The following is a 166,326-nucleotide window of genomic DNA, read 5'->3' on the forward strand; positions in this document are numbered from 1 at the left end:
GCCGGTGACGCGTCGTGAGGGTGCCACTCGGTGCCGTCAGGGCCGCGGCCCGCTCACACGCTGGGCAGCTTGGCGTCGATCGCGTCGACGATGGACACCGCTTGCTGGTCGACATCGAAGCTGCAGGCGAGCACGTCGACGACGACGTTGTTGGTCGCCCGCATTGCCCGCTGGCAGGACCAGCCGTCGGTGTCCTGCTGGGTGCGCGTCATCGACAGGGTGGAATCGGTGGCGGTAACCGCGCCGAAGTCCCACCGGGTTTCGGTGCCCGCACTGGTTCGGCTGGTGAACTGCCGCGCACCGCAGGCCTCCCAGGTGGGCTTCATCTGGTCGAAGAACGTGCTGACCTCGGATCGAGACGGGAATCCGACCACCGCCTCCACCACGAGATGCTCGGAGGCTTCGCTGTCTTCCTTGTCGTGCAACGCGCGGGCGCGCACCGTCGACCAGCCGCTGTCGTCGTAGACCGACTCCTGAATCGGTTGCCACGGCCCCAGACACGCGTGATCGGGGAAGCTGCGGCTGTCCGATGCCAGCTTGTTCAGCGTGGACTTCTGTTCGATGCCGTCGGCGTCCATGACCTTGTCGAGCTCGTCGCCGTCGAGCAGGGCACGGCCCAGGGCGGTCTCGGGGACCGCAACCGGTCCGTTGTGGTCGGCCGGTTCGGCCCGTCCGTCGACGACGGTCGAACACCCGGTCAGCGCGACCGCCAACAGCACGACAGCGGCTGCCACGTCGATCCGCACCATCTGGTTGACGCTACTCGGGGCAGCACCAACTCGCCGAGCAGACGTGAATGTGCCCTAAAAACAGTGTTTTAGGGCACATTCACGTCTGCTCGCGCAACCGGCGTCAGCCGATCGCGCGGCTCGAACCCTCCCAGAACTGGGCGCGCACCGCCTTCTTGTCCGGCTTGCCCAGCGCGGTCACCGGCAGCGAGTCCACCACGATCACCTGCTTGGGGGACTGCACCGAACCCTTGCGGTCCTTGACCGCGGACTGGATCTCGGCGGTCATCGCCGCGATCGCGTCGTCGTCGCGGGGGGCGTCGGAACGCAACACCACCACCGCGGTCACCGCCTCACCCCACTTCTCGTCGGGGGTGCCGATCACGCACACCTGCGCAACCGAAGAGTGCTCGGCCACAACGTCTTCCACCTCACGCGGGAACACGTTGAATCCGCCGGTGACGATCATGTCCTTGACCCGGTCGACGATGTAGTAGAACCCGTCCTCGTCCTCACGGGCCATGTCGCCGGTGTGCATCCAGCCGTCCTTGAACGTCTCCGCGGTGGCCTCCGGCAGATTCCAGTAGCCGCCGGACAGCAGCGGCCCGCCGACGCAGATCTCGCCGACCTCGCCCTGCGGCACCGGCCGGCCGTCCTCGCCCAGCAGCGCGACGCGGGCGAACAGCGTCGGACGCCCGCACGACGTCAGCCGCTTCTCGTCGTGATCGCCCTTGGCCAGATACGTGATCGCCATCGGCGCCTCGGACTGCCCGTAGCACTGGGCGAAGATCTGACCGAACCGCTCGATCGCCTCGGCCAGCCGCACCGGGTTGATCGCCGATGCGCCGTAGTAGACCGTCTCCAGCGACGACAGGTCGCGGGTCCGGGAATCCGGGTGGTCCATCAGCGCATACAGCATCGAGGGCACCAAGAAGGTTGCCGTAATACGCTTTTCCTCAATGGTTTTCAGCACCTCGGCCGGATCGAACTTGGGCAGCACGATCATCTGGCCGCCCTTGACCAGGGTGGGAGTGAAATACGCCGCGCCGGCGTGCGACAGCGGGGTGATCATCAGGAACCGCGGGCTCTCCGGCCATTCCCACTCGGCGAGCTGGATCGCGGTCATGGTGGAGATCGACTGCGCGGTGCCCATCACGCCCTTGGGCTTGCCGGTGGTGCCGCCGGTGTAGGTCAGGCCGACGATCTGATTCGGCGGCAGGTCGGCGGCGACCAACGGCTGCGGTGCGTACTTCGCGGCTTCGGCCGACAGGTCGACGGCCACGTCCTTCAGGGCGTCGGGTACTGGGCCGATGGTCAGGATCTGGGTGAGCGAGTCGACCTTTTCCAGCAGCCCCAGCGCCCGCTCGACGAACATCGGGTTCGGGTCGATGATCAGCGAGCTGATCCCGGCGTCGGAAAGCACGTAGGCGTGATCGTCGAGTGAGCCCAGCGGGTGCAGCGCGGTGCGCCGATAGCCGCGCAGCTGGCCGGCGCCGATGATCATCAGCACCTCGGGCCGGTTGAGGGACAGCAACCCGACCGCGACGCCGGTGCCGGCACCGACCGCCTCGAACGCCTGAATGTATTGGCTGATCCGGTCGGCCATCTCAGCACCGGTCAACGTGGTGTCACCGAGCACCAGGATCGGCTTGTTCTTGTGGCGCCGCAGCGCCCCCACCAGCAGATGGCCGTTATGTGTCGGGTTGCGCAACAGCTCGTCGGCAGAGGTCATACCCACCAGATTAGAACGTGTTCCAGTTTCGTCCTAGCCGGGGATCTTGGCCAGCATCCGGTCGGTGATCTCGTCGGCCTGACGGGCGGTCTGGCCGTCCTCGCCGCACAGGTCGACCTCCACCACGAAGTTGCCCTTGGCGGCCAGAACATGCTGGCAGGCGCGCTGGGTGGTGTCCTGGTTCTGCATGGACACGCTGGCGCGGGTGTCGGTGCTGGTCACCGGCCCAGGGGCGACGTGGCGTTGGCTGCCGTCGTCCTGGGCGATGGTGAACGGGGCGGTGCACTTCTTCCAGGTGTAGACCCCGTAGGAAATCATGTTCGTGGCCGCGTTGGCGTCCTTGAACGTGGACACCACCTGCGCGACGTCGTGCTTGCCGTCGCCCTTGAGCAGGGTGGCGTTCAGCTGGACGTAGTTGCTGTAGAGCCAGTCGTCGTTCGGCAGCGCCAGCGGTGTGCAGTCGCTGGGTTTGACCCGCGAGTCCCGCTCGGGTTCGACGGCGCTGCCGACCTCCTTCATGCTGGCTTCGCCGACGATCCCGGCGACCTCCGCGGCGGGCAGCAACTTGTCCTTCGGGCTCGACGGGTTGGGCGGCGCCGCGATGGTGGTGGGCAGCGCCCCGAGGTGATCGGCCGGCTGGGCGGTGCCGGCCACCACGCTGTGGCAGCCGGTCAGCGCGGCGCACAGCGCCAGGACTGAAAGCCGGTATCGCATTCCGCAGAGTGTAAGCGGCACCATGGACCCATGCCGCCGCCGCTCGCCGAGATCCTGGATCGTCTGCACGTGGTGGCGCTGCCGATGCGGGTGCGGTTTCGCGGCATCACCGTTCGGGAACTGGCGCTGATCGACGGGCCCGCCGGGTGGGGTGAATTCGGGGCGTTCACCGAATACGGCCCCGCCGAAGCCGCACACTGGCTGGCCTCGGCCGTCGCGGCGGCGTGGCAGCCCCCGCCGCCCACCCGCCGCGACAAGGTGGCCATCAACGCCACCGTGCCCGCGGTCACCGCCGCGCAGGTGCCCGAGGTGCTGGCCCGCTTCCCCGGCGCGCGCACCGCCAAGGTCAAGGTCGCCGAACCCGGGCAGACGCTGGCCGACGACGTCGCCCGCGTCGAAGCCGTCCGCGCCCTGGTCCCGACCGTCCGGGTCGACGCCAACGGCGGCTGGACCGTGGACGAAGCAGTGCAGGCCGCGCACGCCCTGACCGCCACCGGGCCGCTGGAGTACCTCGAGCAGCCCTGCGCGAGCGTCGCCGAACTCGCCGAGCTGCGCCGCCGCATCGAGGTGCCGGTCGCCGCCGACGAGAGCATCCGCAAGGCCGACGACCCGTTGGCCGTGGTCCGCGCGCAGGCCGCCGACATCGCGGTGCTCAAGGTGGCTCCGCTGGGCGGGATCGCGGCGGTGCTGGCGATCGCCGCGCAGATCGAGGTGCCGGTGGTGATCTCCAGCGCCCTGGACTCCGCGGTCGGCATCGCCGCCGGCCTGCACGCCGCCGCGGCGCTGCCGCGCCTGGACCACGCCTGCGGGCTGGGCACCGGTCGGTTGTTCGCCGAGGATGTGGCCGAGGTGGCACCCCCCGTCGACGGCTACCTGCCGGTCGCGCCGGTGACCCCGGACTCCGCCCGGCTGGCGGCGCTGGCCGCCGCCCCGCGACGCCGACAGTGGTGGATCGAGCGGATCCGCGACTGCCATCCGCATTTGGGGTAACCGACTACCCTAGGCCGCCCGCGGCCGTGGCCCGACGCTGAACTGCGTGACCGGAATGCGCGTCGGCATTATGGACCCGATCACCGCCGCCCGGCCGAGGGTCGACACCTTGACCCGAGCCAACTATCTGGGCGCGCTGGCCGGCCGCGTCGACTCGTTTTGGGTGCCCGATCATCTCAACGCGCTGTTCCCGCGGGCGTTGTGGCAGCCGCGCTACGTCGGCCTGGCCAAGTTCATTCCATCGGTGGACGCCTGCCTGGAGCCGTGGACGATGCTCGGGCACCTGGCGGCGCGAAACCGGATCGGGCGCATCCGGTTGGGCACCTCGGTGACCGACACCGGCCGGCGCAATCCGGCGGTCACCGCGCAGGCCGCCGCGACGCTGCATCTGCTCACGCGTGGCCGGGCGATCCTGGGTATCGGCACCGGCGAACGGGAAGGCAACGAGCCCTACGGCGTGGAATGGTCCAAACCGGTCGCCCGGTTCGAGGAAGCGATGGCGACGATCCGAGCCTTGTGGGATTCGAACGGGGAGCTGGTCAACCGGGACTCACCGTACTTCCCGCTGCGCAATGCGCCCTTTGACCTTCCGCCGTACCGCGGGACGTGGCCACAGATCTGGATCGCCGCGCACGGGCCGCGGATGCTGCGCACGGTGGGCCGCTACGCCGACGGGTTCTTCCCGGCCGCACCGCACCAACCACAGGAGTACGCGCGACGGCTGGAGGTCGTTCGCGCCGCAGCGTCGGACGCGGGACGGGACCCGATGTCGATCGTGCCGGCGATGTGGCTGGCGGTCGTGACCGGCAGGAGCTCAGCCCAGGTCGAGCAGGCCCTGGAGTCGGAAATGATCAACGCGTGGGCGCTCAACGCAACCGACGATTTTTTCGCCCAGCACGGCGCGCAGCACCCGCTGGGGGTCGGCTTCGCCGGCGGTCAGGACATCCTGCCCCACGCCTGGGACGAACAGGCCGCGCTGTCGCACCTCAAGGCGATCACCCCGCAGCTGCTGCGGGGCACGCTGCTGGCCGGCACGCCCGCAGAGATCATGGATCAGGTGGCGCAGTGGCGGGATTGCGGCGTTCGGTACGCGGTGCTGGCACACCTGAGTCCGATGCAACGCAGCCTGCGCAACGGCGTGGCCTCGATGGTGCCGTTCAACCAGATCGTGCGCGGACTCGCGAAGCTGTGACCCCGTAAACTTTCTCCGAGAGCTCGCCCGTGGGCGCAGGCAGAAGGAGTCGGATGCGGCGACTGTGGGTGACGACGGTCGCGGTCGCCGTGGTGCTGGCTGGTTGCGGTTCGCACGTCGACGGGAACCCGGTCGCCGGTTCGTCCACGTCGACCACCGCACCCTCACCCACCGTGCACCTGGTCGCGCCCGCCGGACTGCCGGGCCTGCTGCTCAGCGTCGACGACATCAAGGGTGTTCTGCCGGCGCCCACCATGGTCGTCAAGCACACCGCCACCCAGCCGGTGACGTTTCCGCAGATGAAGCACGAGCCGCCGCAGTGCGCCAGCGCGGTCTACGCCGGGCTGGCGCAGACCCTGGGCGGCAGCGGCTACCGGTCGTTCTTCGGGGTGGAGATGGGCGGCACCCCGACGATCCTGCCGACGGTCAACGAGACCGTGGTGGCCTTCGACACCGCCTCCGCCGCGGCCCGCTACGCCACCCGGGTGGCTCAGCAGTGGCGCGGCTGCAGCAACAAACAGCTCGTCGAAACCAACCCCGAGGGCCAGACCGTGACCTGGGACATCGGCGTCGTCGTCGACAAGGACGGTGTGACGGCCGTGCGGGCCAGTGTGGGGGCCGGCCCGGTGGTCTCCGCGCTGCGTCTGGTGGCGGCCAAAGCCAACGTCGTGGTGGATCTGGAGGTGGTCGGCGCGGGCCTGGGCGCGCAGCCGCGCACCATCATGGATCGCATCCTGGCCCGCATCCCCTCCTGAGCCGCCCGGCGCACCCGCGTACCGTCACCTGCGTGATCAACCTGGCTTACGACGACCGCGGGACCGGCGAGCCGGTCCTTTTCATCGCCGGCCGAGGCGGCGCCGGACGTACCTGGCACCTCTACCAGGTGCCGGCGTTCCTGACCGCCGGCTACCGCGCCATCACCTTCGACAACCGCGGGATCGGTGCCACCGAGAACGCCGAGGGCTTCACCGCCGAAACCATGGTGGCCGACACCGCGGCGCTGATCGAGTCGCTGGACGTCGGCCCGGTCCGGGTCGTCGGGGTGTCGATGGGGTCCTACATCGCCCAGGAACTGATGCTGGCCCGCCCCGAGCTGGTCAGCTCCGCGGTGCTGATGGCCACCCGGGCCCGGCACGACCGCACCCGCCTGTTCTTCCGTACCGCCGAAGTGGCGCTGATCGAGGCGGGCGTCACACTGCCGCCCGAGTTCGACGCGAAAATCCGTCTGCTGGAGAACTTTTCGCCCAAGACGTTGAACGACGACAACGCTGTGGCGCAGTGGATCGAGATGTTCACCATGTGGCCGGTCCCGATGACCCCGGGGCTGCGCTGTCAGCTCGACGCGGGGCCGGCCACCAACCGGCTGCCCGCCTACCGGGGTGTCCAGCAGCCGGCGCTGGTGATCGGCTTCGCCGACGACGTGGTGCTGCCCGCGTATCTGGCTCGCGAAGTCGCCGACGCCCTGCCCAACGGCCGCTACCTGGAGATCCCCGACACCGGCCACCTGGGCTTCATCGAGCGTCCGCAGGTGGTCAACGACGCCATGCTGGAGTTTTTCGCCGAGACCGGCGTGTGACACGCTGATAGCTGTGAACCCTTCGACGGCACAGGCGCGTGTCGTCGTCGACGAGTTGATTCGCGGCGGCGTGCGCGACGTGGTGCTGTGCCCGGGCTCGCGCAACGCGCCGCTGGCATTTGCCCTGCACGACGCCGACCGCGCCGGACGACTCCGGCTGCACGTCCGCATCGACGAGCGCACCGCCGGCTATCTGGCGATCGGGCTGGCCGCGGCCGCCGGGGCGCCGGTGTGCGTGGCGATGACGTCGGGCACCGCGGTGGCCAACCTGGGCCCGGCCGTGGTGGAGGCCAACTACGCGCGGGTGCCGCTGATAGTGCTGAGCGCCAACCGGCCCTACGAACTGCTCGGCACCGGCGCCAACCAGACCATGGAGCAGCTGGGCTACTTCGGCACCCAGGTCCGCGCCACCATCAGCCTGGGCCTGGCCGAGGACGCCCCCGAGCGCATGGACGCTCTCAACGCCACCTGGCGCTCGGCGACCTGCCGAGTGTTGGCCGCCGCCACCGGATCTCGCACCGCCAACGCCGGGCCGGTGCAGTTCGACATCCCGCTGCGCGAACCGCTGGTGCCCGATCCCGAAACCGCGGGCCACCTCCCGCCCGGCCGGCCCGACGGGCGGCCGTGGACCTACACCCCGCCGGTCACCTTCGATCAGCGGCTGGACATCGACCTGAGCCCCGACACCGTCGTCATCGCCGGGCACGGCGCCGGGCGCCACCCGAACCTGGCCGCGCTGCCGACCGTCGCCGAACCCACTGCGCCGCTGCCGGATAACCCCCTGCATCCGCTGGCGTTGCCGCTGCTGCACCCGCAGCAGGTGATCATGGCCGGCCGGCCCACTCTGCACCGCCCGGTGTCGGCGCTGCTGGCCGACCCGTCGGTGCCGGTGTATGCGCTGACCACCGGGCCGCGCTGGCCGGACGTGTCGGGCAACTCGCAGGCCACCGGCACCCGGGCGGTCACCACCGGGGCGCCCAACCCGGCCTGGCTGCACCGCTGCGCCGAGCTCAACCGGCACGCCCTGACCGCGGTGCGCGGCCAGCTGGCCGCGCATCCACTGACCACCGGGCTGCATGTGGCTGCCGCGGTCGCCGACGGGTTGCGGTCCGGTGATCAGCTGGTGCTGGGCGCCTCCAACCCGGTGCGCGACGCCGCGCTGGTCGGGCTTTGCGACGGGGAGCGTCGCCCAGACATCATTGTGCGATCCAACCGCGGGGTGGCCGGCATCGACGGCACGGTGTCCACCGCGATCGGTGCGGCGCTGGCGCATGAGGCCGCACACGGACCCGACGCGCGCACCATCGCGCTGATCGGGGACCTGACGTTCGTGCACGACAGCTCCGGGCTGCTGATCGGCCCCACCGAGCCGACGCCGCGGCAGCTGACCATCGTGGTGTCCAACGACAACGGCGGCGGCATCTTCGAGCTGCTCGAACAGGGCGACCCACGCTTCGGCGACGTGTCCTCGCGGATCTTCGGCACCCCGCACGACGTCGACGTCGGCGCACTGTGCCGCGCGTATCACGTCGAGTCACGCCAGATCGAGGCGGCCGAATTGGCTTCCGCGCTGGCCGAACCCGCCGCCGGGATGCGGGTGCTGGAGGTCAAGGCGGACCGTTCCTCGCTGCGGGCGCTGCACGCCGCGATAAAGGCCGCCCTGTGAGCTTCATCAGCCGGCTGAAGCTGTTGTGGCACCTGCTGATTCACGGTCGCAGCGATGCCGCCCCGGCCACCCCGCTGCGGCGGATGCTGCGCTGGACCCGGGTCGCCGTGCTGATCGCCACCACCCTGGCCACCCTGCAGTCGGCGCTGCTGGTCGCCGGGGCGTGGCGCAACGACTGGTCCATCGAACACAACATGGGGGTCGCCGAGGCCGAGGTGCTCTCCGCCGGCCCGCGGCGCTCCACCATCGAGTTCGTCACACCCGAACGCATCACCTACCGGCCCGAACTCGGGGTGCTTTACCCGTCCGAATTATCCACCGGCATGCGGATTTACGTCGAGTACGACAAAAGCGATCCCGACCTGGTGCGGGTCCAGCACCGGACCGCGGCGCTGGCCATCATCCCGGCCGGATCCATCACCGTGATGGCCTGGCTGATCGCGGCCGTCCTGCTGGTCGGGTTGGCGCTGGCGGAACGGATTACGGTGCGGCCTACCGACCCGCAATGACGTCGGGGTCGACGACGCTGTGCGTGTTCAGGTCGTAGACCGTTGGGGTGCCCGGGTTTTGCGGGTTGGCCTGCTTGAGCCGGTCCCGGTTCGCGGTGTTCATCGCCGCGGTGTCGACGATCGGCAGGCCGGCGGCGATGCGGGCGATCGCCAGCGGGGCCACCCCGTTGCGGGCGGCCATCGTCGCGAGGTCGGTCGTCGAGGGCCCGTCGCCGTGTGAATCCTGGTTGCGGTACAGCTCGTTGACGAAACCCTGATACGCCGCGGCGGGGGTGGCCGGGTCGGCCGCCGCCATCAGCGCCGTGCTCATCCGGGCGGAGGCGGTGTTGTTGTGCTTGTCGTCGAGGAACGTCAGCCACCGGTAGGTCACCGCCAACTGGCCGCCGGCCACCCGTTCCTGCAGCGTCTCGCCGGATGCGTCCTCGAACTGGGCGCAGTGCGGGCACTGCGGCTCGCAGAAGATCTCCCACTGTGTCGGGGCGTCGGGGGATCCGAGCAGCACGCCGAACCCGTCGTCGGTGATGGTGGTGCCGGGCGTCGTGGCATGCGCGACACCGCTCACCGGTACCGCCCAGCACAGCGCCAGCGTCGCGATGAGCACCAGGAACCGCATGGTTGTCCTTCCGATTACTGCCGAGCAGACGCAAATGTGCCCTGAAACACCCGTTTCGGGAACACTTTGTGTCTGCTCGCGCATTGGTCGCCTGCTCGTAACCCTATCGACAAGCGCCGCTGACAGCATGGTTGCTATGCGGGTGGCGATCGTTGCAGAGAGTTTCCTGCCCAACGTCAACGGTGTCTCCAACTCGGTGCTGCGGGTACTGGAGCACCTGCGCCATACCGGGCATGAAGCCCTGGTCATCGCGCCGGACACCCCGCCCGGGCAGCCCCCGGCCGACCGCATCCACGACGGTGTGCGGGTGCACCGCGCGCCGGCCCGAATCTTCCCGAAAGTCACGTCGCTGCCGTTGGGCGTGCCGCTGCCCCGGATGGTGCGGGTGCTGCGCGGCTTCCAACCCGACGTGGTGCACCTGGCCTCGCCGGCGCTGCTGGGCTACGGCGGGGTGCTGGCCGCCCGTCGCCTGCAGGTGCCGACCGTCGCGGTGTTCCAGACCGACATCGCCGGATTCGCATCCAGCTACGGCGTCGGCGGCCTGTCGCGGGCGGCGTGGGCGTGGACCCGCTCGCTGCACTCGCGCGCCGACCGCACCCTGGCGCCCTCCACGTCGGCGATGGACGCCCTGATCGAACAGGACATTCCGCGGGTGCACTACTGGCCGCGGGGGGTCGATGTCACCACGTTCGCCCCGTCGGCGCGCGACGAGGCGCTGCGGCGACGCTGGTCGCCGCAGCGCAAGCCGATCATCGGGTTCGTCGGGCGGCTGGCACCGGAGAAGCATGTCGAGCGGCTGTCCGTGCTGGCCCGCGATCCCGGTGTCCAGCTCGTCGTGGTCGGCGACGGCGTCTCTCGCGCCAAGCTCGAATCCGTCTTGCCGACAGCGGTTTTCACCGGCGCGCTCTACGGCGCCGAGCTGGCGTCGGCGTACGCCAGCATGGACGTCTTCGTGCATCCCGGCGAGCACGAAACGTTCTGCCAGACCGTGCAGGAAGCGCTGGCGTCGGGGCTGCCGGTGATCGCCCCCGACGCCGGCGGCCCGCGCGACCTGGTGGCCTCCTATCACACCGGGCTGCTGCTGGGGGTCGACGACTTCGAGGCACGGCTGCCCGAGGCCGTGGCGCATCTGCTGGAGAACCGGCCGCGGTATGCCCGCGCCGCGCGGCGCAGCGTGCTCGGACGCAGCTGGTCGGCGATCTGCGATCAACTGCTGGACCACTACGACGCGGTGCGGGGGACACGGTCGGCGGCGGCTGCCTGACCGGGTAGCGTCGCCGGGGTGAGCCGCGCCTCCCTGGACAAGAATCCCGACGAAGTCGCGTCGATGTTCGACGGTGTGGCGCGCCGCTACGACCTGACCAACACGGTGCTGTCGCTGGGCCAGGACCGGTACTGGCGGCGGGCGACCCGCGCGGCGCTGCGGATCGGCCCGGGGGACACCGTGCTGGATCTGGCCGCGGGCACCGCGGTGTCGACGGTGGAGCTGGCCCGCTCCGGGGCGCGCTGTGTGGCCGCGGACTTCTCGGTCGGGATGCTGGGCGCCGGCCGGGCGCGGCCGGTTCCCAAGGTCGCCGCCGACGCCACCGCGCTGCCGTTCGCCGACAGCGTGTTCGACGCGGTCACCATCAGCTTCGGGCTGCGCAACGTCGTCGACCACGAAGCGGGGCTGCGCGAGATGGCGCGGGTGACCCGTCCCGGCGGCCGGCTGGTGGTGTGCGAGTTCTCCACGCCGACCATCCCGGTATTCGCGACGGCCTACAAGGAGTATCTGATGCGGGCGCTGCCGCGGGTGGCCCGCGCGGTGTCCAGCAACCCGGACGCCTACGTGTATCTGGCGGAGTCGATTCGGGCCTGGCCGGATCAGGCCGCGCTGGCCCGCCAGATCGCCGGGAGCGGATGGTCGGCGGTGCGCTGGCGCAACCTCACCGGCGGCATCGTGGCGCTGCACGCCGCCTACAAGCCGGCCCGCTAAGCTTGCGCGAGCAGACGTGAATGTGCCCAAAACTAAGGGTTTTTGGGCACATTCACGTCTGCTCGCGCTATAAAGCAACCCCCCGCCGCCTGGCCCGGTAGGTGGTGCTCACGGCTCAGCCCGCCGGGTCGAAGCGGAAGACCGCGATACGGCCGGCGAGGGCCTCGACTTCGTCGGGGGTGCCGCGCTGCACCAGCCCGGCGCGTTTGAGGAACCCGGCGCCGATCGGCACCTGCACCGGAAACTCGCGCAGCACCGGACGCGCCTCTTCGGCGGACAACTCGACGATGCGCACCGGCCGCTTCGTGCGGCCGTGGCTCAGCGTGCCGGCCCCGGCGGCCCGCGCGTTGCGGGCCCAGTCGGCGTTGGGGAATCCCGCCACCGTGTAGAGCTGCCCGTCGAGGGTGAACGGGGTCATCGGCGTGCTGCGCGGCTGGCCGGACTTGCGGCCCGGCACCGTCAGGATCATCGGCGGTCCGGTCGGGATGCCCAGCTTCTGCATGGCGATCATCAGCTTGTTGGCCGGCTTCAGCCAGCGCGGCGGCCTTGGCGTGTTCATGTCAGCCGTTGTGCGCGCTGAGCAGCCAGCCGCCGACCGAGGTCCGCCCGTCGGGTTCGACGCGGACTTCGGCACCCATCAGCGCGGCCAGATCCGGGCCCGCGTTGGAGTACAGCCGGGCCGGCTTGATCTCGTCGACCACCCAGTACTTGGACACCTCCGCACGCAGCTCGTCGGCCGTCACCGCGTTCGGCGGACCGCTCGGGATCGCGGCCTTGTCGAAGACCAGCACGAAGTACGACGCGCCCGGGGCGGCGGCGCGCAGGATCGACTGCAGGTAGCCGTCGCGGGCCTCGACCGGGATCGAATGGAACAAAGTGCTGTCGACGATTGTCTGGAACCGGCCGTCGTAGCCGGTGAACGTGCTGATGTCGGCGACCTCGAAGGCGGCGTTGGTCAAGCCGCGCTCGGCGGCTTCCTGGCGGGCCAACCGGATGGCGGTCGGCGAAAGGTCCAGGCCCACCGTTCTGTGTCCGCGCTCGGCCAGATACAGCGAGATGGCGGCCTCGCCGCAGCCGACGTCGAGCACATCGCCGCGGAACTTGCCGGCCTCGATCAGCGCCGCCAGCTCGGGCTGCGGCTCGCCCAGGCTCCACGGCGGTTTGGTCCCCACACCCATCCGGTCGGACTCGCCCCGGTAGGCGGCATCGAATTCGAAATCCAGGTTCTCGGTCATTCCTCATGCATATCAGGACGCCTGATATATGTCAACGGTCCTGATACTGGGCCGGGCAGCCGCGAGGGTGCGCAGAATGCCAGGAACTGGCCGGTATAGCCGTACAACTACGCACGCTCGCGGAACGCTCAGCTGAACGGGGGGCGGCGATCCGCCAGCCGCGAGGCCCGACCACCGCCACGCCAGGCCCGCGCCACCAGATCGCTGTCCTCGTCGGTGACCAGATTGCCCATCACCCGCACCGCCACCCGCATCAGCGCGCTCGAGCGCATCGCCAACGGCCCGGTGGCCGGCAGGAACCGCGGGAAGGTCAGCAGCAGCGCCAGCCGGCGTGCCACCGAGAAGCCGCGGGCGTAATGCTGTTGCAGCACCGTCGGCCAGGCCCGGGACAGATCCGCGGTGCCCAGCATGTCCACCGCGAGGCGTCCGGTCTCCAGCCCGTAGTCGATGCCCTCCCCGTTGAGCGGGTTGACGCAGGCGGCGGCGTCGCCGATCAGCATCCAGTTGGGGCCGGCGACCCCCGACACCGCGCCGCCCATCGGCAGCAGTGCGCTCGACGGCGCCTGCGGTGCGCCGACAAACCCCCATTCGTCGCGGCGCAGATCGGTGTAGTGCGACATCAGCGGCCGCAGCGCCAGGTCGGCGGGCCTCTTGGTGGTCGCCAGCGCCCCCACGCCGATGTTCACCTGGCCGTTGCCCAGCGGGAAGATCCAGCCGTAGCCGGGCAGCACTTTGCCTTTGGAGCCGCCCGGTCCTCGCAGCTCCAGGTGCGAGGTCAGCCACGGCTCGTCGTGCCGCGGCGAGTCCAGGTAGCCGCGGGCGGCCACCCCGTACACCGTCTCCTGATGCCATCGCCGGCCCAACGCCCGGCCCAGTGGCGAACGGGCGCCGTCGGCGACGATCAGCGAGCGGCAGCTGACCTCCCCGCCGCCGGCCAACACCACCGTCGTCACCCGCCCCGACGAGTCACGCTGAGTGTCAACCGCTTTGAACCCCAGCAACATCCGGGCGCCGGACTCCTCGGCGGCCTTGCGGATCCGTTCGTCGAGTTCGGTGCGCGGCACCGCGCTGCCGGTGGACGGAAACGACGGGCCCGGCCAGTCCACCTGCACTTCGCTGCCGAAGCCGCTCATCTTCAGGCCGCGATGGGCGATATGGGAGTCCAGCCAGTCGCCGAGGCCCAGGAGTTTGAGCTCCGCGACGGCGCGGGGCGTCAGGCCGTCACCGCAGGCCTTGTCGCGGGGGAAGTCGGCCGCGTCGATCACCAGCACGTCGCGGCCCGCGCGGGCGGCCCAGGCGGCGGCCGCAGAACCTGCCGGTCCGGCGCCTACTACCACCACGTCGGCTTGCGCGTTCACGTCCACCAGTATGTTGGAGCCGTGAATACACCGGCGACTGTGGTGGCGGGCGTGGATTTCGGCGACCCCACATTCGCGGCCTCGGTCCGTGATGGTGTGGCGCGGATCGAGCAGCTGATGGACACCGAGTTGCGCGGCGGCGACGAGCTGATGACCGAGGCCGTCACGCACCTGTTCGTGGCCGGCGGCAAACGGTTCCGGCCGCTGTTCACGGTGCTATCCGCGCAGCTGGGGCCCGAGCCGGACTCCTGGCAGGTGACGGTCGCCGGCGCGGTCATCGAGCTGGTGCACCTGGCCACGCTGTATCACGACGACGTGATGGACGAGGCCCAGATGCGCCGCGGTGCGCCCAGCGCCAACGCCCGCTGGAGCAACAACGTCGCGATCCTGGCCGGGGATTACCTGTTCGCGACGGCGTCGCGCCTGGTGTCGCGGCTGGGGCCGCACGCGGTGCGGGTCATCGCCGAGACGTTCGCCCAGCTGGTGACCGGGCAGATGCGCGAGACCCGGGGCGCGGTTGAAGGATCCGACCCCATCCAGCACTACCTGAAAGTCGTTTACGAGAAGACGGCCTGCCTGATCGCCGCGTCGGGGCGGTTCGGGGCGACGTTCTCCGGGTCCGACGCCGATCAGATCGAGCGGCTGTCCCGGCTGGGCGGCATCGTCGGCACCGCATTCCAGATCTCCGACGACATCATCGACATCGACAGCGATCCCGACGAATCCGGCAAGCTGCCCGGCACCGACCTGCGCGAAGGGGTGCACACCCTGCCGGTGCTGTATGCGCTGCAGGAGACCGGGCCCGACGCCGACCGGCTGCGTGAGCTGCTGGCCGGGCCGGTCACCGACGACGTGGTGGCCGAGGAGCTGGCGCTGCTGCGCCGCTCGGCGGGGATGGCCAAGGCCAAGGAGACGGTGGCGACCTACGCCACCCGGGCGCGCGAGGAGCTGGCCGGGCTGCCGGACGGCCCCGGTCGGCGCGCATTGGCGACGCTGGTCGACTACACCATCAACCGCCACGGCTGATTCGGGTCGTGTCGGGGGGAACCCCTCGCGGCTGATGGGCGTTTAATCAGCAGTACCCAGTTCAGAGGAGGGGGCGCTGATGACCTGGCATCCGCATCACAACACGTTCAAGACATTCGCGCTGCTGGTCGGGATGTCGGCACTGATCGTGTTCGTCGGGTCGCTGTTCGGCCGGTCGGCGATGTGGCTGGCGGTGCTGTTCGCGGTCGGCATGAACGCCTACACCTACTTCAACAGCGACAAGCTGGCGCTGCGGGCCATGCACGCGCAGCCGGTCAGCGAGCTGCAGGCGCCGATGATGTACCGGATCGTGCGCGAGCTGGCCACCACCGCCCATCAGCCGATGCCACGGCTGTTCATCAGCGACACCAACGCACCCAACGCGTTCGCCACCGGCCGCAATCCGCGCAACGCCGCGGTGTGCTGCACCACCGGAATCCTGGACATCCTCGACGAGCGTGAGCTGCGCGCGGTGCTGGGCCACGAGCTGTCCCACGTCTACAACCGCGACATCCTCATCTCGTGTGTGGCCGGCGCGCTGGCGTCGGTGGTCACCGCGCTGGCCAACATGGCGATGTTCGCCGGGATGCTCGGCGGTGGAAACCGTGAGGGCGGCAACCCCTTTGCGATGCTGCTGGTCTCGTTGCTGGGCCCGATCGCGGCCACCGTCGTCAAGCTCGCGGTGTCGCGTTCGCGGGAGTACCAGGCCGACCAGTCCGGTGCCGAACTGACCGGCGACCCGCTGGCGCTGGCGTCGGCGCTGCGCAAGATCACCGCCGGCGTGCAGGCCGCACCGCTGCCGCCGGAACCGCAGCTGGCCAGCCAGTCGCATCTGATGATCGCCAACCCGTTCCGGGCCGGCGAGCGGATGGGGGCGCTGTTCTCCACCCACCCGCCGATCGCCGACCGGATTCGCCGACTCGAGGAGATGGCCCGGGGTTAACTCGGCTGCCACACGGGCCTCACCGGCACCAATTTCCAGCCGATGAGTGGTCGCGAAAAACGATAGCGCCGGCGATATCACTCGCCCCGCCGGCCGCGGGTCCTGGGGATGAGTGGCTTGTCGAATCGCTGACTACATGCGCTACTGGGCTCGCGATGAACCACTACACCTACCGGGCCGAATGGTTCCAGGAGCGCGACGAATACCTGGCCCGCTGCCTGGAATTGCCGACGATCACCTGTTCGGCACCCACGATGCTGGAGGCGATGGCCGCGGCAGAACGTGCGGTGGACAGCGAGATCGTCCAGCGCCAGGAGGCCGAACACGACCTGCCGCGTCCGATCACCGAGCAGTCCTTCAGCGGCACTTTCCTGGTCCGGACATCACCGACGCTGCATGCGCGGCTCGCTGTCGAGGCGGCCGATCAGCATGTGTCGATGAATCATTGGATCGCGATGAAGCTCGCGGATCGGCCGCCGACCAGCCTCTTCGACTGGTGATATCGCCGGCGCTATCGTTTTCCGCGACCACTCATCGGCTGGAAATTGGTACTGATGTTGCCAATGGGTCAGGAGAAGTCCGAAACCTGCTGCGGCGACACCTCATTCGGCACACCTAGAACCCGGTGCCGTGCACCTCGTGGCCGGGGGCCTCGGTCATCAGCCCGCGGTAAGCCTGTTCGACGTTGGCGCCATGGTTGACCACCGCGTCGACCTCGCGGGCGATCGGCATGTTCAGCCCGTATTTGTTGGCGAATTCCATCACCACGCTGGCGGCCTTGACACCCTCGGCGACCTGGTTCATCGACTCGATGATCTCGGTGATGGACTTGCCGGCGCCCAACTGTTCGCCGACGTGCCGATTGCGGCTGCGCTGGCTGGTGCAGGTGACGATCAGATCGCCCATGCCGGCCAGCCCGGAGAAGGTGTCGCGGTGCCCGCCGATCGCCTCGCCGAGCTTGGACATCTCGCGGACCGCCCGCGCCATCACCAGGGCGCGGGTGTTCTCGCCGATCCCCAGCGAGTAGCCCATCCCGACGGCGATCGCGTAGACGTTCTTCAGCGCGCCGGCCATCTCGACCCCCACCACGTCGTCGGTGGTGTACGTCCGAAACCGCTTGGTGCGGAACAACGCCGCCAGCGTGGCGGCCATGTGTGGGTCGGGCATCGCCAGCACCGCCGCGGCCGCGTAGCCCTCGCCGACTTCGCGGGCGATGTTGGGGCCGGCCAGGATGCCGGCCGGATGCCCGGGCAGCACCTCCTCGACGATCTGCGACATCCGCATGTTGGTGCCCTGCTCGAGCCCCTTGACCAGCGACACCACCGGCACCCACGCCCGCAACTCAGCGGCCAGCTGGGTCAGCACGCCGCGGAACCCGTGCGAGGGCACCCCCATCACGATGACGTCGGCGCAGCTGGCCGCCTCGGCGAAGTCGGTGGTGGCGCGCAGCGAATCGGACAGCACCGCGGTGTCGCCCAGGTAGCGGCTGTTGCGGTGGTTGTTGTTGATGTCGGCGGCGGTCTCCTCGGAGCGCACCCACTGCAGCGTCGGCCCGCGGCGCGCGCAGATCGACGCGACGGTGGTGCCCCAGGACCCGCCGCCGAGGACGACGACGTTCGGTTCGCGCTGTGTAGGTGCCATGGCGATCACCCTATGGCCGACGCCGCATATCGCACCGGCAGATCGTCAATTCAGGTGTCCAGCAACGCGCTATTGGCCCCCTCCATCGCCGCGAAGCGCACCGCGCCGTTGCGCAGGTCCGCCGCGTGTTCGCCGACCCGGGTCAGCATCGCCGCCGACGCCGTCACCCAGTGCGACGTCCGGTTGTTCAGCGCCGTCGCCGAGCGGCCGGCCCAGCCGGGCGCCGCCGCTGCGATCCGATTGTCGGCGGCCAGGTGCCGAACCGCCAGGTCCTCGCCGTGCCCGCTGACGCTGGCCGCCGCCGTCACCAGACCCTCCAGATCCACCCGCAACATGTCTGGTTCCTAGCACCGTCACCGAAGGCTGTCACTTCACCCGGGTGAAGTGACGATCACCCGGACAGCTGCCAGAATCCGCACATCAGCGGGCGGGGGTCGCCATGAGCGGGAACGCAATATCGGTCGCCGAGATCCAACGGTGGAGCGCCGACGCGGTGCGTGCAGTGTTCCTGGCGGCAAAAGACCGCGGACAGGCCGCCTTCGACGCCTCGGCCGGGCTGGGCGCACTGGACGTCTTCGACGACTGGGGTGGAGACACCGCGGTGGCCGCGCGAACCTCGATCGCGACCACCCGGGCGGATCTGGACGCCCACGGTGTGGAGGCGATGGCCGTCGCGCACGCCGCCAAAACCGCGGCCGACGGTATCGCCGCGGTTCAGGCCCGGCTGACGGCACTGATCGCCGAAGCCGAACAGCATGCGCTGCGGGTGAATCCGGTAACCAGCCGCGTCGAGTTCACCGACCGGGTCACCAACCCCGTCGACGCGCTGATCTACGAACTCGACCTGCAGGACAAGCTCGACGCCGTCGTCGCCGACGCCGACGCCCTCGACGACACCCTGGCCACCGCGATCGACATGGCCGACGGCGACGCGCCGATCCCGGCGGTCCTCGGCCCGCCCGGGCAGGCCGAGACCCGCCTGCAGAACCAGATCGACGCTTTCACAACTGTTTTCGGTCGACCACCGAGTTCGGCGGCGGACTGGGAGACCGCCGCCGAACTCGATCCACACAGCTACGACCCCAAGAACCGCGGGGTGGCCCCGACCGTCGTGGTGGGCCGCATCCGCCCGGTCCCCGGACAGGGCGTGGTCCGGGCGAACCTGTTCATCCCGTCGGCGAAGGTCAAAGATCCCGCGCCGCTGCACTTCCCACCGCTGGACGACAACGCCGGCGACAACCGCGGATTCAACCCCGCCGCGAGCCCGGAAAACAGCCGCGTCGGCATCGAAATCGACTACGAGAACGGGCTGGTGGTGGCACGCCAGAATCCGTCGGTCAACCTCAGCACCGGCAAAGCCCAGGCTGGCACGCCCACCGTCAGGGTCGCGCAACGCCGCGACGGCTCGGTCTACATCGGCTACCAAGCCGCCGACCCGTTCTCGCCGGGCGGTGAGGCGCTGGGGAAGGCGACCGTCTGTGTGCGCGGGGAGTTGGTCGTTCAGCCCGGTGGCGCAGGGGTCCGGATCGGTGGGACGGCGACGTCGTTCCCGGCGCTCGAGGTCTATCAGGATCGACCCGCCGGCCAGGGGGCACCGCTGTCGACAACCACGGTCGCACAGCGATGGCCGCCGTTTCGGGTGGACCAGTGGGGTCCGCTGTTGGGCCTCCCGCTGACGTTGCCGGTCGGGGACCCCAACCTGCTCGCGCACTTCAAGGGTCCCGCCGGGACGGTCCCGTTCTTCGCGCCGCCGACCACCGAGCTCGGGCCGCCGACGCGCCCGCCCTCGGTGGTGCTGGTGAACTAGCGCGGCGCGGCGGCTAGCCGGCCAGGCGCGCCCGATCGCCGGCGCGGCCGAACACCATCGCCTCTTCGAGGTTGTCGAAGCGGTAGTCGATGGCGTCGGCGAAGTAGTTCTGCCGCACATTCCACGGCCGTTTGGTACCGGATTTAGGCAGCGCATGCAGCGCGCGTTGCACATAACCGGCCTGGATGTCCCAGGCCGGTTTCTCCGGCATCAGCTCACCGCCCAGATGCGGGTAGGCGTGGGTGTAGCCACGGGATTTCATGTAGGCCAACAGTTTCGCGGTGGCCCGCGCGGTGATGTCGGCGCGCAGCGTCCAGGACGCGTTGGTGTAGCCCACACACCAGAACAGGTTCGGCACGTCTTCGAGCATGTGCGCCTTGTAGACGAACCGTTCCTGCGGCTTGATCTCGGTGCCGTCCAGGCTGATCCGCGCCCCGCCGAGTGCCTGCAGTTGCAGCCCGGTGGCGGTGACGATCACGTCGGCGTCCAGGTGCGCACCGGATTTCAACGCGATCCCGGTGGCGTCGATGTGGTCGATGTGGTCGGTCACCACCTCGGCGCGGCCGTCGCTGATCGCCTGATACAGGTCCCCGTCGGGGCTCAGGCACAGCCGCTGATCCCACGGGTTGTACGGCGGCTTGAAGTGGGTGCCCACCGCGTAGCCCGCCGGCAACCGGTTGATCGCCTGCCGGCGCAGCATCCACTTCATCAAGCCCGGGGCCTTGCGCGCCAGGAACCAGATCAGGCCCTCGAACAGCGCGTTGCGCATCCGGATCAGCGGGTGCGCCCACCGTCGCGGCAACACCGTGCCCAGCAGGTTGGCGAACGGGCTGAACTTCGACGCCGAAATCAGGTAGCTCGGGGTGCGCTGCAGCATGGTGACCTTGGCGGCCCGCTGCGTCAGCGACGGGATCAACGAGACCGCGGTCGCGCCGCTGCCGATGACCACCATCTTCTTGCCGGTGTAATCCAGGTCCTCGGGCCAGTGCTGCGGATGCACGACGGTGCCGCCGAAGGTCTCGATGCCGGGGAAATCCGGGGTGTAGCCCTCGTCGTAGTTGTAATAGCCGGACCCGAAGAACAGGAACCGGCCGCGGTAGCTGCTGGTGGACCCGGCCCCGTCGTCGACGCTGACCGTCCAGGTGTCGGTGGCCGAATCCCAGTTCGCGGCGCGCACGTAGCTGTTGAACCGGATGTTGGGCTCGATGCCGTACTTGCGCGCGGTCGCGGCCAGGTATTCGCGGATGTCGGGTCCGTCGGCCACCGCCTCGTTGCCGGTCCACGGCTCGAACGGGAAGCACAGGGTGAAGATGCTGGAGTCCGAACGGACCCCGGGGTAGCGGAACAGGTCCCAGGTGCCGCCGATGCGCTCACGGCGTTCCAGGATGACGTAGCTGGCGTCGGGGGTGGCCTGGGTGATGCGGTAGGCGGCACCGATACCCGAGATGCCCGCACCGATGATGACGACGTCGACGTCCGTGGTCCCGGTCATTAACGCAGCCTCGCTTCCCGGCGACTGTGGCGCCGCTCACTTCCCAGGGTAGGCACCGACGGCGGTGGGATCACAGCGGTTCGAGCAACACGTCCACATGCAGCGGCGCGCAGCGCTCGATCAGCCACATCTGGTCGGCGGGGCTGGCGAAGATCCGGGCGTGCGACGGGTCCTGGCTGAACGCATCGGCGCAGCGGTCGCCGAAGAACACGTAGGCCTTGCTGTCATTGCACATCCGCGACATCCACACCAGGCCGTCCAGCCCGATCCGGTGCGCGGCCTCGGCCCACCGCACGGTGCTCGGATAGCTGGAGGCGGGACTCGACGTCACCTCGTCGGCGGTGACCTTGAGGCGTCGTAATCCCAGGCCGTGCAGGACGGCGAGCCGCAGGTCGCGGGCCACGGCGAGCAGGACGAGTGCCTTGTCGGAGTACCTGTCGTAGGGCAGGACGCCGCCGTCGGCCGGGATGTTGTGCAGCAGCGTTTCGGCGACCGCCGCGTCTTCGGTGTCGGCCGCGTACAGGACCGGCACTGCAGGTTCGCCGAAGAAGCCGAAGCGGGTCGGCGCGCCGATCCCGGGGTTGAAGTCGGTCGGCGTGCGGGTCGCGGTGAAGACGCGGTACAGCAGATCGCCCGCGGGCAGGATGACGGTGGCCGGGTCGAACGGGGTCGGCGGCCCGGTCACCACGAGATGGCGAAGTCGTCCGCAGCCACCGCGGCGACGCGGTCCGGATCCTCGGCCAGGTGGTCCACCGGGCGGTCGCCGTCGAAGTACGTCGTCGGGCCGCATAGCCACTGCACCAGACCGGCCTCCGACCAGTCGTTGGCCTCGGCGATCTCGCGCAGCCGGGCGATGACGGGCAGCGGCTGCCCGTCGGGCCCGAACTGGAATCCGGGATAGGCCAGGTAGTTGCCGCGGCGCACCGCGACCAGCGCCTTGTTGCGGTGCGCGGTGGTGGCGTGGTTGCGCGGCGCGCTGGAGCGCGAGCCCATCCGTTTGCCGGCCTCGGTGCTGGTCAGCATCCCGAACTCGGCCTCGATGCGGGCGTACAGGTTGTGCTCGGCCTGCACCGCGCGGGTGACGGCGGGTTCGGTGTAGACCGCAACCGACGACAGCGCCGCGCCCACGGCTGCCGCGCTTTCCCGGACCCGTCGCGTGGCGACGGTCAGGTCTTCGAGGGTCGTCGTCATACCGGCCAGTCTACCTGCGATTCATGCGCCCGCGCCAGGTGCACGAACCGCACGTCAGCGGTAGTTGACGAACTGCAGCGCCACTTCCAGGTCGGCCTGCTTGAGCAGGGAGATGACGGCCTGCAGGTCATCGCGCTTTTTCGACGACACCCGGATCTCGTCGCCCTGGATCTGGGACTTGACCCCCTTGGGTCCCTCGTCGCGGATCAGCTTGGTGATCTTCTTGGCGTTCTCGCTGTCGATGCCCTGCTTGAGGGTGCCGCTGACCTTGTAGGTCTTGCCGGAGGCCTGCGGCTCGCCGGCGTCGAAGGCCTTCATGGAGATGTCGCGGCGGATCAGCTTCTCCTTGAACACGTCGATGGCGGCCTTGATCCGCTCCTCGGTCGAGCTGACCAGTTCGATGGTCTCCTCGCCCTTCCAGGCGATGGTGGTGTCGGTGCCGCGGAAGTCGAAGCGGGTGGCCAGCTCCTTGGCGGCCTGGTTCAGGGCGTTGTCCACCTCCTGGCGGTCGACCTTGCTCACGACGTCGAACGATGAATCGGCCATGGATCCGTCCCTTCTCGCTAATGCCGGTTTGTACCCGGGGTACATCTTCGTTGTAGTCTGCTAGGCGCGATACGGCAGGTTGCCCGAGCGGCCAATGGGAGCGGACTGTAAATCCGTCGGCGAAAGCCTACGCAGGTTCGAATCCTGCACCTGCCACCACGCTATGTCCCGAGACACCGTCGAACGGTGTCTCGGGACATTTTTTACCCGGGCGCCTCGACGTCTCCACTGAAATAGACGTCCAGATTGACCTATAGCCCCCAGAATCGGGGGTTCGCGAAATTAATCCGTCGATTTCAGTCAGCACCCCGAGTGTCGCTCCGATCGGCTTACACTCGCCCGAGACCGGCCGATAGGAGCGCCATGCCCGCAGCGGATCTCGTCATCACCGGAACGGTGCTCACGGTCAACGACGCGCAGCCCACCGCGGAGGCGCTCGCGGTCGCCGACGGGCGCATCGTCGCCGTCGGAGACCGTCGCGAGGTCGACTGGCTGGTCGGCCCCAACACCCAGCGCCTCGACCTCGGCGACGGCTGTGTGATGCCCGGATTGGTTGAGGCGCACGGACATCCGCTGATGGAAGCCGTGGTGCTCTCCGACCGGATGATCGACATCCGGCCGGTCACCGTCCGTGACGCCGACACCGTGGTGGACATGATCCGCCGCGAGGTCGTGCACCGCGGTGCCGAAGGCGCCTATGCGATCGGCTGGGATGCGTTGCTGCAGCCCGGCCTACCCGAGCCCACGTTGGTCTGGCTGGACGCCATAGCGCCGGCGACCCCGCTGGTGATCGTGCACAACTCCGGGCACAAGGCGTACTTCAACAGCGCCGCCGCCCGCCACGCCGGCCTGACCCGCGACACCCCGGACCCCAAAGGCGCCAAGTACGGCCGCGACGCCACCGGCGAACTGGACGGCACCGCCGAGGAGACCGGCGCGCTGATGCCGCTGCTCAGTGAGGCGATGCGGCCCGGCAACTATCCGGAGATGCTGCGCGCCGAATGCGCGCGGCTCAACCGCGCCGGGCTGACCACCTGCTCGGAGATGGCGTTCTCGCCGCAGTTCCGGCCGCTGGTGGCCCAGCTGCACGACGAGCTGACGGTGCGGCTGCGCACCTACGAGATCTCCAACCCGCAGCTGCACACCGACGCCGCCCCCGGCGACGGCGACGACCTGCTGCGCCAGGTCGGCATCAAGATCTGGGTGGACGGCTCGCCCTGGATCGGCAACATCGACCTGTCGTTTCCCTACCTGGACACCGACGCCACCCGCGCCATCGGGGTGATGCCCGGCTCCTGCGGCCACGCCAACTACACCGGCGAGCAGCTGGCCCAAATCGTTCAGGCGTACTTCCCGCTGGGCTGGCAGATGGCCTGCCATGTGCAGGGCGACAACGGCGTGGACACCATCCTCGACGTCTACGAGGACGTGCTGCGCCGCCACCCGCGACCCGATCACCGGCTGCGCCTGGAACACGTCGGCGCGATCCGGCCCGAGCAGCTGCGCCGCGCCGCCGCGCTGGGCGTCACCTGCAGCCTGTTCGTCGACCAAATCCATTACTGGGGAGACATTCTGGTCGACGGGCTGTTCGGCGAGCAGCGCGGCTCGCAGTGGATGCCCGCCGGGTCGGCGGTGGCCACCGGGATGCGGATCTCGCTGCACAACGACCCGCCGGTCACCCCCGAGGAGCCGCTTCGCAACATCAGCGTCGCCGCCACCCGCACGGCGCCCAGCGGCCGGGTGCTGGCCCCCCAGGAGCGGCTCACCGTCGAGCAGGCCATCCGGGCGCAGACCATCGACGCGGCCTGGCAGCTGTTCGCCGACGACGTGATCGGGTCGCTGGAGGTGGGCAAGTACGCCGACCTGGTGGTGCTGTCGGCCGACCCGCGCGCCGTGCGGCCCGAGGCGATCGCCGACCTCGACGTCCGCGCGACCTTCCTGGCCGGCCGCCAGGTCTACTGAGGGTTACAGCTCGCCGGTGAAGTCCGCGGTGATCCAGCGGTCCGGCCGGATGGTGTAGAGCACCTGGCCGTCGGCGTCCATCTGCGCCACGAACTGCCGCCCGCCCTCGTCGCCGAGGTAGCGGATCGCGATGTCTTCGCGGGCCTGCAGCGGCGGCGGCGACACGACGTCGACCACGCTGCCCTCCACGACGACGTACTGATACGGCGGTTCCTCGTGCTGCACCACCAGGGTTACCTTGCCGGCCTGCTCGATCAGCTTGGCCTTGCGGGTCCCGACGCCGGTGTTGACCCGGATGGCCCCGCCGGGTGTGTAGTCGTACCAGATCGGGACGCTGGCCGGCGGGCGGCCGTCCTCGGCGTCGACCGCGAGCACGGCGACGTGCTTGTCGGCGAGAAACTGCTGGCGTTCGGCTTCGGTGAAGGATTTCGGCATGGCGGCTGCAACAGCGACGTCCCCGGCGCTATTCCACCGGCATGATGGGCACATGGCGCAGCGGGATCGCGACGAGTCCGGCCGGCCGCGCAGCGCACGCCCCCGCGACGCGTTGGGCCGGCCGCTGCCGCGCGGCAGCGTCGGGGTGCCGCGCATCCCCGACGATCTGCGGCTGCCGCCGGCCGAGACGCTGGCCTACGCCCAGGACCTGCTGGACCGCGGGTTGGCGTTCAACGCCCACGAGGTGCTGGAGGCGGCCTGGAAGAACGGGCCGGTCGCCGAACGCGACCTGTGGCAGGGCCTGGCGCAGCTCGCCGTCGGCATCACCCACGTCCAGCGCGGCAACGTCAACGGCGCGATCGCCCTGCTGGGCAGCGCCTCGTCGCGGCTGGTGGCCGCGCCGGACGGTCACGGCGTCGACGTCGACGGCCTGGTGCGGTTCGCCGACGCCCTGCTGGCGGACCTGGCCGCGGGGGAGCAGATCCCGCCGGCGCGGCTGCGGCCCAGCCTCCTCGTTGACTCTGCACGCAGGGCGGAAAAGTCCGAGTAGCTTGCACCCTGGACGCAGCATCAATGCAAACTGGGGCATGCCCACCGTCGTCGCCTTCCACGCCCACCCCGACGACGAAGTGATCCTGACCGGCGGCACCCTGGCTCAAGCCGCGGCCGCCGGACACCGGGTGGTGGTGGTCACCGCGACCGACGGGGACATGGGCGACGGGACACTCAGCCACCGTCTCGACGAGTTGCGTTCCAGCACAGACACTCTCGGCGTGCATCGGGTGGAATGCCTGGGCTACGCGGACAGCGGGCACGGCCCCGACTTCTACCCGGACCCGCCGGGTCGGGTCCGGTTCGCGCGCGCCGATCGCGACGAGGCCGCCCAGAAACTGGCCGACATCCTGCGCGCCGAGAACGCCGATCTGCTGCTCAGCTACCAGGCCAACGGCGGCTACGGGCACCGCGATCACATCCAGGTGCATCACGTCGGCAAGCGGGCCGCCGAACTCGCGGCGACCCCGCGGGTGCTGGAGGCGACGATGCCGCGTGAATTGCTGTGCCGGGTGGCCGAGTTCGCCACCCGGCTGCGGCTGCCCGCACCGTATGACCTGGATGTCGCGCGCACCGCGTACGCGCCGCGGGCGACCATCACCCACCGCGTCAACGTCGCCGGATTCGCCCGGCAGAAGCGCGACGCGTTCGCCGCGCACCACTCGCAGATCGGCGACACCGGGGTGAAGGCACGCGCCTACCGGATGCTGCTGCGGCTGCCGCCCCAGCTGTTCGGGCTGTTGTTCCCATGGGAATGGTTCGTCGAGCCAGCGGCCGCGCCGGGCACCATGCACCGCGACATCTTCACCACAGCCTGATCTCCCCGGCGCCCAGGTCGACGGCGGCATCCACCACCGCCCGGTCGATCTGCCGCAACGCGTGCGAGGCGGCCAGCACCGCGCGGTCCTCGGTGCCGGTGTCGACGGTGTCCAGCAGGTCGGTGACCGGCCGCATGTCCAGCGCCTCGCGCTGATCCAGGATCGCCACCAACGCGTCGATGTTGCGCCGGTTCTGTTCGGCTGCCGCGGTGAACGCGTCGGACAGCTCCGACGACAGCGCCGGGGAGCTTTCACTGGAGCGGGCCAGGGTGCGCGCGTAGTGGTCGCAGGCCTTCAGCAGCCGCAACCCGCGCCGGATGCTGGTGCGCCCCGCCAGACCGGCGATCCCGACCGTCACCGGCTTCGCGGTCTCCCGGAACTGCTGCAGTTGGCGGTGCAATCCGCGGGCCTGCTCGGTGGCGCCGACCGCACCGGCGGCACCGACCAGCTGACCCACCGACTCCTCGACCACCGCCGACAGCGTCGTCAAGAACGCGTGCGCATCGCGGCGGATCGCGGTGCCGGTGCGCGCCGGCAGCACCAGCAGCGCGACGGTCACCCCGATCACCGACCCGATCGCGGTCTCCTCGATCCGCAACACCAGCAGGTCCACACTGAACTGGCCGATCAGCCCGTAGAGCAGCGCCAGCATGGTGGTGATCCAGAAGATCATCAGCCCGTAGGCCACCTTCATCACATAGAAGGCGCAGAACAGGCAGACGAAGATCGACACCAGCGACACCGCGGCGTCCCCGGACAGCGCGGTGGCGACCAGCACCCCGGCGGGCACGCCGAGCACCGTGCCGACCAGCCGCTGCCAACCCTTCGTCAGGGTTTCGCCGAACGAGGCGGTGCCGGCGAAGGTGACGAACGCGGCGATCACCGCCCAATACCAGCGGTCCGGGGACACCAGCTCGCCGACGACGATCGCCAGCGACCCGGCGATCGCGACCTGGATGGCCTGCCGGGTGGTCGGACGCAGCCCGGTGTCGGGCGCGGCCTCGGGTTCCGGTTCCGGGGTCGCGACGACGTCAAGCGGGCCGTCGGCGCCGCGCTCGGGCAACGCCCGGATCGCGCTCATCACCGCGGTGGTGTCGATGATCGCCATCGCCACCCTTCGCACCTCGACGCCGGTCCCGTCCACCAGCGCCTCGGCGGCCTTGCCGGCCCGCGCCAGCCCGCCGAATCCGGGGGCGCGCATCTCGGCGGCCAGCTCCCGCAACGCGGCGGCCAGCTGCCCGCGCACCGTCGCCGCAACGTCGGCGTCGGTCACCCGCTCGGCGGTGACCGCGACCCGTTCGATGGTCAGCTCGGCGTCGAACAGCCGCAACGCCAACTCGGCGCCGCTGACACCGGGCCACACGGTCGCCGGGTCGACGTTGTCCTCGAGCTGGCTTTGCACCATCAGCGCGGTCTCGTTGAGGCGGGCCACCCGGATCCGCAGCCGGCGTCGGCGTCGCTCATCAACCCGCTCGGAGCGCACCACATCGGCGGCGGTGTCGACCACGATCGCCATCCGGGCGCGCAGCGACCGCACGGTGCGGTGCAGCAGCCGGTCGGGCCGCTCGGGCAGCACATAGGTGGTCATCACGAAGCTGCACAGGGTGCCCACGGCGACCGCCATGATCAGCCACGGCAACTCGGCGACACCGGCGCGCAGGAACAGCGAGAAGAAGTAGGTCATCACCGCGACCATGCCCAATGACGTTCCGCGGGCACCGAATCGGCGGATGTAGACCGCGACGAACAGGATCAGCACGAACGCGACATCGGCGGCCACCCGGTGCGGGGCCAGCACGGTGGCGGTGGCGATGGAGGCCGCGGCGGGCAGCGGCAGCAGCGCCAAGGTGACCCGCTGCCGGCGCGGGTCGGGATCGTTGACACCGCGCGCCGACACCATCGCGACCACGGCGCCCAACAGCGCGACGGTCAACGGTTGCCCGGTCGCCTTCGTCAACACGCCGAGCACCAGCAGCGCCACCCCCAGCGCGAGCGTGGTGCGGCCGGCCAGTTGCAGGCGCAACAGCCCGGGATCCGAGCCCAGCGCCCAGGTGCGGGCCTGCTCCAGGCGGGTGGTCACCGGCCGAAATCCACGGGCGCTGGTTCGGGGTCCATCGCTCCTATCGTCCCCCCTTAGGGGGTGATGTCGCGAAATCGCCCCGAAAAACACTTGGGGCTGGCAGGACAGTGCCTGCCAGCCCACGTGTGCGTTGCTACGCGTGCCTAGACGGGGGTGACCCCGGTAGCCTGGGGGCCCTTGCTCCCCTGGCCGATCTCGAACTGGACCCGCTGGTTCTCCTCGAGCGAACGGTAACCGTTGCCCTGGATCTCGCTGTAGTGAACGAACACATCCTCAGCGCCGCCATCGGGAGCGATAAAGCCGAAGCCCTTTTCGCTGTTAAACCATTTCACAGTTCCCTGTGTCATACTTTCGACTTCTCTCATTCAGATTGGATGCAGAAAACACCCGGCCCGTAGCCTAGCACGGGCAAAAACAGCCGCCCGAATCCTGAGTATTTCCGGTTATTTTCGTGCGGAAAGCGACGACCTTCTTTTGCGCAGCAGGGTGTAGCGTCGAGGTGGACGTCTCTCGCCGTCGGTGAACTCCGGTGTGATGCCGAAATTAAGCCGCTGCAACCGGATTCGTTTGCGATCCCCACAGCCGTGTGCCGGGTCGACCCCGAGTGGAGGGACTCGCCATGGATCACCGAGATTGCCATCCCAGTCGCGTTGCGGCGGCCTCGGATTCGTCGACGACGGCACCATGAAATCGTTCACGCGCGGTCGGCGCCTGGCCAGCCCGGTGCGGCTTGCGCTGGCCGTGGAATTACGCAGCGACCTGGACGGCGCGTGGTGGCCGCACACCGCGTCGCTGGCTCGGGAGCTTCCCGAGCTGCTGGACGGCCTGGTCGGACGGTTGGGCGAGATCACCGGCATCAGCGTCAATTGGTCGTCGCTGGCGGGGGCGCCGAATTTCAATGCGCTGGAGCTCGCCAAGGAAACCGATCCTCGTCGCGCCCTGGGTGACCAGCGGATGATGACGATCAGCGGGGCCACGGCCTCGGCGACGTTGCTGGTCATCCCCTGTCGGACCTCGGTGGCGCTAGCGATCATGGTGCTGCGCCGCGCGGCGGACCTGCCCGTCTCGCCGGCAGAACGCGATACCGCGACTTTTCGCACCGCCGACCAGCTGGTCCGCGCCGCACGTGCAGAAAGTGTCCGGTGCGCTCTGCGGGACCGGGGCGCCGCGGATCCGCCTGTCGCCGATTGACGTGTCGCGGCTGGTCGATGCCGGTGTGCACTAGGGTTGCTGGGCGTGACGGCGCCCACCCGCTGGACCCTGGCTGATGGCCGCGAGCTGCTGTTCTTCGCGCTGCCCGGCCACACACCGGCGCCGGTGCCGGACCGCCGCCCGCTGCCGGTCCGCGACCCGTCCCCGTCGCAGCTGCGCTACGACCGGGCCACCGGGCAGTGGGTGATCATCGCCGCGCAACGCCAGGACCGCACCTACAAGCCGCCCCCCGAGGCGTGCCCGCTGTGCCCGGGACCCAGCGGGCTGAGCAGCGAGGTGCCCGCCGCCGACTACGACGTGGTGGTGTTCGAGAACCGGTTCCCCAGCCTGGCCGGTGTCGGAGCGGCCCCGGATCCGGCCGAGGGTGCCGCCCCTGGTTACGGCCGCTGCGAGGTGATCTGCTTTTCCGCCGACCACACCGGATCGTTCGCCGGGCTGCCCGCCGAGCACGCCCGGCTGGTGGTGCGGGCCTGGCGGCACCGCACCGCGGAATTGATGACGGTGCCCGGCATCGAGCAGGTGTTCTGCTTCGAGAACCGCGGCGAGGAGGTCGGGGTCACGCTCGGGCATCCGCACGGCCAGATCTATGGCTACCCGTACCTGACGCCGCGCACCGAAACCATGTTGGCGCGGGCCCGCGAGCATCGAAACCGGCACGGCGGCAACCTGTTCGTCGACCTGCTGGCCCGCGAGCAGGCCGACGGTGTGCGAATCGTGGCCCGCGACGAGCTGTTCACCGCGTTCGTGCCGTTCGCCGCCCGCTGGCCCGTCGAGGTGCACCTGTACCCGAACCGGTTGGTGCGCAACCTGTGTGAGCTCACCGACGCCGAACTCGTCGGCTTCACCGCGATGTATCAGGATCTGCTGGCCCGGTTCGACCGGCTCTATCCCACCCCGCTGCCCTACATGGCCGCACTGCACCAGTACACCGAGAAGCAGCCCGACGGCTACTTCCACGTCGAGTTCATGTCGATCCGGCGCGGTGCCGCCAAGCTGAAGTATCTGGCGGCCTCGGAGTCGGCGATGGACGCGTTCATCGCCGACGTCACCCCCGAAGACGTCGCGGCCCGGCTGCGGGCGCTGTGATCACCTACTCCGCGCCCGGCCGGGTCAACCTGATCGGCGAACACACCGACTACAACGCCGGTTTCGCGTTGCCGATCGCGATACCGCAGCGCACCACCGTCACCTTCATACCGGCCGGCGCCGACGCCATCACCGTCGACAGCGAGCACGCCGACACCGTGGTGCGCATCGGATTGGACACCGCTCCCGGCGAGATCACCGGCTGGGCCGCCTACCCGGCCGGGGTCATCTGGTCGCTGCGCCGCGCCGGCTATTCGATGCCGGGCGGCACGATGACGATCCGCAGCGACGTCCCGATCGGATCCGGGTTGTCGTCGTCGGCGGCACTGGAATGCGCGGTGCTCGGCGCCCTCACCGCCGCCACCGGCACCCGCATCGACCGCCTGGAGCAGGCCCGCCTCGCGCAGCGCGCCGAGAACGACTACGTCGGCGCCCCAACGGGTCTGCTCGACCAGCTGGCCTCCCTGTTCGGTGACCCTGCCCACGCGCTGCTGATCGACTTCCGCGACCTGGTCGTGCGGCCGGTGCCCTTCGAGCTCGACGGGGTGGCGCTGCTGCTGATCGACTCCCGGGCGCCGCATCAGCACGTCGGCGGCGAGTACGCGGCGCGACGCGCGTCCTGCGAGCGGGCCGCCGCTGACCTGGGGGTGTCTTCGCTGCGGGAGGCGGTGCGGCTCGACGGGATTGCCGACCCGGTCGATGCCCGCCGGGCCCGGCACGTGCTGACCGAAAACCAGCGGGTGCTGGATTTCGTTGCCGCGCTGGACCAATCGGATCTGGTGGCGGCGGGCCGGCTGATGACCGCGTCGCACGCGTCGATGCGCGATGATTTCGAGATCACCACCGCACACATCGACCTGATCGCCGACACCGCCGAGCGGGCCGGTGCGCTGGGTGCCCGGATGACCGGCGGCGGCTTCGGTGGCTGCGTCATCGCGCTGGTGCCCGATGGCCGGGCCGCCGCCGTTGGCGACGCGGTGCGCCAGGCGGTGGCCGACGCCGGACACCCGGCGCCGGAGATCACCCGCACCCACGCCGCGGCGGGCGCCCACCCGACCCGTTGACTGTGCGCGTAGGGCGCAGTCCACTCACACTTTTGCGCCGTACGCGCAGAGTCAACGTCGATTAGCCGATTAGATGAGTTCGTTTTTGGTCAGCCAGCGCATCACCGGCCAGCCGATGAACACCGGCAGCCAGCAGGTCAGCACCCGATACAGCAGCACCGCGGGCACCCCGACCGCCGCCGGCACCCCGAACGCGGCCAGACCACCGATCAGGGCGGCCTCCACCGCGCCGATACCGCCCGGGGTCGGGGCGGCCGAGGCCAGCGTGCCGCCGACCATCGTCACCACGGTCACGGTGACGAACGACGTGTTGCCGCCGACGGCTTCCACGCTGGCCCACAGCGTCAGCGCCGCGCCCAGCGTGGTCCCGACCGCGCCCAGCACGATCAGGCCCAGTCGCCGCGGTTCGCGGGATATTTCGATCAGGTCGGCGGAGACCTCTTTGAGCCGGGGCCGCACCGCCGTGGTCAACCAGCGGCGCAGATTCGGCACCAGCAGCACGGCGCCGATAATCCCCAGCGCCACACCGGCAATCAGATACAGCAGCGTCGGGCTGGGCACGAAATGCGACAGATCCGCCGAGGCGCCGGCCGCGGTGGTGAACACGATCAGCAGCGCGACGTGCACGATCACCTGCACCGTCTGCTGCAGCGCGACGGCGGCGGTGGCGCGCAGCGTCGAGAGCCCGTTCTTCTGCAGGAACCGGGTGGACAGCGCCAGCCCGCCGACCCCGGCCGGGGTGGTGGTCGCGGCAAACGTGTTGGCCACCTGCATGATCGACAGATTGCGCAGGCTCACCGTCCCGTTGGTGCAGGCCCACAGCGCGGCGGCCGCACCCAGGTAGGTCAGCGACGACACCGTCAGCCCGAGCAGCGCCCACCACCAGTTCGCGGTCCGCAGCTGGGAGGAGAACGTCGGCACCGCGCTGATGAACGGGTAGGCGACATAGACCAGCGCCACCAGCAGCACCAGCTGGATCAGCTGGCTGCGGCTGAACCGGGTGATGGTCGCGGTGCGGATCTGATCGGCCCCGGTCTGCTTCTTGACCTCCTCGCGGGCCGCGGCGATCACCGCCTTGTCGTCGCTCACCGATCCCCGGATACGGCCCGGCACCGCTGTTTTCGTCAGCCGCCGCGACCCGGCCAGCACGGTGTCGCGGCCGAACACCTCGATCGCCGCGGTCACCGCCGCCTCGGGCGAGTACAGCGCCGACGTCGTCACCAACAGCTGCGCGATGTCGGATTGCAGCTGCGCGTCGGTGGCGCCGTATTCGGCGTTGTCGAACCCGCCGAACAGCACCGCGTCGTTGTCGACGGTGATCTCGGTGCTGCACAGGTCGCCGTGCGAGATCCGCCGATCGTGCAGCCGGCGCAGCGACTCCCACACCTGGATGACCGGGGTGTCCTCGGTGCAACCGCAGATCGGCAGCCCGCGCGGCGGGGTGTGCGCATACAGCGTCCAGCCCCGCTCCAGGGCCGTCAACGCGATCGTCGAGGTGTTGGCCACCCCCACCTCGTCGATCGCGACGGTCATCAGCGCGCGATGCTGAACGGCCCGATACAGCGACGCGTGGATCGGGGAAGTCTCGGTGGTGCGCAGCCGCAGCTTGCGCCACACCTGCCGCAGCGCGCCGCCGCTGCGCTGGTTGGGGCCGTACAGCTCGATCACCGCCGGGGTTTCGGCGATCGCCGACAGCACCAGCGGGCCGCGGCCGGCCGGACGGATGACGGTCAGCCCGGCGACCGCGCAGCCGCTGCGCGACAGCGCCCGCACCGCGCTGTCCAGCGGCACCTCCAGGGCCGGGGTGCCGACCACCAGGATCACCAACGCGCCGACGAACCAGCCCACCGCCAGCCCCAGCAGCGAGCGGGCCGGCACGATGGCGCTGACCACCAGGTGGATCGGGACGAACGCCAGCAGCAGCGTCCACCACCAGCGCCGCCACCGCGACGGCAGCCACGGCCCGGACACGGTCAGCATGGCGGCCAGCATCGCGATCCAGCGCGGGTCGTCGAGGAACTGCGCCAGTGTGGTGGCCAGCCGTTCGGACAGGTCGAAATGCCAGCGGGGTGCGGCAATCCCCTTGCCGGTGATCGACAGCGGCAGCACCGCCAGCACCCCGGCCACCGCGTAGGCGCCCAGCAGGGTCCACTGCCGCCCGGCGATCAGTCCGATCAGGATCATGAACGGCAACGCCAGGATCGCGACGCCGTAGGCCAGGTACACCAGGTTGGACTGGGTGGGGGACAGCACCCCGACGATCCGCGAGATGGACCGCTCCAGGATCACCCATTCGTAGCGGGTGACCAGCGAGCTGGTGATCACCGCCGCCAGGAACAGCGCCGCCAGCGCCAGCCGCAGGATGTCGTTGGTACGGCGGGTCAGCGGTTGCAGCAGACTGCCGGTGACCCGGATGTCGCGCCCGTCAACTCGCATGGTGTCTCAACTTAACCGGACAGCTGCCCGAAGCGGGTCACAGCGGTCAGATCATGTCGTTCTGGGCCAGCCAGCGCATCACCGGCCACCCGGCGAACACCGGCAGCCAGCAGGTCAGCACCCGGTACAGCAGCACCGCGGGCACCCCCAGCGCCGCCGGCACCCCGAACGCGGCCAGACCACCGATCAGGGCGGCTTCCACCGCGCCGATACCGCCGGGGGTGGGTGCCGCCGAGGCCAGCGTCTCGAAGACCATGGTCACCATCGCGACGGTGACGAAGCTGATGCCACCGCCGAACGCCTGGATGCTCATCCACAGCGCCACCGCCGCGCCCAGCGTCGTCCCGGCGTCGCCGAGCACGATCAACACCAACCGTTTCGGTTGGCGGGCAACGTCGATCAGCGCGGTGGACAGCTCCTTGAGTTTGGGATGCACCGACATGGTCAGCCAGCGCCGCAGCCGGGGGACCAACAGCAGGGTGCCGAGGATTCCGAGCGCGGCACCGCCGGCCAGGTAGAGCACCTCGGCGTCCGGGACGATGTTGGCCAGCTGCGACGAGGTGCCCGCGGCGATGCTGAACCCGGTGAGCAGGCACAGGTGCACGATCACCTGCACCGTCTGCTGCAGCGCCACCGCCGCGGTGGCCCGCACCGCGCTCAGGCCGCTGCGCTGCAGGAACCGGGTGGACAGCGCCAGCCCGCCGATCCCGGCGGGTGTGCTGGTGGCGGCAAACGTATTGCCCACCTGCATGATCGACAGCCGCGTCCAGCTGACCACACCGTCGGCGCAGGCCCACAGCGCGGCCGCGGCACCGACATAGGTCAGCGCGGTCACCGCCAGCCCGGCCAGCGCCCACCACCAGTTCGCCCGGGTCAGGTCGACGAAGAACGTCGGCACCGCGCTGATGAACGGGTAGGCGACGTAGACCAGCGCCACCAGCAGCACCAGCTGGATGAGCTGGCTGCGGGAGAACCGGGTGATGGTGGCCGCCTGGATCTCGTCGGTTCCGGTTTGTTGCATGACCTCGCCGCGGACCCGGTTGATCAGTGTGGTGGCGTCGTCGACCGAGGCCCGGACCCGCGCCGGGACAGCGGCTTTGGTGAGCCGGCGCGACGCGTCGAGCACCGCGCCGCGGCCGAACACCTCGATGGCCGCGGCGACCGTGGACTCCGACTCGTAGAGCGCGGCGGTGGTCACCAGCAGCTGGGCGATGTCGGAGTCCAGCTGGGCGGCGGTGGCGCCGTATTCGGCGTTGTCGAAGCCGCCGAACAGCACGGCGTCCTCGCTGACCGTGATGTCGTCGGCCCGCAGGTCGCCGTGCGAGATCTGCTGCCGGTGCAGGGTGCGCAGGGATTCCCAGACCGCGGTGATCGGTGTGGTGTCGGCGCATTCGGCCAGCGGGACACCGCGCACCGGCCGCGAGGAGTACAGCGTCCAGCCCCGGTCCAGGGTGGCGGTCGCGACGGTGGTGGTGTTGGCCACCCCGATGTCGCCGACCGCGATCGACATCAGCGCGCGGTGTTCGATGACGCGGCGCATGGAGGCGTGCAGCGGCGGGGTTTCGGTAGGCCGCAGCCGGGCGGCGCGCCACAGCTGGCGCAGCACACCGCCGATGCGTTGGTGCGGCCCGTACAGCTCGAGCAGCACGGCGTGACCCGGATCGGTCGAGGTGGCCAGCAGGGACAGCCCGCGACGGCGCGACGGCCGCAGCACCGTCAGTTCGGAGACGACGTAGCCGCGCCGGCCCAGCGCGCGGACCGCGCCGTCCAGCGGAACTTCCAGCGCCGGGGTGCCGACGGCCAGGATCACCAGCGCCCCGACCAGCCAGCCCACCGCCAGGCCCAGCAGCGCGTGGTGCGGCACCAGGGTGTCGATCATCAGGTGGATCGGGATGTAGGCCAGCAGCAGCGCCCACCACGCGCGGCGCCAGCGGGTGGGCAACCACGGCCCGGCCACGGTGAGCACGGCGGCCATCATCGCGACCCAGCCCGGTTCGTGCAGGAAGCTCAGCAGGCCGGTGCCGGGCTGGTCGGACAGGTCGAAATCCCAGTGCGGCAGTTTGAAGGTGAGATCATCGAGCGACAACGGCACCGCGGCGAGCAGCCCGGCAGCCACCGACGCGGCCAGCAGTTTGGCCTGCCGGGCGATGACCAGGGCGATCAGGATCGCGAACGGCAGCGCCAGCATCACCAGCCCGTAGGCCAGGTGCACCACCTTGGACTGGGTGGGCGAGAGCGGGTCGAGGATCTGGGCGATCGACTTCTCCAGCGTCACCCATTCGTACCGGGTGATTTTCGTGCCGGCGGTGACGATCGCCAGGAACAGCAACGCGCCGGCCAGCCGCACCAAGTCGCTGGTCCGCCGGGTCAGGGGCTGCAGCAGGCTCCCGGTGAACTCGATGTCGCGTCCGTCTACCCGCACGGTGTCAGTAGCTAACCCCGGTCAGCTTCTCCGACTCCTCCCAGAGCCGAAGCCACAGCGTCATGTCTTTCGATAATCCGCTGGACGGACAGGGCTGCACGGGGCCGCGATTGCCCCCCATCCGGGTGGGCCCCCAATAGATCGCCGGGTCGGCGTCGGGCATGGTCCCGGCGAACAGCATGGATTCCGCGGCCCGCCGCGGCGACTGGCCGACCAGCGCCACGCCGTACTTGGCGACCAGGTCCAGCGGGGTGCCGGTGTTGGTGAACAGGTCGGTGGCCGACACCCCGGGGTGCACGGCGTAGGAGCGTTTGGTCTCGCCATTGGCGGTGAGCCGGCGTTGCAGCTCGCGGGCGAACATCAGGTTCGCCAGCTTCGACTGGGCGTAGGCCAGGATCCGGTTGTAGCGGCGGTGCTCATAGTTGAGGTCGTCGACCCGGAAGGTGGGGGTCTGCTTGTGCGCGATGGACGACAGGGTGACGACGCGGTCGCTGATCTTGTCCAGCAGCAGACCGGTCAGCGCGAAGTGGCCCAGGTGGTTGACGCCGAGCTGGGTCTCGAAGCCGTCCTTGGTCCGGCTGAACGGGACGTACATCAGGCCGGCGTTGTTGATCAGCACGTCGAATGCGGATTGCTGCGCGGCGAATTCACGGACCGACGCCAGATCGGCCAGATCCAGCGGGGCCACCGTGACGTCGCCGGTGATGGTGTCGGCGATCTGCTGGGCCTTGGCGGTGTTGCGGCACGCCATCACCACGGTCGCGCCTTTGTCGGCCAGTACCCGGGTGGCGACTTCGCCCAATCCGCCGTTGGCTCCGGTCACGACGAACGTGCGGCCGGTCTGGTCGGGGATCTCAGCTGTTTGCCAGGCCATGCCGGTCACACTATCTCCGCGGCCACCGCGCACCTGGAACTAGGGTTCGTAGTCTCATCCGTCTCATCCGTCCCGAGCGCCGGGGCATGTGTCGATCTGCCCGGGTCTGAGCGACAGTGCCGGCATCGGCCCAGGTGGGCGATCACCGCCCGACCGTCGCGTCGTCACCTGCGTCCCCGGCGTCCCACCCGGCCCATTCACCCCAGATTGTCGCTGGTGGGCGGGTGCCCGGCTATCAGCGACAACGGGGGTGGTGACGGCCGTTGTGGGCCCCCGCGGCCGCATCCGCCGCCAGCCCCGCTCGGAGCCGGGCACCGGGTTCTCGGCGACAATCCGTGACCTACGTGGCCACCGAGACGGGAGCGACGCACAGGACCATAGACCCGTCCGGTCACCTGGGGAAACACCGGGTTGTCGCGCGGAGGCGGGCAGATCGGCACATGCTTCCGCTGCCGCGACCACAGTGACGGGTGAGGCGACCCGGTCAGTCGTCGGTGGGATCGGCGGCCAGTTCCGCCTCGAGCACCTCGTCGACCAGCGGCACGTGGATGACCTCGCCGGCCACCGCCGGCGGCGCCCACCGCGCGGCGTCCAGGCCGTACTTCTCGGTGAGGAAACGCAGCCGGTACACCTGTTGGGCGCGGGTGAACGTCAGGTGCGCCAGGCGTGCGTTGAACCCGCCGTTGAGCACCGCGCCGACGATCGGGATGGCCTGGGCGACCTTGCTTCGCACCAGCATGAAGCCCAGCGTCGAAAACACCTTCTCGGCCACGTTGACCATCTGCCGCTGCTGCAGCTTGCGCCGGATCGCGGCGTGCGAGAGCTGAGTGGTCAACCGCGACAGCGACGCCAGCGCCGCCGCCTTCTCCCCGGCATTGCCGGCCACCGCGTAGGCGATCACCCCGGAGGCGAACACCTCTTCGTCGGGTTCGCGCACGTCGTAGCCGTAGTGGGCGGCCACCACCGCCACGATGCGGCCCATGCCCACCATCACCGTCGTCACGTCGGCGGCGATCGCCGACACCGCGACCAGCGCCGTGGTGCCGCCGGTGACCACCGCGGAGACCACGCCGCCGGTCACCGCCAGCGACGAGGCGGCGCCTTCGGCGGCGGCCAGCGCGATGTAGCGCTCCTTGCGCTGCGGCACCGACGCGTCGCACAACTGCAAGTCCAGCGCGCGCACGTCGTCGTAGGACTGCACCGTCACACCGGCCTCGGCGAACATCGCGAAGATCCCGTCCGGGGTGACCGAGCCCAGGCCGCGTTCCACCAGGACGCTTTGCAGTCCCTCCATCGTCTTGGTGATCGCGGCATCGACGGTGTCGATGGTGGCCTCGGCGCCGGGCACCCGCTGCGCGGCGGCCCGCGCCCGCTCCGTCGCGTCGCGGGCGCGTTGCCGGATCCCGCGGGTCCAGTCCTCGAAACGATGGGATTGGTGGTGTTGCTTGTCGGCCTCGGCTACCAGCGCGTCCCAGGCGTCGCGCTCATAGGCCGACATGTCCGCAGCGGTGGCCACCATTCCGAGCCTAATAGGCGGGGTGCTGACTGAAAACGCCCTCCCAGCGGCGCAACCCCCCGATTCTGCGGGCCGTGTGTCAGCTGGGAGGGCGTTTTCAGCAGCCACCGCGCCTACGACCCGGCGCCCCGCCCGAAATAGAGCTCCTGGGTGGCGACGCAGACCAGCTGACCGGCCCGGTTGTACATCGTCGAGGTCGCCAGGCCGCGACCGGCGACGCCGCTGGGCGAGAACTGGTCGGACAAAACCCAATCCGACAGATCGACCGGCCGCTGAAACCACAGCGCATGGTCGATCAGCGCGTTGAACGTGCTGGCCGGGGTCGCCCGGCGCATGCCGACCGCGGTCTCGACCATGGTGGTGCCGGACAGGTAGGTCAACAGCGCGCTGTGCAGCGCGGCGTCGGCCGGCACCGGCTCGGCGGGTTTCCACCACAACCGGATCCGCGGCGACGCCTCGGGAAGGTCCTGGGCCAGCCGCGGCGGCGGGTCAATGTAGCGCAGGTCGAACGGGTGCGGCTGCACCCAATACCCGCCGAGCTCGTCGGCGTAGGCCGCCAGCTGCTGCTGCGACGACGGCAGCGAGTCCGGGTCGGGCACCTGCGGCATCGGCTGCTGGTATTCGGGTGCCTCGACGGCGTTGGTGAACGAAGACAGCACCTCCAGCAGGATCTGGCCGTCCTGGCGGGCGGTGACCTGCCGCGTCGACAGGGTGCCGCCGTCGCGGGCCACCTCCACATGCAGGTCGACCGGTCGCCGGGCGTCCCCGGCCCGCAGGTAGTAGACGTGCACGCTGTGCGGGGTGCGGCCCGGTGCGGTGCGGCTGGCCGCCATCAGCGCCTGGCCCGCGATGTGCCCGCCGACGATGTGGTGATGCGGGTTGTCGAGCTGGGTGGCGACGAAGTGCTGCTCGTCTACCCGCTCGACGTCGAGAGTTTTGACGACGTCGGCCAGGGTCGGTTGGCGGAAGGACACCTGGTCATGATGCCGCAGCCGGCTCGGGCCGCGACCACGGTGGCGCCGGGCGATGGGTGCTCGGTAGCGTGGGGTGCAGTCGACAAAAGGATTCGGAGGCCATCAATGGACCGGGTGCTCGGTCTTTCGATGACATCAGAAGTTGTCCGGTGGGTACTGGTCGACGGGGCTACCGGTGCGGGCGCGACCCTCGATCGAGGCACGCTGGACATTCCCGACCTCGCGGCATTCGACGCCGAAGACCTGCTCACGACACTGCCGGATCGCGGCGATGATGTGGATGCCGTCGGCCTGAGCTGGTCCCCGGGTACCGAGACGGCGGCCACCAAGGTGTGCGCGGCGCTGGGCAGCGTCGCGCAGGGGACCGCGGTCACCGGCGTGCAGGCCAGCGAGGCGCTGGCCCGCGGTATCGCCCAGCTCGCCGGCTACGACTTCCTGGTGGTGTGCACCGTGGAACCCGACGAGACGATCGTCGCGACCGTCAACGGCCAACGCGTCGCCGCCCAGCGCGTCGACCGCACCGACGCGCCGCTGATCGAGCACGTCGTCGCGACCGTCGACGGGCTGCGGCCCAGCCCGGACGCGATCTTCGTGCTGGGCTCCGGGGACACCGAGACATTGGCGTCCGCGCTGCGGGAGGTGACGATGCAGCCGGTCCTCACCGCCGCCGAAGGCCAGCTGGCCCTGGCCCGCGGCGCGGCGCTGACGGCGGCGCTATCGCGCGCTGTCGCGGTGCCCGAGGTTCCGGTGGTGACCAGGTCGACGCCGCAGACGACGCGGACCAAGGCGGTGTCGGCGGTGCTGGCCGCCGCGGTGGTGGCGTTCGTGGTGTCGCTGTCGCTGGCCGTCGTACCGCACCGCAGCCCGCAGGCGCCCCCGCCGGTGCCGCACAGCATGGCGGCGGGTCCCGTCGCGCAACCCCTGCCCAAGGCGGCGCCGCCACCCGTCGCGCCCGCTCCCGCCCCACGTGCCCCGGGTGCCGCCCCGGCGGAGCTGCAGACCCTGTACGGGCCGCCGCCGGGCGCCGGACCCGAGCCGCGGCTGCGTGACCGCATCATCCAAAAGATCCCGCTGCTCAACCGATTCTGATGCGGTGACCCCGCCGTCCGCACCTGATATCGACCTGACCGACGGCGCCTACTACGCCGCCGGCCTGCGCGAGGCCTACCGGTGGATGCGGCTGAACCAGCCCGTGTTTCGGGACCGCAACGGGCTGGCCGCGGCCGCCAGCTATGCGGCAGTGATCGACGCCGAACGCCACCCGGAGCTGTTCTCCAACGCCGGCGGCATCCGGCCCGGGGTGCCGGCGCTGCCGCACATGATCGACATGGACGACCCGCAGCACCTGGTGCGCCGCAAACTGGTCAATGCCGGATTCACCCGCAAACACGTTCTGGAACAACGGGCTTCGATCGCGGCCCTGGTCGACGACCTGATCGACCGGGTCTGCGAGCGCGGGGAATGCGACATCGTCCGCGACCTGGCCGGGCCGCTGCCGATGGCCGTCATCGGAACCATGCTCGGCGTACCCGCCGAGCAGCACGCGCAGCTGCTGGCGTGGTCCGACGACCAGATGAACGCGTTGTCGTCGACCGCATCCGATCAGGCCGTGCAGGCGGCGGTGGCGGCCCGGGTGGCGTACACCGAGTTCACCCTGCAGGCCATCGCGGATCGTCGCGCCCGGGTCAGCGATGATCTGACCAGCGTGCTGGTGCACGCCGAGGTGGACGGCGCCCGGCTGACCGATGAGCAGATCGTGTCGGAGACTCTGTTGCTGCTGATCGGCGGGGACGAGACCACCCGGCATACCCTGTCCGGCGGTCTGGACGCGCTGCTGCGGAACCGTGCGCAGTGGGATCTGTTGCGGCAGCGGCCCGATCTGCTAGGGAGCGCGGTCGAGGAGATGCTGCGCTGGACGTCGCCGGTGAAGAACATGTGCCGCACCCTGACCGCCTCCACGTCGTTTTATGGAACCTCGTTGGCCGCCGGCGAGAAGATCATGCTGCTGTTCGAGTCGGCCAATTTCGACGAGACCGTGTTCGATCGCGCCGATGTGTTCGACATCCGGCGAAACCCGAATCACCACCTGGCGTTCGGGTTCGGCACCCACTTTTGTCTGGGCAACCAGCTGGCCCGGCTGGAATTGCAGATGATGACCGGGCGCATCGTGCAGCGGCTGCCCGATCTGCGGCTGGCTTCTGACGCGCCGCTGCCGCTGCGCCCGGCGAACTTCGTCAGCGGCCTGGAGTCGATGCCGGTGATCTTCACCCCGAGCGCCCCGGTGCGCTCCGGGCGCTGACCCCGCCCCATCCGTCACACCCGCCCCGAATCCCAGGCCGGACATGACACCGGAATTCGATATCGCCGGCGATATCACCGGCAGCAGACCGTAGGGTGTCAGCCACGGCGATCGGGAGGACATGTGACGCGCACCATCGAGGAACGCCTCGCGGCCCTGGAGCAGGTCGAGGCGATCAAAGCCCTCAAGCACCGCTACTTTCGGGCCTGCGACGCCAAGGATCCCGACACCCTGCGGTCCTGCTTCAGCGACGCCGCCGACATCTCCTACGGCCCGCTGGGTGACTTCAGGGACGCCGACCACCTGGCCGCGGTGTTTCGGCGCATCGCGCTGCACACCGTGGACGGTCGCCCGGTGATCCTGGACATGCACCACGGCATGCATCCCGACATCACGCTGACCGGTCCCGATCGTGCCGCCGGGCGCTGGACGCTGAAGTTTCGGCAGCTCAACCTGATTGAGCGCACCGAGCGGCTGCTCACCGGCGACTACGACGACGACTACGTCCTGCAGGACGGCGCCTGGAAGATGTCCCGCAGCCATTTCCGCCAGCTGTGGTCGATCACCCGCCCGCTGGACGGGGTGGTGGAACAGTGACCCGGGTCGCGTTGATCACCGGCGCCAGCCGCAGCGTCGGCAAGGGCATCGCGCTGGCGTTGGGCTCCGACGGCTGGACCGTCTATGTCACCGCGCGCCGGGAGGGGCCGCTGGATGCGACCGCCGCCGCGGTGACCGAGCGCGGCGGCACCGGGATCGCGGTGCGCTGCGATCACCGCGACGACGAGCAGATCGCCGCCCTGTTCGCCCGCATCGCCGACGAGCAAGGCCATCTGGATCTGCTGGTCAACAACGTCTGGGCGGCGCCCAAGGGTTTCGCCGGGTTCACCGAGAAGTTCTGGCAGCGCCCGCTTTCCGACTGGGATTCGCTGATCGGGGTGGGGTTGCGGGCCCACTATGTCGCGTCGGTGCACGCCACGCAGCTGATGGTGCCGTTAGGGTCGGGTCTGATCGTCAACATCTCGTCGTTCGGCACCCGCGGCCATCTGCACTCGGTGCTCTACGGCATGTCCAAGGCCGGCCTGGACAAGATGGCCGCCGACATGGCCGTCGAGCTCGCCGGCACCGGGGTCAGCGCGGTGTCGCTGTGGCCCGGGCTGGTGAAGAACGAGATGATGGTGGCCTCCGGGCTCACCGATTTTCAGGGGTTCTCGCTGGCCAACGCCGAGACACCGGAGTTCATCGGGCGGGTGATCGTCGCGCTGGCGGGCGATCCGGATCTCGGTGCGCGCAGCGGGCACACGCTGATCACCGCCGAAACCGCCCTGGATTACGGCGTCACCGATGTCGAAGGCAACCAACCCGACTCGCACCGGAAGCTGTTCGGTGGCGGCCCGCTGTACTGAGTGGCTGTAACGCCTGTCGCATCTGCACCAATTTCCAGGTCATATGTGGCGCTGGAATCCGATATCGGGGGTGATATCAGGGCCACGGCCATCGTGCGTCCGGCGAAGCGGTTACGCCGGTCAATCGGCGACCATCCGTGCCGCGGAACCCATTTCGCGTTGGCGGCGGATCTCGTAGCTGCCCGGCGCGATGCCCATGTAGCCGTGCTCGGGATGGCACAGATAGGCAACCGAACCGTCGGGCACGGTGAGGGCGGCAACCCGCATATCCCAGGCGGTCACGGGATCGCAGAAGACCGGTCCGTCGGCGGCGTAGATGGCGTGGGTGTTGCCGCCATTCTCGCCGCGCACCACCGGTGTCCCCGACACCGGCACCTCGGTCGTGGCAGTGCAGGCGGCGGGCAGCACCAACACATCGCCTTGGCGCTGCATGCCGGCGTGCACCGGGATATCGAACTCGGTGTCGTGGTCGGTGATCACCTCGACGCCGGTGAGCTGACTCAGATCACTGATCGTTGCCATGGTGGTGTTCCTTTCTTTGGGTGGGTCAGGTGGCCCGGGTCAGGGCGGCGTAGTTGGCTTCGGAAAGGTTGAACGTCCAGGCCGCGGCCGCCAGCGCGCTGCCGCAGTCCGCGGGCACACCCAGCCCATAGTGGTGGCGGGTGCCGTCGCGTTCACGGGTGGCGTTGGCGCATACCAGCACCCGGGTCGGCCGCCACTCCGTAGCGGGCAGCTCGTATAGGCGCAGCCACTGGCCGGGGTTGGCCGGATCGGGCGCCTGATCGAGCAGCGTCAGTTCGGCGGAGGACGCGAATCGATCCCAGCCCATCCGCTCGATCGCGCAGCGGCGCACCTCAGCGTTGTGCTCAGCCAGGATTCGTTGTGCACTCCAGCCGGTTTGGATCAGATCGCCGGGCACCGGCGTACCGTGCCAGAAGTGCATGGACCAGCCGTCGGCCCACCGAATCGCGGGACCGGAGGCGTTGTGCAGCCGGAAGCGACCATTGGATGATTCAACGTGAAAATCGACCGGCCGGTCGCACACCATGACGAAATCTCTGGTCGGCCACCACCAACGGGTCAGGTAGCTATCCTGCTGGGCGCGGCTGGCGTGCCGCAGCTGCTCACAGCAGGACAGCTCCTCGGCGAAAAATGCGGTCAGGGCTGCCCAGCCGTAAAGGCCGAACGTGAGGTCGCGGCTCCACTGCCACGGGAGCACGTCGTTGGCGGCCCGCTGCACCGCAACGTCGATCTCGATGTCGACCGCGGTACTGAGCCGCCAGTTGATATCCCGGCAGGCCTGTCGATAAGACTCCTGGTCGACGACACCCCGCAACGCCTCGGGGCTTGGGGTTCTCGGCAACTCCACCCACAACGGCCGACGCCGACTGGCGGCCGGCCGACCGCCGGGCGGAGTAGCGGCCAGGCCGTCGCGCACCGCCGCGCAGGCCGCGGTGCGCACCGCAGCGGCAAACCGGGCGTCGACACCTGACCCCATCACCGCGGTAACTGTGGCGGCGATGACGGTCGCGTCGGGTGGGCGGGTGCGACGACGCACCCGTCGCAGCGCGATCAGCGCAATGGGCGCGGCCTGCGCAGCAATGACCGGGGAGCCCACCCGGACTACCGCTGCGGGCCAGGGGCGATCGGCGGCGGCATAACGGTGACGCATCCCGGCTTCCCATGCCTGCCACTCGTTTTCGGTCAGCGGTGTGGTGCACCACGCGCGTGCTAGCCACTCCTGGACGTGGGATGTCACGCGGTCACGCTGCGCGGCGGTGAGTTCGGTTGGCTGATCCATCGTGTGCCTCTGTCTGTCAGGCGGCCCGGTTTGGGTGTGACGCTAAACCCGGGCACCGACAAGTCGCGTAACGGCCAGTGCCGCGCCCGCCGTGATATCGGATGCGCTATCAGAATCCGGCATCGTGTCTCGTTCCAGATTTGGTGCGAAAGTGCCGGATGTGACCAACTGAGCTGCCGCGGCGTGAGCGTGTGTAACCGCTGGTCAGCGCTACTTGTCGGTGCCTCTCTCTACAATCAGAGCAGCTTCATGAGACACCGTCGGCAAGCTCCGACTGGGCGGTGCGCCAACCCCACGCTCGTGGGTGGCTCGGATGACGAAGCGGCCGGCGCCAGCTCGGTGGCCGGCAAGAGCGCCTCCCAGGCTGCGGCAACTCCGGGAGGCCGAACCGAGGGAGGCCCATGAGCGACGTCACGAAACACCGCGCGGCCGACGCGAAGCGCCGCGAGAAAGATCGACAGGACGCCGAACATCGGCTACGCGCAAAGGTGTTCCCTGCCAACGCCCCTGAGGTCTAGTCCACAGATCTCCGCCCGGTCGCTTTACTCCCGCACGGCGTGTTCGGCAGGCGGCGTGGCTCATGACGTCACACCACCGGAAGGGCTGACATTTATGAACGTTACTTCTGCACAACGTGATCGAGCCTACGGCACCCTGCTGGCCACCGCCTCCGGCGATGCGCTGGGCTCCGAGTCGTCGCTGGACCAGATCGTCTCGCGCTGGCAGGGCTGGTCGCGCACCGCCAAAGATGTCGGGATGCAGACCCGGGCGGCGCTGCGGCGGCTGATTCCGGGAGCGTCGCGGTGAGCGCGGAGAAGGGCTGGATCGGGGAGCCGCAGGCCCCGAGGGGGGAGCGGCACCGTTCATATGCCGCGTATCGGTACGAACAGATCGCCGCGGCGGAGCGCGAGCGTATCCGGCTTGCGGAGTTGCCTGCCCTTGAAGAGTGCCGTCGGCGCTCCGCCGAGAAGGCTGCTCAAAGGCAGGAGGAGGACTCGTGACGCGCGCCTGGGGGCGTCGTGCGCTCGCCCGGGCTTTGATCGCCCCGACTTGTCACACCCCGTCGATACCCTCACCGCGACGTCACCAGATGCCGTCGCGAAGCGCCGAATCGGGAGGTAGCCATGCACACACCGGTCGTCCTGCTCGGTGACGACGACACCGCGGAGCACCGCGACGAGCTGAACGAAGTGGCCGCGCAGCAAGGGTGCGTCATCGCCGAGGTGTTCTCGTTCACCGCCGGCGCGGCGTCGGCAGCCGACGACCTCGGCGAGGTGGACGCGGTGGTGTCGGCGCTGGGCCGCGCCATCGTTGGCCGGATGGACATCTGGGTGCCCTTCCCGGGACCGGACTTCGGGCGCGAGCAGCATTGGCGGCGGCTGAGCCTGGTGCTGCAGCGGCACGGCCTGAACTTGCGGGTGTGCCGGGAGCTGGACCCGGTCCCGGTCGAGGGCGGATACAGCGACATCGACATCGCGCTGCGCCGCGAGGTGCAGGCCGTCGACGCCCTCGACAACGCTGCGCTGGCAGCAGTCGGCGCCCGAACACTGGGCCGTGAGATCGAACGCGCCCTGATCACCGCATCCGGGTCACCGCGGTCCACCAGGCGCACGACACCCGACGCCAGCACGACCGTCGGGGCGCCGATGCTGCCGGCGCCGACGGTGCCATGGCCGCAGCGCCAGCCGATGCTCAAGCGCTACGTGCGCTGGCTGGTGCACGGCTGCGGAGTCACCCAGGCGGCCACCGCGCGGGTGCTCAACTCGACCGGGCAGCGCACCCCGAACGGCCGGCACTGGCAACCGGGTACGGTGTCCAAGCTGCTCAACGGCAGCTACGACGACCCGGCGGTGCGCCGCTGACCCCGTGCTGGCCAGTAGCTCGACAACCTCAGGGCAGGCCGGCCCGATCGAACTCCTGTTGCAGCCGCGGGCGACGACGGTACCTCTCACGCAGGTCGGCGATGAGCTCATCGACCTCCGCTGCCTCGATGGAACCCGCAGCCAGCTTGCGCATCTTCTTCAGTCGCCGCGCGGCGCTGCGGTAGCCCCGTGCGTCCGCAGGGGCCAGCTCCCGTTCGACGAGGCGGGTGTAGACGGGCAGAACAGCGTGCGGGTCGAGCTTCTCGTAGGCTTTCGCGAGATCGCTCCAGGTGCGGTCGTCGTCGAGGCCGAGGCTGCCCGCCAGATGCCAGGCGAACGGAATGTCTTGCAGCGAGAGTTGCGCGAACAGCACCGCGTCGCGCGGGTGCGCGGCGAGACGCTCGAGCACCTCATCCTGATAGTCCGGCCACGCGGCCCGTGCGTCGCGGTACAGGTGGCCCGCGGTGGTCGACGACGGCCAGCGGCGGAAGATCCCGACGCGGGCAGCCAGTAGTTCGTCGGGCCGATGCTCGGCCAGCAGTTCACACCAGTAGTCGCTGGCCCGGCGGGCCTGGTGGCCGTCGTCGAAATCTGTGGCTTGCTTGGCCCAGTCGATGGCGGCATCGATCTCGCCGATTTCCCGGAGCGCTGCCGCAGTTTTGTGCAGCTGCCAGGCCACGCGTCGGTTCCGGGCGTGGGTGGCGATGATGGCGTCGACGTCCCGGTCGAATACGGCCAGGCGTTGGGCGTTCCAGTCGAGGGTGAACCACGCACCGGCATGTGGCGACGAGAACGGTTGGTCGTCGGGTGGCCGCGGACCCAGGGTAGCCGCGTGTTCGTCGAGCTTGCTGCGGTAGGAGGCCATGCCGCGGCTGCCCAGTGCGGGCGCATAGGCGACCGGGTCGATGGTGAAGTAGTCGCACTCGTTGTCGAACTGGAACTTCAGCATCCAGTCGACAAGCTTGGCGGCGGGCGGTCGTGCCTGGGCCGCCAGGACCGGGTGCAGCTCCAGCAGGTCGCGGCAGGCGTCGCCGATGATCCCGCTGGAGTCATCGGCTCGCATGATCACCTTCAGCGCTGAGGCGATCGCCCGTTGAGTTACCGCGAACACCTCGGCGGGCTCGTCGCTTTGCGCAGCCTGCTGCAGGAGTGCGACGGCCTCATGCATCCGGGCCCCGTGTGCGTTGGCGACGTTCCACCGCCAGACGTCGGCCCGGGTCCTGACGAGGGGCAGAACCGTGTCGGCGAGAGCAGTCACCGGGCCATCATGGTGACCGGCGGCCCCGGCCGCAAGCACCCGGAGCGGGCGGGGCCGGTCTCTCCGGCTGGCGCTCGAGTATCCGCAGCGGGACGCCCGTAGCCTGGACGGGTGAGCTCCCCACCGGCCGCGACCGTCACCCTCGACAGTGGCTTCGCCCGCGAATTCCCGGAGCTGGCGGTGCCGTGGCAGGCCGAGACACCACCCGAGCCGCGGCTGCTGGTGCTCAACGAGCCGCTGGCCGCCGAGCTGGGCCTGGACCCGGAGTGGCTGCGCAGCCCGCAGGGCATCGGCCTGCTGGTCGGCACGACGGTTCCCGATGGTGCCAGCCCGGTCGCGCAGGCCTACGCCGGGCACCAGTTCGGCAACTACGTTCCGGTGCTCGGTGATGGCCGCGCCCTGCTGCTCGGGGAACTCGGTACCCCACGCCGCGATCTGGCGTTGAAGGGCTCCGGACGCACCCCGTTCGCGCGTGGCGGCGACGGCCTGGCGGTCATCGGCCCGATGCTGCGCGAGTACCTGATCAGCGAGGCCATGCACGCGCTGGGTATCCCCACCACCCGATCGCTGGCCGTGGTGGCCACCGGGCGCGACGTGCGGCGCGACACGATGCTGCCCGGGGCGGTGCTGGCCCGGGTCGCCGCCAGTCACCTGCGGGTGGGCAGCTTCCAGCTCGCCGCCCAGCAGTCCCGCGGTGATCTGGGGTTGCTGCGTCGGCTGGCCGATCACGCGATCGCCCGGCATCACCCGCACGCCACCGACGCCGAAAACCGTTACCTGGCACTGTTTGAGGCGGTGGTCGACGCGCAGGCGTCGCTGCTGGCGCGCTGGATGCTGGCCGGGTTCGTGCACGGGGTGATGAACACCGACAACATGACGATCTCGGGGGAGACCATCGATTACGGGCCGTGTGCGTTCATGGAGGCCTACGACCCGGCGACGGTGTTCAGCTCGATCGACTACGCCGGGCGCTACGCCTACGGCAACCAGCCGCGGGTCGCGCAGTGGAACCTGGCCCGCTTCGCCGAGGCGCTGCTGCCGCTGTTCGCCGACGACGAGGAGCAGGCGGTGGCGCGGGCGATGCCGGTTCTGGAGGGATTCACGGCCCGCTACCAGGACTCCTGGTCGGCCGGGATGGCCACCAAGTTCGGGCTACCCGAGGGTGGCGAGGTCATCGATGACGGGTTGACCCTGCTGGCCGAGAACGCCGTCGACTACACGTCGTTCTTCCGGGCGCTGAGCGCGGCCGGCCGGGGTGATGTCGCCGGCGCGTTGGCGGACGGCGCCTTCGCCGACTGGCTGGCCCGCTGGCGCGGGATGGGCCCGGATGTCGACGCGATGGATCGGGTCAACCCGGTCTACATTCCGCGCAACCACCTGGTGGAGCAGGCATTGACGGCCGCGACGCAGGGTGACCTCGCGCCGACGCAGGCGCTGCTGGACGTTCTCGGGGAGCCGTACCGGGAGCGGCCCGGCCTGGAGTCCTACGCCGCGCCCGCACCGCCGGAATTCGGTGCGTACCGGACGTTTTGCGGGACGTGACTATTACGGTTCGACGGTGACCAGTGTCAGCTCCCACGACCGCAGCCACGGCCCGATCAGCTGCGCCACCGAATACTCGGTGGGTTCCCCGCATTTCGGCTCGGAATAGTCGCCGTTGGAGACCGCGATGTAGATCCCGACCGCGTCGACGGTGCCGTCCGGTCGCACCCGATAGACCGGGCCGCCGGAGTCCCCGCAGGTGCCGGACGCGGTGAACCGCACCTTGTTCGGCTCGCTGATCACCACCGGCCCGCACACCGGGGCGCCGCTGCGGATCCCGAAATGACACAGCACATCACCGATTTCGATGTCGTCAGCAACGCCGGTCACGGGGTGGCCGTCGACCTGGGAGGTCAGCGGGATCGTCCCCGCGTTGTCCAGGGTGATCAGGCCGATGTCGTAGTTGTTCCAATTGCTGCCGTCGTAGATGCTCTCGGTGAAGGTGCCGATGGTCGGGTAGGCGTCGAGGCCGCCGTGATGAATGGTCACCGTCCCGGGCCCGCCGGGCTTATTGCAGTGCCCGGCGGACAGCAGGGCGGGCTGGCCGTCCTTGGTGTGCACCAGAAAGCCTGCGGTGCAGCTGATGCTGCCCGACCCGTCGGCGTAGGTGACGTTGATGCCGATGCCGGGGCCGATCGCGGTGGCCGGCGGTAGGGGGATCGGCGGGCGCGCCGGGTGGGAGCGGATGGTCCACAAGGCGGTCGCCAAGACGGCGGTGACGACGAGCGCGATGCAAAGGCGACCCAGAGTCGTCAGCGAACGTCGCGGCGACGCGGCCATGGATGGACTGTAGCGCCCAGGCGTCAAGGACCCGTGTAGCAGGACGATTCCGATGACGACGTGCGGACGGTGCACTACACTGGCCAGAGCCCGTTGCGTTGAGCTTCGGGAAGTGAGCCCGGTAGCCGTCCGGACGGTCGGTGAGCCGGGCTTCGCGCTATGTGTGCTCAGATGGCTCGGACGCCCGTTACGACCGCCTGGACACTTTCGCGCCACCGGCCGCCCTTGGCCCAGCACCAGGCGATCGCGTCGGGAATCGCCAGGAGTATCTCGTGTTCGGCTCGGCGGTGCTCGTAGCGCAGGGCTTCGCGGCATCCGATTTCGCGGGTGAGTTCGATCAGATGCTGCCGGTCCCACCACAACAGCGAGTCGTCTTGCTCGAGGACGAGTAACTGGTGGCTGGCCGCCGCGGCGTCGGCGATGACGGCTCGAAGGTACGCGCGCCGCGCGTCGAGTTCGTGACGTCCGGATCGCCCGGCGTTGTACACGATGGCGGTTGCGCCAGTCGCAATGATGGAGTCGACGATCGCGCTGCGCCGTGCGTCGCTCTCCTTCTTCATATGTAGCCGCCGCTGTCCGGGCATGACGAGCGCTGCGCCGTGCGTCTGGCGGCGACGAGGTCGGTGGGTGCCACGACGGCGGCCACTAGCAGGTAGTCCCGCCGCTTGGACTCATCGACGAAGACGTGCCCCTCATGGGTGACCCGCGCACCGGGCATTCGGTTGCCCTGGTCGTCGGAGGACGCGCTGTGTTCCCTCGTAGGTCCAACCCCTCACCCTCGTTGAGCCTCCTTCCCAGGCCAGCGCGAGTCCGAACGCGCTGACCTGCAGGGAGGTATCTGGACCCTATCGACCGGCAATGACACCCACCGTTGCCGTCGCGAAGTTGGCAACCCGCGCCAACCTGTCCGCCCGCTCGGCTACCCTGCCGGCGTGGACGAAGGTCTCTACGAATCGCTGCTGACTGAACGGCTGCACGCCGCGCTGGGCCAGCACCCGGACCTGCATGCCGACACCGGATCTGTCGACGACGGAGAGCAGCCGCTGGCGCTGACCCGGCATCTGGCGCCGCTGATCGAACGCTCGCTGCGTACTGCGGGCAGCGCGCAGGACCGCGCCGAACTAGTGGCAAACATCCTGGCAGTGCTGCCCGGCGACGATGATCCATCCGAGGCCCTGCACCAGCGCGAACCGGGCCGCATCGATCGGCTGCAGTCGCTCACGAAGGCCAACACCCTGGGCCTCACAGCGCTGCCGCGCCCGGCCACCCCGCTCTCGGACGCCGCGCTGATGACCAACGCCGCCCACGAGCCGACACTGGCCGCCGAGCTGCGCGCCGAGCTGGCCAGCGCCGATCGGGTGGATCTGTTGTGTGCGTTCGTCAAATGGCATGGGCTGCGGCTGCTGGACGGTCCGCTGACCGCGTTGCGGGAACGCGGCGTGCCGGTGCGGGTGATCACCACGACGTATCTGGGCGCCACCGACGCTCGCGCCCTGGACGCGTTGGTCGACGAGTTCGGCGCCCAGGTGAAGGTGAACTACGAAACCGACCGCACCCGGCTGCACGCCAAGGCGTGGTTGCTGCGGCGCAACAGCGGGTTTCACACCGCCTATGTGGGGTCGAGCAACCTGTCGCATGCTGCGCTGGTTGACGGGCTGGAATGGAATGTGCGCCTGTCGGCGGTGTCCACCCCGCACCTGCTGGAGAAGTTTCGGGCCACGTTCGATTCCTACTGGGAGAACCGGGAATTCGAGGACTATCGCCCCGCCCAGGACGGGCCGCGGCTGCGGGAGGCGCTGGAGGTTGCCGGTGGGCGCCGCCAACGCAGCACCGCGATCACCCTGTCGGGGCTGGAGGTGCGACCCAAACCGTTTCAAGCCGAGATGCTCGAAGAGCTCGACGCCGAACGCAGCGTGCACGACCGGCACCGCAACCTGATCGTCGCGGCCACCGGCACGGGTAAGACCGTGGTCGCCGCGCTGGACTATCGGCGGCTGGTCCGCGAGATCCACGGCCGCGACCTGACGCTGCTGTTCGTGGCGCACCGCAAGGAGATCCTCGCTCAGGCCCAACGGATGTATCGGGAAGTGCTGACTGACGCGACCTTCGGGGAGCTGCTGGTGGGTGGGGAACAGCCGCAGCGCTGGCGGCACGTCTTCGCCAGCATCCAGTCCCTGTCGGCTGAGCGGCTGGCTCAGCTGGCGCCGGAGCACTTCGACGTGGTGGTGGTCGACGAGTTCCACCACGCGGAGGCGGCCTCCTACCGTCGTCTGCTGGCGCACGTGCAACCGGTTGAGCTGCTGGGCCTGACCGCCACCCCAGAGCGCGGCGACGGGGTCGACGTGCGGGAGTTCTTCGACGGCCGGGTGGCCAGCGAGCTGCGGCTGTGGGAGGCGCTGGAACAGAACTTGCTGTGCCCGTTTCACTACTTCGGCATTCACGACGGGGTCGACCTGGGGGAGCTGGGCTGGAAGCGCGGCGGCTATGACCTCGCCGAGTTGACCACGCTCTACACCGGCAACGACGCCCGCACCCGCATCGTGCTCAAGAACCTGCGCGACAAGGTCGCCGACGTCACCACCATGCGCGCCTTGGGGTTTTGCGTCAGCGTCGAGCACGCCCGCTACATGGCGGAGCGGTTTGTCGGTGCGGGGATTGCGGCGCGCGCGGTGTGGGCCGACACGTCACCGATCGAACGGCAGGCGGCGCTGCGGGATCTACGCAACCGGGAAATCAATGTGATTTTCACCGTCGACCTGTTCAACGAGGGCCTGGACATCCCCGAGGTCGACACCGTGCTGTTTTTGCGGCCCACCGAAAGCGCGACAGTGTTTCTGCAGCAGCTGGGCCGCGGGCTGCGATTGACCGCCGGCAAGACGGTGCTGACCGCGCTGGACTTCGTGGGGCATCAGCGCCGGGAGTTCCGGTTCGATCAGCGATTCCGGGCGCTGACCGGGTTGGGCCGCAAGCAGCTGACCCACCAGATCGAGCAGGGCTTCCCGTTCCTGCCGTCGGGCAGCCAGATCGTGCTGGACCGAGTGGCGCGAGATCTGGTGTTGGAGAACGTGCGCCAGCAGGTCGCCCCGCGCTGGGCGGCGCTGGTCTCCGAGGTTCGGGCCCATCCCGGTGACGACCTGGCCTCGTTTCTGGACGCGTCGGGTCGCGGGCTGGAGGATGTGCTGCGGTCTGGGCGGTCGTGGACGACGCTGTGCCGCGACGCCGGCAAGCTGGCCGGCGAGCCCGGACCGCGGGAGCGGGAGCTGATTAAGCGGGTGCGGGCGCTGGCACATGTGGACGACCGCCAGCGTCACGCTGGCTACCGTGCGCTGTTGCAGGGCTCTGGCAGCGTGGTGGAGGAGCGGCTGGCCGAGATGCTGTTCTACTCGCTGTTTCCCGATGGTGGGGGATTCGAGGACGCGGCGGCCGGGCTCGCTGTGTTGGCGGGCGAACCGGTGGCCGACGAGATGCGGCAGGTGATCGACCTCGCCTTCGACGCAGCGCACCACAGCACCAGCCCCCTGGGTGAGCTGATCCCCGACATGGCCGACGTGCCGCTGGCCGTGCACGCCCGCTACAGCCGCGAGGAAATCCTGGCCGGCCTCGGCGTCGCCGCGCGGCGCAAACCCAGCCACTTCCGGGAAGGCGTGCTGTGGTGCGAGGAAGCCAACGCCGACGCGTTCTTCATCACGCTGAAGAAGACCGAGACCGACTACTCACCGACGACGATGTACCGCGATTTCGCGCTGAGCCCCGAGCTGTTCCACTGGGAGTCGCAGTCGACCACCTCGGAGGCATCGAAGACCGGGCAGCGCTACATCCACCACCGGCAGCGCGGCTCACAGGTGCTGCTGTTCGTCCGGGAAGCGAAGGCCGACGGACTGGGTACATCGCCGTACGTGTTCCTTGGGCCGGCCGACTACGTGTCTCACGAAGGGGAACGGCCGATGGCCATTACCTGGCGGCTGCGTCGGCCGATGCCGACGGATGTGTATATGGGGGCGCGGGCGGCGGTGGCGTAGAGGACTGTTTGGTAGGCCGCTGGCTTGGACACGGTCGGCATGCATCCGGTGCCTCGGTAGACGTTCCGGATTGACCGGATGCCCGCCGTGCCATCTCAAGTGACTCAATCCGCCTTTGTCAGCGGGTGGGGTCTCGCCACTGCCCATATCCTCGAGCATGAACTGGCCTTATTATGGACCCAGTCGTCGTCTCCCCGATGCGGTGCAACCACGACCCGCCTACCCCTCATATCGGGACACTAATATAGAACGGTGGGTCAGATCGCGGGAGTTGAGTTATACGTTCCTTCAGAGATTTACGGTGGGGATGCCGCCGGCTTTGTCGAGTTCCTCGGCCTTGAGGGCAGCCGTCTTGCGGAGAATCGCTGGCTTGTCCGGCCTGCAAGTACCGGAACTCAGCTGCTAGCGGCAAGAATCCTCGCGGGCAAGAACGCAGGCCAAGTCTGTTTCGACATCCTCGATCACGTTTATGCGGAGACGCCGGCGCTCGACGAGCAAGGTCAGCAGCAATTGACGAAGACACGCGAAAGACTAGTCGAGCGGGCTGCATCCGGTTCTGGCGGCGACCTCGCTGCGCTCTTCCATCACATGCAGGTCGAGATCATCACCTCACCGCATGACGAGCTTTCCGAGGTTGTTGCGCAAGCGTACGAAGGGCTGGGGCGTATCAGGGTTGGTGATTCAGATGCCCCGGCGTTTCCTGGCCGCAGTGTCCACCTCATATCCGTTTCGACGACCGTAATTCGGGCTACGCGCCTACCCGCGATATTGTTCCGATGTGAACAAGACCCCGATTTGATAAGGCGATTGGTAAACGCAAGCGGCTCAGGCACCCCGCCTGACGAGGCCGTGTTCGCTTCAGCGACGAACGTCTTTGACGGCTTCGTAGGCGTCGCGCGTTACCTCGGTCCGATGCTGGGATGCTTGTCACCCCGTTTCTGGAGCTTTCATGGCCAGCGGTCGCTGTCCGTTGTCCTCTTCAACTTAGGAAGGGACCTCAACGGCCTCCGTGCCGACCCAATGGAACCCGTTCAATTACTTCCGATCTCGGGCCCCGGGCGATTGTCTCCAAAGCATCCACTTGTTCAGTCATCGTCGTACGACGTCGCGATCAATTGGTGGATTACGCGGCTCAACGCGATGTTCGCCTACCTGTGTGACATACGTAACTTCGCAGATTCCCGAGGTCGGTACAGCCCCCAGGAGCATATCCACTGGCTACTGACTTTCGATCAGCTGTTCACGATGATGACATCCTTGCAAGCCGAACCTCGGGACAACATGGCGCAACGGACAATGCTGATGAGTTTGCTTGATGTATTCGCGGACCGCCTAACAGGTTGGCAGCTCGAGCTTCTAGTAGATATCGAGCATGCGAAGAAAGTTGCCGATGACGTTCGCAACTCCATGCCTGAGTCGGTGGTCAGTGTGCTCATACCGATGGTTGACCGCGCTTTAACCGCGCTAGGTTGTGTCCGAGATGGCTTCTTTATCAGGCGTCAGACTGCTGACACCAATATTCATGTAATCACGTCTGATGGGACCCGGCACCTCATGTCTCCTGACGATGCTGCGGCGCGGTTGATCAAGATTCTTCGCAACGCCACCCACGGGTTTGGCGGCAGAGGGCGCACTTCCAGGGAACAGAAAGACCTCGATGCGGCCATCCTGCTTCATCATGACGGACATCTTCCCGGCGATCTCGTCTACCTGCCCTACCTGTATTTGCTTTCGGTCCTCTGCAATCCAGACCGGTTGCGGACAAAGATAGTAGCGAGTTGTAGGAGTAGTCGCTAGGCTATATGGTCACCGTCGCACCCAACCTCGCGCCTTCGCGCGACCAGTAGACTCGGGGTGACCTTGGGTAGGTGATCTTTCGTAAGCGCAGTCATCGTGGCTTGCGGTGTGAGTCCGGTTGTCAATGGCCAAGTTGAAGTCCCCGCTGGTGGCCAGGAAAAGTCCCCACTCCTTGCGGGCTAGTTCAGCGGTGACCTCCTTGTTTGTGGTGGGCGTGGCGCATGCGGTAGGACTGGCCGTCGGTGATGACCACGGTGGCGTGGTGCAGCAGGCGGTCGAGGATGCTGGCTGCGGTGGTGTGCTCGGGTAGGAAGCGGCCCCATTGCTCGAAAGGCCAGTGGGATGAACCGCCCCGGGTTTGATGCGCACCTTCTTTCGAGGGAAGGTTGTCCGCATCATGCCGAAGAAGTACGACGAGGAGTTCAAGGCCCGGGCGGTGCGGTTGGTCGCCGACCATGCCGAGGAGTACGACACCCGCACAGCCTGCATCACTGCGGTGGCCAAACGGTTGGGGGTGTCCTACGAAACGCTGCGCCGGTGGGTCAACCAGGCCGCAGTTGATACCGGGCAGCGTGACGGGGTACCCACCGACACCGCACGAGAGCTGCGCGAACTTAAACGCAAGAACCGCGAACTTGAGGAAACTATCGAGATCCTCAAAGCCGCAACAACTTTCTTCGCGCGGGAGAGCGACCCGCGACACCGTTGATCTGTGCGTTCATCGCCGAGCATCGCGCTCGGTTCGGGGTCGCTCCGATCTGCCGCGTGCTGACCGAGCACGGCTGTGCGATCGCCCCGAGAACGTTCTACGCCTGGCTTGCCCGACCTCCGTCGGCGCGGGCCTTGTGGGACACCGTCATCACCGAGGTGCTCGCTGGCTTCTACGAACCTGACGAGCGGGGCCGGCGTAAGCCGGAGTCGCTGTACGGGGCCACCAAGATGTGGGCTCACCTGCAACGTCAGGGCATCACCGTGGCCCGTTGCACCGTGGAGCGCCTCATGCGGGCCAACGGCTGGCGCGGGGTCACCCGCCGCAAGAAGATCCGCACCACGATCGCGGACCCGGCCGCGGCGCGGGCAGCCGATCTGGTCAAACGCCAGTTCCGGGTGCCCGCACCCAACGTGCTGCTGGTAGCGGACTTCACCTACGTCCGCCTGACCGGCGGCGCGTTTGTCTACACCGCGTTCGCTATCGACGCCTACGCCGGCCGGATCGTGGGCTGGACCTGCTCAGCCAGTAAGGAAGACCGCTTTGTACGCCAGGCAGTCCGCCAGGCTGCGCAACTTCGAATGAATGAAGGTAACCCATTGTTGGGCAACACTATTCACCACAGCGACGCGGGCTCCCAATACACCTCGGTGCGGTGCGGGGAAACGCTGGCCCTATCCGGGCTGGTGGCTTCGATCGGCACGGTCGGGGATGCCTTCGACAACGCCCTGGCCGAGACGACCATAGGGCTGTACAAGACCGAAGCCGTGCGGGCAGACTCACCGTTTCGACGTGGCCCACTGAACCGGCTGACCGACGTGGAACTCCTGACCGCCGACTGGGTGCACTGGTACAACACCGACCGGCTCATGCACCGCCTCGGCCGCATCCCGCCGGCCGAATTCGAGGCCATCTACTACGCTATGAACGCGGCCCACTCAGAGGCTGCACACCAGTAACCGGTGTGCATCAAACTCGGGGCGGTTCAGGAAGCCACGGCCAGAGAGCGACGTTCGTAGCCGGCGGCCACGAGCCGGAACAGCAGTTGGGTGCCGGTGTCATCGAGCGGGGCGAATCCGATCTCATCGAGGATGACGAGGTCCGCGCGTAGCAGGGTGTCGATGATCTTGCCGACGGTGTTGTCGGCCAGGCCGCGGTAGAGCGTGTCGATCAGGTCGGCGGCGGTGAAGTAGCGCACCTTGTGACCAGCGTCGATAGCAGCGTGACCTAGGGCGATCAGGACGTGGCTCTTCCCGGTGCCGGGCGGACCGATAATCGCCAGATTATGTTGGGCGCGAACCCATTCCAGGCTGGCAAGATAGTCGAGGGTGGCTTGTGGGATGGAGGAGGCGGCCACGTCGAAGCCGTCGAGGGTCTTGACGACCGGGAAGGCGGCGGCCTTGAGCCGGTTGGCGGTGTTGGAGGCATCGCGAGCGGCGATCTCGGCCTCGATGAGGGTGCGCAGCAGCTCCTTGGGGGTCCAGCGCTGTGTTTTGGCGGTCAGCAGGACGTCAGGGGCGTGGCGGCGTACGGTAGCCAGTTTCAGCCGCCGCAACCCCGCATCGAGATCAGCGGCCAACGGAGGAACATTCTTGGGGGCAACGGTTTTCGTTGCGGGGGTGCTCATGCCCCGCTCCCGTCGCGGCTGGCGGTGATCTTGTAGGCGTCCAGCGATCGGGTCGCCGAGACCGGCAGATCGAGCACGAGTGCGTCCCCGGCGGGGCGGGGTTGGGGGGTGCCGGTGCCCGCGGCCAGGATGGAGCGCACGTCGGCGGCCCTAAACCGTTTGAACGCCACCGCCCGGCGCAACGCCGCTACCAGCGCCTGCTCGCCGTGGGCGGCGCCTAGGTCCAGCAGGATGTCCAGCTCCGAGCCGAGCCGGGTGTTGCCGATCGCGGCAGCACCGACCAGAAATGCCTGCGCGTCCTCGCCGAGAGCGCAGAATTGTTTTTCTGCAGTGGTTTTCGGGCGTGGTCCGCGACTGGGAGCCGGACGTGGCCCGTCGTAGTGCTACCAGATCGACCACCTGATCGAAATTGCGGGCCCGCGGTACCCGCGCCGGCGGCTCTCCACCGCCCTCGGCCCGCTCAACCACACGCTTGACCGTCTTATGCGTCGTGCCGCACAACTCGGCGGCACCCCGATACGTTCCGACTTCCCGTTACGTCGAGACGATGTTCATTTTCTCCCTCGCAGACTTCAATGGAACTCCCTGGGCTGTGAAGTGACAGTTGGCGCTATCACCGTCACCGCCCAGGCCACGAGCTCCCCGGACCGACACGTACATGCAAAGGAGTGGGGACTTCTACCTGGCCATCAGCGGGGACCTACACCTGGCCACCAATGGGGACTTTTACATGGCCACGGACACCGGTCCGGGTAGCTGTAAGGAGGCCCGGTGGGAGACTGCCGGCTTGGCTTGGAAACGGATCAGGTCGAAGCTCAGCGTCGAAAGCCCGTGAAGGGGAAGCGACTGAGCGGTCCGTAGCATGACGCGAAGCTTGCGGTGTCCGTGAGAATTAGAGGTCCGTCCGGTTTGGGCGGGTGTAGGGAGTGCCGAGCCCCCGAAATCAGGACGGAGGCCATGGAAGGCGCTGAAGACCTGAAAGTGCTCTGAGCGGGTCCGTTCCCATCATGGAATCGTCGTCAACACCAATGAGGCCAACGTCGTCATCCTCAGCGATGCGCAATACCTGACTACGGACCCCCGGCCCGTTCAGGGCACCACGCCATTGCCGTGGAAGCGAGGTGCCTGTGACCGGTCGGCGGCGAAATAGGTTTGTGTGAGAAGGCTTTCATTAGGGGGTCAACGCCGTCGCTTCGGCAAGCGTATCGAACGGCGTGGGGTTAGCGGACCTGATAGCCTCCAGCATCGAACTGAAATCCTCGATCGCTTTCTTTACCCGCTCTTGGGCCTTGAGACCCCGGTCTGCAGCGGGCATAAGGTGGCCCGAGAACGCCAAAGCCAAGTCGACGACCGGTTGCCAGCCTTCGGTCGCCCGCGCGGGAGGTAAGTTTATCTTGAACTGCAGTGAATATCGGTCAGCGACAGCGACTCCCAGTATCGTCTCGATGCAGGAGCCAATCGCCGCGACAAACAGGTAGTTCGAACCACGCGCGCTGAGGAATGCGGCATGGCGCTTCTGAGCGTCCGTCCGGGATCCTTCCGAGATCGCCAGTATCTTCTGCTTTGCTTGCTCGACAGACTTAAGGAGACTGTATGTATACACGATGTGCCGTGCAGTGATGGTGTCGCGGAACACCCGCGAATAGACGGCATCGTTGTCCCAAATGCTCCGCGTCTCGTTATATGCAAGATTTGGCTCGCCGTGAAAGGCCGCAAGTGACTGCGCTACAGGTGAATCCGCAACCAACGTTTTTACGCGCTGAATCGCATCAGTTGTGCCGCCGCGCCGACCTCCTCGGTAGTCGGCGTCCGGAATCCCTTCGAACTCCTTTCGTAAGCGGTCCTGGATAGCATCCTTGCTGCGGAAGTCCGTTGCTTCAACTTTGTTCTGCGTGTTGTTGTACTTGACAATATCGCCAAGCACCGTCGCGTTAGTGCATCTGACGAAACGCGTCATGACCATCGCGCCTGTGGTTGAAGCGGCCTCGTTAGGATCAAGGCTACCGAGTGCACCGGTGGTCTGGCCCCCATTTACGATGCCCACGCCTTGGACCCGTAGGCTCCGCGTACCGCCAACGTTGTCTGTGAACTCATAGCTGTTAACGAGTACGGTGATGCCGTTGTTGAAGATTGCGAAGTTTCCGGGCTGGTTCTTGGCGGTCTGCTTGATGCCGAAGTTGATGTTGCCGCTCGATCGGACGACACCAAGATAGTCTCGAATGTTCGGCGACATGAGTTTTATCTTGTGCGCCGCCCAAAGTTCCCGCAAATCGGCTACGTTCACCGCAGTCGAGAAGGCGCTCCAGTCTTTCTCGACGATCTCGAAGCCGCCAGGTACCTCGAAAGTAAACTCGTCCGAGACGAGGATGGGAGCCTGCATCTGAGAGTACTCCACTTCAAGGCTCTCTCGACCGATCTCGACGGCAGACACGTCTACTTCGACTCCGGGAAAATCGCGCTTGATAATGCCATCCGCGGTTTTGACGGCCTGATTCAACTCATCTTCAACGTTCCTCGACTCCGAGCAGTTGTGGACATACCAAAGTTGAAGTTCCCGGATCTCCCCGTCGGCGAGTGCGTCGCGGACCTCCTCAGCTGCGCCGCGCAGTGTCTGCGGGAGCTTGTCGAGGTCGCCCGCGAGCAGCCAGCTGATGCCAATGTTCAGGTCGCTCGCCTTGTTGGCTGGGGCGTCACCCACGGTCTCCCTGGAGGACATGTACCCCTGGGCCAGGATAATCCGTTGTTTTTCTGCCACGACGGCGACGAGGTCGCACTTCTTATCGTTACTTCCGTCTGTGAGACTGTTCGATGCGAATGTGTCCACGTCATCGAATCCGAGTCTCAGCTGAGCAACAAAGAGCAGCAGGGCGTTGTTACCGTACGCAACTAAGTCATCACGACTCGCGAAAGCTGCGTATCCCGGCGCATCCATTGCGCTGGCATCTTGCTGTTCGGCCATACAGTCCTCCAGTCTTGGTAGCGTTGAATCTTACGGGGCCCGCCGTACGCCTTCTCGGACTTACAAGTAGCGGTTGCCCGTGCTGAATCGGGCTAGGTGTCCACTGTCTCCTGGGATGACGTGTCTCACGCGGGCGAGCGGCCGATGGCGATTACCTTCGGCCACCCACGGGACAGGGCGCCGCCCATCTAGCCCTAGACCTGGAGTGACCACTACGTTCGGCGAAATCGCGTTCGGTGTGCTGATCTCCCACGGTTACAGGTACTTCCATTCGAGTCGGGTTGGTTGCTCCGTCATGCCGGACCTTACGTTCAGCAATATCGCCAGCTGAACGTCCTTACGCCGCGAGGTCGGCACTCGACCAAAACCTCGTAGCCATCACGCATTACCACGACCATAGTCTTGCGGTTCGCCACGTCGCGGCGCAGGGCGCGAAGCAGATCGTTCTGCGTGCGGATCTGACGGTCGCCGACTGCCATGACCACATCGCCCCGTTGAAGGGGGCCTGCGGAATTGTCGCGTACAGCGGTAACCACTAGAGCGTAGCCGTCAGGCGTTCCGGAGACGGCGCGACGCGCGACGCTAACCCCTAAGGAGGCACGCTCGACAGCTCCATAGGCGATGAGCTCATGTACAACCTCGGCGACGGTCTCAGCGGGCACCGCAAATCCGATGTTGTCGGCTGCGTCGATTCCGGCCGTGTTGACCCCGATAACCTGGCCCTCGGCGTTCACTAGCGGACCGCCCGAGTTGCCGGGATTGATCGCGGCGTCCGTCTGAATCACATCAAAGATTGCCTGCTTGTCGCTGGTAGGCAAGCTCCGTTGAAGGCCGCTGACGATTCCCATACTGATGCTTTCCGGAAACTCCCCCAGTGGGCAGCCAAAGGCGAAACACAACTCCCCGAGCCGTGCCCCTCGGCCACGCGGTCGAAGAAGGACATCGACCGTACTCGTGGCGTGAATTTCGACATGCTATTAACTCCTGCCTGCATAGGCGTGGTGGGAAATCACGATGACTCGAAACCCGACTGGTCGAACCTCAAGGTCTGCGCATTCTCCGAGACCGTCCGAACCTTGCTCTCATCGAATCCCGCCGCATCGGTAGCCTCGATCTCGATCCGCACCGTGAGGTTGACGCCCTGTTCGCGCAGGTGGGTGAGCACCTCGTCGGCGATGTTCTTGAAGTCCAATGCGATCTTGTCGGCACTGAGGGTCTTGACACCGTAGAAACGTGTCGGGAACGCGATGTCAACCGGCGGTTTCGGAGGGTTGGGAGGTACCGGTGGTTGGGGTGGTTTGGGGCCCGGGGGCGGCTCCTCTTCGCGCTGTTTGGCGGCGACATCCGGACGCACCAGCAGCAGCGAATCCGTGGCAGGCGGCGCCGCGGTCTTGTCATCCGGCGTCCACAGGCCGATGTAGCGGCCGGCGGCCTCGTCGTAGCCGGTTGCCAACGCGAACGCATCGGTCTGCCAAATCATCGGTAGGTCGACGATGCCCTCATCGAGCACTCGCCGATCACGTAGCCGCGGCATGTACGGATACTGGCAATACAGTCCCCACAGCGCGCCGAGCGACACGTGGCCGACCTCCCAGATCTTGGGCACCTTGCTGATCGCCAACCGGATGGTGGTCGCCGCCTGCCGGGTCGAGAGGTCACCGTCACTGCCCAGCCGGCGGGATACTCGATCGGCTAGGGAATCGGATTGGCCCTCGACCTTGGTCTCCCGGATCACGAACGGGGCGCCGGGGTCTGGTTGGGAGGGAATCAGCGCCCAGGTGAAGGTCTGTAAGAGTCGGCCGGCGACGGTCTGATCGGCCTGTGCTTGCCGCTGGGTGGCCTGGTTCTTCTGGTTCTGGGTGAGATCCAGGTCAGCCTCGTTGGCCAGCACATGAGTCCAACCCAGATAGTCGCGGGTCGCGGTATCAAGCTCCTGCAACCGGGCCTCGTCCGCGGCCAGGTAAACGAGCATATTGCGGTTGGCGCGAGTGGCGGTGCCCCGGTGCTCGGTTGCTTTGTGAGCGAACTCCTTAGCCACTGTCTCGGCGCTGCGTTTGTGCGCAACTTTCGGGTGCAGGATCACCAACCGGGCCTCGTCGGTATCGGGGATGTCGGCGTTGCTCTCCGGGCAGATGTGCACCCCGGCGAAATCACCGCGACCGCGGGCCTGGTCTTGCAAGCGCCTCACGATCTCGGCCCAGACGTCCTCCTTGTGCAGTCGATCGGCCTGATCGCCTGCGGTGCGAGTGATATTGGCCTGCAAGTCGTACCAGTATTTGCCCGAGCCGGAATAAAAGTAGGTGGCCCGATCACCGAGCTGGGTCAGCGCGGCGTGGAAGTTCCCGGGAACGTCGCCAGGTACCGCGGTGCCCAGGAACACCCGTTGGGTCTCGAGGCCTTTGTGGGCTGAGCCGATGGTCGGGGCGGCACCGAAGAACACTGTGCGGGCCAGCCGCTTGGTTAGCGACCGTTGCCCGAATAACGGCTTCTGGGTGTCGATGCGCGCGGGTTCGGAGTTCGGGCCGTCGACGTCGGCGTCGATGATCGCCTTCCACGAATCCTGTAGATACTGAGTGAGCTCGGAATTCACATGAGATGTCGCCAACGGGATCGAGCCCGGCATGATCAGCGGGGAGGCATCCTCACCGGTCCACAGCGCGTGGATGACGGTGCTCATCAGTCGCAGCACACCGCGGGTGCGTTGGAATCGTTCCAGGGACGACCACTGTTCGTAGAGCCGGTCGAAGAGCTCGGGGTGAATCGGGTAGGTCCGCTTGATCCGGTCCTCATAGGCGGTGTCGCGGGACTCGCGGGGGAAGTCGTCGGTGTACTTGCGGTACATGTCGACATAGGCCCGCGCGGTGGCGCCGATCGAAGCCAACGCCGCCGCGTCGGGCTGTTTAAACAGGCGCTGTTTGACGATCTGGTAGGCCTCCGCTGATGACGCCGGGCGCCACTGGTCGGCAACTCTGCGGACCACGTTCTGTAGTCGTTTGAGTGCTTCCAAGCCATGCGCGCCGCCGACTTCCTCGGCGTTACCGGCGACGATTTTGTCCGGATCATCGCCGCTTTCTGACGCGGGGATCGAGATCACCAGCAGCACACCCGAGGTGCCCTTGGCCGCTTCGGTCAGCGCCTGGGCGAAGGTGAACTGGTCATCGAAGGTGCCGCCGGCTAGATCGTCACGCCCCACGAGCGACCGCGCGTAGGCGACCCACTCATCGATCAGAATGACGGCGGGGGAGTAGGCGGCCAGCAGCTCGTGCAGCGCCTCGCCGGGATGAGTGCGGTTGGCATCAGCGGTGACGACCAGCTCATAAGCCTGTCGTCCGCCGAGCTGCCAGGCCAGCTCACCCCACAGGGTGTTGACCTGGGTGCCGTCGTCCTTGACCGTCCCGGATGGGCTGACATGGTTGCCGACGATCGCGACCCGGTTCACACGGGCGTCGGTGTAGCCGTTGGCCGCCAATAGATCCTGGGTCTCCTGCGGGAAGTCTTTGACTGGCAGCCCTGCCGCGACATGCCACAGCGCGAGCATTGAGTGGGTCTTGCCGCCACCGAAGTTCGTCTGCAGGTTAACCACCGGCGCCGCATTGTCGTCCCCGGACAGCCGGCGCACCGCACGCCCGATCAGATCGACAAGGCCCTCGGTCAGGTACGTCCGCCGGAAGAACTCGACCGGATTGGCGTAGCCGGAGTCCTGTTCACCCCCGAATGCGACCTTGTACAGGTCCGCGGCGAACTCGGAGGCGGCGAAGTTTCCGGTCGCGACATCGTCGTGCGGGGGCAGCACCTCGCGCCACGGCTTGAGCCCGGCCGCCTCGGGATTATCGACCGCAGCCTTGAGGGTCTTCTTGTCGTCCTTATCGGCAGTGACGCGGCGCAGATTGAGTCGAATGCTGTGCACCTCATCGGCTTCAGCGGGTGCGTTGACGAGTTTGAGCAGGCGTTCGGCGGTATCGAGGGCACGGTAGGCGTCGTCGTCGCTGAACGACCCGTTGTGCGCCCAAGTGTTGCGCACCTCGCGCAGCTCGATCGCAAAGGATTCACCGGCCTTGCCCAGCGCCTGATCGAAGGGATACCAGCCCTTCTTGAAGCCGCCGGTAATGTTGCCTTCGGTCAGCATCCGTAGCTGGACCTGCGGGTCGCGCGGGTCATACGTCTTGTCGCCCGGCGCGCCGTTTTTCGCGTCTTTGGTTGCCACCAGCTTGGGCCAGGCCGCACCGACTGCTGGGTCGCCCTGTCCAATCACCAGCGAGATGAAGTCATCCAGCGGAGGAGCGATGATCTCGAACATCTTGTTGATGCGGTCTCTGTTGCTCAACGCCATGTCACTTCAACTCCCACTCGTCACTCAGCCGCTTCAGCAGCGATCTCTGTCGGGCCTTCAAAACCGCTGGCGTCCAGGAATCTTTCTTCAGGACTTGCAGGGTTAATGCGAAGGTCGCGATGCCACTGCTTCCGGAGAAGTATTGCTGCTTCTTCTTCTCGAAATCGAATCGTTGAGCGGAACTGTTCTTGCGCCTGTTGAGCAGGACCAGGTTGGCGAGGCGGTGGGTCCAGTAAGCGCGTTCGTCGTCGTCGAAGTCGACGAGCCACTGGCTGCCCTTGTTGGGCTGTTGGGGCAGCACATGTTCGACCGTGACGATGCTGTGTTCATAACTGACACCGGGTTGGTTGGCGAGTAGTTCGTCCAGGCGCAGCAACACGTAGGTTCGAGATGGCGGGACCAGGTAAAGCTCGCTTTTCAGTCGCTCGATGGTTTCGGCGCACTCTTGCTCGGTGAGGTCCAACGCCTCGGCATCGAGCCCTTTGCCGGCGTCGAGCTGTTTCAGCAGGCTGGCATATCGGGTTGCCCGCGGCGTGGTGTAAACCCTGCGCAGAAGCATGCTCGCTGCGAGGCGTTCCAGCTTGCCGAGGAACGCGTCGAGGAACTTGGGGTCGTCGGGGTGGTTCTTCAACGCCCACAGCGCCGGCGGCCGCCAGTCATTGTTGTCGATCCGCGCCAATCGCTTCAACCATGCATTGACGCGGTGCCAGCTTGCCCCTCCGGTGTAGTCGGCGTTCGTCAATCGCTCGTAGGCATCCGCGTAGGGGAGTAGAACGTCGTCGACAAATCTGGCTGCGTGTTTCGGCAGGTACTTGTTGAGTACTTGCTCGGGAAACTCGATGAGCAGTTCGCGCCGTGCTCGTTCCTTGGCGTAGATCATTCTCAAGTGAAGAAATAGGTCAGCGAACCCGTTGCGCCCCAGCTCCTCTTCGGCGTCCTCCCATTTCGTGGAGTACGTCTCGCGATCATCGTCGTGGATCTCGCCGATGGTCTTTGCCTTGAAGATATCGCTCGGCGACAGGTCCAAGCCGCGGGCGTTCATCACGCTGAATATTCGGTAGGCACTGGTTAAGTCTGGGGTGGAGACAACCACCAGAAATGTTCGGCTACCCACCAGCTCGGCGAGCTGCTCGATGCGTTTCGGCGGCCAGTCGGTCAGTTCTGTCCAGAGTGCCCGCGCGTTGTCGCGGATTCTGCGACGCGAGTCGACCGTGACGGCGTTGTCATCCAAAGATATTAGCTGCTCAGTCGCTCCGGGCTCTTGTACGTTGTCCCGGAAGAAATGCTCGTCCCTGGGCCGCAGTTTCAGGCGTGGTTTGGGCTTGGTTCCCTCAACAATCTTGCCCGGCTCCCGGATGAAGTCGCCGAGCTCCTTCCGCAGGTCGGCATTCGTGGTCACGTCACGCATCACCGCGAACAGGATGGTCAGTGTGGTTAGGCGTTGTTGGCCGTCGATGACTTCTGCACGTCGGCCGTTGTCACGAACCAAGACGAGTGAACCAAGGAAGTAGGGTTCATCGGCGTCGCGGTCGATCGCGCCGTCGAGATCATCTAGTAGTTGGAGTGCCTGGGCGGTTCCCCATGAATACGGACGTTGATAGTCGGGGATTACGAACTCGAAATCACTGGAGAATATTTTGGTAAGCGGGTACTCGCCGGCATCAAGCTTCTTCATCAAGCATCCTCCTCGTAGTCGAATGCGGACTGTGTACTGGCCGGCCGTTTCTCACTGCGCGCGACGTCCATGATTTCAGGCCAGCTGGTCACCAGTGTGTTGAAGCTCAGCGCGTCTTTCGTCCATCCGTTGCCCTCCGCGATGCGGAACAGTAGGTGCGCCAACTCCTTCACCCGATCGGCATCCACCGCGCCATCGCTACGACTCAGCGCAGCACCGAGGAAGTCCCCGGCTGGCGCGATTCCGTCGCGCTCGAGCACCTTGATGAGGTGGTGCAGCACTTCCCACCCGCTGATGTCGGGGTCGGCGACGACATCGTAGTCCCAACTCAAGTCGACTGGCTTGATCAGCTGCACCTTGCTGGCGCGGGACGTAAGAATGCCTTCCCGCTCCATCCCGGCGACGCTCGTGTTGCGTGCGCGGGCGAGGTTGTCGGCATCACCAAACTTGCCGGCGCCGTAACCATTCTGGCGATACCAGGCGATCGCGAAACGGGTGGCCGCGACGAAGTCGCCCTCCTGCTCATTGAGCACCTGGTCGAGAATCTCGTTGATCCGCGCCAGCGCAGAACGAACTGTCATCTTCGAGCCGTCGGGTTCCAGGACCGCTGAGTACCGGGAAAACACTGCCATGCCCGGTCCGATCGCGGCTTGCGGTAGGTCAACTGGCGCGATTGCCCCCTGCTGCAAGTCCTTGAGTGCATTGGGTAGTTCAGCTTTGAGGGCCTCCACGAACTCGCGGCGGTCGGTGCGTGACGCATCCTGCGAGCGGGGGCGGAGCGCCAGCACGATGGATGACGCCAGCGCGTTGGTGCCGACACTGATCATCCGGCCACCCCGTTCGCTGCGGACCGGCCATGTGGCAGTTACTGACCATCCGGAACGGATCATGCCTTCGAGTAGGGTTTCCCAGCCGGTTGACGCCTCGCCGGTGTCGGTGGTCTCGGACTGTTTGAAGGCGTAATAGACCGTGATTGGGTAGTCCGGCAACGCCACCTCGCGTGCCTGCCGGAACACCTCCCGGAAGCCATGTTCAAAAAATTGGTGTGCCCCGTCCTTGCCGCCGTGACGGTATGGATTGGCAACCAACTCTTCGGACTTCGGCACTAGCATCGTGCTCAGCAGATTCGAGTGGACTGACCGAAGTACGCGGCGCAGCCACACATAGAAGTAATCTGATAAATCCGAATAACCGACGTTGTCGTAGTACGGCGGGTCAGTCGAGAGCAAGTCGCCGCTGGTGGCGCGTTGTGTGGCGTCGGCCTGCTTGACATCGGATGGACCGACTGCGGGCAATCGATCAAGCGTCTTTGTAACCCAGCCGACGCTCCAGGTCAGTTCGCATGGCCCCTTGCACCACACATTGCCCTCGGCAAAATCCCAGACCATCGGTAGTGCTTGGCGGGAAAAAGTGTCCGTGACGCTCTCTTTGGAGGGTGCAGAATTCCACCGGCTCAGGCCTGAGTTTGTTGAAGTCAACCGGCTCACCGCAAACCCCAGGTACGTCGCAACCGCATCGGCATAAGCGGCGGCGCCATCACCGCCGGCTTCGAGGCGGTCGCCGTCGGGCATGCCGGCAGCGCGGGCATCGACGAGGATGCGGTCGCGGGCTTCGGTGACGAGGTCGCTGAAGGTGGTTAGCGCGGTGAGCTGCCGGGCGGTGAACAGGTCGGCGAATTGGGTCATGCCGAATGCAGGTGTCGAGAACCAGCGTGGGTTCGTTGCAATCTCTCCACTTGGCACGTCATCAGGTCGCGAAACGTCTGCGGCGGCTTCGTGTTCGGCGCTGGGTTCCAGGTAGATACGGGTGCGGTTGCCTTCGGCGACGGTAGCCATGAGCTGTGCGCCCAGTCGGCCAGCGCGGCCTTCGGCTCTGGTGTAGTTGAGGTCGACGACGGCTGCGCAGCCAATGCAGATTGCGCCTGTTCGGTTGACAGTGCCGTCTGCGTCCTTGGTGGGCGCATCTTTCGGGTCATGCCCGATAGCGAACTGAACTTTGCCGTCAACCACGGACGGAACGACGTAGGCCTCTTTGCCCTTCTTCTTGCCGAGCCACCAGGAGCGCACCAGCGGCATGGCGATGCCGCAGGCCGGGTTGGGGCAGGTGACGGTGCGCGCCCAGATCCAGGCGATGACGGTGGCTGTCGACCCGTCGGGCAGAGTGGCTTTGGGGTAGAGGTGTCCGATGCGTTTTTCGGCTTCGTCGCGCATCCACTGGCCGTAACGACGCACATCCTCGGCCAGTCCGGTGGCGCGCGGCCACGGGTGGTCAAGCTGATCGGCGGCGACATCAGGCGACACCGGCGCTCGGCCCGCGAATTTTGGTGGGATCTCGATCAGCGCCTTATTGATGAGCACCGCCACCGGGTTGAGATCCGAGGCATGGGCTTCCAGACCGAGGCGCTGGGCTTCCAGCGGGATGGTGCCACCGCCGGCAAAGGGGTCGAGGATCAGCGGCGGGTTGCCGCCGGTGGATTTGAGGATTTCCGCGTGTGCTTCTTCCAGCAATTCCTTGTTCTGGATGTTCTCCCAGACGACGAGGCGCTCAATGATGTTGTGCAGCCGTTCGCGCTCTTTGCGTTGCAGTTCCTCGGAGGGGAATTCCTCGGGGTGCGCAGAAGGGTCGTCGACCAATTGCGCGAACAGGACAGCTCGGGCGGCGGCGAGGGGACGGCGGGCCCACCACAGGTGCAGGGTTGAGGGGTGGCCGTGGCGGATCGACTTCTCCCGGGCCGATTCTCGGTTGATCGCTTCCAGCGGAAGTGCGACTTCGATCAATTTGCGCTTTTGAACCACGTTTACCCCTCTGCCCCGCTGGCGGGCATGATTGTGCGGCGGCGCACCGCCGTGTTGTCCCGACTGAATTTATCGGGAGCGCTGGATGGATCGGGCGACATCGCGGCGGTTCGTACCGATGGGCGTGCGAAGATCGGGCTGTGGTGGCGGTCGAAGATGCGTTTAGGCGAGCTCGCCAGCATTCCGTACAGCACATGGCCGCGTGTGAGAGAGCGCATCTGCGGTGGGGTGAAACGGCCGTCAGCGAGATCGTCATGTCCCGCGCCGCGGTAGCCGTGAATGTCGTGCCGTTCACTCCGCCAGCCGAGGCGATCAGCGGTGCCGACTGGGTCTGGTGGTGGGTCGACACTGGGTCGGCCTATGGAATGCTTGTGCAGGCGAAGCGCCTGACCGTGAACCAGGGTCGCTGGCAGTTCGACTTCGGGTATCGCAGCAGCGCGGGCAGTCAGCAGTCGACACTGAGGTCGACTGCGGCGAGTCTGAATCTGATACCGATGTATGCGCTGTACCTGGGGACAGGAAATTACCGGAAGTGGGAACCGTGCCCCGATGATCACCAAGGCCGGCGGTGCCCCTCCTGCGTGATGCGCTCGGTGTCCTTGATGCCGGCACTGTTGGCGGACCCGGCGATCATCACTGATTCTGCTACCACGTACGAACGTTCGGTCGCGCTCGAAGAATTGTGGGCGCCCAGTCCGAGCGGAGCAATGCTCATACCCGGGTTGCGTCGGCAGCTTGATCCGGAACTTGCCAACTTTCTCCTGGAGACGCAGTCCGGTACGCGCGCAGTAGCCAGGAAGGCTATCGACCGGGTGCTCAGGGTACGTGCGGGACAATTCGGTGCCGTTTTGGCTCCCGCGCCGAGCGTGATGCGCGATGGGAGCCAGGATGGGCTCGGTCCGGTATTCCGAAGCCTGCCTACCGACGCAGGCCATTGGGGCATGCCCTACTTCGAGCACGTGCTCGATCCTCTTCGGCGCGTCCCTCCCGGCTATGTGCTCGAAATCGAGTCCGGCGACTTTGACACCGACCAGTTGGCGTCGAACATGCCCGAGGATGTGGCGGGCATCGTCGTTGTGCGGCTGTCTCAAAACGGTTGAGCCCCCTTCGCCCACATCTTGTTCCAATCGCCCCGGATGCCGGTGGCGTCGAAGCCGCCGAGATCGGTGGTGGCGAACGGGTCATCGAGGTAGCGGACCTCGTCGTACTGGGCGCCGCGTGGGTCGACTTTGACCAAGGCCAGCCGGTAGCGGGGGACGGCGTTCTTGCCGGTCATCACTTCGTTGTGGGTGATGAAGAAGTCATCGGCGCCGGCCAGGCGGGCCTTGACCTCAATCCGGTAGGTGTCGCCGTCGGCGCCGGTGGACAATATGTCGAAGCCCTTGTTGGTGAATGCCTGCTCGACCGGCTTGCGTCCGAGTTCGCTTTCCCGGAGCAACACCAGGTCTACACCGCGGCGCTCGACCTCCTTGGTCTCCTTGGCGTGCATCGGCGCCGCCACCGGGAGTTCACCTTCGACCATGCTGACAGGAAGCACCAGCGCGGCGGTCAGGATCCGCGGCGGTTTGGTGGACATGAGGGCCTGCTGATCGAGCAGTTCGAGTCGTTTGCGCAGCCGCAGGTCGAGTTCGACAGCTTTGCGGTTAAGGCTTTCGGCGGACTCTTTCGGTTTTTCACCGGCGCGCTCCTTCTCCGACGCCACCGCGGCATCCAGCAGTAACCGGTCGCGTTCCCCTTGTAGGCGTTTGACCACGAGTGCGCGTGTCTTGGCGAGTTCGGCGGCGCGCCGAGGCTGGACTTCGGCGAGGTATTCGGGTAGCTGGGTGGTGATGATCCAGCTGGTGGCGCGGTCTTCGGCCTCGTCCAGCCAGGGCAGCTGGCGTGCTGCGGCGACGGCAGCGGTCTCGGGTGCGGCGACGCAATCCAAGTACGGTGCCGGCCCGGCGGGGGACACGGTGCCAAGGCTGTCGACGAATGCGTAGCCGAACCGCCGGGACACTGCCGCCCCGGTGGCGTCGCAGACTTCTTCCACGACACCCACTAGCAGCTGCGGTTCTTCCAACGTCGCGGACACCAGGACTGTCCCGCTGTTAAGCGCACCGCCGACGTGGCGGATCGCCTCGTCCATGACCGCGTCGTGCAGTGGATGCCCGGGAGCCAGCAGGTCGGCGCGGGCGAGTTCCTCGGAATGCACGTGTTCCAGATCGAAGGTCACCCGGTCGTATTTGGTGGCGATCGGCTGGTACTTGCTGGCCCGGATCTGTGCGGGGACATTGGCGATCTCGTAGCGGCCGCGTTCGCGCTTGGCGATGCGGCCACCGAGTCGGGCAAAGGCGGACTTGAAGGCGAGTTCGATGTAGTGCGGCTGCAGGCGGCGGGCGCGGGCTTCGTCCATGGCCGCCCGCAGCTTGGCGAGGTCAGCCTCGGCGAGGTGCTCGGAAGCCAGGGCGCGCTCGTCGAGCAGTTCTCTTAGCCCGTCGGAGACCTGGTGGTCGATTACTTCATGCATCTTGGCCCGCACGTCGGGCTGCTCGCCGTAGCGGATCGCTTTCATCAGCAACTCCCGTAGCGGAGTCCCGGCGAAAGCTTCGCCGAGGACGTCGAATACCTTGCCGCCGTAGGCTTTGCGTTGCTCTTCGATCTTGGTGAGCAGCCGGACGAACACGTCGCCTTCGCGGGTGTTGGAGGCCACGATGTTCCACAGCCGGCAGACCTCTTGTTGTCCGATGCGGTGGATGCGGCCGAACCGCTGCTCGATGCGGTTGGGGTTCCACGGCAGGTCGTAGTTCACCATCAGGTGCGCGGCCTGCAGGTTGAGGCCTTCGCCGGCGGCGTCGGTGGCCAGTAGGATCTGGCAGTCCCGGTTTTTGGTGAACTCCTCGGTGATCATTCGACGCTCCTTGCGGCGTACCCCGCCATGGATGGCCTGCACGGCGTTGGGCTTGCCCAACAGGGAGCGGATTTTGGCGCCCAGGTAATCGAGGGTGTCGCGGTGCTCGGTGAAGATGATCAGCTTGCGCGGCCAGCCGTCGGCCGTGGTCGTCAGCGCCTCGTCTTGCAGGATGGTGCTCAGCTCGGTCCATTTGCGATCGGTGCCCGAGTCACGGACCTGCTTGGCCACCGCGGTCAGGGCGGCCAGCTCCAGCAGTTCGGCGTTGAGTTCCTCGACGGTCTGGGAGGCGGTAGCGGCATCGAGCAGTTCTTCTTCAAGGTCTTCGATTTGCTCGGAGTTGTAGTCGTCGGCGTCGAGGCCGTCGACGTCGATGCTGGGTTCTTTGTCGGTGTAGGTGCCGTTGAGGATTTCTTGCTTCTTGCGTTCCAGGCGCTCGGTGCGGCGCACCAGGCTCTTGTAGATGGCTTCCGGGCTGGACGCCAGCCGGCGCTGCAGCACGGTCAACGCGAAGCCGACGGTGTTCTTACGTTTGCCGCCGACCCGGTCGGCGCGGTTCATGCCGTCGCGCACGTAGTCGGTGACCTGTTCGTAGAGCGCGTACTCCAGCGCGGTGAGTTCATAGGGCACGGTCTCGGCCCGGCGCTCGGGAAACAGCTTCTTGCCGTCGAAGGTGAGCAGGTCTTCTTTGACCATGCGGCGCATGATGCCGTCAGTGTTGGCGGTCTTGGTGTTCTTGCCTTCGAACCGGTCGCGGTCGAGCAGGGTTAGGAACAGCTGGAAGTCTTCTTCCTTGCCCGAGTGCGGGGTGGCGGTCATCAGCAGCAAATGCCGGGTGATGCGGCCGAGCAGCTCGCCGAGCTGGAAGCGTTTGGTCTTCTCGAGTTTGCCACCGAAGTAGTGCGCACCCATGCGGTGGGCCTCATCGACGATCACCAGGTCCCATTCCGTCTCGTTGAGCTGGGCTTGCAGCTCCTCGTTGCGGGACAGCTGATCCATTCGAGCGATCAGGAGGGGGTTGGTTTCGAACACGTTGAGGTTGACGTTGGCGTCGATGAGCTGGTTGGTCAGCAGGTCGAAACGCAGCCCGAACTTGAAGAACAGTTCGTCTTGCCACTGCTCCACCAGCCCGCCGGGGGCCACGATCAGGCATTGGCGGACGTCGTCGCGTAGCAGCAGTTCCTTGATGTAGAGCCCGGCCATGATGGTCTTGCCGGCACCCGGGTCGTCGGCGAGTAGGAAGCGCAGCGGCGTGCGCGGGAGCAGCTCGCCGTACACCGCGCGGATCTGATGCGGCAGCGGGCGCACATCGCTGGTGGCTACCGCGAGCATCGGGTCGAACAAGCCGGCCAGGGTGATTCGTTGGGCCTCGGCGACCAGCTTGAAGTCGGTGGCGTCGGCGTCGAACGGACGGCTGCCGCTCTGGGCGACGGTGAGTTTGTCCTGATCTTTGCGGAACACGACCTGCTGGCCGAGTGCGCCGTCGGTGGTCTTGTAGGTCAGCTCCAGGGCGTCGGTGCCGTGCCACTGGGCAAAGATCACCGTGATGACCTGCGCCGGGATCACACCGTCGACCCGCAGGCCCGGCTTGAGCTCCTCCAGCAGCACGTTTCCTCCGAAGTTGACAACGGTTGCACGGTAGCTGAGCGGTCCGACAACCCGCGGGCTAACCCGGGCATCGTCGGACGGCTCGGCTAATCTTCGCAGGAATCCACAGACCGGCGGGAGCCATGGGCAGCAACGAACAGCCGTCAAAATCGGCGATTGGTGACGAAGTTCGCGGCTGGGTCGAGACTGCCACGGAGGTGTTGGCGGCCCGCGAGGACATCACGACCGCCGCGGACCATCAGACCGTGGCGCTGCTGCACCGCATGGTTCAAGTTCGACGCGACGGTCGGGTGCTCTGGTATTTCCTGCCGCTGGGTGCCAACAACACCGAGCAGCTCCGGACCATCGCCGCCAAGGCATGCCTTCCGCCGGTGACGCCCGAAGTCCAGCGTGAACTCGACCGACTGACCACGGAGGCCGCGCAGGCTACTGAGCATCTCCGGGCGGTCACCGGGTTCGGCCGGTTGCTGCTGTTCGGCGGGACCCGGGACAAGGCGCGGCAAGCCGCGACATTCCTGGCCGATTACCGACGGTCATTCCTCGCCAGCGGGATGCGCGACGAAATCCAGCGAGCGGCGCCCCGCGACAACCAACGGCTGCGAATCCTGACGGCATCGGACGCCTTGGCCGACTGGGTGGGGCTTGGGCAAAAACTGCCCGACCAGGGTAAGACCGCCACCATCCATGCAGCGTCGTCGTTTGCCAGCCTGCCCAACGCAGCCGCCATCATCCGGAATGCGGCCACCGACGAGGCCAAGCTGCGCAAAGCCGCCGTCGACGCCGGCAACCACGTCCGGAACAAGGAAACCGATCGGATGCTGGCCGCCATGCCGGTCGAGCGTCTCCGCGAGGCCACCCGGGACCAAATCCGGGTCGGGCCACTCGCCGACAACGGCATCACCGACGTGCTCGCCGTCCTGACCAACGCGTACCTGCTCGACACCTTCGACGGGATCGGCGAAATGACCGCCAAGCGCATCCGCGGCGCGGCGCGAACCCTGCGGCAGAACACCTTCGATGAGATGCCCATGCGCATCGACATCAAGAACCGCACCCCCGAGCACACCGCATTCCTCCGCAGCCTGCGGGCCTGGGACACCGCACGCCGCATCTCGGCCTCACCCGCCGATATCGCTCTCGTCGAAGAGTTGGCTCCCATCGCCGCCGCCATCAACGCGACAGTCACCCACGCCATCGTCGTGTCGACGGCGGACTCGACTGCTGCGGAATTCCGCGAGGCCGTTCACGCGGTTGGACAATCGGCCTGGACCCTCTCGGACGCCCGTGCCTCCGCCCAGTTGTCCGATCCCTGGGACGACTTCCTGGCTCGCCCCGCCGACTACTTCGCGCTGCTCGCCGAACTGGGATTCATCACCGAAGACGACGAGAAAACCCATGGCGACCTGCCCACCGAGATCATCGAAGCGGTACGTGCGTTCGAGCTCAAAGGCGACTACCTGACAGCCTCGCTGCGCGGCTACCAGGGCTTCGCCGCCAGATTCGCGTTGGTGCAGCGCAAGGTCATAATCGGCGACGAGATGGGCCTCGGCAAGACGGTGGAAGCCCTCGCGGTCCTGACGCACCTGCGTGCCAAGGGGGTCCACAACTTCCTCGTCGTGTGCCCCGCAGCTGTGGTCACGAACTGGGTCCGTGAGGTGACCTCCAAGTCGAAGCTAGCGGCGCATCGCCTGCACGGCCCCGATCGGGGATGGGCAGCCAAGAACTGGGCCCGCAACGGCGGCGTCGCCGTCACAACGTTTGAAACCCTGTCGTGGCTGAAAGACGGCGTTGCCCTGCCGGAGCTCGGCTGCGTCGTCGTTGACGAAGCGCACTACATCAAGAACCCGGACGCCTTGAGATCCCGGCGGTCGACGGAGCTGATCGATACATGCGAGCGCGCCATTCTGCTGACCGGAACCCCGCTGGAGAACCGGCTCGATGAGTTCCGCAATCTGGTTGGATACCTCCGTTCGGATTTGGTGGTGGACGCAAATGAGTTCTCCCCAAAGAAATTCCGAAGACAAGTAGCGCCGGCGTACTTGCGCCGAAACCAGGAAGACGTCCTCACTGAGCTCCCCGAGCTCGTGGAAGTCGATGAGTGGGTCGAGATGTCGGGAGACGATCTCGCTGCCTACCGAGACGCTGTCCAGCAACGCAATTTCATGGCTATGCGGCAGGCGGGCATGAACCAAGGCCTCAAATCCGCCAAGATGCAGCGATTAATCGAGATCGTCAACGAAGCCGAGGCGAACGGACGACGCGTCGTCGTCTTTTCCTACTTCTTGGACGTCCTCAATCAGGTGGCACAGCATATGCCGGGCCGTGTCTTCGGGCCCCTCACCGGGAAGGTTGCGGCCAGCCAGCGCCAGGTCTTGATCGATAACTTCTCGGCGGCCAGGAAGGGCGCAGTTCTGGTTGCCCAAGTCCTCGCCGGTGGCGTCGGCTTGAACATCCAGGCTGCATCGGTTGTTGTGATCTGCGAACCGCAGCTGAAGCCCACCGCCGAATGGCAAGCCATCGCACGGGCACATCGGATGGGGCAGCTGGAATCCGTTCAGGTGCATCGACTTATTTCCGATGAAGGGGTTGACCAGCGACTCCGTGAAATGCTGGCGCACAAGAAAGAGGTTTTTGACGATTTCGCGCGTGAGAGCGAGACCGCGGACAGCGCCCCAGAAGCGTACGACGTGTCGGAAGCCCAACTGGCGCGGGAGATCATTGCCGCAGAGCGCGAACGGATCTTCGGGCAGAGCCCTCCTGCCGCGACCACGCCTCCGTTGCCGCTCCCGCCGCCGACGCAGCGTGCAAATCTGGCGCCCACGGCTCGACACGACACACCGCCAGTAACCCCACCGGAGTCCGCCGTGCGCGGTGCCTCACCCGCTCTTCCTGTCGCGACGGGTACCCCTGCCACACCGCCCGCCGTGGTGCCGGGAAGTACCAATGACAAGTATGCGAGCCGGCCGCGGCGGGTCACCGGTCTGAAGGGATCGAAGCTCACACAACCGGGAATCGCGGAGCTCACCTCCCCGGCGAAGCGCACTCAGTTGCAGCCGTATCCGGTCTTCACCGAGGTATTACCGCCGATCAGCCAGATCGAGCCCAATCAGATTGCCGGCATCGTGGCGCGAATCGTCTTGGCCGAAGGACCAATGACCGGTTGGCGCATTCATCAGGTCTACAAGAAATGTTCAACCGGCCACGAGTCGCATGACGTGTTTTCCCGCCTACTTAACAGTGCGATCTCTGCCGCCGAGAGGCGGAAGCTGATCGTGTCGGACAAGCCCTACAACCAAACAGGCAACAAGCCCAGGACGTTTCGCCTGCCGACTCAGCCCCGGGTCGTTGCGCGCGAACTCGGGCCCCGAAGCATCGACATCGTGCCGCCAGCGGAGCTAGCGGAGTATTGCAGCACGGTGTCTGCTGCTCGGCCGCTCGCTGATGGGGAACTGCTGCGACGAGTCGCCCAACTTCTCGGGCTCACGCGGTTGACGAACGGGGATCGCAACGCACTGCTGGCCGCCAAACGGCTGGGGGGTGAATCTACGGCGACTGGGCGTCGGGAGTCGGTGGCGGGCAGCGGTGGGTCTACATCGGACAAGTCGGCGGCAACGCGGCGGGCCGGTAAAGCGCGACGGTCCACCAGCACGCGTAAACCATCTGCGCCGAGGCCGCGTTCGCCGTTCTACGACGTTGATTTTGTCAAGGATGAGTGACTGAGCTCTGCAACTGCCAGCCGTAGTTAACGGAGACCAGATTGGTGCTCACCGCGTCATTCAGTGAGGACAACCGTCGGGTCGTGTGCGATGGCATGATGATGACGAGCAGGGCCATCGGAAGGGTCAGTGTTTGAGCGTTGCTGGAATATTCCTCGATGTTCTCGCGCGGCGCGGTCACTACGCCGGTTCTGGCCTCGGCCAAGCCCGAGAGCTCCTGCACAATCACGCCGTTGACAACGACAGACCGCCGTGCATGCCTGGCCAGCCGACAATCAGGATAACGCCGCACCGCGTACCAATCTGTCAGACGGCCCGGGCGCGGCTGACTCTCCTTGTCTGTCGGTGGGCCGAGTTAAAGTGCGGCCGCGGTGTTGATGCGTCGGAACTCGGGCAGCAAGGGCTGCACAGCGAGAGGAAGGGGTGAGGCCAGTGATCCAGGTGGCGGGATTTCGGTATGCGGTAGGTCCTCGGTCGGCGCGGGCCGCAAGATGGGTGGTGTTCATTACCGCTTTGAGCTATGTGGTTTACATTATCGCGGCAATTCTGGCGTGGTTGGGCACGTCGCATAACATTGCCGCCGCGGTGACTTACCTGTTCGGGATCTTCTACGCGCTGGCTGTGTTGGCGACGTTTTGTACCGGCGCCACGATCACAAGCGCCGACAAGCAACCGGTTGCGAAGTCGAAATACGTTCCCGAAGGTCGCCGGGTTCGGCAATGGTGGTCATCTTCAGAGGCGGCCGGATGGCTTCGGTTGAAACCGATTTGGCTCGCGGCCGTAATCTACGCCGGGCTGGGATGTCTTTCGCTGATCAAAGCCCATCTTGGTGACGTCGTCTACGGTCCAGGGACATGCCTGATGGCGGGGTTGATGTTCTGGCAGGTACGCAGCGGGCACCGGCTGGCGCGTGAGATGACGAAGACTTCGGCGTGGGGAGACGGCGAGCTGTACTGGATGTTTGACTGGGATCGATTCGACGTGTCCGACGAGGGCCGTTTCCGGGATAGGTTTCGCCATAAGCGGTGGAAGGTTCCCGGTAGCATCGCTCGCCCAGCCGAAGCTGATCGATACGCCCGGCTCGCTCGTAAGCAGCGGCTGCTGTACATGGTGGCAACGGCCGGCGCCACCCTGGCAGCGGTGGTCTTTGCCGAGCACACCCTGTCGGAATACCTCGCGAGGTTGGGTCATGACTTGGCCCACCTGTCGGATAAGCCTCAGTCTGAGTCGGGATTTTTCTATTTCTGCTCGCTGGCAGCTTCGATGGCGCTATTCGTACTTCCTGTGGGCCTCCAGTATCGTGTCGGCGAAATGGAGGATTTAACAAAGATTTACGAGGAACGGACGGCGCGTGTCCTCCGAGATTCTCGCCTACGTACTCTCGAAACTGAGTGAATGGTTGGGCGCCGTCCCGCGCTGCGCACGCCCGAGTCCATCGCCACCCGAGTCCACCACTGCGGGTGATTAATGTCCAGCGGGTCATGTTGCCGGGACTCTGCCCACCTCGGAATACCGGGCGCTTGGCCGCGGTAGAGTCGGCCGGCAGCGACGAGCACGCACTCGAACTGGTTGGGCCAGTCTATGATAGCGGTGACCTGTTCCAGCGCCCGAACAGATTCCCGGCCGCGTCGGGCACCTCGGCGTCGAGGGACTGATTTGTCTGGCGCACGTCGTCGCCCCACATGATCTCCAGGGGCGGCTTGAGCAGACCTGCGGCCCGCGCCAACCCGTGGGCAACTCGGGTTTGACCCAACTCGGGAGAGACTAGCGGTAGAAATGCCCGAAGCAGGAGGAGCGCAGGCGGCACCGAAGCCATGGGCAAGTGCGTACGAGACAAGGGCTTGGACCTCATCCGTGCATCGGACCGCAGCTCCGAGGTGCAGGCGGTCGAGACTGTAGCCACCGCAGCCTTGCACGACCAACTGCAGGAGGAAACCGATTAGCTGAGCGTCGTGCCGGTTGGCGGCCCGAAGATGTCGCCCTGCTGGCCACCGGGGGCCGCCATCCCGAGCAGGTGGCCCGCCAGGAGGGCGGCACCCGCGCCTACTGGGACAGCTTCTGGGACGCCGAGCAGGTCTTCTACGGGCACGTGCTGGGCTTCAAGGGTTTGGAGCGGCGCGCCGTGGTTCTCGTCGTCGACGCGAAGGGCCCCATCGAACGGGCCCGAGAACGCCTGTATGTCGGGCTATCTCGCGCCCGCGACCGGCTTGTCGTGTGCGGCGACCCGGATTTCATCGCCGGGGCCGGCGGACCCGATCTGGCACGACGGTTGGGCGTTACGGGCGGCGCGGGCGACGTCGATGTCGCACCCCGTCCCTAGCCTGACGACCACGCCCCCGGGCGTGGTTTGCCGATTGATGTATATATGTCATTGACAGGCATATATACTGTTTCAGGGGATATGGATATATTCTGCTGGGGGTGCCGTGACGAAACGGTTGATTGATCTCGACGACGAGCTACTCGAAACCGCGCGCCGCGAACTCGGGACGACCACCATCGCCGACACCGTGCGCACCGCCCTGCATGAAGCCGTCAGCCGCCGTGCTCGCAGTCGCCAGATCGAGTGGCTGGCCGCCGGTGGGCTGGCGTCGATGGCCGATCCCGCCCAGCGTGAGACGGTATGGCGATAGTCGGCCAGTATCTGATCGACACCAGCGCCGCGGCGCGGATGAATATCGCCGCTGTCGCAGGTCGGCTCACCGAGATCATCGACCTCGGCCTGGTCGCCACCACCGCCGTTCTCGACGCCGAAGCGCTCTACAGTGCCCGCAGCCCAAGCGAATACGAGCAGCTGTGGCGTGACCGCAAACTTGCCTATGAATATCTTCCGACCAACGATGACCACTGGGGCGCAGCCCTGAACGCCCAACGCCGTCTCGCGCAACGCGGTCAACATCGGTCTGTCGGCATCCCCGACCTGCTCACCGCCGCGCTCGCTGCGGAGCACCGCATCACCGTCATCCACTACGACAGCGACTTCGACATCGCCGCCACCGTCATCGAATTCCGTCATGAATGGGTTGCTCCCCGCGGCACCCTGTAGCGCCGCGATCGACCCGATGAGCCGCCGACGACCAGCCGCGGTTGCCGATGGCCGATCCCTCAATACGCCGACACCACATTCTCGGTCGCCCAACGCTTCTCCGCTTCCGACCCGCCCGGCGGCGGCACCAGTCCGTTGATCATCCACAATTCCTCGCTGGTTTCGTCGATATGGAATTCCCAGTGCAGGTCCGGATGCCGGTCCAGGTAGGGGGCGAGGATCGTGTGAATCCCCGCGGTGATCCGCCGGCGGATGTCCGCGTCGCCGGCCCGCCGGGCGATGTGCTCGATGACGATGCGCACCCCGGCCGGCGTCGGCTCCCCGCCGACGTAGAGGTCCTCGGGGGCGGTCTCACTGAAAACGACAACCACGTAGAAGCGCGGCAGCCCGACCCGCTCGTAGTAGTCGGTGATGCGGGATGCCAGCGCCTGCTTCTCCTCGACGCTGAAGATCCCGGGGGTGTGGTGAATCGTCCACAACGGCATAGCAAGTGCTCCTCAACTGATCGGGGGACGGGGGTCAGTGCGTCAGGCTGAAGGCCAGGTTTTCGACCGGGCCCGACAGCGCGGCCTTGACGCCGACGGAGACGTCGTCGGCCAACACCTCCACCGTCCCGGCTTCCAGGCCGTCGACGATGCGTGCGGCCACCTGGGCGGGCGTCACCTTGGGGCCGGCCATCCCGGCCACCATGTCGGTGTCGATGAATCCGGCGTGCACCCCGACGACCTGGGTGTGCTGGGCCGCCAGCTCGGTGCGCAGCGAGTTGGTCACCGACCAGGCGGCGGCCTTGGAGGCGCCGTAGGCCCCGGCCCCGGCCATCCACGACAGCACCGAGTGCATGTTGACCAGGGCCCCGCCACCGTTGGCCGCCAGAATCGGCGCGAACCCGCGGGCAACGCGCAGCGGCCCGAACACGTTGACGTCGAAGGTGTCGCTGATGTCGTCGAAGGAGCCGGTCAGCAGCGAATCCGGCAGCAGTACCCCGGCGTTGTTGAACACGATCTCGGCGTCGCCGGCCGCCTGGGCCAGCGCGGCGACCGACGCGGGGGAGCGCACCTCGAGTGCATGGGTCACCACCGACGGGCGCGCATCGGTGAACGCCGCGCGGGCGGTCGAGTACACCTTGGCCGCACCACGGGCCAGCACCTCGTCGACCAGCGCCGCGCCCAGCCCGCGCCGACCCCCGGTGATCACCACCACCTTGCCTGCCACTGCCACCATCTCGAAGCCCCTTCCATCTGAGTAACGATTTCGTTAGTGAGATGGAACCACGATTCTCTGAATAACGCAATCGTTAGTCACGTATGCTGGGTCACATGAAGTTCGAGCCCCGGCTGCGCGACCGCACACGGTGGTCCACCGGCGACGCCTGCTCGGTGGCCAAGCTGCTCGACGTGCTCAGCACCAAGACCGCGTTCCTGGTGGTGCGGGAATGCTTCTACGGCACAACCCGCTTCGAGGACTTCACCGCGCGCATCGGCGCATCGGCGCCGGCCATATCCCGGGCGCTCAAACAGCTGGAGGCCGCCGGAATCCTCACCCGCGTCCCCTATCGGGAGTCCGGCCAGCGGGCCCGCGACGAGTACCGGCTGACCGAGGCCGGCGAGGACCTGCTGCCGGTGTTCCTGTCGCTGCTGCAGTGGGGCGACAAGTACCTGCAGGACGGTGCGCCGCCGCTGAACTTCCTCGACACCAACACCCAGCGCCGGATCGGGGTGCGCGTCACCGACGACCTGGACGGCCCGGCGATCGACCCCGCTGACATCGAGATCCAGTGGAACGCGCCGCGCCGCGCACGCTGACCTGCCGGCATGTCAGTGCCCATCTCTACCCTGAGCGCCATGAGGCCCCTCGTCTGGTCCAGTCCGATCCGGCGCGCCACCGTTCTGGTCGCGGTCGTGGTCGTCCTCGCCTGCGCCGCCGGGTCCATCGGCTGGGCGTTGGCCATCACCGCCGTAGCGGGGCTGGGCTTTGCCGGCTATGCGCTGGCGCCGTGGATCGGCGAACGACGCGGCATCGCTGCACGGCGCCGAGACGCCGTCGGTGATCGCGCCGACCAACAGCACCGCTGGGCGCTGCGGGGCGACAGCAGAGGGATCTACGGCGCCGAGGGTGCCGCGGCGACGCGCCGCATCTCCCCGCAGCCGCGACTGGACGAGATCAACGGGGACGCAGGGGAACAGCCGCATGTGGCCGCAGTTGCCTATACCGCCGAAGGTCTGGACGCGCTGCTGGCCGAGCGCCCGCCATGCTGGCGCTACGCGGTGTTCGCGTCGGTGCTGGTGCAGCGGCGCGCACAGGTGCAGCCGCGGCTGCGCGATCAGCAGCTGGGCTACGCCCCGCCAAACGGCGTGCGCATGCACACCGGACCCGAGCTGGCGCGCTTCATGCTTGACGTTATGGAGCAGCTTTCCGTGCTTCTGGGCCAGCTGGAGGAGGTGATGCTCAGCCAGGGATTCCTGCGGGCCTTCGGCGACCTCGACGACGAGGACAGCGCTGACGCCGACGGCATCGTGCACGCGGCCAACCGGCTGATGGATCTGCACGAACGCCTCCTGCGTCTGGCCGAGCGGTCTCGCGGTGTCGTCGCGCCGGCGGAACATGCTGCCTTCCTTCGCGATTGCGGCCGCGCAATGGATGTTCCCTTGCAGGGCTACCGCAGGTTCACTGATGAGTTCGTCGAGCGCGTCGGCGAGTTCCCCGACGTGTTGCGCTATGCGCGCGGCCCCGTCGAGATGGCCCCCGTCGTGCTGGACATGGATGACACCGACGACGTTCTCCGCAAAGTCTTCGCAGGAATTGAAAAGCTCGTGCGCGGTGCTTAGTGACAACTGCGGATACCGCGCCATTGAATCATTGACCGCGTGCCATCGTAGCCAAGCTCATCACCCCCACAGCGAGCAGATCGGTGCAGCGACAATGCGTTCCGCGAGCGGATAGCGGCGGGGACCGGAGTGCAGCAGGGCATCGCCGATGAATCGGTTGCCGAGTTCATCGCGGAGCCAGCGCAGGTGCTTGGCATCGTCACTGCCCGGAGCGCCGCCGGACTTGACCTCGATCCCGAACACGGTTCCCTCGGCGTATTCAACGACGATATCGACCTCGTGGCGGCCCTGCTCCGTGCGCAGGTGGTACAGACTGGGTTCGGTCTGACCACGGCGGCGTCGGCACGCAGTTGCGCCATGACGAAGGTATCCAGCAGACGCCCCAGCAGGTCACCGTCGCGGCGGACGCCGGCGAGATCGAGACGAAGCTGGGCCACAACGATACCGGGGTCGATGATGTATCTCTTCGGGGTCCGGGCCAAGCGTTTGAGCCGGTTCGTCCACCACGCAGGCACCTCGTCGACCACCAGCAGATTGGTGAGCAGCCGGTCGTATGCCAGTGCGGTCTTGCGGTCCACGCCAGCGCTGTCGTAGAGGGTCTTAGCGGCGACGACGCCCGCGGTGTTCAGGCACAGGGTATGGAAGTAGCGACGCAGTCGCACCAGGTCGCGGGCATTGTCGATTGTCTCGGCATCCCGGGTGAGCAACTGGTCGATGTAAGCCCGAAGCCATTGGCGGCGAAGTCGATCCGACGATGCCAGCACGGCCTCGGGAAACCCGGACCGAAGGGCGCGGGCGATGTACTCGTTAAGCTTGGGCGGATCATTGGGTGTGGGCAATCCATCGACGCCGCGCGCTGCGAGCTGATCCAGCCGCGACCCCGTCGTGCTGTGGCCGCCGATCTCGCGCTCGGTCATCCCGTACATCTGCACCCGCAACGCGCGACCGGTCAACGGCCAGCCTGCACCCTCCAGATCAGAGCGCACCGATCCGGTGATCAAATAGCTGTCCGGCCCCGGACGCGAGTCAACGGCCCGCTTCACCGCGGCGAGGATCTCCGGCACAAGCTGCCACTCGTCCAGCAGTACTGGTCGCGCAACATCCAAGGCGCCGTCGGGATCGGCGCGAACCGCCGCAGCTTCTGCCTCGCGGTCAAGTCGAACGACGGTGCGAGCGTGCCGGGCCGCCGTTGTCGTCTTTCCACACGCCCGCGGTCCCACCACCAGAACAGCGGGAAAGCCCGCCAGCAGCTCGGTGATCAGCGGATCGACGAGTCTGGGCATATAGGGTGCGGCCACAACGGCGCGATACCGTTTTCCCGCAGTCTGTGATACCGATATTCCGCAGCGATCGGTCCCGTTTTCTCGCAGACGGTGCGATGGCCAGCGGCGCTGACGTGCGAGGCGGAACCTCGCTGTTGACGCTCAATGTCGGACCTCGGATCTACGCTTTCCAACTATGAACGACAAGCTGACGGCGGCCCGGGCCCGACTGGCCGCGCTGGACCGTGCCGTCGCCGCCGGGGAGGTCGGCCACGACTGGCGGCTGTGGGGCGGCGCCGGGTTGTGCGTCGTCACCGAGATGCCCGCATCCGAGTACGACGAATCGTTGAAATATGTTGTCACCCCGCACGCGGCAAGCCTGTCGTGGCTGGTGCGTGGCCTGTGGGCCGCGTGCCGACCGCTGTTCGATTCGATGACGAAGTTCGAGTTCTTCGGCCGGCTCGGCAACGCCGCTCACCGCTACCAGCAGCGCGCCGGCGACAGCGACAACGCACGCGATCTGCTGGGCGCGGTCGTCCACGAGGCCTACGAGATCCTCGGCGATATCGAGCACGGCCGCTTTCAGGCGCTGCCGGTCGCACCCGCCGGCGTCGTGCACGACGATCTGCTGCCCGACGCGCAGCACGACGACGCGCAGAGCATGGCCGAATTCGAGCAGTGGTTCACCGACCACGGCTCGGCCTGAACCCGCCGACGCATGCACAACCCCGACCGCCGGTGACTACCCGATACCGTCGCCGCGGAGCACACTGGCCGCCAACACAAAAAGGCGGACGACATGGGCAACCGGGCGAATTTCGTCGTGGTCGAATACGGCGACTGGAAACTGTATTACGCACACTGGGCGGGCTGCCGCATGCTCGACGCGCTGCTCGGCGGGCCGGAGTTGGCGCTGCGCTATGTGGATTCGCTGGAAGACTTGCCCAACATCGGCTGGTTGCCCTCAGCCTGGGCCGACGGCGGTGCGGTCATCGATCTGGACCAGCACCGGCTGCTGTTCTTCGGCGACGAGTTGATGGACACCATGCTCGAACGCCGCGCGATGCTGGCCGTGCTTCCGGACCTGTGGCCGGGATATGCGGTGGGCTGGGCCTATGACGGGCCTGCCGAGCTGGCCGGATATGTCGGTGCGCAATGGCGCGACGACGACTGGCCCAAATGCCCGGCCACCAAGCTGGCCGCCAACCGGACCGAGATGTGCCAGGTGGTGTCGGTCGTTGATGGCGACGGTCAGCTGCGGCTGTGGCCACTGCGCTGGACGGTCAGTCAGGCCTGGCACGGCCCGGCGCTGCTGGACAAACTCCCCGGCCGCGGGCAGACCCGGCTGACCCTGCAGACGCTGCCCGAAGGTGGTGTCCACGTCGATGTCGGCCGTCAGGCGGTGGCCGAGTGGCACTGTGTCGACAACATGGGCATCTGCCGCGAACTTCCCGAGCGGTGGCCCGGCTGGCAGACCGAGTCGTGGGGGGACCGCTTCGAGGAGCAGGCCAGCCGCTGCGGGCGGGCGCTGCGGCTTCCGGAGCTGGATCTGGCCGCCGGCGCCGACAGCGCCCGGGCGTGGATCCGCAAACGGGTGTATCAGAGCTGGGCCGACAGCCCGGCCGGTCACATCGCCAAACTCGCCGCCCTGCTGGACCCGTTGGCGCCCGGCCTGGTCGTCGACTCGACGGCGGCGGTCAACGGCGGGGCCCGGCCCACCGAGGCCGAGTGGCGCCGGTTCGTCGCGGCGTGCGACGCGTTGCGCAGCCGGCGGGCCGAGTCGGCGTGACTTGCGGAGGTCGCGTTGGCTGCGATCCCTGTCCAGGTCGTGGCGCATCGAACTCGACCTGCGGCCGTCCGGTCACTTCGCCTACGCCGTCGTCGGCGTCGACCCCGACGGCGCCCTGCGCGGTGCGGACCGCGAGCTCGACGAAAGCGACGTGATCGCTGAGGGCACAACGAGTGTCGACGGGTACGTGTCCGGGCCGGTCGGGCGAGCGGGATTCATCGTGGGCGCCATCCGCGCACATCTCGCCCGAACGGCGTGCACCCTGCACGTCGCGGATCCTTCATCCCTCATGGCGCTGCTCGGCGGCGACGTCCGGTGGTGCCCGGCGTGTGGGGCGAAGCTCACCGCCGACTAGCGGACAGCTCAGGCCGAGTCTTTGTCGCCCTGCGCGTCGATGACCGTTTGAATCAGCTTGACGATGCGCTGCTGGCCGGCGGCGGCCACGTCGAACTTGGCGCGCATCTCCTGGCGCATGTCGACCATGTCCTCCCGCAGCGCGTTGAAGCTGGCGGTGGTGGCGTTTCGGAAGTCGCGGACCTCGGCGCCGACCTCGCCGATGTCGCGATCCGCCCCGCCGGCGAGCACCCGAGCAGCAGTGGCGTCTTGCTCGGTGGCGCGCACGCGGCCGCGCAACTCGCGCACCTCGCCCTCCAGCTTGGTGATGCGTGCCTCGAGATCCTCCGGCGGCATGGTGGGCAGCCTACTCCGGTGCCGCGGTCGGCCAATTGCGTCGCGCGATTCCATTCCACAGCCTGCAACCAGCCGTCGGATCGGTCGCAGGTGACCGGCGACCCGCCCTTTTTGCGGTGAGGGCTGTGATCGCGCCCGGAGCGCAGCCCTGGGCGCAAAATCAGGGCCGCGGCGCGGCGCCGACCCGCCGGGGAGCCCCGATGACGTTGGTCCCTGTCGTCCACCGGTGAGCCCATGATGGGATTGCCCGGTGGCTGATGCGCCGGGGCCGCCCGGTTTCACCGGGGAGGCGGTCTATCCCGACACCGCCGGCTACGACCGGTTGCGCCGGGTGTTCAACGGCCTGATCGACAAACGGCCCGCCGTCCTGCTGTACTGCCGCAGCCGCGACGACGTCGTGGCCGCGGTGCGCTACGCCGTCGACTCGGGTCTGCCGATCGCGGTGCGCGGCGGCGGGCACGGGGTGGCCGGGCACGGCTGCACCGACGGCGGCGTCGTCATCGACGTGTCGCTGCTGCGGGCGGTACGGGTAGACGCCGAGAAGCGGATCGCCCACGTCGGGGCCGGCGCCACCTGGGGCGACGTCGACCGGGCCTGCACCCCGCACGGGTTGGCCTGCCCCGGCGGAACGATCTCGACGACCGGGGTCAGCGGGTTCACCCTCGGCGGCGGGATCGGCTGGCTCTCACGCGCCTACGGTCTGGCATGCGACAACCTGATCGGCGCCGACCTGGTGACCGCCGACGGGGAGGTGCTGTCGGTTCGGGAGATGCCGACCCCGGACGTGCTGTGGGGGCTGCGCGGGGGCGGCGGCAACTTCGGGGTGGTCACCGAACTCGTGCTGCGGTTACACGAGCAGCCCCGGGTCAACGGCGCCATCCGCAGCTACGACGCAGCCGACACCGACGCCGTGCTGCGACACTTCCGCACCCGAATGGACCAGGCGCCAGATCATCTCGCCGCCATCCTCGACTACTCCACCGACCTGGAGTCGGGCCGCCCGCAGGTCAACATCTCGGCCTGCTCCACCCGCACCGACGAGATCGGGGCCACCGACCTCGCGGCGTTGCTCGACGTCCCCGGCGTGCAACCGGTGGCCACCCAGCAGCGCAAAATGCTGTACGTGACCTGGCAGACGGTGCTCGACGACACCGCCCGGTTCGGCTGGTTCAACACCTGGACGTCGGTGTATCTGGAGGACCTCTCCGACGCGGCGATAACGGCCATCACCCAGCTCGGCGGGGACCGGCCCGCCCCACAAACCCGGCTGAACCTGATCCGGCTCGGCGGGGCCGCCGGCCGCGTCGCCCCCGACGCCACGGCCCTCAGCGCGCGCGGCTACCCGTACGTCATCCATCTGATGACGACCTGGACCGAGCCGGCCGACACCGAGCGCTGCCTGGCGTGGGCCGCGCACGCCCAGGACGTGCTGCGTCCGCTCGGAGCCGACGGGGCATATCTGAACTTCGTGGGTGAGCAAGAGCCGCAACGCATCCGGGCCAGCTTCGGGGAGGACAACTACCGGCGGCTGGCCGCGCTCAAGGCCCGCCTGGACCCGCACAACCGCTTCGCCCTCAACCACAACATCCCACCCGCGCCCTAGCCCCTCCTCCCCGCCGACAGCCGCAGCCCGATTTTGTGTCGGTGCCCGTTGAGAGAATTGGAGCAACAAGACGGGAGGGCCCGGGTGACTGAATCCGCGGTAGAGGGTTACGACATCATCGGCGACGTTCACGGCTGCGCCACCAAGCTGGAAGAGCTGCTGACCGGCATGGGCTACGCAACCGGCGGCGCCTCAGCGGAATACCGCCACCCGCGCCGGCAGGCCATCTTCGTCGGTGACCTCATCGACCGCGGAGACGAACAACTGCGGGTGCTGCAGGTGGTCAAGAACATGGTCGATGCCGGCAGCGCGCGCATCGTGATGGCAACCACGAATTCAACGCGCTGGCCTACCATGCCGAACACCCGCCCGGCAGTGGGAAATACCTGCGTGCCCACGACGACCCGGACAGCCCGTGGTCGGAGAAGAACACCCGCCAACACCAGGAATTTCTGGACCAGGTCACCGGCGCGGACCGCGACCGCTACCTGGGCTGGTTCGCGACCCTGCCGCTGTGGCTGGATCTCGGTGGGCTGGGGTGGTGCACGCCTGCTGGCACGACGGTTCGATGGCGGTGGTTCACCAGCGGTGCGGCTCCAATGCTCCGTTCACCGATCGAGACCACCTGGTGGCGGCCACCACCGAGGGTGATCCGCTCTACGGCGCCATCGAGACGCTGTTGAAAGGCCCGGAGATCAGTCTGGTCGAGCACGGTCAGCCGAAATACCAGGACAAGGACAACATCTCACGCGGCAGTGCGCGCATGCGGTGGTGGAACGGCGACGCCCGCACCCTGCGCGACATCGCCGAAATCAGCAGCACCTTCACAACGGCCACCGGTGATCCCTACCCGCAGCTGCCGGAGCTGGCGCTGCCGGACAGTGCCCGGGACCACGCCTACGCAGCGGAAGTGCCGGTGTTCTACGGCCACTACTGGCGGCACGGCTCACCCGTACACGGCCAAGACTGGTCGGAATACACCGCTTGCGTGGACTTCAGCGCCGTCAAGGGCGGGCCGTTGATGGCCTATCGCTGGTCGGGAGAAGACCGGATCCGGCCGGAAAAGTACTGGCGGTAGGGAGCCCCGGTCACACCCACGAAGGCACAAAACCGATGTCGATCCGGCTGGCCTGCTTATACCCGGACCATGTCGGAACTCCCGGCTGTCCTCGATAGATACCGCACGCCGCGGCCACGACTCGATCACGTTGCATTGGCCATTGGATCTCGGATGCGACATGCGCCAGCTGATCTCGTCGTTGTGGATCCTTCAAAACGCTGTCCAGAATCGACACCGCGGGTAGCGCGTTGCTCTTGTCGCCGTTACAGCGGCTGCATGCAAGGACCAGATTGGCCAGGCCGTTGATACCGACCAGCGACCAGGGCAGCACGTGATCCACCGCTGGGCTCGCCGAAAGGTGGGTGTGGCAATAGAAGCAATGTGGACCAAATGTGTCGGTGAACGCGTCGCGGACGGGACTGAGATCGATGCGTTTGCGCCCGAACAGATGACCGGCAACGTCGGGTGCCTTGTCGTTGAGGAACGCTTTGTTCATCCGCCGCACGTCCTCGATCCACATGATTTCCAGCGACGGCTTCAACAGTCCGGCCAGTCGTGCGAGCCCATTGGCCACACCGGGCTTGAGATCTATGGCGTAGCTGCGGACCCGCTTGGCTGACCTGCTCGGCTTCTGCAGGAAAGCATCGTCGTAGAGAAAAGCCTCGCCGCCAGTCGCATTGCCGATGCGCTGGAGGCGTCGAAGCGGCTCGCCGGCCAAGCAGACGCTGATGGAATCAATTGCCGCTTCATATGCCTCGGGTGCACGCATGATAGCGATGTCGACCGGCAGGCCACTATCGCCGACTCCGGATTGAATACGCAATTTCCTTGTGGCGTCTGGGATTGTCGCGTTCGTTGAACTGTGAATCTGAGACAAGACTTGTCCCTCGAATGGGCGTACCTGCGGCCAGTAAATCTCCAGCACTCGGTGGGATAAATCGGGAATCGGCACTGCCAATACATCGCTGGGCTGTTCGGGGACGTTCTCGATGCAATGGTCGATGAGCGCCATCAGGGTGGCAAGCTTGTAGGTCGCCGTGCGTAGCCCGGTCTCAAGGATTGCAACCACCCGCTGTCCTAGCAGCAGCGGATCGGGACCATCACCGTTGATGGCGCAGAATGCCGAGCCGGCGGGAGGAACGGGCACGAACGCATTATCCGCCGGTATCCGATGTGACGGTGACCTATTGGAGGATCGTAACCAGCCTGGCCAACACGTCATCCATGATTGCTTGCGGCACACTTTCGAGTTTGCGCCCCTTGCGGGCGCCCAGATCCAGGGTCCGCGGCTGGTCGCACCGCACCACACCGTGCGTGCGGGTTCCGGCGTCGGTCAGGGAGACCGCAAAGCCGGCAGCACGGGCGAAGTCGCCGCCGCGGGTGATCGGCAGTACCACCGGTGCCTTCGTCAAGCGGTTAAATTCCCCAGGTGAAACGATCAGTACCGGGCGTGTACCCCGCTGTTCGTGGCCGGCGGACGGGTCGAGTGATACCAGGTAGATGTCACCCCGGTCCATCACAGCAACTCGCGGCCAACCGGCGGTGTATCGAGCCATTCCCGGTCTTCGTCGGCGATCTGTGCTGAGGCGTCGCACTGCGCCAGGAGCTCGTCGAGGGTGTAGCGGGGGCGCAGCTGCGGTTCGATGACCAAACGGCCGTCCTCTAGAGTTAGATCAACTTTGGACCCCGCTTGCAGCTGCAATTCGTCCAGCAACGCGGGAGGCACGGCGAGCATGACGGAGCCGCCGACTCTGCGAAGACTGATTGAGTACACGCCCACCTCCCGGGAGTTATATTTGAGTATAATGTGCTCCATCGGGCCCCCGGGATGTCGATCACCTGACGCTAGCGGTGCGCTCACGAACCGTCACTTCACCGTCCATGCGGTTCGGCCCCCACTGAAAAGTCGCTCAGAGGCGGGCATTTCGTGTGGTGGTCCGCCGCTTCTCGGTTCGATCAGGTGCAAACCGCTACTCCACGAACACCACCATCGATGCGGTAAACCCATGCAGCGCATTGCGTCCCGCGATCGGCCCGATCTCGCCGCCGGCGAAGAAGCCGGCCAGCGGCAGATCGCCCAGCACGTCGGCGATCGTGGACGCGTCGTGATCGGCGCGCCCGAACATCCGCCGGCCCCGCCCGTTGCAGGTGAACAGCAACGCACCCACCGGGCTGCCCGGCAGCGTCGTGCGCTGCAGCGTCTGGTGCAGGTCGTGATCGGCGCTCACCGCGTCGCGAACCTGGAACTGCACGGTCGCCCCGACCTCCACCAGGTCGCCGATCTGGATCGCCCCGGTGGACGGGTCGGCGCCCAGCAACCCGCGGATCAAGAAGTCGCCCTGTCCCGGAGATGCCAAATGCTCGTCGCTGACGATCCCGATCTGCAGGCCGCGGCTGGCCAGCGCCTGCTCCTCGGGGGAGAGCCCGTCGACGATCTCGTTGAGCCGCTGCAACGGCGACTCACCCGCGAGCTCGGTGATGACCGCGCAGTCCGCGCCGGTGACGGTGTAGGGGTGACCGATCGGCCGGCAGCCCTGCGACACGATCGGGACGGTGTGCGCGCCGGGCAGCCGCACCCCGACCAGCCCGGTGGTGAGCACCCGGTCGTCGCGGAACAGCCGGGTTTCACCGCGTTCCCGCCCGCCGCTGACCACCCCGCCCACCACGGTGGTCCCGGGCCGGTCGGCGTTGAGGTGCTCGACGAGCACGTCGGCCGGGAAGGTGTAGGGGTCCGGCAGCAGCAGGTGCAGATCCGCTGTGGTCGGGTCGAACTCGTACCCGGCGATCAGGCCACCGGCTTCGGTGCCCAAGAAGTCCAGCGCGAACGTCTCGGCGGGCAGCCCGGAGGCCAGCCATACCGCCACTGCCGGCCCGTCCTCGATCTCGCGGCGCCCGGCGACGATGCCCTGGGCGATGCACCCGATCAGCGCCGGCGCCTCCACGATCTGCTGCACCGCCCGCAGGACCTCCGCGGCCTGATCGGAGTGGGCACGCGAGGCCAGCAACACCGCGAACGACGGCGACGCGCCGTCCAGCCCGTCACGGGCCTGTGTTGCGGCCGCCAGCGCGGCCTGCCGCGCGTCGGCCTCGGTGGACACCCCCGTTGCGATCCGCACAACCTCCATCATGCGCCCGGTTGCGGTCGGCTACGACCCGGCGCGCTCCAGCAGCTCGATGCGGGCGGTGCCGTGGCGGCAGCGGACCTCGGCCCACGGCCGGTCGGTGAGCTGTTCGCTGACCAGATCGGCGACCGTCGCCAGATGCTCGTAGTCCACCAGCTCACCGATGCCGAGGTCCTCGATCGCCGCCTCGATCCCGCAGCCCAGATACACGGTCCCGCTCGCTGATTCCGCATCCAGGTACGGCCCAGCGACGACGGTGGGTGGTGCGGCATCCCGTGGCGACCAGGTGACCCGGCAGGTGGCGTCGTGGAAACCCGGCATCCGCGCGACGGGGTCGATGTAGGGGTGCGTGTCATACATGCGCTGATTGTGCGCCGGGCCCCGACAACGGCCGCGTGAAGTGACACGGGCTACCGCCCGCTGCCACACTCGGCATCAAGAGGAGGCCGCCGTGCCCATTCGCCAGATGCCGTCCGCGCGGCGGATCGCGTCATCGATCGCGCTGACCGCCGCGGCCGGGTTCCTGCTGGGCGGCCTGGTGATGTCGGTCGCGTTTCTGGTGGCGAGCAGGGGAGACGCCGCGACGTCCACCGGCGACCGAATCCTGTTGGCCATCATGGGTTTGCTGTACTACGGCCCGATGCTGCTGCTGGCCACCTGGCCGGTGACGTTGCCCGTGATCGCGATCCTCGGATTCGCACTGGCGTTCGTCGCGCACGGGCCGCCGCGACCCACCCGGGTCGCACGGTCGGTGCTGATCGGCTACGCCGGGGTGCTGGCCCTGACCTGGCTGGTCCTGCTGCTCAGCTAGAACAGCGCCGGCATCCGCGCGTCGATCAGATGCGGCCCCGGCTCACCCAGTGCCGCACCGAACTGCTCAGCCAACTCCTCACACGTCGTCGCCACCGTGGCCGGCACCCCGAAGCCCTCGGCGATCTTCGCGAAATCCATGTTCGGTCTAGACAAGTCGAGGAGATCGTTGGCCTTGGGGCCGCCTGCGCCGGCACCCACCCGGGCCAGCTCCATCCGCAGGATCGAATAGGCACTGTTGTTGATCAGCACCACCGTCACATCCAGCTGCTCGCGCGCCATCGTCCACAGCGCCGAAATCGTGTACGCCGCACTGCCATCGGCCTGCAGCGCGATCACCGGACGCTCCGGCGCGGCGACCGCGGCGCCCACCGCCACCGGCAGACCCTGCCCGATCGCGCCGCCGGTCAAGGTGAGCACATCGTGGCGGGGCGAGCCGGCGGTGGCCATCGGCAACAGCAGCCCGGAGGTGTTGGATTCATCGGAGATGATCGCGTTCTCCGGCAGCAGCGCCCCGATCACCTGCACCCAGTTCTGCGCGGTCAGTGCCCCGGACGGCAACTCCGGGGTAGCGGCCACCGCCGGTCGCGGATCGACACCGGCCGCCACCTGCTCGGCCACCTGCTCCAGCGCGCCCACCACGTCGGTGTCCAGATCGGCCAGGGTGTGCACCACCGCACCCTCGGGCACCAGGTCGCTGGGCTTGTCGGGGTAGGCGAAGAACGACACCGGCGAGCGGGTGCCCGCCACGATCAGGTGCGTGATCCCGCCGAGTTGGGCCGCGGCCTGCTCGGCCAGATACCCCAGACGCTCGGCGGCCGGCACCCCGGCGCCGCGGGTCAACCGGGCCGGGAAGGTCTCGACCATCGCCTTGGCGCCGGTGGCCGCGGCGATCCGGTCGGCGGCCTGCAGCCCGCGCACCCCGGTGGCCGGGCCGCCGATCAGCAGCACCGTCGGCTCACCGGAGCGCAGCGCGTCGACGACCGCGCGCACCGCCGCGGGATCGGGAACCGCGGGCGGCACCGGGTCGACCGGCCCGGAAGGCTCGGCGCCCTCATCCCAGGAGATGTCGGCGGGCAGGATCAGGTTGGCGACCTGCGCCGGGCTGGCCATCGCGGCGGCCACCGCCTCGGCGGCGTCGCGCCCGACGTCGGCACCCGAGCCGGTGCGCCGCGTCCAGCCGTGCGTCCACTCACCCAGCGGTTCGATGTCGGACTCCAGCGGCGCGTCGTACTTCTTGTGGTAGGTGGCGTGATCGCCGATCACGTTGATCAGCGGCACATGTGCGCGCCGCGCGTTGTGCAGGTTGGCCAGCCCGTTGCCCATGCCGGGGCCCAGGTGCAGCAGGGTGACGGCGGGCTTCTCGGCGATGCGGGCATAGCCGTCGGCGGCGCCGGTGACCACGCCCTCGAACAGGCACAGCACCCCGCGCATCGCCGGCACCGTGTCCAGCGCGGCCACGAAGTGCATCTCCGAGGTGCCCGGGTTGCCGAAGCACACCGTCACCTCGGAGTCCACCAGGCTGGTGATCAGTGCCTGCGCACCGTTGGTCATGGGGTCACCTTTCGTCTCGTGGCGCCGAGTGCGCGGTTTGATCCGCAACACGCCGCATGTCGCGTATCAAACGGCACACTCGCCGGGCCTCAAAGCAGCACCCCCGGGTTGAGGATCCCGGCCGGGTCGAACGCCTCCTTGATGCGGCGCATCAACGCGACCTTCACCGGATCCTCCAGTTCCAGGAAGTGTTGCACCTTGGCGCGGCCCAGGCCGTGCTCCCCGGAGATCGCCCCGCCCAGCTCCATCGCGACGGCGAAGATGTCGTGCAGCAACCGGTGGCGCGCCTCGTCGTCGCCGCAGAACACGCCCAGGTGCACGTTGCCGTCCCCGGCGTGCCCGCAGCCCACCACCCCGGCTCCGGCCTGCCCGGCGAGTTCGCGGGACCGGGTGAGGAAGTCGGGCATCTGCGCGCGCGGCACCACCACGTCGATGACGTCGTTGGCGCCGGCCGCCTTGGCGGTCCAGAACGCATGCTCGCGGGCCTCGATCAGCGCATGCGCCGAATTGCCTTCCAGCACATACAAGTCCAGGGCACCCAGCGATTCGAGCAGCTCGCCGACCATGGCCACGTCGTCGTCGAGGCGGTCGTGGTCGCGGTTCTCCAACCCGATCACCAGATGCGCCTGGGCGGCGTCGCGGATGGTGTCGGGGATGCCCAGGCTCAGGTTCTGCGCGTAGGTGATCGCGGCCAGGGTGAGCTGGTCGATGTACTCCAGGATGTTGGGGTCGACCCCGCTGCGCACCACCGCGGGCACCGCGCGCATCACCGCGGGCAGGTCGGGGAACGGGGCCAGCAGGGTGGCCGCATGCGTGAGCCGCGGATACAACCGCACGGTGACCTCGGTGGCCAGCGCCAGGGTGCCCTCGGAGCCGATGATCAGCTGGGTCAGGTCGTAGCCGGTGGACAGCTTGGTCATCTTGCCGCCGGTGCGGATCAGCTCCCCGGTGGCCAGCGCGGCCTGCAGCCCGAGCACGTTGTGCCGGGTCACCCCGTACTTGACCGCCCGCATGCCGCCGGCGTTGGTGCCGACGTTGCCGCCGACGCTGGCCGAGAGCTCCCCGGGAAACACCGTGTACACCAGGCCGTGCGGGGCGGTGGCGACATCGAGGTCGGCCAGGGTGACCCCGGGCTGCACGACGGCGACCTGGTTGTCGGCGTCGATCTCCAGGATCGCGTTCATCGCCTCGAAGGAGACGAGCAGCCCGTCCGGGCAGGGTCGCGCCGCCCCGGACAGGCCGCTGCCCGAGCCGCGGGCGGTCACCGGAACCCCGGCCCGGGTCGCGGCGGCCAGCAGCGCGGCGACCTGCTCGGGGGTCTGCGGGCGGGCCACGTAGCGCGGGCCCACCGGGTCGCCGACCAGGGCTTCGTCGTGGTGATAGTCCGGCCCGATCCGTTCACCGGTCAGCAGCTGCGCATCGCCGACGATGTCGGCGAGCTCCCGCGCGATATCGGTCTGTGCCTGCATGTGCTCACCTCGCGTCTCGACCACTCCGCACGAAAGCATGCCAGGCCAGGGGGGCGACGGCGGCGAACGGCGCTGAATCCGGTCACGGCCCCGCATCGGACGCCTGTGAGTTAACTGTGATGCTCGATTAGGTGAACGGAAGGTGAACAACTATGGTCTAACATCAGAACAACGAAACCGTAGCCAACCGGGAGGTGCCCAAATGTCCAGTCTGCCGCCGATCTCTCTCGACAGTTGCGTGGACGCCACCGACCGCAGCGACGCCATCGACTTCATCAACCGGGTCAACCTGCTGTTCGACGCCTACGAGATCGACTCGATGGTCGGGGCGTTCCTGCCGGACGGCACCACCTTCCACAGCCAGGGTGTCACCCAGGGGCACGTTGAGCTGCGGCGATTCTTCCAGCAGGCGTCGCTGTACAGCGGCCCCGGGATCAGCCGGGTGGCCACCAACCCGATCGTCGACGCCGACGGTGACGGGCTGATCGTGCGCTACCACAACCTGATCGTTCGCTACTCCGACGCGCCCGTCTCCAACGCCGTCACCGGCCGCGAGCCCGGCGCCGAGGACATGCCCGGCATCTGGGTGTACTCCGCGATGACCGACCGGCTGCGCCGCACCGAGCGCGGCTGGCGGATCTTCGAGCGCTACATCGGGTCGACGACGATGAACGACCGGATGACCCCGGTCGCGGCGGGTCCCTGCTACGGCAACCCCTACCCGCGCCCGGCCGCCACCGTGCTGCCTCGGCAGTTGGTGTTCTAAGCCCGCCAAACCGCTCATTGATCGACGCCGCTGCTGACGCCCCGCAGCGGCGTCGAATTTTTGCTGCGTCAGGCCGGTTCCGGCGCGCTGATCGCGGGACTGGCTTCGCCCCGACCGATATGGTGTGATGTAGCCCACGACGCCACGTAGAATGTGACGTAGGTAACAGCGAAGGGGTGCCATGAGCCGGCCGGGTGAGGACACGGTGTTTCAGGTTCAGGCGGTGCGCGCAGTCCGCGGCACGCCGACGCGGTGGCTGCTGCTCACGTCGCTGTGGATGATCGCCGTGGTGGCGATCGTCGCGGTGGTGGCCGCGACCGCAATGGGTCAGCCGACCGCGGCCCTGGTCATCGGGCTGGTGTCGGGGGCGTTCTTCGCCGGCATGATGTGCTGAGCGCGGGGGATCGCCTCATGGCGCCAACTGGCGGCCGCTGAGCTGCGCCACCAGCTCCACCGCGTCGGGCTCGGCATCCAGCAGCGCCACCAGCGCGTCGCGTTCGTCGTCGGCCACCGGTTCGGTGCCACCGAAGCAGACGACGGTGTCGGCGACGGGTATCAGCCGCGCGCAGATCAGCTGCCCGGGCTGCAGCCCGCCGCCGATGACCACCTCGGGCACCTGGTGGCTGGTCCCGCTGCGCACGTCGCGCAGGGTGCTGCCCTGGCCGCGGTGCACCTGCTCGACCTCGAACACCGACCGCGTCGTCGTCGCCCATTGTTCGGCCAGCGCCCGCTCGTCCTCGGGCAGCAGCGATCCGCGCTGCGCCAGGAACTCCGCGAACGCGCCGCCCTCGAACAGCACCGCGTCGAGCACCAGCGGGTCGGCCAGCGCCTCGGCCAGCATGTCGGCGAGCGACTCGGCGTCCGGGCAGCGTTCGAGGCTGACCGCGTGCAGCAGCTCGTCCCAGCCGCCCTGCCCGGCATGCTGAATTGCCTTGGCGTACAACCACCGAGCCCGCGTCGCCAGCGGCAGCTCCTCGTTGCCGAGATGACATTTCTTGTACTTGCGTCCCGAGCCGCACCAACACGGTTCGTTGCGGCCCACATCGCTACGCGGGGTGATCCGGAACTGCTGCAGCAACTCGACCAGCGGGAACTCGTCATCGGCGCCGGCGCGGCGCAGCAGCGCCAACCCGTGTTCGGCGTCGCCGCGATCGGAGGCGAAGCGGGCCAGGTCGAATAATGGCAGCGGCCAGTCGGTGTCCATCGATTCGGCGGCCAGCAGTTCGCGTTCGGCGGCTGCGACGTCGCCGCCGCGCTCCAGCGCCACCGCGCGCAGCCAACGGCACGCCACCCGCGCCGAGCGCGGCACCCGTGACTCCAGCACCTCGGCGAACACCGCCAGCGTGGCCGCCCCGTCGCCGCCGGACCCGACGGTCTCGTCGACCAGCACCTCGGCCACCATCGGGTCGGCGAGCGCGGCCCCCAACTCGCCGATGACGTCGGGCAGCGTGTCGGTCACCGAATCCAGCGCGACCCGCTCGGTCGCGTCCGACGGAACCTCCTCGGTGGCCGCCTCCAGCATCAACCCCATCACCTCGTAGAGCTGGATCAGTGTGTGCACCGCGACCGCCTCGGCATCCTCGAGGCCGTGTCGCTGCGCCAGCCGCGCGCAGCCCTGGTCGAAATCCCAACGGTTGAAATCGAATCCGGATTCCGCCAGCCATGCGCCGCGGTGGGCCAGACCGCTGGCGTCGGCGATGTCGCTCAGCGGCGGCAGCGGCTCGGTGAACAACCCCTTATCCGCGCTGCACACCGTCCACACCGCCGCCTCGAAGAACTCCGGCTCGTCGGGTCCCAGCGCCTCGGCCAGCCGGGCACCGATGTCGGTGTCTTCGATCGGCTTTTCGACCTTTTCCAGGGAGAGTCCCTGCCCGGTCAGCCGCAACCCGATCAAATCGCCCTCGCCGGCGGGCAGACCGGCCAGGGTGCCGGGATCCAGCAGCAGCACCGTCTCGTCCAGCTCGATCGCGATGCCGCGTTCCTCCAGCAGCTCGTCGTCATAGTCGGCGACCGCCAGATAGATCGATGACCCGTCGGTCAGCCGCTCATAGGGTGCGTGCTCGCTCAGGGCGGCGATCGGGCTCAGGTCCGGGGTGACCAGCAGTGCATCCTGGGCTACTTCCACCGCGCCCAGCCGGTGGGTGAAGATGCGCCCGGCCAGCAGATGCGGCAGCCACGCGAATCGTTCGTCGACCAACTCGCCTACCGGACAAGTGAGTTCGAAGCGATCGGCGCGCAGCTCCAGGTCCGGCTCGGCCACCCCGGCGTCGCGGAGCGACTCGGCCAACTCGGGTTTTCCTAGCGGGCCGCGCTCGGTGAGAACGTCCTGCAGAATCCGCGCCGGATCGACTGTGTCCGCCATGACGATCAGCCTAGGGGGTGCGGTGCACCCGCCGGTTTAAGGAGCCGCAGTTGGGGTACATATGCGCCTATGACTACTGGGATTCGTGTCCTACGCGGACTGGCTGTGATCGGGATGTCGGTGGCGCTGGCGGTGACGGGTTGCTCGAAGGTGATCAACGAGGGCGGCGACACCAAGTGCAAGACCTACCTGTCCCAGGACGACAGCAAGCAGACCGACGTGGTCAAGAAAATGCTGAAGGACGAGGGCAAGAGCGAGCCCGCCGAGCTGGAGATCTCGGCTGCGCGCGCGGCCGCGACCACCTACTGCAAGACGCTGGGCAACGAGGACAGCAAGATCAAAGAAGCCCCGCACATCTAAATCAGCCGCGTAGCCGCACCAACCGGGTCGTCGAGCTCTCGTCGAGTTCCACCAGGTCCGAGTAGGACCGCAGAAAATCGCTGAACGACTTGTAGCCCAACGACTTTTCGCTGAACGAGGGATCCATCCGCTTCATCTGCGCCTTGACCGCCGAGTTGTGCAGCCAATCCACATCGTCCTTCTCCAGGCCGATCTGCAGCGCCCGGGTCAACAGCCGGGTCGCGGCGTCCTGCGGGTCTGGATCCGGCGGCTCCTCGGGCTCGGTCTTGGTGCGGGTGCGACGTTTGGGTTTGGATGTGTCGTCGTCGGACGACGCGGCTTCGACGGCCGGCACCCCCGGCAGTGCGTCGTAGCTGACGAAGTCGTCGCAGGCGGCCGCCAGTGCCCGGCTGGTCGAGCCGGCAACCCCGATCCCGACCACATAGCGGCCCAGCCGCTTGCACCGCTGCGCCAATGGGATGTAGTCCGAGTCGCCGGCCACGATCACCACATGGGTCAGATCCGGCAGCCGGAACATGTCCTCGACCGCGTCGACGGCCAGCCGGATGTCGGCGCCGTTCTTGCCGTAGGCCGCCGCCGGGAACAGCTGCACCAGATCCACCGCGCGACCCACCAACTGTGCGCGGTAGCCGGTGTTGACCTGCGCCGACCAGTCCGCGTAGGCGCGGGTCAGGACCAGGGTGCCGAATGACGACGCGAAGTCGATGATGGCCCCGACGTCGACGACGGCCCGTTCCAGCCGGTCGGTGTCCAGGCCCTTGGCCTTGTCGCGCTGAAAGGAGCTGCGCCCGTTCACCTGGTCATAGCGGGAGATGACGATGTTGTCGAAGTCGAGGTAGACCGCCACCCTGGTGTCGCCGGATTCCATGGACCCAGTGTGCGGCATGGCGGCGCCGGGCGGCTGATCAACCCGCCTTGTACCACTGCGGGATCAGCTCCGGATCCGGCAGCGGGTAGTGCCCGAAGAAGCCGCGTGGGTCCCCGCGCAGCACTTGCGCGTTCTCGATCTCGGCACGGTGCCGGATCGCGGCGAGACGAGCCGACTCCGCCGCGCGATGCTGGGCGTACCTGCGCATCAGCCGCTGGGTGGCCAGCACCAGCAGGGTGATCACGATGGCGGCCAGAATGAACCAGCGCAGCCACCACAGCAGCGCGATGATCAGCAGCAGACCGAATCCGGCCCCCGCGTTGTCGTTCGACTGCCTGCGCCCGCTCATGGTTGTCACGGTAGAGGCGGGGTCGGACATCTCTCGCCGAGTGGCCAGTTATGGTACGCAAACCACTCAAAAGCGTGCGACAACTGGCCACTCAGCTGCCCGGCGAGACCGTGGGCAGCCCGATCGCCTCCGCCGCTGATAGCAGCCGCCCGTCGTAGGCGACGAACGCCGTCAACCTGGCGCCGAACACCGCGTGGCCGGTAGCCACATGAATGGCGTCCAACGACCGTAACGTCGGATCAGCATATGCCGCGGCGGCGCCCCGAACCACCTCATCCACCTCGTACCGCGAGACCCGGGACACCATTGCCGGGACATCGGCCAGCAGCGACGGCTCCGCCCGCCGGATAGCGCGAGGCAGTTCAACCTCGATCAGCGTTGAGGACACCCATGGCGTTGGTACCTGAGTGGCAAGCCAATCGGCGAGCGCATCACTTTCCGGTTCACGCCGGATGAGCTTCACCAGAGCTGACGTGTCCAGATACAGCATCAGTATCGTTCGTCATCCCGCATTTCGCGCAGCAGTTCCCCGGCCTCGTGGTCGGTACGAATCGGACCCGATGGACGAGGCACCGGCCCGCTGACGGTCGCCGGATGAAGTCGCCCCGCCTTGATCATCTCGGCTAATGGGCTGTCCTGGGCAGGGACAAGGCGGGCGACCACCGTTCCCCGCTCGGTGATCTCGAGATGCTCGCCACGCTTGACGCGCGCGAGCACACCGGCGGTGTTCTGGTTCAGCTCGCGTACGGCCACTTCTGCCATGCTCATATGGTACTACGAATTTGTAGTACATGGCCGATCTCACGCCTCCCGCAGCCGCAACGCCAAGCCGGATGCCCGCACCACCCGACGCTCCAGCGCGGCACGGATCGCCTCCTCGGAACCGACCACGCGCACCTTGTGTTTGGCGCGGGTCACCGCGGTGTAGAACAGCTCGCGGGTCAGCAACCGCGATTCGACCGGCGGCATCAGCACGGTCACCACGTCGGCCTCGCTGCCCTGGCTCTTATGAATCGTCATCGCGTACATGCTGTCCACCTCGGAGAGCCGGCCGGTGGCGAAATCGACCGGGCCCGAAGGCGTCGCGATCACCGCCCGCAATCCCTCATTGCTGGACGTGACCACTCCGGTGTCGCCGTTGTGCACCCCCAGCCCGTAGTCGTTGGCGGTGACCAGCAGCGGCCGTCCGGCATACCAGTCCGCCCATACCGGATCGCCGGTGTGCTCCGATACCCAGCGCCGCACCTGACGGTTCCAGTGGTTCGCCCCGTGCGGGCCGTCGCGGTGTGCGCACAGCAACCGGTGCTCGTCGAGGTTGCGCAACGCCTCGGCGGCGTCGCCGAGCAGCGCGGCTTGGCGCACCCGCAAGGCGTGCGGCACCGCGATCTGTGCCAACCGGTCAGCCACGGCGGCCGGGCTGTCGACGTCGATCCACTCGCGGTGCTCGTCGCCGGAGCGCAGCAACTCGATCACTCTGCCGCCGTGGCCGGCGCGAATCGCCGCGGCCAGCTCGCCGATCGCCTTCTTGTAGCGGTGCGCGGTCGCCAGCGTCGCCACCCGGGTGCCCGGGCGCGCCGCCAACCCGTCCACCAGGTCGGCCAGCACCGCCCCGGCCTCTACCGACGCCAACTGGTCGGGATCACCCACGAGGATCAGTCGGGCGGTCGGCCGCACAGCCTCCAACAACCGGGCCATCAGCGTCAGCGACACCATCGAGGTCTCGTCGACCACAACCACGTCGTGTGGCAGCCGGTTGCCCCGATTGTGCTTGAACCGCGACGAATTCCCGGGCCGGAAGCCCAGCAGTGAGTGCAGGGTGCTGGCCCGCAGCCCGACCAGCCGGGCTTGATCCACCGCGTCGAGTCCGGCTACTTCGCCAGCGACTGCCTCGGTCAGTCGGGCCGCGGCTTTGCCGGTGGGTGCAGCCAGCGCGATCCGCAGCCTCGGCTGCCTGGCCGCCTCGGCCTGCTCGGCGAGCAGTGCCAGCAGCCGGGCCACCGTGGTGGTCTTGCCGGTGCCCGGTCCGCCGGTGAGCACTGTGACCGCCTGGGTCAGCGCGATCTCGGCGGCGGCGCGCTGTTCCTGATAGCCGGGCGGGAACAGCCGCTCCAACGCGGGCACCTCGGCCGGCCCGGCATGCGATGCGGACAGCGCCAGCAGGTCGGCGCAGACCTGTTCCTCTTCCCGCCAGTACCGGTCCAGATACAGCAGGCGGTCAGCGTAGAGCCGCAAAACCTCCTTGGCGACCAGCGAACTGGCCCGCACCGCGGCCAGCCACGCCGTCGGCTCCGGCCACGGCAGCTCCGGCAGCTCTGTGCCTGCGGCCACCGCGGCCAGCTCCACACAGACCGATCCGGAGCGCAACGCCCGCACTGCCAAAGCGGCCGCCAGCGCGACCGATTCGTCGGATTCGTCACCCAGCGCGCAGATCCGTTGGGCGGTATGCACATCTGCGGCATCGAGCACGCCGGCCTCGTTGAACTCCCGCAGCAGGCCGGTGGCGGCAAGCGCCACTCGGCACGCCAGCGGATCGACGTCGACACTCATGCTTCCGCCACCCCCTGATGCAGCAGGTCCGACAGGGCGACCACCAGTGCCGCCGGCGGCCGCCAGCTGAACACCCCGGCGGGATGGCCGTCGAGAATCGGGGTGTCGGGCCCGCACATGCCGCGCACGAACAGATACAGCACCCCGCCCAAATGCCGATCCGGGTTGTAACCCGGTTGGCGCCAGCGCAGGAACCGGTGCAGCACCGCGGTATACAGCAGTGCCTGCAGCGGGTAATCCGAGTGCAGCATCGCCTCGGCCATCCGGGGGAAGCTGTAGTCGGCGGCGGTCTCCCCGAGGTTGTTGGTCTTGTAGTCCACCACCAGGTAGCGCCGATCGGGCAGGCGCAGCACGACGTCCAGCGAGCCGGAGAGGTAGCCGAGCAGCGACTGGCTGCCGAGCGTGTCGGACATCAGCCGGTCAGCGTACACCGCGAACGGATCCTCGGGGGCTAGATGCTCACGCAGCAGCGCGCCGACATCGGCGACCCGCACCTGCGGCACTGAACCGCGTGCATCGCCGCCGGCCAGCGGAATCTCGAAATCCAGCTCCCGCAACCGATCTGACACCCCGATGTCGCGTAACGTCAACCCTTCGGCCAGCGGGCCGAGCGGGGTGTCGTGCAGCGGCACCAGCGCCGCCGCCAGCACCGCGGCGTCGACACCGATCGGCCACCACGGTTCGTGGGCCCGCACCTGCGCGGCCAGCTCGACGGCCAGATCCGCGACGAACGGGTCGGCGGTCTCCAGCACCCCGTGCACCAGCGACCCGAACGTCTTGCCGCCGGGCAGATCCGCCATCGGCGAACGCAACTCGACGCCGGCGTCCGAGGCCGCCTGTGTGACGGTGATGTCCTCGGATTCGTCGTCGCGGGTGTGGGCCTCCGGTTCACTATGCACGCCACTCGGGGTTCCCTGCTGGGCGTTGCGAATGAGTGCCGAATAGGAGGTGCGCCGCCAACCGGCGTCGATGTGGCGGTGGAAGTGGCGGACCGCGAGCTCGTCGGGCGTCTCACGCGGCACCGCCGGAGTGGGCGGGCCGATCACCGATTCCTCCACTACCGGCCCGCCCATGGCCTGCCAGCGATGAAAAATCACTTCGGCCTCGTCGTCGGAGATCCGCGAATCGCACTGGTGGGGGACTGCGGCCTGGCCGGGACTGCGTCCGCGCAACAGTCGCGACAGCCCGCCGTTGATCTCGTCACCGGCCGGCGCCCACCAGGCGATGACCTGTGACTGGGCCCGGGTCAGTGCGACATAGGTGATCCGGATGTGGTCGAGGGCTTCCTCCAGCCGATGCAGATCTTTGACGCGGGAGTCCGGTCTGCCGCCGATGTACAGGCAGCGGACCTCCGCGCCGTCGGCGCCGGCCTCGTGGTAGAGCAGGTTGCCCCTGTCGCCGATGTGACGGCGAAACATGAACGGCAGGTACACGATCGGGAACTGCAGGCCCTTGGCGGCGAACACCGTCATGATCTGCACCGCACCGGCGTCGCTGTCCAGGCGGCGATTGCGCTCCACCGCGCCGGTGCGGTCCTCGCGCTGACGGCGCAGCCAATCCCGCAGCGCCGGCAGGCCGAGCCGGTCGGTGTGCGCGGTCTCGTGCAGCAGCTGAGCGATGTGGGCCAGGTCGGTCATGTGCCGTTCACCGCCGCGCTGGCACAGCACCCGCCGGCCCATCCCCGCGAGCTGGGCAGCCTCGAACACCGCTGCGATGCCATGTTGCCGGGCGTGATCGGCCCACCCGCGCAGCTTCTGCGCCACCTCGTCGGTGAGGGCGTCGCCGTCGGCAGCAAGATCCGCGGCGGTCTTGCCGAAGAACATCGTGCAGGCCGCCGCACGCACCAGCCCGGTGCGGCCCGGCTGGTCGAACGCCTCCAGGAGGCACAGCCAGTCCTCGGCGGCCCGGGAGGCGAACACGTCGGTGTCGCCGGTGTAGACGACCGGGATGCCCAGCTTAGTCAGCGCGTCACGGCACAACGCCGCATCCTGATGCTGTTCGACGAGGATCGCGATGTCACCGGCGTGCACCGGCCGGTCGCCGTAGCGGGCGCCGGAGTTCAGCAGGGCGCCGACATCGGCGGCCAGGTCGACCGGAATGTGTTCGCGCAGTGGGGTGATCAACAGGTTGTCGAGGCCCTGACGGCCCAGCGTGGGCCGCTTGACGACCCGCAGCCGGAACGGGGCGTTGCGCGGTGCCCCGGTCAGTCGATGCCCGGTGCGGTGGGCCTCGATCGGCGGCACGGTGATCTCGGGGTGACCCAGCTGGGCGTCGCTCAGCACGGTCTGCAGGCTGTCGACGAGGACCTTGTCGCTGCGGTAGTTGGTGGCCAGGGTGCGTTGGTCGCCGGCGGCGCGGACGGCGGCAAGGTAGGTGTAGATGTCGCCGCCGCGGAAGCCGTAGATCGCCTGCTTGGGGTCGCCGATGAGTACCAGCGTGGAATGCCCGCTGAACGCACGGTCGATCACCTGCCATTGCACCGGGTCGGTGTCCTGGAACTCGTCAACCATCACGATCCGCCATCGGTGACGCATCCGGTCCGCGGCTTCGGAGTCGGTGTGCTGCAACGCATCCGCCAGTCGGGTCAAAAGATCGTTGTAGCCGAGGATGCCGAGCCGGCGCTTGCGCCGCGCCAGCTCGTCGAGCACCGCCTCGGCGAATGCCAGCCGGACTCCGGCCTGCGACTGCGGGTCCGGGCTGGCGGGGCGCAGCTGTGCGGCCGGGTCCTCGACGACATCGGTCGCCAGTTCGATCGCGTCCTTGCGGGTCAGCGGCGGAGGGTTCTCGTCGTTGCCGAAATGCGCCAGGTAGTGATCGTCGACGATCTCGGTGACCAAATCGGTGAGACTTTCCACCAGGGTCGCCGATGATGCTGTATCACCGGCCACGCCAAGTGATTTCAGCACCATCGCGCAGAACTGGTGGATGGTCACAATCGTTGCGGCGTCGAAATCGGCCAGCGCCTCCCGCAGCCGGGCGCAGCGCTGCGCCGCGTCGCCGGTGTCGAGGAGATGCGCCTCCAGCTCGTTGGCCGGCTCGCGCCGGCCCTCCAGAACCGCCGCGGCGTCACCGATCTGGTCCCGCACCCGCTCCCGCAGTTCCCGGCTGGCCACCCGGCCGAAGGTGATCAGCAGCAGCTGGTCCACTGTCGCCACGCCGTCGGCCAGATAGCGGGTGACCAGACCGGCAAGCGTGAACGTCTTGCCGGTACCGGCGCTGGCTTCCAACACCACGGTGGACCGCTCGGTGGGCAGCGGCCCCAGCAGGTCGAAGCGATCGCTCACGAGAGCACCTCCGCGCTGAGCAGCGGCGCCCACAGCCGCACCGCCAGCGACCCAAGCCGGGTGCCCTCCCCGGTGACTCCCTCACCTGGACGCGGGCTGTCCAGCAGATTCTCCAGCGGGGCGCCTACGCCCCACACCTTGACGTGGGGTTTATCGGTGCTCTCGCCGAACTTGCCGCCCCAGGCCGCTCGGGCGGCGTCGACCGGGTCCTCGTTCTCGCGGCGGGCCACGGCCCAAGCACACGACGTTGCCAGCGGTAGCGGAAGCGGCTCACGCCGGCCGGCGTCGTAGATCGCCACCAGGTCACCCAGCACCGCGACCGGGTTCTGTGGCGGCACGAAAAGCCGTTGCCGGATGTGGTTGCGGCCCACACCGCGGCCGATGCACAGGGCGCTCCACTGCGTTTCGGGTTGTTGGGCAGCCAATGCCAGCAACGGAATCCAGGACGCAAGCACGTGTTTGGCGGCCAGCCGCGAATAGGTGACCGAGACGATGTGGGTGCCATATACCCCGGACACGGTTCCGGTCAGCCGCCGGCCGCCGCCCAGGTCGACGTCGACGTCGTGGGCCTTCGGGTCCCCGACGCGGTGGCCGAACGCGGTCTGGGCGAGTGCGCGGGACAGGTCGCGGATTTCGCAGGCGGTGCGCATGCCGAGCCGGCCGGGCGGTAGGGTGCCACGCCGCCATTCGGCGTTGGCGGCGTCGTCGGGGTGCATGCCGGCGAGCATGTCGGCGAGCATCCGGTCACCGACCGTCCACTGCTTGAGGCCGGCGATCTCGACGGGCATGGCGTCCTCAACCCCCTCGACCTCCCACGGCAGGGTGTAGTCCAGTGCCTGAAAGTAGCCTTTGACCGGGTCCTTGAAGAATCGCGTCAGGTCATCCAGTTCGGCGTCCGCGGCCGGGGGCGGTGGCAGCAGCGCGGCAAACGTGTCGGTGGGTTCGGTGCGTTTCCCGGCGGCGGCTTCGGCGGCGGTCAGGGCCGTCGGGTCGAAGGTGAACGGCTGCCTCGGAACACCCAGCTCGCCCGGCTGGACGTTGCGGATATCGAAGGGCTGCAACGGATGCCGCACGACAACGTGGTCACGCACCGGCTCAGGCGTGGTGGCGTCCAGCGCGTCGAGCAGTTCGGCGAGTGGCACCGCCGGCGGGCGTACCTTGCCGGTGCCCTCGTCGGCGCCGGTGTAGGTGATGACCAGGGTCTCGGCGGCCGCGCACACCGCATCCAGCAGCAGCTGGCGGTCCTGCGCTCGGACGTCGCGTTCCCCGATCAGCGGGCGGCGGCTCAGCACGTCGTCGCCGTCGAGGTGATCGACCCGCGGAAACACCCCGTCGTCGAGGCCGACGAGGCACACCACCCGGTGCGGCACCGAGCGCATCGGCACCATGGTGCACACCGTCAGGCCGCCGGTGCGGAAGTTCGTCCGGGTGGGCCGGCCGGCCAGCTGCTCGGACAGCAGGGCGCGTATATCGGACAGCTGTAGCGTGGCCGCGGAGTGCGAACGAGCCTGGGCCACCACGTCGCAGAGCTCCCGCTGCAGCTGGCCGGCCTGCCAACCGTCGTCGAGCGACACCCGGGTCAGGGCGGTCACGCCGTCGAGCAGGGCCGCGATCCACTCACTGAGGGGCCGCGCCCGGGTGAGCGCATCGGCGGCGGTCTGCAGCCGCGCGACGAACTCGGCCAGTCGCCCGGCCAGCTCCACCCGGTTGCTGCCGACGTCATCGAGCGGCAGCGCGGTGCCCAGCCACGCCCGGGAATCCTCCGACATCGCCACCCCGGTCAGGATTCGGTCCAGGCCGAACCGCCAGGTGTTGTGCACGATGTGGGCCAGCCCGTACGGCTCCCGATGAGCCGCGTCGAAACTCCACCGCACGTTGGCTTCTTGCACCCAGGCGGTGATGTCCTCCAAGTCGTCGTCGGTGAACGCGAAGCGCGCCCGCACCGGCGCGGCCTGCGCCAGGTTAAGCACCGCGCTGGCCGTGGCGCGCCCGTCGGCGATGCCCAGCAGTTGCTCGGCCACCGCCAGCAGCGGGTTGGTCTGGGTGAGCGCCCGGTCGGCCAACTGCACCCGCAGCAGGTGCGCCGGATGCTTCTCGCCGACCAGCCCACCGAGACCGAAGCCGGCGACGATCAGCGGTGCGTAACTTTCGATGTCCGGGCACATCACCACAATGTCGCGCGGCTCTAGCGTGGGATCGTCTTCGAGCAGGCCGAGCAGCACCTCGCGCAACACGTCAATCTGACGGGCCGGGCCGTGGCAGGCATGCACCTGAACCGAACGATCCGCGGGTGTGGCCGAGCGCCCGTCCGGGCGTACCGCGTTGGCGGCGATGTCGGCCTGCAGCCAGCCCAGCAGTGTTTCCGATCGTGTTGTGGCACCGTGGTATTGGTCGATGTATGGAGTCGCGGGCAGGGCGCGTTGCAGCTCACGCAGGTCGCGGCCCAGGGTCTGCAGCAGCGGATGCCTGGCGCTGAGCCGGCTATCGTCGTCGGCGCGGGGTACTAAGCCGTGCACGTCCCGCAGCGCCTGCCAGAGCACATCGGAGGGGCACGGGAGCCACAGATGCAGCTCGTGGTGGGTGGCCAATGCATCGAGCAACTCGATGTCGGTGCACGACAGGCGGGTGTGCCCGAACAGCGACAGCCGGCCGGGCAGATTCGCCGTCGGAGCGGCCCGCAGGCGCACGACGGCCTGGCGGTGCCGGACGTGCGGTGGATCGATTCCGACGGCGTCTACGAGCGCCCGCCACAGCGGCGGCTGCCAGGCCAGGTCGGAGTCCAGGTTCCCGCCCGCGCCGTCGCCGCAACCGCCCTCGAGCCAGCCGGCCAGCATGTCGGGCCGCTGTCGCGCGTAGGAGGCGAACAACCCGGCCAGCCGCCGGGCCACCGCGTAGCGCCGGCCGCGCCGTACTTGGGCGTCATCGCCGGTGTGAAAATGGCCCAGATGTGTTGCCAGCGCGCGGCACCACTTTTCGTCGAGGTTGGCGTCGATCACGTCGAGCAGCGGCCAGGCCAGTGCGTCGGGCGACCACGGATCGTCGTCGCCGGTGCCGATGATCTCGGCGATCAGCGAACCCGGGCTGCGAAATGACACCGCCGCACACACCCCGTCGCCGTCGGACGCGCCCAACACGTGCGAGAGCCGCTGGGACAGCCAGCGCTCCACCCCGCGGGCGGGCACCAGCACCAACTCCTGCGCGAACGGGTCGCCCGGCGGCGTCGCCAACAACGCACCGAGCCCGTCGACGAGCAGATCGGTGCGTTCGGCGCGGTGAACGTGAAGCGGCATCGAGGCCACCCTAGACCGGGGCACCGACACCCCAGCGTTGATTCTGCGTCCACGGCGCGACCCACTCGCAGTTTCACGCCCTACGCGCAGAGTCAACGCAAAAAGAAGGGGGGTGAACCGTCGGCCGGGCGCCATCGTGTTGCCTGTCATGAGGATCTACACGCTGATCATGGCGGCGCTGGCATTGCTTATCGGGCTGACCAGCCCACCCGCGACCGCCGCCGATGACCGTCTCCAGTTCACTGCGACCACCCTGGCCGGGACGCCGTTCAGCGGCGCCAGCCTGCAGGGCAAGCCCGCGGTGCTGTGGTTCTGGACGCCGTGGTGCCCGTTCTGCAACCAGGAGGCGCCCTCGGTCAGCCAGGTCGCGGCGGCCAACCCGCGGGTGACCTTCATCGGTGTGGCCGCGCACTCCGACGTCGCCGCGATGCAGAACTTCGTGTCGAAATACCACCTGAACTTCACCAACCTCAACGATGCCGACGGCTCGATCTGGGCCAGCTTCGGGGTGCCGTGGCAGCCGGCCTACGTGTTCGAACGCTCGGACGGCTCTTCGGCATTCGTCAACAACCCGACGTCGGCGATGCCCCAGCAGGAGTTGTCCGACCGGGTCGCGGCACTGTCCTGACCGTGGAGCAGCACCTGCTGGCCGTCGCCTTCGCCGCCGGCCTGGTCGCGGCGCTCAACCCCTGCGGATTCGCTTTGCTGCCAGCCTATCTGGCGCTGGTGGTGCGGGACGGACAGCGCAACGCCGGGAGCGCGGTGGCCCGCGCGCTGCTGGCCACGATGGCGATGACCGCGGGATTCCTGTCGGTGTTCGGCAGTTTCGGGCTGCTCACGGTCGCGGTAGCGGCCACCGTGCAGCGCTTCCTGCCGTATCTGACCATGGCGATCGGCTTGACGCTGGTCGCCCTCGGCGGCTGGCTACTGCTGGGGCGACGGCTGGCGGCGTTGACACCGCCCGGCTTCGGCGATGCGCGCTGGGCACCGACCGCCCGGATAAGCTCGATGTTCGGCTACGGGGCGGGGTACGCGATCGCGTCGCTGGGCTGCACGATCGGGCCGTTCCTGGCGGTCACCGGGGCGACCTTTCGCGGCGGCCCGATCCTCGACGACGTGCTGCTCTACCTGGCGTATGCGGGCGGCTTCGGGCTGCTGGTCGGGGTGCTGGCCGTCGCCGTCGCGCTGGCCCGATCGGCGCTGATCGACCGGATACGCCGAATCTTGCCGCACCTCAACCGGATCAGCGGTGTGCTGCTGGTGCTCGTCGGCCTCTACGTCGGCTACTACGGTCTCTACGAGGTGCGGCTGTTTCACCTCAACGGCAGCCCGACCGACCCGGTGGTGGCCGCGGCCGGGCACCTGCAGGGTGTGCTGGCCGGCTGGGTGCATCGGCACGGGGCGTGGCCGTGGCTGGCGACGCTGACGGTGATCACAGTGATCACCGCGGTCGCCGGGGTGCGACGCCTGCGCCGGAGCCGCCTCGACACGTAGCGTTGATACTGCGCGCACCAGGTACACGCAGAATCAACGGGAGAACGATGGCCACACATCACGGTGACTACGGGATAGACGGCTCATTTCATCGGATTTCGGCGCGGACGCAGGCGCTTGCCATCGCCGCGCAGAGCGCGGCGCTGCTGGGCTGGGCCGGCATCAGCGCCGCCCGCGGTAAACGCCTGCAGGCTGCGCTGACCGGGGCCACCGGCGTCGGGATCGTCGCGCAGACGGCGCTGTACCTGTACGCCACCCGGGCCGGCAAGTTCGTGGTCTGGGAACGGGTGCTCGACCAGCTCAAACTGCAGGGCGACGAAACCGTGCTGGACATGGGCTGCGGTCGCGGCGCCGTGCTGTGTGCGGCCGCCAAACGGCTGCCGCACGGCCGGGTCATCGGCGTCGATGTGTGGCAGGCCGATCAGACCGGAAACTCCGCGGACACCACGCTGGCCAACGCCGAGGCAGAAGGCGTCGCCGACCGCATCGAGCTGCACACCGCCGACATGACCGCGCTGCCGCTGGCCGACAACAGCGTCGACGTGATCGTGTCCAGCCTGGCCATCCACAACATCCCTACCCGCGCCGGGCGCCGGCAAGCGCTGATGGAGGCGGTGCGGGTGCTGCGTCCCGGCGGCCGGCTGGCGATCGCCGACCTGTGGGAGACCCGACAGCATGCCGCCGGCCTCCAGGAGCTCGGCTGGCGCAACGTCACGCGCCGCAATCTGGGCTGGCGGATGTGGTACGGCGGACCGTGGACCTCTACCCGTCTGGTCACCGGAACGAAGCCGGGCTAGCGTCACTAGCCATGGCACGCGGAACGCTGGAACACACCGCCGATATCGCGGCACCGCCGGACGCCGTCGCGGCGTTCCTGGGCGACCTGGTCAACTACGAAGCCATCCACCCGATGCTAGTGGATGTCCGCCAGATTCCCGGCGGCACCGACGGGGCCACCAGATACCTTGCCCCGCACCGCATGCGGCTGTACGGGATCCCGATCCGGTTCACCTGCCGGGTGGATCTGCGCGCCGACGGCAACGGCGACATCCGGACCCACACCCTGCAGCGGCCCGGCATCAAGATGTGGTCCACCATGACGGTGCGCCCGCACGGTGACGGCACCCGCATCCACGAACAGGTCGATATCAGCGCGCCGCGGCTGCTGATGACCACCGTGCTGCGCGACGGCGGGCGCTCCCACGCCGAGATGTGGGACAACCTGCGCCGCCACTTCGAGGGCTGAGCCACCCGGGCATGCTAGAGGCATGTCCACCCGAAACGAGATCACCGAACAGATCGTGCTGGCCCGGCTCGCCAAAGGGCTGAGCTGGCAGCAGCTTGCCGACGCCATCAACCGCCCGGTGGTGTGGACCACGTCGGCGCTGCTGGGCCAACACCCCATCCCGGCCGAGCAGGGCAGCATCCTCGCCGCGATGCTCGGCCTCGACGACGCCGTGGTGGCGGTGCTGGCCGCGCCGCCGATGCGCGGCGGGCTGCCGACGGCGGTGCCGACCGACCCCACCATCTACCGCTTCTATGAGGCCCTGCAGGTCTACGGCGGCGCCCTCAAGGAACTGATCCACGAGAAATGCGGCGACGGCATCATGAGCGCCATCAATTTCAGCGTCGACCTGCAGATCAGGCCGCACCCGTCCGGTGACCGGGTGGTGGTCACCTTCGACGGCAAATTCCTGCCCTACGACTGGGTCAGCTGGACCAGCGCCGACGGATAACGATCCGCGACAAACCCTGGACAGGCGGATCGGGTGGCGGGTTAGGCTCGACCGATGACGTTTGGGGGCCCGCAACCGGATTCCGGCTGGTGGACGCCCATGCCCTATCCGGCGCCGACCCGGGCGCGCTGGCCGCTGTTCGTGCTGCCCGCCCTGTTCGCCGGCGTGCTGCTGATCGCCGGGGCGGTCGTCGCCGTCGTCAGCCACCAGCACGGCAAGACCTATCGGGCCGGCGACTGCGTCGTCGTCGCCTCCTCCACCGACGGCGAGCTGCACGCCAGCCGGGCGGCCTGCGACACCGACCCCAGCTTCACCGTCGCCAAGCTGACCGACCGCGCCGACGACTGCGCACCCGACGACTACGACCGGTTCACCCCGCCGTCCGCCGACACCGGCACCGGGCGGCTGTGTCTGGTCCCCAATCTCGTTGCCGGCCACTGCTACCGGCTCGGCGTCGCGGTCGGGATCTGGAACCTGGTGGACTGCCGCGGCGCCGGCACCGCCACCATCAAGGTGACCGAGCGCCTCGACACCGCCGACGCGCAAGCCTGCGGGACCGCCGGCCAGCTGCCACCGCGCAGCTACCCCGCGCCGCCGCGCACCTACTGCCTGGGGATGGCCGCCTGAGCGCCGCCAAGGCCCCCAAGAAGCGCGTCGACCTGGTGCTGTCGGGCGGCGGGGTCAAGTTCATCGGCCTGGTGGGTGCGATCGTCGCGCTGATGGACGCCGGCTACTCCATCCAGCGGGTGTCCGGGGTGTCGGGCGGCTCGGTGGTCGGCGCGATCATCGCCGCCGCCGCACAAGGCGACCAGCTCACCGGCGCCGAGGTCCGAGAACTCGCGATGTCGGTGCCGCTGGACAAATGGCGCGACGCCGCGCCGATCCCGTACGTCGGGCCGGTGTGGGGATTCGTGCGTGACAACGGCTTCTACCGTGGCGACGTCGCCTACGAATGGATCCGCAGCGAGCTGAAGAACCTGGGGGTCAGCACCTTTGGTGACCTGATTTACGACGACACCAACCTGCTGCCCGAGCGGCGCTACCGGGCGGTGGTCAGCGTCACCGATCTGACCATCACCCAGCTGGCCCGGTTGCCCTGGGACTTTGAACGGCTCTACGGCCTGGATCCCGACGAGCAGTCGGTCGCCGATGCGGTGCGCGCATCGATGGCGGTGCCGTTCTTCTTCCGCCCGGTCACCTTGACCAGCGCGACGGGTCTGCAATCCACCCTGGTCGACGGCGGTGTGCTGTCGAACTTTCCGATCGACTCGTTCGACCGGCCCGACGGGCAGCTGCCGCACTGGCCGACGTTCGGGGTGACGGTGGTGCCGCAACTGCACGAGGGGCTCGGCGAGATGGTGCCGGCGCTCAAGGCGCTGCAGCTGTTCGGGCAGTCGTCGCTGCTGGCCGGGTTGTTGACGACGATGCTGGTCGGGCACGACCACACCTACCTGAGTCAGCCGTGGGTCAGCGTCCGGGCGATCAAGGTGGACTCCACCGGGGTCGGGGTGCTGGATTTCGACGTGTCCCGGGCGCAGCTCGAGGAGCTCTACGAGAACGGCTACGCCGCCACCCAGCGGTTCCTGGAAACCTGGGACTGGCCCGGCTACGTCGACCAGTACCGACGATCGCATTGGGTGCCCACCGACCGGGACGCCTAGATTCCCATCCGTCACTTTGGTTGCGGGATTGTGGGGGTGTGTCGATCTGCCCGGGTCTGAGCGACAATCCGGTGTTTTCCCAGGCGGACGGTCGGCGGTGCGTTCCCGTGCGCCGCTGTCGCCCCAGGGGTCGCGTGCGCCACGGATTGTCGCTGGTGGGTGCGTGCCCGGCTACCAGCGACAACTTCCGCCCGACGTCGCATTGTCGCTCCGAGGCGGGCACCGGCTCACCAGCGACAATCTGGGGTGGCTGCGACAGGAGATGCGCGGGTGACGGCGTGGTGCCGGTGGCGCGGTGGCCCACCTGGGCTTTTGCGCGGGTTGTCGCTCAGACCCGGGCACGTCGGCACATGCTTCAGCTCGCGGTGCTGGTGGGGCTGGTGGGACGGGGCGGCTACCCCAGCGTGGTGTGCATCAGCGTGACGCTGTAGGGCCCCCACATCGACAGGTTGAAGTACAGGTCGCGGCCCGTGGACCAGGGGTGGATGAACGGGGCGTACAGGCCCGGCATCGCCGCCGAGGTCACCAGCGTGGTCGGCGAACTCCACGGCCCCTCCGGCTTGTCGGCGGTCCGCATCACCACGTTGTTCAGCGCGTTGGTGTACAGCACGATGAACTTGTTCAAGTAGTCGTTCCAGGCCACCGACATCTCGCTGGTCGCGTCCCAGATGACCTGGATCGCACAGAACGGGCAGGCCGCGATCCAGCCGAACGGGCTGTAGTACTCGTAGGCCCACACGTTGGTGATCGCGTCCTCGCGCACCCGCGACACGAACGCCATCCCGCCGCGACCGGCGCCGGTCCCGAACGCGTAGAGGTAGCCACCGCTGCGCACGAACGCGCCCTGCTGGAAGTTCTGATAGCCCCAGATGAACGTGTTCGGACTGAAGAACAGGCTCGGCACGCTGAAGAACCAGCTCGGACGAATCGACGACCGGGGCACCGTCCAGGTCTCCCCGTTGTCCTCCGACACCGCGATCGCCGAGAAGCTGGTGGACCACGATCCCGGATTGCCCCACGCCGACACCGACATGAAGTCGACGTACTGCGTTGTGCCGATGGCGATTCCGGTCGTCGGGATGACCGTCACCTCCTGGGCGATGCCCAGGCTGTCGATGATCTGCTTGGAGAAGTTGGGTCGGTTCGCGTTCACCGGCGACCCGGCGTAGACGTTGCCGTAGACCGGGTCCGGCACGCTGATGCCGTCGGCCAGATTGCGGTCGGCGCTGCGGAACAAGGTGTTGGACCGCCACTCCTGGCCCGGCACACTGCAATTGCCGAAGGTGTCCCCGAACGCCATCAGGATCTGATTGCCCGCGCCGGTCTGCCCGTTGTCCCACATGATGCCCAGGTCGGCACCCGACATCCCGAACCGCGAGTAGGTGTTGTTGGGGCTGCTGGGCCCGTTGACCCAGCCGACCTGGGTGGCCGGTGCGGCCACCGCCGCCGCGGGCGGGGCCGGCGCCGCGGTCGGGCCCGCGGCCAGTGGCGGTATTGCCGCGTTCGACGGCGGGGGAGTCGTGACGCCGGACGGCGGGATCAGGGCCGCCGGCTGGGCCAGCGACCCCTCTGGGATCAGCGCCGCTTGGGCCGCCGGGGCCAGCACCGCTTGCGGGTCGGGCACCGGCGGGGGCTGGATCATCGCGGACTGCTGCGAGATCCGGTTGCCGGCGACGCCCGGCTTGCGGCCGATCGGCAGGTGGGGCACCGGCAGGCTGGGCGCGCTTGGCGTCGCGCCCGGGATCGTGGCCGCCGCTCCCGGGGCAACCGAGCACGGGTCGGCCAGCGCGCGCGGGGCCTGCAACACCGGGCATCCGGCTCCCACGGCGGCCACCATCCCTAGCGACACCAGTCGCCGCAGTATCGCCATGCCACCTTCTCTGTGCCCCGCCGGATCACGATGCAGGCGGTCAGGAAGTGACGCTAGTGGCGTAAGTGAATTGAAAGCCTGGTCCCAGGGGATCGACATCCGACCGTGACCGTGTCGCGACCGTTCCGAGTCGCCGAACGTCGACTTATGTCACGCCAAACGGTCGCGGGCGTGACATAACCTGACACTCGGCGCCAGCGAACGGAACTAGAACTCGTCCTCGATGCCGTCGATCCCGGCCCGCAGCGCGGCCAGTCCGGCGGCGCGCGCCCGTAGCTTGGACGCGGCGTGCGCGCCCTGGCGCAGGCCGGCGAATTCACGCGCGGCCTCCACCGCCCGGGTCAACACCGCCTCGGGCAGCACGATCTCGTCCACCCAGCCGGCGGCGATCGCCCGCTCCCCGAAGTAGGTGTGGGCCAGCCCGACCGCCTGCTGATAGGCCGACGGCGTCAGCCGCAACTCCATGACCGCCAGCGCGGCATAGGGCAGCGTCATCCCGATCGCCACCTCGTTGGCCTGAATGTTGTAGCCCGGCGCGGCAACCCGGTGATCGCCGCTGCACAGCAGGAATGCGCCCATCGCGATGGCGTGCCCGGTGCAGGCCATCACCACCGGCTTGGGGTAGGACAGCAGTCGGTAGGACAGCTCGAAGCCGCCCCGCAGCATGTCGATCGCCGGCGCGGCCTCACCGGAGGTCAGCACCTTCAGGTCGAAGCCGCCGCTGAACACCCGCGCATTGCCGGCGATCACCACCGCGCCGACATCGTCGGCGTCGGCGCGGTCGAGCGCGTCGTTGATGGCCTGCTGCATGGCCGGGCCCAGGGCGTTGACCTTGCCGTCGTCGAGGGTGATGACGGCGATGGACTCGTCGAGCTGGTAGCTGACCGGGCTCATCAGTTGTGGTGCTTCCCGAGTTCGGACTTCACGTCGGCCCAGCGCAGGCTGACGTTCGTCGGCTCATCGTGCTGGCGGGCCCGCCACTGGTCCTGCGCCTCGCGGGCTGAGCGGTTCATCTTCTCGACCTCGCCGCGCAGCACGTCGGCGCGGGTTTCCTGGCTGGCGTAGTGGAAATAGCTCAGCAGCCCGCGCAGCAATTCGAGCTTCTGCTTCTCCCGCTTGGCCAGGTCATGGTTGGTCAGCAACTCGATCCGCTGCACCGGCGGCAGATCCGCCCAGTCCAGCACCACCGCGGTCTCGAACTGCTGGCGACCGCTCTGCCAGAACCGCCACCAGCCGCGGGGACGGTCGGGACGGTCGTAGTAGGTCACCGCCCCGGTGAAGCGCGAGTCGATGGCTTCGCCGAGCTCGGCGCGGTCGATCGCGGAATCCCACACGGTGCGCCACTCCTGACCGGGCGACAGCACCGGCAGCTCGGTGGGCAGCTGCAGCGGGACGACGTCGGCGTAGCCGTCGGCCGCCGCCTCGTACTGCGCCACCGTGGGCGGGTCGGAGAAAGCGAACTCCACGTCGTAGGCCGGGGTCTGACCGAAGTTGCGGACCACCAGCTCGATGACGTGCCAGTCGGCGGCGTGCGGCTCCATGAACATCGCCACATGCGCCCGGCTGCGTTCGGTCGCCGCCCGGCGGGCCCGCTGGACCTGACGATGCGTGTAGATCAGCACCAGCACCGCGAACCCGAGCGCGGCCCACGCCGCCCACGCCAGCCAGCCGCTGGATTCCATACCGGTCACGGCGTGCCAGCGGTCTTGGAACCACCCAGTCGACTGCACCCTCCGGTTTTACCACAGCCGAGGGGGTACTACTTCCAGGTCAGCCGCCCATCATCTGGCGCCACTGGTCCAGATTGGCGGGTCGGTAGACGTAGTTGGAGCGCTTGACCTCCGCCAGCGGGGCGCTGGTGTCGGCCGAATACCAGTGGCCGGGATACACCGTCGGGTCGCCGGTCAACCCGGCGAGTTGTTGCAGGCTGCGGTACATCTCGTCGGAGTCGCCGCCCGGGAAATCGGTACGCCCGCAGCCCTCCAGGAACAGGGTGTCCCCGGCGACCAGCCGGCCGTCCACCAGGAAGCACTGGCTGCCCGGGGTGTGACCGGGGGTGTGCAGCAACTCGATGTCGATATCGCCGACGGCGACCTTGTCGCCGTGCTCGTGCGCGCTCAGGTCGCTCATCGGGATTCCGGTGATCCGCGACACCCACATCGCCTCGTGGGTGTTCACGTGCACCGGCACACTGACCTGCTCCAGCAGCTCGGCCAACCCCTTGAGCTCGAAGCCCATCATCGACCCGCCCACGTGGTCGGGATGGTGGTGGGTGACCAGCACCCCGGACAGCCGCATGTCGTCGGCGGCCAGCGCGTCGACCAGGTCCGCGGCCGCGTAGGCCGGGTCGACGACCACGGCCTCCCCGGTCTGCCGATCCCCGATCAGGTAGGCGAAGTTGCGCATCTGGGTCGCCATCATGTCGCCGGCGGCGAAGTCACGACCCGAGAGCAGTTGGCGGAAGTACAGCCGGTCATCTGACACGCCCACAGCGTAGGACACCGCGATGCCCCACCTGCGGTTTGGCGACGCCCCAGGCCAACCTGTACCCTTCTACAGGCCCACGGCTATGACGAATCGCCGCGGGTAGCAGGCCCCCTTAGCTCAGTCGGCAGAGCGTTTCCATGGTAAGGAAAAGGTCAACGGTTCGATTCCGTTAGGGGGCTCGGTGGACGCCGGGCCTGCTGGCAGGTGTATTACCCGCGGCGATGTAGCTCAGTTGGTTAGAGCGAACGACTCATAATCGTTAGGTCGCCGGTTCAAGTCCGGCCATCGCTACAACTTAGACCAGGCACCGCAACGAACATATGAAAGAGGGCAGCTGACGTGGCCTCCAGCACCGATGTACGGCCGAAGATCACTTTGGCCTGTGAGGTGTGCAAGCACCGCAACTACATCACCAAGAAGAACCGCCGCAACGACCCCGACCGGCTGGAGCTGAAGAAATTCTGCCCCAACTGCGGCAAGCATCAGGCGCACCGCGAGTCCCGGTAGCGCACGAGGGGGGTTCTGGGCGTGTCCCTGTCAGACAAGATCGTCGGAGCGCACTTCCGCTATCCCGACTGTTACGTCGTCGAGCGGGAAAAGGTCCGCGAGTACGCCAAAGCGGTCAAGGCCACGGATCCGGCCAGCCACGATGACAACGAGGCTGCGGCGCTCGGCTACGACGCGCTGGTTCCCCCGCTGACGTTCATCTCGGTGTTCGGCTACCAGGCCGTCGCGGCGTTCTTCGAACACGCCGGCATCAGCCATGAGGACGCCCAGGTGGTGCAGGTGGACCAGCTGCTGAAGTTCCTCAGGCCGCTGCAGGTGGGGGACCGCCTGTACTGCGACGTGTCCGTCGAGTCGGTTCGGCAGGCGCACGGCACCGACATCATCATGACCAAGCAAACGATCACCAACGACGCTGGTGACATCGTTCAGGAGACATACACGACCCTGGCGGGCCGTGCGGGTGAGGGAGTAGAGGGATTTTCTGATGGCACTGCGTGAGTTCGGTTCGGTCAACGTCGGTGACACCTTGCCCGAGAAGGTCATCACGTTGACCCGCGCGGACCTGATCAACTACGCCGGCGTGTCCGGCGACCTCAACCCGATCCACTGGGACGACGACATCGCCAAGCAGGTCGGTCTGGACACCGCGATCGCCCACGGCATGCTGACCATGGGTCTGGGTGGCGGCTACGTCACCTCCTGGGTCGGCGACCCCGGTGCGGTCACCGAGTACAACGTGCGCTTCACCGCGGTCGTACCGGTTCCCAACGACGGCACCGGCGCCGACATCGTGTTCAACGGCCGGGTCAAGTCTGTCGACGCCGACTCCAAGGCGGTCACCATCGCGTTGACCGCGACGACCGGCGGCAAGAAGATCTTCGGCCGCGCTGTGGCCACGGCGAAGCTGGCGTAGTCGATGCCGCTCAAAACCGACATCCGGGGCATGGTTTGGCAATACCCGGACTGCTTCGAGGTGGGTCGGGAAAAGGTCCGCGAGTTCGCCAAGGCCGTCAAAGCCTCGGACCCGGCCAGCCACGACGAGAAGGCGGCCGCCGAACTGGGCCACGACGCGCTGATCGCCCCGCCCACCTTTGCCGCGATCCTGGCGAAGCTGGTCCAGGCCGACTTCTTCCGCCACGTCGACACCGGATTCACGACCATGCAGATGGTCCAGGTGGACCAGAAGTTCGTCTTCCACCGGCCGATCAAGGTCGGCGACCGGCTCTATGCCCGGATGGAGATCGTCTCGGTCGACGAACGGTTCGGCGCGACGGTTGCCGTCACCGAGAACCAGCTCACCGACGAGCACGGCGAGGTGGTCCTGGAGGCCTACACCACGATGATGGGCCGCGAGGACGACAGTTCGGTGAACCTCAAGTGGGACGCCGAGTCGGGGCAGGTCGTAAAAACGGCCTGAAACAGGCTGAATTAGTACCCAGCACCGGCGGCGGGGTACACTCGATCCTCGGGGTTTCCCCACTACTAGCGCGCTTTCCGTGAGGCGAACGGGAGGCGCGCAAGTTGTGTAACCCCCGGCATTATGCGAGTTGGCCAGCCAACCGCGAAGGGGCGTAGCTCAACTGGCAGAGCAGCGGTCTCCAAAACCGCAGGTTGCAGGTTCAAGTCCTGTCGCCCCTGCTACAAACGGTGCGTGCCCGACCGAGTGGACACCCCGGGTGGACACCTAGTGGACACTGGAGGGTACGCAGCATTAGAGACGAGCGAAGAAGGAGCGTGCGGTGAGCGACGAGCGCGACGGTTCGGACGCCGCAGCCGACGTTGACGCGTCCGGCGAGACCGGCGAGCACGGTGGTCGCACCGCCGTGGCGACGCGACCGCAGCGCCCGACCGGCAAGCGGTCCCGCCAGCGCGCCGCCGACGCCGACACCGCCGGCGAAGCGTCCGAGGGTGACGACGAGGCCGACGACACCGCCGAGGACAGTTCCGCCGAGGACGGCGCCGCCGCCAAGGCCAAGCCCGCCAAGAAGGCGAAGAACGCCAAGACCGCCAAGAAGAGCAAGAAGTCCAAGAAATCCAAGAAGCCGGCGGGACCCAACCCGTTGGTGTTCGTCTACAACTACCTGAAGCAGGTCGTCGCCGAGCTGCGCAAGGTGATCTGGCCGAACCGCAAGCAGATGATCACCTACACCTCGGTGGTGCTGACCTTCCTGGTGTTCATGGTGGCGCTGATCGGTGGCGCGGACTACGGGTTCGCCAAGCTGATCCTGCTGGTGTTCGGCGAGTAGCCGGTGCCGGGCGCATAGAGCTGAAGCAATAGAGAGGACTGACCAACCGTGACTACCTTCGACGGCGACACGCCCGCGGGTGAGGCGGTCGACGTGGCTGAGGCCGAGACCGAGGCAGTGACCGAGACCCCCGCGGCCGAGGAGACCGAAGAGGTTGACCCCGCTGCCGCGCTGAAGGCTGAGCTGCGCACCAAGCCGGGCGATTGGTATGTCATCCACTCCTACGCCGGCTACGAGAACAAGGTGAAAGCCAACCTCGAGACGCGTGTGCAGAACCTGGACGTCGGCGACTACATCTTCCAGGTCGAGGTGCCCACCGAGGTGGTCACCGAGATCAAGAACGGCCAACGCAAGCAGGTCAACCGCAAGGTGCTGCCCGGCTACATCCTGGTGCGGATGGACCTCACCGACGACTCGTGGTCGGCGGTGCGCAACACCCCGGGCGTCACCGGATTCGTCGGCGCGACCTCGCGGCCGTCGGCGCTGTCGCTGAACGACGTGGTGAAGTTCCTGCTGCCGCAGGGTGTGGCCAAGAAGCCCGCCAAGGGCGCTGGGGGCACAGCCACCACCGCCGCCACCGAGGGCGGGCTGGAACGTCCGGTCCTCGAGGTCGACTACGAGGTCGGCGAGTCGGTCACCGTCATGGACGGGCCGTTCGCGACGCTGCCGGCGTCGATCAGCGAGGTCAACGCCGAACAACAGAAGCTCAAGGTGCTGGTGTCGATCTTCGGTCGTGAGACGCCGGTCGAACTGGCCTTTAACCAGGTCTCCAAGATTTAGACGCCTGGCGACCGATGCGGGCCGTGCAACGGCCCGAGGAGGAGCTGGGCACTTGAATACAGTAGGAAAGGAACACCCCACTCATGGCCCCGAAGAAGAAGGTCGCCGGGCTGATCAAGCTGCAGATCAAGGCCGGGGAGGCCAACCCGGCACCGCCGGTCGGACCCGCGCTCGGTCAGCACGGCGTCAACATCATGGAGTTCTGCAAGGCGTACAACGCCGCCACGGAGAGCCAGCGCGGCAACGTGATCCCGGTGGAGATCACCGTCTACGAGGACCGCAGCTTCACCTTCGCGCTGAAGACTCCGCCCGCGGCCCGGATGCTGCTCAAGGCTGCCGGCGTCGCGAAGGGCTCCGCCGAGCCGCACAAGACCAAGGTCGCCAAGGTGACCTGGGACCAGGTCCGCGAGATCGCCGAGACCAAGAAGGCCGACCTCAACGCCAACGACATCGAGGCCGGCGCCAAGATCATCGCCGGCACCGCCCGCTCGATGGGCATCACCGTCGAATAAAACCCTGTTGATCCTGCGCTGACGGCGCAAAAGTGCGAGTAAGTACCGCCGTGAACGCAGAGTCAACGCAAGAGAAAGCGTGGGAGGGCCAGCTTCGGCCCGCTGACCACAACCAACCACGAGATTGGAACAACCGATGAGCAAGAACAGCAAGGCATACCGCGCCGCCGACGCGTTGGTGGACCGCGACAACCTCTACACCCCGCTGGCCGCCGCGAAGCTGGCCAAGGAGACGTCGTCGACCAAGCAGGATGCCACCGTCGAGGTCGCGATCCGGCTCGGCGTCGACCCGCGCAAGGCCGACCAGATGGTCCGCGGCACCGTCAACCTGCCGCACGGCACCGGTAAGACCGCCCGCGTCGCGGTGTTCGCGGTCGGCGAGAAGGCCGAGCAGGCCACCGCCGCCGGCGCCGACGTGGTCGGCAGCGACGACCTGATCGAGAAGATCCAGGGCGGCTTCCTCGACTTCGACGCCGCGATCGCCACCCCGGACCAGATGGCCAAGGTGGGCCGCATCGCCCGCGTCCTGGGCCCGCGTGGCCTGATGCCCAACCCCAAGACCGGCACCGTCACCGCCGACGTCGCCAAGGCCGTCGCCGACATCAAGGGCGGCAAGATCAACTTCCGCGTCGACAAGCAGGCCAACCTGCATTTTGTCATCGGCAAGGCGTCCTTCGACGAGGCCAAGCTGGCGGAGAACTACGGTGCGGCCCTCGACGAGGTGCTGCGGCTCAAGCCGTCGTCGTCCAAGGGCCGTTACCTGAAGAAGGTGACGATCGCCACCACCACCGGCCCGGGTATCCCCGTCGACCCGTCGGTCACCCGTAATTTCACCGAAGCCTGATCGGTTTCCTCGGCAGGTCACGCACGGGAACGCTGAGAGGTTTCTTTAAACTTCACCCATGCGGTCTGCTTTCGGGGATGAAGGTGGCGCTCGAGGTACCCGGCTGGAGCTGAGCGACTACCTGGATGACGAGGGCAATATCGTGTTGCCGTCGGGCGTGAACCTGGTGACCTTCCTGGATCGCCACATCGCCAACATCGGTGACGCTGTCGCATACCGCTACCTGGACTATGCCCAGGACCCCGACGGCAAGGCCATCGACCTGACCTGGACGGCGCTGGGTGCGCGGCTGCGTGCCATCGGTGCCCGGCTGCAGCAGGTGACGGCGCCGGGGGACCGGGTGGCGATCCTGGCGCCGCACGGCATCGACTACATCGCCGGCTTCTTCGCGGCGATCTACGCCGGAAACATCTCGGTGCCGCTGTTCGCGCCGGAGCTGCCCGGGCATGCGGAGCGCCTGATCGCGGTGCTCGACGACGCCCAGCCCACGGTGGTGCTGACCACCACCACCGCCAGCGAGGCCGTCCAGAAGTTCGTCCGCACCCAGCCGCGCGAACGCCGGCCGCGGATCATCGCGATCGACGAGATCCCCGACACCGTCGGTGCCGGCTTCGTCCCGGTTGACCTCGACACCGACGACATCGCCTACCTGCAGTACACCTCGGGTTCGACCCGGACACCGGTCGGCGTCGAGATCACCCATCGCGCGGTCGGCACCAACGTGCTGCAGATGGTCATCTCCACCGGAATGGACTGGGACATCCGCAGCGTCAGCTGGCTGCCGCTCTACCACGACATGGGGCTGCTGATGATCCTGTGCGTGGCGATCTTCGGCACCCAGGTGACGCTGATGTCGCCCATCGCGTTCGTCCGCCGCCCGCAGCGCTGGCTGCAGCAGTTGGCCATCGAATCCCAGCAGGGTCGGGCGTACGCGGCCGCCCCGAACTTCGCGTTCGAGCTGGCCGTGGAGCGCGCGGTCCCCGCCGACGGCCAGGTCCTGGACCTGAGCAACGTGGTCAGCCTGATCAACGGCTCCGAACCGGTCAACATGGGCTCCATCGCCAAGTTCAACGCCGCGTTCGCGCCCTACGGGTTGCCCGCCACCACGGTCAAACCGTCCTACGGCATGGCCGAGGCGACCCTGTTCGTCTCGACCATCGACCCCGACGCGCAGGCGGCGCCCACCTATCTGGACCGTGAGCTGCTCGGCGCCGGGCATGCGGTGCGCGTCGCGCCGGACGCCCCCAACGCCATCGTTCAGGTTTCCTGCGGGCGCATCGCCCGCAGCCAGTGGGGTGTGATCGCCGACCCGGGAACCGAATCCGAACTGCCCGACGGGCGTGTCGGCGAAATCTGGTTGCACGGCCAGAACATCGGCCGCGGCTACTGGGGCCGGCCCGACGAGACCGAGCGGGTGTTCCGCAACAAGCTGCAGACCCGGCTGGACGCCGGTAGCCACGCCGACGGCGCGCCGCTGGACGCCTGCTGGCTGCGGACCGGAGATCTGGGTGTCTATCTGGACGGCGAGCTCTACATCACCGGGCGCACAAAGGATCTCGTCATCATCGACGGCCGCAACCACTACCCGCAAGACATCGAGGCGACGGTGGCCCAGGCCTCACCGGCGGTGCGATCGGGTTATGTCGCGGCCTTCTCGGTGGCGGCTGACCAACTGCCGGGCGCCGCCCCCGACGCGGTCGGGGAACGTCTGGTCGTCGTCGCGGAGCGTGCCGCCGGCGCCGGACGTGCCGACAAGCAACCCGTGGTCGACGCCGTGCGGGCAGCCATCTCCAGCCGGCACGGCGTGCTGCTGGCGGATATGCAGCTGGTGGCCGCCGGCAGCATCCCCCGAACCAGCAGCGGAAAGCTGGCCCGGCGGGCCTGCCGGACCGAATATCTCAGCGGCGAACTGGGTTAGCCGCCGGGACGGCTACGCGGCCGCGCCCGGCTTGCGGTAGCTGACCAGGCTGACGTCGAGGACCTCGTCGGTGAAGTAGAACTCGCAGCCACGCAGATACTTCATGTAGCGGTCGTAGACCTCTTCGGACTGGATCTCGATGGCCTCGTCCTTGTGGGCCTCCAGGGCGTCGCCCCACAGCTTCAGCGTCTTGATGTAGTGCGGCCGCAGCGACAACGCCTCCGGGACGACGAATCCCGCCTTCTCGCCGTGCTCCACCATCATGTCGGTGCTGGGCAGCCGACCGCCCGGGAAGATCTCGGTGAGGATGAACTTGATGAACCGGGCCGTCTCGAAGGTGAGCTTCTTGCCGCGGGCGTTCAGGTCGTACGGGTGGTAGCTGACGCTGCTCTGAATGGTCATCCGGCCGTCCTCGGGCAGGATGTCGAAGCAGTTCTTGAAGAAGTCGTCGTAGCGCTCGAAGCCGAAGTGCTCGAAGGCCTCGATGGACACGATGCGGTCCACCGGCTCGTGGAATTCCTCCCAGCCGTGCAGCAGCACCCGGCGGCTCCGCGTGGTGTCGATGCTGTCCAGCAACTGGGTGCTGTAGGCGTGCTGCTTCTTCGACAGGGTCAAGCCGATGACATTGACGTCGTACTTCTCCACGGCGCGCTTCATGGTGGCACCCCACCCGCAGCCGATGTCGAGCAGCGTCATCCCGGGCCGTAGGTCCAGCTTGTCCAGGTTCAGATCGAGCTTGGCGATCTGGGCGTCTTCCAGGCTCAGGTCCGGCGGCTCGAAGTAGGCGCAGCTGTAGGTGCGGCTCGGGTCCTGGAACAAACCGAAGAATTCGTCGGAAAGGTCGTAGTGGGCCTGAATGTTCTCGAAATTCGGCCGTAACTGTTCTGCGCGGGGGTTGTTGTCCGCCATTTGTGCTTGCTCGCCTTCCCGAGGATCTTTGTGGGCGCTATACGTCGTTGTAGGGGAAGCTGCGCGGTTCAGATGTGCAGCATACCCAGCGATCTTCGCGGTCCCCCCGATCCGCGCTTACTTCTGCAGTGTGTATTGGTGGACGCTGGTGAGGCCGTCCCGGAAGAGCTTTACGCAGCCGTTGAGGTACTTGTCGTAGCGGTCATAGACCTCCTGCGACTGCAGCGCGATGGCCTCGTCCTTGTGCTCGGCCAGGGCTGCGGCCCAGTCCTCAAGGGTCCGGACGTAATTGGGCCCGATCTCGTCGTCGCGGGTGCAGGTGAAGCCGGCCTCGGTCGCGAAGTCGCGGGGCATCAGCGCCGACGGCAGCTGACCGCCGGGGAAGATCTCTTTCATGATGAACAGGGTGAACTTGGCCAGGTCGATGGTCAGCGGGATACCCTTGCGCTGCGCCTCGTCGGACCCGGTGATCGTGGTGATGGTGTGCAGCAGCATCCGCCCGTCGTCGGGCAGCGCGTTGTAGGCGGTGGCGAAGAAGTCCGGGTAGCGCTTGCGGCCGAAGTGCTCGAAGGCGCCGATGGACACGATCCGGTCCACCTTGTCGGTGAACTCCTCCCAGCCCTGCAGGCGCACCTCGACCGTGCGGTCGCTCTGCACCTTGGCCAGCTTCTCGATCGCGTATTCGCGCTGCCGCTCCGACAGCGTCAAGCCGATGACGTTGACGTCAAATTTCTCCAGCGCCCGCTGCATGCAGCCGCCCCAGCCGCAGCCGATGTCGAGCAGGGTCATGCCGGGCTCCAGGGCGAGCTTGCCCAGCGCGAGGTCGAACTTGGCGTTCTGCGCCTCGTCGCAGGTGCTGTCCAGACGCTCGTAGTAGCCGCAGGTGTAGCCCATCGTGGGGCCTAGGAACAGCTCGAAGAATTCATTGGAAATATCGTAAATCGACTGCAGCTCTTCGTATTTCGGGCTCAGTTTAGCCATGATCGCAACACTTCCACTCGTAGCGGGTTGAGCAAATTCCGGGGCGGTCAGGCGCCCTCGGCGAAAGTTGTCTTCAATTCGCCGATGACCTCATCCCACAACTCTTCCGGCAAATCATGGCCCATACCGTCTACTAACACCAAACGCGCCCCGCCGATCGCGCGGGCCACAGCCCGCCCGCCGGAGGGTCGCATCAGTTTATCGGCACGACCATGAATCACCACGGTCGGCACGGCGATCTGCCGATCGTAATCGATCAGGCTGCCGGTGCCGAGGATGGCGCCGAACTGTCGGGCGATCCCCCACGGGTAGTAGCTGCGCTCGTAGCCTTCCAGCGCCTCGGCCCGAATCCGCTGCTCAGGTGCCGGAAAACGGGGGCTGCCGATGATCCGGCTGACCCGGACCACATTGTCGATGATCACCTCGCGCGGTGACCCGGGCGGCGGGCCGGCGATGACCGACAGCAGGGCCCGCGGCGCCGGCGGCGGCAGGAACGCCCGGTTGTTGCTGGAGAAGATGACGGCCAGCGACCGTGCCCGCTCGGCGAACCGGGCGGCGAAAACCTGCGAGATCATGCCGCCCATCGAGGCGCCGACGATGTGCGCCCGGTCGATCCCCAGGTGGTCGAGCAGCGCGGCCGCATCACCGGCCATGTCCTCCAGGGTGTACACCGAGGCGCTGGGCCGGCCCAGAAAGGACCGCAGCATCCGGGGAACCAACGAGCCGGGCGCGCTTTGACGGTCCAGCTTGCTGGACAGCCCGACGTCGCGGTTGTCGTACCGGATCACCCGCAGGCCCTGGGCGACGAGCTTTTCGCAGAACCCGGTGCGCCACAGCAGCAGCTGCGCGCCCAGCCCCATGATCAGCAGCACCGCCGGATGGTTGGGGTCGCCCATATCCTCGTAATAGATGTCCAGCTCGCCCGAGCGGGCGGTACCGGTGCGGATGTCCAACGCCTAAGCCTCCGGTTCGGCCTGGTGTTCGCGGCTGACGTCGACCATGAAGTTGGCGAAGTAGCCGGTGAGTTCCGGGTCCGACATCATCTGCCACCTCGGTGCCAGCAGTTTCATGTAGCGCTCGACGTAGAGGAACTGCTTGCCGATCAGCACCAGCTCGCGGGGCAGCTTCACGTCGTAGGCGTCGGCCAGTGCCCCGAGCTGCTTGCCGATGTCCGCGTAGGACAGGTCGCCCAGGGTCTTCATGGTCAGCGGTGTGGAGAACGCCTCGAGATCCTTGGCGGCCTGCGCCTCGGGCTTCATGGTGCCCACGGCACCCATCAGCACCACGATCTTGCCGGCGGCGGCGTGGTCCTTCTTGACCAGCAGCGCATACACCAGTTCGCGCAGCAGCCAGCGGGTGCGCGGGTCGATGCGGCCCATGATGCCGAAGTCGAGAAAAACGACCCGTCCGTCCTCGTCGACCAGCAGGTTGCCGGCGTGCAGGTCGCCGTGGAACAGCCCGTGCCGCAGGCCGCCCTCGAACGTGGAGAACAGCAGCGCCTTGACCAGCTCGACGCCGTCGAATCCGGCCTTGCGGATGGCGGGGGCGTCGTCGATGCGGATGCCGGCGACCCGCTCCATGGTCAGCACCCGCTCACTGGTGAAGTCCCAGTGCACGTCGGGCACCTTGATGCTGCGGCCCAGCGGGGAGGCGTGCAGGTGCGACACCCAGGTCTGCATGGACTGCCCCTCGATGCGGAAGTCCAGTTCCTCGGCCAGGTTGTCGGAGAAGTCGGCGACGACGTCCTGGGCCGAGAGCCGCCGGCCCAGCTTGGCCAGCTCGACGAGCTGGGCGAAGCGTTTGAGGATCTGCAGGTCCGCGGCGACCCGGCGGCGGATGCCGGGGCGCTGGATCTTGACGACGACCTCTTCACCGCTGTGCAGGGTGGCGAAATGCACCTGCGCGATCGATGCCGAGGCGATCGGGGTTTCGTCGAATTTCGCGAACAGGTCCTGCGGTTCGGCGCCGAGTTCCTCGATGAACAGTTTGTGGATCTCGCCGGGATCGGCCGGCGGCACCGCGTCGAGCAGGCCGCGGAATTCCCGGGACAGCGGTTCCCCGAATGCGCCGGGGCTCGACGCGATGATCTGGCCGAATTTCACGTAGGTGGGACCCAGGTCGGCGAAGGCCTGCGGGATCTCCTTGATGACTTTCTGCTGCAGCGGCCCGCCGGCCGGAATCTTGGTGAGCACCCGCAGCCCGGCCCGGGCCAGCTGCCAGCCCGTTGCACCGATCCGGACCGCCTCGACCGGCAACGGCACCCGGTCGAGTTTGGCCACCTCCCGGTGGTTGGTCGAATTCATTAGTGCAGTGTGCCAAATCGGGCAGGGCAACTCCCAATCCGCTTTGGCTAATTCGACTGCCGGCATGGGCAAATGCGCGGCGAGGGGGCTGGTCCCACCTGCCCCACCAATCCCGCCAGCCGGAGTAGGTGTCGGCGTGCCCGGGTTCGAGCGACAACCGTCGCATCTGCCCAGGTGGGCGGCGGGAGTATCGCGGCGGCGTCGTCACCCGCGGCCGGGTGCCTCATCGGCCTCGCCCGTCTCAGATTGTCGCTGGTTAGCGGGTGCCCGGCTCACAGCGACAAATGGCGGTGTTGTCGCTATTCGGGGACGTTGTCGCCACGCGGGGACGTTGTCGCTGCTAGCCGGGCAGCCGCCCACCAGCGACAATCCGTGGCGCCTGGGGCCACTGTGGCGCCAGCGGCGCCCGGGACCATGAGCGCGGGAGGCGACCTGCGCAAACGCGGCATTGTCGCTCGAACCCGGGCACATCGACACATGTCCCGGCTGCCGTGGTCACTGTGACGAATGAGGCGGCTGGGCTAGGACCCTGCGCGGGCCGCGGCAAAGTTCTCGGTCAGCGCCTCCACGATCGGCGGCCACACCGGCGCCGGCAGGTCATGCCCCATCCCGTCGACCAGCACAAACCGGGCGCCGGGGATCGCGGCGGCCACACCGCGCCCGTTGCGGGGCCGCAGCATCGGATCCGCCGAACCGTGCAGCACCACCGTGGGGGCGGTGATGGCCCGCGAGTACTTGAGCAGGCTGCCGGTGCCCAGCACGGCGTCGAATTGGCGCAGCATCCCCGGCGGGTAGTCGCTGCGCGCGGTCAGCTGCTGCACCCGGCGGCGCAGGTCGGCCTCCGGCGGCAGGAAGTTGGGGCCGTTGAACACCGCGACGTTGCGGACCTCGAACGCCAGCCGCTCCTCGGGCGACGCGTCGTGCGCCGGCCCGCCGAACGCCAGCTTGATCACCCGCCAGGCGGGCGGCGAGGAGAACGCCTTGCCGGTGGTCGACATCAGGACGCCCAGCGACGCCACCCGGTCCGGACGGCTGCCGGCCAGGATCTGGGCGATCATGCCGCCCATCGACGCGCCGACCACATGGGCACGCTCGATCCGCAGGTGATCGAGCAGCGCGGCGGCATCGTCGGTCATGTCGACCAACGTGTAGGGCACCTGGCTGGGTCGGCCGAACAGATAGCGCCCCACGCGCCAGAACACCGAACCGCGGGCGCGGGTGCCGTGCATCTTGGCCGACAGGCCGATGTCGCGGTGATCGAAGCGGATGACCCGGTAGCCGGCGTCGACCAGCCGCGCGCAGAACCCGTCGGGCCACATCGGCAGCTGCGCACCCAGGCCCATGATCAGCAGCACCGGCGGGTCGGCCGGGTCGCCGAGGTCCTCATAGAACAACTCGACGGAACCGTGCCCGGCCCGGCCGGTTCGGGTTTGCATCACCCCTTGTTATCAGGTCGCCACGGGGTGAGCCATGCTGTCGGCTCCCAACCTTCGAGCCCGGCGATCAGCTCGTACATGGTGGCGCCGTCGATGCTCTCCCGGATGATGTCGGCGTGCCCGGAGTGCCGCGCGAGCTCGTTGATCACGTGATGGATCACCCAGCGCACCGTCCAGGCGTCGACGTCGGCGGGAAACCAGGGTGCGTCGCGCGGCACCGGCACCGCGGCGTCGAGGTCGACGGCCGCCAACAGGCGCAGCGTCTCGGCGTTCTGCGCGGCGAACGCGTCGAGCGCACCGGCCAGGGTTTCGTCGGGCAGCAGCACGAACTGGTCTTGGAATTCGCGGACGACCTCCTCGCGCGGCCGGGGGTCGGCCGGCGGTGCCGCCGGCGCGGACGCGACGCGGTGCATCCAGATGCGTTGCATCCCGGCGGCGTGCTTGACCAAACCGCCGATGGACAACGCGCTGGCCGACGGGGTGGCTCGGGCCTGCTCCTCGGTCAGCCCGTAGGCGACCGCGAAATAGGCGCTCTGGTGATAGGTCAGGAATTCACGCAGCGCGTCGCGCTCATCGCTCACCGGTGCGGCAAGTCCGGGCATCTTCAGTCCTTTCGATCGGGTTGGTGAGCGTACAGGTCGCGCAGGCACGCGATCTCCGCGCCGTGATGGATGGTTTCGCGGTTGATGTGCAGGACCAGCTCGGCCATGCTGCGGTCGGCCCACGGCCCCTCCCGGGGGCCGACCGGCGCGGCCAGCGCGGACGAATCCAGCGTGCGCACCCCGGCGATCCAGCCGGCGTAGGCCTCATCGAGCTGCTGCAGCGCGGTGGCGGCGTCGGTTGCGTACGGCCAGCTCTGATAGTCGGCGGGCGGCCCCGCGAAGTGGTGGTGGTTGCGCATCGCGAACACGCCCACGATGACGTGGGCCATCCGCCAGGCGATGGTGGTGAACGGCGCGGGCTGCGGCGGCGGGAACGCGAAATCGATGCCGTCGGTGCGCACCGTCCAGCAGCCCGGCACCGGCTGCCACAGGTATTCGTCGTCGGTGAGTCCATCCAGCCGCGGCCGCAGCTGGTTGGTCCAGTGCCAGTCGAGCTGGTCGGCGAGTAACGCGCTGGGCATGGTCATGACTCGAGCCTGCCAGCGGGATCGGACACGCGCCGAAAGTCTTCGCGCCACGGGGTGGTCTCCGTAGGTTTGTGGCATGCGGATCATCGCCGCGGAATCGACCGAGACGTTCGTCGGGCCGGCCGACGCGCCGCTGCAGCTGGTCCGGGTCAGCTACACCGGTGCCGTCCGGGCGACCCCGGTCCGCATCGACGGGGACGGGCTATCCGGGGAGGCCACCGCCGAGCCCGGCCGCGACAGCGTTGAGGTCCCGGTCGTCGTCGCCGGCGCGGTGCCCGGCCAGCAGCGGGCCGCGCGGGCCAACAACACCGCGTTCACCTTCACCGTCGCCGAACCCGGCTGGACGATGTTCATGATTCCGCACTTCCACTACGACCCGGTGTGGTGGAACACCCAGGCCGGCTACACCAGCGCCTGGACCGAGAACCCGCTGGGTGCGTGCCGGCAGACCAACGGGTTCGACCTGGTGGGTGCCCACCTGGACTGGGCGCAGGCGCACCCGGAGTACAAGTTCGTCCTGGCCGAGGTCGACTACCTCAAGCCGTACTGGGACAGCTATCCGCAACGCCGCGCCGAGCTGCGCCGGCTCATCGCGGCGGGCCGCGTCGAGGTGATGGGCGGCACCTACAACGAGCCGTCCACCAACCTCACCGACGCCGAGACCACCATCCGCAACCTGGTGGCGGGTATCGGCTTTCAGCGCGACGTCATGGGTGCCCGTCCGGCGACGGCCTGGCAGCTCGACGTGTTCGGGCACGACCCGCAGTTTCCCGGCCTGGCGGCCGATGCCGGGCTGAGCTCCAGCGCGTGGGCTCGCGGACCGTTTCACCAGTGGGGGCCGATGGCGGGCGGCGGCGATCCGGGCCGGATGCAGTTCCCCAGCGAGTTCGAGTGGATCGCCCCGTCCGGGCGGGGTCTGCTGACCCACTACATGCCCGCGCACTACGCGGCCGGCTGGTGGATGGACGGGCAGGCGACGCTGGCCGACGCCGAAGCCGACGTCTACCAGCTGTTCCTGGGGCTGAAGAAGGTCGCCTCGACGCGTAACGTGCTGCTGCCGGTGGGCACCGACTTCACCCCGCCGAATCGCTGGGTCGTGCCGATCCACCGGGACTGGAACGCCCGCTACACCTGGCCGCGGTTCAGCTGCGCGCTGCCCGCGGAGTTCTTCGCCGCGGTGCGCGCCGAGCTGGCCGAGCGGGGAGGCCGCCCGTCGCCGCAGACCCGCGACATGAACCCGATCTACACCGGCTGCCACGTCTCCTATATCGACACCAAGCAGGCCAACCGGAGCGCCGAGCAGGCGATCCTGGCGGCCGAGCGGTTCGGGGTGTTCGCCGCGCTGGCCACCGGGGTGGCGTACCCGGAGGCGGCGCTGGCCACGGCGTGGACGCAGCTGTGTTACGGCGCCCATCACGACGCCATCACCGGTTCGGAAGCCGACCAGGTGTATCTGGACCTGCTGACCGGCTGGCGCGACGCCTGGCAGCTGGGTGGCGCGGCCCGCGACGCCGCGCTGGCGGCGCTATCCGCCTTGGTGGACACCGGCGAGGGCATTGTGGTGTGGAACCCGATCGCACACGACCGCACCGACGTGGTCACCGTGCACCTGGACCGCGCCCTGGATGCCGGCGTGCGGGTACTCGACCCCGACGGCACCGAGCTGCCGGCCCACGTCGAACACGACGGTCACACCGTCAGCTGGCTGGCCCGCGACGTCCCGTCGCTGGGCTGGCGCGCCTACCGGCTGATCCCCGCTGCCGCCGAGGGCTGGCAGCCGGTGCCCGGCACCCGGATCGCCAACGAGCAGAACCAGCTCAGCGCCGATCCGAGCCGCGGCGGCGGCATCTCGTCGTGGCTGCATCACGGCCGGGAGATGATCGTCGAGGGGGCGCTGGGCAACCAGCTCGCCGTCTACGACGAGTACCCCAAGCACCCGAGCTCCGGTGAGGGGCCGTGGCATCTGGTGCCCAGCGGCAACCTGTTCACCTCCGCGATCGCCCGCGCGAGCGTGCAGGCCTACCGCGGGCCGCTGGGCGAGCGGCTGGTGGTCTCCGGACGGATCCGCGATGTGCTCGTCTACACCCAGACGCTGACACTGTGGCACGGGGTGGACCGCCTCGACTGTCGCACCACCATCGACGAGTTCACCGGCTCCGATCACCTGCTGCGGCTGCGCTGGCCGTGCGCGGTGCCCGGCGCCCTGCCGGTCGCCGAGGTCAGCGACGCCGTCATCGGCCGCGGCTTCGCGCTCCTGCACGAGCCCAGCGGCCGCTCGGTGGACACCGCGCAGCATCCGTGGACGCTGGATACCTCCGCCAACCGCTGGTTCGGGTTGTCGGCGACGGCCCGGATCACCGTGGGTTCCGGCACCCGGGCGGTGTCGGTGGCCGAAATAATCACCGCGATCACCTCCGATCCCGCGCAGACCCGCGAGCTGATGGTCGCGCTGGTGCGCGCCGGCGTCACCGCCACCAGCACCCGGGACGGTGGCTCCCGCTACGGCAGCCTCGAGGTCGACTCCAACCTGCCGGACACCCGCATCGCACTCGGCGGCCCGGACCGCAACGCGTTTACCGCCGCGGTGCTGGCCGCCGCCGACGAGGCCTACACCGCCGAACTGCAGCGTCAGCTGGACGCGCACGGCCGAGCCCGGGTCTGGGTGCCGGCGGCGACCCCGCTGGCCGCGGTCTGGGTGCCGGGCGCGGACCTGCGCGACCCGCGGGCACTGCCGGTGCTGGTGATCGCCGGCCGCGACGACGCCGCCCTGGCCGACGAGATCACCCGGGTGGCCGACGAGCTCGCCGACAACGAGATCGCGGTGCGGCAGGATCCCCGGCTCGCTCCTCCCGATATGGCGCCGTTCCAGTCGCGCACCGTCGCGCTGGTCAACCGCGGCGTGCCCGGCTTCGCCGTCGACAAGGCCGGCACCCTGCATGCGTCGCTGCTGCGGTGCTGCACCAGCTGGCCGGCGGCGGCCTGGACCGATGAACCGCGCCGCACCGCACCCGACGGCAGCAGCTTTCAGCTGCAGCACTGGACGCACACCTTCGACTACGCGCTACTGGCCGGCGACGGCGATTGGCGGCAGGCCCGGATCCCGGCCCGCGGCGCGGCCTTCGCCGACCCGCTGCGGGCGGTGACGATCGGCGGCGGCTCCGGGTCGCTGCCGGCGACCGGTTCGCTGCTGCGCGTCGCCCCCGCCGACTCGGTGCGGCTGGCCGCGCTCAAACCGGCCGGCAATCCGCTGGCCCGCGCCAGCACGCAGCCGGCCGACCCGGCCACCGCCACCCTGCGGCTGGCGGAGACCTGCGGCGCCGACACCGACGTCACGGTCGGCTCCGATCTGGGCGCGCTGCGCGTGCTGGGCCGCGCGGACCTGCTGGAACAGCCGCGCGAGCACCCCGACCCCGGCCGGCTGCACGGCTACGAGATCGCCACCCTGACCACCCGGCTGGACGTCGCACGCGTCGGCAGCCCCGGCCCGCCGCTGGCACCCGACGCCGAGGCCGCGCAACCGCGGTACGCCCGCTACTGGCTGCACAACCGCGGCCCGGCCCCGTTGGGCGGCCAACCGGCCGTCGCCCTGCTGCATCCGCACCGCGTCGCCGTGCCGCCCGGCGCACCGCTGCCGCTGACGATCAGCATCGCCAGCGACTGCACCGACGCGCCGCTGGTCGGTGCGCTGAGGCTGGTCTGCCCGGACGGATGGTCCGGTGATCGCGATCCACAACCGGTGCGGCTGGACCCCGGGGGACACCAGCTGAGTGAGCTGGCGCTCACGGTGCCGGCGGGCACCGCGCCGGGCCGCTATCCGATCCGCGCCCGGCTGACGCTCACCGGGGAGGTGCCGCCGGCCTGGCGGCAGCCCGTCGAGGACGTCGCGGTGGTCACCGTCGGCGACCCGGGCGACGCTCGGCTGCTGTATCTGCGCGACGGCCCGGCCGACGTCACGGTGGCCGCTGGGGCCTCCGCGCGGTTGGGCGTCACCGTCGGCACCGACGCACACGCCGACCTGGCGGTGGAAGCGCACCTGATCAGCCCGTGGGGCACCTGGGAGTGGGCCGGGCCGCCCGCGGCGGGGGCGGTGGTCCCGGCCCGCGGCAGCGTCGCACTCACCTTCGACGTCACCCCGCCGCCGTGGACCGACCCCGGCACCTGGTGGGCGCTGATCCGGGTCGGCGGCGCCGGCACCCTGGTCTATTCGCCGGCGGTGCGGCTGGAGGTCCGCTGATGCTCACCCTCGCGGTGGACATCGGCGGCACCAAGATCGCCGTCGGACTCGTCGATCCGAACGGCGCGTTGACCTATACCGCGACGCGGCCCACCCCGTCGGGCCAGGACGCCGAGCAGGTGTGGGCGGTGGTCGAGACGCTGATCGCCGGCGCCGCGCAGGCCGGCGGGGGACCGATCGCGGCGGCCGGCATCGGATCGGCCGGACCCGTCGATCTGCATGCCGGCACCGTCAGCCCGGTCAACATCGGATCCTGGCGCGGTTTCCCGCTGCGCGACCGGGTCGCCGCCGCGCTGCCCGGGGTGCCGGTCACCCTGGGCGGCGACGGGCTGTGCATGGCGCTGGGCGAACACTGGGTCGGCGCCGGCCGCGGCGCGCGGTTCCTGCTCGGCATGGTGGTGTCCACCGGGGTGGGGGGCGGGCTGCTGCTCGACGGCAAGCCGTACGCCGGGCGAACCGGCAACGCCGGCCACGTCGGCCACGTCGTCGTCGACCCGAGCGGCCCGCGCTGCGCGTGCGGCGGGCGCGGCTGCGTGGAGGCCATCGCGTCGGGTCCGGCGCTGGTCCGGTGGGCGGTGGCCAACGGCTGGTCGGGGGTGCCCGAGGCGAGCGCATTGGCCGTGGCCGCCGCGGCGGGGGAGGCCGTCGCGGTCGCGGCGTTTCGGCGCGGCGCCCACGCGCTGGCCGCCATGATCGCCTCGGTCGCCGCGGTGTGCGATCTGGATCTGGTGGCCATCGGCGGCGGCGTCGCGCAGGCCGGCCCGCTGCTGTTCGACCCGCTGCGGATGGCCCTCGGCGAGCACGCGGGCCTGGAATTTCTGGCCGACCTGCGGGTGGTGCCCGCGCTGCTCGGCGGCAACGCCGGGCTGGTGGGCGCCGCCCGGCTGGCCCATCTGCGTTGACCCTGCGCCCAGGGCGCAAAAGTGCGAGAAGTCGGCGCCGTAAGCGCAGAGTCAACGCGAAAGGTGGATGCGGCCCCACTCGCACAGGCTGGCCAGCACCGGGCCCAGCGTCTGGCCGTACTCGGAGAGCGAATAGTGCACACACGGCGGCACCGTGCCGGCGTCGTGGCGGTCCAGGATGCCGTCGTCGACCAGTTCGTGCAGGTGGCGGATCAACATCCGCTCGGTGATGCCCGGGATGCTGCGCCGCAACTCCGCGGTCCGCATCGGCCCGTCGCTCAGCCGCCACAGGATGGTGCCCTTCCAGCGGCCGTCGATCACCGACAGTGCGGCGTCGATCGGGCAGTCGCTGACGTCGACCTTCGATACCGCCACCACAACCCCTTCATGCTGACTAATTTGTCAGTACCTTGTTTTTTGTCAGTATAACGCTCACAGTAGACGCCATGAATGAAATCGTTGAGATTCTCGCGGTGTTGGTGATCGGACCGATGCTGGGCACGGAGTTCGCGGTGGCGGCGTTCTTCCACCCGATCATCGGACGCCTGCCCGCCGATGGCCTCCGGGCGGCCCGCAGCGACAGCAGTCGCGTGCTGGGCCGGGTGATGCCGTTCTGGTACGCGACCGCGCTGGTCCTGCTGGTGCTGACCGCGGTCGTCGTCGCCGGCCCGCAGCGCTGGATCGTCGGTATCGGCGGGGGACTGATGGCGGTGGTGGTGCTGCTGTCGGTCACGGTGCTGGTGCCGATCAACAACCAGATCGCGGCGTGGCCGACCACCGGCGCGGTCTCCCGCGAGGCCGCGGACCGCTGGGATCGGGTGCACTGGCTGCGGGTGGTGCTGGTCGCCGCGGCGTTCCTGCTGCTGCTCATCGCCGTGCGTTGACTCTGTGGTGGTGGCGCAAAAGTGCGAGAAAACCGCGCCGTGGACGCAGGATCAACGCGGGGATTTTGGCTGATCGCGCCCGCCACGGTAGGGTGAGCGGCGATCCACCCAAGACCGTCGGTCACCGCAAGGTTGAAGGTCCGGGAATATCCCGGCGGCCCACGCAGGAGGACGAGGCACCGGCATCAGCCGGCATATGTGACGCCCCGACCGCATCCTGCGTCGGGGCGTTCGTCATTCCCAGGGCGGAGAAACGTGTAAGCGCAGGGACTTTCGACCCCCTAGGAGGTATGCATGGCAAGGCCTGACAAGGCCGCCGCCGTTGCGGAGATCGCCGAGCAGTTCAAGGCCTCGACCGCCACCGTGATCACCGAGTACCGCGGTCTGACGGTTGCCAACCTGGCGCAGCTGCGCCGCTCGCTGGGCGAGTCGGTCAACTACGCGGTGGCCAAGAACACGCTGGTGCGACGGGCCGCCACGGAGGCCGGCATCGAAGGTCTCGACGAGCTGTTCGTCGGACCGACGGCGATCGCGTTCATCAACGGTGAGCCGGTCGACGCTGCCAAGGCGATCAAGACCTTCGCCAAGGACCACAAGGCGTTGGTCATCAAGGGCGGCTACATGGACGGTCACCCGCTGACCGTCGGCGAGGTGGAGCGCATCGCTGACCTCGAGTCGCGCGAGGTGCTGCTGGCCAAGATGGCCGGCGCCATGAAGGCCAACATGGCCAAGGCAGCGGGGCTGTTCGCGGCTCCCGCGTCGCAGATGGCCCGGCTCGCGGCCGCACTGCAGGACAAGAAGGCCGCCGAGGCACCGGCGGCTCCGGCTGAGGCCCCGGCCGCAGCCGCGGAGGCACCGGCCGAGGCGGAAGCCTCTTCCGAAGCCCCGGCTGAGGCCCCGGCCGACGCCGAATAACCCCATACCCACACACCGTTAACCGGAATCAGGAAGGACCCACACCATGGCAAAACTGTCTACCGACGAGCTGCTCGACGTCTTCAAGGACATGACCCTGCTGGAGCTCTCGGAGTTCGTGAAGGCGTTCGAGGACACCTTCGAGGTCACCGCCGCCGCGCCGGTGGCTGTCGCCGCCGCCGGCGGTGCCGCCCCGGCCGCCGCTGAGGCTGCCGAGGAGCAGAGCGAGTTCGACGTCATCCTCGAGTCGGCCGGCGAGAAGAAGATCGGCGTCATCAAGGTGGTGCGCGAGGTCGTCTCCGGCCTGGGCCTCAAGGAAGCCAAGGACCTCGTCGACGGCGCCCCCAAGCCGCTGCTGGAGAAGGTCGCCAAGGAGGCTGCCGAGGAGGCCAAGGCCAAGCTCGAGGCCGCCGGCGCCACCGTCACCGTCAAGTAGTTTTCTCCCACACAACCCCCGGAACCCGCGCGGTCCCGGGGGTTGTGTGCACCTGCCACTGAGTGGGACCGGGCAGGCGTCCCCAACAGGCATTCCGGTATCGTGATGCGCGCGAACCGAGTGCGCTAGAGTGGCCTAGGCCACAGGCGCAGGCAGGTGGCGGGGGCAAGCGTAGCTGGGCAAATGTAGCTGGAAGGAACTCCCAATGGGTGTCACCATCGAGGTCGAAGGGCTCACCAAGTCCTTCGGGTCGGCGCGGATCTGGGAAGACGTCACTTTGACCCTTCCGGCCGGTGAGGTCAGCGTCATGCTGGGCCCGTCGGGTACCGGCAAGTCCGTGTTCTTGAAGTCGTTGATCGGTCTGCTGCGCCCCGAGCGCGGCTCGATCGTCATCGACGGCACCGACATCATCCAGTGCTCGGCCAAAGAGCTCTACGAGATCCGCACCCTGTTCGGTGTGCTGTTCCAGGACGGCGCCCTGTTCGGGTCGATGAACCTCTACGACAACACCGCGTTCCCGCTGCGTGAGCACACCAAGAAGAAGGAGAGCGAGATCCGTGACATCGTCATGGAGAAGCTCGAACTGGTCGGCTTGGGCGGGGACGAGAAGAAGTTCCCCGGTGAGATCTCCGGTGGTATGCGCAAGCGTGCCGGCCTGGCCCGCGCCCTGGTGCTCGACCCGCAGATCATCCTGGTCGACGAGCCGGACTCGGGGCTGGACCCGGTCCGTACCGCGTATCTGAGCCAGTTGCTGATCGACATCAACGCGCAGATCGACGCGACGGTGCTGATCGTTACCCACAACATCAACATCGTGCGTACCGTGCCGGACAACATCGGCATGCTCTACCGCAAGAAGCTGGTCATGTTCGGGCCGCGTGAGGTGCTGCTGACCAGCGAGGAGCCCGCGGTCAAGCAGTTCCTCAACGGTCGCCGTATCGGGCCGATCGGTATGTCCGAGGAGAAGGACTCGGCCACTGCGGCTGCCGAGGCGGCCGCGCTCGATGCCGGTCAGCACCACGGCGGTGTCGAAGAGGTCGAGGGTGTGCCGCCGCAGCTCACCACGTCGCCGGGGATGCCGGTGCGGCAGGGGATCGCTCGTCGTCAGGCGCGGGTGCGCGAGATCCTGCACACGCTGCCCAAGAACGCGCAGGCCGCGATCCTGGACGACCTGGAAGGCGCCCACCGGCTGCCGACGCACGAGTTCCCCACCGCCGACGACGCGCCCACCCAGACGATTCCCACCCAGCGCTAACACCGCCCCGCGGCTCGATGCTGCAAGGGCATCTCGGGGATTACGATTGCACCCGTGTCGGCTGAAAGCGCATCGGGCCGCGGGTTGCTGCCCGAGCTGACCGGCGACGCCCGGGTCGACCGCTGGCGTGAGCACCGGGCGGCGGTGCGCTCGGATCTGATCGAGTCGACGTTGCGCGCCATCGACGAATACGGGCCGGATCTCTCCGTCGACGACGTGCTCAAATCCGCCGGCATCCCGCGACCCAAGCTGTACCGGTTCTTTAACGACAAGGACACCCTGTTCGCCGCGGTCGCCACCCGGGTCCAGCAGCTCATTCTCGAACGGGTGGTGCCGCATTTCGATCTCACCGGTACCGCGCAGGGATTCGTCCGCTCCGCGCTGACCGCCTACATCGACCTGGTCGACGAGCGGCCCAACATCTTTCGGTTCCTGGTCGGCTCACACTTCATCGACCACCGCTCGGCGGCATCGCTTTTGGACGGGGGTCGGCAACTGGCCGACACCACCGCCGGGGCACTGGCCGCCGTGCTGCGGTCCCGCGGCGGCGAGGTGCGCAACCTGGAGTATGTCGCCGACGCCATCCTCGGGGCGGTCGCGCTGGGTGTGCTGCGCTGGCTCAACGACCTGACGATCAACAAGTGCGCGCTGATCGACGAGATGACCGTCGTCGTGTGGGGTGCGTTGTCGGCGGCCGCGCAGGCGCGCGGGGTGGTGCTGGACCCGGACGAACCGCTGTCGCTGTCCGACGGCTGAGTCACGAACTGACGCCGGTCAACTGGTATTCGTGCATCTTCACCGAGCGGGTGGACAGCCAGTATCGCCAGGTGAATCCGGACCACACGGTGCGGTTGTAGCCGTGCTCGTCGAGGTACCAGCTCTGGCAGCCGCCGGTGTTCCACACCGAGCCGGCCAGCTTGCGCTGGACCTGCGCGTTGAAGGCGTCCTGCGCCGACCGCAGCGGCGCCAGCGCCTGCGCCCGCGCCGCGTCGACGGCCTTGATCGCCTCGGCCACGTAGTGGATCTGGGATTCGATCATGAACACCACCGACGTGTGTCCCAGACCGGTGTTGGGTCCGAGCAGGAAGAAGGCGTTCGGCATGCCGGCCACCGTGATGCCGCGGTGAGCGGCGATGCCGTCGCGGTTCCACCGGTCCACCAGATCCTCGCCGTCGCGCCCCTTGATGTTGATGTACCGGTAGGAGTCGGTGACGTGGAATCCGGTGGCGAACACGATGACGTCGACCCGGTGTTCGGTGCCGTCGGCGGTGACGATGCCGTCCGGGGTCACCCCGGCTATGTCCTCGGTGACCAGGCTGGTCTTGGGGTTCTCGATCGCGGCGTAGTAGTCCGACGAACCCAGCAACCGTTTGCAGCCTGCGCGGTAGTTCGGTGTGAGCGCCCGGCGCACCTGCGGGTCGGAGATCTCCCGCCGGATATACCAGCGGCCCAGCACTTCAACGGCTTTGAGCAGCCCGGGCCGCCGGTTCATGGCGTACGCGCCGCCCTCGGCGCCCCAGTAGATACCGGCCCGCAACCCGGCCCGCAGGCCCGGTACCCGCTGCAACGCCCACCGCAGCGGACGCGGGAACCGGATATTGGTTCGCGGCAGCACCCAGGCCGGCGTGCGCTGATAGAGCTGAAGTTCGGCGACGCGGCCGACGATCTCGGGCACCAGCTGGATCGCGCTGGCGCCGGTCCCGACGACGGCGACCTTCTTGCCGGTCAGCTCGACGTCGTGGTTCCACTGCGCGGAATGAAAAGCGGCACCGCCGAATTGATCCAGACCGTCGATGTCGGGAATGCTGGGGATGTGCAGTGCGCCGGCCCCGGAGATCAGGAACTGCGCGACGTACTCGCGGCCGGAGTCGGTGAACACATGCCAGCGGTAGTCGTCCTCGTCCCAATGGGCCCGGTTGACCTTGGCGTTGAAGTCGATGTGGCGGCGTAACCCGTACTTGTCGGCGATGTCCTTGAGGTAGTCGAAGATCTCCGGCTGATAGGAGAACAACTGCCTCCAGTCTGCCTTGGGTTCAAAGGAGTACGAGTACAGGTGGGTGGGGACGTCGCACGCGCAGCCCGGGTAGGTGTTGTCGCGCCAGGTGCCGCCGACCTCGCCGGCCTTCTCCACGATGATGAAGTCGACGCCCTGCTGCTGCAGTGCGATGCCCATGCCCAGACCGGAGAATCCGGTGCCGATGATCAACGCTCGAGTGTGTATCGGGGTCTGCTCGGCGAGGTCGCTCATGATGGTGTCCCTTCTGTTGACAGGCTCAGAACCCGTAGCGGACAGCGGTCATCTCCTCGGATTCGTCCCAGAGGCGACGCCACAATTTCGGTTGCCGCGAAAGCCGGCTCGACGGGCAGGACTGCACCGGGCCGCGTGTCTGCCCCAAACGTGCCGGACCCCAATACATCGACGGGTCCGCCGGCATCGTCGCCGCGAACAGCGTGGAATGCGCCGCCGCCTCCGGAGAATGGCCGACCAGCCGGGCCCCCTGTTTGGCGACCAGGTCGAGCATCGTCTCCGTTCGGGTGAACAAGTCGGTGCCCGACACGCCGGGGTGTACGGCGTAGGACCGGGTGGCCGATCCGGTCTCGGTCAGCCGGCGCTGCAGCTCGCGGGCGAACATCAGGTTGGCCAGCTTCGACTGGGCGTACGCCAGATTCCGCTGGTAGCGCCGGTTTCGGTAGTTGAGGTCGTCGATCCACAGCTTCGGGGTCTGGCGGTGCGCGATGCTGGACAACGTCACCACCCGGTCGGTGATCCGGTCCAGCAATAGCCCGGTCAGCGCAAAATGCCCCAGATGGTTGACGCCGAACTGGGTTTCGAAGCCATCGGTGGTGCGGCTGAACGGGACGTTCATCAGCCCGGCGTTGTTGATCAGCACGTCGAAGTCGTCCTGGCAGGCCGCGAATGCCCGCACCGATGCCAAGTCGGCGAGATCCAGGCGGGCGACCCGGACATCGCCGCTGATCCGATCGGCGACGGCCTGCGCCTTCGCCGTATCCCGGCAGGCCATCACCACGGTGGCGCCCTTGCCGGCCAGCACCCTGGTGGCGACCTCACCCAGGCCACCGTTGGCGCCGGTGATCACGATGGTGCGACCGCGCTGATCCGGGATGTCGTCAGGTCGGAAGGCCATCGGGTTACCGCTTCGTCCCGACGACGATCTGCGAGAGCCCGTCGATGTGCTGCTCGATGCCGGTACAGCCCAAATCGCTCAGCAGATCGGTGATCTCGTGGCGGCCGAACCAGCGGATGCCGCTGAGCGTGTCCAGCACGGTGCTGCGCACAGCGGTCCGGGACCCGCCGGGGATCAGGCTGGTCAGGATGACCACCCGGCCGCCGGGCTTGAGCACCCGGATGAGTTCGCCGACCGCGCGCGACGGGTCGTTGATCAGATACAGCGCGGCCAGGCAGCTGACGGCGTCGGCTACCGCGTCGGTGAACGGCAGGTTCTCGGCGTCGCCGCGCAGGTAGGCGACACCCGGCCCGGAGTTGTCGGCCACCGCGCGCCGTAGCATCGCCGGGGAGGCATCCAGTCCGACGGCCAGGCCGTCCGGTGCCACCCGGGTGCCGAACCAGCCGGTGAAATTACCCGGACCGCAGCCGATGTCGATCACGGTGCAGCCCGGGCGAAGGTCGAGCCAGCCCGACACCCGGCTGCGATCCGCGTCGCGTCCGGGTGCCTTGAGCCCGCTGGCAAGTTTGAGCCCGATGGGCCGCCCGATCTGATAGCCCGCGGAGTAGAAGCGGGTGCGCATCAGTCGCTGCGCCATGTTGTGCACCGGTGGGGCGCTGTCGCCGAGCAGGTCGTGGTAGCCGTCCCCGCCGGTGCCGACCGGTCGGCACCGGGTGGGATCCAGCAGCTGCAGGGCGCGCGAGGTGGCGGTGGGTTCCGCGGTGAATGTCATGTGGTGGCTTTCGTTGTCGGGGGGAGATCAACCGAGGGAGAAGGTTCGCGCGGCCATTCGCCCCACCGCCGGCGCGAACCGGCTGAGGTGGTACTGCGCCCGCGCTTCGGGCGTGACCGGCACGATCGACTTGTTCTTCTGCACCGCCGCCACGATCTGTTTGGCCACCTTCTCGGCGCTGTAGCGGCGCAACCTGTAGGCCCGGTCCACCATGGCGAGCTTGCGGTCGGCGGCCTGCTGCGGCAGGCCGGACACGGTGGAATTGCGAACGATGTTGGTGTGCACCACGCCCGGGCAGATGGTGCTGACCCCGATGTGGGCCGAGGACAGTTCGGCGCGCAGGCAGTCGGAGAACATGAACACCGCGGACTTGCTGGTCGCGTAGGCGCTCATCCCTTGTTGCGGTGTGTAGGCGGCCATGCTGGACAGGTTGACGATCTGCCCACCGAGTCCGCGGCGCGCCATCGCCGGGGCGAACGCACGGCAGCCGTGGATGACGCCGTACAGATTGATGTCCAGGACGCGCCGGAAGTCTTGCGACGGGGTGCCGAGGAAGCGCCCGGCCTGGCCGACGCCCGCGTTGTTGATCAGCACGTCGGGCACGCCATGGCGGGCGATGACGTCGTCGGCGTGGTCCAGGACGGCCTGCTCGTCGGCGACGTCGAGTAGGTAGGGGTGCGCGGTGCCGCCGGCCTCGGCGATCAGCGCGGCGGTCTGCTTGGCGGCGGCCAGATCGATGTCGGAGAGCACAACCTCGCCGCCCTGGCGGGCCAGCAGCAGCGCGGTTGCGCGCCCGATGCCGCTGCCGGCGCCGGTGATGACCACCAGCTGGTGGTCGAACGGTGCACGCGGCTTGGTCATTTCGGAACGCTGCAGACCCCGCGCCGCGGGTAGTCCGTTCGTCGCGTCGATGAGTTCGATGGTTGCGGTCGCCAGCAACTCCGGATGCGAGAACGCCAGCCAGTGCCCGCCGTGGACCACCCGCTGCCAGACCTTCGGCGCCCACCGGGGTTCGTCGGCGTAACTGGCCTGGCGGACGGCGGGGTCGCGGGTTCCGATGATCACCTGCACCGGGACCTCGGTCGGGCATTCCCGGCGCCGCAACGGGGACAACAGATTTGCGCGGTAGATCCGCAGCCCGTTGGCGAGGTCCTTTTCGAAGGTGGGACTCAGGAAGATCTGGTCGGGATCGGCGCCCTCGGCGCGGGACAGCAAGGCGCGCCAGCGTTCTGGGCGGGCGACCAGGCCCAGGGCGACCTTCGGCAGCCAGGGCACCGCGGCGACGAACATGTACCCCAACGACGCCAATTGGGCGAGCACCGAGCCGAGGTTCTTCGGGGTCGGCTTGGCCAGCCGGCCGCGCGCCCACATCCCCAGGTGCGCGACGCTGGGGCCGGCGACCGAGGTGAACGACGCGATCCGGTGCTGGGCGGCGTCATCGCAGACCAGTTCCCACATCGCCACGCTGCCCCAGTCGTGGGCCAGCACATGCACGGGTTTGGCGGGGCTGACCGCCTCGATCACGGCGCGGTAGTCGCTCGCCAGCGACGCCACCGTGAACTCGCGGTAGCTTTTCGGGTTGCTCGACTGCCCGTGGCCGCGGTTGTCCACGCTCACCACGTGAAAACGCTCCGTCAGAAACGGTGTCACGCCGTCCCACATGTGATGCGAGTCCGGGAATCCGTGCAGCAGCAGCAGCGTCTCGCCATCCCGGTTTCCCTGCTCGTAGACCGCGATCTCGACGTCGCCGTTGTGCACGATCCGCCGAGCGTGGCGGGTAGCAGGGTCGGCGGGCGTCTTCTGCGCTGTGGTCATGGTGTCCTCCTCCAGCTGATCACCGGTTATTTGATACCGCTGGTATCTAGTACTGGGCATCTCAGCAAGGTGCATCGGGGCTTGTCAAGGGGGTGGCGCGCGGCGACCCTTGACAGAGTGACATATCAGTCCGAAAATTGGAACATGCTTGCGCCGCACTCTCGGACCGCGTTACTGTGACGACAGTCACCTAGTACTTCAAGTACTAGTTACTGATCGTTCGAGAAAGGAATCCGCGATGGCGAACCAGGTGGCCAGCTATCCGAAGACCAGACGGATCCGGTTCCGTTTCGGCGAGGATGCCTCGGCGGGCAAGTATTTCGTCGACGACGACATGGTGTTCAGCCATTTCGTGGCCGGCCTGTCCGGGGCGTTTCCGCCGGGCGAGGAGTCGTTCATCCGGTCGGTGCGCCGATTCGCCGACAACGTCACCGATCCGGTGCTGAGGAGGCGGGTAGCCGGGTTCATCGGCCAGGAATCCATGCACGGCCAGCAGCACCGCCAACTCAACGAAAAGCTCGTCGAGCTGGGCTACCCGATCCGATGGTGGGATTCGAATACCGCCAAGCAACGGGTGATGCGTACCGAAGAGCGGGTGGGTGCCCACGTGCACCTGGCGATGACGGCCGCGGCCGAGCATTACACCGCGGTCCTGGCTCAGCGGGTGCTGTCCAGCGACGAACTCCAAGCGATCCCCGGTGACGCCGAGGTGTGGAACCTGTTGAATTGGCACGCCTTGGAGGAGTTGGAACACAAATCCGTCGCGTTCGACGTCTACCGCGCGATGGACGGCTCCGAACGGGTGCGGATCGCGGTGATGGCGATCATGTTCGCCACCACCCTGCCGATCACCGCCATTTCGCTGGCGTTCTCACTGTCCCAAGACCCCCGTGCCCGACGCCAGCCGCTGCGGCTGATCCGCGAGGCGTACGCGCTGTCCCGCGGCCCGATATTCAAGGGGTTGGGCGCCGAGCTGGTGAAGTACCTCAAACCGGGCTTCCATCCCGACGACATCGACACCGAGCCGCTGCTGGAGCACTGGCAGCAGCAGCTGTTCGGCGCCGACGGCGCCCTCGTCGATCACCTGAAATAACCCACTTTTCAAAGGAGATAGCTGAGATGGTTGCGAGCCAGGCAGTCAGCACGAACGGCAAGGCGCCGGTGGACCTGTACCCGAAGGTCCGCCGCATCCGGTTCCGCTTCGGCGACCCCGAACCGATGAGCCACCATTTCGTGGAGGGCGACATCGCGTTCAGTCATTTCGTGGCGGTGTTGTCGGCCGCGTTCCCGCCGGGGGAGGAGTCGTTCATCCGATCGGTGCGCCGGCTGGCGGACAAGGTGAGCGACCCGGTGTTGAAGAAGCGGGTGGCGGGCTTCATCGGGCAGGAATCGGTGCACGGTCAAGAACACCGCCGCCTCAACGAGAAGCTCATCGAGATGGGCTACCCGTTCGTCCGGCTGTTCATGTTCGACCGCGACTCCCGCCGGGAGCGCCTGGTGCAGCGGATCGAGAACCGTGCCCCGGCCCTGGCGCATCTGGCGATGACCGCCGCTGCCGAGCACTACACCGCGACCCTCGCCGAGCGGGTGCTGGGCCGTGAGGAGATCCAAGCGATCCCCGGGGATCCCGAGGTCTGGAACCTGTTGAACTGGCACGCGACCGAGGAATTGGAGCACAAGTCGGTGGCATTCGACGTGTATCGGAGCGTCGGCGGCCCGGAGTGGCTGCGTATCGGGGTGATGGCGGTGATGTACACCCTGACGATCCCGGTTGTGACGTTCGGGACCTTGCTGTCCATCATGACCGACCCGCAGGGCTGGCGCCCGGTCAAGGTGCTGCGCCAGACCATCGGCATCTTCCGCGGCCCGCTGGTCAAGGGGCTGATGGGTGATCTGCGGGTGTACATGCGGCCCGGCTTCCATCCCGACGACGTGGACACCGACGCGTTGGTGCGGCTGTGGCGCCAGGAACTCTTCGGCGCGCAGGGCTCGCTCGTGGGACACCTCAAGTAGGCCACGGTGACTACCACCATTGATGCCGAATCGTCTGCCACCGCGGAGCGGGTGACACCCGACCACGAGGTCCTCATCGTCGGTGCCGGGTTCGGCGGTATCGGCGCCGGCATCGCGTTGCAGCGCCAGGGCGTCCACGATTTCGTCATCCTGGACAAATGGGACCAGGTCGGCGGAACGTGGCATGCGAACACCTATCCCGGTGTGGCCGTGGATATCCCGGCGTTCATCTACAGCTTCTCCTACGAGCAGCGCGGCGACTGGTCGCGGCTGTTCGCCCCGGGGGAGGAGTTGCGCGGCTACGCCAACGACGTGGTGGACAAATACGGGCTGCGGGAGAAGTTGCGGCTCAACACCACGATCACCTCGGCGACCTTCGATGAGGTCAACAGCATGTGGCGGTTGAGCACCGATGGTGGTGAGCAGATCACCGGCCGCTACGTGGTGCTGGCGGTGGGTGGCCTGGAACGTCCCAAAATGCCCGACATTCCCGGCGTCGACGACTTCGCCGGCACCCTCATGCACACCGCGCTGTGGGATCACGACGTTGAGTTGGCCGGCAAGCGGGTCGCCGTCATCGGCACCGGCGCGACGTCGTTGCAGCTGGTGCCGGCCATCGTCGACGAGGTACAGCACCTGAGCGTCTTCCAGCGCACACCGATCTGGGTGTTCCCCAAGGGGGACGCCGAGATGCGTGGGGTCGGGCGCTGGATCATGGGTCGCCGCCCGCTGCGCTCGGCCATCCGCCTGGCCGGAACCCTGGCGACCGAGGTCGGGATGAGCGGGATGCTGGTCGGACCGCCGTGGCTGACCACGGTGAGCCGCAAGCTGTTCGAGGTGCCGGTGCGCGGCTGGATGCGCAGCCAGGTTCGTGACCCGATCACCCGGGAGAAGCTGATCCCGCGCTACGGCCTGGGCTGCAAGCGCCCGTCGATGTCCAACGACTACCTGCGGACGTTCAACCGCGACGACGTCAGCCTGGTCACCGACAGCATCGAGTGCATCACCGAAACCGGGGTGCGCACCGCCGACGGAACCGAGCACCAGGTCGATGTGCTGATCTGCGCGACCGGCTTCAAGCTGTGGGCCAAAGGGTCGGTCCCACCGTTCCCGGTGTTCGGCCGCGGCGGAGTCGAGCTCGGCCAGTTCTGGGATGAGCAGAGATACCAGTCCTATCAGGGTGTTTCGATTCCCGGTTTTCCGAACGCCTTCGCCATCACCGGGCCCTACGGTTTCGTGCTGGGCTCCTATCTGTGGATGATCGAGGCGACCTCGGCGCACCTGAGCCGGGCCATCGCCGAGTCCAAGCGGCGCGGTGCCACGGTGTGTGAGATCCGGCAAGAGGCGCACGACGAGTACTTCCGTAACTGTCTCAAACGCCAGGAGCGCAACTTCCTGTTCACCCCGACCTGCGACGGGTCCAACACCTACTACCTGGACAACCATGGCGACTCGCCGTTCCGCCCGTCCACGCACGGAGAAATGTACTGGCAGAACCGGCATTACGACCTCGACGTCTACCGCTACACCGCCGGGCCGGTCCGGTCCGGTGCACTGATCACCGAAGCAAAGGAGAACGCGTGAAGCTCAACGGGTTACGGCCTCGCCTGGTGGTGGTGACCGGCGCCGGCAGCGGCATCGGCCGGGCGACCGCGATCAGGTTCGCCAAGCTCGGCGCGCATGTGGTGGCCTCCGACATCGACCTGGAATCTGCCCAGGCGACCACGGCGATCATCCACGGCAACGGGCACCGTGCCTCGGCGGCGCGCCTGGATGTCACCGACCCCGAGGACTGGGAGACCTTCGCCCGCGCGGTGCTGGCCGATCACGGCTACGCCGACGTGCTGGTCAACAACGCCGGCATGGTGGTGGGCGGACCGTTTCTGGCGCTCAGCCCGGCGGACTGGGACCGCCAGCTATCCGTCAACCTGATGGGCGTGATCCACGGGTGCCGCGTGTTCGGCGCCCAGATGGTGGAACGCGGCGCCGGCGGGCACATCGTGAACATCGCGTCGGCTGCCGCGCTGACACCGACACCGGTGATGTCCGCCTACTCGGTGTCCAAGGCGGGCGTCAAGATGCTGACCGAATGCCTGCGGCTGGAGCTGGGACCCGAGGGTATCGGGGTCAGCGCAATCTGCCCGGGCGTGATCAACACCAACATCGGTTCCCATGCGGTCACCGTCGGTGTCGATCAGGAGTTGATGACCCAGGGCAAGCAGGTGCTGCGGCAACTGCAGGACTTCGCCGAGAAGTTGCCGTTCTCGCCGATGAGCCCCGACCTGGTGGCCCGCGCCGCGGTCCGTGCGGTGCGCTTCGACCTCGCGGTGGTTCCGGTACGCACCGAAGCCTGGCTGGGGTATTTCATGCTGCGCATCGCCCCCGGCATCAATCGGACTATGACGCGGCCGTTCTCGGTGGGCGCCATGGAGAAGCTCGGGACCCAATTCCTGGGCAGGCTCGCCGATTCGCGACTGCTGGCCGGCGGTCCCGGCCACCCGGCCGACGCGGAGCCGGTGCCCGCGAAGAGCAAGTAGGCCAGGCGATGGGTTCGGGTCCGGCGGACGTGGTGTGCCGCCGCTCACGGTTGGCGCTCGACGATGCCTGGTTGGAGGTCGCCGAATGGGGCTCGGGGCAGGCCGAGGTGAGCGTGGTGCTCAGCCACGGCTGGACCCTGTCCAGCCGGATCTGGGAAGACGTCGCCACCCTGTTGGTCCACAGCGACCCGACGTTGCGGGTGATCGCCTACGACCATCGGGGCCACGGGAATTCGGCTCGGGTGCCGACCGCCTCCATCGAACGGCTCGCCGATGACCTGGCCGCGGTGGTCGCAACCTTGGTGCCCACCGGGCCGATCGTGTTCGGCGGGCATTCCCTGGGCGGGATGACGCTGCTGGGTTTGGCGCAGCGCCACCCGGAACTCGTCGCGCAGCGCGCGGCCGGGGCGGCGTTCGTCGCGACCAGTGCCGGGGACCTGCTCGGCACGCTGCGGCGGATCACCGGATCGGAGCGCCTGCTCGACATCGCGTTGGCGGTGGCGGCGCGCACCGCGATGCCGAGCCGGCCGCTGTGGCTGCTGCGGCAGGGCGCGCGGGGCGCGTTCGGGAAGTCGCCGCATCGCCACGACCTGAACCGCGCGGTACTGCAGGGTGCACTCAGCGACCCCCGCGCGGTGGCCGCGCTGGGGCGGTCGATCCTGCAACACAACCGGTATGACGTGGTGGCGGATTTCGCCGACCTGGATGTGGTGGTGATGGCGGGTACCCGGGACTGGCTGACCTCGCCGGCGCACGCTCGGCGGATCGTCGCGGCCCTGCCGCACGGCCGGCTGGTGGTATTCCCCGGCGCGGGTCATTTCCTGCCGTATGAGCGTGCCGACGCCGTCACCGCCGAACTGCTGGGCCTGACGTCCAGGGCGCGGCTGCGGGTGCCGGACTGGGCCGGAGCGGCCGGATAGGCCGTCCGTTCGCTATCTCGAGTTCAGAGGAGACCGGGTTGGTCACCATGCCACGCCACATCCCACACGAGTCGCCGGCCGCGCGGCTCAGGCGCTGGACCGGGGAGTGGGGTCAGGCCATGCGCATCGCGCTGTCGCCCTCCGAGGGCCCGAAGACCGGACAGATCTACGACATCGTCGGCACCCAGAACCTGTTCGGCGAGGAGTCGTTGTTCATCAACTTCGGCTATTGGAAGAACCGTCCGGCCACGCTGGACGAGGCGAGCAGGGACCTGGCCAGGTTGGTGGCGCAAAGCGCCGAGTTCGGCAAGTCAGACATCGTCGTCGACTGTGGCTGCGGCTACGGAGACCAGGACATCCTGTGGGCCAACGAGTTCGGCCCCAAACGGATCACCGGCGTCAACCTGGCCGAAGAACAGATCGCCATCGCGACTCGTCGGGTCAGCGACGCCGGGCTGGCCAAGCGCATCGACTACGTGCATGCGTCGGCCACCGAGCTGCCTCAGGACGACGAATCGTGCACCAAGGTGGTCGCCCTGGAGTCGGCGTTTCACTTCCCGTCTCGGCTCGAGTTCTTCGCCGAGGCGCTGCGGGTGCTGAAGCCCGGCGGCCGGTTGGTGACCGCCGACATCGTCCCGAAGCGCTCCGCCCTCAACGGCTGGGCTCGTGCCGAGGTGGCGCGGCGGGGCTGGCGGGCGGCAGCACCGCGGGCCCAGCGCGCCGCGGTCGATGTGGCCGGCTATCGCGATCTGCTGCGTGCGGTCGGGTTCGACGAAGCCCGGGCCTGGCCGATCACCGACGACGTGTACCCGCCGCTGGGCCGGTTCCTGCACCGGAGGCTGCGTGACCCCGACATGCGACACGTCAACCCGCTACTGCGGTACAGCTTCACGCCGCTGGGTTTCCGGATCAACGGGATCTACTCGGATTACATCGTGGCGGTGGCCGACAAGGCGCGCCGGCCTGCGCGCCGTCGCTAGTGTGCGCCGAGTGTGCACTGAGGCCGGGGTTTCGGCCAAAATCCCGCCCTCAGTGCACGTTCGGCGCGGGGGCAACGCCTTCGTTAGCCGCAGTACTGCCGGGCGGCGGCCAGCTGCTGTCGGGCCTGCCGAAGATCATCGGCGATCTGGCCCGGGCCGGCCGGCCGGTACGGATTGGTGCGATTGACCTCGGCGGCCAGCGTGCTCGACCACAGCCGCAGGTCGACCGCGGCCGGGCTGATCAGCCCGAACAGCGGCCGCGCCGCATTGACAATGCTGCCCTCGGTCCCCGGTGGTGCGACGATACCGGGCTGAATCCGATTGAACGCCAGCTCAAGCTGGTCAGCGGCCGGTGTGATGATGTCGCATTCTGGATCGTCGGCCACGGCCGCCGGCGCACTCAGCAGCGACACCGCAACGACGGTGCCGGCCAGCAGGGTTCGAGGTAGGGCCACCTAACTTCCCCAGCGCGGCCAGGGCCGGATCGTGACCCGCTGGGCGTCGGGCCAGATGGCGTTGGCGGCCGGTGACACGCAGAACGTGTCCTCGGCCTGATAGACGTCCATGTCGACGGCGTGCAGGCCATCCTCCTGATGCGCACGGCAGTTCACCGTCAACACCCGGTGCGTGTTCGGGTCCACCTGCTCGGCTTCGATGGTCAACACCACCACCAGGGTGTAGCCGGCACCGGTCGGCAGGTAGAAGGTGAGATCGCGACTGTCGACGGCGCCGCCGTTGGTCACCAGATACCCGTCGCCGCTGGGATACAGCGCCTGCCCGAGCATCTGGGTGCGCTCGAAATGGCTGCGGTCGCCCGGGGCACGCCACACCGAGAACCGGGTGTTCGGGCTGCCGTTGAAAAAGTGCTGCCCGATCGGAATGATCAACTCCTCGCGGCCGTCGGCGTCCACGTCCTGCCAGCCGACCGGACCCGGGCTGGACGGCTCCAACAGTTCGTCGATGGTTTGCACCACCTCGCCGGAGTCATCGGTCACGGTGACCTTCACCGCCCGCGGCCCCGGCAGCTCGGGCAGCGTCCAGTACGACACGGCGAAGTCCAGGCCATCAGAGCGCATCCGGCAATCGGTGTGCGGCGAGCGCGCTTTGGGATTGATCAACGCGGCCGGCCGTGGACATGACGGCAGCGCCGGCTCGGCCGTGGCAGCCGGAGCGCACAGCACCGTGGCGGCCACCGTGGCCGCGGCGACCAGCGGGGGAAGCCGCTTCACGGCCGGCTACCGTTTCGGGGCCGGTTCACCGGCGAGCGGGCCGGGGCCGGGCAGCTGGTCGGAGGCCTGCCCGCCGGTGTTGGCGCGGCGAATATCGGAAACCTGCCAGCCGCCGCCGACCTTGTTGACGGTGATCTGCAGCAGGATGACCGACACCCGCGGTGTCGGGCGTTGCAGATTGCGGGTGGTCTGGGTCGCCGACACCACCACCTGGTACCCGCCGTCGGGCACCGCGGTCGCGTCGGTGGCCAGCACCTCCCCGCTGGACGTCAGCTGCCCGTCCACGACGAGCTGTTTGAGAACGTCGGTGACATCGACGTACTTGTCCTTGAGTGGTTGTGCCACACCGTCTTCGACGGCGCGAAAGAAGGCGTCGGGGTCTTCGAAGCTGTACGTCAACGACTTGGTGGCGTAGTCGCGGGCCACCTGCGCCGCGGTGTCGCGGTCGCTCTGGGCCTGACGCAGCGCGGTCAGGTCGTCGGACACACCGCGGTACTTGAGGTAGCCGAACACCGCACCCGCGGCGACGGCCACCGCCGCGATCACGGCAGCCGCCACCCGCAGCCGTCGCTGCCCCGATTCGACCGGCGGGTCGGGGGTCGTGGCGTCATCTGAGGTGTCGGCCGTTTCGGTGACCTCGGCCTCGGCTGATTCGGCGGTGTCGGTGTCGCTCATGTCGGTTCCCTTTGCTGCGTTGCGGTTCACGGTTGGTGCCATTCCGGGACGTTGAGTTGGATGCGGACCCCGCCGCTGTCGTTGAAGGTCGATTCCCAGAAGTCGAGCCAATGCCCGGCGTCGACCCGCAGCGGGCGCAGCGGCGCGGTCGCCGGCTCCAGCGCCTCGGCGAAGGTTCCCAACGGGACCGACAGCATCTCGATGTACTCGTCGAGTTTGGCGATCAGAGTGCCGGCCGCATCGCCCTGGCCGAAGACGTCGTGGCCGCTGTGGGAGAGTTCGTCGAATTCGTGAATCAGCCTGATGAACGCCGGCACCGCGCTGGGCAGCAGTGTGCCGGTCTGGCTGAACACCGATCCGATGTCGAGCCGACCCATCCCGGTGGTCAGGGTGGACAGGTCGCCGAACAGCGCCGCGAGCAGATGCTTGTCGTCCTGCACGACTTTGGCGGCCAGCCCGGCGGTAGTGGCCAGCGAATCCAGGGTGGCGTCGTTGCCGGCCAGTGCCTGGGAGGCGTTGGCGACGATGGTGTGGATGTCGGCGGGATTGACCGCCGAGAACAGTGCGTTCGCGCGGGCGAGCAGGTCGCTGACCGTCACCCGGGGCGCGACCCGATCGGCCGGGATCACCGTGCCGTCGCTGAAATAGGGGGGTTTGATCAGCCTGGGTTTGAAGTCGATGTACTGTTCGCCGGCCACCGAGAGGCTCTCCACGCTGATCGCGCTGTCGGCGGGAACCGGATGGTCGCGGTCCAGGGTGATCGACACCGCCAAACCGTGCGGGGCGGCTTGAATACCGCTGACCCGGCCCACTTTGATGCCGCGCATCGTCACGTGGGACGTCTGCAGCAGGCCGCCGGACGAGTCCAGCATGAGGGTGAGCCGGGTGACCTGTTTGGTCGGCCCCATGTCGAGCACGCCGAACGACATGTAACCGGCGCCGAGCACGGTCAGGATGGCCAGCACCGCCAAAGTTGTTCCGGCGTTGAGCTTCATGGCAGCAGTCCCATCGCGCGCATCGCCTGCACCGCCGCATCGGCCTTGTCGGCGGGGTCCACACCTTCGCGCCCGGTCGGTGGATGCAGTTCGGTGACGGTGTACTTCGGGCCGCCGTTGCCGAAGAACGGGACGAGTTTGTCGCGGACCAGCGCGATCACCTTGTCGGCGATCACCGGGATGGTGGTGTCCACGGTTGCCACCGAGCCGATGAACGGCGTGACGTAGGACAGCATCTGGATGATGTCCGGGGCGATCGGATCCACCAGTTCTCCACCGGCGCGGCCGAGGTCCTGGAAATCCACCAGCAGCGCGATGATGTTCAGCGTCACGCTGGACAAGCCGGTCAGTTTGGGCGGACCCTCGGTGACCAACCGGTCGAAGGTAGCGGTGTTGACCACCAGGCTGTCGCTGATGGTCTGCATGCTCGCCAAGATGCCGTTGATGGTGGCCTGGTTGACCGCGAGGTCGTTGAGCACGCCGGACAGCTTGTGCTGAATGCGGGTCAGCTCGGCGGGATCCTTCGGAAACGCCTTGTTGAGGTTGATCACGGTTTGCTGCAGCGTGCTGATCGTGCCGCCGGCCACCAGGTTCGACGTCGACCGCAGCACATCCTCGACATTGTCGGCGGGCACGGTGTTGCCCAGCGGGATGGTGTCGCCGTTGCCCAGCACGGCGGCCGACGCAGTGTCCGGCGGCAACAGCGCGATGTAGATGTCGCCCAGGACGGTGGCCTGACGCAACTCGGCGCGGGTGTTGCGGGGCAGTTTCACCCCGCCGGACACCTCGACGGACGCCACCGCCGTGTTGCCCACCAACCGCACCGAATCCAGCACCCCGACCTGGACGCCGCCGAAGTCCACCTTCGCCCGGGCCGGCACGTTCAGCACACTGGAGAACTCGATGCTGATGGTGTAGGCGTTGTCCGGGGTGTAGGCGCCCGGCACCGGCAGCCGGGTCGGGTCCAGCGAACACGCCGCCGAACACGCGATCAACACGGCGCTCAGCACGGCAGACACTCGGCGGGTCATGACAGCGCCGCTCCCAGGATGAGGTCGGTCAAACCCAGCGTGACCGGATCCGAGCCGGTGCCGGCCGCGCAGGCGGCCGCGCTGCCCGGGGTGTTGCGCTCGCGCAGCTTGTCGCAGATGGCACCGACCTGCGACGGCGAAATCGCCACCTGCGGCGGGATATACGTGACGCTGTTGGTGCCCCAGGCCGGCTCGTAGATGTCGGAGAGCCAGGTGGAGAACTGCGGCCACGAGTTGATGATCCCGAGGATGTGCGGGGTGTAGGCGTTGAGCAGGTCCCGGATCCAGGGGATCAGCTTGTCGTTGATGTTGTGATAGGCCCGCGGAGCGAACCGGTTCAACGCCTCGACCAGAATCGGCAGCAGATGCACCACGTGGTGCAGTGCACCGGCGAAGTTGTCCGACAATCCCTCGATCAACGCCGCGGTGCCGGGCAGGGTTTGCGCGACGGTGCTGAAGGTGTCCCAGTGCTTCAGGAAACCTGCGGAGATGATCTGGGAGTTCTCGAACAGTTTGCGGTAGTCGGCGTCCGCCTTGTAGGGGTCGCCGAGCATGGCGACCAGATCACGCAGCGTCTGGTTGAGACCGGGCCCGGTGTCGGCCAGTGAGCGGCTCGCCGCCCGGATGCTGTCGTTGATCGCCTGGACACCGGGCGCCCGGGCGGGATCCTGTCCCTTGTCGGGTCCGAGAATGGCGTCGGTGAGTTCGCCCAGCGCCGTGAAGGTTTGGCTGACACCGATCGGCGTCTTGGTGGATTCCAGCTTGATGCAGGCCGGGCCGGAGAACTTGGGGCCACTGTCATACGGCTTGGTGAGCTCGACGTGCCGGTCGGTGACGATCGACTGCGAGTAGGTGACCGCGCCCACGTCGGCGGGCAGGTCGAGGTCGGTGCGCACGCTGAAGTCGACCTGCACGTGATCGGGTTTGTTGCTGATGGCGGTGACCTTGCCGACCTCCATCCCCAGCAACGTCACCTTGTTGCCCGGGTACAGCCCAACCGCGTCGGTGAATTCCGCGCAGAGCGCGCGTGTCTCGTTGACCCTGGACACGACGTACTGGGTGGCGCAGACCGCGATCGCCGCGATCACGACCACCACCGTCAGGGTGATGAGCAGCGTCGCCCGAGCGCGCAACCGGTTTCGTTTCATATCAACAGTGCTTCATGATGTTGGGCAGACACAGGTCCTGGCCGGGCGCCAGCCGGGTGTGTTGATCGAAGACTACCCCGTTTCCGCTCAGCATCGGCCAGACGATCTGCAGGATCTGGCCCAGCTCGATGGCGGCCTTGCCCAACCGGTCGGGATGGGCGAACAGGGTGTCGAAGATGTCGTCGAGGCCGTTGACGACCGGCATCACTTCTCGCCCGTAGAACGTGATGGCACGATCGATGATGCGGGCGAGTTCGTCGAGCAGGGTGAAGAACTCGACGATATCAACGGCTTTCGAGGTGTACATGGTGCCGATTCGGGCGAATCGTTCGGCCAGGTCCACCAGTTGCTGCCGGCCGTCGACCATCGCACCCAGAGTGTTGTTGGTGAAATCCAGACCGCGGTGGAAGTCGATGGTGCTGCGCTGCAACGCGGTGGTCAACTCGTCGGCGGAGCGGATGATGTCGCGCAGCGCGTTGGGATAGTGGTTGGCGGCGTTGGCAACCTGGGTGAAGGTGTCGTGGATGACATCGCCGTCGACCTCTTTGACCAGTGGGGTTGCGGTTTGGATGATGTCGTTGATCTCGAACGGTGTGGTCACCCGTTGCGGCGGAATCACGTTGTGTCCCAGCGGTGTGCCGCCCTGCGGATCCAATGCCACATAGTGGCCGCCCAGCGGGGTGAGCAGTTTGATGTCGAGGGTGGACTCGGAGCCGACCGGAATGGAGCGGTTGACGTCGAAGGTCATCTCGACGACGGTGCGGGCCAGTCGGACGCCGGTGACCTTGCCGACCGGTACGCCGGCGATGCGCACCTCGTCGCCGGAGCGAACCCCGCCGGAATTGCTGAGGTGCGCGGTGTAGCCGGACTGCCCGATCGGGGCGACGTAGGCCAGCCCCGTCGTTGTCAGCGCGGCGAGGATGACGGTGAGACCGATGATGCCGTAGCGCCGGCTGCGGGCGGCCCGGGCGCCCTCGTCGAGCACCCGCTTGTGTTGTCGTTTGCCGAGCGGAATCATTTGCAGATCACCAGATCCTGTTGCGCGAACGACACCTGCCCGATCCCGGGCAGGGTGACTTCGCCGTGCGAGCAGACGTAGGTCGCGGTACCGGGCGCCGCGGATTCGTCATCGACCAACGACTGGCGCATGCCCTGGATCAGCGACGGCACCAGCGACAGACCCGAGATGATGGTCGGGGTCTGCGGGAACATCCGGCTCATCAAGTCGTAGGTCGGGACGGTGCTGCCGTCGAAGGTGCGCTCGACATACTGCAACACGTGCATCAGGTTGCGCAGCAGCGGCAACTCGGTGTCAACGGAGGTGGCGAACTCCTGGGCTTTGGACGTGAACTTGCCCAGCACGTCGTTGAGTACCGCGATCAGGTGGAACAGCGGCGCGGATTTGCCGCCCAGGTCCGCTGACACCTGCGACAGATTGCGCAGCAGCACGGTGATGACGCTCTGCCGGTCGACGGCCAGCTTGGCGATCGTGTCGAGGTCGCGCAGTACCGGACCGATGCCGGTTTCATCGCCCTGGATCAGCCGCAGCAGATTCTCGCCGAACAGATTGAACTGGGCGGGATCCAGGGTGGCGAAGATCGGCCGGAATCCGTTGAACAGCTTGGCCACATCGAACGACGGAATGGTGTGTCCCAGCGGGATGAGCCCGCCGGGCGGGAGCCCGGCGCCGGGTGTGTCCGGGTGCATGAGTTCCACGTAGCGCTGCCCGAGCAGGTTCTGGTAGCGCACCGCGGCCACCGTGTTGGCAAAGAGCGGATGCTCGGCGAGCACGCTGAAGTCGACCTTGGCGACGCGTCCGTCCAGCCGCACGGTGTCCACCTTGCCGACCTGCACACCGGAGATCCGGACGTCGTCACCGACGAAGAGCCCGGACACGTCGGAGAAGGTGGCGGTGTACCGCGACACCGCCCCGCTGATCGGGCTGCGCAACGCGGTCAGCACCACCAGCGCACACGCCGCGGCGACAGCGACGAAAACCGTCAGCCACAGCACCGATCTGGACACCGACCTCATCGGGGGCCGCCCGGTCCCGGGACGGTGTCGGGCAGCGCCGCCGCGAGCCCCGGCACGGTGTCGATCGTGACTTCGATCTGCATCCGAACTTTGTTGTCGACGAACGGAAACGCCGCGCTGGTACGGTCCAGCAGACCGGACAGCCGATCGTAGGCCGGCGCCAGGCTTCCCAGCGTGAACATCAGCGGCACGCTGGTGTTGGTGATCCCGGTGATCAGCGGGGACAGCCAGGGCTTGTTGCGGACCACGATCTGACCGGCGTCGCTCAGCAACTGGCCGATCTGTTGCAGCACCACATTCGTGCGCTCGGCGCCGCCGGGTTCGACGAGAAAATCCAACCCGTCGAGCAGGTTGTTGACCAGACCGACCAATGGGACGAAATCGTTGACGCCGGTGACGAACGACGAGATCACCGCCAGCGACGCCGAGAACGGCACGGTTTGGGCGTCGGCGAGGATCTTGGCCAGATCGAAGCTGGAGCGGGCCACCGGCTCGGTCAGATCCGAGTGCCGGCGCAGTGTCTCGACCAGGTGGGTGAACTCCGGCGAGTCGACGATCTGACCGAGCCGGTCGCCGTGCCGCAGCAGCCCGGTGATCGAGGCCGCCTGCGCCTCGGTGCTCATCACCAGCGTCTGGTTGGGGGACAGCGGTGTGCCGGTGCCGCTGCTGAGGAGTTCAACGGCGGCACTGCCGAATACATTCGACGAGGTGAACTGCGCCCGGGTGTCGGCGGTCAACGCTTTGGCCTGCCGCGGGTCGAGTTCCACCGTCATCTGCTGGCGGTTGTAGCCGATGGATTCCAGGGTCTTGACCGATCCGATGGTCAGGCCGTGGAATTTCACCTCGGCGCCGGGCATCAGGCCCTCGCCGATCGCGTTGGTCACCACGGTGAGCCGGAACGTGTCGGTGTAGCTGCCGATGGCCAGCTGGTAGAGCAGGCTGCCGGTAATCGCCAGTGCAGCGGCGACGATCACGCCGCGAATGCGTAACGCTCGGCGGCTGGACGTTCGCCCGCTGGGATCATGAATGGCCGGCATCGGTTATCCCGAGATCTGCACGCCGGGGTTGTTGCCCCAGAACAGCAGGGTCAGCACCATGTCGGCCAGGACGACGGTGATCAGGCTGGCGCGGATGGCCCGGCCGGAGGCCGCGCCGACCCCCTCGGGCCCGCCGCTGGCGTAGTAGCCCTGATAGCCGTGGATGGCGATGATCAGCGTGACGAAGACGGCCGCCTTGATCAGCGAGAACACCACGTCGGACGGCTGGATGAAGGCGTCGAAGTAGTGGTAGTAGGTGCCCGATGACTGGCCGTGCAGCACGTTGACCACCAGGGCGCAGGACAGGTAGCTCAGGATCAACGTCAGCACGTACAGCGGCACGATGGTGATCATCCCGGCGATCACCCGGGTGGTGACCACGAACGGGATCGACCGGATGGCCTGGGCCTCAAGGGCATCGATTTCCTCGGAGATCCGCATCGCCCCGATCTCGGCGGTCATCCGGGTGCCGGCCTGTGCGGCGAACCCGATCGCCGCGATCATCGGTGCCATCTCCCGGGTGTTGGCATAGGCCGAGACGAACCCGGTCAGCGGCCCCATCCCGACCATGTCCAGGGCGGCGTAGCCCTCGACGCCGACCGAGCCGCCGACCGCCGCACCGAGGAACACCAGCACGCCGATGGTGCCGCCGCCGACGATGAGCGACCCGTTGCCCCAGATCATGTCGACCAGCAGGGCGCCGGTCTGGCGCCGGTAATGGGTGAGGGTGCGCGGGACGGCGCCGAGCACCTCGATGAGGAAGGTGGCCTGATGGCCGAGCCGTTCCAGTACCGAGCCGGCGGCGTCGACCGTGGCACTCGACGCCCGCACCGGCAGGCCCAGCCCGTGCGGTAGATGACGCGATGGGGTGGCCATCAGCCCACCCGCGTCGGCATGAACATGGTGACCAGTTGGGTGATCACCAGGTTGAGGACGAACACCGAGACCACGCCGAGGACCACGGCGGCGTTGACGGCGTCGGCCACGCCACGTGCGCCACCCTTGGCTTCCAGGCCGCGCTGGCAGGCGATCAGGATCACGATCAGACCGAACAGCCAGGTCTTGAGCAACGCGACCCCGACGTCGGCGACGCTGGCGAACGATGCGAACGAGGCGAGATAGCTGCCCGGGGTGCCGGATTGATAGCCGACGTTGATCAGGTAGCCGGCGGCCAGGCCCATGAAGATGATGAACACGCACAGCACCGGCGCGACGAAGACGATCGCGGCCAGCCGGGGAGTGACCAGCCGCTGCACCGGGTCGATACCCATCACCCGCAGCGCGTCGACCTCCTCACGGATGCTGCGCGCCCCCAGATCGGTGGTCACCGCCGAACCGGCCGCACCGCCCAGCAGCAGCGCGGCCACCATCGGCGCGCCCTGACGGATCACGCCCAGGCCGCCGGCTGCACCCGAGATCGACGTCGCGCCCACCTGCTGGATGATGCTGCCCACCTGCACCGCGACGATCACCCCGAACGGGACCGACACCAACAGCGCCGGTATCGCGGTGACGCTGACCACGAACCAGGCCTGGTTGACGGTGTCGCGCCACGGGTGGCGTAACCGCACCAGATCCCCGGCCAGGTAGGCGATCGCTTGCGCCGCCAGCTCGAAGAACCGGCCCAGGGTCTGCAGCGAGGAGTCGGTCTGACGAAGTCCGTAACGCAATGGGGTGCCGAGCATCCCGGCCACCCGGCTCGGGAGCGGAGCGTGCATCGAAGACGAGAGCTGCAGGACCGGTTTCCCGCTGGTCGGCTCGGCCGCAGGGGTGGGCTCCGCGGCGTCTGATCCGGCCCCGGAATCAGCCGCGGTGGACGCGCGGACGGCTGAACTCAACCCGCAACCCTCCTTCGTAGGACGGCCTGAACCCGGAAGTCGCGGTGGTTCTGCCTGCGGGCCGACCGGAGCTCCATTGGATCACTTGGCGGTGTGTGCTGCATCACAATTCGCGTGCCTCGGAAAACTTATCAATATATGACTGACACGTCAATCCTCTTAGGTGATGCGTGGCGGCGGCCCGGCCACCCCGGCGAGCAGACGCAAAGGTGCCCTAAACCGCGTG

The 166,326-nt window shown here is 67.9% G+C and carries 153 protein-coding genes, 4 tRNA genes, 6 pseudogenes and 1 riboswitch; of the genes and pseudogenes, 79 read left to right on the forward strand and 84 right to left on the reverse strand.

Annotation, left to right across the window (positions count from 1 at the left end; genetic code table 11):
• Positions 1 to 53: 53 nt before the first annotated feature.
• From AC5Y36_RS06675 to AC5Y36_RS06685, 3 genes are all read right to left on the reverse strand, one after another.
• Positions 54 to 749, reverse strand: a complete 696-nt coding sequence (locus tag AC5Y36_RS06675) for a sensor domain-containing protein (RefSeq protein ID WP_500040087.1) — start codon at positions 747 to 749, stop codon at positions 54 to 56.
• A 103-nt stretch (positions 750 to 852) separates the two neighbouring features.
• Positions 853 to 2,460 carry a fatty-acid--CoA ligase FadD8 gene (gene fadD8, locus AC5Y36_RS06680; protein WP_500040088.1) on the reverse strand — a complete coding sequence of 536 codons (1,608 nt, stop codon included), beginning with the start codon at positions 2,458 to 2,460 and terminating at the stop codon, positions 853 to 855.
• A 33-nt stretch (positions 2,461 to 2,493) separates the two neighbouring features.
• Positions 2,494 to 3,174, reverse strand: a complete 681-nt coding sequence (locus AC5Y36_RS06685; RefSeq protein ID WP_500040089.1) for a sensor domain-containing protein — start codon at positions 3,172 to 3,174, stop codon at positions 2,494 to 2,496.
• Positions 3,175 to 3,204: 30 nt separating this feature from the next.
• Here AC5Y36_RS06685 and AC5Y36_RS06690 point away from each other — a divergent pair, with 30 nt between their 5' ends.
• The 6 genes from AC5Y36_RS06690 to AC5Y36_RS06715 are packed head-to-tail and all read left to right on the forward strand — an operon-like array spanning position 3,205 to position 9,107.
• The gene (locus tag AC5Y36_RS06690; protein ID WP_500040090.1) at positions 3,205 to 4,164 is read left to right on the forward strand and encodes an o-succinylbenzoate synthase; all 960 of its coding nucleotides are present in this window, start codon (positions 3,205 to 3,207) and stop codon (positions 4,162 to 4,164) included.
• A 55-nt stretch (positions 4,165 to 4,219) separates the two neighbouring features.
• On the forward strand, positions 4,220 to 5,356 hold the full coding sequence (locus tag AC5Y36_RS06695; RefSeq protein ID WP_500040229.1) for an LLM class flavin-dependent oxidoreductase: 1,137 nt from the start codon (positions 4,220 to 4,222) through the stop codon (positions 5,354 to 5,356).
• Between the two features lie 53 nt (positions 5,357 to 5,409).
• The gene (locus tag AC5Y36_RS06700) at positions 5,410 to 6,111 is read left to right on the forward strand and encodes a sensor domain-containing protein (RefSeq protein WP_500040091.1); all 702 of its coding nucleotides are present in this window, start codon (positions 5,410 to 5,412) and stop codon (positions 6,109 to 6,111) included.
• Positions 6,112 to 6,143: 32 nt separating this feature from the next.
• Positions 6,144 to 6,932: an alpha/beta fold hydrolase gene (locus AC5Y36_RS06705; protein ID WP_500040092.1), complete on the forward strand. Its 789-nt coding sequence runs from the start codon at positions 6,144 to 6,146 to the stop codon at positions 6,930 to 6,932.
• 13 nt (positions 6,933 to 6,945) lie between these two features.
• Positions 6,946 to 8,598 carry a 2-succinyl-5-enolpyruvyl-6-hydroxy-3-cyclohexene-1-carboxylic-acid synthase gene (gene menD, locus AC5Y36_RS06710; RefSeq protein WP_500040093.1) on the forward strand — a complete coding sequence of 551 codons (1,653 nt, stop codon included), beginning with the start codon at positions 6,946 to 6,948 and terminating at the stop codon, positions 8,596 to 8,598.
• A 23-nt stretch (positions 8,599 to 8,621) separates the two neighbouring features.
• Complete coding sequence (locus tag AC5Y36_RS06715; RefSeq protein ID WP_500040230.1) at positions 8,622 to 9,107, forward strand: DUF3592 domain-containing protein; 486 nt, start codon at positions 8,622 to 8,624, stop codon at positions 9,105 to 9,107.
• On the opposite strand, the gene AC5Y36_RS06720 is transcribed toward AC5Y36_RS06715, so the two are convergent.
• Positions 9,091 to 9,720 (reverse strand): thioredoxin domain-containing protein, encoded by a 630-nt coding sequence (locus AC5Y36_RS06720; RefSeq protein WP_500040094.1) that lies wholly within the window; start codon positions 9,718 to 9,720, stop codon positions 9,091 to 9,093. The two genes, AC5Y36_RS06715 and AC5Y36_RS06720, sit on opposite strands and share 17 nt — an antisense overlap.
• Positions 9,721 to 9,856: 136 nt before the next feature.
• Between AC5Y36_RS06720 and AC5Y36_RS06725 the strand changes: the two genes are divergently transcribed.
• Together AC5Y36_RS06725 and AC5Y36_RS06730 are read left to right on the forward strand one after the other, a co-directional pair.
• The gene (locus AC5Y36_RS06725) at positions 9,857 to 10,984 is read left to right on the forward strand and encodes a glycosyltransferase family 4 protein (protein WP_500040095.1); all 1,128 of its coding nucleotides are present in this window, start codon (positions 9,857 to 9,859) and stop codon (positions 10,982 to 10,984) included.
• A gap of 18 nt (positions 10,985 to 11,002) precedes the next feature.
• On the forward strand, positions 11,003 to 11,695 hold the full coding sequence (locus AC5Y36_RS06730) for a demethylmenaquinone methyltransferase (protein WP_500040096.1): 693 nt from the start codon (positions 11,003 to 11,005) through the stop codon (positions 11,693 to 11,695).
• A 115-nt stretch (positions 11,696 to 11,810) separates the two neighbouring features.
• Here AC5Y36_RS06730 and AC5Y36_RS06735 read toward each other — a convergent pair whose 3' ends face one another.
• The 3 genes from AC5Y36_RS06735 to menJ all read right to left on the reverse strand — a co-directional run bounded on the left by AC5Y36_RS06735 (position 11,811) and on the right by menJ (position 14,294).
• Entirely contained in the window at positions 11,811 to 12,254 is a 444-nt protein-coding gene (locus AC5Y36_RS06735; RefSeq protein ID WP_500040097.1) for a nitroreductase family deazaflavin-dependent oxidoreductase, read from the reverse strand.
• A 1-nt stretch (position 12,255) separates the two neighbouring features.
• On the reverse strand, positions 12,256 to 12,930 hold the full coding sequence (locus tag AC5Y36_RS06740; protein ID WP_500040098.1) for a class I SAM-dependent methyltransferase: 675 nt from the start codon (positions 12,928 to 12,930) through the stop codon (positions 12,256 to 12,258).
• 128 nt (positions 12,931 to 13,058) lie between these two features.
• Entirely contained in the window at positions 13,059 to 14,294 is a 1,236-nt protein-coding gene (menJ, locus tag AC5Y36_RS06745; protein ID WP_500040099.1) for a menaquinone reductase MenJ, read from the reverse strand.
• A gap of 15 nt (positions 14,295 to 14,309) precedes the next feature.
• On the opposite strand from menJ, the gene grcC1 reads away from it, so the two are divergent.
• From grcC1 to AC5Y36_RS06760, 3 genes are all read left to right on the forward strand, one after another.
• Positions 14,310 to 15,314 carry a nonaprenyl/(2E,6E)-farnesyl/geranylgeranyl diphosphat synthase gene (gene grcC1 / locus AC5Y36_RS06750; protein ID WP_500040100.1) on the forward strand — a complete coding sequence of 335 codons (1,005 nt, stop codon included), beginning with the start codon at positions 14,310 to 14,312 and terminating at the stop codon, positions 15,312 to 15,314.
• Positions 15,315 to 15,393: 79 nt separating this feature from the next.
• Positions 15,394 to 16,257 (forward strand): zinc metalloprotease HtpX, encoded by an 864-nt coding sequence (gene htpX, locus AC5Y36_RS06755; RefSeq protein ID WP_500040101.1) that lies wholly within the window; start codon positions 15,394 to 15,396, stop codon positions 16,255 to 16,257.
• Positions 16,258 to 16,412: 155 nt separating this feature from the next.
• A complete protein-coding gene (locus tag AC5Y36_RS06760) occupies positions 16,413 to 16,757 on the forward strand; it encodes a toxin-antitoxin system HicB family antitoxin (protein WP_500040102.1) in 345 nt (114 codons plus the stop codon).
• A gap of 115 nt (positions 16,758 to 16,872) precedes the next feature.
• Here the strand turns inward: AC5Y36_RS06760 and AC5Y36_RS06765 are convergent, their stop codons facing one another.
• Entirely contained in the window at positions 16,873 to 17,898 is a 1,026-nt protein-coding gene (locus AC5Y36_RS06765) for an NAD(P)H-dependent glycerol-3-phosphate dehydrogenase (RefSeq protein ID WP_500040103.1), read from the reverse strand.
• A 50-nt stretch (positions 17,899 to 17,948) separates the two neighbouring features.
• A complete protein-coding gene (locus AC5Y36_RS06770) occupies positions 17,949 to 18,233 on the reverse strand; it encodes a WXG100 family type VII secretion target (RefSeq protein ID WP_500040104.1) in 285 nt (94 codons plus the stop codon).
• Between the two features lie 104 nt (positions 18,234 to 18,337).
• On the opposite strand from AC5Y36_RS06770, the gene AC5Y36_RS06775 reads away from it, so the two are divergent.
• Complete coding sequence (locus tag AC5Y36_RS06775; RefSeq protein ID WP_500040105.1) at positions 18,338 to 19,705, forward strand: Rv0964c family protein; 1,368 nt, start codon at positions 18,338 to 18,340, stop codon at positions 19,703 to 19,705.
• Positions 19,706 to 19,718: 13 nt separating this feature from the next.
• Here AC5Y36_RS06775 and AC5Y36_RS06780 read toward each other — a convergent pair whose 3' ends face one another.
• The 4 genes from AC5Y36_RS06780 to AC5Y36_RS06795 all read right to left on the reverse strand — a co-directional run bounded on the left by AC5Y36_RS06780 (position 19,719) and on the right by AC5Y36_RS06795 (position 22,934).
• Positions 19,719 to 21,197 carry a flavin-containing monooxygenase gene (locus AC5Y36_RS06780; protein ID WP_500040106.1) on the reverse strand — a complete coding sequence of 493 codons (1,479 nt, stop codon included), beginning with the start codon at positions 21,195 to 21,197 and terminating at the stop codon, positions 19,719 to 19,721.
• Between the two features lie 70 nt (positions 21,198 to 21,267).
• On the reverse strand, positions 21,268 to 21,882 hold the full coding sequence (locus AC5Y36_RS06785) for an RES family NAD+ phosphorylase (RefSeq protein WP_500040107.1): 615 nt from the start codon (positions 21,880 to 21,882) through the stop codon (positions 21,268 to 21,270).
• Positions 21,879 to 22,388, reverse strand: a complete 510-nt coding sequence (locus AC5Y36_RS06790) for a hypothetical protein (protein WP_500040108.1) — start codon at positions 22,386 to 22,388, stop codon at positions 21,879 to 21,881. The genes AC5Y36_RS06785 and AC5Y36_RS06790 overlap by 4 nt, the downstream gene beginning before the upstream one ends.
• Positions 22,389 to 22,442: 54 nt before the next feature.
• Positions 22,443 to 22,934: a YajQ family cyclic di-GMP-binding protein gene (locus AC5Y36_RS06795; RefSeq protein WP_500040109.1), complete on the reverse strand. Its 492-nt coding sequence runs from the start codon at positions 22,932 to 22,934 to the stop codon at positions 22,443 to 22,445.
• Positions 22,935 to 23,007: 73 nt separating this feature from the next.
• On the opposite strand from AC5Y36_RS06795, the gene AC5Y36_RS06800 reads away from it, so the two are divergent.
• Positions 23,008 to 23,093, forward strand: a tRNA-Tyr gene (locus AC5Y36_RS06800).
• 204 nt (positions 23,094 to 23,297) lie between these two features.
• On the forward strand, positions 23,298 to 24,896 hold the full coding sequence (locus AC5Y36_RS06805) for an amidohydrolase (RefSeq protein WP_500040110.1): 1,599 nt from the start codon (positions 23,298 to 23,300) through the stop codon (positions 24,894 to 24,896).
• A gap of 3 nt (positions 24,897 to 24,899) precedes the next feature.
• On the opposite strand, the gene AC5Y36_RS06810 is transcribed toward AC5Y36_RS06805, so the two are convergent.
• Positions 24,900 to 25,331, reverse strand: coding sequence for a pyridoxamine 5'-phosphate oxidase family protein (locus AC5Y36_RS06810; RefSeq protein ID WP_500040111.1), 432 nt, complete (start codon positions 25,329 to 25,331; stop codon positions 24,900 to 24,902).
• Positions 25,332 to 25,383: 52 nt separating this feature from the next.
• Here AC5Y36_RS06810 and AC5Y36_RS06815 point away from each other — a divergent pair, with 52 nt between their 5' ends.
• Together AC5Y36_RS06815 and AC5Y36_RS06820 are read left to right on the forward strand one after the other, a co-directional pair.
• Positions 25,384 to 25,881, forward strand: coding sequence for a DUF309 domain-containing protein (locus tag AC5Y36_RS06815; RefSeq protein WP_500040112.1), 498 nt, complete (start codon positions 25,384 to 25,386; stop codon positions 25,879 to 25,881).
• Positions 25,882 to 25,918: 37 nt separating this feature from the next.
• A complete protein-coding gene (locus tag AC5Y36_RS06820) occupies positions 25,919 to 26,701 on the forward strand; it encodes a PIG-L deacetylase family protein (RefSeq protein ID WP_500040113.1) in 783 nt (260 codons plus the stop codon).
• Here AC5Y36_RS06820 and AC5Y36_RS06825 read toward each other — a convergent pair.
• Together AC5Y36_RS06825 and AC5Y36_RS06830 are read right to left on the reverse strand one after the other, a co-directional pair.
• Positions 26,688 to 28,781: an FUSC family protein gene (locus tag AC5Y36_RS06825; RefSeq protein WP_500040114.1), complete on the reverse strand. Its 2,094-nt coding sequence runs from the start codon at positions 28,779 to 28,781 to the stop codon at positions 26,688 to 26,690. The two genes, AC5Y36_RS06820 and AC5Y36_RS06825, sit on opposite strands and share 14 nt — an antisense overlap.
• 143 nt (positions 28,782 to 28,924) lie before the next feature.
• A complete protein-coding gene (locus AC5Y36_RS06830; RefSeq protein WP_500040115.1) occupies positions 28,925 to 29,128 on the reverse strand; it encodes a cold-shock protein in 204 nt (67 codons plus the stop codon).
• Positions 29,129 to 29,465: 337 nt separating this feature from the next.
• Between AC5Y36_RS06830 and AC5Y36_RS06835 the strand changes: the two genes are divergently transcribed.
• The 4 genes and pseudogenes from AC5Y36_RS06835 (at position 29,466) to AC5Y36_RS06850 (ending at position 32,143) form a co-directional block, all read left to right on the forward strand.
• Positions 29,466 to 29,972 (forward strand): DUF5994 family protein, encoded by a 507-nt coding sequence (locus AC5Y36_RS06835; RefSeq protein ID WP_500040116.1) that lies wholly within the window; start codon positions 29,466 to 29,468, stop codon positions 29,970 to 29,972.
• Positions 29,973 to 30,017: 45 nt separating this feature from the next.
• Positions 30,018 to 30,083: pseudogene (locus AC5Y36_RS06840) on the forward strand (galactose-1-phosphate uridylyltransferase); the annotation flags it as partial.
• Positions 30,060 to 31,079 carry a galactose-1-phosphate uridylyltransferase gene (galT, locus tag AC5Y36_RS06845; protein ID WP_500040231.1) on the forward strand — a complete coding sequence of 340 codons (1,020 nt, stop codon included), beginning with the start codon at positions 30,060 to 30,062 and terminating at the stop codon, positions 31,077 to 31,079. The pseudogene AC5Y36_RS06840 and the gene galT, both read left to right, overlap by 24 nt.
• Positions 31,076 to 32,143, forward strand: a complete 1,068-nt coding sequence (locus tag AC5Y36_RS06850; RefSeq protein WP_500040117.1) for a galactokinase — start codon at positions 31,076 to 31,078, stop codon at positions 32,141 to 32,143. Before galT ends, AC5Y36_RS06850 begins: the two co-directional genes overlap by 4 nt.
• Positions 32,144 to 32,212: 69 nt before the next feature.
• Here the strand turns inward: AC5Y36_RS06850 and AC5Y36_RS06855 are convergent, their stop codons facing one another.
• The 5 genes from AC5Y36_RS06855 to AC5Y36_RS06875 form a co-directional block, all read right to left on the reverse strand.
• A complete protein-coding gene (locus tag AC5Y36_RS06855; RefSeq protein WP_500040118.1) occupies positions 32,213 to 34,579 on the reverse strand; it encodes a flippase-like domain-containing protein in 2,367 nt (788 codons plus the stop codon).
• Between the two features lie 46 nt (positions 34,580 to 34,625).
• Complete coding sequence (locus AC5Y36_RS06860; RefSeq protein ID WP_500040119.1) at positions 34,626 to 37,001, reverse strand: lysylphosphatidylglycerol synthase domain-containing protein; 2,376 nt, start codon at positions 36,999 to 37,001, stop codon at positions 34,626 to 34,628.
• A 4-nt stretch (positions 37,002 to 37,005) separates the two neighbouring features.
• Positions 37,006 to 37,875 carry an oxidoreductase gene (locus tag AC5Y36_RS06865; protein ID WP_500040120.1) on the reverse strand — a complete coding sequence of 290 codons (870 nt, stop codon included), beginning with the start codon at positions 37,873 to 37,875 and terminating at the stop codon, positions 37,006 to 37,008.
• Positions 37,876 to 38,359: 484 nt separating this feature from the next.
• Entirely contained in the window at positions 38,360 to 39,391 is a 1,032-nt protein-coding gene (locus AC5Y36_RS06870; protein ID WP_500040121.1) for an EcsC family protein, read from the reverse strand.
• Positions 39,392 to 39,504: 113 nt separating this feature from the next.
• The gene (locus tag AC5Y36_RS06875) at positions 39,505 to 40,365 is read right to left on the reverse strand and encodes an acyl-CoA thioesterase (RefSeq protein ID WP_500040122.1); all 861 of its coding nucleotides are present in this window, start codon (positions 40,363 to 40,365) and stop codon (positions 39,505 to 39,507) included.
• A gap of 105 nt (positions 40,366 to 40,470) precedes the next feature.
• Here AC5Y36_RS06875 and AC5Y36_RS06880 point away from each other — a divergent pair, with 105 nt between their 5' ends.
• The 4 genes from AC5Y36_RS06880 to AC5Y36_RS06895 all read left to right on the forward strand — a co-directional run bounded on the left by AC5Y36_RS06880 (position 40,471) and on the right by AC5Y36_RS06895 (position 44,067).
• Complete coding sequence (locus tag AC5Y36_RS06880; RefSeq protein ID WP_500040123.1) at positions 40,471 to 41,454, forward strand: DUF7159 family protein; 984 nt, start codon at positions 40,471 to 40,473, stop codon at positions 41,452 to 41,454.
• A gap of 28 nt (positions 41,455 to 41,482) precedes the next feature.
• Positions 41,483 to 42,664, forward strand: coding sequence for a cytochrome P450 (locus tag AC5Y36_RS06885; protein ID WP_500040232.1), 1,182 nt, complete (start codon positions 41,483 to 41,485; stop codon positions 42,662 to 42,664).
• A 123-nt stretch (positions 42,665 to 42,787) separates the two neighbouring features.
• Positions 42,788 to 43,261 (forward strand): nuclear transport factor 2 family protein, encoded by a 474-nt coding sequence (locus AC5Y36_RS06890; RefSeq protein ID WP_500040124.1) that lies wholly within the window; start codon positions 42,788 to 42,790, stop codon positions 43,259 to 43,261.
• Positions 43,258 to 44,067, forward strand: a complete 810-nt coding sequence (locus AC5Y36_RS06895; RefSeq protein WP_500040125.1) for an SDR family NAD(P)-dependent oxidoreductase — start codon at positions 43,258 to 43,260, stop codon at positions 44,065 to 44,067. The genes AC5Y36_RS06890 and AC5Y36_RS06895 overlap by 4 nt, the downstream gene beginning before the upstream one ends.
• Positions 44,068 to 44,187: 120 nt before the next feature.
• Here the strand turns inward: AC5Y36_RS06895 and AC5Y36_RS06900 are convergent, their stop codons facing one another.
• Positions 44,188 to 44,589: a DUF8820 family protein gene (locus tag AC5Y36_RS06900; RefSeq protein WP_500040126.1), complete on the reverse strand. Its 402-nt coding sequence runs from the start codon at positions 44,587 to 44,589 to the stop codon at positions 44,188 to 44,190.
• Positions 44,590 to 44,614: 25 nt separating this feature from the next.
• Entirely contained in the window at positions 44,615 to 45,868 is a 1,254-nt protein-coding gene (locus AC5Y36_RS06905) for a DUF6745 domain-containing protein (protein WP_500040127.1), read from the reverse strand.
• Between the two features lie 245 nt (positions 45,869 to 46,113).
• A riboswitch (SAM riboswitch) is annotated at positions 46,114 to 46,227 on the forward strand.
• A 253-nt stretch (positions 46,228 to 46,480) separates the two neighbouring features.
• On the opposite strand from AC5Y36_RS06905, the gene AC5Y36_RS06910 reads away from it, so the two are divergent.
• Positions 46,481 to 46,675, forward strand: coding sequence for a hypothetical protein (locus AC5Y36_RS06910; protein ID WP_500040128.1), 195 nt, complete (start codon positions 46,481 to 46,483; stop codon positions 46,673 to 46,675).
• Positions 46,676 to 46,992: 317 nt separating this feature from the next.
• Positions 46,993 to 47,730: a hypothetical protein gene (locus tag AC5Y36_RS06915; protein WP_500040129.1), complete on the forward strand. Its 738-nt coding sequence runs from the start codon at positions 46,993 to 46,995 to the stop codon at positions 47,728 to 47,730.
• A 28-nt stretch (positions 47,731 to 47,758) separates the two neighbouring features.
• On the opposite strand, the gene AC5Y36_RS06920 is transcribed toward AC5Y36_RS06915, so the two are convergent.
• Positions 47,759 to 48,988, reverse strand: a complete 1,230-nt coding sequence (locus AC5Y36_RS06920) for a DUF6880 family protein (RefSeq protein WP_500040130.1) — start codon at positions 48,986 to 48,988, stop codon at positions 47,759 to 47,761.
• A gap of 111 nt (positions 48,989 to 49,099) precedes the next feature.
• On the opposite strand from AC5Y36_RS06920, the gene AC5Y36_RS06925 reads away from it, so the two are divergent.
• Positions 49,100 to 50,530 carry a protein adenylyltransferase SelO gene (locus tag AC5Y36_RS06925; RefSeq protein WP_500040131.1) on the forward strand — a complete coding sequence of 477 codons (1,431 nt, stop codon included), beginning with the start codon at positions 49,100 to 49,102 and terminating at the stop codon, positions 50,528 to 50,530.
• A gap of 3 nt (positions 50,531 to 50,533) precedes the next feature.
• Here the strand turns inward: AC5Y36_RS06925 and AC5Y36_RS06930 are convergent, their stop codons facing one another.
• From AC5Y36_RS06930 to AC5Y36_RS06940, 3 genes are all read right to left on the reverse strand, one after another.
• Positions 50,534 to 51,310 (reverse strand): chymotrypsin family serine protease, encoded by a 777-nt coding sequence (locus AC5Y36_RS06930; RefSeq protein WP_500040132.1) that lies wholly within the window; start codon positions 51,308 to 51,310, stop codon positions 50,534 to 50,536.
• Between the two features lie 167 nt (positions 51,311 to 51,477).
• On the reverse strand, positions 51,478 to 51,870 hold the full coding sequence (locus AC5Y36_RS06935; protein ID WP_500040133.1) for a hypothetical protein: 393 nt from the start codon (positions 51,868 to 51,870) through the stop codon (positions 51,478 to 51,480).
• Positions 51,867 to 52,028, reverse strand: a complete 162-nt coding sequence (locus tag AC5Y36_RS06940; RefSeq protein WP_500040134.1) for a hypothetical protein — start codon at positions 52,026 to 52,028, stop codon at positions 51,867 to 51,869. Before AC5Y36_RS06940 ends, AC5Y36_RS06935 begins: the two co-directional genes overlap by 4 nt.
• Positions 52,029 to 52,242: 214 nt before the next feature.
• Here AC5Y36_RS06940 and AC5Y36_RS06945 point away from each other — a divergent pair, with 214 nt between their 5' ends.
• Both AC5Y36_RS06945 and AC5Y36_RS06950 read left to right on the forward strand, forming a co-directional pair.
• Complete coding sequence (locus tag AC5Y36_RS06945) at positions 52,243 to 55,329, forward strand: DEAD/DEAH box helicase (RefSeq protein WP_500040135.1); 3,087 nt, start codon at positions 52,243 to 52,245, stop codon at positions 55,327 to 55,329.
• A 252-nt stretch (positions 55,330 to 55,581) separates the two neighbouring features.
• Positions 55,582 to 57,126: a hypothetical protein gene (locus tag AC5Y36_RS06950; protein WP_500040136.1), complete on the forward strand. Its 1,545-nt coding sequence runs from the start codon at positions 55,582 to 55,584 to the stop codon at positions 57,124 to 57,126.
• A gap of 184 nt (positions 57,127 to 57,310) precedes the next feature.
• Here the strand turns inward: AC5Y36_RS06950 and AC5Y36_RS06955 are convergent.
• A pseudogene (locus AC5Y36_RS06955) lies at positions 57,311 to 57,469 on the reverse strand (ATP-binding protein); the annotation flags it as partial.
• 54 nt (positions 57,470 to 57,523) lie between these two features.
• On the opposite strand from AC5Y36_RS06955, the gene AC5Y36_RS06960 reads away from it, so the two are divergent.
• A protein-coding gene (locus tag AC5Y36_RS06960) for an IS3 family transposase (RefSeq protein ID WP_500040137.1) occupies positions 57,524 to 58,794 on the forward strand; the annotation gives its coding sequence in 2 pieces (ribosomal slippage) (positions 57,524 to 57,797 and positions 57,797 to 58,794; 1,272 coding nt in all).
• Positions 58,795 to 58,823: 29 nt separating this feature from the next.
• Here AC5Y36_RS06960 and AC5Y36_RS06965 read toward each other — a convergent pair.
• From AC5Y36_RS06965 to AC5Y36_RS06995, 7 genes and pseudogenes are all read right to left on the reverse strand, one after another.
• Positions 58,824 to 59,462: pseudogene (locus AC5Y36_RS06965) on the reverse strand (ATP-binding protein); the annotation flags it as partial.
• Positions 59,459 to 59,845, reverse strand: a pseudogene (locus AC5Y36_RS06970) (IS21 family transposase); the annotation flags it as partial. The pseudogenes AC5Y36_RS06970 and AC5Y36_RS06965, both read right to left, overlap by 4 nt.
• 788 nt (positions 59,846 to 60,633) lie before the next feature.
• Positions 60,634 to 62,421, reverse strand: coding sequence for an AIPR family protein (locus tag AC5Y36_RS06975; protein ID WP_500040138.1), 1,788 nt, complete (start codon positions 62,419 to 62,421; stop codon positions 60,634 to 60,636).
• A 311-nt stretch (positions 62,422 to 62,732) separates the two neighbouring features.
• Positions 62,733 to 63,386: a S1C family serine protease gene (locus AC5Y36_RS06980; protein ID WP_500040233.1), complete on the reverse strand. Its 654-nt coding sequence runs from the start codon at positions 63,384 to 63,386 to the stop codon at positions 62,733 to 62,735.
• A gap of 44 nt (positions 63,387 to 63,430) precedes the next feature.
• Positions 63,431 to 66,751, reverse strand: a complete 3,321-nt coding sequence (locus tag AC5Y36_RS06985; RefSeq protein WP_500040139.1) for a DUF499 family protein — start codon at positions 66,749 to 66,751, stop codon at positions 63,431 to 63,433.
• Position 66,752: 1 nt separating this feature from the next.
• The gene (locus AC5Y36_RS06990; RefSeq protein ID WP_500040140.1) at positions 66,753 to 68,426 is read right to left on the reverse strand and encodes a DUF262 domain-containing protein; all 1,674 of its coding nucleotides are present in this window, start codon (positions 68,424 to 68,426) and stop codon (positions 66,753 to 66,755) included.
• A complete protein-coding gene (locus AC5Y36_RS06995) occupies positions 68,426 to 71,221 on the reverse strand; it encodes a DUF1156 domain-containing protein (protein ID WP_500040141.1) in 2,796 nt (931 codons plus the stop codon). Before AC5Y36_RS06995 ends, AC5Y36_RS06990 begins: the two co-directional genes overlap by 1 nt.
• Positions 71,222 to 71,361: 140 nt before the next feature.
• Between AC5Y36_RS06995 and AC5Y36_RS07000 the strand changes: the two genes are divergently transcribed.
• Positions 71,362 to 72,321: a DUF6615 family protein gene (locus tag AC5Y36_RS07000; RefSeq protein ID WP_500040142.1), complete on the forward strand. Its 960-nt coding sequence runs from the start codon at positions 71,362 to 71,364 to the stop codon at positions 72,319 to 72,321.
• Here the strand turns inward: AC5Y36_RS07000 and AC5Y36_RS07005 are convergent.
• Positions 72,309 to 75,719 carry a helicase-related protein gene (locus AC5Y36_RS07005; RefSeq protein WP_500040143.1) on the reverse strand — a complete coding sequence of 1,137 codons (3,411 nt, stop codon included), beginning with the start codon at positions 75,717 to 75,719 and terminating at the stop codon, positions 72,309 to 72,311. The genes AC5Y36_RS07000 and AC5Y36_RS07005 overlap by 13 nt on opposite strands.
• Before the next feature lie 122 nt (positions 75,720 to 75,841).
• Between AC5Y36_RS07005 and AC5Y36_RS07010 the strand changes: the two genes are divergently transcribed.
• On the forward strand, positions 75,842 to 79,435 hold the full coding sequence (locus tag AC5Y36_RS07010) for a DEAD/DEAH box helicase (RefSeq protein ID WP_500040144.1): 3,594 nt from the start codon (positions 75,842 to 75,844) through the stop codon (positions 79,433 to 79,435).
• On the opposite strand, the gene AC5Y36_RS07015 is transcribed toward AC5Y36_RS07010, so the two are convergent.
• Positions 79,422 to 79,664, reverse strand: a complete 243-nt coding sequence (locus AC5Y36_RS07015) for a hypothetical protein (protein ID WP_500040145.1) — start codon at positions 79,662 to 79,664, stop codon at positions 79,422 to 79,424. The genes AC5Y36_RS07010 and AC5Y36_RS07015 overlap by 14 nt on opposite strands.
• A 203-nt stretch (positions 79,665 to 79,867) precedes the next feature.
• Here AC5Y36_RS07015 and AC5Y36_RS07020 point away from each other — a divergent pair, with 203 nt between their 5' ends.
• On the forward strand, positions 79,868 to 80,830 hold the full coding sequence (locus AC5Y36_RS07020) for a hypothetical protein (RefSeq protein WP_500040146.1): 963 nt from the start codon (positions 79,868 to 79,870) through the stop codon (positions 80,828 to 80,830).
• A gap of 184 nt (positions 80,831 to 81,014) precedes the next feature.
• On the opposite strand, the gene AC5Y36_RS07025 is transcribed toward AC5Y36_RS07020, so the two are convergent.
• Complete coding sequence (locus tag AC5Y36_RS07025; RefSeq protein WP_500040147.1) at positions 81,015 to 81,188, reverse strand: hypothetical protein; 174 nt, start codon at positions 81,186 to 81,188, stop codon at positions 81,015 to 81,017.
• A 204-nt stretch (positions 81,189 to 81,392) separates the two neighbouring features.
• Here AC5Y36_RS07025 and AC5Y36_RS07030 point away from each other — a divergent pair.
• From AC5Y36_RS07030 to AC5Y36_RS07040, 3 genes and pseudogenes are all read left to right on the forward strand, one after another.
• Positions 81,393 to 81,755 (forward strand): annotated as a pseudogene (locus AC5Y36_RS07030) (ATP-binding domain-containing protein); the annotation flags it as partial.
• 106 nt (positions 81,756 to 81,861) lie between these two features.
• On the forward strand, positions 81,862 to 82,068 hold the full coding sequence (locus AC5Y36_RS07035) for a type II toxin-antitoxin system VapB family antitoxin (protein ID WP_500040148.1): 207 nt from the start codon (positions 81,862 to 81,864) through the stop codon (positions 82,066 to 82,068).
• Entirely contained in the window at positions 82,059 to 82,481 is a 423-nt protein-coding gene (locus AC5Y36_RS07040) for a PIN domain nuclease (protein ID WP_500040149.1), read from the forward strand. Before AC5Y36_RS07035 ends, AC5Y36_RS07040 begins: the two co-directional genes overlap by 10 nt.
• A gap of 59 nt (positions 82,482 to 82,540) precedes the next feature.
• Here the strand turns inward: AC5Y36_RS07040 and AC5Y36_RS07045 are convergent, their stop codons facing one another.
• Entirely contained in the window at positions 82,541 to 82,966 is a 426-nt protein-coding gene (locus AC5Y36_RS07045) for a tautomerase family protein (RefSeq protein ID WP_500040150.1), read from the reverse strand.
• Positions 82,967 to 83,000: 34 nt separating this feature from the next.
• Entirely contained in the window at positions 83,001 to 83,702 is a 702-nt protein-coding gene (locus AC5Y36_RS07050; RefSeq protein WP_500040151.1) for an SDR family oxidoreductase, read from the reverse strand.
• A 95-nt stretch (positions 83,703 to 83,797) separates the two neighbouring features.
• Between AC5Y36_RS07050 and AC5Y36_RS07055 the strand changes: the two genes are divergently transcribed.
• Together AC5Y36_RS07055 and AC5Y36_RS07060 are read left to right on the forward strand one after the other, a co-directional pair.
• The gene (locus tag AC5Y36_RS07055) at positions 83,798 to 84,283 is read left to right on the forward strand and encodes a winged helix-turn-helix transcriptional regulator (protein WP_500040152.1); all 486 of its coding nucleotides are present in this window, start codon (positions 83,798 to 83,800) and stop codon (positions 84,281 to 84,283) included.
• A gap of 39 nt (positions 84,284 to 84,322) precedes the next feature.
• Entirely contained in the window at positions 84,323 to 85,306 is a 984-nt protein-coding gene (locus AC5Y36_RS07060; protein WP_500040153.1) for a hypothetical protein, read from the forward strand.
• Here AC5Y36_RS07060 and AC5Y36_RS07065 read toward each other — a convergent pair.
• Positions 85,303 to 86,604: an ATP-binding protein gene (locus AC5Y36_RS07065; protein WP_500040154.1), complete on the reverse strand. Its 1,302-nt coding sequence runs from the start codon at positions 86,602 to 86,604 to the stop codon at positions 85,303 to 85,305. The two genes, AC5Y36_RS07060 and AC5Y36_RS07065, sit on opposite strands and share 4 nt — an antisense overlap.
• Positions 86,605 to 86,764: 160 nt before the next feature.
• Between AC5Y36_RS07065 and AC5Y36_RS07070 the strand changes: the two genes are divergently transcribed.
• The 3 genes from AC5Y36_RS07070 to AC5Y36_RS07080 all read left to right on the forward strand — a co-directional run bounded on the left by AC5Y36_RS07070 (position 86,765) and on the right by AC5Y36_RS07080 (position 88,712).
• A complete protein-coding gene (locus AC5Y36_RS07070; RefSeq protein WP_500040155.1) occupies positions 86,765 to 87,274 on the forward strand; it encodes a hypothetical protein in 510 nt (169 codons plus the stop codon).
• 93 nt (positions 87,275 to 87,367) lie between these two features.
• A complete protein-coding gene (locus AC5Y36_RS07075; protein WP_500040156.1) occupies positions 87,368 to 88,357 on the forward strand; it encodes a hypothetical protein in 990 nt (329 codons plus the stop codon).
• A 1-nt stretch (position 88,358) separates the two neighbouring features.
• Complete coding sequence (locus tag AC5Y36_RS07080; RefSeq protein WP_500040157.1) at positions 88,359 to 88,712, forward strand: hypothetical protein; 354 nt, start codon at positions 88,359 to 88,361, stop codon at positions 88,710 to 88,712.
• A gap of 8 nt (positions 88,713 to 88,720) precedes the next feature.
• On the opposite strand, the gene AC5Y36_RS07085 is transcribed toward AC5Y36_RS07080, so the two are convergent.
• Positions 88,721 to 89,047 carry a hypothetical protein gene (locus AC5Y36_RS07085; RefSeq protein WP_500040158.1) on the reverse strand — a complete coding sequence of 109 codons (327 nt, stop codon included), beginning with the start codon at positions 89,045 to 89,047 and terminating at the stop codon, positions 88,721 to 88,723.
• Between the two features lie 250 nt (positions 89,048 to 89,297).
• Here AC5Y36_RS07085 and AC5Y36_RS07090 point away from each other — a divergent pair, with 250 nt between their 5' ends.
• Positions 89,298 to 90,650: an FAD-binding oxidoreductase gene (locus tag AC5Y36_RS07090; protein WP_500040159.1), complete on the forward strand. Its 1,353-nt coding sequence runs from the start codon at positions 89,298 to 89,300 to the stop codon at positions 90,648 to 90,650.
• Positions 90,651 to 90,734: 84 nt separating this feature from the next.
• Positions 90,735 to 91,728 (forward strand): annotated as a pseudogene (locus tag AC5Y36_RS07095) (metallophosphoesterase).
• 10 nt (positions 91,729 to 91,738) lie between these two features.
• Here AC5Y36_RS07095 and AC5Y36_RS07100 read toward each other — a convergent pair.
• The 5 genes from AC5Y36_RS07100 to AC5Y36_RS07120 all read right to left on the reverse strand — a co-directional run bounded on the left by AC5Y36_RS07100 (position 91,739) and on the right by AC5Y36_RS07120 (position 95,192).
• A complete protein-coding gene (locus tag AC5Y36_RS07100; RefSeq protein ID WP_500040160.1) occupies positions 91,739 to 92,857 on the reverse strand; it encodes an HNH endonuclease in 1,119 nt (372 codons plus the stop codon).
• Between the two features lie 37 nt (positions 92,858 to 92,894).
• Positions 92,895 to 93,266, reverse strand: a complete 372-nt coding sequence (locus AC5Y36_RS07105) for a type II toxin-antitoxin system PemK/MazF family toxin (protein ID WP_500040161.1) — start codon at positions 93,264 to 93,266, stop codon at positions 92,895 to 92,897.
• Positions 93,227 to 93,526, reverse strand: coding sequence for an AbrB/MazE/SpoVT family DNA-binding domain-containing protein (locus tag AC5Y36_RS07110; RefSeq protein ID WP_500040162.1), 300 nt, complete (start codon positions 93,524 to 93,526; stop codon positions 93,227 to 93,229). Before AC5Y36_RS07110 ends, AC5Y36_RS07105 begins: the two co-directional genes overlap by 40 nt.
• A 154-nt stretch (positions 93,527 to 93,680) precedes the next feature.
• Complete coding sequence (locus AC5Y36_RS07115) at positions 93,681 to 94,826, reverse strand: FIST signal transduction protein (protein ID WP_500040163.1); 1,146 nt, start codon at positions 94,824 to 94,826, stop codon at positions 93,681 to 93,683.
• A 30-nt stretch (positions 94,827 to 94,856) separates the two neighbouring features.
• Entirely contained in the window at positions 94,857 to 95,192 is a 336-nt protein-coding gene (locus AC5Y36_RS07120) for a hypothetical protein (protein WP_500040164.1), read from the reverse strand.
• 91 nt (positions 95,193 to 95,283) lie between these two features.
• On the opposite strand from AC5Y36_RS07120, the gene AC5Y36_RS07125 reads away from it, so the two are divergent.
• On the forward strand, positions 95,284 to 95,643 hold the full coding sequence (locus AC5Y36_RS07125) for a hypothetical protein (RefSeq protein WP_500040165.1): 360 nt from the start codon (positions 95,284 to 95,286) through the stop codon (positions 95,641 to 95,643).
• Here the strand turns inward: AC5Y36_RS07125 and AC5Y36_RS07130 are convergent.
• Together AC5Y36_RS07130 and AC5Y36_RS07135 are read right to left on the reverse strand one after the other, a co-directional pair.
• Entirely contained in the window at positions 95,640 to 97,196 is a 1,557-nt protein-coding gene (locus AC5Y36_RS07130; protein WP_500040166.1) for an acetolactate synthase large subunit, read from the reverse strand. The two genes, AC5Y36_RS07125 and AC5Y36_RS07130, sit on opposite strands and share 4 nt — an antisense overlap.
• An 89-nt stretch (positions 97,197 to 97,285) precedes the next feature.
• Positions 97,286 to 98,665 (reverse strand): FAD-binding oxidoreductase, encoded by a 1,380-nt coding sequence (locus tag AC5Y36_RS07135; RefSeq protein WP_500040167.1) that lies wholly within the window; start codon positions 98,663 to 98,665, stop codon positions 97,286 to 97,288.
• A 202-nt stretch (positions 98,666 to 98,867) separates the two neighbouring features.
• Between AC5Y36_RS07135 and AC5Y36_RS07140 the strand changes: the two genes are divergently transcribed.
• Positions 98,868 to 99,431, forward strand: a complete 564-nt coding sequence (locus AC5Y36_RS07140; protein ID WP_500040168.1) for a nuclear transport factor 2 family protein — start codon at positions 98,868 to 98,870, stop codon at positions 99,429 to 99,431.
• A 181-nt stretch (positions 99,432 to 99,612) separates the two neighbouring features.
• Positions 99,613 to 99,825: a hypothetical protein gene (locus AC5Y36_RS07145; RefSeq protein ID WP_500040169.1), complete on the forward strand. Its 213-nt coding sequence runs from the start codon at positions 99,613 to 99,615 to the stop codon at positions 99,823 to 99,825.
• Positions 99,826 to 99,840: 15 nt separating this feature from the next.
• On the opposite strand, the gene AC5Y36_RS07150 is transcribed toward AC5Y36_RS07145, so the two are convergent.
• Positions 99,841 to 101,793: a YecA family protein gene (locus AC5Y36_RS07150; protein ID WP_500040170.1), complete on the reverse strand. Its 1,953-nt coding sequence runs from the start codon at positions 101,791 to 101,793 to the stop codon at positions 99,841 to 99,843.
• A 69-nt stretch (positions 101,794 to 101,862) separates the two neighbouring features.
• Between AC5Y36_RS07150 and AC5Y36_RS07155 the strand changes: the two genes are divergently transcribed.
• Positions 101,863 to 102,153 carry a hypothetical protein gene (locus AC5Y36_RS07155; RefSeq protein ID WP_500040171.1) on the forward strand — a complete coding sequence of 97 codons (291 nt, stop codon included), beginning with the start codon at positions 101,863 to 101,865 and terminating at the stop codon, positions 102,151 to 102,153.
• A 1-nt stretch (position 102,154) separates the two neighbouring features.
• Here AC5Y36_RS07155 and AC5Y36_RS07160 read toward each other — a convergent pair whose 3' ends face one another.
• The 7 genes from AC5Y36_RS07160 to recC form a co-directional block, all read right to left on the reverse strand.
• Entirely contained in the window at positions 102,155 to 103,021 is an 867-nt protein-coding gene (locus tag AC5Y36_RS07160; RefSeq protein WP_500040172.1) for an NYN domain-containing protein, read from the reverse strand.
• 37 nt (positions 103,022 to 103,058) lie between these two features.
• A complete protein-coding gene (locus AC5Y36_RS07165; RefSeq protein ID WP_500040173.1) occupies positions 103,059 to 103,370 on the reverse strand; it encodes a hypothetical protein in 312 nt (103 codons plus the stop codon).
• 91 nt (positions 103,371 to 103,461) lie between these two features.
• On the reverse strand, positions 103,462 to 103,860 hold the full coding sequence (locus tag AC5Y36_RS07170; RefSeq protein WP_500040174.1) for a type II toxin-antitoxin system VapC family toxin: 399 nt from the start codon (positions 103,858 to 103,860) through the stop codon (positions 103,462 to 103,464).
• Positions 103,860 to 104,132, reverse strand: coding sequence for a type II toxin-antitoxin system Phd/YefM family antitoxin (locus tag AC5Y36_RS07175; protein ID WP_500040175.1), 273 nt, complete (start codon positions 104,130 to 104,132; stop codon positions 103,860 to 103,862). The genes AC5Y36_RS07170 and AC5Y36_RS07175 overlap by 1 nt, the downstream gene beginning before the upstream one ends.
• Positions 104,133 to 104,171: 39 nt before the next feature.
• Positions 104,172 to 105,917 carry an exodeoxyribonuclease V subunit alpha gene (gene recD, locus AC5Y36_RS07180; protein ID WP_500040176.1) on the reverse strand — a complete coding sequence of 582 codons (1,746 nt, stop codon included), beginning with the start codon at positions 105,915 to 105,917 and terminating at the stop codon, positions 104,172 to 104,174.
• Positions 105,914 to 109,201: an exodeoxyribonuclease V subunit beta gene (recB, locus tag AC5Y36_RS07185; protein ID WP_500040177.1), complete on the reverse strand. Its 3,288-nt coding sequence runs from the start codon at positions 109,199 to 109,201 to the stop codon at positions 105,914 to 105,916. Before recB ends, recD begins: the two co-directional genes overlap by 4 nt.
• Complete coding sequence (gene recC / locus AC5Y36_RS07190; protein WP_500040178.1) at positions 109,198 to 112,491, reverse strand: exodeoxyribonuclease V subunit gamma; 3,294 nt, start codon at positions 112,489 to 112,491, stop codon at positions 109,198 to 109,200. Before recC ends, recB begins: the two co-directional genes overlap by 4 nt.
• 148 nt (positions 112,492 to 112,639) lie before the next feature.
• Between recC and AC5Y36_RS07195 the strand changes: the two genes are divergently transcribed.
• The 7 genes from AC5Y36_RS07195 to AC5Y36_RS07225 are packed head-to-tail and all read left to right on the forward strand — an operon-like array spanning position 112,640 to position 117,382.
• Positions 112,640 to 113,119 (forward strand): protein disulfide oxidoreductase, encoded by a 480-nt coding sequence (locus AC5Y36_RS07195; protein ID WP_500040179.1) that lies wholly within the window; start codon positions 112,640 to 112,642, stop codon positions 113,117 to 113,119.
• 2 nt (positions 113,120 to 113,121) lie between these two features.
• Entirely contained in the window at positions 113,122 to 113,985 is an 864-nt protein-coding gene (locus AC5Y36_RS07200) for a cytochrome c biogenesis CcdA family protein (protein WP_500040180.1), read from the forward strand.
• 47 nt (positions 113,986 to 114,032) lie between these two features.
• Complete coding sequence (locus tag AC5Y36_RS07205; protein ID WP_500040181.1) at positions 114,033 to 114,782, forward strand: class I SAM-dependent methyltransferase; 750 nt, start codon at positions 114,033 to 114,035, stop codon at positions 114,780 to 114,782.
• An 11-nt stretch (positions 114,783 to 114,793) separates the two neighbouring features.
• The gene (locus AC5Y36_RS07210) at positions 114,794 to 115,231 is read left to right on the forward strand and encodes an SRPBCC family protein (protein ID WP_500040182.1); all 438 of its coding nucleotides are present in this window, start codon (positions 114,794 to 114,796) and stop codon (positions 115,229 to 115,231) included.
• Positions 115,232 to 115,253: 22 nt separating this feature from the next.
• Positions 115,254 to 115,721 carry a cyanase gene (cynS, locus tag AC5Y36_RS07215; RefSeq protein WP_500040183.1) on the forward strand — a complete coding sequence of 156 codons (468 nt, stop codon included), beginning with the start codon at positions 115,254 to 115,256 and terminating at the stop codon, positions 115,719 to 115,721.
• 54 nt (positions 115,722 to 115,775) lie between these two features.
• Positions 115,776 to 116,348, forward strand: a complete 573-nt coding sequence (locus tag AC5Y36_RS07220; protein WP_500040184.1) for a hypothetical protein — start codon at positions 115,776 to 115,778, stop codon at positions 116,346 to 116,348.
• On the forward strand, positions 116,345 to 117,382 hold the full coding sequence (locus AC5Y36_RS07225) for a patatin-like phospholipase family protein (protein ID WP_500040234.1): 1,038 nt from the start codon (positions 116,345 to 116,347) through the stop codon (positions 117,380 to 117,382). Before AC5Y36_RS07220 ends, AC5Y36_RS07225 begins: the two co-directional genes overlap by 4 nt.
• 394 nt (positions 117,383 to 117,776) lie before the next feature.
• On the opposite strand, the gene AC5Y36_RS07230 is transcribed toward AC5Y36_RS07225, so the two are convergent.
• From AC5Y36_RS07230 to AC5Y36_RS07245, 4 genes are all read right to left on the reverse strand, one after another.
• On the reverse strand, positions 117,777 to 119,252 hold the full coding sequence (locus tag AC5Y36_RS07230; protein ID WP_500040185.1) for a glycoside hydrolase family 183 protein: 1,476 nt from the start codon (positions 119,250 to 119,252) through the stop codon (positions 117,777 to 117,779).
• A gap of 207 nt (positions 119,253 to 119,459) precedes the next feature.
• Positions 119,460 to 120,149 carry a crotonase/enoyl-CoA hydratase family protein gene (locus AC5Y36_RS07235; protein WP_500040235.1) on the reverse strand — a complete coding sequence of 230 codons (690 nt, stop codon included), beginning with the start codon at positions 120,147 to 120,149 and terminating at the stop codon, positions 119,460 to 119,462.
• Positions 120,146 to 120,934, reverse strand: a complete 789-nt coding sequence (locus AC5Y36_RS07240; protein ID WP_500040236.1) for a DUF8453 domain-containing protein — start codon at positions 120,932 to 120,934, stop codon at positions 120,146 to 120,148. The genes AC5Y36_RS07235 and AC5Y36_RS07240 overlap by 4 nt, the downstream gene beginning before the upstream one ends.
• A gap of 88 nt (positions 120,935 to 121,022) precedes the next feature.
• Positions 121,023 to 121,736, reverse strand: coding sequence for an MBL fold metallo-hydrolase (locus tag AC5Y36_RS07245; RefSeq protein ID WP_500040186.1), 714 nt, complete (start codon positions 121,734 to 121,736; stop codon positions 121,023 to 121,025).
• Between the two features lie 109 nt (positions 121,737 to 121,845).
• Here AC5Y36_RS07245 and AC5Y36_RS07250 point away from each other — a divergent pair.
• The 12 genes from AC5Y36_RS07250 (at position 121,846) to AC5Y36_RS07305 (ending at position 128,546) form a co-directional block, all read left to right on the forward strand.
• Positions 121,846 to 121,918: transfer RNA gene (locus tag AC5Y36_RS07250), tRNA-Thr, on the forward strand.
• Positions 121,919 to 121,956: 38 nt separating this feature from the next.
• Positions 121,957 to 122,030, forward strand: a tRNA-Met gene (locus AC5Y36_RS07255).
• A gap of 48 nt (positions 122,031 to 122,078) precedes the next feature.
• Positions 122,079 to 122,246, forward strand: coding sequence for a 50S ribosomal protein L33 (gene rpmG / locus AC5Y36_RS07260; protein ID WP_068250576.1), 168 nt, complete (start codon positions 122,079 to 122,081; stop codon positions 122,244 to 122,246).
• A 21-nt stretch (positions 122,247 to 122,267) separates the two neighbouring features.
• Entirely contained in the window at positions 122,268 to 122,744 is a 477-nt protein-coding gene (hadA, locus tag AC5Y36_RS07265) for a (3R)-hydroxyacyl-ACP dehydratase subunit HadA (protein WP_500040187.1), read from the forward strand.
• Complete coding sequence (gene hadB / locus AC5Y36_RS07270) at positions 122,731 to 123,159, forward strand: (3R)-hydroxyacyl-ACP dehydratase subunit HadB (protein WP_500040188.1); 429 nt, start codon at positions 122,731 to 122,733, stop codon at positions 123,157 to 123,159. Before hadA ends, hadB begins: the two co-directional genes overlap by 14 nt.
• A 3-nt stretch (positions 123,160 to 123,162) precedes the next feature.
• On the forward strand, positions 123,163 to 123,663 hold the full coding sequence (gene hadC, locus AC5Y36_RS07275; RefSeq protein ID WP_500040189.1) for a (3R)-hydroxyacyl-ACP dehydratase subunit HadC: 501 nt from the start codon (positions 123,163 to 123,165) through the stop codon (positions 123,661 to 123,663).
• Between the two features lie 148 nt (positions 123,664 to 123,811).
• Positions 123,812 to 123,884, forward strand: a tRNA-Trp gene (locus AC5Y36_RS07280).
• Between the two features lie 101 nt (positions 123,885 to 123,985).
• A complete protein-coding gene (gene secE, locus AC5Y36_RS07285) occupies positions 123,986 to 124,492 on the forward strand; it encodes a preprotein translocase subunit SecE (protein ID WP_500040190.1) in 507 nt (168 codons plus the stop codon).
• A gap of 48 nt (positions 124,493 to 124,540) precedes the next feature.
• Positions 124,541 to 125,272 (forward strand): transcription termination/antitermination protein NusG, encoded by a 732-nt coding sequence (gene nusG, locus AC5Y36_RS07290; RefSeq protein ID WP_500040191.1) that lies wholly within the window; start codon positions 124,541 to 124,543, stop codon positions 125,270 to 125,272.
• Positions 125,273 to 125,355: 83 nt separating this feature from the next.
• Positions 125,356 to 125,784, forward strand: coding sequence for a 50S ribosomal protein L11 (rplK, locus tag AC5Y36_RS07295; protein ID WP_085134887.1), 429 nt, complete (start codon positions 125,356 to 125,358; stop codon positions 125,782 to 125,784).
• 136 nt (positions 125,785 to 125,920) lie between these two features.
• Positions 125,921 to 126,628 (forward strand): 50S ribosomal protein L1, encoded by a 708-nt coding sequence (gene rplA, locus AC5Y36_RS07300; protein WP_500040192.1) that lies wholly within the window; start codon positions 125,921 to 125,923, stop codon positions 126,626 to 126,628.
• 58 nt (positions 126,629 to 126,686) lie between these two features.
• Positions 126,687 to 128,546, forward strand: coding sequence for a fatty acyl-AMP ligase (locus tag AC5Y36_RS07305; protein ID WP_500040193.1), 1,860 nt, complete (start codon positions 126,687 to 126,689; stop codon positions 128,544 to 128,546).
• 12 nt (positions 128,547 to 128,558) lie between these two features.
• On the opposite strand, the gene AC5Y36_RS07310 is transcribed toward AC5Y36_RS07305, so the two are convergent.
• The 7 genes from AC5Y36_RS07310 to AC5Y36_RS07340 form a co-directional block, all read right to left on the reverse strand.
• The gene (locus AC5Y36_RS07310; RefSeq protein WP_500040194.1) at positions 128,559 to 129,455 is read right to left on the reverse strand and encodes a cyclopropane mycolic acid synthase family methyltransferase; all 897 of its coding nucleotides are present in this window, start codon (positions 129,453 to 129,455) and stop codon (positions 128,559 to 128,561) included.
• Positions 129,456 to 129,572: 117 nt separating this feature from the next.
• Positions 129,573 to 130,436, reverse strand: a complete 864-nt coding sequence (locus tag AC5Y36_RS07315; protein ID WP_500040195.1) for a cyclopropane mycolic acid synthase family methyltransferase — start codon at positions 130,434 to 130,436, stop codon at positions 129,573 to 129,575.
• 47 nt (positions 130,437 to 130,483) lie between these two features.
• Positions 130,484 to 131,389: an alpha/beta fold hydrolase gene (locus AC5Y36_RS07320; RefSeq protein WP_500040196.1), complete on the reverse strand. Its 906-nt coding sequence runs from the start codon at positions 131,387 to 131,389 to the stop codon at positions 130,484 to 130,486.
• A gap of 3 nt (positions 131,390 to 131,392) precedes the next feature.
• Positions 131,393 to 132,739 carry an ABC1 kinase family protein gene (locus AC5Y36_RS07325; protein ID WP_500040197.1) on the reverse strand — a complete coding sequence of 449 codons (1,347 nt, stop codon included), beginning with the start codon at positions 132,737 to 132,739 and terminating at the stop codon, positions 131,393 to 131,395.
• A 521-nt stretch (positions 132,740 to 133,260) separates the two neighbouring features.
• A complete protein-coding gene (locus AC5Y36_RS07330; RefSeq protein WP_500040198.1) occupies positions 133,261 to 134,175 on the reverse strand; it encodes an alpha/beta fold hydrolase in 915 nt (304 codons plus the stop codon).
• Complete coding sequence (locus tag AC5Y36_RS07335) at positions 134,175 to 134,777, reverse strand: DinB family protein (protein WP_500040199.1); 603 nt, start codon at positions 134,775 to 134,777, stop codon at positions 134,175 to 134,177. Before AC5Y36_RS07335 ends, AC5Y36_RS07330 begins: the two co-directional genes overlap by 1 nt.
• A gap of 2 nt (positions 134,778 to 134,779) precedes the next feature.
• Positions 134,780 to 135,304 carry a DinB family protein gene (locus tag AC5Y36_RS07340; RefSeq protein ID WP_500040200.1) on the reverse strand — a complete coding sequence of 175 codons (525 nt, stop codon included), beginning with the start codon at positions 135,302 to 135,304 and terminating at the stop codon, positions 134,780 to 134,782.
• Positions 135,305 to 135,380: 76 nt separating this feature from the next.
• Between AC5Y36_RS07340 and AC5Y36_RS07345 the strand changes: the two genes are divergently transcribed.
• Positions 135,381 to 139,538: a glycoside hydrolase family 38 N-terminal domain-containing protein gene (locus tag AC5Y36_RS07345; RefSeq protein WP_500040201.1), complete on the forward strand. Its 4,158-nt coding sequence runs from the start codon at positions 135,381 to 135,383 to the stop codon at positions 139,536 to 139,538.
• Entirely contained in the window at positions 139,538 to 140,440 is a 903-nt protein-coding gene (locus tag AC5Y36_RS07350) for an ROK family protein (RefSeq protein ID WP_500040202.1), read from the forward strand. The genes AC5Y36_RS07345 and AC5Y36_RS07350 overlap by 1 nt, the downstream gene beginning before the upstream one ends.
• A 51-nt stretch (positions 140,441 to 140,491) precedes the next feature.
• Here the strand turns inward: AC5Y36_RS07350 and AC5Y36_RS07355 are convergent, their stop codons facing one another.
• Positions 140,492 to 140,815 (reverse strand): winged helix-turn-helix transcriptional regulator, encoded by a 324-nt coding sequence (locus AC5Y36_RS07355; RefSeq protein WP_500040203.1) that lies wholly within the window; start codon positions 140,813 to 140,815, stop codon positions 140,492 to 140,494.
• Positions 140,816 to 140,886: 71 nt separating this feature from the next.
• Here AC5Y36_RS07355 and AC5Y36_RS07360 point away from each other — a divergent pair, with 71 nt between their 5' ends.
• From AC5Y36_RS07360 to AC5Y36_RS07380, 5 genes are all read left to right on the forward strand, one after another.
• Entirely contained in the window at positions 140,887 to 141,324 is a 438-nt protein-coding gene (locus AC5Y36_RS07360; RefSeq protein WP_500040204.1) for an anthrone oxygenase family protein, read from the forward strand.
• A 294-nt stretch (positions 141,325 to 141,618) separates the two neighbouring features.
• Entirely contained in the window at positions 141,619 to 142,239 is a 621-nt protein-coding gene (gene rplJ / locus AC5Y36_RS07365; RefSeq protein ID WP_500040205.1) for a 50S ribosomal protein L10, read from the forward strand.
• A 46-nt stretch (positions 142,240 to 142,285) separates the two neighbouring features.
• A complete protein-coding gene (gene rplL, locus AC5Y36_RS07370; protein ID WP_500040206.1) occupies positions 142,286 to 142,675 on the forward strand; it encodes a 50S ribosomal protein L7/L12 in 390 nt (129 codons plus the stop codon).
• 205 nt (positions 142,676 to 142,880) lie between these two features.
• Positions 142,881 to 143,930, forward strand: a complete 1,050-nt coding sequence (locus tag AC5Y36_RS07375; RefSeq protein WP_500040207.1) for an ABC transporter ATP-binding protein — start codon at positions 142,881 to 142,883, stop codon at positions 143,928 to 143,930.
• 54 nt (positions 143,931 to 143,984) lie between these two features.
• A complete protein-coding gene (locus AC5Y36_RS07380; RefSeq protein ID WP_500040208.1) occupies positions 143,985 to 144,686 on the forward strand; it encodes a TetR/AcrR family transcriptional regulator in 702 nt (233 codons plus the stop codon).
• A 1-nt stretch (position 144,687) separates the two neighbouring features.
• On the opposite strand, the gene AC5Y36_RS07385 is transcribed toward AC5Y36_RS07380, so the two are convergent.
• The 4 genes from AC5Y36_RS07385 to AC5Y36_RS07400 are packed head-to-tail and all read right to left on the reverse strand — an operon-like array spanning position 144,688 to position 149,663.
• Positions 144,688 to 146,178, reverse strand: coding sequence for a flavin-containing monooxygenase (locus AC5Y36_RS07385; RefSeq protein ID WP_500040209.1), 1,491 nt, complete (start codon positions 146,176 to 146,178; stop codon positions 144,688 to 144,690).
• 25 nt (positions 146,179 to 146,203) lie between these two features.
• Entirely contained in the window at positions 146,204 to 147,076 is an 873-nt protein-coding gene (locus AC5Y36_RS07390) for an oxidoreductase (protein ID WP_500040210.1), read from the reverse strand.
• A 4-nt stretch (positions 147,077 to 147,080) separates the two neighbouring features.
• Positions 147,081 to 147,848, reverse strand: coding sequence for a methyltransferase domain-containing protein (locus AC5Y36_RS07395; RefSeq protein WP_500040211.1), 768 nt, complete (start codon positions 147,846 to 147,848; stop codon positions 147,081 to 147,083).
• A 27-nt stretch (positions 147,849 to 147,875) separates the two neighbouring features.
• Positions 147,876 to 149,663: an SDR family oxidoreductase gene (locus tag AC5Y36_RS07400; RefSeq protein WP_500040212.1), complete on the reverse strand. Its 1,788-nt coding sequence runs from the start codon at positions 149,661 to 149,663 to the stop codon at positions 147,876 to 147,878.
• A gap of 238 nt (positions 149,664 to 149,901) precedes the next feature.
• On the opposite strand from AC5Y36_RS07400, the gene AC5Y36_RS07405 reads away from it, so the two are divergent.
• From AC5Y36_RS07405 to AC5Y36_RS07430, 6 genes are read left to right on the forward strand one after another with little or no spacing between them, the layout of a single operon-like run.
• A complete protein-coding gene (locus AC5Y36_RS07405) occupies positions 149,902 to 150,756 on the forward strand; it encodes a metal-dependent hydrolase (protein WP_500040213.1) in 855 nt (284 codons plus the stop codon).
• Positions 150,757 to 150,782: 26 nt separating this feature from the next.
• The gene (locus AC5Y36_RS07410) at positions 150,783 to 151,676 is read left to right on the forward strand and encodes a metal-dependent hydrolase (protein WP_500040214.1); all 894 of its coding nucleotides are present in this window, start codon (positions 150,783 to 150,785) and stop codon (positions 151,674 to 151,676) included.
• A gap of 6 nt (positions 151,677 to 151,682) precedes the next feature.
• The gene (locus tag AC5Y36_RS07415; protein ID WP_500040215.1) at positions 151,683 to 153,260 is read left to right on the forward strand and encodes a flavin-containing monooxygenase; all 1,578 of its coding nucleotides are present in this window, start codon (positions 151,683 to 151,685) and stop codon (positions 153,258 to 153,260) included.
• Positions 153,257 to 154,213 (forward strand): SDR family NAD(P)-dependent oxidoreductase, encoded by a 957-nt coding sequence (locus AC5Y36_RS07420; protein ID WP_500040216.1) that lies wholly within the window; start codon positions 153,257 to 153,259, stop codon positions 154,211 to 154,213. The genes AC5Y36_RS07415 and AC5Y36_RS07420 overlap by 4 nt, the downstream gene beginning before the upstream one ends.
• An 8-nt stretch (positions 154,214 to 154,221) precedes the next feature.
• Positions 154,222 to 155,133, forward strand: a complete 912-nt coding sequence (locus AC5Y36_RS07425) for an alpha/beta fold hydrolase (RefSeq protein ID WP_500040217.1) — start codon at positions 154,222 to 154,224, stop codon at positions 155,131 to 155,133.
• A 47-nt stretch (positions 155,134 to 155,180) separates the two neighbouring features.
• Positions 155,181 to 156,113 (forward strand): SAM-dependent methyltransferase, encoded by a 933-nt coding sequence (locus AC5Y36_RS07430; protein WP_500040218.1) that lies wholly within the window; start codon positions 155,181 to 155,183, stop codon positions 156,111 to 156,113.
• Between the two features lie 83 nt (positions 156,114 to 156,196).
• Here the strand turns inward: AC5Y36_RS07430 and AC5Y36_RS07435 are convergent, their stop codons facing one another.
• From AC5Y36_RS07435 to AC5Y36_RS07485, 11 genes are read right to left on the reverse strand one after another with little or no spacing between them, the layout of a single operon-like run.
• Positions 156,197 to 156,568 carry a hypothetical protein gene (locus AC5Y36_RS07435; RefSeq protein ID WP_500040219.1) on the reverse strand — a complete coding sequence of 124 codons (372 nt, stop codon included), beginning with the start codon at positions 156,566 to 156,568 and terminating at the stop codon, positions 156,197 to 156,199.
• Complete coding sequence (locus tag AC5Y36_RS07440; RefSeq protein ID WP_500040220.1) at positions 156,569 to 157,342, reverse strand: hypothetical protein; 774 nt, start codon at positions 157,340 to 157,342, stop codon at positions 156,569 to 156,571. It abuts the gene before it with no gap.
• Positions 157,343 to 157,348: 6 nt separating this feature from the next.
• A complete protein-coding gene (locus AC5Y36_RS07445; RefSeq protein ID WP_500040221.1) occupies positions 157,349 to 158,017 on the reverse strand; it encodes a hypothetical protein in 669 nt (222 codons plus the stop codon).
• 26 nt (positions 158,018 to 158,043) lie between these two features.
• A complete protein-coding gene (locus tag AC5Y36_RS07450; RefSeq protein WP_500040222.1) occupies positions 158,044 to 159,012 on the reverse strand; it encodes an MlaD family protein in 969 nt (322 codons plus the stop codon).
• Positions 159,009 to 160,043 (reverse strand): MlaD family protein, encoded by a 1,035-nt coding sequence (locus AC5Y36_RS07455; protein WP_500040223.1) that lies wholly within the window; start codon positions 160,041 to 160,043, stop codon positions 159,009 to 159,011. The genes AC5Y36_RS07450 and AC5Y36_RS07455 overlap by 4 nt, the downstream gene beginning before the upstream one ends.
• Positions 160,040 to 161,191 (reverse strand): MlaD family protein, encoded by a 1,152-nt coding sequence (locus AC5Y36_RS07460; protein ID WP_500040224.1) that lies wholly within the window; start codon positions 161,189 to 161,191, stop codon positions 160,040 to 160,042. The genes AC5Y36_RS07455 and AC5Y36_RS07460 overlap by 4 nt, the downstream gene beginning before the upstream one ends.
• Before the next feature lies 1 nt (position 161,192).
• Entirely contained in the window at positions 161,193 to 162,209 is a 1,017-nt protein-coding gene (locus AC5Y36_RS07465; RefSeq protein ID WP_500040225.1) for an MlaD family protein, read from the reverse strand.
• Positions 162,206 to 163,225, reverse strand: a complete 1,020-nt coding sequence (locus tag AC5Y36_RS07470) for an MlaD family protein (RefSeq protein ID WP_500040226.1) — start codon at positions 163,223 to 163,225, stop codon at positions 162,206 to 162,208. The genes AC5Y36_RS07465 and AC5Y36_RS07470 overlap by 4 nt, the downstream gene beginning before the upstream one ends.
• Positions 163,222 to 164,262 carry an MlaD family protein gene (locus tag AC5Y36_RS07475; RefSeq protein WP_500040227.1) on the reverse strand — a complete coding sequence of 347 codons (1,041 nt, stop codon included), beginning with the start codon at positions 164,260 to 164,262 and terminating at the stop codon, positions 163,222 to 163,224. Before AC5Y36_RS07475 ends, AC5Y36_RS07470 begins: the two co-directional genes overlap by 4 nt.
• Before the next feature lie 3 nt (positions 164,263 to 164,265).
• Positions 164,266 to 165,138, reverse strand: coding sequence for an MlaE family ABC transporter permease (locus AC5Y36_RS07480; RefSeq protein WP_500040228.1), 873 nt, complete (start codon positions 165,136 to 165,138; stop codon positions 164,266 to 164,268).
• On the reverse strand, positions 165,138 to 165,980 hold the full coding sequence (locus tag AC5Y36_RS07485; RefSeq protein ID WP_500040237.1) for an MlaE family ABC transporter permease: 843 nt from the start codon (positions 165,978 to 165,980) through the stop codon (positions 165,138 to 165,140). Before AC5Y36_RS07485 ends, AC5Y36_RS07480 begins: the two co-directional genes overlap by 1 nt.
• Positions 165,981 to 166,326 lie beyond the last annotated feature (346 nt).

Source organism: Mycobacterium sp. NGS50, assembly GCF_059812545.1.

What these genes read in the sequence shown, in the direction of transcription:
- AC5Y36_RS06990 (WP_500040140.1), bottom strand. Translation starts at nt 68,426, where the DNA reads ATGAAGAAGCTTGATGCCGGCGAGTACCCGCTTACCAAAATATTCTCC.
- AC5Y36_RS07385 (WP_500040209.1), bottom strand. Translation starts at nt 146,178, where the DNA reads ATGAGCGACCTCGCCGAGCAGACCCCGATACACACTCGAGCGTTGATC.
- AC5Y36_RS07120 (WP_500040164.1), bottom strand. Translation starts at nt 95,192, where the DNA reads ATGTATGACACGCACCCCTACATCGACCCCGTCGCGCGGATGCCGGGT.
- AC5Y36_RS07160 (WP_500040172.1), bottom strand. Translation starts at nt 103,021, where the DNA reads ATGGAATCCGGCGACACCAGGGTGGCGGTCTACCTCGACTTCGACAAC.
- AC5Y36_RS06790 (WP_500040108.1), bottom strand. Translation starts at nt 22,388, where the DNA reads ATGACGACGACCCTCGAAGACCTGACCGTCGCCACGCGACGGGTCCGG.
- AC5Y36_RS07410 (WP_500040214.1), top strand. Translation starts at nt 150,783, where the DNA reads ATGGTTGCGAGCCAGGCAGTCAGCACGAACGGCAAGGCGCCGGTGGAC.
- AC5Y36_RS07050 (WP_500040151.1), bottom strand. Translation starts at nt 83,702, where the DNA reads ATGGTGGCAGTGGCAGGCAAGGTGGTGGTGATCACCGGGGGTCGGCGC.
- AC5Y36_RS07240 (WP_500040236.1), bottom strand. Translation starts at nt 120,934, where the DNA reads ATGGAATCCAGCGGCTGGCTGGCGTGGGCGGCGTGGGCCGCGCTCGGG.
- AC5Y36_RS07485 (WP_500040237.1), bottom strand. Translation starts at nt 165,980, where the DNA reads ATGCACGCTCCGCTCCCGAGCCGGGTGGCCGGGATGCTCGGCACCCCA.
- AC5Y36_RS06720 (WP_500040094.1), bottom strand. Translation starts at nt 9,720, where the DNA reads ATGCGGTTCCTGGTGCTCATCGCGACGCTGGCGCTGTGCTGGGCGGTA.
- fadD8 (WP_500040088.1), bottom strand. Translation starts at nt 2,460, where the DNA reads ATGACCTCTGCCGACGAGCTGTTGCGCAACCCGACACATAACGGCCAT.
- AC5Y36_RS07475 (WP_500040227.1), bottom strand. Translation starts at nt 164,262, where the DNA reads ATGCCGGCCATTCATGATCCCAGCGGGCGAACGTCCAGCCGCCGAGCG.
- AC5Y36_RS06695 (WP_500040229.1), top strand. Translation starts at nt 4,220, where the DNA reads ATGCGCGTCGGCATTATGGACCCGATCACCGCCGCCCGGCCGAGGGTC.
- AC5Y36_RS07455 (WP_500040223.1), bottom strand. Translation starts at nt 160,043, where the DNA reads ATGACCCGCCGAGTGTCTGCCGTGCTGAGCGCCGTGTTGATCGCGTGT.
- AC5Y36_RS07430 (WP_500040218.1), top strand. Translation starts at nt 155,181, where the DNA reads ATGCCACGCCACATCCCACACGAGTCGCCGGCCGCGCGGCTCAGGCGC.
- AC5Y36_RS06985 (WP_500040139.1), bottom strand. Translation starts at nt 66,751, where the DNA reads ATGGCGTTGAGCAACAGAGACCGCATCAACAAGATGTTCGAGATCATC.
- AC5Y36_RS06740 (WP_500040098.1), bottom strand. Translation starts at nt 12,930, where the DNA reads ATGACCGAGAACCTGGATTTCGAATTCGATGCCGCCTACCGGGGCGAG.
- AC5Y36_RS06805 (WP_500040110.1), top strand. Translation starts at nt 23,298, where the DNA reads ATGCCCGCAGCGGATCTCGTCATCACCGGAACGGTGCTCACGGTCAAC.
- AC5Y36_RS06940 (WP_500040134.1), bottom strand. Translation starts at nt 52,028, where the DNA reads ATGCCCGGTGCGCGGGTCACCCATGAGGGGCACGTCTTCGTCGATGAG.
- recD (WP_500040176.1), bottom strand. Translation starts at nt 105,917, where the DNA reads ATGAGTGTCGACGTCGATCCGCTGGCGTGCCGAGTGGCGCTTGCCGCC.
- cynS (WP_500040183.1), top strand. Translation starts at nt 115,254, where the DNA reads ATGTCCACCCGAAACGAGATCACCGAACAGATCGTGCTGGCCCGGCTC.
- AC5Y36_RS06910 (WP_500040128.1), top strand. Translation starts at nt 46,481, where the DNA reads ATGAACGTTACTTCTGCACAACGTGATCGAGCCTACGGCACCCTGCTG.
- AC5Y36_RS06760 (WP_500040102.1), top strand. Translation starts at nt 16,413, where the DNA reads ATGAACCACTACACCTACCGGGCCGAATGGTTCCAGGAGCGCGACGAA.
- AC5Y36_RS07470 (WP_500040226.1), bottom strand. Translation starts at nt 163,225, where the DNA reads ATGAGGTCGGTGTCCAGATCGGTGCTGTGGCTGACGGTTTTCGTCGCT.
- AC5Y36_RS07480 (WP_500040228.1), bottom strand. Translation starts at nt 165,138, where the DNA reads ATGGCCACCCCATCGCGTCATCTACCGCACGGGCTGGGCCTGCCGGTG.
- AC5Y36_RS06795 (WP_500040109.1), bottom strand. Translation starts at nt 22,934, where the DNA reads ATGGCCGATTCATCGTTCGACGTCGTGAGCAAGGTCGACCGCCAGGAG.
- AC5Y36_RS07310 (WP_500040194.1), bottom strand. Translation starts at nt 129,455, where the DNA reads ATGGCGGACAACAACCCCCGCGCAGAACAGTTACGGCCGAATTTCGAG.
- AC5Y36_RS07400 (WP_500040212.1), bottom strand. Translation starts at nt 149,663, where the DNA reads ATGACCACAGCGCAGAAGACGCCCGCCGACCCTGCTACCCGCCACGCT.
- AC5Y36_RS07405 (WP_500040213.1), top strand. Translation starts at nt 149,902, where the DNA reads ATGGCGAACCAGGTGGCCAGCTATCCGAAGACCAGACGGATCCGGTTC.
- AC5Y36_RS06935 (WP_500040133.1), bottom strand. Translation starts at nt 51,870, where the DNA reads ATGAAGAAGGAGAGCGACGCACGGCGCAGCGCGATCGTCGACTCCATC.
- rplL (WP_500040206.1), top strand. Translation starts at nt 142,286, where the DNA reads ATGGCAAAACTGTCTACCGACGAGCTGCTCGACGTCTTCAAGGACATG.
- AC5Y36_RS07170 (WP_500040174.1), bottom strand. Translation starts at nt 103,860, where the DNA reads ATGCTGTATCTGGACACGTCAGCTCTGGTGAAGCTCATCCGGCGTGAA.
- AC5Y36_RS07145 (WP_500040169.1), top strand. Translation starts at nt 99,613, where the DNA reads ATGAGCCGGCCGGGTGAGGACACGGTGTTTCAGGTTCAGGCGGTGCGC.
- AC5Y36_RS07395 (WP_500040211.1), bottom strand. Translation starts at nt 147,848, where the DNA reads ATGACATTCACCGCGGAACCCACCGCCACCTCGCGCGCCCTGCAGCTG.
- AC5Y36_RS06975 (WP_500040138.1), bottom strand. Translation starts at nt 62,421, where the DNA reads ATGGCCGAACAGCAAGATGCCAGCGCAATGGATGCGCCGGGATACGCA.
- AC5Y36_RS06780 (WP_500040106.1), bottom strand. Translation starts at nt 21,197, where the DNA reads ATGACCGGGACCACGGACGTCGACGTCGTCATCATCGGTGCGGGCATC.
- AC5Y36_RS06770 (WP_500040104.1), bottom strand. Translation starts at nt 18,233, where the DNA reads ATGTTGCGGGTGGATCTGGAGGGTCTGGTGACGGCGGCGGCCAGCGTC.
- AC5Y36_RS07085 (WP_500040158.1), bottom strand. Translation starts at nt 89,047, where the DNA reads ATGCCGCCGGAGGATCTCGAGGCACGCATCACCAAGCTGGAGGGCGAG.
- AC5Y36_RS07010 (WP_500040144.1), top strand. Translation starts at nt 75,842, where the DNA reads ATGGGCAGCAACGAACAGCCGTCAAAATCGGCGATTGGTGACGAAGTT.
- AC5Y36_RS07465 (WP_500040225.1), bottom strand. Translation starts at nt 162,209, where the DNA reads ATGATTCCGCTCGGCAAACGACAACACAAGCGGGTGCTCGACGAGGGC.
- AC5Y36_RS07340 (WP_500040200.1), bottom strand. Translation starts at nt 135,304, where the DNA reads ATGACCATGCCCAGCGCGTTACTCGCCGACCAGCTCGACTGGCACTGG.
- AC5Y36_RS07060 (WP_500040153.1), top strand. Translation starts at nt 84,323, where the DNA reads ATGAGGCCCCTCGTCTGGTCCAGTCCGATCCGGCGCGCCACCGTTCTG.
- AC5Y36_RS07445 (WP_500040221.1), bottom strand. Translation starts at nt 158,017, where the DNA reads ATGAGCGACACCGACACCGCCGAATCAGCCGAGGCCGAGGTCACCGAA.
- AC5Y36_RS06675 (WP_500040087.1), bottom strand. Translation starts at nt 749, where the DNA reads ATGGTGCGGATCGACGTGGCAGCCGCTGTCGTGCTGTTGGCGGTCGCG.
- recC (WP_500040178.1), bottom strand. Translation starts at nt 112,491, where the DNA reads ATGCCGCTTCACGTTCACCGCGCCGAACGCACCGATCTGCTCGTCGAC.
- rplK (WP_085134887.1), top strand. Translation starts at nt 125,356, where the DNA reads ATGGCCCCGAAGAAGAAGGTCGCCGGGCTGATCAAGCTGCAGATCAAG.
- AC5Y36_RS06765 (WP_500040103.1), bottom strand. Translation starts at nt 17,898, where the DNA reads ATGGCACCTACACAGCGCGAACCGAACGTCGTCGTCCTCGGCGGCGGG.
- AC5Y36_RS07105 (WP_500040161.1), bottom strand. Translation starts at nt 93,266, where the DNA reads ATGGCTCGATACACCGCCGGTTGGCCGCGAGTTGCTGTGATGGACCGG.
- hadB (WP_500040188.1), top strand. Translation starts at nt 122,731, where the DNA reads ATGGCACTGCGTGAGTTCGGTTCGGTCAACGTCGGTGACACCTTGCCC.
- AC5Y36_RS06930 (WP_500040132.1), bottom strand. Translation starts at nt 51,310, where the DNA reads ATGGCCGCGTCGCCGCGACGTTCGCTGACGACTCTGGGTCGCCTTTGC.
- AC5Y36_RS07460 (WP_500040224.1), bottom strand. Translation starts at nt 161,191, where the DNA reads ATGAAACGAAACCGGTTGCGCGCTCGGGCGACGCTGCTCATCACCCTG.
- AC5Y36_RS07450 (WP_500040222.1), bottom strand. Translation starts at nt 159,012, where the DNA reads ATGAAGCTCAACGCCGGAACAACTTTGGCGGTGCTGGCCATCCTGACC.
- AC5Y36_RS07305 (WP_500040193.1), top strand. Translation starts at nt 126,687, where the DNA reads ATGCGGTCTGCTTTCGGGGATGAAGGTGGCGCTCGAGGTACCCGGCTG.
- AC5Y36_RS07070 (WP_500040155.1), top strand. Translation starts at nt 86,765, where the DNA reads ATGAACGACAAGCTGACGGCGGCCCGGGCCCGACTGGCCGCGCTGGAC.
- AC5Y36_RS07155 (WP_500040171.1), top strand. Translation starts at nt 101,863, where the DNA reads ATGACTACTGGGATTCGTGTCCTACGCGGACTGGCTGTGATCGGGATG.
- rplA (WP_500040192.1), top strand. Translation starts at nt 125,921, where the DNA reads ATGAGCAAGAACAGCAAGGCATACCGCGCCGCCGACGCGTTGGTGGAC.
- AC5Y36_RS06905 (WP_500040127.1), bottom strand. Translation starts at nt 45,868, where the DNA reads ATGGATCAGCCAACCGAACTCACCGCCGCGCAGCGTGACCGCGTGACA.
- AC5Y36_RS06685 (WP_500040089.1), bottom strand. Translation starts at nt 3,174, where the DNA reads ATGCGATACCGGCTTTCAGTCCTGGCGCTGTGCGCCGCGCTGACCGGC.
- AC5Y36_RS07140 (WP_500040168.1), top strand. Translation starts at nt 98,868, where the DNA reads ATGTCCAGTCTGCCGCCGATCTCTCTCGACAGTTGCGTGGACGCCACC.
- AC5Y36_RS07055 (WP_500040152.1), top strand. Translation starts at nt 83,798, where the DNA reads ATGAAGTTCGAGCCCCGGCTGCGCGACCGCACACGGTGGTCCACCGGC.
- AC5Y36_RS07350 (WP_500040202.1), top strand. Translation starts at nt 139,538, where the DNA reads ATGCTCACCCTCGCGGTGGACATCGGCGGCACCAAGATCGCCGTCGGA.
- AC5Y36_RS06855 (WP_500040118.1), bottom strand. Translation starts at nt 34,579, where the DNA reads ATGCGAGTTGACGGGCGCGACATCCGGGTCACCGGCAGTCTGCTGCAA.
- AC5Y36_RS07360 (WP_500040204.1), top strand. Translation starts at nt 140,887, where the DNA reads ATGAATGAAATCGTTGAGATTCTCGCGGTGTTGGTGATCGGACCGATG.
- AC5Y36_RS07335 (WP_500040199.1), bottom strand. Translation starts at nt 134,777, where the DNA reads ATGCCCGGACTTGCCGCACCGGTGAGCGATGAGCGCGACGCGCTGCGT.
- AC5Y36_RS07165 (WP_500040173.1), bottom strand. Translation starts at nt 103,370, where the DNA reads ATGAGCGGGCGCAGGCAGTCGAACGACAACGCGGGGGCCGGATTCGGT.
- AC5Y36_RS06900 (WP_500040126.1), bottom strand. Translation starts at nt 44,589, where the DNA reads ATGGCAACGATCAGTGATCTGAGTCAGCTCACCGGCGTCGAGGTGATC.
- AC5Y36_RS07130 (WP_500040166.1), bottom strand. Translation starts at nt 97,196, where the DNA reads ATGACCAACGGTGCGCAGGCACTGATCACCAGCCTGGTGGACTCCGAG.
- AC5Y36_RS07375 (WP_500040207.1), top strand. Translation starts at nt 142,881, where the DNA reads ATGGGTGTCACCATCGAGGTCGAAGGGCTCACCAAGTCCTTCGGGTCG.
- AC5Y36_RS06815 (WP_500040112.1), top strand. Translation starts at nt 25,384, where the DNA reads ATGGCGCAGCGGGATCGCGACGAGTCCGGCCGGCCGCGCAGCGCACGC.
- htpX (WP_500040101.1), top strand. Translation starts at nt 15,394, where the DNA reads ATGACCTGGCATCCGCATCACAACACGTTCAAGACATTCGCGCTGCTG.
- AC5Y36_RS07205 (WP_500040181.1), top strand. Translation starts at nt 114,033, where the DNA reads ATGGCCACACATCACGGTGACTACGGGATAGACGGCTCATTTCATCGG.
- AC5Y36_RS07075 (WP_500040156.1), top strand. Translation starts at nt 87,368, where the DNA reads ATGGGCAACCGGGCGAATTTCGTCGTGGTCGAATACGGCGACTGGAAA.
- hadC (WP_500040189.1), top strand. Translation starts at nt 123,163, where the DNA reads ATGCCGCTCAAAACCGACATCCGGGGCATGGTTTGGCAATACCCGGAC.
- AC5Y36_RS06915 (WP_500040129.1), top strand. Translation starts at nt 46,993, where the DNA reads ATGCACACACCGGTCGTCCTGCTCGGTGACGACGACACCGCGGAGCAC.
- AC5Y36_RS07040 (WP_500040149.1), top strand. Translation starts at nt 82,059, where the DNA reads ATGGCGATAGTCGGCCAGTATCTGATCGACACCAGCGCCGCGGCGCGG.
- AC5Y36_RS07220 (WP_500040184.1), top strand. Translation starts at nt 115,776, where the DNA reads ATGACGTTTGGGGGCCCGCAACCGGATTCCGGCTGGTGGACGCCCATG.
- AC5Y36_RS06735 (WP_500040097.1), bottom strand. Translation starts at nt 12,254, where the DNA reads ATGAACACGCCAAGGCCGCCGCGCTGGCTGAAGCCGGCCAACAAGCTG.
- AC5Y36_RS07175 (WP_500040175.1), bottom strand. Translation starts at nt 104,132, where the DNA reads ATGGCAGAAGTGGCCGTACGCGAGCTGAACCAGAACACCGCCGGTGTG.
- AC5Y36_RS07230 (WP_500040185.1), bottom strand. Translation starts at nt 119,252, where the DNA reads ATGGCGATACTGCGGCGACTGGTGTCGCTAGGGATGGTGGCCGCCGTG.
- AC5Y36_RS06775 (WP_500040105.1), top strand. Translation starts at nt 18,338, where the DNA reads ATGAGCGGGAACGCAATATCGGTCGCCGAGATCCAACGGTGGAGCGCC.
- AC5Y36_RS07315 (WP_500040195.1), bottom strand. Translation starts at nt 130,436, where the DNA reads ATGGCTAAACTGAGCCCGAAATACGAAGAGCTGCAGTCGATTTACGAT.
- AC5Y36_RS07345 (WP_500040201.1), top strand. Translation starts at nt 135,381, where the DNA reads ATGCGGATCATCGCCGCGGAATCGACCGAGACGTTCGTCGGGCCGGCC.
- AC5Y36_RS06725 (WP_500040095.1), top strand. Translation starts at nt 9,857, where the DNA reads ATGCGGGTGGCGATCGTTGCAGAGAGTTTCCTGCCCAACGTCAACGGT.
- AC5Y36_RS06820 (WP_500040113.1), top strand. Translation starts at nt 25,919, where the DNA reads ATGCCCACCGTCGTCGCCTTCCACGCCCACCCCGACGACGAAGTGATC.
- AC5Y36_RS07195 (WP_500040179.1), top strand. Translation starts at nt 112,640, where the DNA reads ATGAGGATCTACACGCTGATCATGGCGGCGCTGGCATTGCTTATCGGG.
- AC5Y36_RS06880 (WP_500040123.1), top strand. Translation starts at nt 40,471, where the DNA reads ATGGACCGGGTGCTCGGTCTTTCGATGACATCAGAAGTTGTCCGGTGG.
- AC5Y36_RS07210 (WP_500040182.1), top strand. Translation starts at nt 114,794, where the DNA reads ATGGCACGCGGAACGCTGGAACACACCGCCGATATCGCGGCACCGCCG.
- AC5Y36_RS06810 (WP_500040111.1), bottom strand. Translation starts at nt 25,331, where the DNA reads ATGCCGAAATCCTTCACCGAAGCCGAACGCCAGCAGTTTCTCGCCGAC.
- AC5Y36_RS07150 (WP_500040170.1), bottom strand. Translation starts at nt 101,793, where the DNA reads ATGGCGGACACAGTCGATCCGGCGCGGATTCTGCAGGACGTTCTCACC.
- AC5Y36_RS07390 (WP_500040210.1), bottom strand. Translation starts at nt 147,076, where the DNA reads ATGGCCTTCCGACCTGACGACATCCCGGATCAGCGCGGTCGCACCATC.
- AC5Y36_RS06690 (WP_500040090.1), top strand. Translation starts at nt 3,205, where the DNA reads ATGCCGCCGCCGCTCGCCGAGATCCTGGATCGTCTGCACGTGGTGGCG.
- AC5Y36_RS07330 (WP_500040198.1), bottom strand. Translation starts at nt 134,175, where the DNA reads ATGCAAACCCGAACCGGCCGGGCCGGGCACGGTTCCGTCGAGTTGTTC.
- rplJ (WP_500040205.1), top strand. Translation starts at nt 141,619, where the DNA reads ATGGCAAGGCCTGACAAGGCCGCCGCCGTTGCGGAGATCGCCGAGCAG.
- AC5Y36_RS07045 (WP_500040150.1), bottom strand. Translation starts at nt 82,966, where the DNA reads ATGCCGTTGTGGACGATTCACCACACCCCCGGGATCTTCAGCGTCGAG.
- AC5Y36_RS06830 (WP_500040115.1), bottom strand. Translation starts at nt 29,128, where the DNA reads ATGACACAGGGAACTGTGAAATGGTTTAACAGCGAAAAGGGCTTCGGC.
- AC5Y36_RS07110 (WP_500040162.1), bottom strand. Translation starts at nt 93,526, where the DNA reads ATGGAGCACATTATACTCAAATATAACTCCCGGGAGGTGGGCGTGTAC.
- AC5Y36_RS06700 (WP_500040091.1), top strand. Translation starts at nt 5,410, where the DNA reads ATGCGGCGACTGTGGGTGACGACGGTCGCGGTCGCCGTGGTGCTGGCT.
- AC5Y36_RS07325 (WP_500040197.1), bottom strand. Translation starts at nt 132,739, where the DNA reads ATGAATTCGACCAACCACCGGGAGGTGGCCAAACTCGACCGGGTGCCG.
- AC5Y36_RS07135 (WP_500040167.1), bottom strand. Translation starts at nt 98,665, where the DNA reads ATGCAGGCACAGACCGATATCGCGCGGGAGCTCGCCGACATCGTCGGC.
- AC5Y36_RS06865 (WP_500040120.1), bottom strand. Translation starts at nt 37,875, where the DNA reads ATGGCCTGGCAAACAGCTGAGATCCCCGACCAGACCGGCCGCACGTTC.
- AC5Y36_RS06835 (WP_500040116.1), top strand. Translation starts at nt 29,466, where the DNA reads ATGAAATCGTTCACGCGCGGTCGGCGCCTGGCCAGCCCGGTGCGGCTT.
- AC5Y36_RS07425 (WP_500040217.1), top strand. Translation starts at nt 154,222, where the DNA reads ATGGGTTCGGGTCCGGCGGACGTGGTGTGCCGCCGCTCACGGTTGGCG.